The sequence below is a fragment of the Nocardioides sp. 616 genome (genome assembly GCF_002930065.1).
Taxonomy (GTDB): domain Bacteria; phylum Actinomycetota; class Actinomycetes; order Propionibacteriales; family Nocardioidaceae; genus Nocardioides; species Nocardioides houyundeii.
Window position 1 is genome coordinate 56,128 of the sequence record NZ_POAG01000012.1, and the last position, 205,676, is coordinate 261,803.

General features: G+C 71.6%; 187 protein-coding genes (1 of these 187 running past the window's edge). 113 read left to right on the plus strand and 74 right to left on the minus strand.

From position 1 onward, the window contains the following. The 11 genes from C5H89_RS19075 to rplQ form a co-directional block, all read left to right on the plus strand. On the plus strand, positions 1-2,860 hold the 3' end of the coding sequence (locus C5H89_RS19075) for an Ig-like domain-containing protein (RefSeq protein ID WP_104105924.1). 3,368 nt of this gene lie to the left of the window's left edge; only the last 2,860 of its 6,228 coding nucleotides appear in the window; its start codon lies off the left edge, out of view; the stop codon is at positions 2,858-2,860. A 49-nt stretch (positions 2,861-2,909) separates the two neighbouring features. Then, positions 2,910-3,878, plus strand: a complete 969-nt coding sequence (locus C5H89_RS04795; RefSeq protein WP_104105925.1) for a MoxR family ATPase — start codon at positions 2,910-2,912, stop codon at positions 3,876-3,878. Between the two features lie 7 nt (positions 3,879-3,885). Then, on the plus strand, positions 3,886-5,091 hold the full coding sequence (locus tag C5H89_RS19475; RefSeq protein WP_104105926.1) for a DUF58 domain-containing protein: 1,206 nt from the start codon (positions 3,886-3,888) through the stop codon (positions 5,089-5,091). Then, on the plus strand, positions 5,088-7,427 hold the full coding sequence (locus C5H89_RS04805; RefSeq protein ID WP_104105927.1) for a transglutaminase-like domain-containing protein: 2,340 nt from the start codon (positions 5,088-5,090) through the stop codon (positions 7,425-7,427). Before C5H89_RS19475 ends, C5H89_RS04805 begins: the two co-directional genes overlap by 4 nt. A 251-nt stretch (positions 7,428-7,678) precedes the next feature. After that, positions 7,679-7,900 (plus strand): translation initiation factor IF-1, encoded by a 222-nt coding sequence (infA, locus tag C5H89_RS04810; protein ID WP_026145687.1) that lies wholly within the window; start codon positions 7,679-7,681, stop codon positions 7,898-7,900. 25 nt (positions 7,901-7,925) lie between these two features. Then, on the plus strand, positions 7,926-8,039 hold the full coding sequence (rpmJ, locus tag C5H89_RS04815) for a 50S ribosomal protein L36 (protein WP_101525224.1): 114 nt from the start codon (positions 7,926-7,928) through the stop codon (positions 8,037-8,039). 210 nt (positions 8,040-8,249) lie between these two features. Next, complete coding sequence (rpsM, locus tag C5H89_RS04820) at positions 8,250-8,624, plus strand: 30S ribosomal protein S13 (protein WP_101525223.1); 375 nt, start codon at positions 8,250-8,252, stop codon at positions 8,622-8,624. A gap of 70 nt (positions 8,625-8,694) precedes the next feature. Continuing rightward, positions 8,695-9,090 (plus strand): 30S ribosomal protein S11, encoded by a 396-nt coding sequence (gene rpsK, locus C5H89_RS04825; RefSeq protein ID WP_101525222.1) that lies wholly within the window; start codon positions 8,695-8,697, stop codon positions 9,088-9,090. 26 nt (positions 9,091-9,116) lie between these two features. Next, positions 9,117-9,725: a 30S ribosomal protein S4 gene (gene rpsD / locus C5H89_RS04830; protein WP_101525221.1), complete on the plus strand. Its 609-nt coding sequence runs from the start codon at positions 9,117-9,119 to the stop codon at positions 9,723-9,725. A gap of 122 nt (positions 9,726-9,847) precedes the next feature. Further along, the gene (locus tag C5H89_RS04835) at positions 9,848-10,864 is read left to right on the plus strand and encodes a DNA-directed RNA polymerase subunit alpha (protein ID WP_101525220.1); all 1,017 of its coding nucleotides are present in this window, start codon (positions 9,848-9,850) and stop codon (positions 10,862-10,864) included. 59 nt (positions 10,865-10,923) lie between these two features. Beyond that, complete coding sequence (gene rplQ, locus C5H89_RS04840) at positions 10,924-11,499, plus strand: 50S ribosomal protein L17 (RefSeq protein WP_101525219.1); 576 nt, start codon at positions 10,924-10,926, stop codon at positions 11,497-11,499. A gap of 91 nt (positions 11,500-11,590) precedes the next feature. Here the strand turns inward: rplQ and C5H89_RS04845 are convergent, their stop codons facing one another. Continuing rightward, entirely contained in the window at positions 11,591-11,959 is a 369-nt protein-coding gene (locus tag C5H89_RS04845) for a GntR family transcriptional regulator (RefSeq protein WP_104105928.1), read from the minus strand. Between the two features lie 53 nt (positions 11,960-12,012). On the opposite strand from C5H89_RS04845, the gene C5H89_RS04850 reads away from it, so the two are divergent. Next, positions 12,013-12,960 carry a PfkB family carbohydrate kinase gene (locus tag C5H89_RS04850; protein WP_240181710.1) on the plus strand — a complete coding sequence of 316 codons (948 nt, stop codon included), beginning with the start codon at positions 12,013-12,015 and terminating at the stop codon, positions 12,958-12,960. On the opposite strand, the gene C5H89_RS04855 is transcribed toward C5H89_RS04850, so the two are convergent. From C5H89_RS04855 to C5H89_RS04870, 4 genes are read right to left on the minus strand one after another with little or no spacing between them, the layout of a single operon-like run. Then, positions 12,896-13,681, minus strand: a complete 786-nt coding sequence (locus C5H89_RS04855; protein ID WP_104105929.1) for a DUF2786 domain-containing protein — start codon at positions 13,679-13,681, stop codon at positions 12,896-12,898. The two genes, C5H89_RS04850 and C5H89_RS04855, sit on opposite strands and share 65 nt — an antisense overlap. A gap of 57 nt (positions 13,682-13,738) precedes the next feature. Continuing rightward, on the minus strand, positions 13,739-14,362 hold the full coding sequence (locus tag C5H89_RS04860) for a TIGR03086 family metal-binding protein (protein WP_104105930.1): 624 nt from the start codon (positions 14,360-14,362) through the stop codon (positions 13,739-13,741). Next, complete coding sequence (locus tag C5H89_RS04865) at positions 14,359-14,874, minus strand: SRPBCC domain-containing protein (RefSeq protein WP_104105931.1); 516 nt, start codon at positions 14,872-14,874, stop codon at positions 14,359-14,361. Before C5H89_RS04865 ends, C5H89_RS04860 begins: the two co-directional genes overlap by 4 nt. Continuing rightward, complete coding sequence (locus tag C5H89_RS04870; RefSeq protein WP_104105932.1) at positions 14,871-15,257, minus strand: metalloregulator ArsR/SmtB family transcription factor; 387 nt, start codon at positions 15,255-15,257, stop codon at positions 14,871-14,873. Before C5H89_RS04870 ends, C5H89_RS04865 begins: the two co-directional genes overlap by 4 nt. A gap of 123 nt (positions 15,258-15,380) precedes the next feature. Here C5H89_RS04870 and truA point away from each other — a divergent pair, with 123 nt between their 5' ends. From truA to C5H89_RS04890, 4 genes are all read left to right on the plus strand, one after another. Continuing rightward, positions 15,381-16,211 (plus strand): tRNA pseudouridine(38-40) synthase TruA, encoded by an 831-nt coding sequence (truA, locus tag C5H89_RS04875; RefSeq protein WP_104105933.1) that lies wholly within the window; start codon positions 15,381-15,383, stop codon positions 16,209-16,211. Further along, positions 16,208-16,825, plus strand: a complete 618-nt coding sequence (locus C5H89_RS04880; RefSeq protein ID WP_104105934.1) for a methyltransferase — start codon at positions 16,208-16,210, stop codon at positions 16,823-16,825. The genes truA and C5H89_RS04880 overlap by 4 nt, the downstream gene beginning before the upstream one ends. A 58-nt stretch (positions 16,826-16,883) precedes the next feature. Then, the gene (mgrA, locus tag C5H89_RS04885) at positions 16,884-17,915 is read left to right on the plus strand and encodes an L-glyceraldehyde 3-phosphate reductase (RefSeq protein WP_104105935.1); all 1,032 of its coding nucleotides are present in this window, start codon (positions 16,884-16,886) and stop codon (positions 17,913-17,915) included. A gap of 69 nt (positions 17,916-17,984) precedes the next feature. After that, a complete protein-coding gene (locus C5H89_RS04890) occupies positions 17,985-19,352 on the plus strand; it encodes an FAD-dependent oxidoreductase (RefSeq protein WP_104105936.1) in 1,368 nt (455 codons plus the stop codon). Between the two features lie 67 nt (positions 19,353-19,419). On the opposite strand, the gene C5H89_RS04895 is transcribed toward C5H89_RS04890, so the two are convergent. The 5 genes from C5H89_RS04895 to C5H89_RS04915 are packed head-to-tail and all read right to left on the minus strand — an operon-like array spanning position 19,420 to position 24,313. Continuing rightward, a complete protein-coding gene (locus tag C5H89_RS04895; RefSeq protein ID WP_104105937.1) occupies positions 19,420-20,772 on the minus strand; it encodes an ABC transporter substrate-binding protein in 1,353 nt (450 codons plus the stop codon). Continuing rightward, a complete protein-coding gene (locus C5H89_RS04900; protein ID WP_104105938.1) occupies positions 20,769-21,914 on the minus strand; it encodes a branched-chain amino acid ABC transporter permease in 1,146 nt (381 codons plus the stop codon). Before C5H89_RS04900 ends, C5H89_RS04895 begins: the two co-directional genes overlap by 4 nt. Further along, positions 21,914-22,792 (minus strand): branched-chain amino acid ABC transporter permease, encoded by an 879-nt coding sequence (locus C5H89_RS04905; protein WP_104105939.1) that lies wholly within the window; start codon positions 22,790-22,792, stop codon positions 21,914-21,916. Before C5H89_RS04905 ends, C5H89_RS04900 begins: the two co-directional genes overlap by 1 nt. 16 nt (positions 22,793-22,808) lie before the next feature. Beyond that, the gene (locus C5H89_RS04910) at positions 22,809-23,513 is read right to left on the minus strand and encodes an ABC transporter ATP-binding protein (RefSeq protein WP_104105940.1); all 705 of its coding nucleotides are present in this window, start codon (positions 23,511-23,513) and stop codon (positions 22,809-22,811) included. Next, positions 23,513-24,313, minus strand: a complete 801-nt coding sequence (locus C5H89_RS04915; protein WP_240181711.1) for an ABC transporter ATP-binding protein — start codon at positions 24,311-24,313, stop codon at positions 23,513-23,515. Before C5H89_RS04915 ends, C5H89_RS04910 begins: the two co-directional genes overlap by 1 nt. Before the next feature lie 159 nt (positions 24,314-24,472). Here C5H89_RS04915 and C5H89_RS04920 point away from each other — a divergent pair, with 159 nt between their 5' ends. From C5H89_RS04920 to C5H89_RS04930, 3 genes are read left to right on the plus strand one after another with little or no spacing between them, the layout of a single operon-like run. Continuing rightward, entirely contained in the window at positions 24,473-25,732 is a 1,260-nt protein-coding gene (locus tag C5H89_RS04920; protein ID WP_162799212.1) for a PucR family transcriptional regulator, read from the plus strand. 40 nt (positions 25,733-25,772) lie between these two features. Continuing rightward, positions 25,773-27,410: an ABC-F family ATP-binding cassette domain-containing protein gene (locus C5H89_RS04925; RefSeq protein WP_104105942.1), complete on the plus strand. Its 1,638-nt coding sequence runs from the start codon at positions 25,773-25,775 to the stop codon at positions 27,408-27,410. Then, entirely contained in the window at positions 27,403-28,170 is a 768-nt protein-coding gene (locus C5H89_RS04930; protein WP_205304862.1) for an endonuclease/exonuclease/phosphatase family protein, read from the plus strand. The genes C5H89_RS04925 and C5H89_RS04930 overlap by 8 nt, the downstream gene beginning before the upstream one ends. A 15-nt stretch (positions 28,171-28,185) precedes the next feature. On the opposite strand, the gene C5H89_RS04935 is transcribed toward C5H89_RS04930, so the two are convergent. From C5H89_RS04935 to C5H89_RS04965, 7 genes are all read right to left on the minus strand, one after another. Continuing rightward, a complete protein-coding gene (locus C5H89_RS04935) occupies positions 28,186-29,400 on the minus strand; it encodes an MFS transporter (RefSeq protein ID WP_104105943.1) in 1,215 nt (404 codons plus the stop codon). Positions 29,401-29,471: 71 nt separating this feature from the next. Next, entirely contained in the window at positions 29,472-30,437 is a 966-nt protein-coding gene (locus tag C5H89_RS04940; protein ID WP_104105944.1) for an alpha/beta hydrolase, read from the minus strand. Positions 30,438-30,478: 41 nt separating this feature from the next. Beyond that, positions 30,479-31,630, minus strand: coding sequence for an acyl-CoA dehydrogenase family protein (locus tag C5H89_RS04945; protein ID WP_104105945.1), 1,152 nt, complete (start codon positions 31,628-31,630; stop codon positions 30,479-30,481). 4 nt (positions 31,631-31,634) lie between these two features. Next, positions 31,635-32,870, minus strand: coding sequence for an acyl-CoA dehydrogenase family protein (locus C5H89_RS04950; RefSeq protein WP_104105946.1), 1,236 nt, complete (start codon positions 32,868-32,870; stop codon positions 31,635-31,637). A gap of 22 nt (positions 32,871-32,892) precedes the next feature. Beyond that, the gene (locus C5H89_RS04955) at positions 32,893-33,960 is read right to left on the minus strand and encodes a phosphotransferase family protein (protein WP_104105947.1); all 1,068 of its coding nucleotides are present in this window, start codon (positions 33,958-33,960) and stop codon (positions 32,893-32,895) included. Then, on the minus strand, positions 33,957-34,775 hold the full coding sequence (locus C5H89_RS04960; RefSeq protein ID WP_104105948.1) for an SDR family oxidoreductase: 819 nt from the start codon (positions 34,773-34,775) through the stop codon (positions 33,957-33,959). Before C5H89_RS04960 ends, C5H89_RS04955 begins: the two co-directional genes overlap by 4 nt. Then, the gene (locus tag C5H89_RS04965) at positions 34,775-35,527 is read right to left on the minus strand and encodes an SDR family oxidoreductase (protein WP_104105949.1); all 753 of its coding nucleotides are present in this window, start codon (positions 35,525-35,527) and stop codon (positions 34,775-34,777) included. Before C5H89_RS04965 ends, C5H89_RS04960 begins: the two co-directional genes overlap by 1 nt. A gap of 51 nt (positions 35,528-35,578) precedes the next feature. Between C5H89_RS04965 and C5H89_RS04970 the strand changes: the two genes are divergently transcribed. Next, positions 35,579-36,181: a TetR/AcrR family transcriptional regulator gene (locus tag C5H89_RS04970; RefSeq protein ID WP_240181712.1), complete on the plus strand. Its 603-nt coding sequence runs from the start codon at positions 35,579-35,581 to the stop codon at positions 36,179-36,181. On the opposite strand, the gene C5H89_RS04975 is transcribed toward C5H89_RS04970, so the two are convergent. Together C5H89_RS04975 and C5H89_RS04980 are read right to left on the minus strand one after the other, a co-directional pair. Then, on the minus strand, positions 36,127-37,269 hold the full coding sequence (locus tag C5H89_RS04975; RefSeq protein ID WP_104105951.1) for an acyl-CoA dehydrogenase family protein: 1,143 nt from the start codon (positions 37,267-37,269) through the stop codon (positions 36,127-36,129). The genes C5H89_RS04970 and C5H89_RS04975 overlap by 55 nt on opposite strands. Before the next feature lie 13 nt (positions 37,270-37,282). After that, entirely contained in the window at positions 37,283-38,434 is a 1,152-nt protein-coding gene (locus C5H89_RS04980; protein WP_104105952.1) for an acyl-CoA dehydrogenase family protein, read from the minus strand. A 152-nt stretch (positions 38,435-38,586) separates the two neighbouring features. Here C5H89_RS04980 and C5H89_RS04985 point away from each other — a divergent pair, with 152 nt between their 5' ends. Continuing rightward, positions 38,587-40,272, plus strand: a complete 1,686-nt coding sequence (locus tag C5H89_RS04985; protein ID WP_104105953.1) for an ATP-binding cassette domain-containing protein — start codon at positions 38,587-38,589, stop codon at positions 40,270-40,272. A 37-nt stretch (positions 40,273-40,309) separates the two neighbouring features. Here the strand turns inward: C5H89_RS04985 and C5H89_RS04990 are convergent, their stop codons facing one another. Next, on the minus strand, positions 40,310-41,527 hold the full coding sequence (locus C5H89_RS04990; protein ID WP_240181713.1) for a trypsin-like peptidase domain-containing protein: 1,218 nt from the start codon (positions 41,525-41,527) through the stop codon (positions 40,310-40,312). A gap of 109 nt (positions 41,528-41,636) precedes the next feature. On the opposite strand from C5H89_RS04990, the gene C5H89_RS04995 reads away from it, so the two are divergent. Next, positions 41,637-43,229: an NAD(P)/FAD-dependent oxidoreductase gene (locus tag C5H89_RS04995; RefSeq protein WP_240181714.1), complete on the plus strand. Its 1,593-nt coding sequence runs from the start codon at positions 41,637-41,639 to the stop codon at positions 43,227-43,229. 63 nt (positions 43,230-43,292) lie between these two features. Here C5H89_RS04995 and C5H89_RS05000 read toward each other — a convergent pair whose 3' ends face one another. Continuing rightward, positions 43,293-44,624 carry a citrate synthase gene (locus C5H89_RS05000; protein ID WP_104105956.1) on the minus strand — a complete coding sequence of 444 codons (1,332 nt, stop codon included), beginning with the start codon at positions 44,622-44,624 and terminating at the stop codon, positions 43,293-43,295. A 332-nt stretch (positions 44,625-44,956) separates the two neighbouring features. Between C5H89_RS05000 and rplM the strand changes: the two genes are divergently transcribed. The 3 genes from rplM to glmM are packed head-to-tail and all read left to right on the plus strand — an operon-like array spanning position 44,957 to position 47,298. Continuing rightward, complete coding sequence (gene rplM, locus C5H89_RS05005; protein ID WP_101525192.1) at positions 44,957-45,400, plus strand: 50S ribosomal protein L13; 444 nt, start codon at positions 44,957-44,959, stop codon at positions 45,398-45,400. A 25-nt stretch (positions 45,401-45,425) separates the two neighbouring features. Then, positions 45,426-45,941 (plus strand): 30S ribosomal protein S9, encoded by a 516-nt coding sequence (rpsI, locus tag C5H89_RS05010; protein WP_101525191.1) that lies wholly within the window; start codon positions 45,426-45,428, stop codon positions 45,939-45,941. A 10-nt stretch (positions 45,942-45,951) separates the two neighbouring features. Continuing rightward, positions 45,952-47,298: a phosphoglucosamine mutase gene (gene glmM, locus C5H89_RS05015; protein ID WP_104105957.1), complete on the plus strand. Its 1,347-nt coding sequence runs from the start codon at positions 45,952-45,954 to the stop codon at positions 47,296-47,298. Between the two features lie 49 nt (positions 47,299-47,347). Here glmM and coaA read toward each other — a convergent pair whose 3' ends face one another. After that, the gene (gene coaA, locus C5H89_RS05020) at positions 47,348-48,301 is read right to left on the minus strand and encodes a type I pantothenate kinase (RefSeq protein WP_205304863.1); all 954 of its coding nucleotides are present in this window, start codon (positions 48,299-48,301) and stop codon (positions 47,348-47,350) included. 44 nt (positions 48,302-48,345) lie between these two features. Here coaA and glmS point away from each other — a divergent pair, with 44 nt between their 5' ends. From glmS to tsaD, 9 genes are read left to right on the plus strand one after another with little or no spacing between them, the layout of a single operon-like run. Continuing rightward, positions 48,346-50,190 carry a glutamine--fructose-6-phosphate transaminase (isomerizing) gene (gene glmS, locus C5H89_RS05025; protein WP_104105959.1) on the plus strand — a complete coding sequence of 615 codons (1,845 nt, stop codon included), beginning with the start codon at positions 48,346-48,348 and terminating at the stop codon, positions 50,188-50,190. Positions 50,191-50,200: 10 nt separating this feature from the next. Beyond that, complete coding sequence (locus C5H89_RS05030) at positions 50,201-50,554, plus strand: holo-ACP synthase (RefSeq protein ID WP_104105960.1); 354 nt, start codon at positions 50,201-50,203, stop codon at positions 50,552-50,554. A 2-nt stretch (positions 50,555-50,556) separates the two neighbouring features. Further along, positions 50,557-51,969, plus strand: coding sequence for an NAD(P)H-hydrate dehydratase (locus C5H89_RS05035; protein WP_104105961.1), 1,413 nt, complete (start codon positions 50,557-50,559; stop codon positions 51,967-51,969). 5 nt (positions 51,970-51,974) lie between these two features. Beyond that, positions 51,975-53,114, plus strand: a complete 1,140-nt coding sequence (gene alr / locus C5H89_RS05040; protein WP_345840638.1) for an alanine racemase — start codon at positions 51,975-51,977, stop codon at positions 53,112-53,114. Beyond that, positions 53,111-54,169: an alpha/beta hydrolase gene (locus tag C5H89_RS05045; RefSeq protein ID WP_240181715.1), complete on the plus strand. Its 1,059-nt coding sequence runs from the start codon at positions 53,111-53,113 to the stop codon at positions 54,167-54,169. The genes alr and C5H89_RS05045 overlap by 4 nt, the downstream gene beginning before the upstream one ends. A 23-nt stretch (positions 54,170-54,192) precedes the next feature. Beyond that, on the plus strand, positions 54,193-55,086 hold the full coding sequence (gene tsaE, locus C5H89_RS05050; RefSeq protein ID WP_240181716.1) for a tRNA (adenosine(37)-N6)-threonylcarbamoyltransferase complex ATPase subunit type 1 TsaE: 894 nt from the start codon (positions 54,193-54,195) through the stop codon (positions 55,084-55,086). A 9-nt stretch (positions 55,087-55,095) separates the two neighbouring features. Then, on the plus strand, positions 55,096-55,761 hold the full coding sequence (tsaB, locus tag C5H89_RS05055) for a tRNA (adenosine(37)-N6)-threonylcarbamoyltransferase complex dimerization subunit type 1 TsaB (RefSeq protein WP_104105964.1): 666 nt from the start codon (positions 55,096-55,098) through the stop codon (positions 55,759-55,761). Continuing rightward, the gene (gene rimI / locus C5H89_RS05060; protein ID WP_104105965.1) at positions 55,758-56,228 is read left to right on the plus strand and encodes a ribosomal protein S18-alanine N-acetyltransferase; all 471 of its coding nucleotides are present in this window, start codon (positions 55,758-55,760) and stop codon (positions 56,226-56,228) included. The genes tsaB and rimI overlap by 4 nt, the downstream gene beginning before the upstream one ends. Then, positions 56,225-57,271, plus strand: a complete 1,047-nt coding sequence (gene tsaD / locus C5H89_RS05065; RefSeq protein WP_104105966.1) for a tRNA (adenosine(37)-N6)-threonylcarbamoyltransferase complex transferase subunit TsaD — start codon at positions 56,225-56,227, stop codon at positions 57,269-57,271. Before rimI ends, tsaD begins: the two co-directional genes overlap by 4 nt. Positions 57,272-57,299: 28 nt before the next feature. Here the strand turns inward: tsaD and C5H89_RS05070 are convergent, their stop codons facing one another. Next, on the minus strand, positions 57,300-58,721 hold the full coding sequence (locus C5H89_RS05070) for a hypothetical protein (protein WP_104105967.1): 1,422 nt from the start codon (positions 58,719-58,721) through the stop codon (positions 57,300-57,302). Beyond that, on the minus strand, positions 58,718-59,008 hold the full coding sequence (locus C5H89_RS05075; RefSeq protein ID WP_162799213.1) for a hypothetical protein: 291 nt from the start codon (positions 59,006-59,008) through the stop codon (positions 58,718-58,720). Before C5H89_RS05075 ends, C5H89_RS05070 begins: the two co-directional genes overlap by 4 nt. Positions 59,009-59,236: 228 nt before the next feature. On the opposite strand from C5H89_RS05075, the gene C5H89_RS05080 reads away from it, so the two are divergent. The 5 genes from C5H89_RS05080 to C5H89_RS05100 all read left to right on the plus strand — a co-directional run bounded on the left by C5H89_RS05080 (position 59,237) and on the right by C5H89_RS05100 (position 64,106). Further along, complete coding sequence (locus C5H89_RS05080; RefSeq protein ID WP_104105969.1) at positions 59,237-59,857, plus strand: hypothetical protein; 621 nt, start codon at positions 59,237-59,239, stop codon at positions 59,855-59,857. Positions 59,858-59,940: 83 nt separating this feature from the next. After that, entirely contained in the window at positions 59,941-61,026 is a 1,086-nt protein-coding gene (locus C5H89_RS05085; RefSeq protein WP_104105970.1) for an S-(hydroxymethyl)mycothiol dehydrogenase, read from the plus strand. Continuing rightward, the gene (locus C5H89_RS05090) at positions 61,026-61,628 is read left to right on the plus strand and encodes an MBL fold metallo-hydrolase (RefSeq protein WP_104106086.1); all 603 of its coding nucleotides are present in this window, start codon (positions 61,026-61,028) and stop codon (positions 61,626-61,628) included. Before C5H89_RS05085 ends, C5H89_RS05090 begins: the two co-directional genes overlap by 1 nt. A 152-nt stretch (positions 61,629-61,780) precedes the next feature. Continuing rightward, the gene (locus tag C5H89_RS05095) at positions 61,781-62,404 is read left to right on the plus strand and encodes a hypothetical protein (protein ID WP_104105971.1); all 624 of its coding nucleotides are present in this window, start codon (positions 61,781-61,783) and stop codon (positions 62,402-62,404) included. 79 nt (positions 62,405-62,483) lie between these two features. Continuing rightward, positions 62,484-64,106, plus strand: coding sequence for a glycoside hydrolase family 3 N-terminal domain-containing protein (locus C5H89_RS05100; protein ID WP_104105972.1), 1,623 nt, complete (start codon positions 62,484-62,486; stop codon positions 64,104-64,106). Positions 64,107-64,138: 32 nt separating this feature from the next. Here the strand turns inward: C5H89_RS05100 and C5H89_RS05105 are convergent, their stop codons facing one another. Continuing rightward, a complete protein-coding gene (locus tag C5H89_RS05105; RefSeq protein WP_104105973.1) occupies positions 64,139-65,323 on the minus strand; it encodes a methyltransferase domain-containing protein in 1,185 nt (394 codons plus the stop codon). Between the two features lie 249 nt (positions 65,324-65,572). On the opposite strand from C5H89_RS05105, the gene groES reads away from it, so the two are divergent. After that, complete coding sequence (gene groES / locus C5H89_RS05110) at positions 65,573-65,869, plus strand: co-chaperone GroES (RefSeq protein WP_104106087.1); 297 nt, start codon at positions 65,573-65,575, stop codon at positions 65,867-65,869. An 85-nt stretch (positions 65,870-65,954) separates the two neighbouring features. Further along, a complete protein-coding gene (gene groL / locus C5H89_RS05115; protein WP_104105974.1) occupies positions 65,955-67,580 on the plus strand; it encodes a chaperonin GroEL in 1,626 nt (541 codons plus the stop codon). A 110-nt stretch (positions 67,581-67,690) separates the two neighbouring features. On the opposite strand, the gene C5H89_RS05120 is transcribed toward groL, so the two are convergent. After that, on the minus strand, positions 67,691-69,199 hold the full coding sequence (locus C5H89_RS05120) for a hypothetical protein (RefSeq protein WP_162799214.1): 1,509 nt from the start codon (positions 69,197-69,199) through the stop codon (positions 67,691-67,693). A 97-nt stretch (positions 69,200-69,296) separates the two neighbouring features. On the opposite strand from C5H89_RS05120, the gene guaB reads away from it, so the two are divergent. From guaB to C5H89_RS05155, 7 genes are all read left to right on the plus strand, one after another. Next, positions 69,297-70,799: an IMP dehydrogenase gene (gene guaB / locus C5H89_RS05125; RefSeq protein ID WP_240181717.1), complete on the plus strand. Its 1,503-nt coding sequence runs from the start codon at positions 69,297-69,299 to the stop codon at positions 70,797-70,799. Positions 70,800-70,811: 12 nt separating this feature from the next. Then, on the plus strand, positions 70,812-71,918 hold the full coding sequence (locus C5H89_RS05130) for a GuaB3 family IMP dehydrogenase-related protein (RefSeq protein ID WP_104105976.1): 1,107 nt from the start codon (positions 70,812-70,814) through the stop codon (positions 71,916-71,918). After that, a complete protein-coding gene (locus tag C5H89_RS05135) occupies positions 71,918-73,627 on the plus strand; it encodes a glycerol-3-phosphate dehydrogenase/oxidase (RefSeq protein ID WP_104105977.1) in 1,710 nt (569 codons plus the stop codon). The genes C5H89_RS05130 and C5H89_RS05135 overlap by 1 nt, the downstream gene beginning before the upstream one ends. A gap of 55 nt (positions 73,628-73,682) precedes the next feature. After that, positions 73,683-75,311 (plus strand): succinic semialdehyde dehydrogenase, encoded by a 1,629-nt coding sequence (locus C5H89_RS05140; RefSeq protein WP_104105978.1) that lies wholly within the window; start codon positions 73,683-73,685, stop codon positions 75,309-75,311. Continuing rightward, complete coding sequence (locus C5H89_RS05145; RefSeq protein WP_104105979.1) at positions 75,311-77,029, plus strand: GMC family oxidoreductase; 1,719 nt, start codon at positions 75,311-75,313, stop codon at positions 77,027-77,029. The genes C5H89_RS05140 and C5H89_RS05145 overlap by 1 nt, the downstream gene beginning before the upstream one ends. A 299-nt stretch (positions 77,030-77,328) precedes the next feature. Continuing rightward, positions 77,329-78,897: a glutamine-hydrolyzing GMP synthase gene (guaA, locus tag C5H89_RS05150; RefSeq protein ID WP_104105980.1), complete on the plus strand. Its 1,569-nt coding sequence runs from the start codon at positions 77,329-77,331 to the stop codon at positions 78,895-78,897. Then, complete coding sequence (locus tag C5H89_RS05155) at positions 78,888-79,943, plus strand: substrate-binding domain-containing protein (RefSeq protein WP_104105981.1); 1,056 nt, start codon at positions 78,888-78,890, stop codon at positions 79,941-79,943. Before guaA ends, C5H89_RS05155 begins: the two co-directional genes overlap by 10 nt. On the opposite strand, the gene C5H89_RS05160 is transcribed toward C5H89_RS05155, so the two are convergent. Then, on the minus strand, positions 79,940-81,115 hold the full coding sequence (locus tag C5H89_RS05160) for an ROK family transcriptional regulator (RefSeq protein WP_104105982.1): 1,176 nt from the start codon (positions 81,113-81,115) through the stop codon (positions 79,940-79,942). The two genes, C5H89_RS05155 and C5H89_RS05160, sit on opposite strands and share 4 nt — an antisense overlap. Positions 81,116-81,272: 157 nt before the next feature. Here C5H89_RS05160 and C5H89_RS05165 point away from each other — a divergent pair, with 157 nt between their 5' ends. The 3 genes from C5H89_RS05165 to C5H89_RS05175 are packed head-to-tail and all read left to right on the plus strand — an operon-like array spanning position 81,273 to position 84,407. Next, positions 81,273-82,346: a substrate-binding domain-containing protein gene (locus C5H89_RS05165; protein ID WP_104105983.1), complete on the plus strand. Its 1,074-nt coding sequence runs from the start codon at positions 81,273-81,275 to the stop codon at positions 82,344-82,346. Next, positions 82,346-83,158, plus strand: a complete 813-nt coding sequence (locus C5H89_RS05170; protein ID WP_104105984.1) for an ATP-binding cassette domain-containing protein — start codon at positions 82,346-82,348, stop codon at positions 83,156-83,158. The genes C5H89_RS05165 and C5H89_RS05170 overlap by 1 nt, the downstream gene beginning before the upstream one ends. Beyond that, entirely contained in the window at positions 83,142-84,407 is a 1,266-nt protein-coding gene (locus tag C5H89_RS05175; RefSeq protein ID WP_162799215.1) for a sugar ABC transporter permease, read from the plus strand. Before C5H89_RS05170 ends, C5H89_RS05175 begins: the two co-directional genes overlap by 17 nt. Before the next feature lie 12 nt (positions 84,408-84,419). Here C5H89_RS05175 and C5H89_RS05180 read toward each other — a convergent pair whose 3' ends face one another. The 11 genes from C5H89_RS05180 to C5H89_RS05230 all read right to left on the minus strand — a co-directional run bounded on the left by C5H89_RS05180 (position 84,420) and on the right by C5H89_RS05230 (position 97,277). Continuing rightward, positions 84,420-86,516: an MMPL family transporter gene (locus C5H89_RS05180; RefSeq protein WP_104105985.1), complete on the minus strand. Its 2,097-nt coding sequence runs from the start codon at positions 86,514-86,516 to the stop codon at positions 84,420-84,422. A gap of 95 nt (positions 86,517-86,611) precedes the next feature. Further along, on the minus strand, positions 86,612-87,580 hold the full coding sequence (locus tag C5H89_RS05185; RefSeq protein WP_104105986.1) for an SDR family oxidoreductase: 969 nt from the start codon (positions 87,578-87,580) through the stop codon (positions 86,612-86,614). Beyond that, positions 87,577-88,539 carry a bile acid:sodium symporter family protein gene (locus tag C5H89_RS05190; protein WP_104105987.1) on the minus strand — a complete coding sequence of 321 codons (963 nt, stop codon included), beginning with the start codon at positions 88,537-88,539 and terminating at the stop codon, positions 87,577-87,579. The genes C5H89_RS05185 and C5H89_RS05190 overlap by 4 nt, the downstream gene beginning before the upstream one ends. Continuing rightward, complete coding sequence (locus C5H89_RS05195; RefSeq protein ID WP_104105988.1) at positions 88,536-89,867, minus strand: NAD(P)/FAD-dependent oxidoreductase; 1,332 nt, start codon at positions 89,865-89,867, stop codon at positions 88,536-88,538. The genes C5H89_RS05190 and C5H89_RS05195 overlap by 4 nt, the downstream gene beginning before the upstream one ends. Continuing rightward, positions 89,864-91,720 carry an AMP-dependent synthetase/ligase gene (locus tag C5H89_RS05200; RefSeq protein WP_104105989.1) on the minus strand — a complete coding sequence of 619 codons (1,857 nt, stop codon included), beginning with the start codon at positions 91,718-91,720 and terminating at the stop codon, positions 89,864-89,866. Before C5H89_RS05200 ends, C5H89_RS05195 begins: the two co-directional genes overlap by 4 nt. A 143-nt stretch (positions 91,721-91,863) precedes the next feature. After that, entirely contained in the window at positions 91,864-92,772 is a 909-nt protein-coding gene (locus C5H89_RS05205; RefSeq protein ID WP_104105990.1) for a sucrase ferredoxin, read from the minus strand. 1 nt (position 92,773) lies between these two features. Then, on the minus strand, positions 92,774-93,877 hold the full coding sequence (locus tag C5H89_RS05210) for a cupin domain-containing protein (protein ID WP_104105991.1): 1,104 nt from the start codon (positions 93,875-93,877) through the stop codon (positions 92,774-92,776). A gap of 2 nt (positions 93,878-93,879) precedes the next feature. Continuing rightward, positions 93,880-94,077 (minus strand): hypothetical protein, encoded by a 198-nt coding sequence (locus tag C5H89_RS05215; protein ID WP_104105992.1) that lies wholly within the window; start codon positions 94,075-94,077, stop codon positions 93,880-93,882. An 86-nt stretch (positions 94,078-94,163) separates the two neighbouring features. Beyond that, positions 94,164-95,306, minus strand: a complete 1,143-nt coding sequence (locus C5H89_RS05220; RefSeq protein WP_104106090.1) for an acyl-CoA dehydrogenase family protein — start codon at positions 95,304-95,306, stop codon at positions 94,164-94,166. After that, the gene (locus tag C5H89_RS05225; protein ID WP_104105993.1) at positions 95,303-96,343 is read right to left on the minus strand and encodes an LLM class F420-dependent oxidoreductase; all 1,041 of its coding nucleotides are present in this window, start codon (positions 96,341-96,343) and stop codon (positions 95,303-95,305) included. The genes C5H89_RS05220 and C5H89_RS05225 overlap by 4 nt, the downstream gene beginning before the upstream one ends. A 97-nt stretch (positions 96,344-96,440) precedes the next feature. Then, the gene (locus C5H89_RS05230; protein WP_104105994.1) at positions 96,441-97,277 is read right to left on the minus strand and encodes a hypothetical protein; all 837 of its coding nucleotides are present in this window, start codon (positions 97,275-97,277) and stop codon (positions 96,441-96,443) included. A gap of 165 nt (positions 97,278-97,442) precedes the next feature. On the opposite strand from C5H89_RS05230, the gene C5H89_RS05235 reads away from it, so the two are divergent. Together C5H89_RS05235 and C5H89_RS05240 are read left to right on the plus strand one after the other, a co-directional pair. Further along, on the plus strand, positions 97,443-97,862 hold the full coding sequence (locus C5H89_RS05235; protein WP_104105995.1) for a MerR family transcriptional regulator: 420 nt from the start codon (positions 97,443-97,445) through the stop codon (positions 97,860-97,862). 8 nt (positions 97,863-97,870) lie between these two features. Further along, the gene (locus C5H89_RS05240; RefSeq protein ID WP_104105996.1) at positions 97,871-98,878 is read left to right on the plus strand and encodes an aldo/keto reductase; all 1,008 of its coding nucleotides are present in this window, start codon (positions 97,871-97,873) and stop codon (positions 98,876-98,878) included. A 12-nt stretch (positions 98,879-98,890) separates the two neighbouring features. On the opposite strand, the gene C5H89_RS05245 is transcribed toward C5H89_RS05240, so the two are convergent. Beyond that, positions 98,891-100,648, minus strand: a complete 1,758-nt coding sequence (locus C5H89_RS05245; RefSeq protein ID WP_104105997.1) for an ABC transporter ATP-binding protein — start codon at positions 100,646-100,648, stop codon at positions 98,891-98,893. Continuing rightward, on the minus strand, positions 100,645-102,369 hold the full coding sequence (locus C5H89_RS05250) for an ABC transporter ATP-binding protein (protein WP_205304864.1): 1,725 nt from the start codon (positions 102,367-102,369) through the stop codon (positions 100,645-100,647). The genes C5H89_RS05245 and C5H89_RS05250 overlap by 4 nt, the downstream gene beginning before the upstream one ends. A 162-nt stretch (positions 102,370-102,531) precedes the next feature. Here C5H89_RS05250 and C5H89_RS05255 point away from each other — a divergent pair, with 162 nt between their 5' ends. Next, complete coding sequence (locus tag C5H89_RS05255) at positions 102,532-103,611, plus strand: glycerophosphodiester phosphodiesterase family protein (RefSeq protein ID WP_205304865.1); 1,080 nt, start codon at positions 102,532-102,534, stop codon at positions 103,609-103,611. Positions 103,612-103,660: 49 nt separating this feature from the next. Here the strand turns inward: C5H89_RS05255 and C5H89_RS05260 are convergent, their stop codons facing one another. Together C5H89_RS05260 and C5H89_RS05265 are read right to left on the minus strand one after the other, a co-directional pair. Next, positions 103,661-103,951 carry a hypothetical protein gene (locus tag C5H89_RS05260; protein ID WP_104105999.1) on the minus strand — a complete coding sequence of 97 codons (291 nt, stop codon included), beginning with the start codon at positions 103,949-103,951 and terminating at the stop codon, positions 103,661-103,663. Beyond that, complete coding sequence (locus C5H89_RS05265) at positions 103,948-105,150, minus strand: PspC domain-containing protein (RefSeq protein WP_162799216.1); 1,203 nt, start codon at positions 105,148-105,150, stop codon at positions 103,948-103,950. Before C5H89_RS05265 ends, C5H89_RS05260 begins: the two co-directional genes overlap by 4 nt. A 145-nt stretch (positions 105,151-105,295) precedes the next feature. On the opposite strand from C5H89_RS05265, the gene C5H89_RS05270 reads away from it, so the two are divergent. The 6 genes from C5H89_RS05270 to pcrA all read left to right on the plus strand — a co-directional run bounded on the left by C5H89_RS05270 (position 105,296) and on the right by pcrA (position 112,059). Then, a complete protein-coding gene (locus tag C5H89_RS05270) occupies positions 105,296-106,582 on the plus strand; it encodes an ATP-binding protein (protein ID WP_205304866.1) in 1,287 nt (428 codons plus the stop codon). A 1-nt stretch (position 106,583) separates the two neighbouring features. Next, positions 106,584-107,291, plus strand: coding sequence for a response regulator transcription factor (locus C5H89_RS05275; RefSeq protein WP_275887101.1), 708 nt, complete (start codon positions 106,584-106,586; stop codon positions 107,289-107,291). Positions 107,292-107,354: 63 nt separating this feature from the next. Further along, the gene (locus tag C5H89_RS05280) at positions 107,355-108,734 is read left to right on the plus strand and encodes an APC family permease (RefSeq protein WP_205304867.1); all 1,380 of its coding nucleotides are present in this window, start codon (positions 107,355-107,357) and stop codon (positions 108,732-108,734) included. 3 nt (positions 108,735-108,737) lie between these two features. Continuing rightward, positions 108,738-109,196, plus strand: coding sequence for a universal stress protein (locus C5H89_RS05285; protein WP_104106003.1), 459 nt, complete (start codon positions 108,738-108,740; stop codon positions 109,194-109,196). A gap of 43 nt (positions 109,197-109,239) precedes the next feature. Continuing rightward, the gene (locus C5H89_RS05290; RefSeq protein WP_104106004.1) at positions 109,240-109,596 is read left to right on the plus strand and encodes a hypothetical protein; all 357 of its coding nucleotides are present in this window, start codon (positions 109,240-109,242) and stop codon (positions 109,594-109,596) included. A 39-nt stretch (positions 109,597-109,635) separates the two neighbouring features. After that, positions 109,636-112,059, plus strand: a complete 2,424-nt coding sequence (gene pcrA / locus C5H89_RS05295) for a DNA helicase PcrA (RefSeq protein WP_104106005.1) — start codon at positions 109,636-109,638, stop codon at positions 112,057-112,059. Positions 112,060-112,133: 74 nt separating this feature from the next. Here pcrA and C5H89_RS19320 read toward each other — a convergent pair whose 3' ends face one another. Next, complete coding sequence (locus tag C5H89_RS19320) at positions 112,134-112,988, minus strand: M23 family metallopeptidase (protein ID WP_104106006.1); 855 nt, start codon at positions 112,986-112,988, stop codon at positions 112,134-112,136. Between the two features lie 485 nt (positions 112,989-113,473). Then, entirely contained in the window at positions 113,474-114,895 is a 1,422-nt protein-coding gene (locus tag C5H89_RS05310; protein WP_240181718.1) for a deoxyribodipyrimidine photo-lyase, read from the minus strand. A gap of 178 nt (positions 114,896-115,073) precedes the next feature. Here C5H89_RS05310 and sucC point away from each other — a divergent pair, with 178 nt between their 5' ends. Further along, positions 115,074-116,237 (plus strand): ADP-forming succinate--CoA ligase subunit beta, encoded by a 1,164-nt coding sequence (sucC, locus tag C5H89_RS05315; RefSeq protein WP_104106009.1) that lies wholly within the window; start codon positions 115,074-115,076, stop codon positions 116,235-116,237. 19 nt (positions 116,238-116,256) lie between these two features. Beyond that, positions 116,257-117,138, plus strand: a complete 882-nt coding sequence (gene sucD, locus C5H89_RS05320; protein ID WP_104106010.1) for a succinate--CoA ligase subunit alpha — start codon at positions 116,257-116,259, stop codon at positions 117,136-117,138. 91 nt (positions 117,139-117,229) lie between these two features. On the opposite strand, the gene C5H89_RS05325 is transcribed toward sucD, so the two are convergent. Together C5H89_RS05325 and C5H89_RS05330 are read right to left on the minus strand one after the other, a co-directional pair. Further along, a complete protein-coding gene (locus C5H89_RS05325) occupies positions 117,230-118,297 on the minus strand; it encodes a tocopherol cyclase family protein (protein WP_205304868.1) in 1,068 nt (355 codons plus the stop codon). Between the two features lie 69 nt (positions 118,298-118,366). Beyond that, positions 118,367-120,241, minus strand: coding sequence for a sigma-70 family RNA polymerase sigma factor (locus C5H89_RS05330; protein WP_104106011.1), 1,875 nt, complete (start codon positions 120,239-120,241; stop codon positions 118,367-118,369). Between the two features lie 159 nt (positions 120,242-120,400). Here C5H89_RS05330 and C5H89_RS05335 point away from each other — a divergent pair, with 159 nt between their 5' ends. The 6 genes from C5H89_RS05335 (at position 120,401) to C5H89_RS05360 (ending at position 126,948) form a co-directional block, all read left to right on the plus strand. Beyond that, positions 120,401-121,675 (plus strand): DUF6350 family protein, encoded by a 1,275-nt coding sequence (locus tag C5H89_RS05335; protein WP_104106012.1) that lies wholly within the window; start codon positions 120,401-120,403, stop codon positions 121,673-121,675. Between the two features lie 9 nt (positions 121,676-121,684). Next, positions 121,685-122,317 carry a phosphoribosylglycinamide formyltransferase gene (purN, locus tag C5H89_RS05340; RefSeq protein ID WP_104106013.1) on the plus strand — a complete coding sequence of 211 codons (633 nt, stop codon included), beginning with the start codon at positions 121,685-121,687 and terminating at the stop codon, positions 122,315-122,317. 124 nt (positions 122,318-122,441) lie between these two features. Further along, positions 122,442-124,016 carry a bifunctional phosphoribosylaminoimidazolecarboxamide formyltransferase/IMP cyclohydrolase gene (gene purH / locus C5H89_RS05345; RefSeq protein WP_104106093.1) on the plus strand — a complete coding sequence of 525 codons (1,575 nt, stop codon included), beginning with the start codon at positions 122,442-122,444 and terminating at the stop codon, positions 124,014-124,016. A 17-nt stretch (positions 124,017-124,033) separates the two neighbouring features. After that, entirely contained in the window at positions 124,034-124,906 is an 873-nt protein-coding gene (locus C5H89_RS05350) for a bifunctional methylenetetrahydrofolate dehydrogenase/methenyltetrahydrofolate cyclohydrolase (RefSeq protein ID WP_104106014.1), read from the plus strand. Next, the gene (locus tag C5H89_RS05355; protein WP_162799217.1) at positions 124,903-125,292 is read left to right on the plus strand and encodes a DUF3017 domain-containing protein; all 390 of its coding nucleotides are present in this window, start codon (positions 124,903-124,905) and stop codon (positions 125,290-125,292) included. Before C5H89_RS05350 ends, C5H89_RS05355 begins: the two co-directional genes overlap by 4 nt. 159 nt (positions 125,293-125,451) lie before the next feature. After that, a complete protein-coding gene (locus tag C5H89_RS05360) occupies positions 125,452-126,948 on the plus strand; it encodes a glycerophosphodiester phosphodiesterase family protein (protein WP_162799218.1) in 1,497 nt (498 codons plus the stop codon). A gap of 67 nt (positions 126,949-127,015) precedes the next feature. Here C5H89_RS05360 and C5H89_RS05365 read toward each other — a convergent pair whose 3' ends face one another. Further along, positions 127,016-128,008, minus strand: coding sequence for a malate dehydrogenase (locus tag C5H89_RS05365; RefSeq protein ID WP_104106016.1), 993 nt, complete (start codon positions 128,006-128,008; stop codon positions 127,016-127,018). Positions 128,009-128,118: 110 nt separating this feature from the next. Between C5H89_RS05365 and C5H89_RS05370 the strand changes: the two genes are divergently transcribed. Next, the gene (locus C5H89_RS05370) at positions 128,119-128,880 is read left to right on the plus strand and encodes a hypothetical protein (protein WP_162799219.1); all 762 of its coding nucleotides are present in this window, start codon (positions 128,119-128,121) and stop codon (positions 128,878-128,880) included. Positions 128,881-128,883: 3 nt separating this feature from the next. Here C5H89_RS05370 and C5H89_RS19325 read toward each other — a convergent pair whose 3' ends face one another. Beyond that, complete coding sequence (locus C5H89_RS19325; RefSeq protein ID WP_104106018.1) at positions 128,884-130,014, minus strand: aquaporin; 1,131 nt, start codon at positions 130,012-130,014, stop codon at positions 128,884-128,886. Positions 130,015-130,120: 106 nt separating this feature from the next. Here C5H89_RS19325 and C5H89_RS05380 point away from each other — a divergent pair, with 106 nt between their 5' ends. From C5H89_RS05380 to C5H89_RS05400, 5 genes are all read left to right on the plus strand, one after another. Continuing rightward, positions 130,121-132,334, plus strand: coding sequence for an NADP-dependent isocitrate dehydrogenase (locus tag C5H89_RS05380; protein ID WP_104106019.1), 2,214 nt, complete (start codon positions 130,121-130,123; stop codon positions 132,332-132,334). 120 nt (positions 132,335-132,454) lie between these two features. Then, the gene (locus C5H89_RS05385) at positions 132,455-133,678 is read left to right on the plus strand and encodes an MFS transporter (protein WP_104106020.1); all 1,224 of its coding nucleotides are present in this window, start codon (positions 132,455-132,457) and stop codon (positions 133,676-133,678) included. A gap of 35 nt (positions 133,679-133,713) precedes the next feature. Further along, entirely contained in the window at positions 133,714-134,748 is a 1,035-nt protein-coding gene (gene trpS, locus C5H89_RS05390; RefSeq protein ID WP_199286686.1) for a tryptophan--tRNA ligase, read from the plus strand. An 11-nt stretch (positions 134,749-134,759) separates the two neighbouring features. Then, positions 134,760-135,296 carry a 2'-5' RNA ligase family protein gene (locus C5H89_RS05395; protein WP_240181719.1) on the plus strand — a complete coding sequence of 179 codons (537 nt, stop codon included), beginning with the start codon at positions 134,760-134,762 and terminating at the stop codon, positions 135,294-135,296. Continuing rightward, a complete protein-coding gene (locus C5H89_RS05400; protein ID WP_104106021.1) occupies positions 135,293-135,517 on the plus strand; it encodes a hypothetical protein in 225 nt (74 codons plus the stop codon). The genes C5H89_RS05395 and C5H89_RS05400 overlap by 4 nt, the downstream gene beginning before the upstream one ends. 109 nt (positions 135,518-135,626) lie before the next feature. Here C5H89_RS05400 and C5H89_RS05405 read toward each other — a convergent pair whose 3' ends face one another. Genes C5H89_RS05405 through C5H89_RS05415 form a run of 3 tightly spaced genes read right to left on the minus strand, consistent with a single transcriptional unit; the run spans position 135,627 to position 139,117 of the window. Further along, positions 135,627-136,370, minus strand: a complete 744-nt coding sequence (locus C5H89_RS05405) for a succinate dehydrogenase/fumarate reductase iron-sulfur subunit (protein ID WP_104106022.1) — start codon at positions 136,368-136,370, stop codon at positions 135,627-135,629. Positions 136,371-136,372: 2 nt separating this feature from the next. Continuing rightward, positions 136,373-138,388 carry a fumarate reductase/succinate dehydrogenase flavoprotein subunit gene (locus C5H89_RS05410; RefSeq protein WP_104106023.1) on the minus strand — a complete coding sequence of 672 codons (2,016 nt, stop codon included), beginning with the start codon at positions 138,386-138,388 and terminating at the stop codon, positions 136,373-136,375. A gap of 15 nt (positions 138,389-138,403) precedes the next feature. Continuing rightward, a complete protein-coding gene (locus C5H89_RS05415; RefSeq protein WP_275887102.1) occupies positions 138,404-139,117 on the minus strand; it encodes a succinate dehydrogenase cytochrome b subunit in 714 nt (237 codons plus the stop codon). 181 nt (positions 139,118-139,298) lie between these two features. On the opposite strand from C5H89_RS05415, the gene C5H89_RS05420 reads away from it, so the two are divergent. The 10 genes from C5H89_RS05420 to C5H89_RS05465 all read left to right on the plus strand — a co-directional run bounded on the left by C5H89_RS05420 (position 139,299) and on the right by C5H89_RS05465 (position 152,666). After that, complete coding sequence (locus C5H89_RS05420) at positions 139,299-141,023, plus strand: methylmalonyl-CoA mutase family protein (RefSeq protein ID WP_104106025.1); 1,725 nt, start codon at positions 139,299-139,301, stop codon at positions 141,021-141,023. After that, positions 141,020-143,206 (plus strand): methylmalonyl-CoA mutase, encoded by a 2,187-nt coding sequence (scpA, locus tag C5H89_RS05425; protein WP_104106026.1) that lies wholly within the window; start codon positions 141,020-141,022, stop codon positions 143,204-143,206. Before C5H89_RS05420 ends, scpA begins: the two co-directional genes overlap by 4 nt. Continuing rightward, a complete protein-coding gene (gene meaB, locus C5H89_RS05430) occupies positions 143,203-144,216 on the plus strand; it encodes a methylmalonyl Co-A mutase-associated GTPase MeaB (RefSeq protein WP_205304869.1) in 1,014 nt (337 codons plus the stop codon). Before scpA ends, meaB begins: the two co-directional genes overlap by 4 nt. Positions 144,217-144,303: 87 nt before the next feature. Further along, positions 144,304-145,530, plus strand: a complete 1,227-nt coding sequence (locus tag C5H89_RS05435; RefSeq protein ID WP_104106027.1) for an amidohydrolase — start codon at positions 144,304-144,306, stop codon at positions 145,528-145,530. Between the two features lie 151 nt (positions 145,531-145,681). Next, positions 145,682-146,752, plus strand: a complete 1,071-nt coding sequence (locus C5H89_RS05440) for a BMP family ABC transporter substrate-binding protein (RefSeq protein ID WP_104106028.1) — start codon at positions 145,682-145,684, stop codon at positions 146,750-146,752. A 178-nt stretch (positions 146,753-146,930) separates the two neighbouring features. Continuing rightward, a complete protein-coding gene (locus tag C5H89_RS05445; protein WP_104106029.1) occupies positions 146,931-148,451 on the plus strand; it encodes an ABC transporter ATP-binding protein in 1,521 nt (506 codons plus the stop codon). Next, positions 148,448-149,659, plus strand: coding sequence for an ABC transporter permease (locus C5H89_RS05450; RefSeq protein WP_104106030.1), 1,212 nt, complete (start codon positions 148,448-148,450; stop codon positions 149,657-149,659). The genes C5H89_RS05445 and C5H89_RS05450 overlap by 4 nt, the downstream gene beginning before the upstream one ends. Next, positions 149,656-150,957 (plus strand): ABC transporter permease, encoded by a 1,302-nt coding sequence (locus tag C5H89_RS05455; RefSeq protein WP_240181720.1) that lies wholly within the window; start codon positions 149,656-149,658, stop codon positions 150,955-150,957. Before C5H89_RS05450 ends, C5H89_RS05455 begins: the two co-directional genes overlap by 4 nt. Position 150,958: 1 nt before the next feature. Continuing rightward, entirely contained in the window at positions 150,959-151,381 is a 423-nt protein-coding gene (locus tag C5H89_RS05460; protein ID WP_104106032.1) for a cytidine deaminase, read from the plus strand. Position 151,382: 1 nt separating this feature from the next. Next, the gene (locus tag C5H89_RS05465; protein ID WP_104106033.1) at positions 151,383-152,666 is read left to right on the plus strand and encodes a thymidine phosphorylase; all 1,284 of its coding nucleotides are present in this window, start codon (positions 151,383-151,385) and stop codon (positions 152,664-152,666) included. Between the two features lie 7 nt (positions 152,667-152,673). Here C5H89_RS05465 and C5H89_RS05470 read toward each other — a convergent pair whose 3' ends face one another. Then, the gene (locus C5H89_RS05470) at positions 152,674-153,126 is read right to left on the minus strand and encodes a MaoC family dehydratase (protein ID WP_104106034.1); all 453 of its coding nucleotides are present in this window, start codon (positions 153,124-153,126) and stop codon (positions 152,674-152,676) included. Positions 153,127-153,284: 158 nt separating this feature from the next. Here C5H89_RS05470 and C5H89_RS05475 point away from each other — a divergent pair, with 158 nt between their 5' ends. Next, positions 153,285-154,352, plus strand: coding sequence for an adenosine deaminase (locus C5H89_RS05475; RefSeq protein WP_240181730.1), 1,068 nt, complete (start codon positions 153,285-153,287; stop codon positions 154,350-154,352). Here the strand turns inward: C5H89_RS05475 and C5H89_RS05480 are convergent. After that, positions 154,321-154,923: a hypothetical protein gene (locus tag C5H89_RS05480; RefSeq protein ID WP_104106036.1), complete on the minus strand. Its 603-nt coding sequence runs from the start codon at positions 154,921-154,923 to the stop codon at positions 154,321-154,323. The genes C5H89_RS05475 and C5H89_RS05480 overlap by 32 nt on opposite strands. Further along, entirely contained in the window at positions 154,920-155,537 is a 618-nt protein-coding gene (locus C5H89_RS05485) for an ATP-binding protein (protein WP_104106097.1), read from the minus strand. The genes C5H89_RS05480 and C5H89_RS05485 overlap by 4 nt, the downstream gene beginning before the upstream one ends. Positions 155,538-155,647: 110 nt before the next feature. Between C5H89_RS05485 and C5H89_RS05490 the strand changes: the two genes are divergently transcribed. After that, the gene (locus C5H89_RS05490) at positions 155,648-157,267 is read left to right on the plus strand and encodes a substrate-binding domain-containing protein (protein ID WP_104106037.1); all 1,620 of its coding nucleotides are present in this window, start codon (positions 155,648-155,650) and stop codon (positions 157,265-157,267) included. A 46-nt stretch (positions 157,268-157,313) separates the two neighbouring features. Here the strand turns inward: C5H89_RS05490 and C5H89_RS05495 are convergent, their stop codons facing one another. The 6 genes from C5H89_RS05495 to C5H89_RS05520 all read right to left on the minus strand — a co-directional run bounded on the left by C5H89_RS05495 (position 157,314) and on the right by C5H89_RS05520 (position 163,772). Continuing rightward, positions 157,314-158,198: an aldehyde dehydrogenase family protein gene (locus tag C5H89_RS05495; RefSeq protein ID WP_104106038.1), complete on the minus strand. Its 885-nt coding sequence runs from the start codon at positions 158,196-158,198 to the stop codon at positions 157,314-157,316. Then, positions 158,195-159,658, minus strand: coding sequence for an aldehyde dehydrogenase family protein (locus C5H89_RS05500; protein WP_205304870.1), 1,464 nt, complete (start codon positions 159,656-159,658; stop codon positions 158,195-158,197). Before C5H89_RS05500 ends, C5H89_RS05495 begins: the two co-directional genes overlap by 4 nt. A 22-nt stretch (positions 159,659-159,680) precedes the next feature. Beyond that, the gene (gene deoC / locus C5H89_RS05505) at positions 159,681-160,685 is read right to left on the minus strand and encodes a deoxyribose-phosphate aldolase (RefSeq protein ID WP_205304871.1); all 1,005 of its coding nucleotides are present in this window, start codon (positions 160,683-160,685) and stop codon (positions 159,681-159,683) included. 57 nt (positions 160,686-160,742) lie between these two features. Next, entirely contained in the window at positions 160,743-162,401 is a 1,659-nt protein-coding gene (locus C5H89_RS05510; protein ID WP_104106039.1) for a phospho-sugar mutase, read from the minus strand. A gap of 130 nt (positions 162,402-162,531) precedes the next feature. Then, entirely contained in the window at positions 162,532-163,029 is a 498-nt protein-coding gene (gene tpx, locus C5H89_RS05515) for a thiol peroxidase (RefSeq protein ID WP_104106100.1), read from the minus strand. Between the two features lie 77 nt (positions 163,030-163,106). Next, complete coding sequence (locus C5H89_RS05520) at positions 163,107-163,772, minus strand: biliverdin-producing heme oxygenase (RefSeq protein ID WP_104106040.1); 666 nt, start codon at positions 163,770-163,772, stop codon at positions 163,107-163,109. Positions 163,773-163,963: 191 nt separating this feature from the next. Between C5H89_RS05520 and C5H89_RS05525 the strand changes: the two genes are divergently transcribed. From C5H89_RS05525 to C5H89_RS05550, 6 genes are read left to right on the plus strand one after another with little or no spacing between them, the layout of a single operon-like run. Continuing rightward, positions 163,964-165,094 (plus strand): ABC transporter substrate-binding protein, encoded by a 1,131-nt coding sequence (locus C5H89_RS05525; protein WP_205304872.1) that lies wholly within the window; start codon positions 163,964-163,966, stop codon positions 165,092-165,094. Further along, positions 165,091-166,152, plus strand: coding sequence for an iron ABC transporter permease (locus C5H89_RS05530; protein ID WP_240181721.1), 1,062 nt, complete (start codon positions 165,091-165,093; stop codon positions 166,150-166,152). Before C5H89_RS05525 ends, C5H89_RS05530 begins: the two co-directional genes overlap by 4 nt. Beyond that, positions 166,149-166,970 (plus strand): heme ABC transporter ATP-binding protein, encoded by an 822-nt coding sequence (locus C5H89_RS05535; RefSeq protein WP_240181722.1) that lies wholly within the window; start codon positions 166,149-166,151, stop codon positions 166,968-166,970. Before C5H89_RS05530 ends, C5H89_RS05535 begins: the two co-directional genes overlap by 4 nt. Further along, positions 166,952-168,109, plus strand: a complete 1,158-nt coding sequence (locus tag C5H89_RS05540; protein ID WP_104106042.1) for a hypothetical protein — start codon at positions 166,952-166,954, stop codon at positions 168,107-168,109. The genes C5H89_RS05535 and C5H89_RS05540 overlap by 19 nt, the downstream gene beginning before the upstream one ends. Continuing rightward, on the plus strand, positions 168,096-169,406 hold the full coding sequence (locus tag C5H89_RS05545; RefSeq protein WP_104106043.1) for a hypothetical protein: 1,311 nt from the start codon (positions 168,096-168,098) through the stop codon (positions 169,404-169,406). The genes C5H89_RS05540 and C5H89_RS05545 overlap by 14 nt, the downstream gene beginning before the upstream one ends. A 46-nt stretch (positions 169,407-169,452) precedes the next feature. Next, complete coding sequence (locus C5H89_RS05550; protein ID WP_104106044.1) at positions 169,453-170,913, plus strand: HtaA domain-containing protein; 1,461 nt, start codon at positions 169,453-169,455, stop codon at positions 170,911-170,913. Between the two features lie 131 nt (positions 170,914-171,044). Here C5H89_RS05550 and C5H89_RS05555 read toward each other — a convergent pair whose 3' ends face one another. Beyond that, complete coding sequence (locus C5H89_RS05555; RefSeq protein WP_104106045.1) at positions 171,045-171,842, minus strand: NAD(P)-dependent oxidoreductase; 798 nt, start codon at positions 171,840-171,842, stop codon at positions 171,045-171,047. Beyond that, positions 171,842-172,642: a purine-nucleoside phosphorylase gene (locus tag C5H89_RS05560; RefSeq protein WP_205304873.1), complete on the minus strand. Its 801-nt coding sequence runs from the start codon at positions 172,640-172,642 to the stop codon at positions 171,842-171,844. Before C5H89_RS05560 ends, C5H89_RS05555 begins: the two co-directional genes overlap by 1 nt. A 61-nt stretch (positions 172,643-172,703) precedes the next feature. Between C5H89_RS05560 and C5H89_RS05565 the strand changes: the two genes are divergently transcribed. Both C5H89_RS05565 and C5H89_RS05570 read left to right on the plus strand, forming a co-directional pair. After that, entirely contained in the window at positions 172,704-173,072 is a 369-nt protein-coding gene (locus tag C5H89_RS05565; RefSeq protein WP_101525102.1) for a VOC family protein, read from the plus strand. 26 nt (positions 173,073-173,098) lie between these two features. Further along, positions 173,099-174,208 carry an FUSC family protein gene (locus tag C5H89_RS05570; RefSeq protein ID WP_162799220.1) on the plus strand — a complete coding sequence of 370 codons (1,110 nt, stop codon included), beginning with the start codon at positions 173,099-173,101 and terminating at the stop codon, positions 174,206-174,208. A 10-nt stretch (positions 174,209-174,218) separates the two neighbouring features. Here the strand turns inward: C5H89_RS05570 and C5H89_RS05575 are convergent, their stop codons facing one another. After that, positions 174,219-174,671: a gamma-glutamylcyclotransferase gene (locus C5H89_RS05575; RefSeq protein WP_205304874.1), complete on the minus strand. Its 453-nt coding sequence runs from the start codon at positions 174,669-174,671 to the stop codon at positions 174,219-174,221. A 101-nt stretch (positions 174,672-174,772) separates the two neighbouring features. Here C5H89_RS05575 and lpdA point away from each other — a divergent pair, with 101 nt between their 5' ends. From lpdA to arfB, 3 genes are read left to right on the plus strand one after another with little or no spacing between them, the layout of a single operon-like run. Continuing rightward, positions 174,773-176,176 carry a dihydrolipoyl dehydrogenase gene (gene lpdA / locus C5H89_RS05580; RefSeq protein WP_104106049.1) on the plus strand — a complete coding sequence of 468 codons (1,404 nt, stop codon included), beginning with the start codon at positions 174,773-174,775 and terminating at the stop codon, positions 176,174-176,176. A gap of 5 nt (positions 176,177-176,181) precedes the next feature. Further along, entirely contained in the window at positions 176,182-177,582 is a 1,401-nt protein-coding gene (locus tag C5H89_RS05585; RefSeq protein ID WP_104106103.1) for an NAD(P)H-quinone dehydrogenase, read from the plus strand. A 10-nt stretch (positions 177,583-177,592) separates the two neighbouring features. Next, positions 177,593-178,003 (plus strand): alternative ribosome rescue aminoacyl-tRNA hydrolase ArfB, encoded by a 411-nt coding sequence (gene arfB / locus C5H89_RS05590; protein WP_104106050.1) that lies wholly within the window; start codon positions 177,593-177,595, stop codon positions 178,001-178,003. A 26-nt stretch (positions 178,004-178,029) separates the two neighbouring features. Here the strand turns inward: arfB and C5H89_RS05595 are convergent, their stop codons facing one another. Then, on the minus strand, positions 178,030-181,407 hold the full coding sequence (locus C5H89_RS05595; protein WP_104106051.1) for a pyruvate carboxylase: 3,378 nt from the start codon (positions 181,405-181,407) through the stop codon (positions 178,030-178,032). A gap of 164 nt (positions 181,408-181,571) precedes the next feature. Here C5H89_RS05595 and C5H89_RS05600 point away from each other — a divergent pair, with 164 nt between their 5' ends. After that, on the plus strand, positions 181,572-182,819 hold the full coding sequence (locus tag C5H89_RS05600; protein WP_104106052.1) for a SpoIID/LytB domain-containing protein: 1,248 nt from the start codon (positions 181,572-181,574) through the stop codon (positions 182,817-182,819). A gap of 117 nt (positions 182,820-182,936) precedes the next feature. Here the strand turns inward: C5H89_RS05600 and C5H89_RS05605 are convergent, their stop codons facing one another. After that, positions 182,937-184,712 carry a biotin carboxylase N-terminal domain-containing protein gene (locus C5H89_RS05605; RefSeq protein ID WP_240181723.1) on the minus strand — a complete coding sequence of 592 codons (1,776 nt, stop codon included), beginning with the start codon at positions 184,710-184,712 and terminating at the stop codon, positions 182,937-182,939. 153 nt (positions 184,713-184,865) lie between these two features. Between C5H89_RS05605 and C5H89_RS05610 the strand changes: the two genes are divergently transcribed. The 6 genes from C5H89_RS05610 (at position 184,866) to C5H89_RS05635 (ending at position 190,092) form a co-directional block, all read left to right on the plus strand. Next, positions 184,866-186,062, plus strand: coding sequence for an acyl-CoA dehydrogenase family protein (locus C5H89_RS05610; RefSeq protein WP_104106053.1), 1,197 nt, complete (start codon positions 184,866-184,868; stop codon positions 186,060-186,062). A gap of 64 nt (positions 186,063-186,126) precedes the next feature. Then, entirely contained in the window at positions 186,127-187,128 is a 1,002-nt protein-coding gene (locus C5H89_RS05615; protein WP_240181724.1) for a tripartite tricarboxylate transporter substrate-binding protein, read from the plus strand. After that, the gene (locus tag C5H89_RS05620) at positions 187,128-187,643 is read left to right on the plus strand and encodes a tripartite tricarboxylate transporter TctB family protein (protein ID WP_104106054.1); all 516 of its coding nucleotides are present in this window, start codon (positions 187,128-187,130) and stop codon (positions 187,641-187,643) included. Before C5H89_RS05615 ends, C5H89_RS05620 begins: the two co-directional genes overlap by 1 nt. After that, the gene (locus C5H89_RS05625; protein ID WP_104106055.1) at positions 187,643-189,169 is read left to right on the plus strand and encodes a tripartite tricarboxylate transporter permease; all 1,527 of its coding nucleotides are present in this window, start codon (positions 187,643-187,645) and stop codon (positions 189,167-189,169) included. Before C5H89_RS05620 ends, C5H89_RS05625 begins: the two co-directional genes overlap by 1 nt. Before the next feature lie 15 nt (positions 189,170-189,184). After that, entirely contained in the window at positions 189,185-189,571 is a 387-nt protein-coding gene (locus C5H89_RS05630) for a universal stress protein (protein ID WP_104106106.1), read from the plus strand. Positions 189,572-189,636: 65 nt separating this feature from the next. Continuing rightward, entirely contained in the window at positions 189,637-190,092 is a 456-nt protein-coding gene (locus C5H89_RS05635) for a GtrA family protein (RefSeq protein ID WP_162799221.1), read from the plus strand. Between the two features lie 31 nt (positions 190,093-190,123). On the opposite strand, the gene C5H89_RS05640 is transcribed toward C5H89_RS05635, so the two are convergent. The 3 genes from C5H89_RS05640 to C5H89_RS05650 are packed head-to-tail and all read right to left on the minus strand — an operon-like array spanning position 190,124 to position 192,578. After that, on the minus strand, positions 190,124-190,756 hold the full coding sequence (locus C5H89_RS05640) for a nucleoside triphosphate pyrophosphatase (RefSeq protein ID WP_104106057.1): 633 nt from the start codon (positions 190,754-190,756) through the stop codon (positions 190,124-190,126). After that, on the minus strand, positions 190,753-190,986 hold the full coding sequence (locus tag C5H89_RS05645) for an acyl-CoA carboxylase subunit epsilon (RefSeq protein WP_104106058.1): 234 nt from the start codon (positions 190,984-190,986) through the stop codon (positions 190,753-190,755). Before C5H89_RS05645 ends, C5H89_RS05640 begins: the two co-directional genes overlap by 4 nt. Then, positions 190,983-192,578, minus strand: coding sequence for an acyl-CoA carboxylase subunit beta (locus tag C5H89_RS05650; RefSeq protein WP_199286682.1), 1,596 nt, complete (start codon positions 192,576-192,578; stop codon positions 190,983-190,985). Before C5H89_RS05650 ends, C5H89_RS05645 begins: the two co-directional genes overlap by 4 nt. A 68-nt stretch (positions 192,579-192,646) precedes the next feature. Between C5H89_RS05650 and C5H89_RS05655 the strand changes: the two genes are divergently transcribed. The 8 genes from C5H89_RS05655 (at position 192,647) to C5H89_RS05690 (ending at position 199,050) form a co-directional block, all read left to right on the plus strand. Next, complete coding sequence (locus C5H89_RS05655) at positions 192,647-193,444, plus strand: biotin--[acetyl-CoA-carboxylase] ligase (protein WP_104106059.1); 798 nt, start codon at positions 192,647-192,649, stop codon at positions 193,442-193,444. Positions 193,445-193,451: 7 nt separating this feature from the next. Then, positions 193,452-193,970, plus strand: a complete 519-nt coding sequence (locus C5H89_RS05660) for a PH domain-containing protein (RefSeq protein ID WP_104106060.1) — start codon at positions 193,452-193,454, stop codon at positions 193,968-193,970. Next, the gene (locus tag C5H89_RS05665) at positions 193,960-194,946 is read left to right on the plus strand and encodes an adenylate/guanylate cyclase domain-containing protein (RefSeq protein ID WP_104106061.1); all 987 of its coding nucleotides are present in this window, start codon (positions 193,960-193,962) and stop codon (positions 194,944-194,946) included. The genes C5H89_RS05660 and C5H89_RS05665 overlap by 11 nt, the downstream gene beginning before the upstream one ends. 123 nt (positions 194,947-195,069) lie before the next feature. Then, positions 195,070-195,396: a winged helix-turn-helix domain-containing protein gene (locus C5H89_RS05670; RefSeq protein WP_104106062.1), complete on the plus strand. Its 327-nt coding sequence runs from the start codon at positions 195,070-195,072 to the stop codon at positions 195,394-195,396. 22 nt (positions 195,397-195,418) lie between these two features. Then, positions 195,419-196,579: a 5-(carboxyamino)imidazole ribonucleotide synthase gene (locus C5H89_RS05675; RefSeq protein WP_104106063.1), complete on the plus strand. Its 1,161-nt coding sequence runs from the start codon at positions 195,419-195,421 to the stop codon at positions 196,577-196,579. A gap of 7 nt (positions 196,580-196,586) precedes the next feature. Next, positions 196,587-197,102 (plus strand): 5-(carboxyamino)imidazole ribonucleotide mutase, encoded by a 516-nt coding sequence (gene purE / locus C5H89_RS05680; protein WP_205304875.1) that lies wholly within the window; start codon positions 196,587-196,589, stop codon positions 197,100-197,102. A gap of 33 nt (positions 197,103-197,135) precedes the next feature. Beyond that, positions 197,136-198,593 (plus strand): heparan-alpha-glucosaminide N-acetyltransferase domain-containing protein, encoded by a 1,458-nt coding sequence (locus C5H89_RS05685; RefSeq protein ID WP_162799222.1) that lies wholly within the window; start codon positions 197,136-197,138, stop codon positions 198,591-198,593. Positions 198,594-198,603: 10 nt separating this feature from the next. Next, positions 198,604-199,050: an SRPBCC family protein gene (locus tag C5H89_RS05690; protein WP_104106066.1), complete on the plus strand. Its 447-nt coding sequence runs from the start codon at positions 198,604-198,606 to the stop codon at positions 199,048-199,050. A gap of 3 nt (positions 199,051-199,053) precedes the next feature. Here the strand turns inward: C5H89_RS05690 and C5H89_RS05695 are convergent, their stop codons facing one another. From C5H89_RS05695 to C5H89_RS05705, 3 genes are read right to left on the minus strand one after another with little or no spacing between them, the layout of a single operon-like run. Beyond that, positions 199,054-199,806: an alpha/beta hydrolase gene (locus tag C5H89_RS05695; protein ID WP_162799223.1), complete on the minus strand. Its 753-nt coding sequence runs from the start codon at positions 199,804-199,806 to the stop codon at positions 199,054-199,056. A 41-nt stretch (positions 199,807-199,847) separates the two neighbouring features. Next, the gene (locus C5H89_RS05700) at positions 199,848-200,267 is read right to left on the minus strand and encodes a CoA-binding protein (protein WP_205304876.1); all 420 of its coding nucleotides are present in this window, start codon (positions 200,265-200,267) and stop codon (positions 199,848-199,850) included. 54 nt (positions 200,268-200,321) lie between these two features. Continuing rightward, positions 200,322-200,999: a TetR family transcriptional regulator gene (locus C5H89_RS05705; RefSeq protein WP_104106068.1), complete on the minus strand. Its 678-nt coding sequence runs from the start codon at positions 200,997-200,999 to the stop codon at positions 200,322-200,324. Positions 201,000-201,084: 85 nt separating this feature from the next. Between C5H89_RS05705 and C5H89_RS05710 the strand changes: the two genes are divergently transcribed. Further along, positions 201,085-202,260 carry an acyl-CoA dehydrogenase family protein gene (locus C5H89_RS05710; RefSeq protein WP_104106069.1) on the plus strand — a complete coding sequence of 392 codons (1,176 nt, stop codon included), beginning with the start codon at positions 201,085-201,087 and terminating at the stop codon, positions 202,258-202,260. A gap of 1,174 nt (positions 202,261-203,434) precedes the next feature. On the opposite strand, the gene C5H89_RS19090 is transcribed toward C5H89_RS05710, so the two are convergent. The 3 genes from C5H89_RS19090 to C5H89_RS05725 all read right to left on the minus strand — a co-directional run bounded on the left by C5H89_RS19090 (position 203,435) and on the right by C5H89_RS05725 (position 205,531). After that, positions 203,435-203,608 carry an NlpC/P60 family protein gene (locus tag C5H89_RS19090; protein ID WP_205304877.1) on the minus strand — a complete coding sequence of 58 codons (174 nt, stop codon included), beginning with the start codon at positions 203,606-203,608 and terminating at the stop codon, positions 203,435-203,437. Then, positions 203,605-203,793, minus strand: a complete 189-nt coding sequence (locus C5H89_RS19095) for a hypothetical protein (protein WP_205304878.1) — start codon at positions 203,791-203,793, stop codon at positions 203,605-203,607. The genes C5H89_RS19090 and C5H89_RS19095 overlap by 4 nt, the downstream gene beginning before the upstream one ends. A 94-nt stretch (positions 203,794-203,887) precedes the next feature. Then, on the minus strand, positions 203,888-205,531 hold the full coding sequence (locus tag C5H89_RS05725; protein WP_162799224.1) for an alpha/beta-hydrolase family protein: 1,644 nt from the start codon (positions 205,529-205,531) through the stop codon (positions 203,888-203,890). Positions 205,532-205,676: the final 145 nt, after the last annotated feature.

Below are 205,676 nucleotides of genomic sequence, written 5' to 3' on the forward strand. Positions count from 1 at the left end.
CTACGACCCAGACGGCGCCGAGGAGGACCTCCAGGTCACCGAGGTGTACGCCGACCCCGCGATCTACCAGCGCAAGGGCAACGTGCTCACGGTCCAGCGGGGCGAGGAGCCCCGGGTGGTCCCGTTCCGCGTCGAGGACGCGGCCGGCGGGGTGGCCTCGGCCTCCCTGTTCGTCCCGGCGACGGGCAGCGGCCGGCCCTACCTGCGCGAGGGAGCCTCCATCGACCTGGACGCCGGCAAGACCTCCAAGCACAAGCTCGGCGACTTCATCGCCAGCCCGACGGGCGGCGCGGTGGAGATCATCGGGCAGAACCGGATCTGGTCCTCGCCACGCACCCAGCTGACAGCGCGCAGCACCGGAGCCCAGGGCTTCGAGATCTCCGCGAAGGAGGACTACCGGGGTCCCGCGGCCGTTCTGGTCGAGGTCGTCCCTCGGCTCGAGGAGGACGGGACGGAGGACAGCGGCAGCCAGCAGCCCACGCTCATCACGATCCCGGTGCAGGTCGGTAGCGACAAGCCGGACCTGGAGTGCCCGACGACGCCGTTCGAGGTCGCCCAGGCCGACTCGATCTCCATCGACATCCAGTCGGTGTGCTACGTGTGGACCGCCGACCCGGCCGACCTGGTCGGGCTCGACTACACCGTGGAGTGGGCCAGCGAGGCCTCCGGCGTCAGCCTGGCCAACGACGGCGGCCCGGCGGTGCGGATCGCGGCCGCCGGTGAGGCGCGCGCCGGCTCGGAGGCTCGGATCACGGTCCGCGCCGGGAAGAGCGACCCCCAGACCCTCACCGTCCAGGTGGTGCGGGCCCCGTCGCCCTCCCTGGCCACCATTCCCGTCCCGGACATGCGACCCGGCACCAGCAAGGAGATCGACCTGGCGCGCTACCTCAAGCCGGGCGTCTCCGACGCCGACCCGCGGATCCTGGGGGTTCGCAGGGTCTCGGGCACCTCGGTGCAGGCCACCTCGTCCGGCTCGATGCTGCGGTTGAGCTCCCCGAAGGGAGCGCGGGGTCGGACCGAGCTGAGCGTCGAGATGACCGACGTCGCCGGCGACCCGGGCCCCGAGCGCCGGGTCACGGGACGCATCAGCATCGAGGTCCTCGACGTGCCGAGCGTGCCGGGGGCGCCGCAGGACATCAGCGTCCGCGACCGGGCGATCCGGCTCAGCTGGAGGCCGTCGGAGCCCCAGGGGGCACCCATCGACTACTACGAGGTGCGCGCCGTCAACGGCGGGGGAGGCACTCAGCGGTTCCGCACCAACGGAGGCGACTTCAAGGTCCCCACCAACGGCAAGCAGTACTCCTTCCAGGCCCGCGCCCACAACAAGGTGGGCTTCTCCGACTGGAGCGAGCGCTCCCGGTCCGCGGTGGCCGACATCGCTCCGGGGCGGGTGCCGTGGATCCGTCAGACGAGCCGGGGCGACAAGACCATGACGATCAGCTGGGGCGCGCCGCGCACCCAGACCTCGGAGATCCTCATGTACTACCTCACCTGGCCCGGCGGCAGCGCCGACGTGCCTGGTGACCTGAAGAGCTACGTCGTCCCCAACCTGGACAACAACAAGACCTACGTCTTCTCCATCCGCGCCCGGAACAAGGCCGACACCTCCGAGCCGCGGGTCTCCGAGCCCTTCCAGTCCCTGGGCACACCGCCGACCCCGTCGGGTCTGCGGCACACCGACCAGCAGACCGGCAAGAGCAGCACGGCGGTGCTCCTGCAGTGGAACGCCGTGCTCCCGGAGGGGCCGGGCCCCACGACGTACTCGGTCTCGGCCCGGGTCGCCGGCGGCGCCCCGGTGGTGCTGCCCGGCTGCTCGCGGATCGAGGCGAACTCGTGCCGCCAGTTCGACGTGCCCTACGACGGCCGCGCCTGGGAGTACACCGTCCAGGCGCACAACGCCGGCGGCAACACCTCGCCGGTCAGCGTCCCGGTGGTGTTCGAGGCGATCGGCGTCCCGTCGGCCTGGGGCGACTGGACCGGCTCGCCCACCGGCAAGGACAACGAGCTCGTGCTGTCCTACACCGTGCCGGAGGCACGAGGTGCGGTCAGCCAGGTCTCCGTGCTGGTGAACGGGGTGGTGACCGGGTCCTGGAACGAGACCGGTGCCCGCAGCCGCACCATCAACGTCCCGGACAACGCCAACGCGCACGCGGTCTCTCTGCGCCTGTGCAACGAGAACGCGGCGAACGTCGGATGCGCCACCAGCGGCACCAAGTACCTCCAGAGCTACGGCCGGCTGCAGTCCCAGCACCTCAACCGGCCGGTGGTGGGCGCGGTGTCGGGCAAGACGATCAACTTCAGCGTCGCCGGCTCGGGCAACGGGCGCCCGGTCGTCTTGCGGGTCTCGGTCAGCGACGGCCAGCAGGTACTGCTCGACACCAGCCGCAGCCTCGGCGCTGGGAACTTCAACGAGGGCTTCAGCGTGAACACCGCCGACTTCGAGCAGGGCGTCGAAATAAACGCCAGCCTCTTCGACCCCCAGGTCGGTCGCGGCGACCTCAGCAGTAGTCAGAGCGCGAAGTCGGCAGCACCTCCGCCTCCGACGATCAACCTGTCGCGCCAGCAGTGCTCCGACGACGCCAGCACCGGTCTGCCGGACTGCAGCGACAAGGGCGCCGAGGACGGGTGCACGGTCCCCAGCTGCGGGTTCCTCGTCATCACGACCCCGGACATGTACAGGGACTTCAACTGCACCATCGAGAACTCCACCGGCGGCGGCAGGACGCATCGCTTCTACCTGCTCAAGGACGGGCCGGTGTACATCACCAACCTGCTCTACCTCTCGGGCTACGTGACCGTGTCGTGTGATGAGGTCCTTGGCAACCGGGCCGCCGGAGCCACCACCTGGGAATGGAAATGACAGTGCGCCACCTCGACTCAGAGCACCTCAACGCAGAGCAAGGAACACCATGACGATCGCCGCCGAACAGGCCGAGTGGTTCCGCAAGACCTTCGACCAGCTGACCGACAACATGGAGAAGGCCGTGCTCGGCAAGCGCCACGTGGTCCGGCTGGCGCTCACCTGCCTGCTCTCGGAGGGGCACATCCTGCTCGAGGACGTCCCCGGCACCGGCAAGACGATGCTGGCGCGCGCGTTGGCCAACACGGTCCAGGGGAGCCACGCCCGGATCCAGTTCACCCCCGACCTGCTGCCCTCCGACGTCACCGGGGTCACGGTCTACGACCAGCACCAGGGGACCTTCCAGTTCCACCCCGGCCCGATCTTCCACACCATCGTGCTGGCCGACGAGATCAACCGGGCCTCGCCCAAGACGCAGTCGGCGCTGTTGGAGGTGATGGAGGAGGGCCGGGTCACCGTGGACGGCGTCCCGCACTCGGTGGGCCGCCCGTTCCTGGTGATCGCCACCCAGAACCCCATCGAGCAGGCCGGGACCTACCGCCTGCCCGAGGCGCAACTGGACCGGTTCCTGATGAAGACCTCGCTGGGCTACCCGGACCGGGCCGCGACCATCGAGCTGCTCGTCAACGCCAAGGTGCGCGACCGCGCCTCGCTGGTCACCCCGGTGATCACGGCCGAGACGATCGCCCAGATGAGCGGTCTCGCCGACGAGGTGTACGTCGACCCGGCGGTGGTGGGCTACGTGGCGGAGCTGGCGGAGGAGTCGCGCCGTCAGCCGCACGTCAAGCTCGGCCTCTCGCCCCGGGGGTGCCTGGCCTTCGTCCGGGTGGCCAAGACCTGGGCGGCCGCCGACGGGCGCGACCACGTCGTGCCCGACGACATCAAGGAGCTGGCCGAGCCGGTCCTGAGCCACCGGCTGCTGCTCGACGCCGAGGCCCAGTTCAGCGGGGTGAGCGTGGAGACCGTCATCAGTCGCCTGCTCGACGCGGTCTCGCCGCCCACCGACCGGGTGGCCTGAGGTCGGCATGTCGGAGGTGGGTGTGGAGCAGCTGCGAGAGCGGGCCCGGGTGGCTCTGGGGGTGGTCCGGCCGGTCGGCTGGACGATCCTCGGCCTCGGCCTGGCCTCGGGAGCGGCGGCCCAGGCTGCGGGCTGGCGCGAGCTGGCGGTGCTGTCGGCCGCCTGCTTCCTGCTGCTGCTGCTCACCTGGCCCTTCCTGCTGGGGCGCACCAGCGTGCGGGTCGACCTGCGCCTCGAGCCCGAGCGCGTCACCGCGGGACAGTCGGTTGCCGCGGGCGTGGTGGTCACCAACGTGGCCAGCACTCGTCTGGTGCCCACCACCTTGGAGGTGCCGGTCGGCTCCACCGTGCACCGCTATGCGCTGGGGGCCCTGGCTCCCCAGGTCAGCGACGAGGAGTCCTTCACCATCCGGACCGAGCGCCGAGGAGTGATCGCGGTGGGCCCCGCCACCACGCGCCGTGGCGACCCGTTGGGCATCTTCTCCCGGGACATGGTGTGGACGCCGCGACGCGAGGTGCTCGTGCGTCCGCCCCTGGTGCCGCTGGAGTCGCTCGGTGCCGGACTGCTGCGAGACCTCGAGGGTGTCTCCACCGATGCGGTGAGCCAGAGCGACCTGGCCTTCCACGCGCTGCGCGAGTACGCGCCGGGCGACGACCTGCGCCACATCCACTGGCGCTCGAGCGCCAAGGTGATGGCCTCCACCGGGGAGGCCGCGCTGCTGGTGCGGCAGTACCTCGACACCCGACGCAGCCACGCGACCCTGGTGGTCGACGACCGCCCCTCGGTGTGGGGGGACCAGGAGGAGTTCGAGGTCGCCATGGCGGTGACGGCCTCCATCGCCGTGCGCGCCGCCACCGACGACTTCGACGTCACGTTCGTCTGCGGCGCCGAGGCCTCCGCCGGCGGTGACGCGCACCTGGCCCTGGACTCGGTGTGCCGCGCCGACTTCGGCACCGCCGGCATCGTCGCGACGGCCCGCCGTGCTGTGGCGGTGGCACCCGAGACCAGCCTCGCCTTCTTCGTCACCGGGTCGGCCGGCACGTTCTCCGACGTCCAGCGTGCGGCCGCGGCGTTCCCGCCCGAGGTGCGGCGCCTGGCGGTGCTGGTGGAGCCCGGCAGCACCAGCCGCGTCACCGAGGCCGGGGGCATGCCGGTGCTGCACCTGGCTCGCAAGCAGGACCTGGGCGCCGTCCTGCGCTGGAGCCTGCGATGAGCGCCGGGGGGACCACGACCCGCAACCGGGTCCGGCGTGACTGGCCCCGGGGCGCGCAGTGGGTGGACCTCGCGCTGCTCGTGGTGCTGCTGGGGCTGGCGTTGTCCGGTCTGGGCTCGTCCTTCACCGGCTGGGGCTACGCGCTCGTGGGCACGCTGGGCGTGCTGCTCGGGGTCGCCTCGACGTTGGTGGTGCGCGCCTACCGCCTGCCGCTGGTGGCCGCGGTCGTGCTGCTGGTCGCGATCTTCTTCCTGCTGGGTGGGCCGTTGACGCTGCGCTCGAGGGGGGACACCGCCTACGTCCCGGGCCCCGGGACGCTGGGCGAGCTGGTCGACCAGGTGCTCTTCGGGTGGAAGGACATGCTGACCACTCTGCCGCCCGTCGACGGCGACGGTCCGCTGCTGGTGCTGCCGTGGGCCCTGGGGCTCGCGGGCGGCCTGCTGGGAGCCTGGGTGCTGTTCGTCCGCACCAGCCGGTCCTGGGTGACCGCCGTGCTGCCGGTGCTGGTCGCCTCGGCGGTGCTGCTGGTGGTGATCCTGGTCGGGGTCCAGCACCCCTCTTCGCTGCTCCTGCAGGGCGCGGGCTTCGCCGCGGTGGCCCTGGGCTGGCTGGCGCTGCGGGAGCGGCGGGAGAGTGCCAGCGTGCGCGGGGGACGACGTACCCCGGTCCGGGCGGCGGCCGGTGTCGCGGTGCTCGCGGTGGCTGCCTCAGCGGCGATCCCGGTGGCGAACGCGGTGCTGGGCGACGACGCGGAGCGGGTGGTGCTGCGCGACCACGTCACGCCCCCCTTCGACATCGGGCGCTACCCCTCGCCCCTGGCCTCGTTCCGCAACTACGTCGACCTCAAGGGACGCAAGGAGCCGCTCAACGTCCACGACCGGGAGCTGCTCCGGGTCACGGGCGCGGCGCCGGGCACCCGGATCCGCCTCGCCGCCCTGGACGCCTGGGACGGCCTGGTCTACGGGGCCACCAACGACCCCCTGGCCGACGAGGGCGGCGACGGGTTCCAGCGGGTCTCCTCGGTGATCGACAACCCGATGGCCGGCGACCGGGTCGAGGTCCGGGTGACCGTGGGCGAGGGCTACTCCGGGGTGTGGCTGCCGACGGTGGGCGGGCTGCAGTCGATGCGGTTCGAGCGCGGTGACGCCGACGGCAAGAAGGAGACGTTCCGCTACAACCTGGCCACCTCCACCGCGGTGGTGCCCGGCGGCGTGCACCCCGGGGACGTCTACTCCTTCGAGGCGGTGCTGCCCGACGACGAGGTCACCCCGGACTCGACGCCCTCCTCGCTGGTCCGGGCACCGGGGGAGAACACCGGCTTCCTGGACCGGGTCCGCGACAAGTGGACCGAGGACGCGACCACGCCGATGGCCCGGGTGTTCGCGGTGGCCAAGCGGCTGCGCACCGAGGGTCGCTACTCCGACGGGGTGCGCAAGGCCGAGCGCAGCTACTTCCCCGGACACGGTCTGAAGCGGCTCTCGGACGGGTTCGTCAACGCTGACCCGATGGTGGGCAACGACGAGCAGTACGCCGCGGCGATGGCGCTGCTGGCCAACAAGCTGGGCGTCCCGGCCCGGGTCGTGCTCGGAGCGGTGCTGGACGAGGACGGCGTCGTGGAGGGTCGCGACGTCCAGGCCTGGGTCGAGCTCCGGGTCGCCGACGGCTCGTGGCGCACCCTGCCGACCGAGGAGTTCATGTCCGACCGCCCGCCCTCGGAGCAGCAGCCGCAGACCCGGGAGCCGATGAGCGGCACCGTGGTGCCACCCCCGGCGCCGGTCCCGCCGCCGTCCGACCTGGGGGAGGCCGCCGCGTCCGACCTGCGCGCCCGGATGCAGCAGGAGGAGAAGGAGGAGAAGGAGGACGAGGAGAAGTCCACCGGCCTCCCCGCGTGGGTGGGCTTCGTGGCCCGCTACGTCGGCCTGCCGCTGCTGCTGGTGGGCGCGCTGCTCGGCTCGGTCATCGGAGCCAAGGCCTGGCGGCGGCGTCGCCGCCGGAGCACTCCGGCGACGTCCGCCCGGTTCGTGGGGGCCTGGCGTGAGCTGGTGGACCATGCCCGCGACCTCGGGCAGCCGGTCCCGCTGGGGCCCACGGTCACCCGGCGCGAGCAGTCCGGCGCCATCGACTCCGCCCGCGCGCCTGCGCTCGCCCGTCGTGCCGACGGCTTCGTCTTCGGACCCACGGTGCCGTTGGAGGACGAGGCCGCGGACTTCTGGGCCGTCGTCGACGAGGAGCGGCGTACCATGAGCCAGGGCGTGGGCCGACGGGCCCGGATCCTGGCCGCGATCAGCCCGGTGACCCTCTTCCCCGGGGCAGGACGGCGCCGCCGCCGGAGGTGATTAGGGGTTTCCCGCCCGAAGCCACTAAACTGGCGTGTCGGCCCAACGTGGGCATGCTTGTCGGCCACTCGCGGCTGCCCGGGCAACGTGCGATCCGCTCCTCGGAGCAGTTCTGCGTGCTTGGGATGAGGTGGTTGAACAGCTGTCCACGAGGTCCACCCGCTCACGCGGGAGGTTCCCGGGTCACCCGCACGGCACCCGTCGTACGGCGCAGCAAACGGTAGACAACGTTTCGACAGATTGTGGAGGACATGCCGAAGAAAGAAGGCGTGATCGAGCTCGAGGGCACCATCACTGAGGCCCTGCCGAATGCCATGTTCCGGGTCGAGTTGAGCAACGGACACAAGGTGCTCGCCCACATCAGCGGAAAGATGCGTCAGCACTACATCCGCATCCTTCCCGAGGATCGCGTGGTGGTGGAGCTTTCTCCGTACGACCTCACGCGTGGTCGCATCGTCTACCGCTACAAGTAACCAGCCACCCAGAAAGGCCCTCCAAGTGAAGGTCAAGCCCAGCGTCAAGGCGATCTGCGACAAGTGCAAGGTCATCCGTCGCCACGGTCGCGTCATGGTCATCTGCGACAACCCCCGCCACAAGCAGCGCCAGGGCTGAGGTGGGCGGCCCTCGGGTCGTCCTCGCAGGAGAACTGAACAACAGCAAGAACATCAATCAACGTGTTAGCTAGCTGGGCGCCACGTCCAGCGAATCACCTCCGGAGCAGCGGCCGGAGCCCGGTTTCGCCAGGTCACCACGATCTGGGAGAGGCGCCGGGACGCGACACGACAGACACCGCAGCGGACTACCGAAGGGAACGCCAGACACATGGCTCGCCTCGTTGGTGTTGACCTCCCGCGCGACAAGCGCATCGAGATCGCACTCACCTACATCTACGGCATCGGCCGTACCCGTGCCCAGCAGCTCCTCGCCACGACCGGGGTCGACCCGAACGCGCGCGTGCACACGCTGGGCGACGAGGAGCTGGTCAAGCTCCGCGACGAGATCGAAGCCAACTTCAAGATCGAGGGTGACCTCCGTCGCGAGGTCCAGGCCGACATCCGCCGCAAGATCGAGATCGGCAGCTACCAGGGTCGTCGCCACCGCATGGGCCTCCCGGTCCGCGGCCAGCGCACCAAGACCAACGCGCGTACCCGCAAGGGCCCCAAGCGCACCGTCGCCGGCAAGAAGAAGGCCAAGTGATCCTGGGCTGACGCCCTCGTCACCGCCGACTTTCTCGAACTCACCAGACCAGCTACCTCAGGAGAACTGAATGCCTCCCAAGAGCCGTGCCACCAAGGTACGTCGCAAGGAGAAGAAGAACGTCGCTCAGGGCGAAGCCCACATCAAGAGCACGTTCAACAACACCATCGTCACCATCACCGACCCGACCGGCGCGGTCATCTCGTGGGCCTCTGCCGGCACCGTCGGCTTCAAGGGCTCGCGCAAGTCGACCCCGTTCGCTGCCCAGATGGCCGCCGAGGCCGCTGGTCGCCGGGCGCAGGAGCACGGCATGAAGAAGATCGACGTCTTCGTCAAGGGCCCGGGCTCGGGCCGCGAGACGGCGATCCGGTCCCTGGGTGCCATCGGCCTCGAGGTCGGCACCATCCAGGACGTCACGCCCGCCCCCCACAACGGCTGCCGCCCGCCCAAGCGCCGTCGCGTCTGAGCACCAGAGACTAAGGAGACCTTCTAATGGCCCGTTACATCGGTCCCATGACCAAGAAGTCGCGCCGTCTCGGTGTCGACCTCGTCGGTGGTGACGCAGCTTTCGAGCGTCGCCCCTACCCGCCCGGCCAGCACGGCAAGGGCCGCATCAAGGAGAGCGAGTACCTCCTCCAGCTGCGCGAGAAGCAGAAGGCCCGCTTCTCGTACGGCATCCTGGAGCGTCAGTTCCACAAGTACTACGTCGAGGCATCGCGTCGCCAGGGCAAGACCGGCGACAACCTGCTCCAGCTCCTGGAGTGCCGCCTGGACAACGTGGTCTACCGCGCCGGCTTCGCTCGCACCCGCCGTCACGCCCGCCAGCTGGTCGTGCACGGTCACTTCAAGGTGAACGGCCGCAAGGTCGACATCCCCTCGTTCCAGGTCAGCGCCCACGACGTCATCGACGTGCGCGAGAAGTCCCTGGAGATGACCCCGTTCATCGTGGCTCGCGAGACCCACGGCGAGCGCGTCGTCCCCGCCTGGCTCGAGGCCATCCCGACCCGGATGCGCATCCTGGTGCACCAGATCCCGACCCGGGCCCAGATCGACGTCCCGGTCACGGAGCAGCTGATCGTCGAGTTCTACTCGAAGAAGTAAACCGATGACCCGGTGGTCGCGCCTCGCCAGGGGGCGGCCACCGGGCCACGGCGTCGCAAGTCCTCCTCGACACCGCAGTTCGGGCCCGTCAAATGGTGGGTGGGTCCGGAAAGGAAAATTAAGTGCTTATCGCTCAGCGCCCGACCCTGTCGGAAGAGTCCGTTGACGAGTTCCGCTCGAGGTTCGTGATCGAGCCGCTCGAGCCCGGCTTCGGCTACACGCTCGGCAACTCGCTGCGTCGTACCCTGCTCTCCTCCATCCCGGGGGCGGCCGTGACCAGCATCAAGGTCGACACCGTCCTCCACGAGTTCTCCACGATCGAGGGCGTCACCGAGGACGTCACCGAGATCATCCTCAACCTCAAGGGTCTGGTCGTCTCCTCGGAGCACGACGAGCCCGTCACGATGTACCTGCGCAAGTCCGGTGCCGGTGACGTCACCGCCGCCGACATCGCGCCGCCCGCTGGTGTCGAGGTGCACAACCCCGAGCTCCGCATCGCCACGCTGTCCGACAAGGGCAAGCTGGAGATGGAGCTCGTCGTCGAGCGTGGCCGCGGCTACGTCTCCGCGGTGCAGAACAAGGGTGCCGACAACGAGATCGGCCGGATGCCGGTCGACTCCATCTACAGCCCGGTGCTGAAGGTGACCTACAAGGTCGAGGCCACCCGTGTCGAGCAGCGCACCGACTTCGACAAGCTCGTCATCGACGTCGAGACCAAGCCGTCGATCCGTCCCCGCGACGCGATCGCCTCGGCCGGCAAGACCCTGGTCGAGCTCTTCGGCCTGGCGCGTGAGCTCAACGTCGAGGCCGAGGGCATCGACATCGGCCCGTCGCCGGTCGACGAGCAGCTGGCCGCGGACCTCGCCCTCCCGGTCGAGGACCTGCAGCTGACGGTCCGTTCCTACAACTGCCTCAAGCGCGAGGGCATCCACACCGTGGGTGAGCTCATCTCGCGCTCGGAGCAGGACCTGCTCGACATCCGCAACTTCGGTGCCAAGTCCATCGACGAGGTCAAGGCCAAGCTCGTCGAGATGGGTCTGTCCCTCAAGGACAGCGCCCCCGGCTTCGACCCGCACGCCGCGCTCGCCGCCTACAGCGACGACGACGACGACGCGTTCGTCGAGGACGAGCAGTACTGATCCCCGCAACCCCATCTGCTCCGGTACCTGGTACGGCCGGAGAGAAATGAGAAACAGCTATGCCTACGCCCAAGAAGGGTAAGCGCCTCGGCGGTAGCCCCGCCCACCAGCGCCTCATCCTGGCGAACCTGGCCACGGCCCTGTTCGAGCACGGCCGGATCACCACCACCGAGGCCAAGGCGCGCGTCCTGCGCCCGCACGCCGAGAAGCTGATCACCAAGGCGAAGCGTGGCGACCTGCACAACCGTCGTGAGGTCCTCAAGACCATCCGCGACAAGTCGGTCGTCCACCAGCTCTTCACCGAGATCGGCCCGTCGTTCGCCGAGCGTCCGGGTGGCTACACCCGGATCACCAAGATCGGTCCCCGCAAGGGCGACAACGCGCCGATGGCCGTGATCGAGCTGGTGACCGAGGCGTACTCCCCGAAGGCTCCCTCGACCAAGAAGACCGAGGCCGCTGCGGCTCCGGTCGAGGCCGAGGAGACCCCCGCGGAGGAGACCGAGACCAACGAGGCCGCTCCGGCCGAGGTCGAGGCCGAGGGCGTCGACGGTGAGACCGAGGTGGTCTCGACCGAGAACGGCGACGCCGACACCGCCGAGGCACAGTCCACCGAGGACGCCGAGGTCAAGGAGTAACACTCCGCCACCTCGTTCCACGAGAGCCCGTCACCTGTTAGGTGACGGGCTCTCGTGCTGCTCCGACTTCCGCCCAGGTACCGCCGGATGGTCAGCGGGGCCAGCGGTCCGTGACGAGTCGCACGGCGTCCGAGACCTGGATCCCCAGGCGCCGGCACTGAGCGACGAACTCGTCCGCCGCCTGTACGGCGCCTGCGCCGGCGGCTGCCGCGCTGCCGCGCACCACCGTGCCGTGCCGGCCGCGGGTCTCGACCACCCCGTCCGCCTCGAGCTCCTTGTAGACCCGGGCGGCAGTGTTGACGGCGAGGCCGAGCTGGTCGGCCAGGGCGCGCACGGTCGGCAGGCGGGTGCCCGGTGCCAGCTCACCGGACGCGACCTTGCCCGCGATCTGGCGACGCACCTGCTCGAAAGGCGGCTCGGGATCGTCGCGGTCCACGTGGGCCAGCGGAGTTTCGGTCATGGAGACGAGTATGGCGCTGGACTCTCGCGGCGCCAGCGGCGAGCATCGCGTCCATGGAACAGGTGCTGGTGGTGGGGGAGTCCCTGGTCGACGTGGTACGCCGTCCCGGTGAGGAGCCGCGCGAGCTGCCCGGGGGCAGCGCTGCCAATGCAGCGGTGGCGCTGGCGCGGTTGGGGCTTCAGGTCAGCATGGTCACCGCGCTCGGTCCTGATGGCAGGGGCCGGCTGCTCCACGACCACCTGGCGCGGGAGGGTGTCGGCTGGGCGAACGATCCGTTCTCCCTGGACCGGACCGCGAGCGCCGAGGCGACGATCGGGGAGGACGGGTCCGCGGCGTACGACTTCGACGTGGTCTGGCGGCTGGCCGAGGTGCCCGCCGGCCCGACGGCCGACGTCATGCTGGTCAGCTCGTTCGCACCCGTGCTGGAGCCGGGAGCCACGCAGGTGCGTGAGCTCGTGGCCCGAGTCGGGGCGGCGGTGCCGGTGGTCTACGACGTGAACGCCCGCCCGGGCATCACCGGAGCCGGCGACCCGCTGCTCCGGGCGGTACGGGCGATGGTCGCCCAGTCCGACGTGGTGAAGGCCTCGGACGAGGACCTCGGGGTCCTGATGCCCGGGCTGGACCCGGTGACGGCGGCCCGCCGGCTGCTGTCACCGGCGGCGAAGGGCGGGCAGGGCGCCGCGGCGGTGGTGGTGACCCTCGGGGGACGCGGGGCGATGTGGGTGGACCGGGACCGGGTCGTCGACGCCCCGGGGTCGCCGGTGGAGGTGTCGGACACCATCGGCGCGGGTGACACCTTCGGTGCCGCCCTGGCGGCGACCCTGATCCGCTCCGGCGCACTGGAGGGACGGCGCCCGGGCCCGTGCGGAGCGCGGTTCGAGCTTGCCGACGACCGGCTGCTCGAGCTGATGCGGTGGGCGGGGCTCGCCGCGGCGGTCACCGTGTCGCGCCCCGGGGCGGACCCGCCGTACCTGGCGGAGCTGCCTCCGCTGGAGCGATAGGCGTCCGGCCGCCGCGCAGCCTGGTGCCGCCCAGGTCCGCCACCTCCCCGGCCAGGTACCCCTCACGCATCCCTGAGCCGGACAGCGAGCGCGCTCGGGCCCGCCCGGCGGTGGGGTAGGCGTCGCGCAGCGCCTGCGCGACCTCCGAGGACCTGTCAGCCAGGACCAGCCCCGTCGAGCGTCCGTCGTGGCTGGTGCGTCCGGTGGCCTGGGTCTGGGCCCGCGACTCCGCCTCGGCCAGGCGCCGCGAGACCGACATCCGGAACCCGGCCTGCCACGACCGGCGGAAGGCCGCCTTGTGCTCCCACGGGGGCACCGGGGTGTGGGCCAGCCGGTGCGTGGACTGCATGAGCAGGCTGGTGAAGAGCAGGTCGGTGCGGGTCAGGTCGGACTCGTGCCCGAAGAGGTGCACCGAGTGCTCGGTCGGCCCCTCGGTCACCGGTCGGGTCCGCAGCACGGCCTGGCAGCGCAGCCGGTTGGCGATGTCGCAGAGCAGCTGCGCCTTGTCCCGGGCGTAGGGAGCGTCCAGGGCCACCACCCGGTCCGCCACCCGGTCGCTCCCCGGGTGGTCCGCGGAGAGCAGGGCGGCGTCGATCCCGTAGTCGGCGATGAGCTGGGCGGCCTTGGCCGTGTAGGTCTCGGACTCCTCCGGGCTGGCGGCGGGGTCCTCGGCCTTGGCCAGCAGCTTGCGGATCTTGGCGAGCATGTGGGTCTGCGACATCGGTGCTCCGGGCGGTGGCGGGGGATCGGGAGACCCAGGGTGTCAGCGCCCACCGACTCAAGGGTCCCCGCCCTCCACAGGCTCGCCACCCCGCGAGCCCTGTGCACAGGGCGAGGGCGCCCAGCCCGGGTCGCGGCCGATGAACGCGACCAGCCGGTCCTGTGCGGAGGAGTCGTCGGCGACCGACTGGGCCGTGCCGAACTGCCCGGACTGCCGGATCGCCGTCTCCATCGCGCGCATCGAGCTCAGCAGCTGCTGGCACGCGTCCGCGTCCAGCCTCACCGGCTGCCCGCTCGCCCGAGCCAGGTCCCAGGAGTGCATGAAGACGTCGGCGGTGTAGAACGACGAGACGGCGCCGGCCAGCTCCTGCTCGGGCAGCTGTGGGTGGGAGAAGGCGGAGGCCGCCGCCTCGGGGTCGTCCAGCAGCGACTGCACGCCCCGGACCTGGGCGGTCCAGGCGGCCAGCGGGTCCTCGCTCACCGAGGGCCCCGGGGGCCAGCTGTGCCCGGACCCGGCGGCGAGGAACGCCGGGAACCACGTCACGAGGTGATCCACCACGTCGCGCGCGGCCCAGCCCGGCACGGGGCTGGGGGTGTCCCAGTCGTCGACGCCCCGGACCAGGTCGGTGAAGGCGGCGGCGACCGCGCGGTGCCGGGCGGCGGGCTGCGCAGGCAGCGTCACGACGCCGCGACCTCGCCGGCGGCCAGCAGCCGGTCGAGCTTGGCGTAGCCCTCGTGCACCCCGACGTCCATCCCGGAGGAGAGCATCCCGTCCCGGCCCTCGAAGGAGTCGCACAGCGACTGGGCGTGCAGCCGGGTCCAGCCGTCACCGAGGTCGGTGAAGGTCATGGTCTCCAGCGCGATCGCCTCGGGCATGCCCTCCCAGGTGAAGGTCTGCACCAGCCGGTGCTCGCTGATCTCGGGGAAGGTGCCGCGGAAGGCGAACTCCTCGCCGTCGCGCTCGCCGACGTAGCGGTAGGAGCCCAGGGTGCGGCAGTCCCAGTGGTCGATGCGCATGGCGACGGAGTCCGGGCCGATCCACCGGGCGAAGAGCTCGGGGTCGGTGTGGGCGCGCATGAGCTGCGCCGGCGTGGCGCGGAAGTCCCGCCGGATGTGGATCATCGGGACCGTCGGGTCGGCCTCGATGGCCGCTCCCAGGTATCGCTCGCTGCTGCTGCTGGTGCTCGTGGTCATGGTGCTGTCCCCTCTCGGACGTCTGCGTCGACTTGTGTTCCTCTGTCCTGCTCCTGCTCCTGCTCCTGCATCTGCTCCAGCACCGAGTCCAGGCGCTGGAAGCGCTCCTCCGCCTGCCGGCGGTAGCGTTCGATCCACTTGGTCATCAGGTCGAGCACCTCCGCCTCCAGGTGCACCGGGCGGCGCTGGGCCTCCCGGCTGCGACTGACCAGGCCGGCCTCCTCGAGCACCCTCAGGTGCCTGGAGACGGCCTGCAGGCTCACGTCGTACGGCGCCGCGAGCTCGTTGACGGTCGCGTCGCCGGTGGTCAGCCGCGCGACCAGGTCGCGACGGGTGGGGTCCGCCAGGGCCGAGAAGGCCCTCGAGAGCGGGTCTGCGGCCATGCGGACCACCTTTCTCAACACATCTGTTGATTACAGCGTGGATCGCTCGACCGGGCTTTGTCAACCATCTAGTTGAACAGGTGGGGGGCGCTCGTTCCACCGAGGGTCTGGGACAATCGACGCGTGCGTATCCGGATAGACCTTGCCTACGACGGCACCGACTTCTCCGGGTGGGCGACCCAGCCCGGGCTGCGCACCGTGCAGGAGATGCTGGAGGGCGCCCTGGCCACCGCGCTGCGGGTGCCGCGGGTGCGCGTGGTGGTCGCCGGGCGCACCGACGCCGGGGTGCACGCGCGTGGGCAGGTGGCCCACTGCGACGTGGCTCCCGAGGTGCTCGCCGCCTCGGCCGGCCGGTCCCGGGAGACCGCGCTGGAGGCGCTGCTGCGTCGGGTCAACGGCATCGTGGCGCCCGACCTGCGGGTACGTCGGCTCAGCGAGGCCCCGGACGGCTTCGACGCCCGCTTCTCCGCCATCTGGCGCCGCTACGCCTACCGGGTCGCCGACGACGCCGCCCTGGTCGACCCGCTGCACCGCCACCACGTGCTGGCCTGGCAGCGCCCGCTCGACATCGAGGAGATGAACGCCGCGGCCAAGCCGCTGATCGGCCTCCAGGACTTCGCCGCGTTCTGCCGCCGCCGCGAGGGCGCCACCACGGTGCGCACGCTGCTCGAGCTCAGCTGGGAACGGGACGCGGCCGGTCGCGCCGTCGCGAAGGTGGTGGCGGACGCCTTCTGCCACAACATGGTGCGCTCCCTGGTCGGCTGCCTGCTGGCCGTGGGCGACGGGCGCCGCCCGCCCGGCTGGGCGCTGGAGGTGATGACCTCGCGGGTGCGCAACCCCGCCCTCACCGTGGCGCACGCCCACGGGCTGACCCTGGAGGAGGTCGGCTATCCCGCCGACCACGAGCTCGCCCGACAGGCCCAGCTGAGCCGGACCATGAGGGAGCTGCCGTGAGCGAGGAGCAGGAGCACTACTTCACCGCCGATCCGCACGCGCCGTTCAAGCGCGAGGAGATCACCTGCGAGGTGTGGGGGCACGAGCTGCGGCTGGTCAGCGGCTCGGGCGTCTTCAGCCGGGGACACGTGGACCACGCCACCAACGTGCTCTTCGCCGAGACCGAGCCCCCGGTCCAGGGGCGCTTCCTGGACCTCGGCTGCGGCTACGGGGTGATCGGCCTGGCCATCGCCCGTGCGGTGCCGCTGTCGTCGGTGATCGGCGTCGAGGTCAACGAGCGGGCCATCCTGCTGGCCAACGAGAACGCCGCCTCGCTGGGCCTCGCCGGCAAGTTCGTCGCCTGCCGGCCCGACCAGGTGCCGACCACCCAGGTCTTCGACGAGATCTGGTCCAACCCCCCGATCCGGATCGGCAAGCAGGCCCTGCACGAGCTGCTCCTGACGTGGCTGCCCCGGCTGGCCCCTGGCGGCCGCGCGGTGATGGTGGTGGGCAAGCACCTCGGTGCCGACTCGTTGCAGCGCTGGCTCACCGAGCAGGGCTACCCCACGACGAGGCTGGCCAGCCACAAGGGCTTCCGGGTGCTGGAGAGCCGCGCGCCCGGAGCACCTGCCTGATCCGCCCCGGCTGACCCGCCCTGCCTGGCGACAACCAGGGGTCGGCCAAGATGGGTGCATGGCCTACGTTGCAGCAGCTGACAGGTACGCCGACGGCGTCATGGACTACCGGCCCAGCGGCCACAGCGGACTGGTGCTCCCGGCCCTGTCGCTGGGGCTGTGGCAGAACTTCGGGACCGACCGCCCCGAGGAGACCCAGCGGGCCATCCTGCGTCGGGCCTTCGACCGGGGCGTCACCCACTTCGACCTGGCCAACAACTACGGCCCGCCGTACGGCCGGGCGGAGGAGAACCTGGGGCGCTACCTCACCGACGACTTCGCCGGCCACCGCGACGAGCTGGTGATCTCCACCAAGGCCGGCTGGGACATGTGGCCCGGTCCCTACGGTCAGGGCGGCGGGTCCCGCAAGTACATGCTGGCCAGCCTGGACGCGTCTCTGGGCAGGCTCGGGCTGGACTACGTCGACATCTTCTACAGCCACCGCTTCGACCCCGACACCCCGGTCGAGGAGACGATGATGGCCCTGGACACCGCAGTGCGCTCGGGCCGCGCGCTGTACGTCGGCATCTCCTCCTACTCCGCGACGAAGACGCGCGAGGCAGCGAGCATCGCCCGTGAGCTCGGCACGCCGCTGCTCATCCACCAGCCGTCGTACTCGATGCTCAACCGGTGGATCGAGGAGGACCTGCTCGACGAGCTGGAGGCCCAGGGGATGGGCTGCATCGTGTTCACCGCGCTCGCCCAGGGGCTGCTCACCGACCGCTACCTCGACGGGGTCCCGCCGGACTCCCGCGCCGCGCGCGACGACTCGACGCTGGCCGGCCTGGAGGACGACGTGCTGTCCCGGGTGCGGTCGCTGAACGCCATCGCTGAGGGCCGGGGGCAGAAGCTGGCCCAGCTGGCACTCCAGTGGGTGCTGCGCGACCGCAGGGTCACCAGCGCGGTGATCGGGGCCTCGAGCGTGGCGCAGCTGGACACCAACCTCGATGCCCTCGACGGGCCGCCGCTGACCGAGGACGAGCTCGCCGAGATCGACCGGTACGCCGTCGACTCCGGCATCAACCTGTGGGCCGAGCAGACCGAGGACTGACGGCGCGCGCATGACGAGGGACCGGGGCGGGTATGAGTCGCAACTTCCCCAGCTACGAGGTCTTCTCCCATGACTGAACGAATCGTGATCATCGGCGCCGACGCCGCGGGCATGTCCGCGGCGCACCAGGCGCTGCGCACGGCCGAGAGGAACGGGCGAGACCTGCAGGTCACCGTCCTCGACAAGGGCCGCTACACCTCGTACTCCGCGTGCGGCATCCCCTACTGGATGGCGGGCGACGTGCCCTCGGGAGACGCCCTGGTCGGGCGCACCCCGGCCGAGCACCGCGAGGCCGGGATCGACCTGCGTCTGGAGTCCGAGGTCACGGTGGTCGACCTGGCCGGCAGGCAGGTCAAGCTGGCCGACGGGCAGACGGTGGCGTACGACGAGCTGGTCGTGGCCACCGGAGCCCCGGCGGCGATCCCGCCGTGGGCGCAGGCCGAGGACGGGACGGCGTACGACCGGGTGGGGCCGGTCAAGACCCTGGAGGACGGGGAGGCCTGGCTGGGCCGGTTCGCCCGGGCCGGGGAAGGGGCCCATCTCGTCATCATCGGTGGCAACTACATCGGGGTGGAGATGGCCGAGATCGCGCTCAAGCGCGGCCTCGGCGTGACCGTGCTGACCAGGTCCCGGGTGATGAGCCTGCTGGAGCCGGAGATGTCCGAGCGGGTCGCCCTGGCGATGACCGAGGCGGGGGTCGAGGTGATCCTCGACGCGGAGATCACCGGACTGCGGGTGTGCGACGGCGTGGTGTGCGGCGTGGAGTGGGAGGGCGGCGGACGCGACTGCGACCTCGTCGTGCTGGCCGTCGGCGTGGAGCCCGCGACCGGCTTCCTGGCCGACAGCGGCCTGCCGATGGGTCCCTCCGGGGGACTGCGCGCCGAGCCCACCGGACGGGTGGCGGACGGTGTCTGGGCGGCCGGGGACTGCTGCGAGGTGCGGCGCCGGCTGGCCGGGGACTGGGCGTTCCTGCCCCTGGGCACCCACGCCAACAAGGCCGGACGAGCGCTGGGCGACAACCTCGGCGGCGGGTCCCTGACCTTCGACGGCGTCCTGGAGACCTCGATCACCCGGTTCGAGGGCGGTGGTCAGTACGTCGAGATCGCCCGCACCGGTCTGTCGATCGACGACGCACGCGGGGCGGGGTTCGACCCGGTGAGCCTGCTGACCCAGGGGTCGACCGCCAGCGGCTACATGGTGGAGGCCGAGCCGATGGACATCCTGGTGACCGCGGACCGGGGGAGCCGGCGCCTGCTCGGGGTCCAGATCGTCGGAGGGCACGGGTCCGGCAAGCGCATCGACACCGCGGCCGCGGTGCTCTGGCACGAGGGCACGGTGGACGACCTGGCCTGGATGGACCTGTCCTACTCACCGCCCTTCAGCACCGCCTGGGAGGTGCTGCAGGTCGCGGCACGTCGGGTGGCCGAGCAGATCTAGGGACGCCGGACGCAGCAGTGGACCCGAACCGGCGCCGGCTCGGGCCCACTGCGGGGCTAACTGGTGATCACTCCGGGATACCGCTGGCCGGGGGCGCGTCCTCGGCCTGGCCCGAGGTGTCCTCGACGATCTCGGCGTCACCCAGGTCGGTGGTGAGCACCGGCGTCAGCGGTGTGCTCGAGGTGCCCTTGAGCTCCACCAGGCGCATGCCCGAGATGCCCATGTGGTTGTCGGCCGAGAAGCGGAACGGCGCCAGCTGGGGGCCGACCATGTCCGGGCCGTTCTCCTCCAGGACCTCGACCAGGCCCTCGCGGGTCAGGTCCTCCCCGGCGGCCTGCAGGGCCTGGACGAACGCGTAGGCGTGGGACATGCCGTAGATGCGGTAGTTGGTCAGCTCGCCCTTCTTGCCGTGGGCGTCCCAAACCTCCTGCCACAGCTTGACCCACGGGTCCTCCGGCTGGTCCACGCCGGGGATGTACTCCGAGGTCATCACGCCGTCCAGGGCGCCGGCACCGTCGACCGCGCCCTCGGAGAAGCTGGCCAGCAGGGAGCTGACCAGCGCGGGGTCGGCGCCGATGCTGGCGACGTACCACTTCGGGTCGTAGCCGAGCTTCATGGCGACCAGCTGCGCGAGCGCGGTGTAGGAGGGGGTGTTGAAGGAGAGCACCAGGTCGGCCTTCGCGCCCTGCAGGCCCGCGATCTGCGGTCCCACGTCGGTGTTGCCCGAGGTGTAGCGCTCCACCGCGACGATCTGCTTGTCCAGGAACTGGCGCACGCCCTTCTCGGCGTCCTCGCCCAGGTCGTCGTCCTGCAGGAAGAGGCCGACCTTCGCGTCGGGCATGTTCTCCGCGACGTACTGGCCGATGATCTTGCCCTCGCTCTCGTAGTCGGGCTGCCAGCCGAACGTCATCGGGTTGGTCGCCGGGTCGTCGCCCCAGGCGAGGGAGCCGGAGGAGACGAACAGGTCGGGGACGCCCTCGGCGTTGAGGAAGTCGATGACCGCACTGTGGGTGGGGGTGCCCAGGCCGCCGACCATGGCGAAGATCTCGTCCTGCAGGACCAGCTCGTTGGTCACCTTGCTGGTGTTGGTCGGGTTGTAGCCGTCGTCCTTGACCACGTACTCGATCTGCCGGCCGTGGATCCCGCCCTGGGCGTTGACGTAGTCGAAGTAGGCCTGCGCGCCGGTGGGGATCTCGTTGTAGCCCGGGGCGGCGACCCCGGTGAGCGGGAAGTGCCCGCCCACGGTCACGCTGTCCTCGGTGACCCCGACGTCCGAGGCTCCGCCGCCGGCGTCGCCGCCGTCCCCATCCCCGTCGCCGTCGTCGCGCCCGCCGGCGCCGCAGGCGCTCAGGACGAGCGCCGAGGCGACCAGCCCCGTCAGGCCGACCAGCCGGGCCGGTCTCTTGTTCCGTTGACTCATTGCTGTGCTCCCTCTGTGATGGTGGCGGTGTCGCCGGGTGCTGCGAGGTCGGTGGTGGGGCGCAGGGTGGCCCGGGGCGCGGGCGCGGGTGCGGCGGCCAGGCGCCGCATCCTGCGGCGTACGACGAAGCCGTGCAGGACGCCGTACAGACCGCTGGGGGCCAGCAGGACCACCAGCACCATCACGACGCCGTACACCAGCGGCGAGAGCTCGGCGGCGGCGATGTCGTCGAGGCCGGCGGCCTTGCCCCACTGGGTGACGACCTGGGGCAGGAAGGTCAGCAGGGCCGCCCCGAGCAGGGCCCCGGTGAGGCTGCCGAGTCCGCCCAGCACCGCCGCCGCCAGCAGGGTGAGGCTGAGCGTGAGGGTGAAGGAGCTGGGCGCCGCCAGCCGGACGGTGAGGGCGAGCAGGGCGCCGGCGGCACCGGCGGCGGCGGCGCTCACCATGAATGCCGAGATCCGGGCCCGAGCCAGGTCGATGCCGGCCAGCTGGGCGGCGACCTCGTCGTCGCGCACCGCCCGCCAGCGCCGGCCCACCCGGCTGCGCGACAGGTTGGCCAGGAGGAGGTAGATGAGCACCAGGGTGGTCCAGGCCAGGAAGGCGACCCACCCGGCGTTGGTCAGCTCCTGTCCGGTGACGAAGTAGGCCGCGTCCAGCACCCACTCCGGGATCGGCGGCACCACGATCCGCAGGCCCTGCTCCCCGCCCAGGGTCTCCTTGAAGTAGAGCGCGATCCCGGGGACGGCGACGGCCAGCGCCAGCGTGGCGCCCGCCAGGTAGGGACCGTGCAGCCGAGCGGCCGCGGCCCCGACGGCGGCCCCCACGACCAGGGTCACCAGCACCGAGGCGAGCAGCACCACCAGCAGCGGGGTGGAGGCGTCCCGGTCGGGCAGCAGCAGGGCGGTGGTGTAGGCCCCGAAGGCCATCAGGGCGCCGTGCCCCAGGGAGAGCTGGCCGTTGAGGCCGGTCAGCACCGTCAGCCCGCCGACCGCGATCCCCAGGTAGGCCATCTCGGCCATCTGGTAGCGGCGGAAGTCGCTCAGCATGCTGAGCACCAGCGCCACCACGACCATCGCCAGCACGGCGGTGAGCAGGTGACGGGCCAGCGGACTCCGCGGCACCAGCCGCGACGCGGACGTCATCAGACCCTCCGCGCGTGGGCGGAGGAGAAGAGCCCGCCCGGGCGCAGCGTGAGGACCAGCATCAGGATCAGCAGCGCGGCCAGGGCCACGAGCTGGGACCCGACGTAGCCGCTGACGAAGCTGAGCGAGAGTCCCAGGACCAGGCCGCCGACCACGGCGCCCACCGGGCTGTCGAGACCGCCGAGCACCGCGGCGACGAACCCGAAGACCACCACCGAGTCCATGTAGCCGGGGTGCACCAGGCTGCCGCCCGCGATCAGCAGCCCCGCGAGCGAGCCGACCAGCGAGGCCAGCGCCCATCCCAGCGTCATCATCCGTCCCACCCGTACGCCGAGCAGCCGGGCGACCTCGGCGTTGAAGGCTGCGGCGCGCATCCGTAGGCCGACGTCGGTGTAGCGGAACAGCGCCACCAGCAGGGCCATCACCACCAGCACCGCGCCGATGGTGAAGACGCCGAAGCCGGTCAGCGCGATGGTCCGGTCCCCGACCTCGAAGCCCCGGATGCCGAAGGGGGCGGGGAAGGAGCGGTACTCGTTGCCGAAGACCACCGCGGCCAGCGCGTGCAGCACGATGAAGAGCCCCAGGGTCAGGATGACCGCGTTGATCTCCGCCTTGCCCTCCACCGGACGCACCACGACCCGCTCGATGAAGGCGCCCAGCACCAGGCCGGCGACCAGGGCGGCGGCGAACCCGAGCCAGTAGGAGTAGCCCGCGTCGATCACCACCAGGGCGATGAACGTGGTGACCATGGCCATCGGCGCCTGGGCGAAGTTGACCACCCGGGTGGAGCGCCAGATCAGGACCAGGGCGAGCGCGAAGGCGGCGTAGACCATCCCCAGGGTCAGGCCGCCGAGCGCGGTGTTGATGAGCTGTTGCACGCAGTTTCTCCGGTCTCTAGAAGCCGAGGTAGGCATGGCGGAGCTGGTCGTCGGCCGCGAGCACGTGCGCGTGCTCGTCGGCGACCACCCGTCCGAGGTCGAGGACGACGCCGTGGTCGGCCACGGAGAGCGCGCTACGCGCGTTCTGCTCCACCAGCAGGACGGTCAGTCCCTGGTCGGCCACCAGGCCGCGCAGCAGCGCGAAGATCTGGGCGACGATCCGTGGGGCCAGGCCCAGCGACGGCTCGTCGAGCAGGAGCAGCTCGGGCCGGGCCATCAGTGCCCGGCCGATGACCAGCATCTGCCGCTCTCCGCCGGACAGGGTGCCGGCGGTGGCGGCGCGGCGGTCGGCGAGGACCCCGAAGAGGTCGTAGGCGAGGTCGAGGTCGCCCGGTCGGACCCGGCCGCCGCGACCCAGGCCGCCGAGACGCAGGTTCTCCTCGACGGTGAGCTCGGTGATGACGCCACGACCCTCGGGGACGTGGGCCATGCCCAGGCCCGGCATCGCCTCGGCAGCGACCCGGTCGATCGGCAGGTCGGCGAGCAGGACCGAGCCGCTCCGGGCCCGGTGCAGCCCCGAGACAGTGCGCAGCAGCGTGGTCTTGCCTGCCCCGTTGGCGCCCAGCACCGCGGTGATCTCGCCACGGCGCGCCGTGAAGGAGACCTCGTGCAGCGCGGTGACCGGGCCGTAGCCGACGGTGAGGGACTCGATGCTGAGCACTAGACGTCCTCACCGAGGTAGGCAGTGAGGACCGCGGGGTCGTTGCGCACCTCGTCGGGTGTGCCGCCGGCGATGACCCGACCGAAGTCGAGCACCGTGATCTCGTCGCAGACCCGCATCACCAGGTCCATGTGGTGCTCCACCAGCAGCACCGACATGCGGGCGGTGAGGCCGGTGATGAGCTGGCCCAGCTCGTCCATCTCGTCCGCGGAGAGACCGCTCGCCGGCTCGTCGAGCAGGAGCAGCTCGGGCTCCGCCACCAGGGCGCGGGCCAGGGCCACGCGCTTGCGCACGGGGTAGGGGAGACTGCCGGGATAGAGACCGGCCACCCGGGCGATGCCGAGGGCCTCCAGCGTGCCCATCGCCCGCTCGCGGAGCTCCTGCTCCTCGCGCCAGGAGCGGGGCAGGGCCAGCAGCGAGGCCAGGAAGCCGGTGCCGGCGTGCCGGTCGGCCCCGGTCATCACGTTCTCGAGCACCGTGACCCGGTCGAAGAGGCCGAGCCCCTGCAGCGTGCGGGCGATGCCGAGGTCGGCCAGGCGGTGCGGACGCAGGTGGGTGAGCTCGGAGCCGTGGCGGAGGATCCGTCCCTCGTCGGGCAGCACGAAGCCGCATGCCACGTTGAACAGCGTCGTCTTCCCGGCGCCGTTGGGGCCGATGACGCCGTGCACGGTCCGGGGCCGCACCCGCAGCCCCACGCCGTCCAGGGCGAGAAGTCCACCGAACCGCACGGTGACGTCTGCGAGCTCGAGGTCCACGGCGGTCTCGGGGGCCAACTGGGACTCTCGGTGCGGGGCGCTCAACGGACCTCCTGGGCCTGGATGTGCTCTGTGACCTGCACCACCATGAGGCGAGACGCACATCACGGTCACTGGGCGCAGCGCCCAGAAAGTCTTGGACCTGGGGCCCGAATCATCCGGTCGGACTGGTCAACGTTGTGCAGTCAGTGCGAACGTGCTCACATGCGGTCCACTGCCACCACTGCCAAGGACGCGCCGTCGCCCGCCCTGAGCGAGTCCCTGCACGAGGCCCTCCACGATGCCTGGGCCCTGCTGCTCGACCAGTCGGACACCATCGCCGACAGCATCACCCTGACCCTGTTCGAGCGGGACGCCGACCTGTGGGAGCGCATCGGGCCGGAGTTCCGCGCCGACGTGCGCGCCAGCACCCGCGTGCACATCCGGCGCGGGCTGCGCATCCTCTCGGCGCGGGACAGGGGGGACGATCCCGCGCCGACGGGGGAGACCGCGGTGGAGCTGTGGCGCGACACCGGGCGGCGCCGGGCGCGGCAGGGAGTGCCCCTGGAGCTGGTGCTCAACGCCTACACCCTGGGCGCCCGCATCCTCTGGGAGGCCCTGGTGGCCAGGGTCTCGGCGGACCCGGCGATCGAGGTCGACGACCAGGTGCTGCTGATCGCGGCCCGCACGGTGTGGACCAACCTCGACGTGCAGAACGCGGTGCTGATCGACGCCTACCGCCGCGAGAGCGCCCGGATGCAGCGTCAGGACCTGCAGCGCGAGCAGGGCGTGCTGGACGGGCTGATCGAGGGACGCGGCGCCGACCCGGTCTTCGCCGAGGAGGCGCGCACCGCGCTGGAGATCGGACCGGACGACGCGATCGCCTGCGTGGTCGCGCTGTCGGACGGATTGGACGTCGGGGACGCCCTGGCCCCGGTCGAGGACCGGCTGGACCGCCGGGGCATCACCGCGCGCTGGCACGTCCGCTCCGGCGTCTACTACGGCCTGCTGTCGGGCCCGCTGCCTGACGAGGCCGGCCTGGTGGAGCTGTTCTCCGCGCACTCCCCGTTCCGGATGGGGGTGGCCAGCAGCACCGGCGGGATGGCCGGCTTCGCCACCGCCTACCAGCTCGCCCACCGGGCCGCGGAGACCGTGCGCCGCGGCGTACGCCGGGTGGTCGCCGTCTCCGACCGGCTGCCGGAGGTGCTGCTCGCCGGCAGCCCGCAGGTCGCGCCCCGGCTGTTGGCAGAGACCCTGGGGCCGCTGCTCGCCCAGCCACGCGGGCAGGCCCAGACCCTGGTCGACACCCTGGCGGCGCTGCTGCGGCACGACGGCTCACCCACCCATGCGGCCGTGGAGCTCTACTGCCATCGCAACACCGTGATCTACCGGATGAAGCAGATCGAGCAGCTCACCGGGCGGTCGCTGGCCGATCCCCGCGACAAGATGCTGCTGGGTCTGGCGCTGATGGCCCACGGACGCTGAGCGGGTCTGTAGCGCCGCGGGCGTCGACTACGCTTCTGCGGTGACCGGCACCCTCGTGGCCAAGGACCTGGCCGGCGGCCATGGACACCGCACCCTCTTCGAGTCCCTCGACCTGACCGTGGCGCCAGGCGACGTGGTGGGCGTGGTCGGCGCCAACGGCGCGGGCAAGTCCACCCTCCTGGCCCTGCTGGCCGGTCAACTCGCCCCGCTCGCGGGGACCGTGACCACCGCGCCCTCGGACGCCTTCGTCGGCTGGCTGCCCCAGGAGCACGAGCGGGTGCCCGGCGAGACGGTCGGCGACTACCTCGCCCGACGTACCGGCGCGACGGCGGCCACCACGGCGATGGAGGCGACCGCCGAGCTCCTGGGCTCCGACACCCCCGGCGCCGACGACGCCTACGCGGCGGCCCTGGACCACTGGCTGGCCAGCGGCGCCGCGGACCTGGCGGACCGGGTCCCGGCGACGCTGGCCGACCTCGGCCTGGACGTCGGCACCGATGCGTTGATGACCTCGCTCTCCGGCGGCCAGGCCGCCCGGGTGGCTCTCGCCGCGCTGCTGCTCAGCCGGTTCGACGTGGTGCTGCTGGACGAGCCGACCAACGACCTCGATCTCGACGGCCTGGCTCGGCTGGAGTCCTTCGTGCGCGGGCTGCGCGCCGGGGTGGTGCTGGTCTCCCACGACCGGGAGTTCCTGTCCCGCTGCGTGACCCGGGTCGTGGAACTGGACCTGGCTCAGCACCAGGTCGCGGTGTACGACGGGGGCTATGACGCCTTCCTCGAGGAGCGGGCCGTGGCTCGACGGCACGCGCGCGAGGCCTACGAGCAGTTCGCCGACAAGAAGTCGGACCTGCAGTCGCGGGCGCGGACCCAACGGGAGTGGAGCTCCCAGGGGGTGCGCAACGCGATGAAGAAGGCGCCCGACAACGACAAGATACGGCGCAAGGCGCAGAGCGAGTCGAGCGAGAAGCAGGCGCAGAAGGTGCGTCAGATGGAGAGCCGGATCGCCCGCCTGGACGAGGTGGAGGAACCGCGCAAGGAGTGGGCCCTGCAGTTCGAGATCGCCGCCGCGCCGCGCTCCTCCAGCGTGGTCGCCATCCTGGACGGCGCCACCGCCCAGCGCGGTGACTTCGTCCTCGGACCGGTGTCGCTGCAGGTCAGCGCCGGGGACCGGATCGGGATCACCGGCCCCAACGGAGCCGGCAAGACCACCCTGCTGCGACTGCTCCTGGGGCACGAGCCGCCCACCGCCGGACGGGCCTCCCTGGGAGCCAGCGTCGCGGTCAGCGAGATCGACCAGTCCCGCACCGGCCTGGCCGAGGACGTGCCGCTCTCCGACGCCTTCGAGGCAGCGGTGCCGAGCATGACCTCGGCAGAGGTGCGCACCCTGCTGGCCAAGTTCGGGCTCAAGGCGGACCAGGTCGAGAGCCTGGTCGCCCGGCTCTCACCGGGGGAGCGGACCCGCGCCGCGATGGCGCTGCTCCAGGCCCGCGGCGTCAACCTGCTGGTGCTCGACGAGCCCACCAACCACCTCGACCTGCCGGCCATCGAGCAGCTGGAGCAGGCCCTGGAGTCCTACCCCGGCACCCTGCTGCTGGTCTCCCACGACCGGCGGCTGCTGGAGAACGTGCGCCTGGACCAGCGGTGGCACGTGGAGCAGGGCCAGGTCCGGGTTGGCTGACCTGCGGGTGGCCACCGCCAACGCGGCCTCGGGACGGACCGGCCTCGGCAGCGCCCGTGACCTGGCGGGCTGGGCGGCGTCGGCCGCGTCGCTCGACGTCGACGTGCTGGCGGTCCAGGAGGTCGACCACCTGCTGCCCAGGTCCGGCAGCGCCGACCAGACGGCTGAGATCGCGGCGGCCTGCGCCGGCACCGGGCCCGCCTGGTCGTCGCGGTTCGCCGCCGCGGTCCACGGGACGCCGGGGCGCAGCGCCACCATGCGCCCGGCGCCCGCGACCCTGCCGCACGAGCCGTCGTACGGGATCGCGCTGCTCAGCAGGTACGTCGTCCGGAACTGGCACGAGCTGCGGATGGCGCCGGCCCGCTTCGTGGTGCCGGTGCCCGACGAGCAGCGGGCGGCGCTGGCCGCGGAGGTCGTGACCCCCGGCGGCGCGGTCACCGTGGTCGCCACGCACCTCTCCTTCGCGCCACTGCGAGCGGCGGCGCAGCTGCGCGAGCTGGTGGCGTGGGCCGCCGACCTGCCGCGGCCGCTGGTGCTGCTCGGTGACCTCAACCTCCCCGGTCGCCTCTCGGCACGGCTGACCGGGTGGACGGCCGGGGTCAGCGCCGCCACCTATCCGGCGTCACGCCCGGTGGTCCAGCTCGACCACGTGCTCCTGGACGCTGGCGGAACGGGCGCGCGGCTCATCGACGGCCAGGCGCGGACCGTGGGGCGCAGCGACCACCTGGGACTGCGGGCCGAGCTGGTGCTGGACGGGTGAGGTGTGCTCGGGTTCCTACGTCTTGACGACGAGCTCGTCGTCCACGATGACCGGCCGGCAGGCCCGTAGCCCTGCCCAGGTGAACGGCACCGCGGTGGCCGCGAGGAGCACGAGGACCAGGGTCCAGCCACCGGTCGCTTCGTGGAGCACGCCGACCAGGACCGGTCCTGCCGCGGCGGCGAGGTAGCCGACTGGCTGCACGAAGCCGGAGAGCTGGGCCGTGACTTCGGGGTGTCGGGTCCGTGCTGGCAGCAGCGCGATGGCCAGCGGGAAGGCGAACCCGGCCACGCCCAGCATCAGCGCCCACAGCCACGGCACGGTCGCCGGCGCGCGCAGGAGACCGAGGTAGCCGGCGGCCAGCAGGACGCCGAAGGAGACGACGTACGGCGAGAGGGTGCGTGCCCGGATGATCAGCGTCGGCATCGCGAGGCTGCCGACGATGCCGGTCGCGGCGAGCAGTGCCTGGAGGGTCCCGGCGTAGTTCGGCGACAGCCCGGCGTCACGGTAGATCTGCGGCAGCCAGCCCAGCTGGACATAGGCGTGCATCGACTGGATGCCGAAGAGCGCGGCCATCGCGACCGCAGTCGGCGAGCTGCCCACCCGGCCGCTGGGGACCTGCCCGACGTCGAGGTGCTCGGCGGGGTTGCGTCGCTCGTGGAACGCCAGCCAGCCCCAGAGTGTCAGGGCCGGGAGCAGCAGCAGACCCCAGGCGCCGAGCGCCAGGTCGACCCCGCCCAGCGCGGTGGACATAGGAGCGGCGAGGAGTGAGCCGAGAGAACCCCCGACGACGAGGCCGGTGCCGTAGACGGTGGCGAGACGGACCTGGCGGGTGCCGCCGTAGCGCTTGATCCACGCAGGGACCAGCACGTTGCCGAGAGCCATCCCGGCCAGTGCCAGGGTGCTGAGCACCAGGAAGACCGCCGCCGAGTCGGTGGTGGCGCGCAGGAGCAGCCCGACGGCAGCAGCCACCAGGCCGATGGCGATGCCACCCGTGGTGCCGACCCGGCGTGCGAAGCGGACCGCCGTGGCGCCCGCGAGCGCGAAGCACAGGCCGGGCAGACCGGTCAGCAGGCCGGCGAGGCCGCCGCCCATTCCCAGGCTGGTCCGGACCTCTTCGAGGACCGGACCGATCGCCGACGCGCCCGGACGGAGGTTGATGGAGACGAGGACGACGGCGAGCAGTGCGACGGTGCCGCTGACCGCGAAGCGTGCCGGCACGGGTCGAGTCACTCGGTGACCCTATGCCGGGGCTCCAGGGTGTCGATCAGGGCACAGAGGTCATCGACAACCTGACTCGGACGTCAGGCGCCGTCCGTCTCCGGGTGCAGCACCGACCGGAAGAGCTCGCACGTCCGCTCGACCGCGGCCTGCGCCGCGGGGGAGTGCCGACCCATGTCCACGAACCCGTGGATCAGGCCACCGAACTCCTCGACCAGGACCGGCACCCCGGCGCCGGCGAGCGCCGCGGCGTACGCCGTGCCCTCGTCGCGCAGCGGGTCGAACTGGGCCACCACGACGACCGCCGGCGCCACGCCGGTCACCTCCCCGCGCAGGGGGGAGAGTCGCGGGTCGCCGGGATCGCGGTGCTCGCCCAGGTAGTGCAGGGCGAACCACGTCATCGTCGGCATGTCCAGGAAGTAGCCCTCGGCGTTCTCGGTGCGTGAGGGCAGGTCAGCCAGCAGGTCGGTACCGGGATAGATCAGCAGCTGCCCGGCCAGCGGCACGCCCTCGTCGCGCAGCACCTGGGCCACCACCGCCGACAGATTGCCGCCGGCGCTGTCCCCGGCCACCCCCAGCACCTCGTTGCCACCGAGCTCGGCCAAGTGCTCCGCGGCCCAGCGGGTGGCCGCGAGCGCGTCGTCCACGGCGGCGGGGAAGGGGTGCTCGGGGGCCAGCCGATAGTCGACCGAGACCACCACCGCATCGCACTCCAGCGCCAGCGTCCGGCAGGTCAGGTCGTGGGTGTCCAGGTCACCGACCACCCAGCCGCCCCCGTGGAAGAAGAGGACGGTCGGCAGCGGGTCGGACCCGGCGCGGGGACGATAGAGCCGGGCCGGGAGCTCCCCGTCGCCCCCGGGCACCGTGAGCTCCTCCACCGCGGCTACCTCCGGTACGGCGGCCGGGTCGCGCAGGTCGACGGTCAGCGTCCGGAACATCCGCCGGGCCTCGGCGGGAGTGCCCTCGTGCATGCCCTTGCTGCCCGGAGCGGAGAGCAGGCCGAGCAGGGCACCGATCTGCGGGTCGAGACGGGGGTCGAGCTCGGGCATGGTCACTCCTGGGATCGGTGGCGGCTGGGCAGTGGCTGGGGTCAGACGAAGGCGCTGATGCCGGTCTCCGCCCGGCCGATGAGCAGCTTCTGGATCTGGCTGGTCCCTTCGTAGAGCGTCATCACGCGGGCGTCGCGCAGATACTTCTCCGCGCCGTACTCGTCGACGTAGCCGGAGCCGCCGTGCACCTGGATGGCGTTGTTGGCCGCGCGGACGGCGGCCTCGGAGGCGAAGAGCTTGGCCTTGGAGGCGGCCACCGAGAACGGCTCGCCCCGGTCGATCAGATCCGCGCAGCGCCACACCAGCAGCCGCGCGGCGTCGGCGTCCAGCGAGATGTCGGCGATCATGTCCTGGACCAGCTGGAAGCCGGCGATCGGTCGGCCGAACTGGGTGCGCTGGCGGGCGTAGTCGACGGAGATCTGCAGGCAGCCCGCCACGATGCCGACGCAGCCCGCGGCCACCGAGACCCGGCCCTTGTCCAGGGTGGTCATCGCGATCTTGAACCCCTGACCCTCCTCACCGAGGAGGGCGTCGGCCGGGACCCGGACCTCGGAGAGGAAGAGCTCGGCGGTGGCCTGACCGCGCAGCCCGAGCTTGCCCTTGATCTCGCGGGCCTCGAACCCGGGGGAGTCGGTGGGCACCAGGAAGGCGCTCACCCCCTTGGGGCCGGGCCCGCCGGTGCGGGCGAAGACCAGCGCGACGTCGGCCCAGGTGCCGTTGGTGATGAAGAGCTTCTGCCCCTCGATCACCCAGTCGGTGCCGTCGCGGCGGGCACGGGAGGTCAGGTTGCCGGCGTCCGAGCCGGTGTCGGGCTCGGTGAGGCCGAAGCAGCCCAGCAGGGTGCCGGTCGCGATCCCCGGCAGCCACCGCTGCTTCTGCTCCTCGGTCCCGAACCCGAGGATGGACTTGCCGACCAGACCGTTGGAGACCGAGACGATGCCGCGCAGCGCCGAGTCGGCGCGGCCCAGCTCCTCCATCGCCAGGGTGTAGGTGAGGTAGTCGCCACCCAGGCCGCCGTACTCGGTGGGGATGGTCAGCCCGAAGAACCCGAGCTCGCCCATCTTGCCCACGATCTCCAGGTCGACGGACTCCTCGCGGTCCCAGCGGGTGCGGTGCGGGACCGCCTCACGGTCGAGGAACTCCCGCGCCAGGGCGCGGAAGGACTCCTGCTCGGCGGTCAGCGACAGGTCCACGGGCTCAGCCCTTCGCCTGGCGGGCCATCTCGGCCTTGGCCAGCGAGTTCTTGTGCACCTCGTCCGGGCCGTCGGCGAAGCGCAGGGTGCGGATCCCGGCGAACGACGCCGCGAGCGGAAAGTCCTGGGACAGCCCGCCGGCGCCGTGCAGCTGCATCGCCCGGTCCAGGATCTCCTGGACCACCTTGGGGGTGGCGATCTTGATCGCCTGGATCTCGGTGTGGGCGCCGCGGTTGCCCACGGTGTCCATCAGCCAGGCGGTCTTGAGGACCAGCAGGCGCAGCTGCTCCACCGCCACCCGGGACTCCGCGATCCACTCCCGGATCACGCCTTGGCGCGACAGCGGCCGGCCGAAGGCGACCCGGTCCTCGGCCCTGGCGCACATCAGCTCGATGGCGCGCTCGGCGACACCGATGGCGCGCATGCAGTGGTGGATCCGCCCCGGGCCCAGCCGGGCCTGGGCGATGGCGAACCCGGCGCCCTCCTCGCCGACCAGGTTGGTCACCGGGACCCGGACGTCGGTGAAGGTGAGCTCCGCGTGCCCGCCGTGCTCGTGGTCGTCGTAGCCGAAGACCTGCATCGGGCGGACGACCTCCAGGCCGGGGGTGTCGCGCGGCACCAGGATCATCGACTGCTGGCGGTGGCGCGACGCCTCGGGGTCGGTCTTGCCCATCACGATGAAGACCTCGCACTCGGGGTTCATCGCCCCGGTGATCCACCACTTGCGTCCGTTGATGACGTAGTCGTCTCCGTCGCGGACGATGGAGGTCTCGATGTTGGTGGCGTCGGAGGACGCGACGTCCGGCTCGGTCATGGCGAAGGCCGAGCGGATGCGGCCGGCCAGCAGCGGCTCCAGCCAGCGCTCCTGCTGCGCCGGGGTGCCGAAGAGGTGCAGCACCTCCATGTTGCCGGTGTCGGGCGCCGCGCAGTTCATCGCCGCCGGTGCCAGGTTGCCGCTGCGTCCGCTGATCTCGGCCAGTGGGGCGTACTGCAGGTTGGTCAGACCGCCGCCGCGACCGTGCTCGTCGGCGGAGACGGGGAGGAAGAGGTTCCACAGGCCGCGGCGGCGAGCCTCGGTGCGCAGCTCGCCGAGCACCGGTGCCTGGGTCCAGGCGAACGGGTCCGCCAGCGCTGCCAGCTCGGTCTCGAACCGGTGCTCGGCCGGGTGGACGTGGGAGTCCATGAAGGTGAGCAGCTCGGTCTGGAGCTCCTGGGTGCGGTCGTCGAAGGTGAAGTCCATGTCAGCCTTTCTGGGGGATGGCTCAGGAGGTGGCGGCAGCCAGGCCGGCTGCCAGCAGGGGCTCGACGGCGTCGCCGATGGCGTCGAAGCCGCCGCCGATGGTCTGGCCCTCGAGGTGCCGGTGGTGGATCCCCTCGAGGATCACCGCCAGCTTCAGGTGGGCCAGTCCCAGGTGGAAGCCCATGTCACCGCCCGGGCCGGCCGCCTCGCGCCCGCCCGCCGCGACGTACGCCGCGAGCTGCTCGTCGGCGCTCGGGTAGCCCGGAGCGGTGCTGGCGTCGGCCAGCGAGAGCCCGCCGATCAGCCGGGGGAGGTTGTCGTAGACCAGCAGCAGCGCCAGGTCGGTCAGCGGGTCGCCCAGGGTGGCCATCTCCCAGTCGACCACCGCCTTGACCGGCTGGTCGTCGGAGGCCACCGAGAGCAGGTTGTCCAGGCGGTAGTCGCCGTGGACGATGCCGGGGGCGCCGGCCTCCGGCACGGTGGCCGCCAGGTGTGCCAGCAGCCGGTCGGCGTCCGGGAGCTCGCGGGTGGCCGACCCGGCCAGCTGCTTGCCCCAGCGGCGTACCTGGCGCTCCAGGAACCCCTCGGGACGGCCGAACTCGCTCAGCCCGACCTCGGCCGGGTCGACCGCGTGCAGCGTGGCCAGGACCTTGATCATGGCGTCGGCCAGGTGGGCGGTGCGTTCGGGGCCGATCTCGCCGAGCTCCGCCGCGGTCCGGTACGGCGTGCCGGGGACCCGCTCCATCACGTAGAACGGGGCGCCCAGCACCGAGGGGTCCGCGCAGTGCGCGTACGTCGTCGGCACCGGCACCCCGGTCCCGGCCAGCGCGGTCATCACGGTGTGCTCGCGGCCCATGTCGTGGGCCGTGGCCTGCACGTGGCCCAGGGGCGGGCGGCGCACGATCCACCACTGCTGCCCGTCGGTGACCTCGTAGGTCAGGTTGGACTTGCCGCCGGCGATCAGGCGGCCGGTCAGTGCCTCGGCCCGGTCCAGCGAGAGCTGGTCCGCACGCTCGGCGGCGTACCACCGGGCGAAGGCGTCCAGGTCCAGCCCGGGGATCTCGTCGTGCCGCAGCTCGTCCGCGCTCATGCGGTCGCTCCCGTCGCTCGGTCCAGCGCGACCTGGAGCTTGCGCATCCCGGCCAGCCAGCGCTCGTTCTGGGTGGCCCGGGCGGCGTAGTAGTCGCCCACCTCGGCGTGCGGCAGCACCAGGAAGCGGTCCTCGTCCAGCGAGTCCACCCAGGTCTGGGCCACCGCCTCGGGGGTCAGCGCCTCGTCGCGGGAGAGCAGGTCCTTCAGCGGCCCGGACTGCTCCAGCATCCGGGTCTGCACTCCCTGGGGACAGATCGCCTGCACGGTGATGCCACGGTGGCCGTAGGTGGCCGAGAGCCACTCCGCGAAGCCGACGGCAGCATGCTTGGTCACCGAGTACGGCGCGCTGCCGAGCATGGTGAGCAGCCCCGCGGCCGAGGCGGTGACCACGAAGCGTCCGCCCTGACCGTCGGCCAGCCAGCCGGGCACCAGGGCCCGGGCCGCCCTGACGTGAGCCATCGTGTTGACCTCGAGCATCCGCTCCCAGAGCTCGTCGGGCGCTTGGAGGCTGTCCCCGCCGGCGGAGGAGGCGGCGTCGATCCCGGCGTTGGCCATGAAGACGTCGATACGTCCCAGCGCCTCGGTGGCCCGGGAGACCAGGTGTGCCACGCCCTCGGCGGTGGCGCAGTCGCCGGGGACCGCGGTGCCACCGATCTCGTCGGCGACGCTGCGCGCAGCCTCGGCGTCGAGGTCGTTGACGACCACCCGCGCACCCTCGGCGGCGAGCCGTCGGGCCAGCGCGCGGCCGATGCCGTGCCCGGCGCCGGTGACCACGGCGCCCTTGTCGGCCAGGGCCGCTGCAGCGTCGGCCATCACACGCCGCCGGTGAGGGTGAGGCCGCCGTCGACGACGAGGGTCTGGCCGGTCAGCCAGCCCGCCTCGGCGGAGAGCAGGAACGCCACGACGCTGCCGATGTCCTCGGGGACGCCGAGACGCTTGAGCGGGTAGCCGGCCGCGACCTCCTCCTCCCGACCCTCGTAGAGGGCGGAGGCGAACCTGGTCTTGACCACGGCGGGGGCCACGGCGTTGACGCGGACCGAGGGGCCGAGCTCCAGGGCGAGGGACTCGGTGAGGCTGATCAACGTCGCCTTGCTCGCGCCGTACATCGCGATGCCGGGGGCGGGCTTGGTGCCGGCCACGGAGGAGATGTTGACCACCGCGCCGCCGTGCTCGGCCATCCACGCGCGGTGCACCTCCTGCACCCAGCCCAGGGCGGAGACGACGTTGGTGTCGAGGATCTTGCGGGCGGCGTCCAGGTCGAGCTCCACCAGCGGCCCGTACGCCGGGTTGATGCCGGTGTTGTTGACCAGCAGGTCCACGCTGCCGAACGCCTCGAGCGTGCGGGCCACGGCCTCGGCGCGGTGCGCGGGGTCCGCGGCGTTGCCGGCGACGCCGATCGCGTGGTCCGGGCCACCGAGCGATTGGACGGCCTCCGCCAGGGCCTCGGGCTTGCGCGCGGTCACGCAGACCCTGGCGCCCTCGGCGACCAGACGCTCCGCGACGCCGAGGCCGATGCCTCGACTCGCCCCGGTGACGATCGCGACCTTGTCCTTGAGTCCGTGCACGTGTGCTCCTTGGGATTGCGAGTGACTAAGCGCTTGCTTACTATGACAAGCGTGAGCGATGACGTCAACGGCCCCGATGCCCGCACCCGGTTGCTGGACGCCGCCGTCCGCGCCTTCGCGGCCCGGGGCTTCCACGGGACCACCACCCGCGACATCGCCGCCGCCGCCGGGATGAGCCCGGCCGCCCTCTACGTGCACCACCGGTCCAAGGAGGAGCTGCTGCACCAGATCTCGCTGGCGGGACACCAGCGGGCCCTGGAGCTGTGCGAGGCGGCCGTCGCCGGCGCGCAGAGTCCCCGGGACCAGCTGGTGGCGCTGGTGCGCGACTTCGTGCGGCACCACGCGCTCAACCACACCGTCGGCCGCATCGTGAACTACGAGCTCGCGGGGCTCACCGCCGAGCACCGGGCCGAGATCGAGAAGATGCGGCGCCGGATGGACGCCATTGTCCGTGACCTGGTGCGCCGGGGCGTGGAGGCCGGGGTCTTCCACACCCCGGAGCCCGCGATCACCGGTGCGGCGGTGCTCTCGCTGGGCATCGACGTGTCCCGGTGGTTCGACAGCCAGGGCGGGTGGAGCCCGGACCAGGTCGCCGAGCACTACTGCGAGCTGGTGCTTCGCATGGTCGGCGCCAACGGGTCCAGCGCCTCGTAGTCGCCCACGCCGGCCATCAGCGCGACCAGCTGCTGCTGCCCGTCCCCGAGCAGGTGGTCGAGCACCGTCAGGTGGGCGGTGATGTTGCCGACGAGGTACTCCGCGGTCATGCCGATCCCGCCGTGCAGCTGGATCGCCTCCTGGCCGATGTGGCGTCCCGCGCGGCTGACCTGCAGGGCGGCCCGGGCACTCGCCTCCGCGGCCCGCGTCGCGTCGCCGGTGGCCAGCACCATGGTCGCCCAGTCCACGATGCTCCGGGTCAGCTCCAGGGAGACGTACATGTCCGCGGCCCGGAAGGTCAGCGCCTGGAAGGTGTTCAGCGTGACCCCGAACTGCTTGCGGCTCTTGAGGTAGCCGGTGGTGGCGGCCAGTGCGGCCTCCATGCCCCCCAGGGCCTCGTGGCACGCGGCCAGCCGGGCGGCGGCCAGCACCCCGGCGAGGGTCGTGGCCTGGTCGGCGCCGGGCTCCCCGAGGACGGTGGCCGGAGCGTCCTCGAGTCGCACCCGGGCGGCCCGCCCGCCGTCGTAGGTCCGGTAGCCGTCGATGTCGGCGTCGCTGCCCTCGACCAGGAACAGCCCCGTCCCACCGTCGGCCAGGGCGGCACTGACCACCAGCAGGTCCGCGCCGGCCCCGTGCAGGACCGGCTCCTTGGTGCCGTTGAGCCGCCAGCCATCGCCGAAGGGGGAGGCGGTGACCGGGACGGTCTCCTCGTGCGCCAGGGCGAGCAGCCGCTCCCCGGCAGCCAGGGCGCCGAGCAGCTCGGCCCGCTGGTCCGCGGTGCCCGCGGCGGCGACCGCGCCGCCGGCGAGCACCACGGAGGCGAGGAACGGCTCGGGGGCCAGCACCCGTCCCAGCTCGGCCGCCACCAGGCCGACCTCCACCGGGCCGGCACCCATGCCGCCGTCGTCCTCGGCGAACGGCAGGCCCAGCACCCCCATCTCGGCCAGCTGCCGCCACAGCGACTCGTCGTAGCCGGGCTCGGAGGCACTGGTGCGGCGCCGCTGCTCGAAGTCGCCGTACGTCTTGGTGACCAGGCTGCGCACCGCGTCGCGCAGCGCGACCTGCTCGTCGTCAAGGCTGAAGTCCACGTCTCGTCTCCTCTCAGAGACCCAGGATGGTGCGGGCGATGATCTGGCGCTGGATCTCGTTCGAGCCTCCGTAGATGGAGGCCTTGCGCAGGTTGAGGTACGTCGGGGCCGAGCGCCTGGCCCAGCCGGGCAGGTCGGAGTCGTGGGCGTCCCGCGCCCCCAGCGAGGCGGGCCCCGCGAGGTCGAGGATCAGCTCGCTGACCGCCTGCTGCAGCTCGGTGCCGCGCAGCTTGAGCACCGAGCTGGCCGGGTGCGGGGCGCCGTCGGTGGAGTTGGCGACCACCCGCAGGGCGGTGAGCTCGAGGGCGAGCAGCTGGTTCTCCAGCTCGGCGACCCGGGCCCGGGTCAGCGGGTCGGCGAGCTGCTCCCCGGCGAGCTGCTTGGCTCGGGCCAGCGCCCGCTTGACCGACCCCACCGGGGCTACGCCCACGCGCTCGTTGCCGAGCAGGAACTTGGCCATCGTCCAGCCCTGGTTGACCTCGCCGACGAGGTTCTCGCCCGGCACCCGCACGTCGGTGAACCACACCTCGTTGACCTCGTGGCCGCCGTCGATCAGCTCGATGGGCCGGACCTCCAGACCCGGGGACGTCATGTCGATGAGCAGCATCGAGATGCCGGCCTGCTTCTTCGCCTCGGGGTCGGTGCGCACCAGGGTGAAGATCCAGTCGCCGTACTGGCCCAGGGTGGTCCAGGTCTTCTGCCCGTTGACCACCCAGTCCTCCCCGTCGCGCACCGCGGTGGTCCGCAGCCCGGCCAGGTCCGAGCCGGCGTCGGGCTCGGAGAACCCCTGGGACCACCAGATGTCGAGGTTGGCGGTGGCGGGCAGGAACCGGCGCTTCATCTCCGGCGTCGCGAACTGGGCGAGCACCGGCCCGATCATCGAGGCGTTGAACGCCAGCGGCGCGGGGACGCCCGCCTGCTGCATCTCCTCGTGCCAGATGTGGCGCTGCAGGTCGGTCCAGTCCCGGCCCCCGTCGGCCACGGGCCAGTGCGGCACCGCGAGCCCGGCAGCGTTGAGGATGCGCTGGCTGGTCACGATCTGGTCCCGGCTCAGCTCCCGGCCCTCCAGCACGGTGGAGCGGATCTCCTGCGGCACCTCGGTGGTGAAGAACCTTCGCATCTCATCCCGGAAAGCCTGGTCCTCCGCTGACAGCTCCAGCCGCATGCGCCGCCCCTTCTCCTGTGCCGTTGTCGGCCCTCATCATCACCAAGACCGGTCCCCAATGACATGGGCGCGGTGCCCAAGACGGCGTAGCCCGGCGACTGGGCGCGTCGCCAAGTCGCGGAGCGTCGGCCCGCTGGCGCAGAATCGCCTGCGTGGGTCATGTCGATGTCGCCGGTGTCCGTTACGAGCTGCCCGACGGTCGGGTGCTGCTCGACGACGTCTCGTTCCGCGCGGGGGAGGGCGCCAAGGTGGCACTGGTCGGGGCGAACGGCGCCGGCAAGACCACCCTGCTGCGCATCGTCACCGGAGAGCTGGCGCCGCACGCCGGGGCGGTGACCCGGTCGGGCGGCCTCGGCGTGATGCGTCAGTTCGTCGGGCACGGGGGCTCCGGGGAGACCGTTGCCGACCTGTTGATGTCGGTGGCCCCCGAGCCGGTACGCCGAGCGGCGGCGGAGGTCGACGCCTGCGAGCGACGGCTGATGGACCACGAGGACGAGCCCACCCAGATGCGCTACGCCACGGCGCTCTCGGACTACGCCGACGCCGGTGGCTACGACCTGGAGGTGGTCTGGGACAAGTGCACCGTGGCCGCCCTCGGGGTGCCCTTCGAGCGGGCCCGCAACCGGGACCTGCGCACCCTCTCCGGCGGGGAGCAGAAGCGGCTGGTGCTGGAGTTCCTGCTGGCCGGCCCCGACCAGGTGCTGCTCCTGGACGAGCCCGACAACTATCTCGACGTCCCCGGCAAGATCTGGCTGGAGCAGCGGATCGCGGAGTCGCCGAAGACCATCGTGCTGATCAGCCACGACCGCCAGCTCCTGGCCAGCACCGCCACCCGGATCGTCACCGTGGAGCTGGGCAGCGCCGGCAACCAGGTGTGGACCCATCCCGGCGGGTTCGCCACCTACCACCAGGCGCGGGAGGAGCGCTTCGCCCGCTTCGAGGAGCTGCGCAAGCGCTGGGACGAGGAGCTGGCCAAGCTGCGCGCCCAGATGCTGATGTACAAGCAGAAGGCGGCGTACAACTCCGACATGGCCAGCCGCTACCAGGCCGCGCAGACCCGGCTGCGCAAGTTCGAGGAGGCAGGCCCCCCGACCGAGCAGCCGCGGGAGCAGCAGGTGGTGATGCGGTTGCGCGGCGGACGCACCGGCAAGCGTGCCGTGGTCTGCACCGCACTCGGGCTCACCGGACTGATGGAGCCCTTCGACCTCGAGGTCTGGTACGGCGAGCGGGTGGCCGTGCTGGGCAGCAACGGGTCCGGCAAGTCACACTTCCTCCGGCTGCTGGCCGCCGGCGGCAGCGACCCGGAGCGCGAGCACCTGCCGGTCTCGAGTGCCGCACCGGTGAAGCCGGTGCCGCACACCGGGACCGCCAAGCTGGGCGCGCGGGTGCGGCCGGGATGGTTCGTCCAGACCCACGACCACCCCGAGCTGGTCGGGCGCACCCTGCTGGAGATCCTGCACCGCGGCGACGAGCACCGGTCCGGCAGGGGCCGTGAGCAGGCAGCCCGAGTGCTGGACCGCTACGAGCTGGCGCACGCGGGGGAGCAGCGTTTCGAGTCCCTCAGCGGTGGCCAGCAGGCACGGTTCCAGATCCTGCTGCTCGAGCTCTCCGGGGCCACCCTGCTGCTGCTGGACGAGCCCACCGACAACCTCGACGTCCAGTCGGCGGAGGCGCTCGAGGCGGGGCTGGAGTCCTTCGAGGGCACGGTCGTCGCCGTCACCCACGACCGGTGGTTCGCCAGGCGCTTCGATCGCTACCTGGTCTACGGCGCGGACGGCGGGGTCTACGAGTCCGACGAGCCGGTCTGGGACGAGGGCAGGGTGAGCCGGTCCCGCTGAGCGGGCCCGTCCGCCCCTGCCGCTGTGCGGCGGTAGGTCAGTCGGAGTCCGCGTCGGAGTCGAGCACCAGCTGGGTGCTCTCCTCCTTGCCGTCCCGCTCGTAGGTCAGCTCGACCTCGTCGCCGGGACGGTAGGTGCGGACCGTGGCGACCAGGTCGTCGGCGCTGTCGATCGGCTGGCCGTCGATCCCGGTGATGATGTCGCCGTCCTCGAGGCCGGCCTTGGCGGCGCTCGATCCCGGCGTCACGCTGCGGATCAGCGCCCCCAGCGCGTCGCTGTCCCCGGCGGTGGCGGCATCGGTGACCTGGACGCCCAACCGCGCGTGGGTCGGGGTCTCGCCCTTGGCCATCTGGTCGATGATCGGCAGGATGTCGTCGATCGGGATGGCGAAGCCCAGGCCGATGGAGCCGGCCTGGCCGCTCGAGGAGTCCGAGGCGGTCCGGATGGAGGAGTTGATGCCCACCACCCGACCGTCGAGGTCGACCAGCGGACCACCGGAGTTGCCCGGGTTGATGGCAGCGTCGGTCTGGATGGCCGGGTAGGTGGTGGTGTTGCCCGCGTTGTCCGCGGCGCCGACGTTGACCGGCCGCCCCAGTGCGCTGACGATGCCGTAGGTGACCGTGGCGTCCAGCCCGAACGGGGAGCCGATGGCCACCACCGGCTGGCCCACGCGCAGGTCGTTGGAGTTGCCGATGGTCGCCGGGGTCTGGCCCGAGACGTCCTCGGCCTGGATCACCGCGGTGTCGGTGAGCGGGTCGGCTCCCAGCACCTCGGCCGAGGCGCGCGTCCCGTCCGAGAAGGAGACGGTGATTTCCCCGTCGCCGCTGGCACCCTCGATCACGTGGTTGTTGGTCAGGATCCGGCCGGTCTCGGTGAGCACGATCCCGCTGCCCGAACCGCCGCCGCCGCTGGTCCTGACGTCGATGCGCACCACCGAGGGCAGCACCTCCTCGGCCACGCCCTCCACGCCCTCCATGCTGGCGTCGCTGCCCGCGCTGTCGGTGTCGCTGCGCGAGGGAGTGCTCCGGTCCGGGGCGGAGCTCGCGCCGTTGTCGTCGTCCCACCACTGGTCGTACGCGGCGGCGCCACCCACGCCTGCGGCGCCTCCGAGCAGCAGGGCGCCCACGAGCACCCCGACGGCGAGCCCGGTGCCCCGCGATCGTCCGGCGCCGCTCCCGTCCGGGCGTGGCTGCGGGGTCGGGTCGGGACCTTGCTGAGGTGAACCGTAGTAGCTGGGCGGCGGGGTCTCACTCATGCCTGCCAGCATGCCAGCAGACCCTGTGAACCGGCTGAGACCTTTCTGGGCGGGCGCTTGGAACCCGCGGGCCCGGGTACGCCACTGCTGGAGGTGGACGATGACGACTGTGGGTGCTGAATCAGTCGACGCGGTGGTGATCGGCGCCGGCCCCAATGGTCTGGTCGCCGCGAACGCGCTTGGCGATGCCGGTTGGGACGTGGTCCTGGTGGAGGCGCAGGACCAGGTCGGGGGAGCGGTGCGCAGCGCCGAGGCGGTGGCCCCGGGCTACGTCTCGGACATGTTCAGCGCCTTCTACCCGCTCGCTGCGGCCAGCCCGATCATCACCGACCTCCACCTCGAGCAGCACGGGCTGCGCTGGTGCCGGGCGCCGCACCCCTTGGCGCACGTCACCGAGGACGGCCGCGCCGCCGTGCTGTGCCGCGACGCCGCGGAGACCGCCGAGCTCCTGGAGACCGCCGCCCCCGGCGACGGGGACGCCTGGATGGAGCTGGTGGCGGGGTGGCAGCAGTTGCGTGACCCCCTGCTCGACGCCCTCTTCACGCCCTTCCCGCCCGTGGCCGCGGGCTTGCGCATGCTGCGCCGTCTCGGCGCCGCCGGGACGCTCGACTTCGCCCGCCTCGCGGTGATGCCGGTACGCCGGCTCGGCGAGGAGCGGTTCGTCGGGGACGCGGCGCCGCTGCTGCTCACCGGCAACGCCCTGCACAGCGACGTACCGCCCGACGCGGCCGGGAGCGCGCTGTTCGGGTGGCTGCTCACGATGCTCGCCCAGGACGTGGGGTTCCCGGTGCCGCAAGGTGGCGCCGGAGAGCTTGCTATGGCGCTGCGGCGCCGCGCGGAGTCGGTCGGGGTCCAGGTGCGCACCGGGGTGGCCGTGGAGACGGTGACCACCTCCGGCGGGCGGGCGAGCGGCGTACGGCTGGCCGACGGTACGTCGGTCCGGGCGCGGCGCGCGGTGCTCGCGGACGTGGCCGCTCCCGCGCTCTACCAGCAACTGCTCGCCGGCACACCCCTGCCGGCCCGGCTGCTGCGCGACCTGGAGCGGTTCCAGTGGGACAACTCCACCATCAAGGTCAACTGGGCCCTGGACGGCCCGGTGCCCTGGACCGCAGAGCGGGCACGCGCGGCGGGGACCGTGCACCTCGGGGTCGACGTGGACGGCTTCGTGGAGTTCGCGGCAGACCTCTCGCTCAGGCGGACGCCGGAGCGCCCGTTCGTGCTGTTCGGCCAGATGACCGCCTCGGACCCGACCCGGTCCCCGGCCGGGACCGAGTCGGCCTGGGCCTACACGCACGTGCCGCACGGGGACTGGGACGCGGACCGGGTCGCGGCGCACGTGGCGCGGATCGAGGCCGCGATCGAGCGGGTGGCGCCGGGCTTCGGCAGTCGTCAGGTGGGACGCCTGGTGCAAGGGCCCGGTGACCTCGAGGCGGCCGACGCCAACCTGGTCCAGGGGGCCATCAACGCCGGGACCTCGGCGCTGCACCAGCAGCTGGTGCTGCGTCCGGTGCCCGGCCTGGGACGGCCCGAGACCCCGGTGCCCGGTCTCTTCCTGGCCAGCGCCTCGGCCCACCCCGGTGGTGGCGTGCACGGGGCGTGCGGCTGGAACGCGGCGCGCGCCGCGCTCGGCGCCGCGGGTCCCACCGGAGGGCTGCGCCGGGCCCTGGGTCGCACCGCGTGGCAGCGGCTGCTGCGGGAGTGACGCGACGGCAACAGCCCCGCCCGTCCCGGTCGGGACGTGCGGGGCTGTCGCGGTGCGTCTGGGTCAGGCCCAGCGCTCGGAGCTCGGGACGAAGTCGAGGCCCCGCTCTCCGGTGTAGATCTGCTTGGGCCGGGCGATCTTCTGGTCCTTGTCCTGCACCAGCTCCAGCCACTGCGCCAGCCAGCCCGGGGTGCGACCGATGGCGAACAGCACGGTGAACATCTCCGGGGGGAACTGGAAGGCCTCGTAAATGAGACCGGAGTAGAAGTCCACGTTGGGGTAGAGGCGCCGCTTGACGAAGTACTCGTCCTCGAGCGCGATCTTCTCCAGCTCCAGGGCGATCTCCAGCAGCGGGTTGGTGCCCGTGACCGCGAAGACGTCCTCGGCGGACTTCTTGATGATCTTGGCGCGCGGGTCGTAGTTCTTGTAGACCCGGTGCCCGAAGCCCATGAGCTTCTCGTTGCCGTTCTTCACGCCCTCGATGAAGGCGGGGATGTTCTGCTTCGAGCCGATCCGGCGCAGCATCCGCAGCACGGCCTCGTTGGCCCCGCCGTGCAGCGGGCCGTAGAGCGCACCGACACCGGCGGCGACCGCGGAGTAGGGGTCCACCTGGGTGGACCCGACCGAGCGGACGGCGTTGGTGGAGGCGTTCTGCTCGTGGTCGGCGTGCAGGATGAAGAGCGTGTCGAGCGCCTTGACCAGCCGCTCGTCCGCGCCGTACTTCTTCTCGCTCATCTTGAAGAGCATCGAGAGGAAGTTGGCGGTGTAGGAGAGGTCGTTGTCGGGGTAGATGAACGGCTTGCCCTGGGCGTGCCGGAAGGACCAGGCGCCCAGCGTCGGCATCTTGGCGATCATCCGGACCATCTGGATGTGCCGGTTGTCCGGGTCGGTGATGTTGCGGGCGTCGGGGTAGAAGGTCGACAGCGCCCCCACCGATGCCATCAGCATGCCCATCGGGTGGGCGTCGTAGCGGAAGCCCTCCATGAAGGACTTCACGTTCTCGTGCACGAACGTGTGGTAGGTGATCTCGTGCTCCCACGCGTCGTACTCGGCCTTGGTGGGCAGAGCGCCGTGGATCAGCAGGTAGGCGACCTCGAGGAAGCTGGAATTCTCGGCCAGCTGCTCGATGGGATAGCCCCGGTACTCCAGGATGCCCTTGTCGCCGTCGATGTAGGTCACCGAGCTGCGGCACGAGGCGGTGTTGACGAAGCCGGGGTCGTAGGTGGCCAGTCCGGGCTGGTCACCCAGCTTGATCTGCCCCAGGTCCGCAGCGCGGATGGTGTTGTCAGTGATCTTGAGGTCGTACTCCACGCCGGTGCGGTTGTCACGGACGGTGAGGGACTCTTTCGATGCACCGGCGGTGGCCGGGGCATCGGTGGCCGGTGCGTCAGTCACGTCGGCTCCTTTAGGCACGTATTGTTCACGTCGTCAGGTCTGCTACAACCTAGTCCTCGACCCGAGCCCGGCGTAAGCGGGGGTATACGTTTGCGCTCAGCGGCCCCTGCCCGCGGCAGCGGGATTTGTCCGGCCGCCGGATCGAGCCCTACACTCGATCGTCGCGACTCCTGCCGCGTCCGGGCCTTCACGGCCCAGGCGCAGATCCGGACACCTCGCCCCCCAGTCCGCTGGTGGGACGGGCAAGCCGGGCCGTGTTCGTCAGAAGCCGCGGTTCCACCCACCCGGCGAGACACCTCCCGCCGGGACCTACGAACGAGAAGGTTCTCGCCGTGCGCACGTACAGCCCGAAGCCCGCTGACATTCAGCGCGAGTGGCACGTCATCGACGCCACCGACGTGGTCCTCGGACGTCTCTCCGTCCAGGCCGCCAACCTCCTGCGAGGCAAGCACAAGCCGATCTTCGCTCCGCACATGGATGTCGGTGACTTCGTCATCATCATCAACGCGGACAAGGTCGCCCTGTCGGCCAACAAGAAGGTCACCAAGCTCGCCTACCGCCACTCGGGCTACCCGGGTGGTCTCTCCGCCACGCCGTTCGGCGAGCTGCTGGAGAAGGACGCACGCAAGGCCATCGAGAACGCGGTCTGGGGCATGCTCCCCAAGAACCGTCTCGGTCGCCAGATCCTCAAGAAGCTCAAGGTCTACGCCGGCCCCGAGCACCCGCACGTGGCCCAGCAGGCCAAGCCGTTCGAGATCCAGCAGATCTCCCAGTAACTTCCAAGGACGAGTGAGGATTACCGTGGCTGAGACCACCGAGAACACCGAGACCGCTGAGGTCGAGGAGACCTTCGAGACCAACGAGCAGGGCGTCGCCTACAGCTCCGAGTCCGCCCCGTCGGCCGACGCGCCGCTGCGCCCGGCGACGATCGCCCCCGCTGCGGCCACCGGCCGCCGCAAGGAGGCCGTCGCCCGGGTGCGCATCGTGCCCGGCACCGGCGAGTGGACCGTCAACGGTCGCACCCTGGACTCCTACTTCCCCAACAAGCTGCACCAGCAGGTCGTGAACGAGCCGTTCTCGAACCTGCAGCTCGAGGGCCGCTTCGACGTCATCGCCCGCATCCACGGCGGCGGCATCACCGGTCAGGCCGGAGCGCTGCGCCTCGGCGTGGCTCGCTGCCTGAACTCGATCGACGAAGAGGCCAACCGTCCGACCCTGAAGAAGGCCGGCCTGCTGACTCGTGACGCCCGCGTCATCGAGCGCAAGAAGGCTGGTCTCAAGAAGGCCCGCAAGGCACCGCAGTTCAGCAAGCGCTGATCGCGACTGCATGACGCGTCTTTTCGGCACGGACGGGGTCCGGGGCCTGGCCAACGGTCTACTGACCGCGGAGCTGGCCCTGGACCTCGCCGTGTCTGCGGCGCACGTGCTCGCGGACCGGGGCGAGTTCGCCCGCGAACGTCCCCTGGCCGTCGTCGGCCGTGACACTCGCATCTCGGGGCAGTTCCTCGAGGCCGCGGTGGTCGCCGGCCTGGCCTCGGCCGGGGTCGACGTGCTGGTGCTGGGCGTGCTGCCCACCCCGGGCACGGCGTACCTGACCGGGTCCCTGGACGCCGACCTGGGCGTGATGCTCTCGGCCTCCCACAACGCGATGCCCGACAACGGCATCAAGTTCCTGGCCCGCGGCGGGCACAAGCTCGACGACGCCCTCGAGGTGGCGATCGAGAAGCGCATGGGCGAGCCCTGGGACCGCCCCACCGGTGCCGGAGTCGGCCGGGTCGAGCCCCACCACACCGCGGTGAGCGAGTACGCCGCGCACCTGGTGCGCACCATCGAGCACCCGCTGGCCGGTCTCACCGTCGTGGTGGACTGCGCCGAGGGCGCAGCCTGGGAGGCCGCGCCCCGGGCCCTGGAGGACGCCGGCGCGACCGTGATCGCCATCCACGCCCAGCCTGACGGCACCAACATCAACGAGAACTGCGGCTCGACCCACCTGGGCAGCCTGCAGGCGGCCGTCCTGGAGCACGGAGCCGACGTGGGCTTCGGCCTCGACGGGGACGCCGACCGGTGCCTGGCGGTGGACCACGAGGGCACCGTGGTGGACGGCGACCAGATCCTGGCCATCCTCGCCCTCTCCCTCTCCGACCAGGGCAAGCTCGCCCGCGACACCGTGGTCGCCACCGTGATGAGCAACCTCGGCTTCGTGAACGCGATGCGCGCCCACGACATCGGCGTGCGCCAGACCAAGGTGGGGGACCGCTACGTGCTGGAGGCGATGAAGCTCTCGGGCTACTCCCTCGGCGGGGAGCAGTCGGGGCACGTGATCCTCAGCGACCATGCCACCACCGGCGACGGCATCCTGACCGCCCTGCACGTGATGGAGCGGATGGTCACCACCGGACGCACCCTCAAGGACCTGGCGAGCGTGATGACCCGCCTGCCCCAGGTGCTCCTCAACGTCCCGAACGTCGACAAGTCCCGTGCCGACGAGGACGCGGTCCTCGCGGCCGCCGTCGCCGAGGAGGAGGCCCTGCTCGGCGAGCGCGGCCGGGTGCTGCTGCGCCCCTCGGGCACCGAGCCACTGGTGCGGGTGATGGTGGAGGCACCCACCGCCGACGAGGCCGAGCAGGTGGCCGCGCGGCTCGCCGAGGTCGTGAAGAGCCAGCTGTCGCTCTGACCCGGCCCCCGGGTCGGGGCCGGCCTCAGAGATCGCCTCAGAGACGGCCTCAGAGACGGCGGAGTCGCACGTAGCGCACCGAGTGGTCGGCGTCCTTGCGCAGCACCAGCGTGGCCCGGCTCCGCGTCGGCAGCACGTTCTGGTCGAGGTTGGGGCCGTTGATGGTGTCCCAGATCCGCTCCGCCTCGGCGACCGCCTGCTGGTGGGTGAGCTCGGCGTACTTCGTGAAGTAGGAGCCCGGCTCGCGGAAGGCCGTCTCGCGCAGGCGCAGGAACCGCTCGACGTACCACCGGCGGATGTCGGAGGTCGCGGCGTCGACGTAGACGGAGAAGTCGAAGAAGTCGCTGACCGCCAGCCCCACCTTGCCGTCGTCGCGGACCCGGGCCGGCTGCAGCACGTTGAGGCCCTCGACGATCACGATGTCGGGCCGCCGGACGGTGACCCGCTCGCGCGGCAGCACGTCGTAGACCAGGTGGGAGTACGTCGGGGCGTCGACCTCGTCGCGGCCGGACTTGATGTTCATCACGAAGCGCAGCAGCGCCTTGCGGTCGTAGGACTCCGGGAAGCCCTTGCGGTGCAGGATGCCGCGTCGTTGCAGCTCGGCGTTGGGCAGCAGGAAGCCGTCGGTGGTCACCAGGGCCACGTTGGGGTGCTCGGGCCAGTGGGCCAGCATCTGCTGGAGCACCCGCGCTGTGGTCGACTTGCCCACGGCCACGGAGCCGGCGATGCCGATCACGAACGGGGTCCGCGGCGGGTGCTGGCGGTGCAGGAACGCCTCCTGGCGCCGGTGCAGCCGCCCGGCACTCTCGACGTACATCGACAGCAGCCGGGACAGCGGCAGGTACACCTGCTCGACCTCGCCCAGGTCCAGGGAGTCCCCGAGCCCGCGCAGCCGGCCGATCTCCTCCGCGCTGAGCGGAGCGTCGCTGGCCGGGGCCAAGGAAGCCCACGCGGCGCGCTGGAGCTCGACGTACGGCGAGGACTCGTCGCCGGGTGAGGACATGGCGGGCATTCTTGCAAAGCCCCGGAGCACTAGACTCACCGCCCATGTGCGGAATCGTGGGGTACGTCGGAGAGAAGCAGGCCCAGGACGTGGTCATCGACGGACTCCGTCGGCTGGAGTACCGGGGCTACGACTCCGCCGGCGTGGCGCTGGCAGTCGACGGCACGATCGCCTCGGCCAAGAAGGCCGGCAAGCTCTCCAACCTGGTCAAGGCCATCGACGAGAAGCCCCTCCCGGAGTCCACCTCCGGCATCGGGCACACCCGGTGGGCCACGCACGGCGCCCCCAACGACGTCAACGCCCACCCCCACCTGGGCCGGACCAGCCGCCTCGCGGTGGTGCACAACGGCATCATCGAGAACTTCGCGTCGCTGCGCATCGAGCTCGAGCACGCCGGTCATGAGATGCACTCCGAGACCGACACCGAGATCGCGGCCCACCTCCTCGAGCTCGAGGTGCTCGCCGGGCACGACCTCACGACGGCGATGCAGCGGGTGTGCAGCCGCCTGGAGGGCGCCTTCACCCTGGTCGCCCTGGACGGCGCGGACCCCTCACGCGTCGTGGCGGCGCGGCGCAACTCGCCGCTGGTCGTGGGCCTCGGCGAGGGGGAGAACTTCCTCGGCTCCGACGTCGCGGCCTTCATCGACCACACCCGCGAGGCGCTCGAGCTCGACCAGGACCAGGTCGTCACCATCACCCGCGACGGTGTCGCGGTCAGCGGCTTCGACGGCACTCCCGCGCAGGGCCGCCAGTACCACGTCGACTGGGACCTGACGGCGGCCGAGAAGGACGGTCACGACTGGTTCATGCGCAAGGAGATCTACGAGCAGCCCAAGGCCGTGGCCGACGCGCTCCTGGGGCGTCGTACCCCCGAGGGCCTGCTGCAGCTGGACGAGATGCGCCTGTCCGACGACGAGCTGCGCGACATCGACAAGATCATCATCATCGCGGCCGGCACCTCGTTCTACGCCGGCATGGTCGCCAAGTACGCGATCGAGCACTGGACCCGGATCTCGGTGGAGGTCGAGCTGGCCTCGGAGTTCCGCTACCGCGACCCGATTCTGACCCACTCCACGCTGGTGGTGGCGATCAGCCAGTCCGGCGAGACCGCCGACACGCTGCAGGCGATCCGGCACGCCCGGGTCCAGCGGTCCAAGGTGCTGGCCATCTGCAACACCAACGGCTCGACCATCCCGCGGGAGTCCGACGGTGTCGTCTACACCCATGCCGGCCCCGAGATCGGGGTGGCCTCGACCAAGGGCTACGTGACCCAGCTCGTGGCCTGCTACCTGCTGGCCCTCTACCTGGCGCAGGTCAAGGGCACCCGCTACGGCGACGAGATCGGCGAGGTGCTCGACCAGCTGGACCAGATGCCGGCCCACATCCAGACCGTGCTCGACAACGACCAGCAGGTCTACGCCCTGGCCCGGCACCACGTCGACACCCGGTCGGTGCTCTTCCTGGGTCGCCACGCCGGCTACCCGGTGGCCCTGGAGGGGGCGCTGAAGCTGAAGGAGCTGGCCTACATCCACGCCGAGGGCTTCGCCGCCGGCGAGCTCAAGCACGGCCCCATCGCGCTGGTCGAGGAAGGGCTGCCGGTGCTGTGCATCGTGCCGCCGCGAGGTCGGGACCAGCTGCACGACAAGATGCTCAGCGGGATCCAGGAGGTGCGCGCCCGGGGGGCCCACACCATCTGTCTCGCCGAGGAGGGGGACGAGTCGATCCGCCCCTACGCGCACGAGCTGATCGAGCTGCCCCGGGTGCCGGTGCTGCTCCAGCCCCTGGTCGCGGTGGTGCCGCTGCAGCTCTTCGCCTGCGAGCTGGCCACGGCGATGGGTCACGACGTCGACCAGCCCCGCAACCTGGCCAAGTCCGTCACGGTCGAGTAGGACGCGGCCGATGGCAGTCCTGGGCGTGGGCATCGACGTCGCCGACATCGCTCGGTTCGGCGCCTCCCTGGAGCGCACCCCGGGACTGCGGGAGCGGCTGTTCACGCCCGCGGAGGCGACCCGGCCGCTGGCCTCCCTGGCAGCCCGGTTCGCCGCCAAGGAGGCGCTCGCCAAGGCGCTGGGAGCCCCGGTGGGGATGGCCTGGCACGACGCGGAGATCGTCTCGGAGGACACCGGGCGTCCCCGCTTCGCGCTGTGCGGCTCCGTCGCCGCGCAGGCGGCCGCGCTCGGAGTCGACCACGTGCACGTCTCGCTCTCGCACGACGCGGGCATCGCCTCGGCCGTCGTGGTGCTGGAGGGCTAGGGATGCTTCGGGCACACACGGTCGCCCAGGTCCGGGCCGCGGAGGCCGAGGTCCTGGCCGTGCTGCCCGACGGTGCCCTGATGGCGCGGGCGGCCGCCGGGCTCGCCACCGGGATCGCCACCGGAATCGCGGAGCGCCTGGGCCGCACCTACGGCGCCCGGGTGCTGCTGCTGCTCGGGCCCGGGGACAACGGCGGCGACGCGCTGCACGCCGGTGCCCTGCTCGCGCGGCGCGGGGCCCAGGTGTGGGGGCTGGCGCTGGCGCCGGCGGTGCATCCCGCAGGCCTGGCGGCGCTGCGGGCCGCGGGCGGGCGCCTGGTCGAGCTCGACGAGGCCGTCGCCCTGGGCGCCGACGTGGTGGTCGACGGGATCGTGGGCATCGGGGGTCGTCCTGGGCTGCGTCCGGACGCCGCCGCCGCGCTCGAGGCCCTGGCGGGGATCCCGGTGGTCGCGGTGGACGTCCCCTCCGGGGTCGACGTCGACTCCGGCGAGCTGGACGGACCCCACGTGCGGGCCGAGGAGACGTGGACCTTCGGGACCCACAAGGTCGCCCACCTGGTCGACCCGGCGGCCGCCGCGGCAGGACGCGTCCGGCTCGTCGACCTGGGGTTGGCGCTCCCCGCGCCGGAGGTGTGCGCCCTGGAGGCCGAGGACGTGGCGCGCCTGCTGCCCCGCCCCGACGCCGCGGCGCACAAGTACAGCCGCGGCGTCGTCGGCGTCCGGGCCGGCTCGGCCACCTACGCCGGCGCCGCGGTGCTCTGCGTCCGCGGCGCGCTGTCCGGCCTCGCCGGGATGGTCCGCTACGTCGGCCCCGAGGCCGTCGGGCACCAGGTGAGGTCGACGTGCCCCGAGGTGGTGGGGGAAGGTCGCGTGCAGGCCTGGGTGGTCGGGCCCGGCAGCGACGACCAGGCGGGCCCCGCCCTGGCCGCCGCCCTGGCCGACCAGGTGCCCGTGGTGGTCGACGCGGACGCCCTGGCTCATCTGACCCCGTCCGTCCCCGGTGCCCGGCTGGTGCTCACCCCGCACGCCGGGGAGCTGGCGGCGCTGCTCGGCGTCGCGCGCCCCGAGGTCGAGGCGGCGCCCCTGCGGCACGCGCGCGAGGCCGCTCGGACGCTGCACGCCACGGTCCTGCTCAAGGGCCGTCGCACGCTGGTGGCCGACCCTTCGGGTGCGGTCCGGGTCAACACCACCGGCACCCCCTGGCTGGCCACCGCGGGCGCCGGTGACGTGCTGGCCGGGGTGGTGGGCGCGCTGCTGGCGTCCGGGCTCTCCGGTCTCGACGCGGCGTCGGTGGGGGCCTGGCTGCACGGCAGGGCGGCGGAGCTCGCCGGTGCCGGCGGACCGCTGCGCGCCGGCGACGTGGCTGGTGCCCTGGGACCTGCCGTGAACGAGGTGCTCGCCCTGGTGGGAGAATGAGAGTCATGACCGATCCGGTGGCACGAGCGGAGATCGTCGTCGACCTGGACGCCATCACCCACAACGCCGAGGTGCTCCGCGCCGTGGTCGCCCCCGCAGCGCTGATGGCGGTGGTCAAGGCCGACGGCTACGGACACGGGATGTGCGAGGTGGCCCGCGCGGCCCGCCGCGGCGGCGCCGACTGGCTGGGCGTCGCGACGCTGGACGAGGCGATGACCCTGCGCCGCGACGGGGACACCGGTCGGCTGCTGTGCTGGCTGACCATCCCCGGCGAGCGGTACGACGACCCGGTGCGCGCCGAGGTCGACCTCTCGGCGTACTCCACGCGCGCGCTCGACGAGATCGCCCGTGCCGCCGACCGGGTCGACCGGATCGCCCGGGTGCAGCTGAAGATCGACACCGGCCTCTCGCGCGGCGGAGCGCTCCGGACCGACTGGGCCGCCCTGACCGAGCACGCCCGGCGGCTGGAGCGCGAGGGCCGGATCCGGGTCACCGGGATCTGGAGCCACCTGGTCTCCTCCGACGACCCGGACTCACCGGTCAACGAGGTGCAGGAGGTGGCCTTCCTGGAAGCCGTCGCCGTAGCCGAGGCCGCCGGCCTGGCGCCGGAGGTGCGGCACCTGGCCAACTCCGCCGCCGCGGTGCTGCGACCCTCGGCCCGGTTCGACCTGGTGCGCTGCGGGATCGCGCTCTACGGGCTCGACCCCGCACCCGGCCACCTGCCCGAGCTGGGCCTGGTGCCGGCGATGACGGTCCGGGGCCGGGTGGCGATGGTCAAGCCGGTGCCCGCGGGGGCGGGCGTCTCCTACGGGCACACCTGGACCGCGGAGCGCGACACCACCCTGGCCCTGATCCCGGTCGGCTACGGCGAGGGCATCCCCCGGGCGGCCAGCCCCGGTGCCGAGGTGCAGGTCGCCGGCCGCCGACGCCCGCTGCGGGGACGGGTCTGCATGGACCAGGTGATGGTCGACCTCGAGGGCGACCTGCCCGAGGAGGGCACGGAGTTCGTGCTGCTGGGCCCCGGCACCCAGGGCGAGCCGACCGCTCAGGAGTGGGCCGAGGCCTGCGACACCATCAGCTACGAGATCGTGACGCGAGTAGGCGGCCGGCTGGCGCGTCGCCACGTGGGCGGGCAGCCCCGGTGAGGAGCAGCGGCAAGAAGTGGGGCCTGGCCGCCGGCGCCCTCGGGGTCGCGGCCGCGGGCACAGCGGCCCGGATGGTGCAGCAGCAACGGGTGATCGCGCGCAGCGGGGCCGGCGACGCCACCCCGTTCGGGACGCTCCGCTCGCCCGGTCTCAAGGTCGTCACCGACGACGGCGTCGACCTGCACGTCGAGATCGACGAACCCGGACCGGACGGCAACCACGACCTCACCGTGGTCTTCGTGCACGGCTACGCCCTGAACCTCGACTGCTGGCACTTCCAGCGCGCCGCCTACCGCGGACAGGTGCGCACAGTCTTCTACGACCAGCGCTCGCACGGCAGGTCCGCCCGGTCCCCGGAGGAGAACTGCACCCTCGAGCAGCTCGGCCGGGATCTCCGCCGGGTGATCGACACCTGCGCCCCCGGGCCGGTGGTGGTGGTGAGCCACTCCATGGGCGGCATGGCGCTGATCGCCCTCGCCTCGGAGTTCCCCGAGCTGTTCGGGGACAAGATCGTCGGGACCGCCCTGATCGGCAGCACCGCCGGGGGACTGGACCCCGGACGCATCATCTTCCCCATGGTGCCCCTGGGGCTGGGAGCGCGCGCGGTGTCCCGTACGGTGCGGCTGCTGAGCCGCGGGCACCTGATGGTCGACCGGTTCCGGGCTGCCGGGCACCGCATGGCGCAGGTCGTCACCGACCTCTACTCGTTCGGGGACGACGTGCCCCGCAGCTACGTGGACTTCGTCTTCTCCATGATCGACGACACCCCCTTCGAGGTCGTCGCCGACTTCTACCCGGCCTTCGCGACGCTGGACCACTTCGAGCATGTCGGGGCGCTGTCCGCCGCGCCGTGCACCATCATCTGCGGGACCGAGGACAAGGTGACGCGCATCGGGCACAGCCGCAAGCTGCACGCCCGGATCCACGGCTCCGACCTGTTCGAGGCCCAGGGGGCCGGGCACATGGTGATCCTGGAGCGCCACGACGACGTCAACGCCGAGCTCGACGAGCTCATCTCCCGCGCCGGCGCGCTCGTGGCGGAGCGCGCGAGGTGAGCCCGGGTCCCGATGGTCTCAGCGTGGAACGCGTCGGCGCCCAGGCTGCCGAGGAGGTGCACGCGGTCGTGCACGCTGCCTTCGCCGCACGTCCTCGGCTCGACCCGCCCGCGGCCGCCCTGGACGAGACCCCGCAGAGCATCTCGCGGGCCCTGGGGCGGGCCAACGGAATCCTGGCCCGGCTGGACGGCGCACCTGTCGGCGCGCTGCTGCTGGACCCCCAGGACGGCACCATGTTCGTGCGCCGCTTCGGCGTGCTGCCCGCGGCCCAGGGCATGGGAGTCGCCGGGGCGCTGCTCGAGGCAGCGGTGCAGGCGGCACCCGCGCAGCAGGTCGTCACCGTGCTGGCGCGCCAGGAGCTGCCCGCGACCGTGGGGTTCTGGGAGTCCCAGGGGTTCCGGCAGCGTGGCGGCCACCCGCCGTACGTCGAGCTGAGCCGGGAGCTCCCGACGCGGCACACGATCCTCGACGGCGACCAGATGCGCGACCTGGGTCGGCGGGTGGGCCTGCTGCTGGAGCCCGGTGACCTGCTGGTGCTCAGTGGGGGACTGGGTGCGGGCAAGACCACCTTCACCCAGGGGCTCGGCGCCGGCCTCGGGGTGCGTGGGGACGTCACCTCCCCGACGTTCGTGATCGCCCGGGTCCATCCCTCCCTGGTCGGCGGCCCCGACCTGGTGCACGTCGACGCCTACCGGCTGGGCGGCATGGCCGAGCTCGACGACCTCGACCTGGACACCTCCCTGGACGAGGCGGTGACCGTCGTGGAGTGGGGGGAGGGGCTGGCCGAGGGGCTCGCCGAGCGCCGGCTGGAGGTGCGGATCAGCCGCGCCGAAGGGGGCGAGGAGATCGGCGACCTCGACCCGCGGATCGTCGAGCTCAGCTGGGTGCACGGCAGCGCCCGGTCGGCGCAGCAGTAGCCTCGAACCGTGCTGCTTGCCTTCGACACCGCCACCCCGCTCGTCACCGTGGCCCTCCACGACGGCTCCGACGTGGTGGCCGAGCGCCTCGCCACCAGGGCCATGAAGCACGGCGAGCAGCTCGCGCCGCTCATCGCCGGCGTGCTGGTCGAGGCGGGCATCGTGCGCCAGGACCTCACCGCGATCGCGGTCGGCGCCGGCCCCGGCCCGTTCACCGGCCTGCGCGTCGGACTGGTGACCGCCCGCACCCTGGGGCTCGCCCTGGAGATCCCGGTGTACGCCGTGTGCTCCCTGGACGTGCTGGCCGTCGAGGCCTACGACTCCGGCGCCGCGGCCGGGGAGTTCCTGGTGGCCACCGACGCCCGGCGCAAGGAGGTCTACCTCGCCCGGTACGTCGACGGGGTGCGGGTCGACGGCCCCGAGGTGCGCAAGCCGGCCGATGCGGCCACCGAGCTGCCGGTGGTGGGGGAGGGGGCGGTGCTCTACCCCGAGGCGTTCCCGCACCCGGTGGGTCCCGGCCGTCCCAGCGCCGGCTGGCTCGCCCGGGTGGTGACCGACGAGCGCGCGGAGCTGCTGGACCCCGACCCGCTGTACCTGCGGCGGCCCGACGCGGTCGCGAGCGCCGCCCCGAAGTCGGTGCTGACCCAGGCCCGCACCGGGGCTGACGGCTCGTGATCGTCCCCGTCGGTGCGCACGACCTGGACCAGGTGGGCGACCTGGAGGACCAGCTCTTCGGCGAGCAGGCGTGGTCGGCCCAGGCGTTCGCAGAGCTCGCCGCCGGTCCGGGGCGGCGCGCCTGGGTCGCGCGCACCGAGGACGGCACCGTCCTGGGCTACGTGCTGACCGGCCACGTCGGCGACTTCGCCGACCTGCTGCGGATCGGCGTACGGGCGGGGGCGCAGCGCCGGGGGACCGCCACCGCGCTGCTGGCCACGGCTGTGGACGCGGCGGTCGCCGACGGGGCGGAGCGGATGCTGCTCGAGGTCAGCACCAGCAACGACTCCGCCCGGGCGCTCTACGCCCGCTCGGGGTTCGAGCAGATCGACCGTCGACCGCGCTACTACGCCGACGGCTCCGACGCCCTGGTGCTGCAGCTGCAGCTGCAGCCTGCCGCGCACCGATCAGAGAGAATGGCTCCATGAGCGAGGAACCACTGATCCTGGGCATCGAGACCTCGTGCGACGAGACCGGGGTGGGGATCGTTCGCGGTCACACGCTGCTGGCCGACACGGTGGCCTCCAGCGTCGAGGAGCATGCCCGCTTCGGCGGGGTGGTCCCCGAGGTCGCCAGCCGCGCCCACCTCGAGGCCATGGTGCCCACCATCGAACGCGCCTGCGAGACCGCAGGCGTCAAGCTGCGCGACGTCGATGCCATCGCGGTGACCAGCGGTCCCGGCCTCGCGGGCGCGCTGCTGGTCGGCGTCGCCGCCGCCAAGGCCCTGGCCCTGGGCCTGGGCAAGCCGCTGTACGGCGTCAACCACCTGGCCGCGCACGTCGCGGTCGACCAGCTCGAGCACGGCGCCCTTCCCGAGCCGTGCCTGGCGATGCTCGTCTCCGGGGGCCACTCCAGCCTGTTGCTGGTGGAGGACGTCACCACGGGGGTGGAGCCCTTGGGCGCCACCATCGACGACGCGGCGGGTGAGGCCTTCGACAAGGTCGCGCGGCTGCTGGGGCTGCCCTTCCCCGGCGGTCCCCATATCGACCGGGCGGCCCGCAGCGGCAACAGCGTCGCCATCGACTTCCCCCGTGGCCTGACCGCCCGGCGGGACCTGGAACGGCACCGCTACGACTTCTCCTTCTCCGGGCTCAAGACGGCGGTGGCCCGGTGGGTGGAGGCCAAGCAGCGCGCCGGCGAGTCCGTCGACGTCAACGACGTCGCCGCCTCGTTCCAGGAGGCCGTGTGCGACGTGCTGACCCGCAAGGCGCTGGACGCCGCAGTGACCCACGGGATCGAGGACATCCTCATCGGCGGCGGGGTGGCGGCCAACTCGCGGCTGCGGGCGATGGCCGTGGAGCGCGCGGCCGCCAAGGGCATCCGGGTGCGGGTGCCACGACCCGGACTGTGCACGGACAACGGTGCGATGGTCGCGGCCCTGGGGTCGGAGCTCATGGCGCGCGGGCGAACGCCCTCGAGCCTCGACCTGCCGGCTGACTCCAGTCAGCCGATCACCGTGGTCGTGGCCTGAGGGCGCTCGCCCGGCTCCGTGGCGCCGGCTAGTCCAGGACGCCGGGAGCGGTGCCCTCGTCGTCGAGCCAGTCCTGGTCGTAGATCAGGTGGTCGCGATCCTGGGCGTCCTGCTTCTTGCTGCCTGCGCGCGAGGCACCACCGGCACCACCGGCGGCGCCGGCGCCCGAGCGGCCCGCTGCCCCTGAGCGGCCGCCCGAGGAGCCACGACCCGAAGCGGAGCCCGCGGCGGCGCCCCGGCCGCCCGCGGCGGCGCCTCGACTGGCCGACCCAGCGCCGGCTCGACTGCTGGCACCGGTGGCGGCACCGCCTCGGCTCGAGGAGCCGACGGCGCCGCTCTTGCCCAGGGTGCTGCTGCCGGCGGCCTTGGAGGTGGCTCCGATGGGCTTGACGTTGCCGGTGGCCCCGGGGCGCACCGAGCCGCTGGCGCCCACACTGGCACCCCGGGCACTCGCGCCCATGGCGCCGCCAGCGATGGCACCGCCGAAGGCGCCAGCCGAACCACCCGAGGGTGCCGCGACGCCAGGGGAGCCGGAGACCTGGGCTCCGGATCCGCCCGGGACCGGGTTGTACGGGTTGCCGTTGCTCTCCCGGCCGATCACGCCGGGCTCGGAGCCGGGAGGCGTGGGGCTCGGGGTCGGGTGTGGGGTGGGCGTCGGGCTCGGTCCGTGCGGGGGCTGCGGGCTGGGCGGGTCATGCAGGTCAGGCGGGTCGAGAGGCGGGGTGAACGGTGGGGGGAGAACCGGGTCGCCCGGGGCCTGTGGGAAGTGCGGGCCCTTGGGCGGAAGCGACTCGTGCGGCGGCAGCTGGCCGATGACGGCGCCGTCCTGGGGACCGCCGACCCCACCACCGTTGGAGAGCGGGGGGCGGCTGCCGGGGGCCTGCGGTCCTGGCGGCTGGACGGGGGGCAGGTCGGGCTCGCCGTGGATCTTCTTCATCGTCGCGGCGGCCACCTCGAACTCGGCGAAGATGTTGTCGACCGCGGCCCTGGCCTTCTCCTCCTGGGCCGCGACGGCGTCGGAGTGAGCGGTCACCTTGGCGTCGTGCTTGCCCTTCTCCAGACCCTTCTTGGCCTCGTCCCACTCGGGCTTCGGCACGAACGCATCAGGGGGCGAGAGCGGGTCGGCGTCGAGCTCCTTCTTGACCTGGACCGCGGCGGCGAGGGCAGCGGAGGCCTGGTCCAGCGCCTGACCGCCGGACTGGAAGTCGCCCGCCTTCTGGGACATCACCTCGGCGGTCGCCAGGAAGGCTGCCTCGATGGCGGCGCCGGTCTCGGTGTTGATCCCCTGATCGACCGCGTCCCGCATCTTGGGACCCATGTTCTTCAGGTAGTCCGCCACCGAGTCCAGCACGTCCTTGGTGGTCATCCAGTCCCCGCCGGAGGAGCCGATGAGCGTCGGTCGGGCGCCGGTGAGGGCCTCGTCCAGCCGGGCGCGCTGCGGGCCGCTCATCCCTGGTCCCCGTCACTCTCGACGACGAAGGCACGGAACGTGTCGACGACGTGCTGGTCGGTCTCGCCCTCGTCCTTGCGGCTCTCCAGGATGCCCAGGCGGTAGGCCTCGAGCTCGTCCGCGAACTTGATGAGGTCCTCCATCACCACGTTCTGGGCCTTGGTGCCGTGGGTGCCGAGGTTCTGGCCCGCCCAGGACGCGCCGAAGTCGGGCTGCTCGAAGCGGGTCGGATCGTTGTCGCGGAGCTCGTTGGCCCGGGCGTTCAGCTCCTTCACAACCTGGTCCACGAGCTCAGCAGCGGCTACAGCCGCCTGCCCCGTGAGGTTGGCGGCAACAAGTGCGTCCACCACTAACATCTGTGATCCCCCTTGTGAAAGTTCCTTGCGCTGGCCGTCTGCCCACCTGGTCCGAGGGCTAAACCTGTGCTGTCGACATCTTTGCGGGTCGACACTATCCACGCGGGGGCCGGTGGTGGATCGGGTCGGTACTCTCCAACCCCCTACTCGGAGGTGCCCATGCCCAACAAGTCCAATGTCGCGCCGCTCGGCGCTCTCGTGGCCGCCGCGCTGTTCCTGTCCGGCTGTGGGCAGAGTGCGGGAGAGGACCAGCCGAGCGGGTCCGGCGCCTCAGCGACGGTGAGCGAGGCCCCGGGTGCCGGCTCGGTGGCTTCCCCGTCGCCCGCGGAGTCGGCCACCGAGCCACCCGCGGCGGAGCTGGCGCAGGGGGAGTGGGCCGAGGTCTCGGTGGCGCGGATCCGTGGGCCCAAGGGCTGGTCGGGAGAGTCCAACGATGCCGGTGACGGTGCGGTGGCGCTCAAGGCGCCCTACGACGCCGTGTCCGGGCTCACCATGGTCGAGCTGGCGGACAGCACCGAGCCGACGGACATCGACACGCTGGGTCGCCAGTCCTTAGATGACGGCGAGCCGGAGGTGACGCTGCGCAAGCCTGTCGAGCTGGACGGGGTGGAGGTCTTCCGTACCGCCGGCCCGGTCGACGACTACTTCTGGATCGAGCGGTACGGCGTGGTGCACAACGGGCAGTTCTTCCGGCTGACCTTCACGCTGACGCTGCGCACGCCCGTGTCGAAGCGCCAGCAGATCATCGACTCGGTGCTGCCGACCTTCGAGTGGAAGTGAGGCCGCCGAACAGCGACCTGAGGGCGCGCTTCGGCGCCTGTGACAGGCTTTGACCTTCGGAGTCGAGCACGTGGAGGCGCGAGATGCAGCAAGTCAAGGCAGTGGTGGCGAGGGCCAAGGGCGAGCCGGTCTCGGTGGAGACGATCAACGTCCCCGATCCCGGCCCGGGAGAAGCCGTGGTCGCCGTGCAGGCGTGCGGGGTGTGCCACACCGACCTGCACTACCGCGAGGGTGGCATCAACGACGACTACCCGTTCCTGCTGGGCCACGAGGCGGCCGGCATCGTGGAGCAGGTCGGCGAGGGCGTCACGGAGGTGGCCCCCGGGGACTTCGTGGTCCTCAACTGGCGTGCCGTGTGCGGTCAGTGCCGCGCCTGCCGCCGCGGTGAGCCGCAGTACTGCTTCGACACCCACAACGCGACCCAGAAGATGACGCTCGAGGACGGCACCGAGCTCACCCCGGCGCTGGGCATCGGAGCCTTCGCCGAGAAGACCCTGGTCGCCGCCGGGCAGTGCACCAAGGTGGATGCCAGTGCCCGTCCGGCGGCGGTGGGGCTGCTGGGCTGCGGCGTGATGGCGGGTCTGGGCGCGGCCATCAACACCGGCAACGTGACCCGGGGCAAGTCCGTGGCGGTCATCGGCTGCGGCGGAGTCGGGGTGGCGGCCATCGCCGGCTCGGTGCTCGCCGGGGCCGCCAAGGTGATCGCCGTGGACATCGACCCGCGCAAGCTCGAGCGGGCCACCTCCATGGGTGCCACGCACGTCGTCGACAGCTCCAGCAGCGACCCGGTGACCGAGATCCAGCGGCTGACCGAGGGTCACGGCGCGGACGTGGTGATCGACGCGGTGGGGCGTCCGGAGACCTGGAAGCAGGCGTTCTACGCCCGCGACCTGGCCGGCACCGTGGTGCTGGTGGGGGTGCCCACGCCGGAGATGCAGATCCCCGACATCCCGTTGGCCGACGTCTTCGGGCGCGGTGGCTCGCTGAAGTCCAGCTGGTACGGCGACTGCCTGCCCTCGCGCGACTTCCCGGTGCTGGTGGACCTCTATCTCCAGGGTCGGCTCGACCTGGACGCCTTCGTCACCGAGGAGATCGCGCTGGACCAGGTCGAGGCCGCCTTCGAGAAGATGCACGGCGGCGACGTGCTGCGCTCGGTGGTGGTCCTGTGATCCGGGTGGACCACGCGGTTGCCAGCGGCACCTTCTCCCTCGACGGGGAGACCCACCAGGTGGACAACAACCTCTGGGTGCTCGGCGACGACACCGAGTGCGTGGTGATCGACGCGCCGCACGACGTGGAGGCGATCCTGGCGCTGGTGGGGGGCCGGAAGGTCAAGGCGATCCTGTGCACCCATGCCCACGACGACCACGTCCGAGCCGCCACCGAGCTGCGGCAGCGCGTCGTCGCGCCGATCCTGCTGCACCCCGACGACCGGCCGCTGTGGGAGCTGGTCCACCCCGATGAGCTGTGGGACGTGGACCTGAGCGACGGCCAGGTGATCGAGGTGGCGGGCACGGCCCTGACGGTACTGCACACCCCGGGTCACGCCCCGGGGGCGGTGTGCTTCTGGGTGCCCGAGCTCGGCTGCGTCTTCACCGGCGACACCCTGTTCCAGGGAGGCCCGGGTGCCACCGGCCGCAGCTTCAGCGACCGCGCCACGCTGGAGGCCTCGATCCGTTCGCGACTGTGGGAGCTCCCCGACGAGACGGTGGTGCACACCGGGCACGGGAGCGACACCACCATCGGGGCCGAGCGCGCACTCCTGGCCTGACCCTGCGTCGGGGGCGGACTCCCCGGTTGTCACGCAGGTCACACCCAGATCGAGGCTAATTACTACATATTGTCGTAGATAGGTACTACGATTCGTAGTAGATCGATGGCCGGGGTGGACTGGCCGTCACCGATGGGAAAGGACCCATCATCATGCGCGCAACTCTCGACAAGCTCCTCTCCGGCATCGGCCTGCTCCTCGCCCTCGTGCTCCTGGTGGCAGGTGGCCTCATGACCTGGGCCAACGTGTTCATCGGAGACCAGGTCAAGGAACAGTTCACGGCCCAGGACATCACCATGCCGACCCAGGAGGCGATCGACGGTCAGGTGGCCGGCAAGGGCATCTCCGCCGAGGACGGCGAGGCCCTGGAGGAGTTCGCGGGGGAGACCCTGGACAACGGCCCCGCCGCCAAGGCGTACGCCGACCACTACATCCAGGCGCACATGAACGGCCAGGGTGCGGCCCTCAACGACGGCACCCCGGTCACCTACGAGGAGGCCAGCAACAAGGGCCGTGAGCTCTCCGCGGCACTCGCCGAGACCAAGGACGCCAGCGAGGAGCAGGTTGCCGAGGCCCAGGCCTGGATGGACCTGCGCGAGTCGCTCTTCATGGGTAACACCCTTCGCGGTCTGCTCCTCTACGGATACGCCTTCGCCACCATGGGCACCATCGCAGGGTTCGCGGCCGTCGCCGCCTACGTCGGCGCGGCGCTCTTCCTGATCCTGGGCCTGCTGGGGCTCGTCCACTCGCGCAGGGTTGCCCGCGCGGAGCTCTGAGAGGGGCTCAGTGAGGATCGACCCACCCGCCACGGCGGGTGGGTCGATCTGCGTCTGCAGACCCCTAGACTCGCCCCCCATGAGGACTCGGGGGGCGATCGCGGTCGTGGCCGCCCAGGTGCTGCTCTGCGTCGGTGCCGCCGGCTGCTCGACCGAGGCTCAGATGCGATCCGGGTCCGAGCTGGTGACCCACGTCTCCGCCCTGGCCGAGGGCGACCCCGAGCTCACCGCCCCCCGGGCCCGGCTCGGACTGGGCGAGGGCTGGGGGCCCTCCGCGGACGAGCTGGACGAGGCCGCCACCCTGGTCGGTGACCTGACGCTGCCACAGCTGGCCGGCCAGGTGCTGGTGGCCGACTGGTCCGGCACCCGCCCTCCGGTGGAGATGGTCCGCGACCTGCACCTCGGGGGCGTGATCTGGTTCTCGGGCAACATCACCTCCGCCGACCAGGTGCGCCGGGCCAACCGGGCACTGCGCCGGGCCGACGACCGGCCTTGGCCCCTGCTCGTCGGGGTCGACCAGGAGGGCGGCCTGGTGGAGCGGGCCGGCGGCGTGGTGACCGGCCTGCCCAGCTTCATGACCGGCGGTGCCGCGCGGCGCCCGGACCTCACCCGGGCCGCGACGGCAGCCACGGGCCGGGAGCTGAGGGGCCTGGGGTTCACCGCGAACTTCGCGCCGGTGGCCGACGTCACCGTGGGTGCGGCCGATCCCACGATCGGTACCCGGGCCGCCTCGTCCGAGCCGGCGCTGGTGGCCGAGCAGGTGCTGGCGGCGGCGCGGGGCTATGCCGACGCCGGGCTCGTCAGCACCCTCAAGCACTTCCCGGGCCACGGCTCGGTGCGGGAGGACAGCCACGTCACGCTCCCGGTGCAGCCGCGCAGCCTGGCGCAGCTGCAAGGGCGTGACCTGGTCCCGTTCCGGGACGCCGTCGCGGCCGGCAGCTCCTCGGTGATGGTGGGCCACCTGGACGTGCGCGCGGTGGACCCGGGCGTGCCCGCCTCGCTGTCGAGGGACGTGGTGACGGGGCTGCTGCGCACCGACCTCGGCTTCGACGGCCTGGTGGTCACCGACTCCCTCGCGATGGCTGCGGTCACCCGGTCCTACGGACCGGCGCGGGCGGCGGTGCGTGCCCTGCGTGCGGGGGCCGACGTGCTGCTGATGCCGGCCGACCCGGTCGCGGCCCGGGACGGCATCGTGGCCGCCGTACGACGGGGCGACCTGACCCGGCGCCGCCTCGAGCAGGCCGCGGCCCGGCAGGTGGCCCTGCTGCTGCACCACCGCGACGCCCGCGGGGCCCCACCCGGGAGTGCCCGCCCCCAGGCGCTGGCCTGGTCCCGGGCCGCGGTGACGGTGATGTCCCGCACGTGCCAGGGCCGGTTGGTGGGCAGCCGGGTGCAGCCGGTCGGAGACCGGGACGTGGTCGCTGCCTTCACCGCGGCGGCGCGGTCGGCAGGGCTGCGCGTCGGTCCTCGCGGAACGCGGGTCGCCCTGCTCCGGAGCGCCTCGACGTCCGTACGGTCGGACGTCGCCGTGGCAGTCGGGGCGCCCTGGGTCCTGGCCGGGTCGCGGGCGCGTCACCTGGTCGCCACCTATGGCAACACTCCGGGCGCGATGCGCGCGCTGGTGGAGGTGCTCCTGGGTCGGCGTCCCGCCCCGGGGCGGGTGCCGGTGGAGGTCGCCGACGTCCCTGCTCGTGGCTGCTGAGCCGAGGCTGCTGAACCGAGGCCGGGGCCGGATCAGAAGGGGCGCACCAGCAGGGCCTTGCCAGCGCCCGCGACCCGGGTCAGGACCACGGTCGCCTCCTCCTCGCCCGTCAGGGCCAGTCGCTTGCGCAGCTGCTCGGGGATGATGTCGACCCCGCGCTTCTTGATGGTGATCGGGCCGATGTTGCGCTCCACCAGCGCCTGGCGCAGCAGCTTCTCCTTGAAGGGCAGCTCGTCGAGCACGTAGTAGCTGCGCATGAAGGGGCTGCGGAAGGACTTGTCGGAGGTGACGTAGGCGATGTGCTCGTCCAGCAGGCCGCCGTCGACCCCGGCGGCGACCGCGGTGACGAGCCCGGCCCGGATCACGGCACCGTCCGGCTCGTAGAGGTGGGCGCCGAGCTCGCGGACCGGTCGCTCCCGGCCGGCGTAGGGGTCGTCCTCGGAGGTCAGCGACGCCAGCCCGCCGCCGGTGATCACCGTCGCCCGGTGTCGGGTGGTGGCCAGCCCCGGCGACCAGAGCGCGGCCTCCTTGACCTCCCCGTGGTCGCTGACCCACTCGGCCTCGACGCCCTCGGGCACCAGGGTGTGCGGGATCCCGGGTGCCACCTTGACCACTGCGGTCCTGCGCAGCAGGTCCTCGACGAAGGGCCACGGCGGGGTCCAGCCGTGCTCGTCGAAGACGCGGCCACGTGCTCCGCGGCGCGCCGGGTCGGCGAAGACCGCGCCGAAGCCGTCGAGCTCCAAGGTGGTGGCGTCCACCGCCATCACCGCCCCGGCGAGCCCGAGCGCGGCCAGGTTCGCCTCCGCCATGGCCACGCGCACCGGGTCGGAGTCCACGCCGGCAGCCGTCAGCCCGGCCCTGGCGAAGGCGAGCAGGTCGCCGCCGATGCCGCAGCCCAGGTCCACCACCGAGCTGGGCTGGGCAGCTGCCAGCCGGGCGGCGCGGTGGTCGGCGACCCGGCGCCGGGTGGACTGCTCCAGGGCGTCCGGGGTGAAGTACAGGCGGACGGCCTCGTCACCGAACTTCGGCACCGCCCGGACCCGGAGCTGCACCTGGGTGAGAGCGGCGCTGGACCGCTCGGGGTCCGGCTCGATCTTGCGCACCGCGGCCGCGGCACGCAGCGGATCGCCGTCCACGTCGGCGTAGGCATGGGTGGCCCGGTCGAGCAGTCGCTGGCCGGCGTCGGTGAGCAGCCAGCGGAAGGTGTCTAGGTCCACCTGACCATCCTGTCAGCGTCGGGGCCTGCTGGCACTCGATCGGGGGGAGTGCTAACGTGAGCACTGGCACTCTCCCAGTGAGTGTGCCAGCGCCGGGACCGACCCGCGACCCCCGCGACGGCACGGGTCCTGACCGGCGAAGCAGACATTGCACGACATTGCACGACAGTGGAACCAGACAGCGCATCACAGCACCGTGCAGACGCACGGGTGCACCCGAACAACGTGGAGAAAGTGGAGGTCGACACTGTGTCGGTCAACATCAAGCCCCTCGAGGACCGCATCGTCGTCAAGCCCCTCGACGCCGAGCAGACCACGGCCTCTGGCCTGGTCATCCCGGACACCGCCAAGGAGAAGCCCCAGGAGGGCGAGGTCGTGGCCGTGGGCCCCGGTCGCTTCAACGAGGACGGCGACGAGCGCATCCCCATGGACATCTCCGTGGGCGACAAGGTCATCTACAGCAAGTACGGCGGCACCGAGGTGAAGTACTCCGGCGAGGAGTTCCTCATCCTGTCGGGCCGCGACGTGCTGGCCATCGTTTCCTGATCTTCTGCCCGGGCGCCGCGCGCAGGCGTGCCAGTGATGGCACCCGCTGCGCGGCGTCCGGGCATTCCCCTTCCTAAGGAGCCACATGCCCAAGATCCTTGAGTTCGACGAGAACGCTCGTCGCGCCCTCGAGCGCGGAGTCGACAAGCTTGCCAACACCGTCAAGGTGACGCTCGGCCCCAAGGGCCGCTACGTCGTCCTGGACAAGAAGTGGGGCGCGCCGACCATCACCAACGACGGTGTCACCGTCGCCCGTGAGATCGAGCTCGACGACCCGTTCGAGAACCTTGGTGCCCAGCTCACCAAGGAGGTCGCCACCAAGACCAACGACGTCGCCGGTGACGGCACCACGACCGCCACCGTGCTGGCCCAGGCGATGGTCCACGAGGGCCTGCGCGCCGTGGCCGCCGGAGCCAACCCGATGAGCCTCAAGCGGGGCATGGACGCCGCGGCCGAGGCCGTCGGCGACGCCCTGCGTGAGGCGGCCCGTGAGGTCGAGACCCGTGAGGACATGGCCTCGGTGGCCACGATCTCCAGCCGCGACGCTCACATCGGCGACCTCCTGGCCCAGGCCTTCGACAAGGTCGGCAAGGACGGCGTGATCACGGTCGAGGAGTCCAACACCATGGGCACCGAGCTGGAGTTCACCGAGGGGATGCAGTTCGACAAGGGCTACATCTCGGCCTACTTCGTCAGCGACCCCGAGCGGATGGAGGCCGTCCTCGACGACCCCTACATCCTGCTCGTCCAGGGCAAGATCTCCTCGGTCTCGGAGCTGCTCCCGCTGCTGGAGAAGGTGATCGCTGCCGGCAAGCAGCTGTTCATCCTGGCCGAGGACGTGGAGGGCGAGGCGCTCTCCACCCTGGTGGTCAACAAGATCCGCGGCACCTTCAACGCGGTCGCGGTCAAGAGCCCCGCGTTCGGCGACCGCCGCAAGGCCATGATGCAGGACATCGCCACCCTCACCGGTGGTCAGGTCGTCGCGCCCGAGGTTGGGCTCAAGCTCGACCAGGTCGGCCTCGAGGTGCTGGGCCAGGCCCGTCGCGTCGTGGTCACCAAGGACAACACCACCATCATCGACGGTGCCGGTGACGCGACCGAGGTCGAGGGCCGCGTCAACCAGATCAAGGCCGAGATCGAGTCCAGCGACTCCGACTGGGACCGCGAGAAGCTCCAGGAGCGTCTGGCCAAGCTCGCCGGTGGCGTGTGCGTGATCAAGGTCGGTGCACACACCGAGGTGGAGCTGAAGGAGAAGAAGCACCGCATCGAGGACGCCGTGTCCGCGACGCGTGCCGCGATCGAGGAGGGCATCGTCGCCGGCGGTGGCTCCGCCCTCGTCCACGCGGTGTCGGTGCTCGAGGACAACCTCGGTCTCACCGGTGACGAGGCGATGGGCGTGCGGATCGTTCGCAACTCCGCCGACGAGCCGCTGCGCTGGATCGCCGAGAACGGTGGGGTCAACGGCTACGTCGTCACCACCAAGGTTCGCGAGCTCGGGGTGGGCAACGGCTACAACGCCGCCACCGACGAGTACGGCGACCTGGTCGCCCAGGGTGTCCTGGACCCGGTCAAGGTCACCCGCTCGGCGCTGGTCAACGCCACCTCCATCGCAGCCATGCTGCTCACCACCGAGGTGCTCATCGTGGAGAAGCCCGAGGACGAGGACGAGGCCCCCGCAGCTGCGGGCCACGGACACGGCCACGGCCACTGAGCAGTCAGCACCACGCACCACGCACCACGCACCACCACGAAGGGTCGGATCGCCTCGCAGGCGGTCCGGCCCTTCGGCCGTTCCTGGGCCGATCGGGCGCTCAGGCGTGCTCAGGCGTGAGGGGCCGAGCCATCCGGGCAGTGGTCCTCCGGCAGGTCCCGCTCCACGCCGTCCCGGAGCCAGATGATCCCGCCGTGGCAGCCGTAGCCGTGAGCGTCGTACCGCTCGCGCAGGACCTCGAGCAGCTCGGCCCCGCCGTCCTCGCTCCACAGCCCGGTCGGGACCAGCTGCACGAACCAGGTGGGGGCCTCAGGGCTCGTCAGGAGGTCGCGGAGCTCGACGTACTCCGGGTCCAGCGTCCGCATGGGCAGGCTCCACAGGTGTCGGTACGGGGACTCGCGTCCCGTGGCCAGCTGCAGGTCGGCCCGGCCGCCGAGGACGGTGACGGTGTCGCCCGGCTCGGCCACCGCAGCGATAGCCTCCCCGGTGTCGGCCTGACCACGTGAGGCCGTCCCGGTGGCGGTGACGACCCCGACCGTGGCGATGGAGGCGACGGATGAGATGGCGGCGAAGCCCACCACCACGCGCATCGCGCGGCCGCCGCGACCGGACAGGCCGGCGAGCATGGCGGTGGCGAGCACCGCGGCAGGCAGCAGGCCGAACAGGTAGTCGAGCCAGAAGCTGCCACCCAGCACCAGCGCGACGGCGTCGAAGAGGAACAGTGCCAGGGTCGCCCCGACGAGCACCTGCTGGCTGCGCCAGACCTTGCGCAGCAGTACCACGAAGGTGCCCATCACCAGCAGGATCCCGGTGCCCAGCGCGGCCAGGAGCAGGATGACCGCGCGCTGGGCGTTGGCCCCCGAGCTGGCGGAGGCGAGCTCGGCGCCAGCGTCGGAGCGGAAGCCGTAGATGGCGTACCACAGGGTGTCCAGCTGCACCCCGCTCTGCAGGGCCCACCCGATCATCAGGGCTGCGGGCACCGCCGCCCCGGCCAGCCCGGCCACGGAGAGTCGGGCGAAGGTGCGGGCGCTGATCTGCTTGGTCGCCAGGGAGAGCAGCAGCAGGGCCGCGGCGAAGACCAGCCCACCGAGCATGTTCTGCTTGAAGCCCGGTGCGACTCCGGCGCTGAGCCCGGCCAGTGCGGCCAGCGGCATCGACTGGCGCTGCAGGGCCAGGATCGCCAGCAGGCACGCGCCCAGCACGAACGGGAGGCTGAGCAGCTCACCCTTGACCCCGTCCGCGTTGATCATGGTGCTGCTGGTCAGTGCCGCGACGACCACCGCGGTCCACCGGGCGGCCCGCTCGTCGGCGATCACCAGGGCGATCCTGGCCGCGAGCAGCACCAGCGCGGCGCACACCAGGGCGCCGACCAGGCGCAGGGCGTACGGTCCGCCGATCGCGTCGGCCACCTTGAACGTGGCGATGATCTGCGGAGGCCGGTCCACGAAGTAGTGGCCGTACACGCTGCCCGGCTCCGGGACCCACGTGCGGGCCACCATGAGGAACCCCGCCTCGTCCGGGGACAGGGCGGTCCCGAGCCCCGGCAGCCGGAGCAGGAAGGCCACGAGTGCTGTCAGGGGGACCGCCCAACGCGTCAGGGTGGGCGTGGCCAAGGTCATTCGTCTCCCGTTTCCGGTCCAGCTGGAACGCCTGATGCTAGCGAGCGCCGCGGGCACGGGGGGCATCGGCGCGGCGGGCCGACGTAGACTGGTGAGCGTGGAGATCCCGGAGAAGTTCGCCAGCCTCGGCCTGACCTATGACGACGTCCTGCTGCTCCCCGGGGAGTCGGATCTGGCTCCGTCGGAGATCGACACCACCTCGCGGCTGACCCGGGAGATCTCGCTCAAGGTGCCGCTGGTCAGCGCCGCGATGGACACCGTCACCGAGTCCCGGATGGCCATCGCGATGGCGCGTGAGGGTGGACTCGGTGTGCTGCACCGCAACCTGTCGATCGAGGACCAGGCCTACCAGGTGGACCTGGTCAAGCGGACCCAGACCGGCATCATCTCCAACCCCGTGACCATCGGGCCGGACGCCACGTTGGCCGAGCTCGACCGGATCTGCGGTGAGTACCGGGTCTCCGGACTGCCGGTGGTGGACGGGGACGAGCGCCTGCTGGGCATCATCACCAACCGCGACCTGCGCTTCACCCCGGTCGCGGAGTGGGCCACCACCAAGGTCGACGAGGTGATGACCCCGATGCCGCTGATCACCGGACCGGTGGGCATCGCGCGCGAGGACGCCACCGCCCTGCTGCGCCAGCACAAGCGCGAGCGCCTGCCGCTGGTGGACGAGCAGGGGCGCCTGGGCGGCCTCATCACGGTCAAGGACTTCGTGAAGTCCGAGCAGTTCCCGCACGCCTCCTCCGACGCCGACGGGCGTCTCCTGGTGGGCGCCGCGATCGGCTACTTCGGTGACGCCTGGCAGCGCGCGACCACGTTGGTCGAGGCCGGGGTGGACGTGCTCGTCGCCGACACCGCCCACGGTCACGTGCACCTGCTGCTGGACATGGTCCGCCGGCTCAAGAACGATCCCGCCACCCGGCACGTGCAGGTGATCGGCGGCAACGTGGCGACCCGTGCCGGCGCCCAGGCCTTCGTGGACGCCGGAGCGGACGCGGTGAAGGTCGGCGTCGGCCCCGGCTCCATCTGCACCACGCGGGTGGTGACGGGCGTGGGCGTGCCGCAGGTGAGCGCGGTCTACGAGGCCTCCCTGGCCTGCAAGCCCGCGGGCGTGCCGGTGATCGCCGACGGCGGCATGAAGCACTCCGGCGAGATCGCCAAGGCGCTGGTCGCCGGCGCGGACTCGGTGATGCTGGGCTCGCTGCTGGCGGGCTGTGAGGAGTCGCCGGGCGAGCTGGTCTTCGTCAACGGCAAGCAGTTCAAGTCCTACCGGGGGATGGGCTCCCTGGGCGCCATGTCGAGCCGCGGCAAGAAGTCCTACTCCAAGGACCGCTACTTCCAGGCCGAGGTGGCCAGCGACGACAAGATCGTCCCGGAGGGCGTCGAGGGCCAGGTGGCCTTCCGTGGCCCGCTGGGCGCTGTCGCCCACCAGCTCATCGGCGGCCTGACGCAGTCGATGTTCTACGTCGGGGCGCGGACCGTCCCGGAGCTCCAGGACAAGGGCCGCTTCGTCCGGATCACCTCCGCCTCGCTCAAGGAGAGCCACCCGCACGGCGTGCAGATGACCGTCGAGGCACCCAACTACACCGGCATCTGAGAGGCTTCGACCGTGACCGAGATCGAGATCGGCAAGAACAAGCGCGCCCGACGGGCCTACGCCTTCGACGACGTGGCCATCGTGCCCTCGCGTCGCACCCGTGACCCCGAAGAGGTCAGCGTCGCCTGGCAGATCGACGCCTACCGCTTCGACCTCCCCGTCCTGGCCGCGCCGATGGACTCGGTGATGTCGCCGCACACCGCCATCGAGCTGGGCCGCCTCGGTGGCCTCGGAGTGCTCAACCTCGAAGGGCTCTGGACCCGGTACGAGGACCCGTCGGTGCTGCTGGAGGAGGTCGCCTCGCTGCGCGGCGCCGACGCCACCCGGCGGATGCAGGAGATCTACGCCGAGCCGGTGAAGGCGGAGCTGATCACCGCCCGGCTGGAGGAGGTGCGCGAGGCCGGCGTCACGGTCGCGGGCTCGCTCTCCCCGCAGCGGACCAAGGAGTTCGCCAAGGCCGTCGTGGACGCCGGCGTCGACATGTTCGTCATCCGCGGCACCACGGTCTCGGCCGAGCACGTCTCCAGCCAGGCCGAGCCGCTGAACCTCAAGGAGTTCATCTACGAGCTCGACGTCCCCGTCATCGTCGGCGGCTGTGCCACCTACCAGGCCGCGCTGCACCTGATGCGCACCGGCGCCGCCGGTGTGCTGGTCGGCTTCGGCGGGGGAGCGGCGCACACCACCCGCACCGTGCTCGGGATCGCGGTGCCGATGGCCAGTGCGGTGGCCGACGTGGCGGCCGCGCGCCGGGACTACCTCGACGAGTCCGGGGGCCGCTACGTGCACGTCATCGCCGACGGGTCCATCGGTCGGTCCGGAGACATCTCCAAGGCGATCGCGTGCGGCGCCGACGCCGTGATGGTCGGCTCGCCCCTGGCCCGGGCCAGCGACGCCCCCGGCCGGGGCTTCCACTGGGGCACCGAGGCGCACCACGCCGAGCTGCCACGCGGTCAGCGGGTGGAGTTCGAGCCGGTCGGCACGCTGGAGGAGATCCTGTTCGGTCCCTCCCGGGTGGCCGACGGCACGATGAACCTGATCGGGGCGCTCAAGCGCTCCATGGCGACCACCGGCTACACCGAGCTCAAGGAGTTCCAGCGGGTCGAGGTCGTCGTCGGCTGATGACGACCCCCATCGCCCTGAACCCCGCCTCGCGCGCCGCCGCCATCTCCTCGATGTCGGCGGGTGAGCTGGACGTGCTGGTGGTGGGCGGCGGGATCGTCGGCGTGGGTGCTGCGCTCGACGCCGTCACCCGCGGGCTGTCCACCGCCCTGGTGGAGCAGCGCGACCTGGGCAGCGGCACCAGCAGCCGCAGCTCCAAGCTGGTGCACGGCGGGCTGCGGTACCTGGAGATGTTCGACTTCGCCCTGGTCAAGGAGGCCCTGGAGGAGCGCGGTTTGCTGCTCACCAGGCTCGCGCCGCACCTGGTCCGCCCGGTGCCCTTCCTCTACCCCCTGGCCAAGGCCTACGAGAGGCCCTACGTCGGCGCCGGCCTGGCGCTGTACGACGGCCTGGCGATGGCCGGCAAGTACGACATGGGCGTGCCCAAGCACAAGCACCTGTTCCGCAAGCAGCTGGCGCGGATGGCGCCCGACATCAGGACCGACGAGCTGCACGGAGCCATCCGCTACTACGACTGCCAGGTCGACGACGCCCGTCTGGTGATGACGATCGCCCGCACCGCGGCCAACAACGGGGCCCACATCGCCACCCGGACCAAGGTGACCGGCTTCCTGCGCGAGGGCGGCCGGGTGGTCGGCGTACGGGCCCGCGACCTGGAGAACGGCGTCGACTTCGAGGTGCGCGCCCGCTCGGTGATCAACGCCGCCGGGGTCTGGACGGACCAGATCCAGGAGATGATGGGTGGCGAGGGGGCGCTGGACGTCGACGCGAGCAAGGGCGTCCACCTGGTGGTGCCGCGCGACCGCATCCGCTCCGAGTGCGGCTTCATCACCAAGACCGAGAAGTCGGTGCTCTTCGTCATCCCGTGGGGACGTCACTGGATCATCGGCACCACCGACACCCCCTGGGACCTGGACCGGGCGCACCCGGCGGCCAGCCGTGCCGACATCGACTACCTGCTGGGCCACGTCAACAGGCTGCTCAAGGTTCCGCTCGACCACGAGGACGTCGAGGGGGTCTACGCCGGCTTGCGCCCGCTGCTCAAGCCGATGCGCAAGGAGGCGGGCGGGGAGACCACCAAGCTGTCGCGGGAGCACACCACGGTGTCGCCGGTCCCGGGCCTGGTGCTGATCGCGGGCGGCAAGCTCACCACCTACCGGGTGATGGGCCGCGACGCCGTCGACATGGCGGTGCGCGAGCGTGACCAGGTCCGCGGCAGCATCACCGACCGGGTGCCGCTGGTGGGCGCCTACGGGTTCGAGACCCGGACCAACCAGCGCGTGGCACTGGCCCGGGCGGCCGGGCTGGAGGTCGGCCGGATCGACCACTTGTTGGGCAGGTTCGGCGGTCTCGTCGACGAGGTCCTCTCGCTGATCCAGGAGCGACCGGAGCTCGCCCGGCCGCTGGCGCAGGCCGAGGAGTACCTGGCGGCCGAGGTCGTCTACGCGGTGACCCACGAGGGCGCCCGGCACCTCGACGACGTGCTGACCCGGCGTACCCGGATCTCGATCGAGACCTTCGACCGCGGGGTGCTCGCCGCCCGGGAGGTGGCCTCGCTGATGGCCCAGGAGCTGGGCTGGGACGCCGGCGTCGCCGACTCCGAGGTCGACCACTACCTGCGGCGGGTCGAGGCCGAGCGGCAGAGCCAGCGAAAGCTCACCGACCAGGAGGCGGACGAGGCGCGGGTGCAGGCCCCCGAGATCGTGTGAGCGCTGTGACTACCGAGGGGTAGCCTGGGAGACGGCTGTCACATACTCTCGGTACATGACTGCCAGCCCCTTTCACGGCGGCTCCGGACGCGGGCCCCTCAGCGACGGCCCCCGGGATCCCGAGCACGACCCCAGCGCGAGCTACGCCCTCGAGCCCGACTACGTCGCGGTCCTGACCGCGCGCATCCGCGCGTCGGGGACCGACACGCACGAGGTGCGCTCCCCGATCGACGACGCCCCGCTGGCGCACCTGCCCCAGAGCTCGCCGGCGGACGTGGAGCGGGCGCTGACCCGTGCCCGCGAGGTGCAGGCGACCTGGTCGCGGACCCCGGTGGCGGAGCGCGCGAAGATGCTGCTGCGCTTCCACGACCTGGTGCTGGACCGTCAGGAGGAGATCTGCGACCTGATCTGCCTGGAGTCCGGGAAGGCCCGCAAGGACGCCTTCCTGGAGGTGGCCCACGTCGCGATGACCGCGCGCTACTACGGCCGGGTCGGGGCCTCGCAGCTGGCCACCACGCGCGTGCCGGGCATGTTCCCCGTCCTCACCCGGGTGGAGGTGAACCGGGTCCCCAAGGGCGTGGTCGGCATCATCTCGCCCTGGAACTACCCGTTCACCCTGTCGATGTCCGACGGGCTGCCGGCGCTCCTGGCCGGCAACGCGGTGGTCGCCAAGCCGGACTCGCAGACCACGCTGACCGCGCTGCTCGGGGCGTCGCTGCTCCAGGAGGCGGGCTTCCCCACGGACCTGTGGCAGGTGGTGGCCGGACAGGGCGCCGAGGTGGGCACGCCCCTGATCGCCGGGGTCGACTACCTCTGCTTCACCGGGTCCACCGCGACTGGCAAGCGGATCGCGAGCGAGTGCGCGGAGCGGCTGATCGGCTGCTCGCTGGAGCTCGGCGGCAAGAACCCGATGCTGGTGCTGCGGGACGCCCCGCTGGAGCGGGCGGCCGAGGGCGCCATGCGCGGTGCGTTCTCCAACGCCGGGCAGCTGTGCATCTCGATGGAGCGCATCTACGTCGCGGACCAGATCTACGACCGCTTCGTGGAGCGGCTGGTGGCGCGCACCCAGTCCATGGCCATGGGCGCCTCGCTGGACTGGGAGGTGGACATGGGCACGCTGATCAGCGCCCAGCAGCTGGAGACGGTCACCGCCCACGTCGAGGACGCGGTCGCCAAGGGAGCGCGGGTGCTGACCGGTGGCAGGGCCCGCCCCGACCTGGGTCCGTACTACTACGAGCCCACCATCCTGGAGGGCGTCACGCCCGAGATGACGTGCTTCGGCACCGAGACCTTCGGGCCGGTCGTCTCGCTCTACCGGTTCCACGACGAGGCCGACGCGATCGCCCGCGCCAACCAGGGCAGCTACGGCCTCAATGCCTCGATCTACACCGGCGACGGCCGTCGCGGTCGGGAGATCGCGCGGCACATCCGCTGCGGCACCGTCAACGTCAACGAGCCCTACGGTGCGGCGTTCGGCACGCTGGCCGCGCCCATGGGCGGGATGCGTGAGTCGGGGCTGGGCCGTCGCCAGGGCGCCGAGGGCATCCTGCGCTACACCGAGACCCAGTCGGTGGGCACCCAGCGCGGCCTTCCCATCGGGCCGCCGCGGGGGATGTCGGAGGAGACCTACGCCAAGCTGATGACCACCAGCCTCCGCCTGCTCAACAAGCTGGGCCGCGCCTGATGGGTGCCTCGTCCCCGGTGCACTACGACGTGCTGGTGATCGGGTCGGGCTTCGGCGGCTCGGTCAGCGCCCTGCGGCTGACGGAGAAGGGATACCGCGTGGGCGTCCTGGAGGCGGGGGCCCGGTTCGCCGACGACTCCTTCCCCTCGACCTCCTTCGACCTCAAGCGCTACCTGTTCCTGCCGCAAGCGGGGATGTACGGGATCCAGCGCATCGACCTGCTGCGCGACTGCATGATCCTGGCGGGTGCCGGGGTGGGCGGCGGGTCGTTGGTCTACGCCAACACCCTCTACGAGCCCTTGGAGGCCTTTTACCGCGATCCCTCGTGGGCCCACATCACCGACTGGAAGAGGGAGCTCGCCCCCTACTACGACCAGGCCAAGCGGATGCTGGGGGTGGTGGAGAACCCGGTGCGCACCCCCTCGGACGAGGTGATGGAGCAGGTCGCCCAGGAGATGGGCGTCGGCGAGACGTTCCACCCCACCCCGGTCGGGGTGTTCTTCGGCGGCCCGGGACAGGCGCCGGGCGAGACGGTCCCCGACCCCTACTTCGGTGGCTCGGGACCTGCGCGCAGTGCCTGCCTCAACTGCGGGGAGTGCATGACCGGCTGTCGGCACAACGCCAAGAACACCCTGGTCAAGAACTACCTCTACCTGGCCGAGGAGCAGGGTGCGGTGGTCCACCCGCTGACCACGGTGACCCGGGTCCGGCCGCGTCCCGGCGGCGGCTACGAGGTCCAGGCCCGGTGGACCAAGGCCAAGATGTCCCGGCGTACGGCGGTGCGGACCTTCACCTGCGACGAGGTCGTCTTCTCCGCCGCGGCGCTCGGCACCCAGAAGCTGCTGCACAAGCTCAAGGGCGACGGCGACCTGCCGCACATCTCCGACCGGCTCGGCAGCCTGGCGCGTACCAACTCCGAGGCGATCCTGGGGGCGCTCGCGCCGGACCTGGCCACCGACTACAGCCAGGGCGTGGCGATCACCTCCTCCTTCCACCCCGACGAGCACACCCACATCGAGCCGGTGCGCTACGGCCGCGGGAGCAACGTCATGTCCCTGCTCCAGACGGTGCTGGTCGACCCGGTCGAGGGCGAGAGCCGGCTGCGCAGCTGGGCCAGGGAGATGTGGAAGGAGCGCCGCAACGCCCTGGACCTGTACGACGTCAAGCACTGGTCCGAGCGGACCGTGATCGCCCTGGTGATGCAGACCCTGGACAACTCCATCACCACGATCCGGGTGCGCACGCCCTTCGGGTGGCGGATGTCGAGCAAGCAGGGCCACGGGGAGCCCAACCCGACCTACATCCCGGTCGCCTACGAGGCCGCCCGCAGGATGGCCGAGGCCATCAAGGGCACGCCCGGGGGCAACGTGGGGGAGCCGTTGAACCGGCCGCTGACCGCGCACTTCATCGGCGGCTGCACCATCGGGGACTCTCCGGAGACCGGCGTGGTGGACGCCTACCAGCGGGCGTTCGGTCACGCGGGCGTGCACGTCGTGGACGGCTCGGCGATCTCGGCGAACCTGGGGGTCAACCCGTCGCTGACGATCACGGCGCAGGCGGAGCGGGCGATGGCCTTCTGGCCCAACAAGGGCGAGCCGGACCCGCGGCCGCGCCTGGGGGAGGCCTACCGGCCGGTCGCTCCGGTCGCGCCGCGTCGGCCCGCTGTCCCCGCGTCCGCTCCGGCGGCACTGCGGCTGCCGATCGTGGCGGTCACCTGAGTCGCAACTGAGGCCTGGCTGAGCGCCGCCTGAATTTAATTACGATTGGGACTCGGTTTCCCCCAAATGGGGCATGTCGCTTTGGGCGTAACCTCTTCGATGGGGGATCGTTGGGACTAGTGCAAGGCCCGGTGACCAGCTCTCCCTCCCATGAACCGGGCCGTTGCCCTGTGCTGCTGGTCAGCATTGGGCGATCAGGGCCCGACCATCCTCCCTCCCCGGTCGGGCCCTGATGCATTTGGGCGGGCGGGGCTCTCGGTAGACTCGCCCCCGTCAGGATGGCCACGGAGAGGCAGCACATGTCGGAGCACGATCTGGTCCTGGTGGTCGACTTCGGAGCGCAGTACGCGCAGCTGATCGCCCGCCGGGTCCGCGAGGCACGCGTCTACTCCGAGATCGTGCCGCACACCATGCCGGTGGCGGAGATGCTGGCGCGCAAGCCCGCCGCGATCATCCTCTCCGGCGGTCCCTCGAGCGTGTACGCCGACGGCGCCCCGGGCATCGACACCACGATCTTCGCCTCCCAGACCCCGGTCTTCGGCATGTGCTACGGATTCCAGCTGATGGCCCAGGGCCTCGGCGGCGAGGTCGCGCACACCGGGGCACGGGAGTACGGCCGGACGCCGGTGACGGTCCTGGAACCCGGCACCCTGCTGGGGGCGCTGCCCGGAGCGCACAACGTGTGGATGTCCCACGGAGACTCGGTGCAAGCCGCGCCCGACGGCTTCACCGTGCTCGCCTCCACCGACGTCACGCCGGTCGCGGCCTTCGAGGACACCGCACGCCGGATGGCTGGCGTGCAGTGGCACCCCGAGGTGCTGCACACCGAGCATGGGCAGCAGGTCCTGGAGCACTTCCTGCTCGACATCGCCGGCTGCCGGCCCACCTGGACCATGGTCAACATCGTCGAGGAGCAGATCGAGCGGATCCGGGAGCAGATCGGCGAGACCGGCCGCGCCATCTGCGGACTCTCCGGCGGTGTCGACTCCGCCGTCGCGGCCGCCATGGTGCAGCGCGCCATCGGCGATCGACTGGACTGCGTCTTCGTGGACCACGGGCTGCTGCGCAAGGGCGAGGCCGAGCAGGTCGAGCGTGACTTCGTCGCCGCCACCGGCGTGAAGCTGCACGTCGTGGACGCCGAGCAGCGCTTCGCCGAGGCCCTCGCCGGCGTGTCTGACCCCGAGGAGAAGCGCAAGATCATCGGCCGGGAGTTCATCCGGGTCTTCGAGGCCGCCGAGGCCGATGTGCTGGGCGACGCCGCCTCCGCTGGGGCCAAGGTCGCCTTCCTGGTCCAAGGCACGCTCTATCCCGACGTGGTGGAGTCCGGCGGTGGTGCCGGTACCTCCAACATCAAGTCCCACCACAACGTCGGCGGGCTGCCCGACGACCTGGAGTTCGAGCTGGTCGAGCCGCTGCGCACCCTGTTCAAGGACGAGGTCCGCCTGGTCGGCGAGCAGCTCGGCCTGCCGGCCGAGATCGTGTGGCGCCACCCCTTCCCCGGGCCGGGCCTGGCGATCCGGATCATCGGCGAGGTCACCCGGGAGCGGCTGGAGATCCTGCGGGAGGCCGACGCCATCGCCCGCGAGGAGCTGACGCGTGCCGGGCTGGACCGCGACATCTGGCAGTTCCCGGTGGTGCTGCTCGGCGACGTGCGCTCGGTGGGGGTGCAGGGCGACGGTCGCACCTACGGTCACCCCGTGGTGCTACGTCCGGTGACCTCGGAGGACGCGATGACCGCCGACTGGGCGCGCTTGCCGTACGACGTCCTGGAGAAGATCTCCACCCGCATCACCAACGAGGTGGCTGAGATCAACCGGGTCACCCTCGACATCACCTCCAAGCCGCCGGGCACCATCGAGTGGGAGTAGGGGGCGGCGGCGCCGCCCGCCGCACCAGGCGAGGTCTGCTCGCGCTCGTGGTCAGCGTCCTGCTCACCGCGGCGGGGCTGTCCGGTTGTGTCAAGCCCGACCGGGCCGTGGTGGCGTTCCTGCTCGCCTCCGACCGGGCCGACCGTTGGACGGAGGTCGACGAGCCGTTCTTCCGGGCGCGGTTCGAGCAGACCTGCCAGGGCTGCGACTACCTGACCTACAACGCCCAGCAGGACGCGGGTCGCCAGGCGCAGCAGCTCGACGAGGCGCTCGAGGCCGGCGCCGACGTGGTGGTGCTGAACGCGGTGGACTCCGAGGCCGCCGAGAACCTGGTCCTCACCGCCGGCGACGTGCCCGTGATCGCCTACGACCGCTACGTGGCCGGGGCCGACTGGTTCGTCTCGGTCGATCCCGAGGAGATCGGCCAGCTCATCGGAGAGTCGGTCGTCGACCGGGTCGGCAAGCGAGCCGGCGTGCTCCTGGTCAACGGGCCGGCGAGCGACGCCAACGCGCGCACCATCCGCAGCGCCGTCAGCCGGGTGCTGGATCGGAACGACGTGCGGGTGCTCGCCGAGCTCGACCCGTCGTCCTGGGGCGCCGAGGAGGCGGAGGCGTTCGTGTCCGAGAACGCCCGCCTGCTGCCTCGCGTCAAGGCGGTCGTGGCCGCGAACGACACCCAGGCCGGCGGCGTGCTCCAAGCGCTGGAGGAGGCGGGGGTCAAGAGGTCCGACTACCCGTTCGTCACGGGTCAGGACGCCGAGCTGGCCGCCGTGCACCGGATCGTGGGGCAGGAGCAGGGGATGACGGTCTACAAGCCGCTGCCGGCCCTGGCCGAGCGGGCGGCGGACCTCGCCGTCGACGTGCTCGCGGGTGACGAGACCGAAGGGGCCAGCGACTACGAGGGCGTGCCCACGTTCCTGTTCGCCCCCGTCGCGGTCGGCCCTGCCAGCATCGCCCGCACCGTGCTGCGCGACCGGGTCTACGACCTCGACGAGATCTGCCCGCCCGAGCTGCTGCAGGAGTGCGAGGCGCTCGCCCTGCGCTAGTCCAGCGCGAGCTCGATGCGCTCGGCCGCCTGCAGCACGGCACCGGCCAACGAGGCTCGCTCGCCCAGGTGGCTGGCCAGCACCGGGGTGGCGGCCACGGCGTCCAGGGCATGGCGCCGCAGCCCGATCCGTGCGGGTTCCAGCAGCAGCTCCCCGGCGCGCGCCATGTCGCCACCCACCACCACCAGGGCGGGGTTGAGCAGGTTGACGATGCTGGCCAGGCCCCACCCCAGGTGCAGCCCGGCGTCCTCGAACGTGCGGATGGCCGCGACGTTGCCCTCCCCGGCAGCGGTGACGAGGTCGTCGATCCCGGCCCCGGGGAGCTGCGGGGCCATCATGGCCACGACGGCCGGCACCGACGCGTACGCCTCCAGGCATCCCCGGCTGCCGCAGCGGCACATCGGGCCCTGGTCGTCGAGCGTGAGGTGCCCGATCTCCCCGGCGGCTCCGGTGCTGCCGCGGTGCAGCGAGTCCTCGATGACGATGCCGGCGCCGATGCCCGAGCTGATCTTGATGAACACCGAGCTGGTCTCGCCGCGTGCCACGCCGAGCCGGTGCTCGGCCAGGGCCCCCAGGTTGGCGTCGTTCTCCACGTGGACGGGCAGCCCGAAGCGCTGGCTGGCCACGTCCGTGGCGCGCACCCCCACCCAGCCGGGGAGGATCGCCGAGGACCGGACCACCCCGTCGGTGACCGGGGCGGGCAGCGCCATGGTGATCCCCCGGAGCCGGGTGAGGTCGTGATCGTGCCGGGCGAGCAGCTCCTCCAGCAGCGTGCGGGCGAGAGCCACGCCGTCCTCCCAGTCGTGACCCGAGCCCAGCGGGACCCGGCGCTCCGCGACCACGGCCCCGGTCAGGTCGCCGAAGGCGACGGCGAGGTGACTGTGACCGAAGTCGATCCCCGCGACGATCCCGGCCCCCCGGGCCAGCTGCACCGTGGTGCCCCGCCGTCCGCTTCCCGGCTCGGTCTCCACGAGCTCCCGGGCGGCGAGGTCGCGCACGATGCTGGAGACCGTGGCCGGGGCCAGCCCGGTCAGCCGGGCCAGCGTCGCCTGGGTGACGGGGGCCGCGGCCTCGCCGTGCGGCGCACCGCGGCGCAGCACCGCGAGCACCCGGTGCAGGTTGGCCGTGCGCAGCGAGGCCGGTGAGCCGGGAGCACGGTCGCGGGGAGACATGCGAACACTGTGCGGGGCGGGGCATCAGTCGTCAAGACTCAGCAGCTAAAGCCGGGTCGTGTCCTCGACGCGAACTATTTCGTTCACCTCTTGACTACTAGGGATGTGACTCAGGACACTCGATCAGCGGCGGCGCGCCGCTCGACGAGGAGGAAACATGTCCGCAACCCTGCACCGCTACGCAGCCTGGGGTGCTGCACTGCTCATCGGCGTCGCCGGCCTGTCGGCCTGTGGGGCCAACGACTCCGAGGACGGCGACGGCGGCGACGGCGGTGACCAGGTCATCGCCCTGCTGCTCCCGGAGTCGAAGACCACTCGTTACGAGACGTTCGACCGCCCGCTGTTCGAGGGCAAGGTCGCCGAGCTCTGCGGCGAGTGCGAGGTGGTCTACTACAACGCCGACCAGGACGAGGCGAAGCAGACCCAGCAGGTCGACACCGCCATCTCCGAAGGCGCCAGCGTGATCGTCCTCGACCCGGTCAACGGAGCCGGGGCCGGCGGCATGGTCCGGACCGCCCAGGACTCCGGGGCCCAGGTGATCGCCTACGACCGGTTCATCGACGACGCCGACTACTACATCTCCTTCGACAACGAGACGGTCGGCCGCATGCAGGGCGAGGCGCTGGTCGAGGCCATGGGCGACCAGGGCGGCATCCTGATGCTCAACGGCGCTCCCACGGACCCCAACGCGGCCCAGTTCAAGGCCGGCGCCCACAGCGCCATCGACGACTCCGGGGTGAAGATCCTCGAGGAGTACGACAACCCCGACTGGAGCCCCAACAACGCCCAGGAGTTCGTCACCGACCAGCTCAGCAAGTACGACGCCGACCAGATCAACGGCGTCTACGCGGCCAACGACGGTCAGGCGGGGGGCGTCGTGGCCGCGCTCACCGGCGGTGGCGTGGCGGTGGACCAGCTGCCGCCGATCACCGGCCAGGACGCGGAGCTCGCGGCGATCCAGCGGATCCTCGCCGGTGAGCAGGAGATGACCATCTACAAGCCGATCGCGGTCGAGGCCGAGAAGGCCGCCGAGCTGGCGGTGGCACTGGTCAACGGTGACGACGTCGGCGAGACCGTGGACTTCGAGGGCGTGCCGTCGTTCATCTTCGACCCGATCGTGGTCACCAGCGACAACGTGGGCGACACCGTGGTGGAGGACGAGTTCTACAGCGTCTCCGACATCTGCACCGACGAGTACGCCGACGCCTGTGCGGACGCCGGCCTGAGCTGATGACGACCTCCCTCGACCGAGCTCCGGTCGGGGAGAGCGTGCTCTCCCTGACCGGGATCTCCAAGCGGTTCGGCGCCGTGCAGGCCCTCACCGAGGTCCAGCTCGAGGTGCGCGCCGGTGAGGTGGTGGCCCTGGTGGGCGACAACGGCGCCGGCAAGTCCACGCTCGTCAAGGTCATCTCCGGGGTCTACGCGCCCGACTCGGGGGACATCACCTTCTCCGGTCGGCAGATCCACGTCGGTGGACCGTCGGAGGCCCAGGCGCTGGGCATCGCCACGGTGTTCCAGGACCTGGCCCTGTGCGACAACCTCGACGTGGTGGCCAACCTGTTCCTGGGTCAGGAGCGGCTGGCCGGGCCCTTCATCGACGAGGTGGCGATGGAGAAGGAGGCGTGGCGCCTGCTCAGGACGCTGTCGGCCAAGATCCCGTCGGTCCGCATCCCGATCGCCTCGCTCTCGGGAGGGCAACGGCAGACCGTCGCCATCGCCCGCAGCCTGGTGGGCAGCCCCAAGGTCGTCATGCTGGACGAGCCCACGGCGGCCCTGGGCGTGGCCCAGACCGCCGAGGTGCTCAACCTGATCGAGCGCCTGCGCGACACCGGCCTGGCCGTCATCCTGGTCAGTCACAACATGGCGGACGTCCAGGCGGTGGCGGACCGGATCGTGGTGCTGCGCCTGGGTCGCAACGCGGCCGAGTTCCGGGTCGAGGAGGCCACCACCGATCAGCTGGTGGCCGCGATCACCGGCGCCTCGGACAACGTGGTCGCCGAGCGTGCGAACCGGGGAGGGGGACACGATGGCGCAGACGGGTGAGGAGATCCACACGCCGCAGGCCGCGATGGCTGCCGACCTCGCGGACGAGCGTCTGATCAAGACCCAGGGGATCGCCGGGTACGCCCGGCTGCTCGGGACTCGGCTCCGGTCCGGGGAGCTCGGCAACCTGCCGGTGGTGGTGGGCCTGCTCGTGATCTGCCTCGGCTTCTACCTCCAGGAGCCCCGGTTCCTCTCCTCGCGCAGCCTGGTCTCGATCAGCCAGTTCGCCGCGCCGGTGGGCATCATCGCCCTCGGCATCGTGCTGGTCCTGCTCCTGGGCGAGATCGACCTGTCGGTGGGGTCGGTCAGCGGGTTCGCCGCGGCGACCATGGCGGTCCTGCTGGTGGAGCAGGGCTCTGGCACTGTGCTCGCCATCGCGGCCGGCATCGGCGTCGGGGTGGTGATCGGGCTCTGCTACGCCTGGCTGTTCAACAAGCTGGGGGTGCCGTCGTTCGTCTTCTCGCTGGCGGGGCTGCTGGGCTTCCAGGGAGCCCTGCTCTACGTGCTGGGCAAGAACGGCACGATCAACCTGCCCTCGGACAACTTCCTGGTCCAGTTCACCCGGTTCGAGTTCCTGAGCCCGGTGGCCTCCTACGTCCTGGTGGTGCTGGTCACCGGTCTCTACCTCGGCTCCGGCCTGCTCACCATCGCCCAGCGGCGCCGGGCCGAGCTCAGCACCCCGTGGCTGCCGGTGCTGCTGGTCAAGGCAGCAGCGCTGTTGGTGCTGCTGCTGGTGCTGACCTGGTATGTCAACATCGACCGCGGGTGGAGCTACCTGTGGCTGTTCTTCGTCGCACTGGTGGTGCTGATGGACCTGGCGCTGAGGCGCACCCGGTGGGGACGGCACGTGTACGCCGTGGGTGGCAACGAGGAGGCGGCTCGCCGTGCCGGGATCAAGGTGGACCGGATCTACGTCTCCGTCTTCGTCCTGGGCTCGACCCTGGCTGCGGTCGGTGGCCTGCTCGCCGCGGGGCTCCAGACCTCGGTCTCCCAGGCCAGCGGCACCACCGACACCAACCTGACTGCGATCGCGGCGGCAGTCATCGGCGGTACGTCGCTCTTCGGCGGCCGCGGGTCGGCGTACTCGGCGTTGCTGGGGATCATCGTGCTGCAGGCCATCCAGACGGGCCTGAACCTGGTCGGGGTGGACTCGTCGGTGCGCTTCATGGTGACCGGGGGCGTGCTGCTGCTGGCCGTGACCATCGACTCCATCTCGCGCCGGGTGCGCTCCTCCAGCGGTCGGGGCTAGCAAAGGCGCGGGTCAGGGCACGGACTCCAGGTCGGGAGCCGCCGAGGGCTGGACCGTGTGGTCGGCGCGGTCCAGCTTGCTGGGCCACCAGATCCGGCCTCCCAGGTCGAGGTTGATCGCGGTGACCAGCACCGAACGGACGACCATGGTGTCCAGGATGACGCCCAGCGCGACGGCGAACCCGAGCTCGGCGAGGAAGACCACCGGGATGGTGCCCAGGACCGCGAACGTCGCCGCCAGGACCAGGCCGGCCGAGGTGATCACGCCACCCGTCGAGGTCAGGGCCACCAGGGACCCGGACCGGGTGCCCCGGGTCTGCGTCTCCTCGCGGACCCGGGTCATCAGGAAGATGTTGTAGTCGATCCCCAGGGCGACCAGGAAGACGAACGCGAACAGCGGGAACGACGGGTCGGAACCGGCGAACCCGAAGACGTACTCGAAGAACAGCGCCGAGAGGCCCATCGCGGCACCGAAGGAGAGCACCACGGTGGCCACCAGGATCAGGGGCGAGACGATGGCCCGGAGCAGCACGATGAGGATCAGGAACACCAGCACCAGGATGGTCGGGATGATCACCTGGTTGTCGCGGGTCGACGCCTCCTTGGTGTCGAGGTAGAACGCCGAGCCGCCGCCCACCAGCGCGTCGGCACCCGGCACGGCGTGGGTCGCCTCCCGGATGGCCTCCACCGCGTCGAAGGCAGCCGGTGAGGAGACGTCGTGGTCGAGCACCGCCTCGACGTAGGCGACGTCCCCGATCACGACCGGGTCGCTGGGCGACGCGATGCCCTCGACCCCGGCCATGGCCTGGCGCACCGCGTCGCCCTGCGCGGCGTCGGCGACCACCTGCACCGTGTTGGACCGGTCCACCAGACCGTGCTCCTCCAGGGCCTGCTGGCCGGTGATCGACTGGAACTCGCGGGTGTAGGAGTCCTCGGTCGACAGCCCGCTGGTGTCCAGGCGGAGCAGGCCCAGGCAGGCGACGGCGAGCAGCAACGACGTCGCCACCCAGACCGTGCGCGGCCGGACCGCGATCCGGCGGCCGACCCGCGCCCAGATGCCGGACTGGGTCGGCTCGGGGGAGCCGAAGGACGGCCCGCGGGGCCAGAAGACCCAGCGACCGCAGATCACCAGCAGCGCCGGGAGCAGGGTCACCATGACGAGGAAGGTGACGCTGATCCCTATCGCCGCGACCGGGCCCAGGCCCGCGGTGGAGTTCATCTCCGCCAGCATCAGGCACAGCATCCCCAGCACCACGGTCGCGGCACTGGCCAGGATGGCCGGAGCGGCGCGGTGCAGCGCGAACGCCATCGCCTCGTGCCGGTCCTCGTGCCGGCGCAGCTCCTCCCGGTAGCGGGCCACCAGCAGCAGGGCGTAGTCGGTCCCGGCTCCGATCACCAGGATCGTCAGGATGGCGTAGCTCTGCCCGTTGACCGTCAGGTCGGCGTACTTGGCGAGGAAGTAGATCAGCGCCTGGGAGGAGAACAGGGCCACTCCGGCACACAAGATCGGCAGGATCCACAGCACCGGGCTGCGGTAGGTGAGGAGCAGGATGACGATGACGATCGACAGCGTGGAGAACAGCAGCGTGGTGTCGATGCCGCCGAATGCCTCGGCGGAGTCCGCGGCCTGGCCACCGGCGCCCGCGATGTAGACGTCGCCGCCGCTGATCCCTGCGATCTCCTTCAGCTCGTCCGCGGCGTCGGGCAGGCTGTTCCAGCCGTCCGAGCCGAAGTTGAAGGTGACGATGGTCTGCAGCGCCTCGCCGTCCTCCGAGGGCAGCGGTCCGACGACCTCGCCCTCGACGCCCTCGAGCTCGGCGAACCTCTTGGCGTCCTCGGTGGCCGCCGCGAGGTCCTGCTCGGTGAGTCCCGAGCTCTTCTCGTAGACCACGACCGTGGGGATGGAGTTCGGGTCCTGGAAGGAGGTCAGCTTCTCCAGGGCACGCGTGGACTCGGCGCTCTCCGGCAGCCACGAGGAGGCCTCGTTGTTCTGCACGTCGACGAGCTTGGCCGCGAACGTGCTCGCGACCACCGTGACGACCAGCCACAGGGCCAGCACCAGCCACTTGGTGGCGCGCCCCGTGAGGATTCCGGCGATCTGTCTGTGCATCGGTCCAGTGGAGCAGGACTCCGGGGTCGGCGCATCAGGGTTTTCCCCTAGGCGCCGGGCTTTTACCCCATCGGGCGTAGCCCTGAGGTAGCGGGTCAGGCCTCGGGGCCGGTCAGCCCCCGGGCCCGCTGCCAGGCACCGAACGCCTCCGCGCTGGTGCGCGAGGGCACCAGGCCCAGCACCGTCTTGAGCCGGGTGTTGTCCAGCACCGGCCGGAAGGCCAGGAAGACCGTCTGCTCCGGACCGTACGCCGTCAGCCCGAGCCGCTTGCCCACCGCCAGCACCGCGCGCAGCACCGGCTCCGGGATCGCGATGGTGGGCTTGCCCATCGCGGCGGCGATCTGGTCGACGGTCAGGGCGCCGTCGCCGGCGACGTTGAAGATGCCGGTCACCTCCCCGGTGGCGGCCAGCTCGATCGCCGCCACCACGTCGGTGTCCCAGATGAACACGAACGGGGAGGCTGCTCCGGCGATCTTGAGCAGCCGCTTCTTCTCGAACAGGGCGGTGATCTGGTTGTCCACCCGGGCCCCCAGGATCGTGCCGATCCGCAGCACCACCTGCTCCAGCTCGGGGTGGCTCACGCGCAGGTCGGCGAGCATCTCCTCCACCAGCCGCTTGTGGTCGCTGTAGGCGAACTCGACGTTGCCGCGGACCGGGTCGTCCTCGGTGAGCCAGCCGCCCCGGGCCGCGCCGTTGTCCTGGTGGTAGCCGTAGGCGGCGCCGGAGGAGGAGACCACCACCCGGCGTACGCCGTGGGCCAGGCAGGCGTCCAGCACGTGGCGGGTGCCGGTGACGTCGACCGCGTACTCCTTCTCCCGCGAGCTGTCCTTGCCGGGGGTGACGATGGAGGCCAGGTGCACCACCACCTCCACGTCCCGGCCGGCGAAGGCGGCGTCCACGGCTGTCGCGTCGGTGACGTCCATCAGCAGGTGCTCGACACCCGGCACGGACGTCGGGGGTGCGGCGAGGTCGCCGCTGAGGACCTCGTGGCCCGAGGTGGCGAGACCCCGCACCACAGAGCTGCCGAGGAAGCCGTTGCCGCCGGTGACCAGGATGCGCGTCATGCCAGAGCCTTTTCGGCCGGGGCGTCGGAGCGGGACCGGTGCCGCCACCACTGGGCCACCGCGAGGCCGGCGATGATGTCCCAGATGCCCCACCAGGCGGCGACCAGGGCCATGCCGCCGAGGCCGTCGAAGTAGGTGAAGACGAGCAGCAGCCCCAGCCCGGCGTTGCGGATGCCGACCTCGAAGGTCATCGCCTTCGTGCTGGCCGTGGGCAGCCTGGTGGCCCTGGCGATCCCGTAGCCCAGCAGCAGGGCCAGGGCGTCGTGCGCGAAGACCGCCAGCACCACGACGCCGATGTGGTCGACGAAGATCGACCAGTTGTTGGCCACGCCGACCACGATCACCGCACCCAGCCCGAGGAAGGCCACCGGGCCGACGACCTTCCCGGCGCGGGAGGCGATCGAGGGCCAGAGCCGGGCGATGGCGATGCCGGCCGCGAAGGGGACCCCGATGACCAGGCCGATCTCGACCAGCATGTCCACCGCGGAGAGCTCGATGTCCTCCAGCACCTCCTTGCCGGTCGGGTGCAGGGCGCCCCAGAAGGCCATGTTGAGCGGCATCAGGAAGATCGCCAGCACGTTGCCGAGCGCGGTCATGGAGACCGAGAGCGCCACGTCGCCACGGGCCCGGTGGGTCAGGATGTTGGACACGTTGCCCGGGGGGCAGCACGCCACCAGGATCATGCCCAGCGCGACGGAGCCGCGCACGTCGAGCAGCAGGGTCAGCCCGAAGGTGAGGGCGGGCAGCAGCAGGAACTGCGCGATGACGCCGATGGCGATGGTGCCCGGGCGCCGGAGGGCGAGGGCGAAGTCCTCGAGCCTGGTGTCGAGCGCGATGCCGAAGAGGATGGCGCCGATGACGATCTTGAGGGTGGTCAGCGAGCCCTCCTCGAACGCGATCTTGACGCTGTCGACGTCGTCGACCAGCACCGTCAGGTCGGCGATCAGCGGGGCGATCACTGGGGTGCCTCCAGGCTCTCGGTCGCGGCGCGCACTGCGCCGCGGTAGGCGTCCTTGTTGACGTAGTAGCTCATCCGCTCCAGTCCCAGGTAGTGGTAGCCACCGCTCAGGTCGGGCCGCGGGCCGCGGGCCTGCTCCTCGAACGCTCGGGCCCGTTCCGGTCGATCGGCGCGCGCCGCGAGGTAGCCGGCCACCAGCTCTGCCTGCTCGTAGCGCCCCTGCCAGCCGATCCCGCTGGCCTCGATCATGCCGAGCACGAAGAGGCCGGGGGCGCTGCTGGGGAAGATGTTGAGGTAGAGGTCGGGCGCGGTCCCGGTGCCCGGGCCGGCCCAGTCGATCAGCCCAGGGTCCAGGAACGGATAGTGCAGGTGGTAGCCGGTGGCCAGCACCACCACGTCGTACCCCGCCCGCTCGCCGTCGGCGAAGACCACGCCGTCGCCGTCCAGGCGGCCGATGTCGGGCCGGACCCGGATGTCGCCGTGGCCGACGTGGTGCAGCACCAGCGAGTTCACCACCGGGTGGGACTCATAGATCTTGTAGTCGGGCTTGGGGAAGCCGAAGCGGACCGGGTCGCCGGTGAAGAGCTTGAGCACCCGGGAGTCGATCGCCTGCTTGATCCGCGCGGGCAGCGGCTTGCCCTGGTTGAGGGTGTCGGAGGGCCGACCGAAGAGGTACTTGGGGACGAAGTAGTAGCCGCGACGGACGCTGATGTCGACCGAGGCGGCGTGGTGCACCGCGTCGACGGCGATGTCGCAGCCGGAGTTCCCGGCGCCGATGATCAGCACCCGTTTCCCCGCGAAGACCTCGGCCCGCTTGTAGGCGCTGGTGTGGAAGAGCTCGCCGTCGAAGGAGCCCGGCAGGTCGGGGACCGCGGGCTCGCTGAGCGTGCCGTTGGCGACCAGGACGCTGGCGTGCCGCTCGGTGCGGCTGGTGCCGTCGGGCTCGGTGCTGGTCACCAGCCACCCGTCGCCCTCGGGCACGACCTGGGTGACCTCGGTGCCGAACCGGAAGCCCTCACGGAGACCGAAGTGGTCGGCGAAGTCGTTGAAGTAGCGCAGCAGCTCGCGGTGGCTGGGGTAGTCGGCGACGCCGGGGGCCATCGGGAGCTCGGCGAACTCGGTGGTGGTGCGCGAGGAGATGAGGTGCGCGGAGTCGTAGACGGTGCTGCGTGGCCCGCTGATGTCCCACAGTCCCCCCACGCCCGGGGCCAGCTCGTAGCCGGTCCAGGGCAGACCGCGCTTGTCCAGGTTGCGGGCCGCGGCCAGGCCGGTGGGCCCGGCGCCGATGACGGCATGGGTGTGCGGGGGCCAGCCGGAGTGGCCGCTCACGCGTAGAGCGCGTCCACGATGTCGGAGTACTTTCGGTTGACCACCCGGCGCTTGAGCTTCAGGGTGGGGGTCAGCTCCTCGGACTCGGCCGTCCACTCGTTGCCGAGCAGCTCGAAGGCCTTGACCTGCTCGGGGCGGGAGAGTCGCTCGTTGGCCTTGTCGACGGCGTCCTGGACCAGCTTGCGGATCTCCGGCCGGCTCGCGAGGTCGGCGAGGTCGGTGAACTCCAGCCCCATCTGCTGGGCCACGATCGGGGCCACCTCGCCGTCGAGGGTGAGCACGGCGACGACGTAGGGCCGGCTGTCGCCGATGGCCATCGCGTGCCCGACGATCGGGGACTCCTTGAGGTAGTTCTCGATGTTGGAGGGCGCGATGTTCTTGCCCGCGGAGGTGATGATCAGCTCCTTCTTGCGGTCCACGATCGAGACGAAGCCGTCGGGGTCGATGGTGCCGATGTCGCCGGTGTGCAGCCAGCCGTCGGCGTCGACCAGGGCGCGGGTGGCGTCGGACTGGCGGTGGTAGCCCGGGGTGTTGACCGGACCGCGCACCAGCACCTCGCCGTCCTCGCCCAGCACCACCTCCATGCCCGGCGTGGCCCGGCCCACCGTGCCCATCCGGAAGCCGCCGGGCCCGTTGGCGGTGACGGCGCCGCACGTCTCGGTCATGCCGTAGACGTCGTAGACCTTGAGCCCCAGGCCGGCCATGAAGCGGGTGGTCTCCACCGGCATGGGCGCCGAGGCGGAACCCGCCCAGCGCACCTGGTCCAGGCCCAGCAGCAGCTTCAGGAAGCCCAGGATCGCCGCTTCCGCCTGCTGGTAGGCCTCCTCGACCGCGGGCGTCATGGTGCCGCCGACCTCCTGGGCCTCGACCCAGGCGAGCCCGGCGGCCATCGAGTCCTGCACCATCTTGACGTTGTCGGGATTGGGGTCCGCGGCCAGCTTGGCCGCGATCCCGGTCTGGATCTTCTCCCACACCCGGGGCACGCCGAAGAAGGCAGTGGGGTGCACCTCGCCGAGCGTGGCCAGCAGCTCGGAGGGGTCCGCGATGCAGTACTGGTGGCTGCCCTGCATCTGGGGGCCGTAGACGCCCAGGATGCGCTCGGCGATGTGGGCCAGCGGCAGATAGCTGATCTGGGTCTGACGCTCCTCGGCCAGGCCGGCGGCCTCCAGCGTGCTGACCGCCTCGTACTGCACGTTGTGGTGGGTCAGCACCACGCCCTTGGGGTTCCCGGTGGTGCCGGAGGTGTAGAGGATGGTGGCCGTGGTCTCCGGGGTGACCGCGGCGTGCCGCTCCTCGAGCTCTCCCGGGTTCTCGGACCGACGGGCCCGTCCGGCCTCGATGAGCTGGTCCCAGGTGGTGTAGCGGTCGCCGGCCGGCGCGTCGGCCTCGATCAGCACCACCTTGATGCCGGGTTCGCTGTCCAGCGCCGTCTTCCAACGGGCGAGGTGGTCCTCGCCCTCCAGGATCGCCACCTTCGCGCCGGAGTGCTCGGCGATGTAGGAGACCTGCTCGGGGGAGAGGGTGTTGTAGATCGACATCGGGATCGCGGCTGCGTGCACCGAGCCCATGTCGGCCAGGACATGCTCGATCCGGTTGGTGGCCATCACCGCCACCGGGTCTCCCGGCTGGACGCCGAGGGCGGCCAGGCCCTCGGCCACGTCGAGAGCCGCCTCCCGGGTCTGGGACCAGGTCAGCGTCCGCCACCCCTCCGCCACCCCATTACGGTCCGAGTACGCCGGCTCGTCGGCGTACCGCTGGGCGGTCTCGGCCAGGGAGTCGATGAGCGTTCGTCCCTCGACGAGCTCCTGGATCCGGGCGCGCTCGGCGAGGACCTGGTCGTTGGCGGCGTTCATGGGTGGTGGACCTCCATCAGTGGTTGTGACGTGAGTCTCACCACTGTGCGCGGTCGGCGCAAGCAAAACACTTGTAACAAGTTCTAAATTTCTTGGGCGTCCTGCCTAGGTGCTCGTCGCCGGTGGCGGCGTACGACGGGAGATCAGTCGAGCGAGATGCTGACGACGTCGTGCTGGGGCACCGGGTCGGGCCGCACCGCGGCACAGGTGAGCCGATGGGGCTCTCCGGAGAAGCTCCGCCGCAGCACCACCTCGGCCTCCTCGGTCCGGTGGTGGCCCACGGCAGTGACCGCGAACCGGGCGGTGGTCAGCGCGCCCTGGGTGGTGCGTGCCAGTGGCACCACGTCGTCCAGGCCGGTGAGCCCGAGGTGGTGGCGCAGGGCGATCTCGGCCGACTGCACGACCATCGGCAGGTCCGACCGACCGCGCAGGTTCTCCAGCACGAGCCTGCCCCGGCCGTGGGCGCGACCAACCTCGAGCGCGGTGTCGGGATCCAGGCCGCCGTAGTAGAGCCCTCGGGGCAGCACCAGCACGTTGCCGGCGAACCGGTCGCCGCCGATGTGGGAGCACTCCCACACCTGATCCGCCAGGGCAGGGTCGGCCGAGAGCGCCCGCGCGACGGGCCGACCGCGCTCGGCGCAGCACACGTCGTGGCGCCCGTGGGTGCACACCGCCAGCACCGGCTCCTCGTGGGTCTCCAGCCCCGCGTGCTCGCCGCGGGCCAGTGCCACGAGGTCGAGGTCGGCCACCTCGGCGATGCCGTCGAGAGTGGCCGTGCCCAGCCAGGAGTCCGGCCCGGCCACCCTGGCCGCGAAGACCCGCACCGCCCGGTCGTTGCTGCGCCCGGTCCTGCGGATGAGCAGCACCCGGGTGCGGGCGCGATGGGCCTCCGCGCGCAGCCGCTCACCGAGCCCGTCGGGGAGCCGGGCGTCGCGCAGCGCGTCCACGCCCCAGGGCCCGGGGTGCTGGAGCAGCAGGAAGCTGCGCACCGTGGAGGCGGTGCCGGCCAGGTCGTCGTCGCGGATCCGGCTGGCCACGGAGCAGCGGAACATGTCAGGCAATCCGGAGCAGCCCCTCCCGGACGAGTCGGCGGCACAGCACCACGGCGCTGGGGAGGTCGAGGACCCCCTCGAGGTCGCCGGGGACGAGGGTGTCGCGGCGCGCCACCTCCTCCAGGGCGGGTCGCAGCCGGGCGGGTACCACGAGCACCCGGTCGCCCAGCAGCACCCGGAGCCGGTCGTCGGCATCCTCGAGGACGCACGGGACCCCCGGCCGGCGCTCCAGGCGGGTGTCCCGGTCCAGCGCAGCCAGGGCGACCCGGTCCACCAGCGACCCGGCCAGCCGGGGCGGTCGGCTGGTGAGGAACCGGCGTACCTGCCGCTCCGCGACGGCTCCGGGCGCCTGGGCGCGTACGGCGTCCGCGACGGCCGCCAGGTGCGGCGCGAGGCCCTCGGTCAGCACCGACGGGTCCTGGAGGTAGCCGGCGGGCAGGTGGGTGCCGGGCACCTGGGCCACGGCCTCCGCCACGGCCCGCTCGACCAGGGCCCGCCAGGTGAGCTGGTTGATCCCCAGGGTCACGTGCAGCGACATCGACTCCTGGGCGCGGGCGGCATGCGGAGTCCCGGTCGGGAGGTAGGCCACGACTCCGGGCTCCAGCAGCAGCTCGGCGCCGTCGATCTCCCACAGCTTGGTGCCGTGGGTCTGGAACACGAACACGTCGTGGCTGTCGCTGTGCACGGCGAAGCCCTGCGCGCCGGGAGGGGTCAGGTAGGCGTTCGCCTGGCACGGGTGCCCGAGCTCCAGCTCGAGCTGTGCCACCAGGTCCGCCAGCGGGGGCCAGTAGCGCTGCAGGCCCTGCAGCACCACGGTGGCGCCGTCGTCCAGCAGGCCCAGCAGCTTGGCCGGGTCCACCAGCCCGGTCAGGGGACGGCCGGCGAGGCTGCCGCCGCGGGTGTAGCCCGACTCGGGCAGCACCGCGCCGTCCCGGGCGACCCGGACGGCGGGCGTCCGGATGGCGCTGGAGGTGAGTAGTCGGTCGACGTCGGCGAGCCCCAGCAGACCGGTCAGCGCCGCCGGCTCGGTGTGGTGCACGTGCACCCGTGATGCCCAGGTCTTGGTGAGGAAGGCCTGGGCATCACCGGTCAGCAGGTCGAGCATGCTCAGAGCGCGGCGCCGTCCGTGCCGTCGGCGTCACCGGAGTCGGTCCCGTCGGCGTCACCGGAGTCGCCGTCGGTCCCGTCCGTCCCGTCGGCATCGGTGCCGTCGGCGTCGCCGAGGCCGGGGGTCGTGCCGGTCAGGTCACCCTGCTCGGTGCTCATCTGGTCGTCGCTCAGCGGCTCGTCCGGAGTCGTCGTCATGTGGCCATCTCCTCGATGCACTGCCTCGGCAGCGGGCCCGCCAAGGCTCTCGTGAGGGGTAGGTACCCAGTTGCCGCCCCCGCGACTCAGATGCCCAGGGAACGGCCGATGATCTCCTTCTGGATCTCGGTGGTCCCGCCGTAGATGGTGGAGATCCGGCTGTCCACGTAGGCCTTGGCGATGGGGTACTCGCGCATGTAGCCGTAGCCACCGTGCAGCTGCACGCCCTGGTTGACCAGCTTGTTCTGCAGCTCGGTGGCCCACCACTTGATCATCGCCGCGTCCACCGCGGTGAGCTCCTTGTCCAGGTGCTTGCGCAGGCAGTCGTCGAGGAAGGCTCGGGCCACCCGCGCCTCGGTGGCCATCTCGGCCAGCAGGAAGCGGTTGTGCTGGAACTTGCCGATGGGGCGACCGAACGCCTCGCGCTGACGGGCGTAGTCGATGCAGAGCTCGACGACGTACTCGGCCGCCGCGACCGCCTGGGCGCCGATGATCAGTCGCTCCTGCGGCAGGTTCATCATCAGGTAGATGAAGCCCTGGCCGGCCTCGCCCAGCAGGTTCTCCTTGGGCACCCGGACGTCGGTGAACGACAGCTCCGCGGTGTCCTGGGCGTGCATGCCGATCTTGTCCAGGTTGCGGCCCCGCTCGAAGCCGGCCATGCCGCGCTCCACCACGAGCAGGCTGATGCCCTGGTGGCCGGCCTCGGGATCGGTGCGCGCCACCACGATCACCAGGTCGGCGTTGATGCCGTTGGAGATGAAGGTCTTGGAGCCGTTGAGGACGAAGTGGTCACCGGCGTCCACCGCGGTGGTGCGGATGCCCTGGAGGTCCGAGCCGGCACCGGGCTCGGTCATCGCGATCGCGGTGATGATCTCCCCGGACACGCAGCCGGGCAGCCAGCGCTGCTTCTGCTCCTCGCTGGCCAGGGTGACCAGGTACGGCACGATGATGTCGGTGTGCACCGAGAAGCCCGGGCCGCTCGCGCCCACCTTGGTGGCCTCCTCGGAGACGATCACGTTGAACCGGAAGTCGTCGATCCCGGGGCCGCCGTACTCCTCGGGCACGTCGAAGCAGAGCAGTCCTGCGGTCCCGGCCTTGCGCCACAGCTCCCGGGGCACGATGCCGTCGGCCTCCCACTGGTCGTGGTGCGGCACCACCTCCTTCTCCAAGAAGGTGCGCACGGTCTGCCGGAAGTCGTCGTGCTCGGCCTCAAAGACGCTGGTGGTCATGAGGTCCACTCCTTCACCTTGGCGATGGCGCCCAACGGGTCCTCGGACGCCGGATAGATGTTGAGGCTGGTGACACCGGCTTCGGCGAAGGCCGCGATCCGCTCCTTGACGTAGGACTCCGGCCCGACCAGGTTCGCCGCCTCCAACCAGTCGGTGGGGATCAGCGCCTCTGCTTCCTTCTTCTTGCCCGAGAGGTAGAGGTCCTGGATCTCCTCGGCCTCGCCCTCGTAGCCGTAGGACTTCGCGACGTCGTTGTAGAAGTTCTTGCCCTTGGCCCCCATGCCGCCGACGTAGAGCGCGAACATCGGGCGCATGAAGTCCAGCAGTGCCTTGGTCTCGGGCCCCTCGCCGATGGCGAGCATCCCTCCGGCGGTGATCTGCAGCGGTCCCAGGTCGGCCGAGCGCTGGGCCCGGCCCGCCTCGAGCGCGTCGCCCCACACCAGGTGCGCCTTCTCGGGGTGGAACAGGTGCGGGATCCAGCCGTCGGCGATGCTCGCTGCCTGCTCCACGCTCTTGGGGCCCAGCGCGGCGATGAAGATCGGCACGGTGTCCCGCTCGGGGTGGGTCAGGATCTTCAGCGGCTTGCCCAGGCCGGTGACCGCCCCGTGGTCGCGGTCCAGCGGCAGGTGGAAGATGCCGTCGGAGGTCAGCTTCTCGCGCTTGAGGCCGCGGCGGACCAGGTCGATGACCTCGGCGGTACGGCCCAGCGGCTTGGCGTAGGGGACGCCGTGGAAGCCCTCGATCACCTGCGGGCCCGAGGCCCCGAGACCGAGGATGGCGCGTCCGCCCGAGACGTTGTCCAGCCCCGCCACCGTCTGCAGCAGCGCACCCGGGGTTCGGGAGTAGATGTTGAGGATCGCGGAGCCGATCTCGACCGTCTCGGTCTTGGCGGCCAGGTAGCCCATCAGGGTGGGGGAGTCGAAGCCGTAGGCCTCGGCCACCCACACGGTGTCCAGCCCGGCCTTCTCGTACGACGCGACGGTGTCGGCCGCCTGTCGCGGGTTGCCGTCGTACATCAGCGTCGTGGAGAGCTTCATTCGGATCCTCTTCGGGTAGGGCGCGGCGCGTCGGACTGTGACAGAACCACTGTCACAGTAACCGGTGTCACAGTAGCAAGGGACCCTTCGGGTGCGGCTACAGACAGGGCAGGGCGCCCAGGCGGGCCAGGCCGGCGAGGTCGCCCTCGCCGAACCTGGTCACCGCGGTGCCGTCGGTGTCCATCAGCTCGCCCGGGTCCTCCACGTGGTCGAGCCCGACCAGGTGGGCGAACTCGTGGTCCACGATCGGCTGCAGCTGGTGGCCGGTGAAGGCGGAGGAGCCGAAGACCTCGGTGTCGAGCACGACCCGGCCGGTGACGTACTGCGCGTGGCCGGGGAAGACCGGCAGCGCCGCGCTCCCGGCGACCCCGGCCACGTTGCCGGCCAGGGGCTCGTACTCGTCCTCGGTGGCCCAGCCGACCAGCACCGGGGGCCGGCCCGCCACGTCGCCGTCGAGGTCGAAGTTGCGGGAGTCGGTGAGCCCCACGTACTCGAACACCAGGCCGCTGGCCTCGCTGACGCGCTCCACCGAGGTCTCGACGTACTCCAGGTAGTCCTCTGGGGCGCCGGCGGCGTTGACCTCGTAGCGGATCGGGGTGCACGGGTCGTAGCCGATCGGCTCCGGTGACCCCTGCTGGTGCTGCATGAACGTGTAGTGGGCGCCGGGTACGTCGCCGGTCGGGGTGACCTCGATGCCGAACAGCTCCCGCACGCGCGCCACCTGCGGGTCGGTGGAGGTGAGGAAGCCCGCGACCAGCAGCACCAGCACCACGCCCAGGCCCACCAGCGCCGGGCCGTAGGTGCGCCGGGGTCGGGGTCGCGCAACGGTGAAGGGACTCGCGCCCAGCCCGTGCCGGGCGTCGAGGCGGTCCAGGGCACGCAGCTGCTCCTCCATCCAGCGCGCGCGGCGCCGCTGCTCCCGACGGTCGCCCATCCTGAGTCCCCTTCCCAAGGTCTGCCGGGGCGATTCTCGCGGCATGCCGGTCCTCGGAGCTGGCGAACCGGTGAACTTCGCCGAGTCCCGGCTATCGGGTGCCCGGCCCGTGGGCAGGCGCGGCACAGGGGTTGACCCTCAGTGGGCTCCGGGGAGACTGGGACGATGACCACGGGGACGACCAGCGGGACCAGCACCGGCCTGACCATCGCAGAGGCCGCGGACCGCGCGGGACTCAGCGTGGACACGCTGCGCTACTACGAGCGCGACGGCCTGCTGCTGCGCCCGGTCGGGCGCTCCGCGACCGGGCACCGGCGCTACGAGCAGGCCGACCTGCGCTGGATCGAGATGGTGACCAGGCTCCGGGCCACCGGCATGCCGATCCGCGACGTACGCCGGTACGCCGCCATGGTGCGCGAGGGCAGCGGCAACGAGGACGCCCGGCTGGACCTGCTGCGCGCCCACCGGGCGACGGTGCTGGCCCGGCTCAGCGAGGTCACCGAGCACCTGGGCGCGATCGAGGCCAAGATCGGGAACTACGAGGCCGTCGCCGGCCTTGACGTGGAGCGCGCTCCAGGGGCTTGAGTGGAGCCATGACCCTCACCACACGCACCCTCGGAACCACCTCCGCCCTCACCGTCTCGACCCTCGGCCTCGGCTGCATGGGCATGTCGGAGTTCTACGGGACCCCGGACGAGCAGGGCGGGATCGACACCATCCACCGCGCCCTGGACCTGGGCGTCACCTTCCTCGACACCGCAGACATGTACGGCCCGTTCACCAACGAGCAGCTGGTCGGGCGGGCGATCGCCGGCCGGCGCGACGAGGTGCAGCTCGCCACCAAGTTCGGCAACGAGCGCGCCGTCGACGGCACCATGCTCGGCATCAACGGCCGCCCGGAGTACGTGCGCAGCGCGTGCGACGCCTCCCTGCAGCGCCTCGGGGTCGACCACCTCGACCTCTACTACCAGCACCGGGTCGACCGCTCGGTGCCGATCGAGGACACCGTGGGAGCGATGGCCGAGCTCGTCGCCGCCGGCAAGGTGCGGCACCTGGGTCTTTCCGAGGCCTCCGCGGAGACCATCCGCCGGGCGCACGCGGTGCACCCGCTCACCGCCCTGCAGACCGAGTACTCGCTGTTCACCCGCGACCTGGAGGAGACCATCCTGCCGACCCTGGTCGAGCTCGGGATCGGCCTGGTGCCCTACTCCCCGCTGGGCCGGGGCATCCTCACCGGGCGGATCACCAGCGACTCCTCGCTCTCGGAGACCGACTCGCGCCGCTCGGGGTACTTCCCCCGCCTCAGCGGCGAGAACCTGGCCGCCAACCTGAGGCTGGTGGACCGGGTCCGGGAGATCGCCGACCGGCTCGGCTGCACACCGGGCCAGCTCGCGCTGGCCTGGGTGCTGGCGCAGCAGGAGCGGGCGGGGACCGGGGTGGTCCCCATCCCGGGGACCAAGCGGGTCGCCTACCTGGAAGAGAACGTGGGCGCTGCTGACCTCACCCTCAGCGACGCCGACCTGGACGCCCTGACCGAGGCCGTGCCGCGCGACGCGGTGGCCGGGGACCGGTACGGGGACATGGCCTCCATCGACTCCTGAGGCGGGCCGTCCTCAGTCCCGCCCGTGCCAGGAGTCCCAGAGCGCGGCGTACGACCCGCCGGCGGCGACCAGCTCTTCGTGCGAGCCGAGCTCGGAGATGACACCGTCCTCGACCACCGCGACGCGGTCGGCGTCGTGGGCGCTGAAGAGCCGGTGCGCGATCGCCACCACCGTGCGTCCGTGCAGGACGGCGGCCAGCGAGCGCTCCAGGTGGCGAGCGGCGCGCGGGTCGATCAACGAGGTCGCCTCGTCGAGGACCAGGGTGTGCGGGTCGGCCAGCACCAGCCGGGCCAGCGCGATCTGCTGGGCCTGCGGTGCGGACAGCGTGACTCCGCCTGATCCCACCTCGGTGTCCAGGCCCTGGGGGAGTGCCTGGACCCAGTCCAGGGCGTCGACTGCCGCCAGGGCTGCCAGCACGTCGTCGTCGGTCGCGACCCGTCCCTCGGGCACCGCCAGGGCCAGGTTCTCCCGCACCGAGCCGACGAAGACGTGGTGCTCCTGGGTGACCAGGGCGACGTGGCCGCGCAGGTCGGCCAGGGGCAGCTCGGTCAGGCCCACACCGCCCACGGTCACCGATCCGGTGCGGGGTGGGTGGATGCCGGCCAGCAGACGTCCGAGCGTCGACTTGCCCGCCCCGGAGGGACCGACCATGGCGATCCGCTCGCCCGCACCGATGTCGATCGACACCCCGTGCAGCACGTCGCGGCCCTCCACGTAGGAGAACCGGACGTCGGAGGCCTCGAGCCGCTCGTCCAGGGGCTGGGCGTCGGTGGCCTCGCGGTCGTCGGGGACCTGGGCCACACCGAGCAGCCGAGCCAGGGAGGCGGCGCCCATCTGCAGCTCGTCGAGGATGGACACGATCCGGTCCACCGGGTCGATCAGCATCTGCACGTAGAGCGTGGCCGCGGTGACCTCTCCGAGGCTGACGCTGCCCCGGGTGTAGAGCCAGCCGCCGAACAGCAGCGTGGCCACGGTCGGCAGCAGGTAGGAGATCTCCATGCTGGGGAAGAACCGGGTGCGCAGGGACAGGGTGTAGCGCTCGGCGTCGAAGGAGGCCTTGCAGTCCGCGTCGATCTGCCGGATCCGCTCCTCGGAGAGGCCGAGCGCCTCGACCGTGCGGGCGCCCTCCACGGTCTCGCTGAGCGTGGCGTTGATCTGGGAGTACGACGCCGACTCGCGCAGGTAGCCGTCCTTGGCCCGCGCCAGGTACCAGCGCAGGCCCACCACGAGCGGCGGCAGCGCGAGCAGGCAGGGCAGCGCCACCCACCAGCCGACGCTGATGGCGGCCGCCAACGTCAGCACGGCGGTGACCATCGCGATGGTCCACTCCGGCAGGGCCATCCGCACCGACCAGCCGAGCTGCTCCACGTCCCGGCTGGTGCGGGTCATCAGGTCGCCCGAGCCGGCCGACTCCACGGTGCTGATCGGCAGCGCCAGGGCGTTGTCCACGAAGTCCTCGCGCAGCTCGGCCAGCACCTGCTCGCCGAGCACCTGGCTGACCAGCCGGGCATAGCGGGTGATCACCGTCTGGGCCACCAGGAAGCCCGCGAGCACCATGATCACCTTGTCGACGTGGCCGACGGAGGTGCCGGTCTCGACCGCCTCGACGAGCTCGCCGAGCAGGCGCGGGGCCGCCAGCGCGGTGATGGCGGCCAGCACGTGCAGGGTCAGGGCGGTGACCAGGAGTCGGGGATGGCGTCGCCCGACGGACAGGGCGTAGCGGCCGACGTCCCGGCCCTGCGCGACCGGCAGCGAGGTCCCGACGCTCATTGCAGGACCTCCTCGGTCTCGCGGGTGACCACGGCGCGGTAGGCGGGACAGGAGTCCAGCAGCTCGGTGTGGGTGCCCGTGGCCACGATCTTGCCCTCGTCGAGCAGGACCACCTCGTCGGCGGCGTCGAGCATCAGCGGGCTGGTGGTGGTGACGACCGTGGTCCGGCCGGCACGGTGCTGGCGCAGGCGCGCCGCGATCCGTGCCTCGGTGTGGGCGTCGACCGCGGAGGTGGGCTCGACCAGGACCAGGATCTCCGGGTCGCCGGTGAGGGCGCGCGCCAGCACCAGGCGCTGGCGCTGTCCCCCGGAGAAGCTGCGGCCCCGCTCGGAGACCACGCTGTCCAGGCCCTCTGGCAGCGCCTCGAGCACGTCCTGCGCGCTGGCCGTGGCCAGGGCGGCGCGCACGGCCTCGACCCCGCCCTCCCCGCTCACGTCGAGCCGGTCGCCGAGGCGACCCGAGAACAGGGTGGCGCCGGTGTCGGAGACCACGATCCGCTCGCGCACCTCGCGGCGACGCAGCGCGGGCAGCGGCGTGCCGCCCAGCGTGACGTCGTGGTCGATCTCGGCAGCGGTCATCCCCAGCCGGTCCGCCAGCAGCGCCGACTCGTCGGGGCGCTCGCAGACCACGGCCACCAGGCGACCGGGGCCGACGCGCAGCCCCGTCCGGGCGTCATGCAGCTCCGAGCCGGGCGGCGGCGATGGTGCGGGGGTCTCGGGGTCGGTGTGATCGGGGGTCAGCGCCAGGACCGTGCACACGCGCCGGGCCGAGACACGGGCCCGGATGAACTTGTTGGCGTACTCGGTGACCGTGCGCAGCGGGATCATCAGGAACGCTGCGTAGCCGTAGAAGGCCACCAGCTCACCGACGCTGATCTCCCCGGCGACGGCGGAGCGGGCGCCCAGCCAGACCACCAGGACCACGAAGAAGCCGGGCAGGAAGACCTGGAGCGCTTCCAGGACCGACTGCAGCCGCGCCACCTCCACGCCGGCCCGCCGGGTCTCCTGGGACTGGCGGCGGTAGCGGCCCAGGAAGACCTGCTCGCCGCCGATGCCGCGCAGCACGCGGAGCCCGCTCACGATGTCGGTGGCGGTGTTGGAGAGCCGACCCATCAGGTGTCGCTGGTGGGCGCTGCGGTGCTGCAGCGGGCTCAGGATCGGACCGATGAGCAGCATCAGCAGCGGGACGCCGACCAGGACCACCAGCCCCAGGGTCACCGAGGTGCTGAGCAGGATCACCGAGACGAGGACGAACGAGACGACCGCCCCGGCGAAGCGCGCGGTCACGTCCATCACCTGGCCCAGGTGCGAGAGGTCGCTGGTGCCGATCGCGATCACCTCACCGGTGGAGACCTTCCGCGGCAGCGTGCCGCCCAGGTGGACGGTGTGCCGGCCGACCAGCTGCACCGTGCGGTACGCGGCGATGAGCCAGTTGGTGACCGCGAAGCGGTGTCGCATGATCCCGCAGAAGGCCTGGACCAGCCCGATCGCCAGCATCACCGAGGCCCAGACGAGCAGCTGGTCGAAGTCGCGGTCCGCCACGCCGTGGTCGATGGCTCGACCCAGGACCGCAGGCATCACGGCCTGGGCGCCCATCCACACGATCCCGAAGGCCATGCCGCCCGCCAGGGTCTGCCACTGGCCCTTGGCCAGCCACCACAGGAAGCGGCCCGGGGACCGATGGTCGGCGGTGCCGGGATCGGTCAGGGGCAGTTGGCGCACTCGGCCAAGGTTACGGTCCGACCCGGCGGGGCGGCGAATCAATTACGGCGCGGAGGGGGTGGCGGGGGACGCCCTGCGGTGGCGACCGGAATTCACCTGCTGGCCACCTCGGCGACCGGCACCCGTCGGCCCGACGCTGCCGGGCGACGCGACTGTTGCCCCATGGTCGCCCAGAAGCAGGCCCCGGCTCCCACTCGGAGCACCACCCGCAGCCTCGTCGTCACCCCGGCGGTGGTGGCGCACCGGGGCGCCAGCGGGCACCGGCCCGAGCACACCCTCGACGCCTACCGGACCGCGATCCGGATGGGCGTCGACGACATCGAGCTCGACCTGGTCATCACCGCCGACGGGGTGCTGGTGGCACGGCACGAGAACGAGCTCTCGCTGACCACCGACGTCGCCGAGCACCCCGAGCTCGCCCACCACCGCACCACCAGGGTCGTCGACGGACGCCCGGTGTCCGGCTGGTTCACCGAGGACCTGACCCTGGCGGAGGTCAAGCGGCTGGCTGCCCGGGAGCGCCACCCCGAGCTGCGCGCCCACAGCGCCTCCCACGACGGGGTGGAAGGCGTGCCCACCTTCAACGAGGTGCTGGCGGCGGTGGGCGCGGAGGCCAGTCGTCGGGGACGCACCGTGGGACTGATGGTGGAGCTCAAGCACCCGAGCCACTTCGCGGCCCAGGGTCTGCCCCTGGTGCCCCCGCTGCTGGCGGACCTGGCGCGGCACGGACTGGCCGACCCGCGCTCGCGGGTCAGCGTGATGTCCTTCGAGACGGGCGTCCTGCGGGAGCTCGCGGGGCTCTGCCGGCTCCCGCTGGTGCAGCTCCTCGAGGAGGGGGAGGGGAGCCCTTGGGACCTGGAGCTCGCCGGCGACCCGCGCACCTGGGCCGACCTGGTCTCCCCCGAGGGCCTGGCCTGGATCGCCGAGTACGCCGACGGGCTGGGGGTGGCTCGCTCGCTGGTGCTGCCGCGGGGCCCCGACGGGAGGCTGGGTGCTCCCACCGACCTGGTGCGCCGGGCTCACCGGCACTGGCTCACCGTGCACGTGTGGACGCTGCGGGCGGAGAACCGCTACCTGCCCAGCGACCTCTGCGGCCCCGGGGGACCCGAGGCGCACGGTGGCCTGGCCGCCGAGGTGCGAGCGTTCCTGGCGGCCGGGGTGGACGGGGTGATCACCGACCACCCCGACCACGTCGTGCCGGCGGTGCAGGGCCTGGGCACCCGCGGCGAAGTGGTGACCTGATGCAGCTGGCGGGGCCGCCCGCCGACATCGCTCCACCACTTCGGTTGGCTCAGCCCGAGCTGGAGCGACGAGTTCCGAACGCGGTCGCGAGCAGCCCGCCCAGCCCCGCCAGCACCCAGGGCACCGGGAGCAGCCACCGCAGGTCGTCGATGCGCACCAGGTCGCTGGAGATCAGGGCCCAGACCCCGACGAAGCTGAGGAAGGCGATGCCCATCACCAGGTGGGTGACGTCGAGCGGGTGCCGTCCGTCGGGCCGCTGGGCAGACTCGTCGGCGGCGTACGGCTCGGTGCTTCTCGGCCCGTAGGCGTCGAACGCCTCGGTGTTCTCGTGCTCAGTCATGGTCTCGCTCCCACCGTCTCGGTCTTCACAACGATCTCGCCCACGCCGATCTCGACGTCGAGCTCGATCAGGGGCTGGTCGTCTCTGCCCGCACTCGAGGCTGTGGCACTGGTGCCGATCCCGCCACGGTCGACGGTGTCGAAGAGCTCCAGATGCCCCGGACCCCCGACCTCCGCGTTCACGTCGGCGTCGAGTCCTTCGGGCAGCAGCACCTCGATCCTCCCGACACCGCCGGACAGGGTCACGTTGCGCCCGTCGAGGGCCCCGAGATCCTCCACCTCGCGCAGGTCCAGGACCAGCTCCCCGGTGTCCATCTCGTAGTCGCCCTGCACCTGCTCGGAGGAGAACGGGATGACCTCGAGCCGCTCACCGCGGAACTCCTCGGTCGCCATGCTTCCGGCCATCACGCTGGCGGCGACCAGACCGAGCAGGATCAGCCCGCCGGCTCTTCCGTAGAACGCCCCGACCAGGAGCATCACCGCGATCACCGCCAGGGCCAGGGCGGGGTAGGCGCTGTCCACCACCGGCGCTCCGGCCAGGTCGACGATGCCCAGCACGCCGACCGCCAGGGCGACCAGGGCGCAGGTGAACCAGAAGAGCATCGGCCCGCGCTTGCGGGGGTCCCGAGGCCGGGTCGGCGGTTGGTAGACCGGTTGGTACGCCGGCGGGCTCGGGGCCTCGGGTGGCGCGACGGGGGCGCCGTACGGCGTGCCGGCCGTGGGGTCGGGCGCCGGCCCGCGGGAGGACCGGGAGCCGTCGCGGAAGAACAACGCCCAGACCACGAGGGCGAGCAGGGCGAGCGGCCACGGGAACCAGTAGAGGTTCCAGGAGTCGCCGAGCAGCAGCAGCGCGGCCAGGATCCCGGCACCGATCACCGCGATGCCGCGGCTCCGCTCGTCCAGGGGGAGCGGGGCCTGGGTGGCACCGTCCTGGGGAAGCAGCAGCCACAGGGCGCCGTACAGCACGAGCCCGGCGCCGCCGAAGAACGCCAGCACCACGAAGGCGATGCGCAGGACCAGGGGGTCGACATCGAACTGCCGGGCGAGTCCGGCGGCGACGCCGGCGATCTTGCGGTCGTAGGGGCGGCGCAGCCGGCCGATGTCGCGCGCCTGCTCGCCGGTCACCCGGGGGCGGTCGGTTGGTGCGTCACCCGGTGGCGGGTTCGGCCCGGCTGGCCCGGGCATTGAGGTCTCTTCCATGTCTCCCAGCCTGTCGCCGAGTGCGCCTGTGCACCATCGGGGGAGACCCTGGTCCCGGCCTGGTGCGTGGCTGCCGGATCTCGGGGTCGCCTCGGGGGTGTGCCTCATGGTCGGTACGGCCCTCGCCTGCGACGATGGGTGGGTCATGACGACCGCCGACATACTCCCACCCTCGCCCGACACCTGGCCGCAGCCCCGGCGCGCGGTCCGGGACTCCGAGCGCCCCGTCCTGGGTGGGGTGGCCTCGGGCCTGGCGCAGCACCTGGCGCTGCCGGTGCTGTGGGTGCGCGTGGCCTTCGTCGCCGCGACCGCGCTGGGTGGCCTGGGCGTGGCCATGTACGCGGCGATGTGGCTCTTCCTGCCCTCGGACGCCCGGTTCGAGACCGCGGCGCCGGGCCTGGAGGGGGCCACCCGCAGCGGGAAGCGTCCCGGCCCGGTCTCCCGGCTCACCGACGTCGGGCCGGCCATCGCTCTGGGAGCGCTCGCCCTCGGACTGGTGCTGGCCTTCCAGGCGTTCGTGGGGGCCGGAGGCTTCCTCTGGCCCCTGGTCCTGGCCGGCGTCGGCGTCGCGCTGCTGTGGCGCCAGGCCGACGAGGCACAGCGGGAACGCTGGCTCGACACCACCGGTCGGATGGGCCCGCTGCGGGCGATCTTCGGCGCCGGGACCTGGGCCTCCTACCTGAGGATGGTCGCCGGAGCGTGCCTGGTCGCGGGCGCCATCACCGCGTTCGTGGTCAGCAACGCCGACCAGTCGCTGACCTGGGACGTCGCGCTGACCGCCGTGCTGGGCATCCTGGGGCTCGGCGTCGTCCTCGGGCCGTGGGTGCTGCGGCTGGCCTCCGACCTCGGGGCGGAGCGCGCTGAGCGCATCCGGACCCAGGAGCGCGCGGATGTGGCAGCCCATCTCCACGACTCGGTGCTGCAGACCCTGGCGCTGATCCAGAAGAATGCCCAGGACGGAGCCACCGTGGCCAGGCTGGCGCGTGCCCAGGAGCGCGAGCTGCGCTCGTGGCTCTACGTCGGGGAGTCGACCGGCCCGGAGACGGCCTTCGGCGCGGTGCGGGAGGCCGCGGCCCGGGTCGAGGACGAGCACGGCGTCTCGGTGGACGTGGTGACGGTGGGGGAGGATCCGCCCCTGACCGAGGTGCTGAGGCCCCTGGTTCACGCCTCCCGCGAGGCGATGGTCAACGCGGCCAAGCACGCGGGGACGGACCGGGTCGACGTCTATGCCGAGGCCGGGCCCGACGCGGTGGAGCTCTTCGTGCGCGACCGGGGGGCCGGGTTCGACCTGGCCACCGTGCCGGATGACAGGCTGGGGGTGCGGGCGAGCATCGTCGACCGCATGGAACGGCACGGCGGCACCGCGTCGGTCCGGTCCTCGCCCCGCGAGGGGACCGAGGTGCGGCTGCGGATGCCCGTGGAGGAGGACTGACGTGGAGAGCACGACACCGGTGCCCGGTACGCCGGGCGGCACCGAGGTCCGCGTGGTGCTGGTCGACGACCATGCGATGTTCCGCGCCGGAGTGCGCGCCGAGCTCGGCGCACTCGGCCCGGGCCTGGTGCACGTCGTCGCCGAGGCTGCGGACGTCGACGAGGCAGTGACCGCGATCGCCCGGCACCGTCCCGACGTGGTGCTGCTCGACGTCCACCTCCCGGGCGGTGGAGGCGTGGAGGTGATGTCCCGGCTGCAGGGCTCCGTCACGCGAGCCGCAGACGCGCCCGGCCCCCGCTTCCTGGCGCTGAGCGTGAGCGACGCCGCCGAGGACGTTATCGGCACGATCCGGGGCGGCGCCCGGGGCTACGTCACCAAGACCATCACCGGCCCCGAGCTGGTGGAGGCGATCCGCCGGGTCGCCGACGGGGATGCGGTCTTCTCACCCCGGCTCGCCGGCTTCGTGCTCGACGCGTTCGCCGGCTCCATCCAGGTGACCGCGGTGGACGAGGACCTGGACCGGCTGACCGAGCGGGAGCGCGAGGTGATGCGACTGATCGCTCGCGGCTACGCCTACAAGGAGGTGGCGCGTGAGCTGTTCATCTCCATCAAGACCGTCGAGACCCACATGTCCTCGGTGCTGCGCAAGCTGCAGCTGTCCTCACGCCACCAGCTGACCAAGTGGGCCTCGGACCGTCGTCTGCTCTGACGGCGCCGGCGTCGCGGTGCTCTGCCAGGTTTCGCGGGGGCCCACAACGGGCACCCGATCGGGGTGACTGAGACCAAGGACCCGGGCTCCGCGGAGCTGAAGCGGTCCATCACCGGGCGGCTCCTCTTCTTCTACGTCCTGGGGGACGTGCTCGGCTCCGGTGTCTACGTGCTGATCGGCGCCGTCGCCGGCGAGGTGGGTGGAGCCTTCTGGATCGCCTTCGCAGTGGGCGTCTCCATCGCGGCCATCACCGGGCTGGCCTACGCCGAGCTCGCCACCAAGTATCCCCAGGCGGCCGGTGCCTCCCTCTACGTCAACAAGGCCTTCGGCAACCAGGCGCTCACCTTCCTGGTCACCATCAGCTTCCTCTCGGCCAGCTTCGCCGCAGCCGGTTCCCTGGCGACCGGCTTCGCCCAGTACTTCGCCGAGCTGTGGACGCTCCCGCCGACACTGCTGGTGGCGTTGCTCTTCCTGCTGGCGCTCACGGTGATCAACTACCTGGGCATCACCGAGTCGGTGGTCGCCAACATGATCATGACGTGGGTGGAGATCGCCGGCCTGGTGATCATCATCGGCATCGGATTCTGGTACGCCGTGCAGGGCGATGCCGACTTCGGCGTGCTGACCGAGTTCGAGGTGCCGCAGGGCAGCAACGTCATCTTCGCGATCGTGGGAGGTGTGGCCCTGGCCTTCTTCTCGATGACCGGCTTCGAGAACGCCGTGAACGTGGCCGAGGAGACGATCGACCCAGAACGATCCATCCCCCGAGCGCTCATCGGCGGCATGGTGGCAGCCGGCATCATCTACGTGCTGGTCTCGATCGCCGCGGCGCTGACGGTGAACATCTCCACGCTCACCGATTCCGACGTGGCTCTCCTGGAGGTCATCAAGGCCGACCTGATCCCCATCCCGGTCGGGGTGATGACCACGGTGTTCACGATCATCGCGCTGATCGCCATCACCAACACCACCCTGGTCGCCGTCGTCACCCAGCCCCGCATCCTCTACGGCATGGCACGTGAGAACGTCGTGCCCCGGGTCTTCGGCAAGATCCACCAGGGCCGTCGCAGCCCCTGGGTGGGACTGATCTTCTCCGCAGTGATCCTGGTGCTGCTGCTGGTGATCGGCACCTGGGTCACCGAGGCCACCGACGGATCGGTGGACCTGGTGGCGCGCCTGGCCACCGTGACGGTGGTGTTCCTGCTGTTCATCTACGCCCTGGTGATCATCGCCTGTCTCAAGCTGACCGGGAGCGACGAAGGCGAGCAGACGTTCCGGGCCAACCGGCCCTTGCTCGGCTTCGGGCTGGTCGGCAACCTGATGCTGCTGGTCTACGTGGTGTGGGACGACCCGTCGTCCCTCCTCTGGTGCGGTGGCCTGGTGGCGGTGGGTCTCGTGCTCTACCTGGCACAGCTTGCGGTCAACAGCAGAAAGGCGGTCTGAACCATGCATGTGCTCATCGCGACCGACGGGTCGAAGCAGTCGCTGGCGGCAGCGAAATATCTCAAGTCCTTCGTGGACCCGACCAAGGTCGACAGCGTCACGGTGGTTGCGGTGATCCGCCCGCTGGCGGCCGTGCCGTTCGCCAACGACCTGGCGGGGCAGGAGCAGGAGAGCACCACCTCGTTCCGGGCCGCGGCCGATGGCGCGCTCGCCGAGATCGCCAGCACGTTCGACGGCTGGGGGCCCACGGTCCAGCGCAAGATCCGGAGCGGCTCGCCGGCCAACGAGATCCTCAAGCTGGCCAAGCAGCTCGAGGCGGGCCTGGTGGTGGTGGCCAGCGGCAGCCGCGGGATCAGTGACACCGTGATGCTGGGCAGCACGGCACAGCGGGTCCAGCAGTACGCGCCGTGCCCGGTGCTGGTGGTGCGCCCGAGTCCTCGCAGGCGGGGCGTCAAGGCCTGACCCGACGGTCCGCGAGAGCCCGCGAGATCGCTACCCTCAGGGCATGGACCTCCTTCGTCTCATCCTGCTCTTCATCCACATCCTGGGCTTCGCGGCCCTGCTCGGCGGCCTGCTCGTCCAGCTCTCGTCGTCCGAGAAGACGGTCAACGCCCTGATGCGCGACGGTGCCGGTACGGCGTTCGTCGCCGGCGTCGCGCTGGTGGGTGTCCTGGAGGCCGGGGACGGCGACGTCAACCACGTCAAGATCGCGGTCAAGTTCGCCATCTCGCTGGTCATCCTGGCCCTGGTCATGATCAACCTGCGCAAGCCCAGCATCCCCCAGGGCCTGTACCTCGGGCTGCTCGCGCTGACCGTGCTCAACATCGGGGTCGCCGTCTTCTGGTCGCCCGCGCACGCCTGAGGTGAGGCGTCGGCGCCGCCGCGTAGGGTTGGCACCGACATGAGCAGTCCTTTCATCCTTCCCGGCCTCGAGCACGTCCAGCCCCCCGACCAGGCGCCGCGGGCCCCGCGAGAGCGCCGCGGCCCGAGTGCCGAGGACCTGCTGGAGGGGCTCAACGAGCCCCAGCGCCAGGCGGTCGTCCACTCCGGGGCACCTCTCCTGGTCGTCGCCGGCGCCGGCTCGGGCAAGACCCGCGTGCTGACCCGTCGGATCGCCTGGCTGGTCGCGGAGCGGGGCGCCCACCCGGGGTCGATCCTGGCCATCACCTTCACGAACAAGGCCGCGGCGGAGATGAAGGAGAGGGTGGAGGAGCTGGTGGGCAAGAGAGCCCGCCTGATGTGGGTCTCGACCTTCCACTCCTCCTGCGTCCGCATCCTGCGCAAGGAGAGCGACCGGCTGGGCCTGAAGTCCAGCTTCTCCATCTACGACGCCGCCGACTCCAAGCGGTTGATCACCCTGGTGCTCAAGGACCTCGAGCTCGACCCCAAGCGCTACCAGCCCGGTGCGGTGCTCAACTGGATCTCGGACCAGAAGAACGAGCTCCGCGATCCCGACGAGGCCGCCAAGGACACCCGCAACGGGTTCGAGGAGGCCTACGCCTCTGCGTACAAGAGCTACCAGCGTCGGCTGCGCGAGGCCAACGCGATGGACTTCGACGACCTGATCATGTCCACCGTCCATCTGTTCCAGGCGTTCCCCGAGGTCCGCGAGACCTATCGTCGCCGCTTCCGGCACGTGCTCGTGGACGAGTACCAGGACACCAACCACGCCCAGTACGCCCTGATCCACCAGCTGTGCGCCGACAACCCCGAGGAGACCGGCGAGCAGCGGGTGCCGCCGGCGGAGCTGATGGTGGTGGGCGACGCGGACCAGTCCATCTACGCGTTCCGCGGCGCCAACATCCGCAACATCCTGGACTTCGAGCAGGACTTCCCCAACGCCACCTCCATCCTGCTCGAGCAGAACTACCGCTCCACCCAGACCATCCTCACCACGGCCAACGCGGTGATCGGGCACAACAAGGGGCGCAAGCCCAAGCGGCTGTGGTCCGAGGCCGGCGACGGCGAGCGCGTGGTGGGCTACGTCGCCGACGACGAGCACGACGAGGCGCGCTTCGTCTCCGACGAGATCGACCGTCTCGTCGACGGCGGCCAGCGCGCAGCCGACATCGCGGTCTTCTACCGGACCAATGCCCAGTCCCGGGTGTTCGAGGAGGTGTTCATCCGCACCGGCCAGCCCTACAAGGTGGTCGGCGGTGTCCGCTTCTACGAGCGCAAGGAGGTCCGTGACGCGTTGGCCTACCTGCGCATGCTCGCCAACCCCGCCGACGAGATCTCGCTGCGGCGGGTGCTGAACACCCCCAAGCGCGGGATCGGGGATCGGGCCGAGGCCTGCATCTCCGCACTCGCGCAACGCGACCAGACCACCTTCTGGGAAGCCCTCACCCGGGCTTCGGAAGCCCCGGGGATCGCCACCCGGTCGCTGAAGAACGTCGAGGCCTTCGTCGCGATGGTCGACGAGCTGCGGTCGATGGTCGAGGCGGGGGAGCGCGCAGACGTCATCCTGGAGTCGGTGCTGGAGCGCTCCGGCTACCTGGCCGAGCTGGAGGCCTCGGACGACCCGCAGGACGGCACCCGGGTAGAGAACCTGGCGGAGCTGGTCGCGGTCGCGCGAGAGTTCTCCGAGGACCCGGTGGCCGGGCCCTCGGCAGATCCCGCCGACGTGGACGCGGGCACCGTCACTCCCGGCCTCACCGACTTCCTCGAGCGCGTCGCCCTGGTGGCGGACAGCGACCAGATCCCCGACGTGCCCGATGGCGAGGACGTCGGGGTCGTCACCCTGATGACGCTGCACACCGCGAAGGGCCTGGAGTTCCCGGTGGTGTTCCTGACCGGTCTCGAGGACGGCGTCTTCCCGCACCTGAGGTCCCTGGGCGACCAGAAGGAGCTGGAGGAGGAGCGACGCCTGGCCTACGTCGGCATCACCCGGGCGCGCGAGCGGCTCTACATCTCCCGTGCCGTGGTCCGGTCCGCCTGGGGCGCGCCTTCGCACAACCCCGCCTCACGCTTCCTCGACGAGCTGCCGGTCGACCTGGTCGACTGGCGGCGCACGGAGGGCTCCCAGACCCGCTGGGGACGCCCCGACCTGGCCTCGTCGTCACCGGCCCGCCTGGGTTCGCCGACGGCAGCCGGTCGGCGCAACTTCTCCTCCGCAGCGCTCCGCGCGGACGCGGCCGTCAAGGCCAAGCCGGCCCGTGAGATCCCGTCGCTGGAGCCCGGCGACCGGGTGCTGCACGACTCCTTCGGCATGGGGACCGTGGTCTCGTTGGAGGGCGCGGCCGAGAAGTCCGTAGCCTCGGTCGACTTCGGGTCCGAGGGAGTCAAGCGCCTGCTGCTGCGCTACGCCCCGCTCGAGAAGCTCTGAGCCGGAGCGGTTCAGCCGGAGCATCCCGGGCGAGCCCGGACTCTGCCTTCGGCGCCCGGAGGTGCCGTCCCGGATCAGGGCTGGAGGCCGTGAGCCCGCAGAGCCGAGTAGGGGTCGACCGGGCCGCCGCTGCCGGGGCGGACCTCGAGGTGCAGGTGGGGGCCGGTGGAGTTGCCGGTGCTGCCGACCGTGCCGATGGTCTGGCCGCCGACGACCCGGTCTCCGACGCTCACGCTGGTCGACGTCTGGTGGCAGTACCAGATCTCGGTGCCGTCCTCGAGCAGGAGCGTGGTCTTGTTGCCGTAGGAGCCGTCATAGCCGACCTCGGTCACGATGCCGTTGGCCACGGCCCGCAGCGGGGTGCCCGAGGGAGCGGCGAAGTCCAGCCCGGTGTGCGAGGTGGACCAGAGGCTGCTGGACATCCCGAAGGAGGCCGTGAGGCGGTAGCCCGAGACCGGCATGACCCACTGGTCGGCCTTGATCTTGGCGGCGCGCTGCTCCATCTTGGCGGTCATCGTCTGCAGCGCCTCGGTGCGCTGCTGCGTCATCGCCTCGGCCTTGGCCTGGAGCTTGGCCTCGGACCGCTCGGACTTCGCGACGCGGCGGGAGTCACGGGTGACCACTGCGGTGCGGTCCGCCAGGAGGCCGGTGTCAGCGGCCGTCGACAGTGCGCTGGCCGAGGTCAGCTGGGTCGAGGTGTCGTCGGCGTCGGTGAGGCTGGGCGTCGCCGTGATGGCGCCGCCGGCGGAGATGGCCAGTGCTGCGACGCCGGCCAGGATCGGAGCTGAGGGCAGACCCTTGAGCAGGGAGCCGCGCCCGGTGTGCTTGTCCGCACGGCGGCGACCGCCGGCGGCCAGGGCCTCGACGGCGGGCGTTCGGGAGATGGTGGCGGAGGCCGGGTCGGGCGACGACGGCCGGACAGGCTTCACGGGCCGGGTGGACCGCACGGGACGCGCGGACCTCGGGGACTTGGCCGGCGACGTGGTGCGGGACTTGGGAGCGGGACGGGCGGCACGCTTGCCACCGGTGGTGGGCGCGGAGGCGACCGGGGTTTCGGCGACGGTGCTCAGCGGAACGGGGGAGGGAACGACTACCTGCGGAGCGGCACTGGGGCGGCTGCTCGACGCGGACTGGCGGGAGATCAAGAACTTCCGGGACGCTCGGTCCTCCGAGGATGCGCGGCGGGGGCCGCGTTCTGCTCGGTGGTTTCCCATACAGGTTTACCTCTTGCGAATCGGGGGTATGACGGAACGTCGCTGGACAACCCGGTTGACTGTAGCGGAAGGACTGGGCTGGCCGTAATCCCTTCACGCGCTTTTGTGGAACGAGTTTCACCTTCCCTCCGGCCGTGGGCCGGATACCCGCCTGAGGCGGGCTAGCCCCGCTCGAGATCCAGCCTCGGCTGTGGCTCAATTCACCACTCGCCGCGCCCGGGCCGGGAGCCGGGTCCCGTGTCGCCCCGCGCCGCCGCGTAGCGAGCCAGTGCCTCGCGCCGCTCGTCGGCGTGGTCGACGATGCGGGCGGGGTAGCCGTGGGCATAGCCCTCCTCGTGCTCCCACGGCTCGTGGGCGGCACGCCCCGGCAGGTGCCGGAGCTCGGGGACCCAACGGCGTACGTAGTCGCCGGCGGGGTCGAACTTCCTGCCCTGGGAGACGGGGTTGAAGACCCGGAAGTAGGGGGAGGCGTCGGTCCCGGTGCCGGCCACCCACTGCCAGCCGTGGTTGTTCGAGGCCAGGTCGGCGTCCGCGAGGTGCCGCAGGAAGTGCCGGGCGCCCACCGGCCACCACACGTGCAGGTCCTTGGTCAGGAAGCTCGCGGTGATCATCCGGAGCCGGTTGTGCATCCACCCCTGGGCCAGGAGCTGGCGCATCCCCGCGTCGACGACCGGGTAGCCCGTGGTGCCGGTGCGCCAGGCCTCCACCGCGTCGGCCTCCTCGGAGTAGCGCAGGCCCGCCAGGCTGGGCCGCAGGTCCCGCCAGGCAGAGTCCGGTCGGTGGTGCAGGACGTCGGCGTAGAACTCCCGCCACGCCAGCTCGGAGACGAACGCCTCGGCGCCACCGCCGGGGTCCCCGTCGTCGGGAAGGTCGGCGAGCAGGGAGCGGGGGTGCAGCACTCCCAGGCTCAGGTAGGCCGACAGGCGCGAGGTGCCGTCGAGGTCCGGGCGGTCCCGCCCCCGCTGGTAGTCGCCCAGCGCGCCGTCGCGGAACGTGTGCCACCGGCGCCAGGCGGCTTCCTCGCCGGCCTCGGGCAGGTCCGCAACGGCATCGGCGGCGGCCTGGACCAGCGCGTCCCGGGCCCCGGGCGTGCTCGCCAGCTCCACGAAGCCGGGGGCCTCGGGACTCGCCGCGGGAGCCGCCCAGCCGTGCTCGCGCCAGGCTCGGGCGAAGGGGGTGAACACCCGGTAGGGCTCGTCATCGCCCTTGCGCACCAGCCCCGGGCCCACGGCGTACGGCGACCCGGTGGCGCGCAGCGCGGCCGGCCGGCCGCTCCGGTGCCCCAGCCCGGCCAGGGCGCCCGCGACGGCGGCGTCCCGCGCCGCCCCGTACGGCGTGGTCTCCGCCGAGACGTGCACCTGGTCGGCCTCCACCTCCGCGACGACCTCGGGCACCACCTCGGCCGGATCACCCCGGCGGACGACGAGCCGGCCACCGGTCCGCTCGTCGAGCGCCAGCAGGTTGGCGGCCAGCCAGGCCCGGCGTACCGGCCCAGCGCGCCCCATCAGCCGGGGATCCAGCACGAACAGGGCGACCGCGGAACCGCTCTGCTCCAGGGCCGCGAGGAGGGCGGGATGGTCGCTGAGTCTCAGGTCCCGGCGGAACCACATGACGGTCGGCACCTGCCCAGCCAAGCACTGTCCTGGGCAGGGGCGCTGCGGCAACGGTGTCCACGCGGAGACCCCGGGCTGCCCGACCCTGCGTCAGCGGGTTTAGGCTGACTGACCGGAACGCGCCCCCCCGGCGAACGCTCGGGGCTGCCCCGCGCGCTCGCGAACCTCATAAAGGATTGGGTGGATCGTGGACCTGATGGAATACCAGGCGAAGGAACTCTTCGCCAAGCACGGTGTGACCACGACGCTCGGCGTCGTTGTCGAGACCGCTGAAGAGGCCAAGGCCGCAGCCGAGCAGCTCGGCGGCGTGACCGTCGTCAAGGCGCAGGTCAAGGCCGGAGGTCGTGGCAAGGCCGGCGGTGTCAAGCTGGCCAAGACGCCGGACGAGGCCTTCGAGTACGCCAAGAACATCTTGGGCATGGAGATCAAGGGACTGACCGTCAACCGGGTCCTGGTCACCCCCGCGACCCCGCCGGTGGAGGAGTACTACTTCTCCTTCCTGCTGGACCGGGCCAACCGCTCGCACCTGTGCATCGCCAGCGTCGAGGGCGGTGTGGAGATCGAGGAGGTCGCCAAGACCAACCCCGAGGCCGTGCGCCAGATCCGGATCGACGCGATCGAGGGCGTCACGCCCGAGAAGGCCGCGGCCATCGTGGACGAGGCCAAGTTCCCCGCCGAGCTGCGCGACCAGGCCATCGAGATGGTCCAGGCGCTGTGGCAGGTCTACGTCACCGAGGACGCGACCCTGGTCGAGGTCAACCCGCTGGCGCGCCTGGAGGGCGACAAGCTCGAGGCTCTCGACGGCAAGGTCTCCCTCGACGAGAACGCCGAGTTCCGTCACGAGGACCACCAGGTGTTCGTGATCCGCGACGAGGAGGACCCGCTCGAGGCGAAGGCCAAGGACAAGGGCCTGAACTACGTCAAGCTCGACGGTGCCGTGGGCATCATCGGCAACGGCGCGGGCCTGGTCATGTCCACCCTCGACGTGGTCGCCTACGCCGGCGAGAAGCACGGCGGGGTCACCCCGGCCAACTTCCTCGACATCGGGGGCGGCGCCAACGCCCAGGTGATGGCCGACGGTCTCGACGTCATCCTCAACGACCCTCAGGTCAAGAGCGTCTTCGTCAACGTCTTCGGCGGCATCACCGCGTGCGATGAGGTCGCCAACGGCATCGTCGGCGCCCTGGAGATCCTCGGTTCCGAGGCCTCCAAGCCGCTGGTCGTCCGTCTCGACGGCAACAACGTCGACGAGGGCCGACGCATCCTGAACGAGGCCAACCACCCGCTGGTGACCCTCGTCGACACCATGGACGGCGCGGCCGACAAGGCCGCCGAGCTGGCGAACGCCTGATACGGAGCACGGAACAACAATGTCTATCTACCTGAACAAGGACTCCAAGATCATCGTCCAGGGCATGACGGGCGGTATGGGCTCCAAGCACACCACCCTGATGGTCCAGGCCGGCTCCAACATCGTCGGCGGCGTCAACGCCCGCAAGGCCGGCACGTCGGTCGAGCTCGGCGGCCAGGACCTTCCGGTCTTCGGCAACGTCGAGGAGGCGATGGCCAAGACCGGCGCCAACGTCTCGGTCGTCTTCGTGCCGCCGGCGTTCACCAAGGACGCCTGCATCGAGGCCATCGACGCCGGGATCGAGCTGCTCGTGGTCATCACCGAAGGCGTCCCGGTGCAGGACACCGCCGAGGTCTTCGCCTACCTCGAGGGCAAGGCCACCCGGATGATCGGCCCCAACTGCCCGGGCATCATCACCCCCGGTGAGTCGCTGGCCGGCATCACCCCGCACACCATCGCGGGCAAGGGCCCGGTCGGCTTGGTCTCGAAGTCCGGCACCCTGACCTACCAGATGATGTACGAGCTGAAGGACTACGGCTTCACCACCGCCATCGGCATCGGTGGAGACCCGGTCATCGGCACCACGCACATCGATGCGCTCGAGGCGTTCGAGAACGACCCCGAGACCAAGGCGATCGTGATGATCGGCGAGATCGGTGGAGACGCCGAGGAGCGCGCCGCGGCCTACATCAAGGAGCACGTGACCAAGCCGGTCGTCGGCTACGTCGCCGGCTTCACCGCTCCGGAGGGCAAGACCATGGGCCACGCCGGCGCCATCGTGTCGGGCTCCTCGGGCACCGCCCAGGCGAAGAAGGAGGCCCTCGAGGCCGCCGGGGTCAAGGTCGGCAAGACGCCGTCGGAGACCGCCGCCCTGATGCGGGAGATCCTCGCCAGCCTCTGAGGCATCCCAGCACCCCAGCACCTCGACGTACGCCCCGGCCGCCCAGCGGCCGGGGCGTACGTCGTCCCGGGAGCCCAGAGTGAGGCGCAGATCAGCGCAGGGGAGCGGCCTCGGTGTCGTGCGCAGCACCGCCGCGGCGCAGCACCTCCGCGCGGGCCCGGTCGATGCCGCCGTGCTCCAGCGCGGCCGAGCGGGACTCGCCACTCCACACCAGGCGCCCACGGTGCCGCACCCGCACGGTCATCGTGGCCCCTAGGTGCTCGATGGCTCCGGGCACGTTGCGTCGCTCGACCGGCAGCGGCACCGGGAGCACGTGGGCGCTGCCGAGGGCGCCGTGACCCTCCACCTCGATCTGCCACGCGGCGCTGCGGCCCCGCAGGGACCAGTGCTCGTCGGCGACCTCGGCGCGGACGGGAGAGACCACGGGGTCGCCGAGCCGGACCAGCCGGCCGTCGGGCAGCAGCACCACCAGCGCGGTCACTGTGGTGCGCAGCGGGCCTGCGGTCACCTCGCCACCGGCGAAGGCCACGCACACGGACTCCTCCTGGAAGCCCTGGGCCTGGCCCCACCACCAGGAGTCGGGGAAGCCGCCCTTGCCCCAGTTCTTCTCCCCGTACACGTCCCAGCCCTCGATCTCCACCGACTCGGCCCCGAGCACCGCCGTGCCGTGCGCCTTGCCTCCGAGCAGCCACGGGTGCCAGTACTGGTTGAGCGCCGGCACGGAGCCGAAGACGCTGGAGCCGCCGACGGCTCGCCGGGGCCAGGGACGGGGCTGGGAGATGCCCACCTGCAGGCGCGAGTCGGCGCCCAGGTCGACGCTCAGCGAGTCGGGACCGCCGCGGAAGGCGTCGCCGGCGCTCGCCCCGAGGCCGTGCTCGCTGGCGTGCCCGTGGGGGTGCACCACGGTCCGCAGGTGCCCGCCCGGGTGGCCCGCCAGGCCGAGGGTGGCCCAGTGCTCGCCGGCGGCGTCGCGGTTGACGCCGTTCAGGGCGATCACCACCCGGCCGGTGCCAGGGTCGGTGAGACGCCAGAAGTAGCCCTCCATGGCCACCCCGTGGGCCGAGAGCGGGTCCCCGAAGGGCAGGGTGGCGCCGCTACGACGGTAGGCCCGGTGCAGGGCGGAGGCAGGGGAGGGCGGGAGGAGGCGGGAGCGTGGCACGGGCGCCATCATGGCAGCCAGTCGGCCGCCCCCGGCCCGCGTCTCCTCGTGCGTCGAGACGGCGGTCGACTACCGGGTCTCCAGCTGCAGCCGGGGCAGCCGCTGCAGGGCGCGCCGAGCCAGCCAGACGAAGTCCGAGCGGCTCATGCTCAGCCCGCTGGCGGGCACGAAGCCGACCTGGGCCACGGTGCTGCCCTGACGCATGATCGCCATCAGGAACTCCAGGGACTCGTTCTCGGAGACCTCCAGCTCCAGGCGCCACACCGTCAGGTCCCGGCTCTTCGAGGAGCTTCCGGCGAGCCGGGTGACGTCGGTGCCGAAGCCCTCCTTGGCGCACCGGTCGACCCGGTCCCGGACCCCGCCGACGAACTTCCTCGCGGCCGGTGCGCCGCGCATCGTCGCCACGGTCTGGGTCAGCCCGAACTCGCCGGCGCGACGCGCCTGTGGGAAGAGGAAGGTGCGGGTCAGGTTGTTCTTGATGCCCTTGCCCATGAACACGGTGCGGTCGCACCGGGTCGAGGCCACGTTGACCCGCGGCTTGGCCGGGTCGGTGCCCACCCAGGGGCCCTTGGCGCGGGTGACGGGGGGCAGGTCGAACTCGCTGAGCATGCCGGGGACGCTGCCCGCGACCGGCACGCTGGTGGGCCGCGCCTTCGGCGGCGAGGCGCAGGCGCCGGCACCGGCGGCGCCGCACCGGGCGTTGACGGAGGCGGCCAGCAGCGAGGCGACGGGCCGGGGCTTGCTGCGCATGCCGGCGACGTCGCCCACCGCGGTGGTGACCATCTGGCCGGAGCGGGCCACGCCGACCTGGATGGTGCGGGTCGGGCCGCGCCAGGACCGGAGGGTGAAGAGGCTGGCCTCGTCGCCGACCCCCTTGAGGTCGTGCACGCTCATCAGCTGGACCCGGTCGGTCGAGCAACCGGCGAACCAGCTGCGGGCCACGGCGTACGCGTCGGCGGCCTGCTCCTCGCTGGCGGAGAGCTCGACGAACTCGGTCGCGGACGCGGTGCGTGCGGGCGGCTGCTGCCGCTGCTTCTTCTTGTTGCCCGAACCCCGGGGCTTCTGGGTGCCCTCGAAGGTGCGGACGATGGCTCCCAGGCCCTTGGCGTCGGCGAAGCGGTTGCCCTGGCAGGGCATCACCAGGCCGTTGCCCTCAGTGTTGGTGCTGGTGGCCGACTCGCTCCAGGCCAGGCCCGGATCCACCCGTCGTACCTGTCGGGGGGTGAGCAGCATCTCCTCGGTGAGCGCGGGCTCGTCCGCGGTCGCCTCCACCTTGGTGGCCCGGCGCTCGAAGCCCTGGTCGCTGAGGGTGGCGCCGGGAGTCTCACCCTGGGCCACGACCATGCCGCTGAGCACCACGGCCGCGGTGGTCGCCAGCACTCCGACGACGGTGTGGGCCCGGCGCCGCGTGGTCCCCGCGCGGCGCAGGATGGAGCTGCGCGGCCAGCGGTTGTCGCCGATCGCCGAGCCCAGCGCCGTCAGGTGTGCGGGGATCGACTCCGGCGTCGTGTGCCGGGCCAGGGCGAAGGCCGCGCCGGCGGTCTCGGCCTCTGCCTGGGCCTGCTGGCGCGGAAGGCCGATCTCCCGGGCCATCTCGGCGAGTGGGACGGGGGAGTAGTGGGTCAGCACCAGCGCCTTGCGCTGGTTCATGGACAGGGTGCTGAGAGCCTCCAGGGTGGCGCTCGACTCCTCGTCGAGGTCCTTCTCCCGGTGCCAGGGTCGGGCCGCGTGCCGGTGCTTGGCGCGCTTCCAGACCAGGGGCCGCAACCAGGCCTCCCGGTCGCTGGCCCCGCGGACCTTGTCCCAGTGGTGCCAGGCGACGGTGAAGGCGTCGCGGACCGCGGTACGGGAGACGTGCTGGTCGCCAGTGAGGACGTAGGCCTCGACCAGCAGTCGGTCGCGGACGTCCTTGTACAGGTTGTCGAACTCTTCGGGGCTTCTCATGGCCGTTCCACCGTACGTGGGGCGCCACCGTGGCACACGGCAAAGTGGCGATCTACACACGGCGTGCGAGCGCGGGAGCGGGCCGCGGCGCCCGGGCGCTGCGGTCGTGCGGCGTGGCTGCGCCGGCACGGCTGCGCCGCGGGTCATGATGGTGGAGTCATGTCCTCGCTGTTGACCTCCACCCTGCAGCGGGCCTCGGGAACCGCCGACGGCTCGCCGACGCCCCCGCGCCGACCGGTGCTCCTGCTGGCCCTCCTCGCCGGGGTCGTGGCAGCAGGCGCCACCCTCCTCGCGTGCGTGTTGCTGGGGCTCGTCGGGTGGTTCCTCAGCGACGCCGGCGTCCACGGACCGCCGCGCGAGGCCATGCGGGCCGGTGCCACGGCGTGGCTGATGGCCCACGGCTCCGGCCTGACGGTGCAGGGCGCGGCTGTCACGGTGGTGCCGCTGGGGCTCACCGTCTTCGCGTGCTGGACCACCTGGCGGGTGGCCCAGCGGCTGGGGGAGTCGGTGTGGGGCCACGGGCCGGACGTGCACCGCCTCTCCGACGGGGAGCGCGACTGGACCGTGCCGGTCGCCACCGGCGGCTTCGGTGTCGGCTACGCGACGGTCGCGCTCGTCACGGCCGGCCTCGTCGCGGGCTCGCTGGTGCAGCCGGACCGCAGCGCGCTGCTCACCTGGTCGCTGCTGCTCACCGTCTGCCTGGCGGGGCCCGCCATCGCGGCCGGCTCGGGCCGCGGGGCGGTGTGGGCGGCGGCGCTGCCCCCGGCGGTGCGGCACGGCGCCGCCACCGCGGTGACGATCCTGCTCTCGGTGCTCGGCGTCTCCGCCGCCCTGCTGGTCGTCGCGTTCGCGCTCAGCTTCGGCGAGGCCGCCAACATGGTCGAGCAGCTCGGGACCACAGGGGGCGAGACCACCCTGCTGGGTCTGGTGAACCTGGCCCTGCTGCCCAACGCGGTGCTGCTGGCAGGGTCCTTCCTGGTCGGCCCCGGGTTCGCCGTGGGCGTCGGCACGCTGGTCTCGCCGTCGGCAGTCGTGCTCGGGCCGCTGCCGGTCCTGCCGCTGCTCGCGGCGCTGCCCGACCCGGGCACGCCCAGCTCCTGGTGGGGCCTGACCGTGGGGGTGCCGGTCCTGGTCGCCGCGGCGGCGGTGGTCCGGCTGCAACGTCGTCGCCCGACCCTGCGGTGGGACGAGGGCGCCCTGCGCGGCTGCGGCGGCGGGATCGTGGCGGCGGTGGTCCTGACCGTGCTGGCGGCGCTGGCCGGCGGGGCGGCCGGCCCCGGTCGGATGCGAGAGGTGGGCGTCTTCAGCGGGGACCTCCTGGTGCACTCGGTCACCGCCCTCGGGCTGGGCGGCCTGCTCGGCGGTCTGGTGATCACCTGGTGGCAGCGCCGCACCTCGGTCCCGGCGGACGAGGGTGCCTCGCCGGAGTCCTAGACTCCGCGGGTGTCCGCCACCAGCAGCCCAGCCCGACTCGTCGTCCTCGTCTCGGGTGCCGGCACCAACCTGCAGGCTCTGCTCGACGCCTGCGCCGACCCGTCGTACGGCGCCCGCGTGGTGGCGGTCGGTGCGGACCGGGACGACATCGAGGGCCTGGCCCGGGCCGAGCGGGCCGGCGTGCCGACGTTCGTGCGCAAGGTCAGCCAGTTCACCTCCCGCGAGGACTGGGACCGGGCGATGGCCGACACCGTGGCGGCGTTCGATCCCGATCTCGTGGTCTCGGCCGGTTTCATGAAGCTGGCGGGCGCGGAGTTCCTGGCCCGGTTCCCGGGGCGCTACGTCAACACCCATCCGGCGCTGCTGCCCGCCTTCCCGGGCATGCACGGCGCGGCCGACGCACTGGAGCACGGGGTCAAGGTCGCCGGGGCCACGTTGTTCGTGGTGGACCCGGGCGTGGACACCGGCCCGATCATCGCCCAGCGTGCGGTGCCGGTGGAGCCCGAGGACGACGTGGAGAGCCTGCACGAGCGGATCAAGGTCGCCGAGCGCGAGATGCTCGTGGAGGCCGTGGGGCGGATCGCCCGCGAGGGTCTGGTCGTGACCGGACGCAAGGTGCGCTACGGATCTGCCGGGAAGTAGGCTGGGGCCACACGACTGGCGCAGGTGGGCAACCACCAGGGAGTGACGTCGAGTGGCATCGAACGCCTGGGTGCCCTCCTTCGTATCCGCCATCCCACGAGGAGTCCCCACCGTGAGCCGCACCGTGTCCGACCGCATCCCGCTCCGCCGAGCGCTCGTCTCCGTCTACGACAAGTCCGGGCTCGAGGAGCTCGTCCGCGGCCTCGTCGACGCCGGGGTCGCGCTGGTCTCGACCGGCGGCTCGGCGGCGCTGATCGAGGGCCTGGGCCTGCCGGTCACCAAGGTCGAGGACCTGACCGGGTTCCCCGAGTGCCTGGACGGCCGGGTCAAGACGCTGCACCCCAAGGTGCACGCCGGCATCCTGGCCGACCGACGCCTGGACTCCCACGTCGCCCAGCTCGCGGAGCTGGGCGTGGAGCCGTTCGACCTGGTGGTCTGCAACCTCTACCCGTTCAGCCAGACCGTCGAGTCCGGGGCCGGACCGGATGAGTGCGTGGAGCAGATCGACATCGGCGGGCCCTCGATGGTGCGGGCCGCGGCCAAGAACCACCCGTCGGTGGCGATCGTCACCGCGCCCGAGCGGTACGCCGACGTGCTGCGCGCCGTCGCCGAGGGCGGCTTCACCCTGGCCGAGCGGCAGCGCCTCGCGGCGGAGGCCTTCGTCCACACCGCGACGTACGACGTGGCCGTGGCGAGCTGGATGGGCAACGTGCTCACCGACTCCGGCGCCGGAACCGGCTTCCCCGCCTGGCTCGGTGCCACCTGGGAGAAGCAGTCGGTGCTCCGCTACGGCGAGAACCCGCACCAGGCGGCTGCCCTCTACACCGCCGGCTCCGTGCCCGCACCGGGCCTGGCCCAGGCCAGCCAGCTGCACGGCAAGGAGATGTCCTACAACAACTACGTGGACGCCGACGCTGCCCGCCGGGCGGCGTACGACTTCGACCGCCCCGCCGTGGCGATCATCAAGCACGCCAACCCGTGCGGGATCGCGGTCGGCGACGACATCGCCCAGGCGCACCGTCGGGCCCACGACTGCGACCCGGTCTCCGCGTTCGGCGGGGTGATCGCCACCAACGTGCCCGTCTCGGTGGAGATGGCCCGTCAGGTCGCGGAGATCTTCACCGAGGTCGTCGTGGCCCCGGGCTACGAGGACGGTGCCGTGGAGGTGCTGAGCGCGAAGAAGAACATCCGGCTGCTGGAGTGCGCGCCCCCGGCGCGTGGCGGCGTCGAGACGCGCCCCATCTCCGGCGGCCTGCTGGTGCAGCAGCGCGACGTGCTGGACGCGGTGGTCGCCGACGGCGGGGACGATCCCACGGCGTGGCGCCTGGTCGCCGGCGAGCCGGCGGACGCCGACGTGCTGGCCGACCTCGCCTTCGCGTGGCGCGCCTGCCGGGCGGTCAAGTCCAACGCGATCCTGCTCGCCTCCGGCGGCGCCTCGGTCGGCGTCGGCATGGGCCAGGTCAACCGCGTCGACTCCTGCCGGCTCGCCGTGGAGCGCGCCGGCGAGCGGGCGGCCGGCTCGGTGGCCGCCTCGGACGCCTTCTTCCCCTTCGCCGACGGCCCGCAGATCCTGATCGACGCGGGCGTGCGGGCCCTGGTCGCCCCCGGCGGCTCGGTGCGGGATCCCGAGGTCATCGAGGCCCTGACGGCCGCGGGGGTCACGACGTACTTCACCGGCACCCGGCACTTCTTCCACTGATCCTAGGATTGAGCATCGTGACCACACGCACCGCACGCAAGCTCGACGGCTCCGCCACCGCGGCGGCGATCAAGGACGAGCTCAAGGTCCGCGTCGCCGCACTGCGCGAGCGGGGACTGCAGCCCGGCCTCGGCACCATCCTGGTCGGGGACGACCCCGGCTCCCGGTGGTACGTCAACGGCAAGCACAAGGACTGCGCGGAGGTCGGCATCGAGTCGATCCGCATCGACCTGCCCGAGGTCGCCTCCCAGCAGGAGATCGAGGACGCGGTCCTGCAGCTCAACGCCGACCCCGCGTGCACCGGCTACATCGTGCAGCTGCCGCTCCCGCGGGGGCGCGACGAGAACCGGGTGCTGGGACTGATCGACCCCGCGAAGGACGCCGACGGACTGCACCCGACCAACCTGGGGTGGCTGGTGCTCGGGCACGAGGCGCCGTTGCCCTGTACCCCGCACGGCATCGTGGAGCTGCTGCGCCGGCACGACGTGGCCATCGCCGGCGCCGAGGTCGTCGTGGTGGGCCGGGGAGTCACGGTCGGACGCCCCCTTGGCCTGCTGCTCACCCGGCGTTCGGAGAATGCCACGGTCACTCTGTGCCACACCGGCACGGTGGACCTGGCGGCCCACGTGCGGGGAGCCGACATCGTGGTCGCGGCGGCCGGGGTCCCGGGCATCATCACCGCCGACATGGTCAAGCCGGGCGCCGCGGTGCTCGACGTGGGGGTGTCCAGGGTCGAGGGGAAGATCGCTGGCGACGTGGCCGCGGGCGTCTGGGAAGTGGCCGACTGGGTCTCGCCGAATCCCGGAGGGGTCGGCCCGATGACCCGCGCCATGCTGCTGTCGAACCTGGTCACCATGGCGGAGCAGCAGCTGGGGGAGCGGCGAGGGTGAGTCCCGAGGAGCCCACGCCCCCCGAGGGCATCGTCACGCCGGCCGAGGACATCCCCCCGGTCTCGGCGGAGTCGCTGGTGGACGGGGTCGCCGCGCCGGAGCCGATCGAGGAGCGCACCTACCCCTCCACCATCGGCGGTGCGTTCTACCTCGGGGTCCTGGCGGTGGTGGCGGTGGCCCTGACCGTGACGGTCCTGGGGTCGTGGCGCACCGGGATCCGGATCTTCGGTGGCGTGCTCGTGGTGGCGGCCGCCGTCCGGCTGCTGCTGGGCCCCCGGGACGCCGGCATGCTGGCGGTGCGCAACAAGGGCATGGACGCCGTACTGCTCACCGTGGTGGGCGCGGCGTTCGTGGTGCTGGCCAGCTCGATCCCCGACCAGCCCTGAGCAAGAAACGGTCGGGCGCCGCGGCGCTCCCTCCAAGAAGGTCGTGCGAACCCCGCGCGACAAGCGATCTGCGCTGACACAATCGCGGGACCGGCGGCGGATTCCCGCGCCGGTCCCGTTCCCTGCCTGGAGGTTCTGTTGTCGCGTCGTACGTCACTCGTGGGTGCTCTCTCCGTCCTGGTGCTGGCCCCGGTCGCGTACGGCGTCCCCGCCGTCGCCGCGCCGCAAGCCCCGCCCGCCGCCGCATCCGTCAGCGCTGAGGGGATCCAGGCCGCCGGCGCCGGTTCGGCCCTGCTGCGTGCCTCGCAGCGCAACCTCATCGCGGGCGAGACGATCACGCTGACCGCCAAGGCGAAGCCGAAGACTGTCAAGCGCCTCACGGCCAAGGAGCGTCGCAAGGCCCGGCTGGTCCTGCAACGCCGCGCCGGCTCGAGGTGGCGCGCCGTGGACACCACGAGCCTCAAGCGGGCGCTGAGCGGCAAGGCCGCCTTCTCCTACAGTGCTCGGGCCAACGCCTCGGGCACGGTCAGGCTGCGCACAGTCGTCAAGGTCGGCAAGCGTCAGCTCAAGGTCGCCAGGCTCCGGCTGCCGGTGGTCGCCCAGCAGCTGAGCGCCACCCCCGCCTCGCTGGTGACCAGTGCACCGCTCACCTACGCCGCCTCGCTGACGCCGGCCCGGGCCGGGCGTGAGCTGAGCGTGCAGATCTACCAGGAGGACGGCGTCTGGGCGCCGTTCGGGACGCCCGGGGCCGCGGACAGGTCCGGCGCGGCCTCGCTGGGCGTCGATGCGGCCGGCTACCCGGCCTGGTACCGGGTCAGCGCCGCGGAGTGGAACGGGGTCCCCGCGCTGACCACCGAGCCGGTCCGCACCACTCTGGACAAGGTCCCCGGCCTGGTGGCCCACAGGGCCGGTGCCGGCAGCGCGCCCGAGCAGACGCTGGCCGCGGTCCGACAGTCCGTGGCCTCGGGGGTGACCTCGATGGAGGTCGATGTCCAGCTGACCAAGGACCGCGAGCCGGTCGTCCTGCACGACACGTCCCTGGCCCGAACCACCAACGTGGAGGAGCTCTTCCCGGATCGGGCGCCCTACAACCTGGCCGACTTCACGCTGGCCGAGGTGCAGACCCTGGACGCCGGGTCCTGGTTCGGTCCCGCCTTCGCCGGCGAGCGGATCCCGACGCTGGACGAGGTGCTCGCCGAGGTCGCCGGTCGCGCGCACCTGGTCCTGGAGGTCAAGGATCCGGGATTGCCGAGCAACGAGCAGGTCGACGAGGTGCTGGCCGAGGAACTGGCCACCGGGTCGCTGGGTGCGGTCGCCGCGGCCAGGAAGCTGACCCTCTCCTCCTTCGACCACGCGTGGCTCCAGACGTTCGCCACCGCGCACCCCGACGTACCGGTCGGCGTGCTCAGCTTCATGGCTCCGTCGTCTGCCCAGCTGGACGCCTGGCAGACGTGGGCCGAGGAGATCCATCCCAACGTCGCGCTCAGCACCCGGGACGGCCTCGCGGAGGTACGCCGCCGCGGGTTGACCAGCAGCGTGTGGACGGTCAACAGCGTGGCGCAGTTCCGCGCCGCGCTCACCGTGGGGGCGGACCGGATCATCACCGACTTCCCGGACCGTCTCGCCGAGGTGCTCGACCCGCCGCGTCCCTCCTAGGCAGCGCGACGCACGACGACCCGGCGGAGAGCTCCGCCGGGTCGTCGTGTCGTGGGTGGAGCGTGGCTCAGATGAGGCCGAGCTCCGTGACGGCCTTGCGCTCGTCCTCGAGCTCGGCGACCGAGGCGTCGATCCTGCCGCGCGAGAACTCGTTGACCTCGAGGCCCTGCACGATCGACCAGTCGCCGCCGGAGGTGGTGACCGGGAACGAGGAGATCAGGCCCTCCGGCACGCCGTAGGAGCCGTCCGAGGCGACCGCCATGGAGACCCAGTCGTCCTTGGCGGAGCCGAGCAGCCAGTCGCGGGCGGCGTCGATGGTCGCCGACGCGGCGGAGGCTGCCGAGGAGGAGCCCCGAGCCTCGATGATCGCCGCGCCACGCTTGGCCACGGTCGGGATGAAGGTGTTCTCCAGCCAGTCCTGGTCGCCCACGGCCTCGGCGGCGTTGCGACCGCCGACCTCGGCGTTGAAGAGGTCGGGGTACTGGGTGGCGGAGTGGTTGCCCCAGATGGTCATCTTCTTGATTTCGGTGACCTTCGCGCCCGTCTTGGCCGCCAGCTGGGAGATGGCCCGGTTGTGGTCCAGACGGGTGAGCGCGCTGAAACGCTCGTTGGGGATGTCGGGGGCGTTCGTCATCGCGATGAGCGCGTTGGTGTTGGCCGGGTTGCCGGTCACGCCGATGCGTACGTCGTCCGCGGCCACCGCGTTCAGGGCCTTGCCCTGGGCGGTGAAGATGGCGCCGTTGGCGGAGAGCAGGTCGCCGCGCTCCATGCCGGGGCCGCGCGGGCGGGCACCGACGAGCAGGGCGAGGTTGACGCCGTCGAAGATCTTCTCCGGGTCGGAGCCGATCTCGACGCCGGCCAGGGTCGGGAACGCGCAGTCGTCGAGCTCCATGACGACGCCCTCGAGGGTCTTCAGGGCGGGCTCGATCTCGAGCAGCTGCAGCTGGATCGGGCGGTCGGCGCCGAGCAGCGAGCCGCTGGCGAGACGGAAGAGCAGGCTGTAGCCGATCTGACCGGCGGCACCGGTGACGGCCACCTTGAGCGGGGCAGTGGTTGACACGAGGACTCCTCGACGGGTGACTCACTTCGAAAATGTGGTTTGCGCCTCGACTCTAGTCGCCGATCGACCCGCACCGCCGCCGGGGTTCGCGCGCTGGCATGCTGAGCGACGTGAGCAGCGCGCGCAGGCATCGTCACCGGGTCGCGGCCTCGTTGGCCGGGCTGCTCGTCGTGGCCGCCGGCGGCACCGGCTGCGGCTCCGCGCCTGGGACCAGCCCGCCGTCGGGCGTGGACCAGCTGGTGATCCCCACCCCCTCGCCGGACCCCGACGACTTCGTCCCCGGCGTCGACAACCCCTGGTTCCCGCTCGTCCCCGGGGGCAGCTGGACCCGGGAGCTGACGGGCACCGGCGCCGTCCCGCAGCGTCCGGGCGGAGGGGCCCGGGAGTCGGTGCCGGCACCGGTGGAGGTGCTGGTGGAGGTGCTCCGGGAGACCCGCGTCGTGGCCGGGGTGGAGACGACGCCGGTCCGCACCACGCTGCTGGACCGCCGCGGCGAGGCGCTGGAGACCCGGGTGGAGCTCTATGCCCAGGACCGGGACGGCAACGTCTGGGCGTTCGGAGAACAGGGGACCTGGCAGGCCGGGACCCTGGGTGCCGAGGCGGGGCTGGCGATGCCGGCGACCCCTCGGGTCGGGGACGGCTTCGTGCGCGCCCGGGTGCCCGGCACCGGCGAGTACCGGGTGCGCGTCCTGTTCTCGCCGACAGCGGTGTCCGTGCCGACGGGCCGCTACACCGACCTGGTGCGGACCCTGGAGACCGGACCTGACGGGGAGGGCGAGTGGGAGGTCGACTACGCCCGCGGTGTGGGGGAGGTGCTGCGCACTGAGGTCGGCGGCGACGGGCGCCAGGAGCTGGTCGCCCGCCGCCGATGAGGATCAGCCGCCGGGACGGATCTGCGTCCGGCCGTCGTCGTCATCCGGCATGCCCCAACCCGGCTGGGCCGGCTGGGCCGGTTGACCCCACTGGGGCGGCGCGCCGGCACCGGGCTGCGGCTGGCGGGTCTGCGTCGGGGCAGCCGGGGGCTGGCCCTGGTCACCGGGAGCGCCCCACTGCGGTGCTCCGGGGGTGCCCCACTGGGCGGACTGACCTGGCTGACCGGGCTGGCCGGGCTGGCCGGGCTGCTGGGGCGGGTAGGCCTGGCCCGGGTGGGGCTGACCTGCGACGCCACCCCAGGACGCCCCGGGACCGGACTGGCCGTAGCCGGGGTACGCCGGCTGCTGCGGGCGCGGGGAGCGCTTGAGGCCGGAGCCGGGGACGGGCTGTCCGCCCTGGCCGAAGAGCAGCGCATAGGTGGCGCCGCCGATCGCGCCGCCCAGCAGCGGAGCCACCACGAAGAGCCACAGCTGCATGGCTGCGTCGCCGCCGGCGAAGACTCCGACCCCGATGGAGCGAGCCGGGTTGACCGAGGTGCCGGTGGCGCCGATCGAGGTCAGGTGGATCACCGCGAGGGCGAAGCCGATGGCGATCGGGGCGAGGCCGGCGAGCGCGGAGTTGCGGGCGTCGGTGACGCCGAGGATGACCCAGACGAAGATCATCGTGAGCAGCGTCTCCAGCAGCAGTGCCGCCCACCACTCGAAACCGCCGGGGCTCTGGTCTCCGAAGAAGTTCTGGCCCAGACCGTCACCGAAGTCGTAGTTCGGGAAGCCCATCATGATCCCGAGCAGGCTGGCGCCGGCCAGCAGGCCGCCGACGAGCTGAGCGCACACGTAGACGGGGGCCTCGCGCCAGGCGAGGCGGCCACCGAGCACGGCGGCCAGGGTCACGGCCGGGTTGAAGTGCCCGCCGGAGATGCGGCCCACGGCCGCAGCCATCACCAGCAGCGCCAACCCGAACGCGAGCGCGGTGGCCACGTAGTTGCCCTGGCTCATCATCGCCGTGCCGCAGCCGAAGAAGACCAGGACGTAGGTGCCGATGAGCTCGGCGGCGACCTTCTGGCTGGGTGTGGGCTGGCCGTCGGTGGGCTGGTCGGTCGTGTCGGGCGCTGGCCCGATGTTCTCCCCTGTCATGGACCTAGCCTCCCACGACATCGGGTGCGAGGCTAGGAATGCCCAGTCAGGTATCTTGACGTCAAGCAATCCATCCGGACCTTCCGACACAGGAGTCGCTGCCATCATGGCCAAGATCATCTACACCCACACCGACGAGGCGCCGCTGCTGGCGACGTACTCCTTCCTCCCCATCATCTCGGCTTTCGCGCGGACTGCTGGTGTGGACGTGGAGACCCGCGACATCTCCCTGGCTGGGCGGATCATCGCGGCCTTCGGCGAGAACCTGACCGCCGAGCAGCGCCTGGACGACGCTCTCGCCGAGCTGGGCCAGCTGGCCACCAAGCCCGAGGCCAACATCATCAAGCTGCCCAACATCAGCGCCTCGATCCCGCAGCTCAAGGCCGCGGTCACCGAGCTGCAGTCCCAGGGTTTCGACATCCCCGACTACCCCGAGGCGCCCTCCACCGACGAGGAGCGCGAGACCCGAGCCCGCTACGACCGCATCAAGGGCTCCGCGGTCAACCCCGTGCTGCGCGAGGGCAACTCCGACCGCCGCGCGCCGTCCTCGGTGAAGAACTACGCGAAGGCGCACCCGCACTCGATGGGTGCCTGGAGCAGCGACTCCAAGACGAACGTGGCGACGATGGGCCACGACGACTTCGCCTCCAACGAGAAGTCGGTGGTGCTGGACGCCGCGGACACCCTGCGCATCGAGCACGTCGCCGCCGACGGCACCACCACCGTCCTCAAGGACGGCCTCGCCGTGCTGGCCGGTGAGGTCGTCGACGGCACCTTCATGAGCGCTCGCGCCCTGGACGCCTTCCTGGCCGAGCAGGTCGCCCGCGCCAAGGAGGAGGGCGTGCTGTTCTCGGTGCACCTCAAGGCCACCATGATGAAGGTCTCCGACCCGATCATCTTCGGCCACGTGGTGCGCGTGTTCTTCCCCGCCGTCTTCGAGCAGTACGGCGAGCAGCTGGCAGCGGCGGGGATCAGCCCCAACGACGGACTCGGTGCCGTGATGGCTGCGGTGGACAAGTTGCCCGACGGTCCGGCCATCCGGGCCGCGATCGAGCAGGGCATCGCCGACGGCCCCGCCCTGGCGATGGTGGACTCCGACAAGGGCATCACCAACCTGCACGTCCCCTCCGACGTGATCGTGGACGCCTCCATGCCGGCGATGATCCGCACCTCGGGCCAGATGTGGAACGCCGAGGGCAAGCAGCAGGACACGCTCGCGGTGATCCCGGACTCCTCCTACGCCGGCGTCTACCAGACGGTCATCGACGACTGCCGCGCCCACGGCGCCTTCGACCCCTCCACCATGGGCTCGGTGCCCAACGTGGGCCTGATGGCCAAGGCCGCCGAGGAGTACGGCTCCCACGACAAGACCTTCGAGCTCACCGCCGCCGGCACCGTGCGGGTCCTCAACGCCGCCGGCGACGTGCTGATCGAGCACGCCGTCGAGGCCGGCGACATCTGGCGTGCCTGCCAGACCAAGGACGAGCCGATCCGCGACTGGGTCAAGCTGGCCGTGACCCGGGCCCGCGCCACGGGCGTGCCCGCCATCTTCTGGCTGGACGAGCGTCGGGCGCACGACGCGAACCTGATCGCGAAGGTCAACCAGTACCTGCCCGAGCACGACATCGAGGGGTTGGACATCCGGGTGATGGCGCCGGCCGAGGCGACCGCGTTCTCGCTGGAGCGGATCCGTCAGGGGCTGGACACCATCTCGGTGACCGGCAACGTGCTGCGCGACTACAACACCGACCTGTTCCCGATCCTGGAGCTGGGCACCAGCGCCAAGATGCTCTCGATCGTGCCGCTGATGAACGGTGGCGGCCTCTTCGAGACCGGTGCCGGCGGGTCGGCCCCCAAGCACGTGCAGCAGCTGGTCAAGGAGAACTACCTGCGCTGGGACAGCCTGGGTGAGTTCTTCGCCCTGGCCGCCAGCTTCGAGCACCTCGCGCAGACCTCGGACAACGCCCGCGCCCAGATCCTGGCCGACACCCTCGACCGCGCCACCGGCACCTTCCTCAACGAGGACCGCTCGCCGGGACGCAAGCTGGGCACGATCGACAACCGGGGCTCGCACTTCTACCTCGCGCTCTACTGGGCCGAGGAGCTGGCGAAGCAGACCGAGGACTCCGAGCTGGCGGCTGCCTTCGACGACCTCGCCACCCGGTTGCGCCGCGACGAGAAGGCGATCGTGGACGAGCTGCTCGCCGTGCAGGGCTCCCCGGCGGACATCGGGGGCTACTACCGTCCCGACGCGAAGAAGACCGAGGCCGTGATGCGCCCCTCGACGACCTTCAACGCAGCGCTTGACTCGCTCGCCTGAGCTGAAGCACCCACGCGGCGCCGCCGGCCTCTGGTCGGCGGCGCCGCTGTCGCGTCCGCACCCTCGGCGGGCCCGAGGAATAGTGGACCCGGTCCCCGGCGCTGCACCCTCGTGACTGCCATGACGCCCCTCTCCGACTCCACAGACGCGCGGACCCGTGGGCCGCGGGGCGCGCACGTGGGGCTGGCCATCTTGGCGCTCGCGATGGGCGGGTTCGCCATCGGCACCACCGAGTTCGTCTCGATGGGCCTGCTGCCCCAGGTGGCCCGCGGCGTCGACGTCTCCATCCCCTCCGCAGGACACGCCATCTCCGCCTACGCCGTGGGCGTGGTCGTCGGCGCGCCGGCGATCGCGTTCCTCGGCTCCGGCTGGCCCCGGCGCGCGGTGCTGATCGGCCTGATGACGCTCTTCGCGCTCGGCAACGCCGCCACCGCGGTGGTCACTTCCTACCCGGGGCTGCTGGCGGCCCGTTTCGTCTCCGGCCTGCCGCACGGTGCCTTCTTCGGCGTGGCCTCCCTCCTGGCGGCGAGCCTGGCCAGACCCGGCAGGCAGGGCCGGGCGGTGGCCAAGGTCATGCTCGGGCTGTCGTTCGCCAACGTGGCCGGGGTCCCCGCGGCCACCTGGCTGGGACAGAATCTCGGCTGGCGCTCGGCGTACTGGCTGGTGGCGGCGCTGGCCCTGGTCACGCTGGCGCTGGTGACGGCCTTCGTGCCCACCCGGCCCGGTGATCCCTCCGCCTCCTGGCGTCGCGAGCTGCGTGCCCTCGGGGATCCCCAGGTGCTCCTCACCCTGGTGGCCGGGGCCATCGGGTTCGGCGGCATGTTCGCGGTCTACACCTACGTCGTGCCGACGCTGACCGAGGTGGGCGGCCTCCCGGAGTCGGCCGCGCCGGTCTTCCTGCTGGCCTTCGGCCTGGGCATGGTGGCGGGGACCTGGTTGGCCGGCGAGCTCGCGGCCTGGTCGGTCTTCCGCTCGCTCTTCATCGGCGGCGGCGGGCAGGGGCTGCTGCTGCTGGTCTTCGCGCTGGCGGCTCCCGCCGGCTGGTGGACGCTGCCCGTGGTCTTCGGCATCACCGCGACCGGGTCGGTGCTGGTGGTGAACCTCCAGCTGCGCCTGATGGACGTCGCGGGGGACGCGCAGACCATCGGGGCGGCGATGAACCACGCCTCGCTCAACCTCGCCAACGCGCTGGGTGCGTGGCTCGGCGGCCTGGTCATCGCTGCGGGCTGGGGCTACCGGGCACCGGCGGTGGTCGGCTTCGGGCTGTCGATGCTCGGACTGGTGGTGCTGGGGCTCTCGGCCCGCCTGCACGTGGGGGAGCGGCGCCGCACGGCGTTGAGGTGAACCTCGGCGAGCGGGGCTGGCCTCGGCCTGAGAGAATGGTTGACATGTCCACCGCCTCGACCGCCCGCCCCCGAGTCCTGTCCGGCATCCAGCCGACGGCCGACTCGTTCCACTTCGGCAACTACCTGGGCGCGCTGCGGCAGTGGGTGGACCTGCAGGACGAGTACGAGCCGTTCTTCTTCATCGCCGACCAGCACGCCATCACCGTGGAGCAGGAGCCCAAGGTGCTGCGCGAGCGCACCCGTCGGGCCGCCGCCCAGCTGCTGGCAATGGGGATCGACCCGGCGCGTTCGGCGATCTTCGTGCAGAGCCAGGTCCCGGCCCACGCCCAGCTCGGCTGGGTGCTGCAGTGCCTGACCGGCTTCGGCGAGGCGCGGCGGATGACGCAGTTCAAGGACAAGTCCGCCAAGGCGGGGGAGGGAGCAGCCAGCGTCGGGCTGTTCACCTACCCGATCCTGATGGCCGGTGACATCCTGCTCTACCGCCCGCAGTACGTCCCGGTGGGCGAGGACCAGCGTCAGCACCTCGAGCTCACCCGGGACCTCGCGCAGCGCTTCAACCACCGCTACAAGAAGACCTTCCGGTTGCCCGAGCCGTTCATCCTCAAGGAGACGGCCAAGATCACCGACCTCCAGGAGCCGACGGCCAAGATGTCGAAGTCCGCCTCCTCGCCCAACGGGATCATCGAGATGCTGGACGAGCCGGCGGTCAGCGCGAAGAAGATCCGGTCGGCGGTGACCGACTCCGAGGCCGAGATCCGCTTCGACGTGGCCGAGAAGCCCGGAGTCTCCAACCTGCTCACGATCCACTCCGCCCTGTCGGGGGCCACCGTCGCCGAGCTGGAGGAGCGCTTCGCCGGGCGCGGGTACGGCGATCTCAAGAAGGAGCTGGCCGAGGTCGTGGTGGAGTTCGTGACCCCCTTCCGCGACCGCACCTTCGAGCTGCTCGAGGACCGGGCCCACCTCGACTCGGTCCTGGCCGAGGGGGCGGCCAAGGCGTCCGTGGTCGCCGAGGCGACGCTGCGCGACGTCTACGACCGGGTGGGCTTCGTGCTGCCGGGTGGCAAGTAGTGTCCAGCCTCGTGCAGACCAAGGATGTGCAGACGATCGGCGTCGCGATCGCGATCCCCGAGCCGTGGGCGACCCAGCTCCAGGACTACCGCACCTCGCTCGGCGACGAGACCGCATCGAGCATCCCCACCCACATCACGCTGATCCCGCCGCTGACGGTGCCGCACTCCGAGCTCGACCGGGTGGAGCGGCACCTGGAGGGTGTGGCCCGTGATCACGAGGTCTTCCGGATCCACCTGCGCGGCACCGGGACCTTCCGGCCCATCTCGCCGGTGGTCTTCGTGACCGTGGTCCAGGGCATCTCCGGCTGCGAGCGCCTGGCCCACGCCGTGCGCCAGGGTCCGTTGCGCGTCGAGCTGGAGTTCCCCTACCACCCGCACGTCACCGTCGCCCACCACCTCGAGGACCCGCTGCTCGATCGCGCCTTCGAGGAGCTGGCGGGCTTCGACTGCCTCTTCGAGGCCTCGGAGTTCCACCTCTACCACCACTGCGGCGACCAGGGCTGGGTTCCCACCAGGGCCTTCCGGCTCGGAGGGGAGAGGTCATGAGGTTCGAGCGTCGCCACGCAGTCCTGCTCCTGACCGTCGCCGCCTGGAACGTCTTCTCCTTCGGCAACTTCGCCCGCAACCTCTGGGCGGCGTACGAGGGTGGGGAGGACCGCGCGACGGGCTACTGGGTGGCCCACACCATCCTGATCGTGGTCAACTTCGCCATCGCGGCGGTCCTGGGCTCCCTGGGCTGGAAGGCCTGGCGGGCGACCCGCTCCTGAGCGCTGCCGAGCGCTGCTGAGTCGGGCCTCAGGTCCGTGCGGACGACGAAGACCCGGTCCCTCCAGGAGGGGCCGGGTCTTCGTGTCGTGCAGGTGGGCTGGCGCTGCGTCAGTGGCCGTGCTTCATGGCGGTGCGCAGGTCCTTGTTGAGCTGGGAGATCACGTCGAGTGGGATCTCCTTGGGGCAGGCCGCGGTGCACTCACCGATGTTGGTGCAGCCGCCGAAGCCCTCGTGGTCGTGCTGGCCGACCATGTCCACGACGCGGGCGTCGTGCTCGGGCCGGCCCTGGGGCAGCTCCCCGAGGTGGGTGATCTTGGCGCCGAGGAACAGCGAGGCCGAGCCGTTGGGGCAGGCAGCCACGCACGCGCCGCAGCTGATGCAGGTGGCCGCGCTGAAGGACCGCATCGCCTTGTCCCGCGGGACGGGCACGGAGTTGGCCTCCGGGGCCGAGCCGGTGTTGGCGGAGATGAAGCCGCCGGACTGGATGATCCGGTCGAAGGCGCCGCGGTCCACGACCAGGTCCTTGATCACCGGGAACGACTCGGCGCGCCACGGCTCGATCGTGATGACGTCGCCGTCGGAGAACGAGCGCATGTGCAGCTGGCAGGTCGTGGTGACCTCGGGGCCGTGCGCCTGGCCGTTGATCATCAGGCCGCACATGCCGCAGATGCCCTCGCGGCAGTCGGAGTCGAACGCTATCGGCTCCTCGCCCTTCTCGTTCAGCTGCTCGTTGAGGAGGTCCAGCATCTCCAGGAAGCTCATGTCGTCGGAGATGTCGGACACCTGGTAGGTGTGCATGGCACCGTCGGTCGTCGCGTCCGGCTGGCGCCAGATCTTCAGGGTCAGGTTCATGCTCACTTGTAGCTCCGCTGCTTCATCTCGATGGCCGTGTAGATCAGGTCTTCCTTGTGCAGCACGGGCTGGCCGTTGTCGCCGCCCCACTCCCACGCGGCGACGTAGGCGAACTCCTCGTCGTGGCGCAGTGCCTCGCCGTCCTCGGTCTGGGACTCGGCACGGAAGTGGCCACCGCAGGACTCGCGGCGGTTCAGGGCGTCGATGCACATGAGCTCACCGAGCTCGATGAAGTCGGCCACTCGGCCGGCCTTCTCCAGGCTCTGGTTGAGCGTGTCGGCGGTGCCCAGGACCTTGAGGTCGGTCCAGAAGCTGGCCTTGAGCTCACGGATCAGGTCGATCGCCTTGCGCAGGCCCTCCTCGCTGCGCTCCATGCCGCAGTACTCCCACATGATCGTGCCGAGCTCCTTGTGGAAGCTGTCGGCGCTGCGGGTGCCGTTGATGGAGAGGAAGGTGGAGATCCGGCTCTCGACGTCGGTGCGGGCCGCGACCACGTCGGGGTGGGACTCGTCGATCCGCTCGAACGGGGCGTCCGCGAGGTAGTCGCGGATCGTGTTCGGCAGCACGAAGTAGCCGTCGGCCAGACCCTGCATCAGCGCCGAGGCACCGAGGCGGTTGGCACCGTGGTCGGAGAAGTTGGCCTCGCCGGCCACGAACAGCCCCGGGATGTTGGACTGGAGGTGGTAGTCCACCCACAGACCGCCCATCACGTAGTGCACGGCCGGGTAGATCCGCATCGGCGTCTCGTACGGGTTCTCACCGGTGATCCGGGCGTACATGTCGAACAGGTTGTCGTACTTCTCCCGGATGCCGTCCTCGCCCAGGCGGGCGATCGCGTCGGCGAAGTCGAGGTAGACCCCGCGCCGGAAGTCGCCGACCTTGGGGCCGACGCCGCGGCCCTCGTCGCACATGTTCTTGGCCTGGCGGGAGGCGATGTCGCGGGGGACCAGGTTGCCGAACGCCGGGTAGATCCGCTCCAGGTAGTAGTCGCGGTCCTCCTCGGGGATGTCGCGCGGGTCCTTCTCGCAGTCCTCGGCCTTCTTGGGCACCCAGATGCGACCGTCGTTGCGCAGCGACTCCGACATCAGCGTCAGCTTGGACTGGTGCTCCCCGGAGACCGGGATGCAGGTGGGGTGGATCTGGGTGTAGCAGGGGTTCGCCATGTAGGCGCCCTTGCGGTGTGCCCGCCAGCCCGCGGTGACGTTGGAGCCCATCGCGTTGGTGGAGAGGTAGAAGACGTTGCCGTAGCCGCCGGAGGCCAGCACGACGGCGTCCGCGAGGTGCGTCTGGATCTCACCGGTGACCAGGTCGCGGGCGATGATCCCGCGCGCCTTGCCGTCGATCAGGATGATCTCGAGCATCTCGTGCCGGGTGAACTGCTGCACGGTGCCGGCGGCCACCTGGCGCTCCATGGCCTGGTAGGCGCCGATCAGCAGCTGCTGACCCGTCTGGCCGCGGGCGTAGAAGGTGCGGGAGACCTGGACGCCGCCGAAGGAGCGGTTGTCGAGCAGGCCGCCGTACTCCCGGGCGAACGGGACGCCCTGGGCCACGCACTGGTCGATGATGTTGGCGCTGACCTCGGCGAGGCGGTAGACGTTGGACTCGCGCGCGCGGTAGTCGCCGCCCTTGACCGTGTCGTAGAACAGGCGGTGGGTGGAGTCGCCGTCCTCCTTGTAGTTCTTGGCAGCGTTGATGCCGCCCTGGGCGGCGATCGAGTGGGCCCGGCGCGGGGAGTCCTGGAAGCAGAAGGACTTCACCAGGTAGCCGGCCTCGCCGAGCGTGGCGGCGGCGGCGCCACCGGCCAGGCCGGTGCCGACGATGATCACGCTCATCTTGCGGCGGTTGGCCGGGTTGACCAAGCGGTTGTCGAACTTGCGGGTGGTCCAGCGGTCCTTGATCGGGCCGGTCGGGGTGACCGGATCGACGAGGGGCTCACCGAGGGTGTAGTAGCCGCGGGCGTCGTCGGAGACCTGCACCGGTGGCTTGTTGAGCTGGGTGGTTCCGTCCAGGAGAGCCATGGGGTCGGGGGTTCCTTACTTGGAGACGATGCCGAGGAGGATGGAGAGCGGGACGAGGATGAAGCCGCCGGCGATCACGACGGCGACCACCCAGCCCGCGGCCTTGGCGCGGGCCCGGGACCTGGCGGTGTTGGTCAGGCCCAGCGTCTGGGCGGCGCTCCACGTGCCGTGGCGCAGGTGCATGCCGAGGGCGAGCATGGCCAGGATGTAGAGCAGCGACATCCACCACAGCTCGAAGGACTCGTAGACGAGGTTGAACGGGTCGTTGGTCTCGCCGCCCGCGGGGTTGACCTTGCCCACCGTGAAGTGCAGCAGGTGCCAGATCAGGAAGAGCAGCAGGGCCAGCCCGCCCCAGCGCATGGTGCGCGAGGAGAGTGAGGAGTGGATGTTCTTCTTCACCGCGTACTTGGTCGGTCGCGCCTTGTGGGCTCGGTGCGACAGCACGACCGCGGCGTACACGTGGGCCACCAGCGAGACCAGGAGCACCACCCTCAGCACCCACAGGAGGCCGTTCTCGGGCAGCATCGGCTCGCCGAGGGTCCGCAGGTGGTGCGCGTACTCGTTGAACGCGTCGTGGCCGGCGAAGACCTTGAGGTTGCCGTACATGTGCAGGAGCAGGTATCCGATGAATACCAGTCCGCTCACGGCCATGGTGATCTTCAGTGCAATCGTCGAACGCGTCGACCGGGAACCCTTCACGAGGGTTCGGGAGGTGAGTTGGGTTGCCACAAGAGGGCACGGTACCGCGCGTCCTGCCGAAGGTGTGAAGGCGGCTGTGTGACATACGCCCGGTTACTGGCCAGTCACCATTTGCCGGGGCTGCGGAGCCCTGCTGCCGCGGCCTCCCCGAGGGGTCTGGCATGTAGACCACCGCACCGGGCCCGGCGCGGCGCGGCCTATCCTGCCGCTCATGACCCCACCCCACGACAGACTCGCGCTGGCGTCCCCGGACGAGGCCGCGACGGCTGCGGACTGGGAGCGCGCCACTGCCGCGGTGCTCCGCAAGTCCGGCCGGATGAGCGATGAGGACCCGGACGCCCTCGTCTGGCGCAAGCTCGCCCGCACCACCCTCGACGGGATCGAGGTGGCGCCCATCGGGACGGCCGCCGCCGCCGCGTCGGTGACCACGCAGGGGCGCCCCGTGCGCGCCGGCGACTGGGACGTTCGCGCCCACTTCGTCGGGCCGGACGCCAAGGCCGCCAACGAGGCCGCGCTGGTGGACCTCAACGGGGGCGTCAGCTCCCTGTGGCTCGAGCTGGGCCAGGGCCTGGAGGTCGGCGACCTCCCGGCGCTGCTGTCCGGGGTGCTGCTGGACCTGGCGCCGGTGGTGCTGGACGCGCCGGCGGATCGGCTCGGCGCCGCCCGCGCACTGCTGGACCTGCTGGGAGAGACGGCGCCCGCCGCGGGCACCAACCTGGGGGCCGCCTGGGACGACGACGACCTCGTGGAGGTCGCCCGGCTCGCCCTGGACCGCGGCACCCTGGGGGTGGTCGTGGACGCCACCCGGGTGCACGACCTCGGCGCCAGCGACGCCCAGGAGCTGGGCTGGTCGCTGGCCGCGGGCATCGCGGCGCTGCGCACCCTCACCGCGGCCGGCCTGGAGCTGGAGCAGGCCCTGGGCCTGCTGGAGTTCCGGTACGCCGCCACCGACGAGCAGTTCCCCACCATCGCCAAGCTGCGCGCCGCCCGCCGGGTGTGGAGCCGCGTGGTGGAGCTCAGCGGCGGCTCGACCGAAGCCGGCGTGATGCGTCAGCACGTGGTCACCAGCCGACCGATGATGAGCAAGTACGACCCCTGGGTCAACATGCTGCGCACCACCGTCGCCGCCTTCGCCGCCGGTGTCGCCGGCGCCGACTCGCTCACCGTGCTGCCGTTCGACGCGCCCCTGGGGCTGCCGGACGCGCTGGGCCGCCGCAACGCGCGCAACACCTCCGCGCTGCTGCTCGCCGAGAGCCACGTGGCCGCGGTCACCGACCCCGCCGGGGGCTCCTACGCGGTGGAGAAGCTCACCGACGACCTGGCCCATGCCGCGTGGCAGGAGCTGACCAGGATCGAGGAGGCCGGCGGCCTGGCCGCCGCGTCCGCCGACGGTTCGCTGCAGAGCCGGATCGAGGCGGTCGTGGCCGTGCGCGACGCCGAGATCGCCCGCCGCAAGCGTCCGCTCACCGGGCTCAGCGAGTTCCCCAACCTCGCCGAGACGCTGCCCCCGCGCACCCTTCACCCCTCCAGCGACGCCGTACGCCGCTATGGCGCGCCGTTCGAGGCGCTGCGTGACTCCCCGGCCGAGCGGACCGTCTTCCTGGCCACCCTCGGCCCGGTCGCCCAGCACACCGCTCGGGCCACCTTCGCCACCAACCTGCTCGCAGCGGGTGGCATCGCGGTGGACGTGGCGGGTCCCACCAGCGGCGTCGACGCCGTGCTGGCCGCGTACGCCGGCCAGCCCGTGGTGGTGCTCGCCGGCACCGACCCGACGTACGCCGAGTGGGGACAGCCCCTGGTCGCCGCGCTGCGCGAGGCCGGCGCCACCCGGGTGATCGTGGCCGGCAAGCCCGGTGACCTCGGGGTGGACGACTCCTGCGCCATGGGCGTGGACGCCCTCGACTTCCTGACCCGAACCCGAGAGGCCCTGTCATGACCATTCCCGACAGCTTCGCCGGACTGCCGCTCGACGGCGGCGCCGGCCACGGCACCCAGCCGGCCGGCGACCGCGAGCCCTGGCTCTCTCCCGAGGGCATCGACATCGCGCCGGTCTACGGGCCCGAGGACCTCGAGGGCCTGGACGCGCTGGACACCTGGCCCGGCCTGAGCCCGTTCCTGCGCGGTCCCTACCCGACGATGTACACCACCCAGCCGTGGACGATCCGCCAGTACGCCGGGTTCTCCACCGCGGAGGAGTCCAACGCCTTCTACCGCCGCAACCTGGCGGCGGGTCAGAAGGGGCTCAGCGTGGCCTTCGACCTGGCCACCCACCGCGGCTACGACTCCGACCACCCGCGGGTGCGCGGCGACGTCGGGATGGCCGGGGTGGCCATCGACTCCATCTACGACACCCGGACCCTGTTCGACGGCATCCCGCTGGACCAGATGTCGGTCTCGATGACCATGAACGGCGCCGTCCTTCCGGTGCTCGCGCTCTACATCGTCGCGGCGGAGGAGCAGGGGGTGAAGCCGGAGCAGCTCGCGGGGACGATCCAGAACGACATCCTCAAGGAGTTCATGGTCCGCAACACCTACATCTACCCGCCGCTGCCGAGCATGCGGATCATCAGCGACATCTTCGCCTACACCAGCCAGCGGATGCCGCGCTTCAACTCCATCTCGATCTCCGGCTACCACATGCAGGAGGCCGGGGCGACGGCCGACCTGGAGCTGGCCTACACGCTGGCCGACGGGGTGGAGTACATCCGCGCCGGGCTCGCGGCCGGGCTCGACATCGACCACTTCGCGCCGCGGCTCAGCTTCTTCTGGGCGGTCGGGATGAACTTCTTCATGGAGGTCGCCAAGATGCGGGCCGCCCGGGCCCTGTGGGCCCGGCTGGTCGCCGAGTTCGAGCCGAAGAACCCCAAGTCGCTGAGCCTGCGCACGCACAGCCAGACCAGCGGCTGGAGCCTCACCGCGCAGGACGTGTTCAACAACGTCCAGCGCACCTGCATCGAGGCGATGGCCGCGACCCAGGGCCACACCCAGTCGCTGCACACCAACGCCCTGGACGAGGCGATCGCGCTGCCGACCGACTTCTCGGCCCGCATCGCGCGCAACACCCAGCTGCTGCTCCAGCAGGAGTCGCGCACCGGGGAGGTCATCGACCCGTGGGCCGGCTCCTACTACGTGGAGAAGCTCACCCACGACCTGGCCGAGAAGGCCTGGGCGCACATCATGGAGGCCGAGGCCGCCGGCGGGATGGCCAAGGCCATCGAGCAGGGCATCCCCAAGATGCGGATCGAGGAGGCCGCGGCCCGGACCCAGGCCCGCATCGACGCCGGGACCCAGGCCGTGATCGGGGTCAACACCTACCGGCTGGCCGACGAGGACCCGCTGGAGGTCCTGCGGGTCGACAACAACGAGGTCTACAAGCAGCAGATCGCCAAGCTGGAGCGGCTGCGCGCGGAACGGGACGACGACGAGGTGCGCCGTACGCTCGACGCCCTCACCGCCTCCGCCGAGCGCGGCCACGACGGCGGGAGCCTGGACGGCAACCTGCTCTCCCTCGCCGTCGACGCGGCCCGCGCCAAGGCGACGGTCGGCGAGATCTCGGATGCGCTGGAGAAGGTCTACGGCCGCCACCAGGCGGTGATCCGCACGATCAGCGGTGTCTACCGGGACGAGGCCAGGATGGGCGAGGAAGGCGAGAGCAAGGTCGCGCAGGTGCTCGCGGCGACGGCCGAGTTCGAGGAGGAGGAGGGGCGCCGCCCCCGGATCCTGGTGGCCAAGATGGGCCAGGACGGTCACGACCGCGGCCAGAAGGTGGTGGTCACCGCCTTCGCCGACCTCGGCTTCGACGTCGACGTGGGCCCGCTGTTCTCCACCCCCGAGGAGGTCGCCCAGCAGGCGGTGGACGCCGACGTGCACATCGTCGGCGTCTCGTCCCTGGCCGCCGGCCACCTCACGCTGCTGCCCGCGCTGAAGCAGGCGCTGGCCGAGCAGGGCCGCCCCGACATCATGATCGTCATCGGCGGCGTGATCCCGCCCGACGACGTGGCGACGCTGCGGGAGATGGGGGCGGCGGAGGTGTTCCTGCCCGGGACGGTCATCGCCGAGAGTGCGCTGGGGCTGCTGACGCGGCTCCGCGGACGTGACGACGAGTCCCCCTCCCGGTGACGGTGCGCCCCGGGGTGGACGTCGCCGAGCTCGCCGCCGGGATCGGTGAGGGCCGGCGCGCCGCGATCTCGCGGGCCATCACCCTGGTGGAGTCCTCGCGGCCCGACCACCGGGCGCTGGCGCGTGAGCTGCTCACCGAGCTCGCGCCGGCGCCCGGGGCCGCGCCGCTGGCGGTGCGGGTGGGCATCTCCGGGGTGCCCGGCGTCGGCAAATCCACCTTCATCGAGTCGCTCGGCACGCTGCTCACCGAGCAGGGGCACCGCGTCGGCGTCCTGGCGGTCGACCCCTCGAGCGTGCGCACCGGCGGGTCGGTGCTGGGCGACAAGACCCGGATGTCGCGGCTCACCGTCGACCCGAACGCCTACATCCGGCCCTCGCCGTCGGCCGGCACCCTGGGCGGCGTGGCCCGCGCGACCAGCCAGGCGATGACCGTGCTGGAGGCCGCCGGGTACGACGTGGTGCTGGTCGAGACCGTGGGGGTGGGTCAGTCCGAGATCACCGTGTCGCGGATGGTCGACACCTTCCTGTTCCTCACCATCGCCCGCACCGGCGACCAGCTGCAGGGCATCAAGAAGGGCATCCTGGAGATCGCCGACGTGGTGGCGGTGAACAAGGCCGACTCCTCCGACGGGGGAGAGCACGAGGCGCAGGCGCGGGTGGCGGCCCGCGAGCTGGCGGGGGCACTGCGCCTGGTGCGCGGCGCCAAGGAGTGGGCTCCGCCCGTGGTGACCTGCTCGGGCCTGACCGGCGCCGGAGTCCCGGACGTCTGGCAGCGGGTGCTCGGCCACCGCGAGCACCTGGCCGCCGAGGGCCTGGCGGCCAAGCGCGCCGAGCAGCAGCTGGAGTTCACCTGGGCCCTGGTGCGCGACGAGCTGGAGCAGCGGCTGCGGCGCTCCTCGGGAGTGGCCCGGATCCGCGACGAGGTGCGTGCCGAGGTGCTGGGCGGCCGGATGGGGGCGCCCGAGGCGGCCGACCGGATCCTGGGTGCCTACCTGGGCGACCAGGGCTGAGCCCGGGCCGGAGACGGGGCCGACCCGGGTGTCCGTGGGGTGCGCGGGTACGCACCCCTGGGAGCCGGGCAACGTAACCTAGGCCTGATGCCTCCTCCGTCCTTTGAACCCGCACCCCCGGCCGATTCCGCCTCGGGGGTGATCGACGAGGTGGTGACCAAGTACGCCGACCATCTGGTCGACCTGCGCCGCGACCTGCACGCCCACCCCGAGCTGTCCTGGGCCGAGTCACGCACCAGTGACGTGGTGATGTCCCATCTCGAGGACACCGGATGGCAGGTGCACCGCGTCGAGGGCGGCGGACTGGTCGCCGACCTCGGTGCCCCCGGTCGCACCGTGGCGCTGCGCGCCGACCTCGACGCGCTGCCGGTGGAGGACCTGATCGAGGACCCCTGGGTCAGCACGGTCCCCGGTGTGGCCCACGCGTGCGGCCACGACGTCCACGTGACCTCGCTGATCGGTGCCGGGCTGGCCCTCTCGGAGGTGCACCACCGTGGTCTCCTCCACGGCCGGGCGCGGCTGATCTTCCAGCCTGCCGAGGAGGTCATGCCCGGCGGGGCGCTGCACCTGCTGGCCCACGGGGCCCTGGACGACGTCGACGAGATCTTCGGGCTGCACTGCGACCCCAGCCTCGACGTCGGCAGGGTGGGGCTCCGGGTGGGCCCCTTGACGGGTGCGGCCGACGCGCTCAGCGTCCGGCTGTTCGGCAAGGGCGGGCACACCTCGCGCCCGCACCTCACCGAGGACCTCACCTTCGCCCTGGCCAAGCTGGTCACCGAGCTGCCCGCCATCCTCTCCCGCAGGCTCGACCCGAGGGCGGGAGCGAGCGTGGTGTGGGGACGCATCCACGCCGGGTCGGCACACAACGTCATCCCCGGGGCCGGTGAGGTCGCGGGCACCGTGCGGATGCTCGACGCGGGCGCCTGGGCGGAGGCCGAGCAGGTGGTACGCAGCCTGATCGGGGAGATCATCGCCCCCTACGGTGTGACCGCCGAGATCTCCTACCAGCGAGGGGTGCCGCCGGTGGTCAACGCTGCGCGGGCCACTGACGTGCTGGGTCGCGCGGTCGAGGCCGTGCTCGGCAGCGAGGGTCGCGTGCCCACCCGCCAGAGCCTGGGTGGTGAGGACTTCGGCTGGTACCTGGACCGGGTGCCCGGCGCCATGGGGCGGCTCGGGACGCGCAGTGCCGGCGGGCCGACGTACGACCTTCACCAGGGGAACCTGCGGGTGGACGAGGGCGCGGTCACCATCGGCGCCCGGGTGCTGGCCGAGGCCGCAGTGGTCGCGCTGTCCTCCCGGCCCGACTCCTTCTGAGCCCTTCCGGAGCCTTGCGACCCGGGGCCGGACGCGCGTTGGTCACCCTCCGGTAACGAAGTGGTGCCCAGGCCTCGCGGACGTTTGGCGGGTATTACTGTGACCCCGATGTGCGCCGTCTGGCGCGAGCAACCAAAGATCAGGAGGCGCCGTGTTCAAGACGGCCCGTATCGCCGCAGTGGTCAGCATCGCTGCTCTCACCCTCGCCGCTTGTGGCGACCGTCCGGCTGACGAGGCCGACGACGACACCAAGACCCCGTCCGCCTCGGCGAGCGCCTCCGCGCCTGCCGAGCAGGTCGACTTCAAGGCTTGCATGGTCTCGGACTCGGGCGGCTTCGACGACAAGTCCTTCAACCAGACCTCGCACTACGGTATGGAGAACGCCGCCAAGAACCTGGGCGTGCAGACCGGTGAGGTCGAGTCGCAGTCCGACAGCGAGTACGGCGACAACATCGAGGCGCTCGTCTCCCAGGGTTGCAACTCCATCACCACCGTCGGGTTCCTCCTGGGTGACGCCACCCTGGCCGCCGCGAAGAAGCACAAGGACGTGGACTTCTCCATCGTCGACTTCGCCTACGACAAGGCTCCGAAGAACGTCAAGGGCGTCATCTTCAACACCGACGAGAACTCCTTCCTGGCCGGCTACCTCGCCGCCGCGACCACCGAGTCCGGCACCGTCGGCACCCTGGGTGGCATGAACATCCCCACCGTGACGATCTTCATGGAGGGCTTCCGCCAGGGCGTGGAGAAGTTCAACGAGGACGAGGGCGCCGACGTCAAGGTCCTCGGCTGGGACGGCAAGTCCGGCTCGTTCACCGATGACTTCGAGGACAAGACCAAGGGCCAGGCGATCGCCGAGCAGATGATCGGCCAGGGCGCCGACATCATCTTCCCGGTTGCCGGACCCGCCGGCCTGGGTGGCCTGCAGGCCGCCAAGGACGCCGACGTCCACGCCATCTGGGTCGACACCGACGGCTGTGTCTCGGCCGCCGAGTACTGCGACATCCTGCTGACCTCGGTCGTCAAGGCGATGGACGTCGCCGTGGAGGAGTCCATCAAGGCTTCGCTGGACGGCGAGTTCAGCAACGAGCTGTACGTCGGCACGCTGGAGAACGGCGGCGTCAGCCTGGCCGACCTCTCCGCTGACGTCGACTCCGAGGTTGCCGACAAGATCTCCGAGCTCCAGGAGCAGATCATCTCGGGCGACATCAAGCTCGGCTGAGCCGAGTCGTCCAGTCACCTGGACAAGCACGACGCCGGGGTGGGGACCCGTTCCCTGCCCCGGCGTTCGTGTTCTGCTGCACGAGTTCTACTGTTTTTCCCAGGGCCCGTCTCGTTCGGGCCCTGCGGGTTCACCGCCGTTCCACACTGCCATCGGCAGGTCGTCGAGAGGGACTTCTTTGAGGCTCGAGATCCAGGGGTTGACCAAGCGTTTCGGCTCCTTCACGGCCAACGACAGCATCGACCTGACGATCGAGCCCGGGGAGATCCACTGCCTGCTCGGGGAGAACGGCGCCGGCAAGTCGACGCTGATGAACATGCTCTACGGACTGCTCGACCCGTCCGAGGGGCGCATCCTCGTCGACGGCAAGCCCGTCACCTTCTCCTCCCCGAGCGACGCGATCGCGGCCGGCATCGGGATGGTGCACCAGCACTTCATGCTGGTCCCGGTCTTCACCGTGGCCGAGAACGTCATGCTGGGCCGCGAGCACACCCGGGGGCCGGGGATCCTGAACCGGGCGAAGGCCGCCGAGACCGTCCGCGAGCTGTCCTCGCGCTACGGCCTGGCGGTCGACCCCGACCGGCTCGTCGAGGACCTGCCCGTCGGCGTGCAGCAGCGCGTGGAGATCATCAAGGCCCTCTCGCACGACGCCAAGGTGCTCATCCTGGACGAGCCCACCGCGGTGCTGACGCCGCAGGAGATCGACGAGCTCATGGACATCATGCGCTCGCTGAAGGCCCAGGGCACCTCCATCATCTTCATCACCCACAAGCTCCGCGAGGTCAAGGCGGTCGGTGACCGGATCAGCGTGATCCGTCGCGGACGCGTGGTGGGCACCGCGGACCCCAGCGCTCCCGAGGCCGAGCTCGCCGAGATGATGGTCGGCCGCGAGGTCAAGCTGGTGGTCGACAAGGACGCGCCCGAGCCGGGTGCGGACGTGCTGAGCGTGGAGCACCTGACCGTGGTGGACCCCCGGGGCCACCAGGTGGTCAAGGACGTCTCGCTGACCGCTCGTGCCGGTGAGGTGCTCGGCATCGCCGGGGTCCAGGGCAACGGCCAGACCGAGCTGATCAAGGCTCTGCTGGGGCTGATCCGCCCCGACGCGGGCGTGGTCCGGCTCGCTGGCGAGGACATCTCCCGGCACGGTCCGAAGGAGAGCCTCGAGGCCGGCATCGGCTACATCCCCGAGGACCGCTCGCACGACGGCTACGTCGGCAACTTCAGCGTGCGGGAGAACCTCATCCTGGACCTGTACCGCTCCGAGGAGTTCTCCCGCGGCCCTGCCCTGCGGCTGGACGCGATCGCGGCGAACGCCGAGGCCCGGATCAAGGAGTTCGACATCCGCACCGAGAGCCCGGAGACGCCGGTGAGCTCGCTCTCGGGCGGCAACCAGCAGAAGGTCGTCGTGGCCCGGGAGTTCTCCCGGCCGCTGAAGGTCCTCGTCGCCTCCCAGCCGACCCGAGGCGTCGACGTGGGCTCCATCGAGTTCATCCACAAGCGGATCATCGCCGAGCGCGACCGCGGCACCGCCGTCGTGATCGTCTCGACCGAGCTGGACGAGATCTACGCCCTCGCCGACCGCATCGCGGTCATGTACGACGGCCGCATCGTCGGCACCGTCACCCCCGACATCCCCCGCGAGCAGATCGGCCTGCTGATGGCCGGTGCCGCGGACGAGCCCACCGAGGTGAGTGCATGAGTCCCGAGATCGAGACCCCCGTGGCCAGCGGCACGGACCCCAAGCCCGAGGCCGCGGCCGTGGAGAAGGCGGAGCCGACCAACCCCGCCAGCTGGCTGCCGACCATGGTGGAGACGCTGGTCGCCATCGTGGTCGCCCTGGTGATCGGCGCCGTGCTGGTGGTGCTCAGCGACCAGGACGCGATCGAGGCGCTGCCCTACCTCTTCAGCTACCCGGCTGACTTCTTCTCCGCCGCCTGGGACGCGATCTCCTCCTCCTACTCAGCCCTGGTCCGCGGGTCGGTCGGCAGCTGGGACCGGCTCAGCACCACCCTGGAGCGCTCGGCCCCGCTGATCTGCTCCGGTCTGGGCGTCTCGTTGGCCTTCCGCGCCGGCCTGTTCAACATCGGTGCCACCGGACAGATGGTGTTCGGCTTCCTCGCGGCCGGCTACGTCGGCTTCACCTGGGACCTCCCGGCGGTCATCCACATGCCTCTCGCCCTGATCGCCGGCATCGCCGGCGGCGCGCTGTGGGGTGGCCTGGTGGGCTTCCTCAAGGCCCGCACGGGTGCGCACGAAGTGATCACCACCATCATGTTCAACTACCTGGCCGCCTCGATCTTGCTCTACGCGTTGAGCAAGGACGCCTTCCAGCGGCCCGGCAGCGACAACACCCAGTCGCCGCCGGTCGCTGACTCGGCCGCCTTCGGCAGCGTCTTCGACATCCACCTCGGGGTGGGGCTCGCCGTGATCGCCGCAGTGGCGGTGTGGTGGCTGCTGGAGCGCAGCACCCTGGGCTTCGAGCTGCGTGCCGTGGGCGCCAACGCCGACGCCTCGCGCACGGCGGGCATGAACGTCTCCAAGGTCTTCACCGTGGCCATGCTGCTCGCCGGTGCCCTGGCCGGTCTGGGGGCCACCATGCAGGTGCTGGGGGACCAGTCCTCGCTGAGCCCGACCCTGGCCGGCAGCGTCGGCTTCGACGCCATCACCGTGGCCCTGCTGGGCCGCGCGACGCCGCTGGGGACCGTGCTCGCGGGCCTGCTCTTCGGGGCGCTCAGCGTCGGCGGGGTGGCGATGCAGGCCTCGGCCGGCACCCCCAAGGAGCTCGCGCAGGTGCTGTCGGCCCTGATCGTGCTCTTCGTGGCCGCGCCGGCTCTGGTACGTGGCATGACCGGGCTCCGGACGCGCAGTGCCGGATCCACCGTGATGGCGAAGGGATGGGGCGGATGAGCGCCGCGACTGCTGTGAGCACCACCGGCGCCGCCGAGGTGCGTGACCGGGCCGACGTACGGCGGCAGGTGAAGCTGGTGGTCGTCTACGCGCTGGCCTTCCTCGCGCTGGTCGTCTTCGCCCTGACCACGGACGACGCGACCATCTCCTACACCCTCGAACCGACGGTGAACCGCAAGGAGCACCCGCCCGGGGAGCTCAACGGCTTCCTCGTGCTGTGGCCCGCGCTCGTGGTCTCGCTGCTGGCCCTGGCGCTGGCCGTGGTCAACCGGGTGCCGCGCACCTGGGTCGGGACCGTGCTGCACCTGGCGGTCGGCCTGGCGTTCTTCGCCGGGTTCCTGGTCTGGGCCTACGCAGACCAGGAGGTGGCCGGCTCCATCGTGATGACCAACCCGCTGCCCGGCACCATCCGCCTCGCCACCCCGCTGGTCTTCGGGGCGCTGGCCGGCGTGCTGTGCGAGCGGGCCGGGGTGATCAACATCGCCATTGAGGGTCAGTTCCTGATGGGCGCCTTCTTCGCGGCGGTCGCGTCCTCGCTGGCCTACAACGCCGAGATCGGCCTGCTCGGCGGCGTGCTCGCCGGCGTCGCGATGAGTGCCCTGCTGGCCGTCTTCGCGATGCGCTACCTGGTCAACCAGGTGGTGCTGGGCGTGGTGCTGATCGCCCTGGCCACCGGACTGACCAGCTTCCTGCTGAGCCAGATCCCCAACGACCCCGAGATCAAGGGCTACCTCAACGAGCCGCTGATCCTGCCGCGCATCGACATCCCGGTGCTCTCCGACATCCCGGTCATCGGTCCCAGCCTGTTCAGCCAGACCCTGCTGGTCTACCTGATGTACCTCTCCGTCGCGCTGGTCACCTGGCTGCTGTTCCAGACCAGGTGGGGGCTGCGGGTGCGCGCCGTGGGCGAGCACCCCAAGGCCGCCGACACCGTCGGCATCAAGGTCAACCGGGTGCGCTGGCAGGCGGTCCTCCTCGGTGGCGTGTTCGCCGGTCTCGGCGGCGCCTTCTTCACCGTCGGCTCCACCGGGAGCTTCGACAACGGGGCCTCGGCCGGCAACGGCTTCATCGCCCTGGCGGCAGTCATCATGGGTCGCTGGCACCCCGTCTTCGCGTCCCTGGCAGCCCTCTTCTTCGGCTTCATGTGGACCCTGCAGTCCCAGCTGGCCTTCCTGGACCGGATCCCCGGCGAGCTGCTGCGTGCCTCGCCCTACCTGGCGACGGTCATCGCAGTGGCGGGCTTCGTGGGGCGGGTCCGTACGCCGGCGGCCGACGGCGAGCCCTACGTGAAGAGCTGACGTGGCTGCTCCTACGTGGTCCCAGGAGAGCTGGGACGGCCTGCGCCGGCAGGCGGTGGAGATCGCCGCTCGCGCCTACGCGCCGTACAGCCGGTACCCGGTGGGCGCGGCGGCTCGGGTGGAGCGGCCAGACGGCACCGTCGAGGTGCTGGTGGGCTGCAACGTGGAGAACGCCTCGTACGGCTTGGGGCTGTGCGCCGAGTGCGGGCTGGTCTCCCGGCTGCACGCCACCGGGGGAGGCCGGCTGACGCACTTCGTCTGCGTCAACGGCGACGGCGAGATCATCATGCCGTGCGGGCGATGCCGGCAGCTGTTGTTCGAGCACGGGGGAGCGGAGCTGGTGCTCTGGACGGTGTCCGGCACCAGGACCATGGACCAAGTACTTCCCGATGCTTTCGGGCCCGACGACCTCAAGGAGGACTGACATGGCAACACACGACGCCATCGAGGTGATCAGCACCAAGCGCGAGCGTGGCCAGCTCAGCGACAGCCAGATCGACTGGGTGATCGACGCCTACACCCGCGGTGAGGTGGCCGACGAGCAGATGTCGGCCCTGGCGATGGCGATCCTGCTCAACGGGATGGACCAGCGCGAGATCGCGCGCTGGACCGCGGCGATGATCGCCTCGGGGGAGCGCATGGACTTCTCCTCGCTGAGCCGTCCCACCGCCGACAAGCACTCCACCGGCGGCGTGGGCGACAAGATCACCCTGCCGCTCGCGCCGCTGGTCGCCGCCTGCGGGGTCGCGGTGCCGCAGCTCTCGGGCCGCGGGCTCGGACACACCGGCGGCACGCTGGACAAGCTCGAGGCGGTGCCGGGATGGCGCGCCGCGCTGAGCAACGACGAGCTGCTCGCGCAGCTGGAGTCCGTGGGTGCCGTGATCTGCGCCGCCGGCGACGGCCTGGCCCCGGCCGACAAGAAGCTCTACGCCCTGCGCGACGTCACCGGCACGGTGGAGGCGATGCCGCTGATCGCCTCTTCCATCATGAGCAAGAAGATCGCGGAGGGCACCAGCGCCCTGGTCCTCGACGTGAAGGTCGGCACCGGAGCGTTCATGAAGGACCTGGACCGGGCGCGCGAGCTCGCGACCACCATGGTGGCGCTGGGCAAGGACGCCGGCGTGCACACCGTCGCGCTGCTGACCGACATGTCCACCCCGCTGGGGCTCACGGCCGGCAACGCCATCGAGGTCGCGGAGTCCGTCGACGTGCTGGCCGGGGGCGGGCCCGCCGACGTGGTGGAGCTGACCCTGGCGCTGGCGCGGGAGATGCTCGCCGGAGCGGGAGTCACCGACGTCGACCCGGCCGACAAGCTCGCCGACGGCTCCGCCATGGACGCCTGGAAGCAGATGATCCGGTCCCAGGGCGGGGACCCCGATGCCGCGCTGCCCACGGCACGGGAGTCCCACGTGGTCACCGCCCCGGCGACCGGGGTGCTGACCCGGCTGGACGCCATGGCCGTGGGGATGGCGGCGTGGCGGCTCGGCGCCGGCCGGGCCCGCAAGGAGGACCCGGTGCAGGCCGGGGCCGGGGTGGTCTGGCACGCCCGACCCGGTGACCAGGTCACGCAGGGAGCGCCCCTCTTCACCCTGCTGACCGACGAGCCGGAGCGCATCGAGCGGGCGCTGGCCTCCCTGGAGGGCGGCTACGACATCGGCGACGCCGCGTCGTACACCCCGCAGGCCCTGGTGATCGACCGGATCAGCTGACCCCGGATCAGGGCAGCAGCAGCACGACCGTCTCGGCGACGCAGGCCGGCTTGGCCTCGCCCTCGATCTCCACCGTGTGCTTGAGCACCATCTGCACGCCGGTCGGCAGCTCGGTGACCTCGCCCAGCGAGATGTGCGAACGCACCCGCTTGCCCACGCGCAGCGGCATCGGGAACCGCACCTTGTTGACCCCGTAGTTGAGCTTGGCGCCCGGGGTCTCCAGCTCGAAGACCCCCATGCCCAGCGTCGGGATCAGCGAGAGGGTGAGGTAGCCGTGGGCGATGGTGCCGCCGAACGGACCCTGCGCCGACCGCTCGACGTCGACGTGGATCCACTGGTGGTCGCCGGTCGCCTCGGCGAACTGGTTGACCCGCTCCTGGTCGATCTCGAGCCAGTCGCCGGTACCGAGCTCCTCGCCGGCGGCCGCGACGACTTCCTCGAGAGTGTTGAAAGTGCGCACGTGTGTCCCTTCGCCCAAGCCTGGTGACCGCGGGGGCGGTCGGGTTGGGCTGAACCTATCAACTGTCGTGAGGCAAGATGTGGGGGATGTCCACCACACCTCCCCCCTCCCCAGCCCGGTCGCCAGCCACTCCAGCAGCCCGGGAGCAGGCCGTCGCTCTGCCCACCCGCGAGGAGGTGCGCCGCGCCCCCAAGGTCCTGCTCCACGACCACCTCGACGGCGGGCTGCGGCCGCAGACCATCATCGAGCTCGCCGCCGAGGTGGGCCACGAGCTGCCGGCCGCGGGCGCCGAGGCCCTCGGCGCCTGGTTCACCCAGTCCGCGGACTCTGGCAGCCTGGAGCGCTACCTGGAGACCTTCGACCACACCGTCGCGGTCATGCAGACCGCCGACGCGCTGACCCGGGTGGCGCGCGAGTGCGTGGAGGACCTGGTGGCGGACGGGATCGTCTACGCCGAGGTGCGCTACGCCCCCGAGCAGCACGTCGAGGCAGGCCTGAGCCTGGACGAGGTGGTGGCCGCGGTGCAGGCCGGCTTCGAGGCCGGGGTGGCCGCCGCGGACGGACGGATCGTGGTCCGGCAGCTGCTGACCGCGATGCGGCACCAGGCCCGCTCGATGGAGATCGCCGAGCTGGCCGTGGCCTGGCGCGACCGCGGGGTTGCGGGCTTCGACATCGCCGGCGCGGAGGCGGGGTTCCCGCCCACCCGGCACCTGGACGCCTTCGAGTACCTGCAGCGGGAGAACAGCCACTTCACCATCCACGCCGGCGAGGGCTTCGGCCTGCCGTCCATCTGGGAGGCCATCCAGTGGTGCGGGGCCGACCGGCTGGGCCACGGCGTGCGCATCATCGACGACATCCGGGTCGCCGACGACGGGTCGGTCCGGCTCGGGCCGCTCGCCGCCTACGTGCGCGACAAGCGGATCCCGCTCGAGCTGTGCCCCGCCTCCAACGTGCAGACCGGCGCGGTGGCCTCGATCGCCCAGCACCCGATCGGGTTGCTCACCCAGCTCCGGTTCCGGGTGACGGTCAACACCGACAACCGCCTGATGAGCGGCACCTCGATGACCGCGGAGATGTTCGACCTGGTCGAGGCGTTCGACTACTCCCTGAGCGACCTGCGCTGGTTCACGCTCAACGCGATGAAGTCGGCGTTCCTGCCCTTCGACCAGAGGCTGGAGATCATCGACCGGGTGATCAAGCCCGGGTACGACGCCCTGCTGGGCTGAGCCGAGCCGGCAGGACCACGAACCACGGGACTGCCCAACCCTGGGACAGGGACCCCGTGACCAGCTCCTGGGCGCGGAGCCGGCGGGTCCGGCCCAGGGCCGGGTCGTAGACCGACAGCGGGTCTCCGGGCTGGGGGCCGGCCCCGGTCACCAGCAGCACGTGGCGCGGCAGCCTCGCGGTGCCGACGTACAGCGGGACGGGGTGGCCGGCCAGCACCGCGGCGCGGACCGCGGCCAGCAGACGGGAGCGCCGGCGGGGCCAGAGCGCCCGCACCACGTGCGGCACCCCGGTCCGTCCGGACAGCTGTCGGGCCACCGCCCAGGGTGGGGTGCCCACCGCGCGCCACCACGGCAGCTGGGGGCGTCCCGCCACGTCGACGGCCGACGTGACGCGTCGATGCATGGCCAGCACCTCGGCGGTGAAGCGGGGGCGTCCGCCGGCCACCAGCCGACGGGCGTACCGCTCGTTGCCGAGCGCCTCCGCGAGCACGAGGACCGCCGCGCCGCAGGAGCGCTGATCTGGTTGCCGCAGGTCGAGCCGGGCGAGCTCGCCACCCCAGCGTCCGGTCACCGCGGCTCCAGCTGGGTTCCCACGGCCAGCTGGGAGACCTCGTCGAAGGCCTCGTCGGGACGGACCGGGCGGCAGCCGCGGGAGACGGCGTGCTCGACCACGCGGCGCTGGTCGCGCAGCAGCGCCGTGCCTCGGCGCAGCAGCACCAGGGGCGGCTTGCGGTGCTCGCGCAGGTCCCGGGTCAGCCGACGCCAGAAGGTCAGCACCGGATGCTGACGCACGCAGAACGCGGCGGCGAGGAGGTCCTGGTCGCGGCAGGAGGGGACCACCTCGGCGGCGAAGATGCCCTCGGCGACGAACAGCCGGTGGCCTGCCAGGCGCAGCGTGCGGGTGCCGATCGAGGCGTTGTCGGGGATGGAGTAGACCGGCACCTCGGCCACCCCCGCGTGGCACAGCGCCTCGACGGCGTCCAGGGCTGCCTGCAAGTGCCACGACGCGGGGTCGTCCCAGTCGATGAGCCCAGCATTGGCGCCACCCTGGATGCGTGGGAGGGTGTGGTCATCTCCGGACTTGTAGAAGTCGTCGAGGCGTAGGACAGGGAGTCCGAGGCGCTCTGCGAGTCGGGACTTGCCGGCACCGGAGGGGCCGGCGAGGACGATGGCTCGAGCATGCACCCCGACAGTCTGCCCGACGGTGTGCCAGCAAAGGATGTCGCCGGTGCCTCCCCGCACGTATCCTCGGGTCGAGAGCACTTACTTGTCGGTAATTTGAAGGGGCCACTGCCATGCGTGCTGGACGCCATGTGCAAGACGTCGAGGAGAAGGGCGCGTCGCCGGTCCTCCTCGTCGGAGCTCTTCTGGCGGTCATCGCGGCGGTCGGATGGCTGACCATGGGCGGACCGCTCAAGGGCGAGGAGGCCTCCGCCGGCAGCTGTCAGGAGCCCTTCGACGTCAAGATCAGCGTGGTACCCGCCTTGCGGCCCGCCCTGGACCAGGCGCTCGAGGCCATCTCCCCGGACAACACCTGCGCGCAGGTGGAGGTGGTCGAGGAGAGCCCGGCAGCAACGTCGAGCTCGTTCGCGAAGAACGAGGGCCCCGACCTGTGGTTCGCCGACTCCAGCGTGCGCCTCAGCAGACTTGCCACCTCCGGCGTGAGCACCGCCCTGCTCCAGGAGTCCCTGGCCAGCTCCCCGGTGGGGCTCGCCACCGGGCCGACCGCCCAGGGCCCGGCGTCCTGGCGCTCCGCGCTGACCTCGGGACGGCTGCTGCTGAACGACCCGACCGTGGACGCAGCGTCCGCGCTGGCGCTCACCTCTGCGATGGCCGAGGCGCTCGAGGAGGGCTCCGACCCCGTCGAGGCGCAGCTCTCGATGATCCCGCAGGCCCAGAAGTTCGGCGCCCGCCTGGTCGACGGTCCGGTCAAGTCCGTGGACCTGGCCGGCATCGACGTGGACGAGACCCAGCTGGTGCCGGTCTCCGAGCAGACCTTCCTGGAGGCGCGCAAGACCAATGCCTCGCTGACCCTGGTCCCGGCTGGCACCGCCGCCCCGGTGCTCGACTTCCCCCTGGCCGGCGCCTGGGACAGCAACAGCACTCTCAAGGAGTACGGGCAGGTCCTCGCCGACTGGTTCGCCAGCGAGGACGGGCTGCGGACCCTGGACGGGCTCGGCCTGCGCGGGCCGGACCTGGCCCCCCTGACCCAGGCCAGTGGACTCGGTGAGGTCACCACGGTCGAGCCGCCGTCGGAGGACCTGGCGCTGCGCACCCTCGGCGGGTGGCAGGTGCTGAGCGTGCCGTCCTCGATCCTGGCCGTCTTCGACGCCTCGGGGTCGATGGACTTCTCGGCCGGCGACGGCGAGACCCGGATGCAGTTGGCGGTCGACGCCGCGGTCACCGCGCTGGATCTCTTTCCCCGGCACGCCAAGGTGGGCATGTGGGCCTTCTCCATCAACCAGGGTGGGAACGGCCAGGACTGGCAGCAGCTGGCGCCCACCAAGCGACTCAACGACCAGACGCAGGGACGCTCGCACTACGACTACCTTCAGGTCCGCATCCCCAGCCTGCTCTCGATCACCCAGGGCGGCACCGGGCTCTACGACACCACGATCGACGCCTATCGGGCGGCTGTGAAGGACTACGACAAGAACTACTTCAACGCCGTGATCCTGCTCAGCGACGGCGCGAACGACGACCCCGGCTCCATCAGCCTGCCCAAGCTGCTGCAGGAGCTCAAGGAGTCCGCCGACCCGTCCCGGCCGGTGCGCATCATCTCGGTGGGGATCGGGACCGACACCGACATGCCGTCACTGCGCCGGATCTCCGACGCCACCGGGGGTCAGGCGTTCCTCGCCGAGGATCCCCGCGACATGCTCGACGTGTTCGCCAAGGCACTGCTGTCCCGCTAACGAGCCGTCCCGGTGGGGTGGAACCCGCGGCTCAGGCGCCCCGCGATCAGATGCCGATCGGGTGCCAGACGGTCTTGGTCTCCAGGAACGTCGTCATCCGGTCGATGCCCTGGTCGGCGTACCAGTCGGGCTCGGCGGCGGGGGCACGCAGCACCCGCTTGAGGTTCTCCGCCGCCGCGACCTCGTAGGCCGTCGCCGCCTCGCGGTCGCCCGCGACGCCGGTCAGGTCGACGGCGTTGACGTCCATGTGCTCAGCCAGCCAGGGCGCGGTGCCGGCGTACGGTCCGGTGAGGATGTTGACCACGCCGCCGGGCACGTCCGAGGTGGCCAGCACCTCGGCGAACGTCACGGCCGGGAGCGGCCGCGCCTCGGAGCTGAGCACCACCGCGGTGTTGCCGGTGACGATGACCGGGGCGATCACCGAGACCAGCCCCAGCAGCGAGGACTGCTGCGGTGCCACCACCGCGACCACGCCGGTGGGCTCGGGGGAGGAGAGGTTGAAGTAGGGGCCGGCGACCGGGTTGGCGCTGCCCACGACCTGGGTGATCTTGTCCGCCCAGCCGGCGTACCAGACCAGGCGGTCGATGGACTCGTCGACGACCTGGTCGGCCTGCTTGGCACTGAGGCCCTCGGACTGACGGACGGTCTCGATGAACTGCGGACGTCGGTCCTCCATCACCTCCGCGATCCGGTAGACGATCTGCGCGCGGTTGTACGCCGTCCGCGACGACCATCCGGCGAACGCCTTGCGCGCGTGGGTCACCGCGTCGCGGGCGTCCTTGCGCGAGGCCAGGGCTGCGTTGGCCACGAAGGTCCCCTTCGAGTCGTTGACGACGTAGGAGTAGCCCGACTCGGACCGGGGGAACGCCCCGCCGATGTAGAGCTTCCAGGTCTTGCGCACCGCGGCGCGGCCGTTGTTGGTCGTGCTCACTTGAGGTACCCCTCCAGTCCGTGGCGGCCGCCCTCGCGGCCGTATCCCGACTCCTTGTAGCCGCCGAACGGCGACGTGGGGTCGAACTTGTTGAACGTGTTGGCCCACACCACACCGGCGCGCAGCTGGTTGGCCGCCCACAGGATGCGCGAGCCCTTGTCGCTCCACACCCCGGCCGAGAGGCCGAAGGGGGTGTTGTTGGCCTTCTCGATCGCCTCCGTGGGCGTGCGGAACGTCAGGACCGAGAGCACGGGGCCGAAGATCTCCTCCCGTGCGATGCGGTGGGCCTGGGAGACGCCGGTGAAGATGGTCGGCGGGAACCAGAAGCCCTTGCTCGGCAGGTCGCAGGCGACCTGCCAGCGCTCGGCGCCCTCGCTGTCGCCGACCCCGGCCAGCTCGCGGATTCGCGAGAGCTGCTCGCTGGAGTTGATGGCGCCCACGTCGGTGTTCTTGTCCAGGGGGTCGCCCATGCGCAGCGTCGCCATCCGGCGCTTGAGGCGGGCGAGCAGGTCCTCGGCGATGCTCTCCTGCACCAGCAGGCGGGAGCCGGCGCAGCAGACGTGGCCCTGGTTGAAGAAGATGCCGTTGACGATGCCCTCGACGGCCTGGTCGATCGGGGCGTCGTCGAAGACGATGTTGGCCGCCTTGCCGCCCAGCTCCAGGGTGGCCCGCTTGTCGGTTCCGGCGATCGTCCGGGCGATGTCCCGACCGACCGCGGTGGATCCGGTAAAGGCCACCTTGTCGACGTCGGGGTGCGCGACCAGCAGCCGGCCGGTCTCGCCGGCACCGGTCACGATGTTGACCACCCCGGGCGGAAGGTCGGCCTGCTGGCAGATCTCGGCGAAGAGCAGTGCGCTCAAGGGGGTCGTCTCGGCGGGCTTGAGCACGACGGTGTTGCCGGCCGCCAGCGCCGGCGCGATCTTCCAGGCCAGCATCAGCAGCGGGAAGTTCCAGGGGATGACCTGTCCGGCGACCCCCAGCGGGCGCGGGTCCCGGTTGCCCGGGACGGCGTACTCGAGCTTGTCGGCCCAGCCGGCGTAGTAGAAGAAGTGCGCGGCGGCGGTGGGGACGTCGACGTCGCGGCTCTCCCGGATCGGCTTGCCGTTGTCGATCGACTCCAGGACGGCCAGCTCGCGGGCCCGCTCCTGGATGATACGGGCGATCCGGTAGAGGTACTTGGCCCGCTCCCGGCCGCTCATCCGCGACCAGACACGGGTGTAGGCGCGGCGGGCGGCCCGCACCGCGGCGTCCACGTCGGACGCGTCGGCGGCCGAGACCTCGGCGAGCACCTCCTCGGTGGCCGGGTTGACCGTCTTGAACGAGGCTCCGTGACCGTCGACGAAATCCCCGTCGACGAAGAGGCCGTAGGAGGGCCGGATGTCGAGGATCGCTCGGGACTCGGGGGCGGGGGCGTAGTCGAACAACGCCGCGGGCGTGGTGGCTTCGGGAACCTTGACCATGGGTGTGTGCTTCCTCAGTGACTCAGTCGAGGGTGAAGTAGTCGGGGCCGGAGTAGCGGCCCGTCGTCATCTTGGTGCGCTGCATCAGCAGGTCGTTGAGCAGCGTGGAGGCCCCGAAGCGGAACCAGGCCGGGTCGAGCCAGTCCGGGCCGCAGGTCTCGTTGACCATCACCAGGTACTTGATGGCGTCCTTGCTGGTCCGGATGCCGCCGGCGGGCTTCACCCCGACCATCTGCCCGGTCTGCTCACGGAAGTCCCGCACCGCCTCGGCCATGATCAGCGTGACCGGCAGGGTCGCAGCGGGCTGGACCTTGCCGGTGGAGGTCTTGATGAAGTGGGCGCCGGCCATCATCGCCAGCCAGCTGACCCGACGGACGTTGTCGTAGGTCTGCAGCTCGCCGGTCTCGAAGATGACCTTCAGGTGCGCCTCGGTGCCGTCGGGGCGCGCACAGGCCTCACGGGTGGCCACGATCTCCTCGAAGACCGACAGGTAGCGCCCGGAGAGGAACGCGCCCCGGTCGATCACCATGTCGATCTCGTCGGCGCCGGCGGCGACGGCGGTCCGGGTGTCGGCCAGCTTGATCTCCAGCGCGGCCCGCCCGCTGGGGAAGGCGGTCGCGACGGAGGCGACGTGCACGCCCGAGTCGCCCAGGGTCTCCTTGGCCACCGCGACCATGTCGGGGTAGACGCAGACCGCGGCGGCGGCGGGGCAGGTCGGGTCGGCGGGGTCCGGGCGCATCGCCTTGGACGACAGCGCGCGCACCTTGCCGGGGGTGTCCATGCCCTCCAGGGTGGTCAGGTCGACCATCCGGATCGCGAGGTCGAGGGCCTGGGCCTTGGCAGTGGTCTTGATCGACCGGGTGCCCAGGGTGGCGGCTCGCGCCTCACAACCGACCTGGTCGACGCCCGGGAGGCCGTGGAGGAAGCGGCGCAGCGAGGCCTCGGAACCGGTGACGTCGGCGAATGGTGCGCCGATGTCTGGTCCTGCCTGGCCTGCACTCGTCGTTGAGGCAGAAGTGGCTGTCACGCACCCAGCATAGAGTTGGTCGGGTCCAGGACGAGAACCCTGGGGACCTGCGCCGCCTCAGAGGCCGGCGGCGAGCTTCACGTCGTTCTTGAGGGCGTCCAGGCGGCCCGCGGCCGCGATCCTGGCCGCGTCCACACCGTCCTCGGGGGAGACCTCGATGACCACCTCGAGGTAGCACTTCAGCTTGGGCTCGGTGCCGCTGGGACGGACGATCACGCGGGCACCCTCGGCGAGGGTGTAGCGCAGTCCGTCGGTGGGCGGCAGCTCGGCCGACCCCAGGGCGAGGTCCTCCACGCGCTCCACGGCCAGGCCGCCCAGGGTGGACGGCGGCGAGGTGCGCAAGCGGTCCATCGTGGCGGCGATCTGCTCGAGCTCGGCGAACCGCACCGAGAGCTGGTCGGTGGCGTGCAGGCCGTGCTCCACGGCGATGTCGTCGAGCAGGTCGGCCAGGGTGCGTCCCTCGGCCTTGGCGGCCGCAGCCACCGCGCACAGCAGCAGCAGCGCCGAGACGCCGTCCTTGTCGCGCACGTGCTCGGGGTCCACGCAGTAGCCCAGCGCCTCCTCGTAGCCGTAGGCGAGGTTGTCCAGCCGGCCGATCCACTTGAAGCCGGTGAGGGTCTCCTCGTAGGGCTGGCCCGCCTTCGCCGCCATCTTGCCGAGCAGCGAGGAGGAGACGATCGAGGTCGCGTAGACGCCTTGCTTGCCGCCGGCGAGCAGTCGCTGGGCCAGCAGCGCCCCGACCTCGTCACCACGCAGCATCCGCCAGCCGTGCGGGCCCTCGATCGCCGCGGCACAGCGGTCGGCGTCCGGGTCGTTGGCCACCACGATGTCGGCGCGCAGCCGGCCGGCGAGGGCGATGGCGAGGTCCATGGCGCCGGGCTCCTCCGGGTTGGGGAAAGCCACGGTGGGGAAGTCGGGGTCGGGCTGCTCCTGCTCGGGCACCACGTGGGTCTCGGAGAAGCCCGCGGTCTCCAGCACCTGCACCACCGAGGTGCCGCCGACGCCGTGCAGCGGGGTGTAGACGATCTCCAGCTCCCGGGGACCGTCGTCCAGCAGGTCGGCGACGGTGTCGAGGTACCGGTCGACGAGCTCCTCGCCGACGACCGTCCCGCCGTTGCCGCGCGGTACGTCGGAGACGGCGCCGACGGCCGCGATCCGCTCCGCGATGTCGCTGTCGGCGGGCGGCACGATCTGGCTGCCGTCGCCGAGGTAGACCTTGTAGCCGTTGTCCTGCGGCGGGTTGTGGCTGGCGGTGACCATGACCCCGGCCACACAGCCGAGCTCACGGATCACGTAGGCCAGCAGGGGAGTGGGAAGAGGGCGCGGCATGACCAGGGCCTTGAAGCCGGCGCCGCTCATCACCTCGGCGGTGTCGCGGGCGAAGACGTCGGAGTTGTGCCGCGCGTCGTAGCCGATCACCACCGGCGCGCCGCTGGGCGCACCCTGATCACGCAGGTAGGAGGCCAGCCCGGCCGCGGCGCGGATCACCACGACCCGGTTCATCCGGTTGGGTCCGGCGCCCAGCGCGCCGCGGAGCCCCGCGGTGCCGAACTCCAGGGTGCCGCGGAACCGGTCCGCCAGCTCGGCGGGGTCGCTGCCCGCCTCGACCTCGGTGATGATCGCCTCGAGCTCGGCCCGGGTCTGCTCGTCGGGATCCTGCGCTGCCCAGGTGCGGGCTCGGTCCAGGAGGGGGGCGGTCGCGGCGTCAGACGTCATGGCCGCACGTTAGCGCGGCCCGGTGACGGGTGTGAGCCCCGACTTCGTCCGGGCGGCGCGGGCCGCCCGGACGACGTCGGGTCGAGGACCTGTCAGGACAGGTCTTCAGGACAGGCTTGAGAACAGGGCTTCAGGACAGGGCGGCGAGGGCGGCGTCGTAGTCCGGCTCGGTGGTGATCTCGTCCACGAGCTGGGTGTAGGCCACGGTGCCGTCGGGGTTCACCACGACGACAGCGCGGGCCAGCAGGCCGGCCATCGGCCCGTCGGCGAGGGTGATGCCGTAGTCCTCGCCGAAGGTGGAGCGGAAGGCCGAGCCCATCTTGACCTGGTCGATGCCCTCGGCTCCGCAGAAGCGCGCCTGGGCGAACGGCAGGTCCTTGGAGACGTTGACCACGGTGGTGTTGTCCAGGCTGGCGGCCAGCTCGTTGAACTTGCGCACGCTGGCGGCGCAGACGCCGGTGTCGACGCTGGGGAAGATGTTGAGGACGACGCGGGTGCCCTCGACATCGGCCGGGGTCAGCTGGGACAGGCCGGCGCCGACCAGCTCCCAGCCAGGTGCTGAGGTGCCGACAGCCGGCAGCTCGCCGACGGTGTGGACGGGGGATCCCTTGAGTGCTGTGGTTGCCATGCCGCCCATTGTCACACCCGGCATCACGGCGGGGTCACAGTCGGGTCACGGCCTGGACGCCCCCGGCCTGGAGCCTCTCAGCGAGCGAAGTGCTCCGCGTGCGTCGCGAGCTCGGCGAACACGGCCTGGTTGTGGCTGAACGCCTGCTGCACCTCCGCGACCGCCTCGGCCTGCTGAGCAGGAGCCAGGTCGAGCCCGTCCAGCCGGGCGCGGTAGCCGTCCTTGTAGGTCTTGACCTTGGGGATCGCCTCGAACCGGTACAGAGCCAGGCCGTGGCCGTCCCGGGCGAAGTCCCGGTCCAGGATGCGCCCGATGGCCTGTCCGCCGGAGAGGTCGCCCAGGTAGCGGGTGTAGTGGTGGGCCACGTAGCGCACCGGGTGGTCGAGCGTCCAGCGGATGCGCTCGGCGTACTCGGCGGCCGCCCGACCCTCGCAGGCCTGCTCTGCCTCGGCGCCGGTGGACCACGCGGCGATGTCGGCGTCGATGGCACCCAGCCGGTCCAGCACCGGGTCGTGGAGCCTGCTGACGAGGGGGTCGGCGGCCAGGGCACGGCCGGTCTCCTCCAAGGCGGCGTAGACGGCGCGCAGCGAGCGGAGGTAGCTGACGTAGCCCGCCTCGTTGATCTTGCCGCCCATCAGGTCGGAGATGAACGTGGAGCTCTCCGCAGCGCTGTGCTGGGCCTGCGAGCCCTCGCGCATGGCGGCCGAGAGGGGGGCCGCGGGGGCATTGCCGAGCAGGGTCATGGCTGTCTCCGGTCGTGGTCGTGCGCGCGGCCGGGGCCGCCTGAGGGTGGTGGGCGGCCTGATTAGGTAACCCTTACCTTTATTAGGCTAGCCTATCTTAACGATACGCTGCAGTAGCGCGCTTGTCCGCCGGATGAAGAGCCCCGTTGGTCGCGCCTGGGCCCGTTTGGACCATGTCTAGGAGACGAACGTTGATCAAGTCGCGGTCATGGCGGCCCCAGGGCGCCCGGGTGCTCGTCGGGACGGTCGTGGGAGTGCTGGGTGCTGCGCTGGCGGGCTGCGGTCTGCAGGGTCCTGAGTCGGTCCCGAAGAGCGCTGGCGCAAGCGTGGGTACAGCGCCGCCGATCGCCTCGGCCCAGGTGGCGGCCGACCCCCGCGCCTGGCAGGGCCCCGTGACGGCCGGGGTCCAGGACCCCGGCGTGGACCCCGTCGTGACCAGCCCCGAGCCCCGGCTCCCGGCCACGCTGACCGATGCCCAGGGCACGAAGGTCACCGTCGAGGACACCTCTCGGGTGCTCGCCCTGGACCTGCACGGCACGCTCGCCCGCACCGTCTTCGAGCTCGGCCTCGGCGATCACCTGGTGGGACGCGACATCTCCACGCAGTTCTCGGAGGCAGCGGAGCTCCCCCTGGTCACCGGCAACGGCCACGAGCTCAACGGCGAGGCGATCCTCGACCTGGACCCGACCCTGATCATCACCGACACCTCGCTGGGGCCCTGGGACGTGGTGCTGCAGATGCGGGAGTCGGGCATTCCGGTCGTGGTGGTGGAATCCTCGCGGTCCCTGGACAACATCGACGACATCACCGCCATGACCGCCGCCGCGCTAGGGGTCCCCGAGGCAGGCGAGCTGCTGGCGGACCGGGTGGCAGGCGAGGTTGAGACCGTGCAGGCCGAGATTGAGGCGGTGGCCCCCGCCGACGAGCGCCAGCGGCTGCGGACCGTCTTCCTCTACGTCCGTGGCAACGCCGGGGTCTACTACATGTTCGGCAAGGGCTCGGGCGCCGACGACCTCATCGACGCCGTCGGCGCCTACGACGTGGCCGAGGAGATCGGCTGGGCCGGGATGCGTCCGGTCACCGCGGAGGGCCTGGTGGCCGCAGCCCCGGAGCTGGTGGTGATGATGAGTGGAGGCCTGGAGTCCACCGGGGGCGTCGAGGGCCTCCTGGAGAAGGTGCCCGCGCTGGCGATCACCCCGGCGGGGGAGAACAAGCGCTTCGTGGACATCGAGGACTCCTTGGTCCTGGGTTACGGCCCCAACACCGCGGCCGTCCTCAACGCCCTGGCCGTGGCCGTGCACGCTCCGGAGGAGCTCGCGTGAGCCTCAGCCTCCCGCTCGCGCCCACCGCCACCAACCGCACCCTGGTGCTGGGGGTGCTCGGCGTGGCGCTGCTGGCCTCGATGGTCTTCGCCGCGGGTGCGGGGCAGCTGCACATCTCCGCCGGCGAGGTGGTCGGTTCGCTGCTGCACAAGGTCGGCATCGACGCCGGAAGCCTGCCCAGCCACCCCCAGGGGGAGTCCTCCCTGTGGCGGATCAGGTTCCCGCGGATCGCCATGGCCGTCATGGTCGGCGCCGCCCTGGGGGTGGCGGGCGCGGTGATGCAGGGCGTCTTCGGCAACCCGCTCGCCGAGCCCGGGGTGGTGGGCGTCTCGGCCGGGGCGGCGCTCGCCGCGTCCGCGGTCATCGTGTTCGACGTGGTGGCACTGGGCTCGTGGACGCTCCCGGTGGGCGCCTTCCTCGGCGGCCTGGTGACCACGATCGCGGTCTATCTGCTCTCCCGGCAGAACGGGCGCACCGAGGTCGTCACGCTGGTGCTCACCGGCGTCGCGATCAACGCGATGGCCGGTGGCGCCCTCGCCTTCCTGATGTTCCTCGGCGACACCTCCGCCCGGGAGGAGATCGTCTTCTGGCAGCTGGGCAGTCTCAACGGGGCCCGCGTCGAGCAGGTCCTGGTCACCGCACCCCTCGCCGTGGCCGGGATCGCCGTCTCGCTGGTCCTCGCGCGCCGCCTCGACCTGCTGGCGCTGGGCGACAAGGGGGCTCGGCACGTCGGGGTCAACGTCGAGCGGCTGCGCATGACCTGCATCGTGGTGGTCGCCGTGCTGACCGCGGCCGCGGTCGCCTTCGCCGGGATCATCGCCTTCGTCGGCCTGATCATCCCGCACCTGATGCGGATGGTGGTGGGGCCGGGACACCGGGCGCTCGTCCCGGCCAGCGCCCTGGGCGGTGCCGTCCTGCTGGTCCTGGCCGACCTGTGGGCCCGCACCGCGATCGCCTATGCGGACCTGCCGATCGGCATGCTCACCTCGGTGGTCGGCGGCCCGGTCTTCTTCTGGCTGCTGCGCCGCGCCCGTCGTACGGCGGGGGGCTGGGCGTGAAGGACGTCGCGGCGCTGCGGGCCGCGGGCGTGTGCGTCGACATCGACGGCTGCAGGATCCTGCACGACGTCAGCCTCGAGGTGCGTTGCGGTGAGCTCGTCGCGCTGGTGGGGCCGAACGGCGCCGGCAAGTCGACGCTGCTCGCCGTTCTCGCCGGCGACCGCCAGCCGGACTCCGGGGCGGTCGAGCTCGGAGGACGTCCGATCGCGGCCCAGTCCGTGGCCGACCTGGCTCGGCAGCGGGCGGTGCTTCAGCAGAAGCACACGCTGGCCTTCGGCTTCCGGGTCCGCGAGGTGGTCGAGATGGGCCGAGCCGTGTGGCGCCGCACCCCGCGCGCCGACCAGGACGACGCCAGCGTGGAGGCGGCCATGGCGATCGCCGACGTCACCCACCTCGCCGCCCGGGTGGTGCCCACCCTGTCCGGCGGGGAGCAGGCCCGCGTGGCCTACGCCCGCCTGCTCGCCCAGGAGGTCGAGGTGCACCTGCTCGACGAGCCCACCGCCGCTCTCGACATCCGTCACCAGGAGGCGCTGCTCAGCCAGGCCCGCAGCAGCGCCCAGGCTGGCGCCGCCGTGGTGGTCGTGCTGCACGACCTGAGTCTCGCGGCCGCCTGGGCCGACCGGGTGTGCGTGCTGGCCGGTGGCGAGGTGCGCGCGGTCGGCACCCCGGCGGAGGTCATCACCTCCGCCCTGCTCAGCGAGGTCTACGAACACCCCGTCGAGGTGCTCCAGCACCACGGCCAGCCCCTGGTGGTCCCGGTGCGCAACCGGCCGACCGCCGTACACCTGCAGGAGGACCCATGCCCGGTCGTCGTCTGAGCCGCAGCTGGGCGGTCCTGCTCGCGGCCGGGGTGCTGTCCGTGGGCCTCGTGCCGGTGCCCGCCCAGGCAGCGGGGCGCGTGGTGGTCGACAACGACGGTCGCGGTGCGGTCATCGACTCCCGGTACTCCACCGAGCTCACCGTCTCCGGTCGCGGCTTCCAGTCCATCAAGGGCGGCCACGGCGGCATCTACGTCTGGTTCGGCGCGGTCGAGGGACGCTGGCAGCCCAGCCGGGGCGGGAAGTCCGGGACCGACTTCGTCTACGTGCCGGACAGCGAGTCGCGCAGCAACGCCGGCTTCCAGCGGTACGTCGCCTTCCCGGGATCCGACACCGCCTCCTCGGCCAACGGCGGCACGATCTCCGCCGACGGGTCCTGGTCGGTCCGGCTCATGGTGCCCGGGCCCACCTTCCAGGGCGTGGGGCGCGACGGCACCGTGCGCACCGTGGACTGCACCAAGGTCACCTGCGGGGTCATCACCGTCGGCGCCCACGGCGTGCACAACGCCAACAACGAGACCTTCACCCCCGTCGCGATCCGGGACACCGGGACGAGCGGTGCCGTCAGGAGCCCGTCCTCGACCGCCCCCAGCGCCGGCTCGCGGTCGGAGCCGGAGCCGGGCTCGGAACCGGGCGCGACCTCTGGCCCAAGCGGCTCCGAGGCCTCGGAGTCGACCCGGGAGCAGGCCGGCGCCGCCGGAGCCAGCCGTCCGGGCAAGGCCAGCCTGGCCATCGACCGGCCCTCCGCGGTGGCCGGACGGGCCCTCTCCTTCGTCGCCCAGGGCCTCACCCCGGGGCAGCAGCTGACCGCGATCCTCGACGACGGCCTGGTGGCCAGCGGGCCGCACCTGGTCGGGGCCGACGGCCGGGTCGCCGGCGTGCTGCCGCTCCCGGCCGAGGTCGCGCCCGGCACCCACGAGCTGCGGGTCTTCGGAGCCGGGCGTCAGCCCTCGGTGCGGTTCGCGATCGCGGCGGACGCGGAGCCCGCCGCGGTCGGCGACGAGACGCCGGCGGCGGCGACGGACGGCGACTCCCGCGACACCGCCGCCCTCGCCTTCGCGGTCGGCGCGGGTGTCCTCTTCGCCGGCGTCGGACTCGTCACGCTGCGCCGGTCCAGGGGGCGTCGTGCGGTGGCGTAAGCAGGACGGACGGATCCGTCGGGCCGCGGCCGCGCTCCTCGGGGCGGGCGCACTCTCGCTGTTCGCGCTGAGCGGGGTCGCGCACGCCGGACCCGAGAACCCGGTAGGGACCCCGACGCAGGTCTCCGCGATGCAGGTCGACGACGCGGTCTTCACCTGGTCCCTCAACGAGCAGACCAACGCCCGCTCCCACAACCCCGGTGCGATCAACTTCCTCGCTGCCGGCCTCGCCGACCCCGGTCGGGGCGGTGCCGTCCTGCCGGCGTCGAAGTGGCAGGCCGCCGCAGGCAACGTCACCATCCAGAAGCGCGACAGCGCGGGCGCCTGGCAGACCGCCACCTGGGCCGGCCTGGGCACCGACGCCGCCGGGGCGCCGATCGACGTCTACGGCCCGTTCAGCGGCCACCGGGTGCACCTGACGGCCGGCAGCGGCACCCTCGACCCGGCCGCCGACGACGCCTCGCTGAGCTGGAGCGGCACCTTCACGGTCGTCTACTACGCCGGCAACACCGTCTTCACCATCACCGACCCGGTGCTCACCCTCAGCGGCGGCGTCGGCACCGTCACGGCCCAGATCGGAGGCTGGGACGCTGACCGCAACGACCCCAGCCTGTGGGCGGCGGTCCCGCCGCAGCGGGTGAGCGTGGCGGACCTCACCGGCGTCGACGTCACCGAGACCGGCCTCGTCGCCAACCCGGCGTACGGCGGGGTCCAGGTCGACGGCAGCGTTCCGCAGACCCGTACCGGCACCAGCTGGGGCAGCTTCCCAGCCTCGATGATCGCGTTCCTCGGCCCGCTGGGCGTGGACCAGTTCTGGTACTCCACCGGGCTGCAGTCCGACTGGACCAAGGTGCCTGCCCCGGTCGTCGTCGGCTACGCCGGGGAGGAGCCGTCGGCGCCGCCCCCGGCCAGCGCGGCGCCGTCCCCGAGCGCGACGCCGAAGAACAACGTCACCCGGCCGCCGAAGCAGACGCCCTCGCCAGGACCGGGCAAGTCCACTGCCTCCGCCCCGTCGGCGACCGTCCCGGCGCAGCCGGCCGAACAGTCCGTGCTGCAGCCCCTGGAGGAGCCGGCGGCCCGGGCACCTCTGGTGCCCGAGCGGGCAGCGGCCACGGCCAGCGACGCGCAGGCGGCGGGAGGGAACGCCGTACAGCCGGTGGCGGTCTCAGCCGCGTCGGTGTCGCCGGCTCCTGCCCCCGCCGCGGCGAGCCTCGGCACCCACCCGGGGTGGTGGATCGGCGGGCTGCTCCTCATGGCGGCCGCCGCCCTGCTGCTGGTTCCCGGCCCGCGTCCTTGACCTTGCGTGCCTCGGCACCTGTGCACCACCCACCGAAAGGAACATCATGCAGTCCACCAAGATCGCCTCACGTCGGCGGCTCGCAGCCGGCGTGGCGACCGTCCTGGTCGCAGGCGCGGCCTCCGCTCTCACCGGCGCACCAGCCCAGGCCGCACCGGCGACGGGCGAGCTGACCTGGAACATCTCCCAGCAGTTCGTCGAGCACCTCTACTTCAGCAAGGCCGGCCCGACGCTGCCCACCACGCCCACGGGCTCGGCGAGCGCCGGGGCCGCGCACCACGCAGGTGACCCCGCCGTCAGCACCGACGACGTCTTCACGTTCCCGGCGAGCGCCACGACCAAGGCCGCCGACGGCACGGTGACCACGTCCTACACAGGCACGGTCCGCGGAGCCTTCGTCAACGGCGGGACCGAGTACTACTCGGTCACCGTCAGCGACCCGGTCGTCGTCGTCTCCCCGACCGGGCAGGGCGAGATCCGCGCGACCGTCACCGGGACCGACCCGTCGAGCACCACACCGGCCTCGCAGGTGACGGTGGCCGACTTCACCGGCGCGAGCGCCGTGGGTGCCAGCACCTCGGCCACCCCGGCCTGGGAGGGCGTGCTCGCAGCGGGATCCCAGCAGGCGCTCGACCTGGGGATCACCACCACCACCCGCCCCGTGGACGGCAAGTCGTTCCACCCCGACTTCCTGGGCGCCGTGCCCAGCGGTGTGCGCGCGCACTTCTACTACTCCACCTCCGGGGACCACAAGCGTCCCGGCAGCTTCACCGCCGCCGCCACCCCCACCCCCACGATCACGTCGAGCGTGATCGCCGCCGACCCCGTGAACGGCCTCAGCATCCGGGCGCAGGGCGCAGGCTTCAGCGCCGTCACCAACCCCGGGGACGCCGGCGTCTACGTGGCGCTCGCCCCGGCCGACACGGTCATCGACTACGGCAACCGCGCCAGCATGGCCGCGATGACCGCGGTGGCCTACGTCATGCCCAGCGACTTCGTCGGTGACACCTTCTCCACCGTGCTCAACGCCCCGGTCGAGAAGCTCGTCCCGGGCACGGCGTACGCCCTGTTCACCTGGCAGGCCCACACCCACTCCAACAGCACCCAGGACACCAAGACCCCCGTCGTCATCGACTGGACCCAGCTCCAGGTCGCCACCCCGGTCACCCCGCCGACTGCGCCGGTCCCGTCCGTCCCGCCGGTCGCACCCGGTGCCAAGGTCGACGCGAAGGTGAGGACCAGCCTGCAGAAGCCGACCGCCCGCAAGGCCGGCAAGCTCGTCGTCCGGATCAAGGGCGCCGACGCCACCGCCACCGGCAAGGTCATCGCCAAGCTCAAGACGCCGGGCCAGAAGGCCAAGCAGCTCAAGGCCAAGCTCAACGCCAAGGGCAAGGCCGTGGTGAGGCTGCCGAAGTCCAAGCGAGGTCAGTACCAGGTCGTGGTCCAGTACCGCGGCGACGCCACGTTCAACAAGGCGCGCAAGGTCGTCACGTACCGCGTCCGCTGAGTCCCTCGCGTCACACGGATACCCGCCTGGGCGGGGTTCTATCGGGTTAGGGGGGCATGCATGCCCCCCTAACCGCAGGGAACCCCGCTTAGGCGGGGATCCTGGCACCGGGCCCCGGCGCGGGCGCCAGATCAGGCCCGGGGCAGCGCGGGCCGGTAGAAGACCTCGCCCGCGAACGGGCCTCCGACGTACGCCGCCTCCGCCTCGTCCTCGGGACGGGGCGCTATGTCGTCGGCGTACGACGCGGCGTCGTCCTGGGGCTGGTAGCCCAGCGCCCGACCCGGCTCCAGGTCCCACCAGGCATCGGTGTTGGCGGAGATGCCGTAGAGCACCGCGAAGCCGGGGGCCGGGGTGGTCAGCGCGGCCTCCACCATGCGCACGCAGTCCTCGTGGGAGAGCCACGTCGACAGGTTGCGGACCGTCTCCGGGCGCGGGAGGAAGGAGCCGATGCGGCAGGCGATCGCGTCGATGCCGTAGCGGTCGGCGTACAGGCTCAGCACCGCCTCGGCCGCGACCTTGCCGACGCCGTAGAACGTGTCGGGCCGGGGCCTGGCGTCGGTGCCGACCAGGTCGTGGCGCGGGGTGCGGCCCACCGCATGGTTGCTGGAGGCGTAGACGATCCGCCCCACGCGGTGGGCCACCATCGCGTCGAGCAGGGCCGCGGTGGTGATCACGTGCGAGGCCAGGGAGCCGGGCAGGTCCAGCTCGTCGGGATACCCCGCCAGGTGTACGACGGCGTCGAGCGGCTGGGCCTCGAAGGCCTCGTCGACGGCGTCGGGGTCGGTGCAGTCCACGACGTGCCAGGCCAGGTCGACGCCCTCCGGCGCGGGCACCAGGTCGAGGCCGACGACCTCGTGGCCCAGGGCCTCCAGCCCGGCCGTCACCACCTGTCCGATCGAGCCGGCGGCGCCGGTCACCAGGACGTGCATCAGATGCGGGGGACGACGCTGGTCAGGAGCTCGCCCATCCGGCTGGCCGCGGCGCGTCCGGTCTCCAGGACCTCGGCGTGGTTGAGCGGCTCGCCGCTGATGCCCGCCGCCAGGTTGGTGACCAGGCTGATGCCCAGCACCTCCATCCCTGCCTCGCGGGCCGCGATCGCCTCCAGCGTGGTGCTCATGCCGACCAGGTGCCCGCCGATGGCGCGGACCATGCCGATCTCGGCGGGCGTCTCGTAGTGGGGGCCGGGGAACTGGACGTAGACACCCTCGTCCAGCGTCGGGTCGAGCTCGCGACACAGGGCCCGCAGCCGGGCCGAGTAGAGGTCGGTGAGGTCGACGAAGTTCGCGCCCTCGATGGGGGAGGTGGCGGTCAGGTTGATGTGGTCGCTGATCAGCACCGGCTGCCCGGGGGTGAAGGACTCCTTCAGTCCGCCGCAGCCGTTGGTCAGCACGATGGCGCGGCACCCCGCGGCGGCCGCCGTACGGACCGGGTGGACGACCGCGCGCACGCCCTTGCCCTCGTAGAAGTGGGTGCGGGAGAGGAAGACCAGGACGTTTGATTCCCCGACCTTGACGCTGCGCACCTTGCCCGAGTGCCCCACCACCCCGGCGGCGTGGAAGCCGGGGAGGTCGGTGGTGGCGATCTCGGCCGTGGCCGGTCCGAGCGCTTCGACTGCCGGCAGCCAGCCGGAGCCGAGCACCAGGGCGACGTCGTGGCTCTGCACGCCGGTGAGCTCACGCAGGGTCGAGGCGGCCTTGTCGGCCAGGGCGAGGGGATCGGTCTCGGTCACTCGCGTGATCCTAGGCAGCGGCCCACTGGTGGGGCCAGTCCTGAGGGTGCAGGCTGGGAGGGTGATCGATCACCTGGGCATCAACGTCACCGACCTGGCGCGCGCCAGCGCCTTCTACGACCGCGTCCTGGGGGCGCTGGGACACCGGCGGTTGATGGAGGAGGGTGTTGCGATCGGCTACGGGACCGAGCATCCGACCTTCTGGATCGGCACCTTCGAGGGCGTGGGCGCCAACCGCGAGGTGCACGTCGCGTTCGTCGCGCCGGACGCCGCCGCCGTCCGCGTCTGGTTCGCCGAGGCAGTCGCGGCTGGGGCCGAGGTGCTGCACGAGCCGCGCCTGTGGCCGGAGTACCACCCGGGCTACTACGCCGCTTTCGTCCGCGACACCGAGGGCAACAACATCGAGGCGTGCTGCCACGGCGGCGAGTAGGCCCTGGCATGGACGAGGATGGAGGCGTGTCGCTCCACCCGCGAGTCCAGCGCATGGCCGCTCTCGTGCCGCGGATGACGCTGCGCGACCGGTGCCTGGCGGTCGCGCGACGGTGGCGGCAGCTGCTGCGCATGGGCGCCGCCTCGGCGGCGGCCTTCGCGATCTCCACCTACGGGCTCCATCACCAGCAGGCGTTCTTCGCACCGATCGCCGCCGTCATCGTGCTGGCCGCCGGCATGGGACTGCGGCGACGCATGCTGCTGGAGCTGGTCCTCGGCGTCGCGGTCGGGGTGCTGGTGGGCGAGCTGCTGATCCTGGCGATCGGGCGCGGGGTCTGGCAGCTGGCCCTGGTGGTGGTGCTGGCCACCGCGGTGGCGATCTTCGCCGGCCTCAAGGGCGTGGCGATCACCCAGTCGGCCAACTCCGGGGCGCTGATGGCGGCGGTGATCCCGGTGGCCGGGGCCGCCAACCCGGCCGTGACCCGCTTCCTCGACGCCCTGGTCGGCGGGCTGTGCGGGCTCGCGATGGTGCTGCTGCTGCCCCGCAACCCCGCCCGCGACCTGGCCCAGGAGGTGCGCCCGCTGCTGGAGGAGCTGGTGGGTGTCCTGGACGGCACGGCCGAGGCGATGCGCACCGGTGACCCGGGGCTCGCCGAGGCGACCCTGGCCCAGGCCAGAGGTCTCCAGAGCCAGGTCAGCACGGCGCAGAACACGGCCGCGAACGTCGCCGAGGTGGCGGCGATGTCCCCGGTGCGCTGGCGTCAGCGCACCACGGTCGCCCGGTACGCCGACGTGCTGGCCGACGTCGACAACGCCATCCGCGACGCCCGTGTGCTGGCCCGCCGGTTGACCTCCATGCTGCGGATGGGGGAGGAGTGCTCGGAGCTGATGACCGCCTCGGTCGAGGCTCTGGCCCGAGGGGTCCGGATCTTCCAGTCCGACCTGTCAGGGCCCGGGATGCCTCAGGCGGCCCAGGACGAGCTGGTGAAGTCGGCGCGCCTGGCGGTGACGTCGTTGACCGGTCAGATGACCCTCAACCGCGCGGCGGTCGCGGCCCAGATCAGGTCGTTGGCCGCGGACCTGCTGTTCGCCGGCGGCATGACCCGCGACGAGCTGGACGTCCGGCTGAACTTCTAGAGCCGGCCGCTCAGAGGCCGGTCGAGCGACAGGGCCGCATCCGCAGCGCGCTGGTGTAGTCGTCCGGTGCGCCGGCGGCGTCGGCGGCGTCCGCGAGCACGCCGAGGTACGACGCACTCGGGAGGCCGCCCTCGTAGGCGTCGAGCACGTAGGCCCACACCACGAGCTCGCCATTCATCGTGGAGACGCGGACCCGGGTCTTGCGGTAGAGGCCGGTGTCCGCGGACTCCCAGCCGTCCAGCGCCACCTCGTCCTCGCCGGTGACGTCGTAGACGGCCACGAAGACCTGCTCCGCAGGGTCCTGCACGATGGTGGCCAGGGCCCCGTCCCAGCCGTGCTCCTCGCCCCCGAAGGTGAGGCGCCACCCCGCGAGCCACCCGGTGCTGCGCAGCGGGGAGTGCGGACAGCGCTCACCCATGCGTGCCGGATCGAGGTTGGTGCCATAGGCGGCGTACAGCGTCACGCGAGGCAGCGTATCGGGCGATCCGGGCGCTGCGCGCTCCGCCTCCGGCCAGGGCGGGAGCCCTTGTCGGGTGACGTGCCTCACAGGCATAGTCTGAGCCTGTGACTGACTCCCACTTCGACGTTGTTGTCCTCGGTGCCGGCCCCGGTGGGTATGTCGCCGCGATCCGCGCCGCCCAGCTCGGCAAGTCCGTGGCGGTGGTGGAGAAGCAGTACTGGGGCGGCGTGTGCCTCAACGTCGGGTGCATCCCGTCCAAGGCGCTGCTCAAGAACGCCGAGCTCGCGCACCTGCTGGCCCACGACAAGGCCAAGTACGGCATCGAGGGCGACGCCACCATGTCCTTCGGCCCCACCCACAAGCGCTCGCGCCAGGTCAGTGCCGGCATCGTCAAGGGTGTCCACTTCCTGATGAAGAAGAACAAGATCACCGAGATCGACGGCTGGGGCACGATCACCTCGCCCACCTCGATCGACGTCGCGGGCAACGACGGCGCGACGTCCTCGGTGACCTTCGACAACCTGATCATCGCGACCGGCGCCGAGGTCCGCATGCTGCCGGGCATGAGCGTGAGCAAGAACGTGGTGACCTACGAGGAGCAGATCCTCGACGAGAACCTGCCCTCCTCCATCATCATCGGCGGCTCCGGCGCGATCGGCGTCGAGTTCGCCTACGTGATGAAGAACTTCGGCGTGGACGTCACCATCGTGGAGTTCCTCGACCGGATGGTGCCCACCGAGGACGCCGACGTCTCCAAGGAGCTCCTCAAGCACTACAAGAAGCTCGGCGTCAAGGTGATGCTCTCCACCAAGGTCGAGAACGTCGAGGACACCGGCGACGGTGTCCGGGTCACCGTGAGCCCCGCCCAGGGCGGCGACTCCCAGGTGCTCGAGGCCGACAAGATGCTGGCCGCCTTCGGCTTCGCGCCCCGGCTCGAGGGCTACGGCCTGGACAAGATCGGCGTGGAGACCACCGACCGCGGCGCCATCGCCATCGACGGGCGGGGCCGCACCAACGTCGAGGGCGTCTACGCCATCGGTGACGTGACCGGCAAGATGATGCTGGCCCACGTGGCCGAGGCGATGGGCATCGTCGCCGCCGAGACGATCGCCGGCGCGGAGACCCAGGAGATCAACTTCGACATGATCCCGCGGGCGACCTACTGCCAGCCGCAGATCGGCTCGTTCGGCTACTCCGAGGCCCAGGCCAAGGAGCTCGGCTACGACGTCAAGACCGCCACCTTCCCGTTCAGCGCCAACGGCAAGGCCCAGGGGTTGGGTGAGACCGCCGGGTTCGTCAAGGTGGTCGCGGACGCCAAGTACAACGAGATCCTGGGCGCGCACATGATCGGCCCCGACGTCACCGAGCAGCTGCCGGCGCTGACCCTGGCCCAGCAGTGGGACCTGACCGCCGACGAGGTGTCGCGCAACATCTTCGCCCACCCGACGCTGTCGGAGGCCGTCAAGGAAGCCGTGCACGGCATCGCCGGTCACATGATCAACTTCTGATGGTCATGGTGCCCACGAACCGGGTCGTCATCGTCGGCGGAGGCCCCGGCGGCTACGAGGCCGCCCACGTCGCCGCGCAGCTGGGCGCCCAGGTCACCGTCGTGGACAGCGACGGGATCGGCGGCTCGGCCGTCATCACCGACTGCGTGCCGTCGAAGACCCTGATCGCTACCGCCGAGGTGATGACCGAGGTCACCGACGCCGCCGAGCTCGGTGTCACCTTCCGCGACGCCGAGGGCGACTCCGCAGCCACCGTGGTGGTCGACCTGGCCCGGGTCAACGCCCGGGTCAAGGCCCTGGCCGCCGAGCAGTCGGCGGACATCCAGCGCCGCCTGGAGCGGGACGGAGTGCGGGTGGTGCACGGCCGCGGGCGGCTCGCCGGCCCGCAGCAGGTCGTCGTACAGCTGGCGGGCGGGGGCGCCGAGATCCTGGACGCCGACGCCGTCCTGTTGGCCACCGGTGCCGCGCCGCGCACGTTGCCCACGGCGCAGCCCGACGGCGAGCGGATCCTGACCTGGGAGCAGGTCTACGACCTCACCGAGGTCCCGACCAGCCTGGTGGTGGTGGGCTCGGGGGTCACCGGCGCGGAGTTCGCCTCCGCCTACCTGGCCCTCGGCATCCCCGTCACCCTGGTCTCCTCCCGCGACCGGGTCCTGCCCGGCGAGGACGCGGACGCCTCGGCGGTGCTCGAGCAGGTGGCGGTACGCCGGGGCATGAACGTGCTGTCGAAGTCGCGGATGGAGTCGGTCACCCGGGACGGCGACGTGGTCACGGTGACCCTCACCGACGGGCGCACCGTGGAGGCCTCGCACTGCGTGCTCGCCCTGGGCTCGGTGCCGAAGACCGAGGACCTGGGGCTCGCCGAGGCGGGGGTCCTGGTCGACGAGGGTGGCTTCATCCGGGTGGACCGGGTCTCGCGCACCTCGGCCCGGGGCGTCTACGCCGCGGGCGACTGCACCGGCGTGCTGATGCTCGCCTCGGTGGCGGCGATGCAGGGCCGGATCGCGATGTGGCACTTCCTGGGGGACGCGGTCGCGCCGCTGGACCTCAAGCAGGTCTCCTCCAACGTCTTCACCGCGCCGGAGATCGCCACCGTGGGCTGGTCGCAGCAGGCGGTGGACAACAAGGAGATCGAGGCGGAGGTGGTGATGCTGCCGCTGGCCGGCAACGCACGCGCCAAGATGCAGGGCGTCAAGGACGGGTTCGTGAAGCTCTTCTGCCGACCCGGCACGGGCATCGTCGTGGGCGGCGTGGTCGTCGGGCCGCGGGCCAGTGAGCTGATCCACCCGGTCTCGCTGGCGGTGGCGCAGTCCCTGACCGCCGACCAGCTCGCGCAGGCGTTCACCGTCTATCCCTCGATGAGCGGCTCCATCGCCGAGGCCGCCCGCCGGTTGCACCGCGTGTGAGCTCTCGGCGATGAGCTCAGGGCCCCATCTGGACCTGCCCGAGCGTGAGCTGTCGTGGCGCTTCTCCCGCTCCTCGGGGCCCGGGGGGCAGCACGTCAACACCACCGACACCCGGGTCGAGCTCAGCTGGTCCCTGGCCGAGACCGAGGTGCTGAGCCCGGAGCAGAAGGAGCTGGTCGCCCAGCGGCTCCGAGGGCGGTTGGTGGACGGCACGCTCACCGTCAGCTCCTCCCAGTACCGCTCCCAGCACCGCAACCGGGAGGCGGCCAAGGCCCGGTTGACCGAGCTCGTCGCCCAGGCGCTGGTCCCGGAGAAGAAGCGCCGCCCCACCCGCCGGACCAGAGGCTCGGTGGAGCGGCGGCTCACGGCCAAGAAGCGGCGCGGCGACACCAAGCAGGGCCGCAGCGGCTCCTGGGAGTGAGCCGCACCAGTTGATCCTGGCGGTTGCTAGCCGAGCACCAGCAGCAGGTCCCCGCCCTGCACCTGTCGGGTCTGGTCCACCACGACGCGCGTCACCCGGCCGGCCAGCGGTGCGGTGATGGCGGCCTCCATCTTCATCGCCTCGATGGTGGCGACCGGGTCGCCGGCGGCCACCTCGTCGCCGACGGCGACCAGCACGGTGGCGGCCCCCTGGAAGGGGGCGGCCACCTGGCCGGGGGTGCTGGCGTCGGCCTTCTCGGCGGCGGTGACGTCGGACGCGACGCTGGTGTCCCGGACTGCTACCGGGCGCAGCTGCCCGTCCAGGGTCGCCATCACCGTGCGGTAGCCGCGCTCGTCCGGCTCGCCGACCGCCTGCAGGCCGAAGAGCACGCTCTTGCCCTCGGCCAGCTCCACCTCCGTCTCCTCGCCCTGCCGCAGCCCGTAGAGGTAGCTGATGGTGGGCAGCACCGAGAGGTCGCCGTAGGTCTCCCGGGCCCGCGTGAACTCGGCGACGGGGCCGGGGAAGAGCAGCTCGTTGAGCGTCTGCCGCGGACGCCGTGCCAGGCTGCCGCGCTGTTCCTCGGTGAGGCTCTCGGTGGGCTTGCGCCAGGTGCGCCCGGCCAGCGCGCGGGTGCGGAAGGGCTCGGGCCACCCACCGGGCGGGTCGCCGAGCTCGCCGTTGAGGAACCCGACCACTGAGTCGGGGATGTCGAAGCGGGCCGGGTCCTCGGCGAACTCCGCCGGGTCCGCGCCGACCGCCACCAGGTGCAGGGCGAGGTCGCCGACCACCTTGGAGGAGGGGGTCACCTTGACGATGTCGCCCAGGATCGCGTTGGCCGCGGCGTACATGTCCTCGATCTGCTCGAACTTCTCCCCGAGGCCCAGGGCGATGGCCTGCTGCCGCAGGTTCGACAGCTGCCCGCCCGGGATCTCGTGGGTGTAGACCCGCCCGGTCGGGGCGGGCAGGCCCGACTCGAAGGGGGCGTAGACGCGGCGGGTGGCTTCCCAGTAGGGCTCGAGCGCGCACGCCGCGGCCAGCGAGAGCCCGGTCTCCCGATCGGAGTGGTCGGTCGCCGCTACCAGCGCCGACAGGGACGGCTGGGAGGTGGTGCCGGCCATCGCGGCGCACGCCACGTCGACGGCGTCCACGCCCGCGTCGATGGCGGCGAGCAGCGTCCCCAGCTGACCGCCGGTGGTGTCGTGGGTGTGCAGGTGCACGGGAAGGTCGAACCGGTCCCGCAGCGCGGTCACCAGGGTCCGTGCGGCGGGGGCCCGGAGCAGTCCGGCCATGTCCTTGATCGCCAGCACGTGCGCGCCCGCCTCGACGATCCGCTCGGCGAGGCGGAGGTAGTAGTCCAGGGTGTAGAGCTGCTCGCCGGGCGAGGAGAGGTCGCCGGTGTAGCACAGCGCCACCTCGGCGACCGTGCTGCCGGTGGCCCGGACGGCCTCGATCGCGGGCCGCATCCGGTCCACGTCGTTGAGGGCGTCAAAGATCCGGAAGACGTCGATCCCGCCGGCGGCCGCCTCCTGGACGAAGGCGTCGGTGACCTCGGTCGGGTACGGCGTGTAGCCGACGGTGTTGCGGCCGCGCAGCAGCATCTGCAGGCAGATGTTGGGCACAGCCTGGCGCAGGGCGTCGAGCCGCTCCCACGGGTCCTCGCCCAGGAACCGCAGGGCTACGTCGTACGTCGCGCCGCCCCAGGCCTCCACCGACCACAGGCCGGGGGTGAGGCGGGCGACGTGGCCGGCGACCTGCACCAGGTCGCGGGTGCGGACCCGGGTGGCGAGCAGGGACTGGTGGGCGTCGCGGAAGGTGGTGTCGGTGACGGCCACCCCGGACCGGCTGCGCAGCTCGGCGGCGAAGGCCTCCGGGCCCAGGGCGAGCAGCTGCTGCCGGGTCCCGTCGGGTGCCGGCACACCCAGGTCGGTGGCCGGCAGCTTGGCGGCGGGGTCGACCTGGACCGGCGATGGCCCGAACGGCTGGTTCACCGTCACCTCGGCGAGGTGGGAGAGCAGCTTGGTGCTCGGGTCCGCGTTGCCCCGGGTGGTGAGCAGGGCGGGGTGGTCGGCGATGAAGGAGGTGGTCACGTTCCCGGCGACGAAGTCGGGGTCGGCGAGCACGGCCTGGAGGAAGGCGAGGTTGGTGGTCACGCCCCGGATCCGGAACTCCGCCAGCGCCCGCCGCGCCTTCTGCACCGCGAGCTCGTGGGTGCGGCCGCGGCAGGTGAGCTTGGCCAGCATCGAGTCGAAGTGGGCGCTCACCTCGGCGCCGGTGTAGGTGGTGCCGCCGTCGAGCCGGACCCCGGCGCCGCCGGGGGAGCGGTAGGTGGTGATCATCCCGGTGTCGGGACGGAAGTCGTTGGCGGGGTCCTCGGTGGTGATGCGGCACTGGAGCGCGGCGCCGCGCAGCGTCAGCGTCTCCTGGCTCAGCCCGAGGTCGGCGAGGCTCTCGCCCGCGGCGATGCGCATCTGGGACTGCACGAGGTCGACGTCGGTGACCTCCTCGGTGACGGTGTGCTCGACCTGGATGCGGGGGTTCATCTCGATGAAGACGTAGTTGCCGGCGCGGTCGAGGAGGAACTCCACGGTGCCGGCGTTGCGGTAGCCGATCGAGCGGGCGAACCGCACGGCATCGGCACACATCCGCTCGCGCAGCGCCGGGTCCAGGTGCGGGGCGGGCGCGATCTCCACCACCTTCTGGTGACGCCGCTGCACCGAGCAGTCCCGCTCGAACAGGTGCATGACCTCGCCCCGGGCGTCCGCGAGGATCTGGACCTCGATGTGCCGCGGGTCCACCACGGCCTGCTCGATGAAGACGGTCCCGTCCCCGAAGGCGCCCTCGGCCTCGCGCATGCAGACCGCGATGGCAGCAGGCAGGTCCTCGGGTCGGTCGACCCGGCGCATGCCGCGCCCGCCGCCGCCGGCCACGGCCTTGACGAAGAGCGGGTAGGTCAGGTGGGCGGCGCTCTCCACCAGGGTCGTCACGTCCTTCGAGGGCGGCACGCTGGCCAGCGTCGGGACGCCGGCGGCGCGGGCCGCGGCGATGGCGCGCGACTTGTCGCCGGTCAGGGTCAGCACGTCGGCCCCGGGCCCGATGAAGGTGATCCCGGCGTCGGCGCACGCCTCGGCCAGCGCCGGGTTCTCCGAGAGGAAGCCGTAGCCGGGGTAGACCGCGTCGGCGCCCGAGCGCAGGGCCACCTCGACGATGGCGCGCGGGTCGAGGTAGGCGCGGACCGGGTGGCCGCGCTCGCCGATCTCGTAGGCCTCGTCCGCCCGCAGCCGGTGCTCGGAGCCGCGGTCCTCGTACGGGAAGACGGCCACGGTCCGGGCGCCGACCTCGTAGGCGGCACGGAACGCCCGGATGGCGATCTCGCCCCGGTTGGCCACCAGCACCTTCGAGAACATGGACAAACGGTAGTCGCGCCGGGCTCGTGATGGGTCTGTGAGCCCGACGCGTGGGAACTACAGATCGGTAGTTCCCGGGATCCGGTTGTGGCGTCCGTGGCGGTGTGTTTACCTCGATAGTCACGCCAGCCTCAGGCGACCCACCTTCCTCGGAGAGAACACCCATGCTGCTGCGCCCGCACCGGGCCCGAACCGCCTCCCGGCTACCGACCGTCCTGGCGGTCGTGGCCCTGCTGCTCCCCCTGGGAGCCCAAGCCGAGGCGGCCCCGTCCGCCGTACCCTCGGCCCGCTGGGACGTGCCCGGGGTGGCGACGGTGAGGATCCACGGCCACGGCTACGGCCACGGTCACGGGATGTCGCAGTACGGCGCCGAGGGGGCCGCCCGGGCCGGGCTCAGCTACGCCCAGATCGCGGAGTTCTACTACGCCGGGACCCAGTGGGGCACCGCTGAGGGAACGGTCGCGGTGAACCTGACCGGCGACACCACCGACGACGTGGTGGTCCAGGCACGCCCCACCCTGATGGTCCGCAGCCTGGGCAGCGGCCGGCGCTGGACCCTGCCCGCCAAGAGCGCCACCCAGTGGCGCCTGGTGGCGCGCGGCGCGGGACGCACGGCCGTGCAGTGGCGCACCCGCGGCGGCTGGAAGCAGTGGCGGGTGGTCCGGGGCGACGCCGAGTTCTCCGCCCGAGGTCCGGTCACGCTGGTGACCCCCGCCAAGAGCGTGACCTACCGGGGCAAGCTGCGGTCAGCCTCGCCCGGCGCGGGCAGCACCACCCGTGACACCGTCAACGTGCTCAGCCTGGAGAACTACCTCAAGGGCGTCGTGCCCCTGGAGATCCCGGCGTCCTGGAGCCCGGAGGCGGTGCGCGCCCAGGCGGTCGCCGCCCGGACCTACGCGGCGTACGAGCGGGCGCACCCGCTGGCGGGCCACTTCCAGATCTGCGACACCACCTCGTGCCAGGTGTACGGCGGCTACTCCGCCGAGCATCCCCTCTCCAACGCCGCGGTGGCGGCTACTGCCGGGCAGGTGCTGACCGTCGACGGCGCACCCGCCTTCACCCAGTTCGCCTCCAGCAACGGAGGGTGGAGCTCGGCGGGCTCGGTGCCCTATCTGGCCGCGCGCCCGGACCCGTACGACGGGTGGGCCGGCAACCCCGTGCACCAGTGGCAGACCGACGTCCCGGCCGACCGGATCGAGAGCGCCTGGCCTCGGATCGGGGACCTCACCACCCTGGTGGTGGAGGCCCGCGACGGCAACGGCGACTGGGGTGGCCGGGTCTCCAAGATGACCTTCGTCGGCAGCCAGGGCCAGGTCACCGTCTCGGGGGACCAGGTGCGATCGGCTCTGGGGCTGCGCTCCACCTGGTTCACGTTCGAGGTCGCCCCGGCGGCCGGCGCCCGGTCCCGGTAGCCCTCCTCGTAGCACCGCAGCTGCGCATGTGCGCCCGAGGGAGAGGGCGCGTCCAGGAGACGACGAACGGCGCGGACCCGAGGGGCCGCGCCGTTCGTGTGCAGAGGTGCTGGGTGACTAGTCCTTCAGCTCGCAGATGACAGCGCCGTTGGTCACCGTGGCGCCGACCTCGGCCGCCAGGCCGGTGACCGTGCCGGCCTTGTGAGCCTTGATGGGCTGCTCCATCTTCATCGCCTCGATGACGACCACGACGTCGCCCTCGGCGAGCTCCTGGCCCTCCTCGACGGCGACCTTGACCACGGTGCCCTGCATGGGGCTGGTGACCGAGTCGCCGGACGCGGCGGCGCCCGCCTTCTTGCCGGCGGCGCGCTTGGGCTTCTTGGCGCCGGCGCTCCCGGAGGCGGCCAGGCCACCGAGCCCGGCGGGCAGGACGACCTCGAGACGACGGCCGCCGACCTCGACGGTCACCTTCTGGCGCTCGCCGGCCTCTTCGGGCTCGGCCGAGTCACCGGCGTACGGGGCGATCTGGTTGTCGAAGTCGGTCTCGATCCAGGTCGTGTAGACCTCGAAGGAGCCTTCGCCGGACGGGGTGGACGCTCCGACGTACGCCGGGTCGGAGACCACGGCGGCGTGGAACGGGATGACCGTGGGCATGCCGTCGACCTGGAACTCCGACAGTGCCCGGCGCGAGCGCTCGAGCGCCTGGGTGCGGTCCCGGCCGCTCACGATCAGCTTGGCGATGAGCGAGTCGAACGCGCCCGGAATGGTCTCGCCCTTCTCATAGCCACCGTCCAGGCGGATGCCCGGGCCGCTCGGGGGCGACCACTCGGTCAACGTGCCCGGCGCGGGCATGAAGTTGCGGCCGCCGTCCTCGGCGTTGATCCGGAACTCGATGGAGTGCCCACGCACCTCCGGGTCGCCGTAACCGAGCTCCTCGCCCGCGGCGATGCGGAACATCTCGCGGACCAGGTCGATCCCGGTGACCTCCTCGGAGACGCAGTGCTCCACCTGGAGACGGGTGTTGACCTCGAGGAACGAGATGGTGCCGTCGGCGGCCACCAGGAACTCGCAGGTCCCGGCGCCGACGTAGCCGGCCTCCTTGAGGATGGCCTTGGAGGACTCGTAGAGGCGGCTGACCTGGTCCTCGGTGAGGAACGGCGCGGGCGCCTCCTCGACGAGCTTCTGGTGCCGGCGCTGCAGCGAGCAGTCGCGGGTGGAGACCACCACGACGTTGCCGTGGGAGTCGGCCAGGCACTGGGTCTCGACGTGGCGAGGCCGGTCCAGGAACTTCTCCACCAGGCACTCGCCCCGACCGAAGGCACCCACGGCCTCACGGACCGCGGACTCGAACAGCTCGGGGATCTCCTCGAGGGTGCGGGCCACCTTGAGGCCGCGGCCGCCGCCACCGAAGACGGCCTTGATGGCCACCGGCAGGCCGTTGGCCTTGGCGAAGGCGACGATCTCGTCGGCGTCCTTGACCGGGTCCTTGGTGCCGGGGGCAAGCGGCGCGTTCGCCTTCTCGGCGATGTGCTTGGCCTTGGCCTTGTCGCCGAGGCTCTCGATGGCCGAGGGCGGGGGACCGATCCAGATCAGGCCGGCGTCGATGACAGCCTGGGCGAACTGGGCGTTCTCGGCGAGGAAGCCGTAGCCGGGGTGGACCGAGTCGGCCCCGGACTTCTTGGCGACCGCGATGATCTTCTCGATGTCGAGGTAGGACTCCGCCGGGGTGGCGCCGCCGAGGGAGTGGGCCTCGTCGGCCAGCCGGACGAAGAGCGCCTCGCGGTCGGGGTCGGCGTACACCGCGACGCTGCCGATGCCGGCGTCCTTGCAGGCACGGATCACGCGGACAGCGATCTCGCCACGATTGGCGATGAGGACCTTCTGCAAGCTCACTCGGACTCCTGGGACCTTGGGGGTACGTCGAACCGCAGCAGGCTACCTCGCGGCGGACCGGACGGCCGCCGCGGTCCCGGTGGCGGACAGCTGGGGGAGGAAAAACGACTCAGTGGTTAGCGATCATTAACCACAGATGGCTACCATGACCTCATGACTTTCGAGCTGTCCCGTGAGCACGAGGAGTTCCGCCGTAGCGTCCGCGACTTCGCCGACGCCGAGATCGCGCCGTACGCCGCGCAGTGGGACCGCGACCACCACTTCCCCACCGACGTGGTCCAGAGGATGGGACAGCTGGGACTGATGGGCCTGACCGCGCCCGAGGAGTTCGGCGGCGCCGGCCTGGCCGGCGAGGACGGCGGCTTCACCAGCCTCTGCCTGGCCATCGAGGAGATCGGCCGCGTCGACCAGTCGATGGGCATCACCCTGGAGGCCGCGGTCGGCCTGGGCATCAACCCGATCCTGACCTTCGGCACCGAGGAGCAGAAGCGGCAGTGGCTGCCCGACCTGGTGGCGGGCCGGAGCCTGGCCGGCTTCGGCCTCACCGAGCCCGGCGCCGGCTCGGACGCCGGCGCCACCCGGACCCGCGCCGAGCTCGTGGACGGCGAGTGGGTGGTCAACGGGGCCAAGCAGTTCATCACCAACTCCGGGTCCGCGATCACCAGCCTGGTCACCGTCACCGCGCGGACCGGCGACCGGCCGGACGGACGCCCGGAGATCTCGACCATCATGCTGCCCAGCGGCACCCCCGGCTTCACCGCCGAGAAGGCCTACGACAAGCTCGGCTGGCACGCCTCCGACACCCACCCGCTCTCGTTCACCGACGCCCGCGTCCCGGCGGACCACCTGCTCGGGGAGCGCGGCCGCGGCTACGCCCAGTTCCTCGCCACCCTCGACGACGGCCGGGTCGCCATCGCCGCCCTCGCAGTCGGCTGCATCCAGGCCTGCCTGGACCTGAGCCTGGCCTACGCCGGCGAGCGCCAGACCTTCGGCGGACCCATCGGCCGCAAGCAGGGCGTGGCCTTCCAGGTGGCCGACCTGCAGGTGATGCTCGACGCCTCCCGGATGCTCACCTACCGGGCCGCCGCCATGAAGGACGCGATGGAGGCGGGCCACTCGGTCACCACCGCGGCGTTCAAGCAGGCCGCCGCCGTCGCGAAGCTCTACGCCACCGAGTCCGCGGTCTCGGCCACCCGGATCGCCACCCAAGTCTTCGGCGGCTACGGCTTCATGGAGGAGTACCCGGTCGCCCGTCTGTACCGCGACGCCAAGGTGCTCGAGATCGGCGAGGGCACCTCCGAGGTGCAGCGGATGCTCATCGCCCGGGGCCTCGGGCTGCCCGTGGAGTGAGCCACCCGCGCCGCGGTGCGACTGGATCCTCGACAGCGCCCGCAGGGAGGGGCACAGTGGGTCCGTGCCCCTCGTGCGGGAAGGTCGTCTCCCCAGGCTGCTAGTCCGCGCCGGGACGCTGGTGCTGGTCCTTCCGCTGTTGGCCTGCGGTGTCACCCGCGGCGAGGAGTCCCGCGACATGCTGATGGTCATCCCCAACAGCCCGGGGGGCGGCTACGACCGCACCGGCCGGGCGGCGGTGCGGATCATGGAGGAGGCCGACATCACCGGCGGCTCCTTCACCGTCGACAACGTCATCGGCGCGGGTGGTGCCGCTGCGATGACTTCGCTGATCGGCAAGGCGGGCGACGAGCACACGATGATGACCGTCGGGCTCGGGGTGGTTGGCTCGACGTACTCCTTCGCAACCGACTACCAGCTCCAGGACGCGACGGCACTGGCTCAGCTGATGAGCGAGCCCGAGGCCGTCCTGGTGCCCGCCGACTCGCCGTTCCAGACGCTCGAGCAGTTCATCGACGCCTGGGTCGCGGACCCCGGGGCGCTCGCCATCGGCGGCGGCTCCTCGCCCGGAGGCCCGGACCACCTGTTCCCGATGCAGCTGGCGGACGCGGTCGGCATCGACCCGGCGGAGGTCAACTACGTCCCCTACGACGGCGGATCGCCGCTGGGCAGCGCGCTGGTGGGAGCCAAGATCGACGTCGGCTTCTCCGGCCCCGCCGAGTTCGAGGGCCAGATCCGAGACGGGGAGCTGCGAATGCTGGCCGTCTCCGGGGAGGAGCGTTCGCCACAGGAGATCTTCTCCGAGGTGCCGACGCTGACCGAGTCCGGGGTGGACTTGGTCTTCCTCAACTGGCGCGGGGTGCTGGCGCCGCCGGACATCAGTGCGGCGCGTCGCGACGAGCTGATCGGCTACCTGGAGACCATGCACGACTCGCCGCAGTGGCGCGAGCAGCTGGAGGTCAACGGCTGGACCGACGACTTCAAGACCGGCGAGGAGTTCGCGGCCTTCATCGTCGAGCAGGACGACCGGGTATCGGGAACCCTGGAAGACCTGGGGCTGATCTGATGGCCGAGCGCGAGGAGGGCGCCATCCCCGCCCATCCCCGCGTCGACCGCGGGCAGTACGTCTTCGCAGCTGTGCTCGCCGCGGTCGGGGTCTACACGCTCGTCGACGCGCGCGGCCTCAACGTCGGCTACGCCGACCCGGTGGGACCCCGGGCCTTCCCCTACATCATCGGCGGCGCCATGGTGCTGCTGGCCGTCCTGCTGGCCGTGGCCACCTCGCGCGGAGATGTCGCGGAGGGCGAGGCGGGGGAGGACGTGGACCTCACCACGCCCCCCGACTGGCTCACCGTGGGGAAGCTGGCAGGCGTGATGACCCTCAACATGCTCCTGGTGAACCTCCTCGGCTGGGCGATCACCGGGGCCCTGCTCTTCGTCGGCTGCGCCTGGGCCCTGGGATCACGCACGCTGCTGCGCGACGTGCTGGTCGGCGTCGTGCTCTCCGTCGGCAGCTGGTACGCCTTCTACGTGGGCCTCGGCGTGCCGATCCCGCCCGGCATCCTCGACGGGATCCTGTGATGGAGACCCTCGACCTCCTCCTGGGCGGTCTGGGTAACGCGTTCACCCCTACGAACCTGCTCTACGCCGCCGTCGGGGTGCTGCTGGGCACGTTCGTGGGGGTGCTGCCCGGCATCGGGCCGGCCATGGCGGTGGCCCTGCTGCTGCCCATCACCTACGGGCTGGACGTCACTCAGTCGTTCATCCTGTTCGCGGGGATCTACTACGGCGGCATGTACGGCGGCTCGACGACCTCCATCCTGCTCAACACGCCGGGGGAGTCGGCCTCGGTGATGACGGCCATCGAGGGCAACAAGATGGCCAGGAATGGCCGCGCCGCCCAGGCGCTCGCGACCGCGGCCATCGGCTCCTTCGTGGCGGGCACCATCGGCACGCTGCTCGTCGCCTTCTTCACCCCGGCGCTGGCCGAGGTCGCCGTCGACATCGGCGCCCCGTCGTTCTTCGCCATCATGTTGTTCTCGCTGATGCTGGTCACCGCCGTGCTCGGTTCCTCCAAGCTGCGAGGCTTCATCGGGCTGGCGATCGGGCTCACGATCGGTCTGGTCGGACTCGACCTCTCCACCGGTCAGGCCCGGCTCACCGGGGGTGTCCTGGCCCTGGCCGACGGCGTAGACATCGTGGTGGTGGCCGTCGGCATCTTCGCCGTCGGTGAGGCGCTGTGGATCGCGGCGCACCTGCGCCGCAAGCCGATCGAGGTGATCCCGGTGGGACGGCCGTTCATGGACCGCGAGGACTGGGGCCGGTCCTGGAAGCCGTGGCTTCGAGGCACCGCCCTCGGATTCCCGTTCGGGGCGCTCCCCGCCGGTGGTGCCGAGACCCCCACGTTCCTGTCCTACGTGCTGGAGCGCCGGCTCTCGCGCAAGTCCGAGGAGTTCGGCCACGGCGCCATCGAGGGAGTGGCCGGCCCGGAGGCCGCCAACAACGCCAGTGCCGCGGGTATGTTCGTGCCTCTGCTGGCTCTCGGCCTGCCCGTGACAGCGACCGCCGCGGTGCTGCTGGCCGCGATGCGGGTCTACGGCATCGTGCCCGGGCCGACCCTGATGACCGACCAGCCGGACCTGGTGTGGACGTTGCTGGCCAGCCTGCTGATCGGCAACACGCTGCTGCTGGTGATCAACCTCCCCCTCGCCCCGCTGTGGGCCCGGCTGCTGAGGATCCCGCGGCCCCAGCTCTACGCCGGCATCCTCTTCTTCGCCTCCCTGGGTGCCTACGCGGTCAACCAGAGCGCCTTCGACATCGCGCTGCTGCTGGTCTTCGGCTGCGTGGGCTTCGCGGTGAGGCGGTTCGGCATCCCGATCCTGCCGCTGATCCTCGGTGTCATCATCGGTCCTTTGATGGAGGCCAAGATGCGCGAGGCGCTGGACCTCTCCGACGGTGCGGTGAGCGGCCTGTTCAACGAGTGGCTGGCGGTGACGGTCTACGCCCTGATGGTGCTCGTGCTGGTGGTGCCCCCCGTGCTGAGCCGGATCCGCGGCAGGTCGATGGTGTCCGAGGAGCTCGACGAGCGAACGCACACCCACGGTTGAGTGAAGGGGTCGGGCATGAGTGTGGTGGTGGGCTATATCCCCAACCAGTACGGCGAGGCGGCTCTGGAGGCGGCGCTGCTCGAGGCGCAGCGTCGTGGCACCTCCCTGGTGGTGGTCAACGCGACCCGGGGCGACTCGCTGGTGGACGAGCGCTACCTGGGGGAGGAGGGCAGGCGCGGTCTGGAGGAGCGGCTCTCGGCCACCCCCGTGGACGTGGAGCTGCGGCAGGCGATGGGCCCGGACGTCGCCGACGAGCTGCTGTCGGTGGTTCGCGAGGTCGGGGCCGAGGCGCTGGTGATCGGGATCCGGCACCGCAGCCAGGTGGGCAAGATGCTGATGGGCAGCGTCGCCACCCGGCTGTTGATGGAGGCTCCCTGCCCGGTGGTCGCGGTCAAGCCGTGACGAGGTGACCACGAGGCATCGCCCCGGCTGCAAGGATGTCGGCGTACTCCGTCTACATTGTGCCCATGCGTCCGATCGGCGGCCGGTTCGCTGTCGAGGTGAGCAAGTTCTTGCTCGTCGGGGCGCTGGCCACACTTGTAGCCCTGGTGCTCTTCAACGGCCTCGTGCACGGCTTCACCAAGGGCGGCACCCCGCCGCTGAACAACCAGCCGGAGCTGGCCTACGTGCTGGCCAACCTGGCCGGGATGGTCATCAGCTTCCGGGGCACCCGCGACTGGGCCTTCCGCACCCGCGACGTGCGGCACAACGACGGTGGCAGGACCGCCTTCCTGCTGATCAACCTGGGCACGATGCTGATCCCGCTGGGGTTCCTGGCGTTCAGTCGCAACGTGCTCGGCCTGGACGACCCGGTCTCGGACAACATCGCCGCCAACGTCCTGGGCCTGGCGGTCGCCACCGCGACCAGGTTCGCGCTCTTCCGTCAGTACGTCTTCCCCAGGACCGTGAAGACCAGGCGCTGAGCCCCACGGGCCGGGCGTCTGACGGCTGGTCTCAGCGAGGGGCCCACAGGCTCGGCCAGCTGTGGCCGAGGGTGCCCACGAGCTCGCGCAGCAGCGGCAGGCTGACGCCGACCACGTTGTGGTGGTCGCCCTCGATGCCGGTGACGAAGGCGCCGCCGAGCCCGTCCACGGTGAACGCGCCCGCGACCACCAGCGGTTCGCCGGTCGCGACGTAGGCGGCGATCTCGTCGTCCGTGACGTCCGCGAAGTGCACCACGGTGCTCGCGGTCGCGGCGGCGGAGCGACCGGTGGCGGTGTCGGTGAGGCAGTGCCCGGTCACCAGCACCCCGCTGCGCCCCCGCATCCGCTGCCAGCGGCGCGTGGCCTCCTGTGGGGTGCCGGGCTTGCCCAGGGCTTCCCCGTCCAGCTCCAGGACCGAGTCGCAGCCGAGCACCAGAGCCCCGGGGGGCAGGTCGGCACGGCTAGCCACGGCCGCGCACTTGAGCTCGGCCAGGCGCTGAGCCAGGTCGGTCGGGGACAGGCCCACCAGCTGGTCCTCGTCGACGCCGGAGACGATGACGCTCGGCTCGATCCCGGCGCTGCGCAGGGTCGCGAGCCGTGCCGGGGACGCCGAGGCGAGCACCAGCGGCGTGCTCGCCCCGGCGGGGGACGGCTGTGAGGTCATCGAGGCAGGCTGCTGGCGCGCCAGCCGCCCGGACCGTGCGGGGACGAACGACGGACCTGGCGGTGCGGCGCCGACCACTCGGGGGTGCGCCGGGCAGCCGTGGCCTCCACGCCGCCCAGGCTGGCGAAGACCGCCACCAGGGCGGCGATCTCCTCCGGCGTCGCATCGGGGTTGACCACCCGGAGCAGCGGGGTCTTCGGCTGCTCCGAGGTGGTCTCCTGCTCACTCACAGCGGGATGTTCCCGTGCTTCTTGGCCGGCAGCGACTCGCGCTTGGAGCGCAGCAGGCGCAGCGCCCGGACGATCTCGGCGCGGGTCTCGTGCGGCGGGATGACGGCGTCGACGTAGCCGCGCTCGGCTGCCTGGTACGGGTTGGCCAGCGCCTCCTCGTACTCCTCGATCAGCTCGGCGCGACGGGCGTCGGCGTCCTCGGCGACCGCGAGCTCCTTGCGGTAGAGGATGTTGACCGCGCCCTGGGCTCCCACCACCGCGACCTGGGCGGTGGGCCAGGCCAGGTTGATGTCGGCACCGAGGTGCTTGGACCCCATCACCACGTAGGCGCCGCCGTACGCCTTGCGGGTGATGATCGTGACCAGCGGGACGGTCGCCTCTGCGTAGGCGTAGATCAGCTTCGCGCCGCGGCGGATGATGCCGTTGTACTCCTGGTCGGTGCCCGGCAGGAAGCCGGGGACGTCGACGAAGGTGACCACGGGGATGTTGAACGCGTCGCAGGTGCGCACGAAGCGGGCGGCCTTCTCCGAGGCGTCGATGTTGAGCGTGCCCGCGAACTGCATCGGCTGGTTGGCCACCACGCCGACGGGGCGTCCCTCGACCCGGCCGAAGCCGACGATGATGTTGGGCGCGAAGAGGGGCTGGACCTCGAGGAACTCCTCGTCGTCCAGGACCGCCGAGATCACGTCGTGCATGTCGTAGGGCTGGTTGGGGGAGTCCGGCACCAGGGTGTCCAGGGTGCGGTCCAGGTCGCTGATCTCCAGGTCCGCCGCCTCGTCGTACGACGGCGCCTCGTCGAGGTTGTTCTGCGGCAGGTAGCTCAGCAGCGCCTTGGTGTACTCGATGGCGTCCTCCTCGTCGGAGGCCATGTAGTGGGAGTTGCCCGAGATGGTGTTGTGCGTGCGCGCGCCGCCGATCTCCTCCATCGTGACGTCCTCGCCGGTGACGGTCTTGATCACGTCGGGGCCGGTGATGAACATGGCGGAGGTCTTGTCGACCATGATCGTGAAGTCGGTGACGGCCGGGGAGTACACGTGACCGCCGGCGCAGTTGCCCATGATCAGCGAGATCTGCGGGATGACGCCCGAGGCGTGCACGTTGCGCTTGAAGATCTCGCCGTACAGGCCGAGGGAGACGACGCCCTCCTGGATGCGGGCGCCGGCGCCCTCGTTGATGCCCACGATGGGGCTGCCGGTCTTGACGGCGAGGTCCATGATCTTGGTGATCTTCTCGCCGTAGACCTGGCCGAGGGAGCCGCCGAAGACGGTGAAGTCCTGGGAGAACACGCAGACCTGGCGGCCGTTCACGGTGCCGTAGCCCGTGATCACGCCATCGCCGTAGGGACGGTTCTTCTGCATGCCGAAGTTGGTCGAGCGGTGCCGCACCAGCTCGTCGAGCTCGACGAAGGAACCCTCGTCGAACAGCATCTCGATCCGCTCGCGGGCGGTCTGGCGACCCTTCGCGTGCTGCTTCTCGATGGCCTTGCTGCTGGAGACGTGGATGGCCTCGTCGAGTCGGCGCTCGAGGTCAGCGAGCTTGCCCGCCGTGGTGTGGATGTCGATCTCGGGCTGTTCGGAAGTCTCGGCGCTCACCGCTACATCTCCTCGGGCTCTGCTGGTGGGGGTGTGCTCTGGCTCGAGCGTGGGCCAATCTAGTCCCCATGTCCGACCTTCCAGCACCGCGCCCAGCACTCGATCCCGTTCGGCTCGCCGGTCTTCCGGCTCCGCTGCGCGTCGAGGTGCTCCCAGCCACCCCGTCCACCAACGCCGTCGTCGCGGCCCGAGCCCGCGAGGGAGAGCCCGCCGGTCTGGTCGTCGTCACCGAGCACCAGACCGCGGGCCGTGGGCGCCTGGACCGGGTCTGGGAGACCCCGCCCCGGGTGGCGCTCACCTTCTCGGTGCTGCTGCGACCACAGGTGGAGCCCGCCGACTGGACCTGGCTGCCGCTGCTGGCCGGGTACGCCGTGCACGCCGGGCTGGCCGACCGGCTCCCCGAGGTGGCGCTGAAGTGGCCCAACGACGTACTGGTGGAGGACCGCAAGATCGCCGGCATCCTGGTCGAGCGGGTGGAGACGCCCGACGGGCCGGCGGCCGTCGTGGGCGTGGGCCTGAACGTCAACCAGGACCTGGCCGACCTGCCCTCTGCGAACGCCACCTCGCTGCGCCTGGAGCTGGGGGAGACCTTCGACCGGACCGACCTGCTGGTGCAGGTGCTCGGCTCCCTGCGCGCGCTCGAGCCCCTGCTGCTGCACACCGACCAGCTGCGTACGGCCTACTGCGACGTCTGCTCCACCCTGGGCCGGGAGGTCGACGTCCACCTGCCCGGCGGCGAGGTCACTCGGGGTGAGGCGCTGGACCTGGACGCCCACGGAGCCCTGGTGGTGAGCACCGGCACCGGTGCGCTCACCGTCAACGCGGGTGACGTCATTCACGTACGCCCGACGACTGAGATGGAATGATCGCCGGATGGCCATCCCAAGCAAGCTCCTCAACGAGGGCGAGCACGTCGTCGTCTCCACCCGAACCCACCCGAAGGCGCTGATCGGCCCCTTCCTGGTCCTGGTGGTCGTGGTCGCGGCCGTCGTGCTGCTGGGGAACTGGCTGGACGAGGTGGTCCAGGACGACGTCGCCACCGTGCTCGGGGTCGTCGGCGGCATCCTCGCGTCGCTCCTGGTCGCCTGGTTCACGCTCCTGCCGCTGCTGCGCTGGCTCACCACGACGTACACCTTCACCAACCGGCGCTTCATCGCACGCTCGGGGATCATCGCCAAGGAGGGACGCACCATCCCGCTCAACCGGATCAGCGGCGTCGACTTCGAGATCGGCGTGGTCGACCGGCTCTTCGGCTGCGGGACCCTGATCGTCACCGACGCCAGCGCCGACGGTCGGGTGCGCGTCAACGACATCCCCCGGGTCGAGCAGGTCCAGCTGAAGGTGGCCGAGGAGCTGCACCAGGGCTCGGTACGGTCGGACGATGGCGCCTGACCCGCCGCGGCCGAGCCGCGAGGAGCTCGAGCAGTCGATCCTGGGGGAGAGCCCGGGCTACACGGCGCTGGAGGTCGCGGCCAGTGCCGGCATGTCGATCGACGAGGTACGTCGGCTGTGGCGCGCCCTGGGGTTCCCCGAGATGGCCGGTGAGGCGTTCTTCACCGCCGCCGACATCGAGGCGGTCGCCCACGTCTCCACCCTGGTCGAGCGGGGCAACCTCGACTTCGACATGGCGGTCACCCTGACCCGGGCGCTGGGGCAGACCATGTCCCGGCTGGCCGACTGGGAGGTCGCGACCCTGGTGGGACGGGTCGAGGAGATGGAGAAGAGCGAGGACGCCACCGGCAGCCGGATGGGCTCCGCGCTGCGCCTGGTCGACGAGGTCAACCCGGCGTTCGAGGAGCTGCTGCTCTACGCGTGGCGTCGGCACCTGGCCGCGGCGGCCTCCCGGATGGAGGCACTCGGCGCCAACGAGGACGACCTGCACACCACACACGTGACCGTCGGGTTCGCCGACATCGTGCACTTCACCGCCCTTTCCAACAAGATCGACGAGGGACGCATCGGTGACCTGGTGGAGGTCTTCGAGGCGCGCTGCCACGACGTGGTCTCCACCGCAGGAGGCCGGGCGATCAAGTCCATCGGCGACTCGATCCTGTTCGTGACCGACACCGCCGAGCGCGCCGTGGAGATCTCCGAGGGCATCATCCGGGTGATCGGCCGCGACCCGCGGATGCCGGACGTGCGTCTGGGTCTGGCGTCCGGGTCGGTGGTGACCCGGATGGGTGACGTCTTCGGGCCCCCGGTCAACATGGCGGCGCGCCTGACTGCGGTGGCCCGGCGCAACCGGATCATCGTCGACGCGGCGACCGCCGCACTGCTCCCCGAGGGCGAGTTCGTCACCCGGAGGCTGCCGGCGCGCCCGGTCCGCGGATTCGGCCTGGTCGAGCCGGTCGCGGTCAGCCGCCGCTGAGCCGTCCACCGGCTCCGGAACCAGGGAACCGGCGACGTCGTCCGGGCACAGGTGGTCTGGACCACGACCCCCCAGCTGAGCCGTTCGGCGGCGGGATCGCCGCATCCTCCTTAACGTCTGGGGGTGATCGCGGTCCAGGACGTGCTCGTTGACCCTGTCGCGCGTCGCGTGTGGCGCGCCGGTGAGGAGATCGTGCTCTCGCGCATGGAGTTCGACCTCATGCACGCGCTGATCTCGCGTGCCGGTGAGATCGTCAGCCGGGACGAGTTGATGCGACAGGTCTGGGGCGCCACCTTCTACACCTCCTCCAAGACCATCGACGTCCACCTCGGCTGGGTGCGTCGCAAGCTGGGGGACGACAGTCGCGACCCCACCCTGATCCGCACGGTCCGGGGCCGCGGTCTGCGGTTCGAGCCGGGCGCAGAGGGGTCTGCCGCCAGCCACGGCTGACCGGCTGGCTAGGGTCTGTTCCGTGCCCGCGCCGCTCGCTCCCGTCCTGGCCGTCATCGGTGGTGGCCAGCTCGCCCGCATGATGGCCCAGCCCGCCATCGCCCTGGGTCTGCCGCTGCGGCTGCTCGCCGAGGCCGAGGGAGTCTCCGCGGCCCAGGTCATCGTGGACCAGCAGGTCGGGGACCACCGTGACCTCGCCACCCTCCGCTCCGTCACCCAGGGCTGCTCCGTGGTCACCTTCGACCACGAGCACGTGCCCACCGAGCACCTGCACGCGCTGGCTGAGGGCGGCCTGGCGGTGCGCCCCGGGCCCGAGGCCCTGGTGCACGCCCAGGACAAGGCGGTGATGCGCCGCCGGCTCGACGAGCTGGGAGTGCCCTCCCCGCGCCACGCGGTGGTGGAGTCGGTGGCCGACGCGGCGGCGTTCGGCTTCCCGTGCGTGCTCAAGACCACCCGCGGCGGCTACGACGGCAAGGGCGTGTGGGTGGTGCGTGACGCCGCCGGGGCCCGTGAGGCCTTCGAGGCAGCGAGCGCCGCGGGCGTCCAGGTGCTGGCCGAGGAGCTGGTGGACTTCCGCCGAGAGCTCTCGGCGCTGGTGGCACGCTCGCCCAGCGGACAGGCCGCCGCCTACCCGGTGGTCGCCTCCACCCAGGTCGACGGGGTGTGCAGCGAGGTCGTGGCCCCGGCGCCGGACCTGGACCCCGAGCTGGCGGGCCAGGCCCAGCGGATCGCCCTGAGCATCGCGGGGGCGCTGGACGTGACCGGCATCCTGGCGGTGGAGCTGTTCGAGACCCACGACGGCCGGGTGCTGGTCAACGAGCTGGCGATGAGGCCGCACAACACCGGGCACTGGACCCAGGACGGCGCGGTCACCTCGCAGTTCGAGAACCACCTGCGGGCGGTGATGGACCTGCCGCTGGGTTCCCCCTCCCCGCGTGCCAGGTGGACGGTGATGGTCAACGTCCTGGGCGGGCCGCACGACGCCGGCCGGCTCTACGACGGGCTACCGCACGTGATGGCCCGCGACCCTCACCTGCGGGTGCACTTCTACGGCAAGGAATGGCGCCCCGGACGCAAGGTCGGGCACGTCAACGCATACGGCGACGACCTCACCGACTGCCTGGAGCGGGCCCGCCATGCCGCTGCCTGGCTCCGTGGGGACCTGGGTGACGAGAGTGAGTGAGGCAAGCATGAGCGCGGACGTGGGCATCGTGATGGGGTCGGACTCCGACTGGCCGGTGATGCAGGCCGCCGCCGAGGTCCTAGAGGAGCTCGGGGTCTCGTTCGAGGCCGACGTGGTCTCCGCGCACCGGATGCCGCAGGAGATGCTCGACTACGGCCGCGACGCCGCGGGACGCGGCACCAAGGTCCTCATCGCCGGCGCCGGTGGTGCAGCGGCGCTGCCGGGGATGATCGCCTCGGTCACCCCGCTGCCCGTGATCGGCGTGCCGGTGCCGCTGAAGTACCTCGACGGCATGGACTCGCTGCTCTCGATCGTGCAGATGCCGGCCGGCATCCCGGTCGCCACGGTGGCTATCGGCAACGCCCGGAACGCCGGCATCCTGGCCGCCCGGATCCTCGGCGTCTCCGACCCCGCGCTGCAGCAGCGCCTGGTGGAGTTCCAGGCCGCGCTGGCCGAGAGCGCCCACGCCAAGGGCCAGGCGGTCCGGGACGCGGCGACCCGCCGTCCGCGGATCGGATTCTAGGCACACGTCCCCACCCTGGGTACCGTCTTGCAGGTGAAGCCGTCCGGAGCTGCGCGGGACCGCCTCGGGGAAAGCCGCCTCGTCGGGGTCGACGTGGCCCGCTGCCTCGCCCTGCTGGGGATGGTGGCCACCCACGTCCTGGTGACCCGCGAGGCCGACGGGCAGCTCTCCCTCGCCCACGCGCTGGCGGGCGGCCGGGCATCGGCCCTGTTCGCGGTCCTGGCGGGAGTGAGCATCGCGCTGCTGACCGGAGCCGGCACCCCGGTGCGGGGTCGCGAGCGGGCGGCTCGGTCGGCCGGACTGGTGGCCAGGGCGCTGCTGGTGGGCCTGCTCGGCTTGATGCTCGCCGCCCTGGACAGCGGACTGGCGATCATCCTCACCTACTACGCCGTGCTGTTCGTGCTGGCGTTGCCGTTCCTGGGCCTGGGTGCCCGGAGGCTGTTCCTGCTGGCCGCCGGCTGGGCGGTGCTGGCGCCGGTCGCCTCGCAGTGGCTGCGCCCGATGCTTCCTGAGCGTGGCTACGCCAGCCCCTCCTTCGAGCAGCTCCGCGACCCTGGCGGGCTGCTCTCCGAGCTCCTGCTCACCGGCTACTACCCGGCGCTGCCGTGGCTGACCTACCTGTTGCTGGGCCTGGCGATCGGTCGCCTCGACCTGCGCAACCGGGTGGTGACCGGCTGGCTGGCCGCGCTGGGCGCAGCCCTGGCGGTGGTGGCCAGCGCCCTCTCCGACGTGCTGACCAGCCGGGAGGACGTGACCCGGGCACTGCTGGCGGACCCGCCTCCGTTGGGCTCGGCCAGCAGTGGTCCCGAGCTGCTGGAGCTGCTTCGCGCCGGGATGTACGGCACCACCCCGGACTCGAGCTGGGCCTGGCTGCTGGTGCGCGCGCCGCACAGCGCGACCCCGTTCGACCTCGTGCAGACCGCCGGGAGCGCGATGCTGGTGCTCGGCGGCTGCCTGCTGCTCGCGGCCGCCCTGCCGGTGCTCGGGCGGCGAGCGCTGGCCGTCCTCTTCGGCGCCGGCACCATCACGCTGACCCTGTACTCGCTGCACGTGGCGATGCGGTCGGAGCTGCTGTGGCCCGCTGAGGAGCCCGGGAGCTTCCGCAGCCACGTGCTGGTGCTGGGGGCGGTGGGAGCCCTGTACGCCGCCCGCGGCATCCGAGGTCCACTGGAGTCGGCTGCCGGTGCGGTGGCCGGCGCCGCGGCCGCAGCCGTGCGGGCTCTGCCCGCCCGATCGGCGAGACGGGGGCATGAGGTGGGGGAGCGGGGGTACGTCCCGGGTATGGACACAGGCAAGAACGACGATTCCCAGGGCCAGGTCTCCGAGGTCGCCAGCATGGCGCACGCGGGAGAGGAGATCGACCCCAGCGACGCCGTCGCGGGGGCGCCGGACCATTCCTCGGGCGAGGACCGGGCCGACGAGGGGACGCAGGGTCCCGACGCTCCGCCCCGGCACGGCGTCCCCGAAGAGTCCAACGAGTCCTCACGCTGACGCCGCGACGATGAGTGTCAACACCCGCACTCTCAAGGGGAGCGCCGAGGACGTGTGGAAGGTGCTCGCGGACGGCTGGCTCTACCCCTTGTGGGTGGTCGGCGCCTCACGGATGCGTGACGTGGACGACACTTGGCCGGCGGTCGGGTCCCAGCTGCACCACTCGGTCGGAGCCTGGCCGCTGCTGATCGACGACAGCACCGAGGTGCTGGAGTCGGTGCCGGGCAGTCGGCTGGTGCTGCGCGCCCGGGCCTGGCCGATGGGCGATGCCCGGGTCGAGATCGAGATGCACCCGGACGGGGACGCCGGCACCACGGAGGTGGTGATCCGTGAGGACGCCACCGCCGGACCGGCGCTGCTGCTGCCCTCGCCCCTGCGGCAGCCGACGCTGGCGTGGCGCAACACCGAGACGCTGCGGCGGCTGGCCTACCTGGTGGAGCGCCGCCAGCGCGGCTAGCCACTAGCGGTCGGCGCAGGAGAGCACGGCCTCGAGGACGAATTCAGCGGCTCGGGGGTGATTGGCGACCAGTTGACGACTGTGGTCCTCGGTATCGACCGGCAGCGGGTGCACGGGGCTCGGGAGTCCCGCTCTCGCAACCAGGGTGGCTGCGTTGCCGGAGACCACGTCGTTGCGCGTCTCCCAGGTCACCCAGGTCGGCGGCAGAGGGCCGGGGTCGGAGCCGTCGACGGTTCCGGAGCCATCGCGGGACACGAGGACCGGCGAGATCGCGGCGATGGCGCAGGGCGGCTCGGTGAGCAGTGCCAGCGCGGAGAACATCACTGAGTTGCCCATGGAGGAGGCGACGAGCACCACCTCCTCGACGCCGTCTGCGCGAAGGCCTGCGACGGCACCGGCGAGGTCTTCGGCCTCGTGCGCGAGTCCTGCTGCCGCGGGCGAAGACCCGCGACCCCGGCGGTCGAACAGCAGCACCTGAGCACCGGTGGCGGCGGCGGTCTCGCTGGCCCACGGGAGCCAGTCGCACAGAGTCTGCGACGCCCCTTGGCGCAGCACGACCGCGAGGGGCGAGGCGGGGTCACCCACCAGGGCCGCACCCAGCGCCGTCCCGTCCTCGGCACGCAGCACGGCGCGTCGGGCGCCGTCGGGGACATGGTCACACTGCTGCGCCAACGGGGTCTCCGGAGCGAACGTCCGACGGCTGTCCCACCACTGCCAGGCGCGTGGACCCACCAGCACGCCGACGACCGTCATCATGGCCAGGACGATCGCCGCCCACAGGACGAGCCGCGAGCGCCTCAGCGAGGTCGCCGCCACTCGATCGCGGGGCAGGTGTCCATCACCATCGGCACGCCGGCAGCCGTCGTGCGCTCGAAGGCGGCCTCGTCGAGGACCCCGAGCTGGAACCACACGCCTCTGGCCCCGACTGCCACGGCCTCGTCGGCGAACTGGCCAGCCGCCTCGGAGCGCCGGAAGACGTCGACGACGTCGATGCCGAAGGGCACCTCGGACAGGGAGGCATAGCCCTGCTGGCCCAGCACGGTGGGCGCGCTGGGGTGGATCGGCACGATCTTCTTGCCCCGCTCGACCAGCAGAGCCGCGATCGAGTACGCCGTGCGGGAGGGGTCCCCGGACAGGCCCACCACAGCCCAGGTCTCGCACTCGTCGAGCATGAAGTCGATGTTTGCGCGGTCGAGCCACGGCGGGGTCTTGGTCATGGGCGAAACCTAGCGCGGGACGTGGTAGCCTCCACGACCGCCGTGAGGCCGTGATCAGTCCTGGAGCGGATGCCCGGCGATCTCGCGCAGCGCAGGCAGCATCTCGGCCAGGGGGCGCGTGGTGCGCAGCACCACCAGGGAGGCCTCGCGCTCACCTGGGGCATCCGGTTGGGCGCCGTGCAGGGACACCACGTGCGCCATCGCCACGTCGAACTCGGCGTTGGCGGCCTCGTCGTCGATCTGGTCCCGCAGCCACCGCCGCAGCACGTGGTTGTGCGCGGTGATCACGGCGTTGGCCAGCAGCTCAGCCCGGAGCGCCGTGTGGGGTGCGGATCCCAGCCAGTCGTGCACGAACTCGCGGAACGTGCGCTGGTACTGCTGCTGACTGGCGATCTCCCGGGCACGCAGGGTGGGAACGCTCCGGGTGAGGCGGTAGCGGATCCTGGCTCGGTCGCCCTCTGCGAGATGGTGCTTCAGCACCAGTCGCGCCGCCTCGGTGACAGCCACCGACGCGGTCGCGTCAGTGGCGGTGGCGAGCCGGTCGCGAACTGCGGCGAGGAGAACCGCGTGATCGGGGAAGATCACGTCCTCCTTGGACTTGAAGACCCGGAAGAACGTCGTGCGGCCGACGCCGGCGCGCTCGGCGACGTCCTCGACGGTGGTCTCCTCGAACCCGCGCTCGTCGAAGAGGGCGAAGGCCGCCTCGATCAGGCGCTGCCGGCTGCTGGCCACGTGGTCTCCTCGGATACGGTACTGAGTACCGTATCAGCGGGATTGAGTGCCGCCGTGTGATGAGACCAGATCAAGAGAAGAGACCATGAGCAACCCTGACTTCGACCTGTACCAGCTCTCCGAGGAGCACAAGGCGATCCGCGAGGCCGTCCGGGCCGTCTGTGACGCCAAGGTCGCGCCGTACGCCGCGGAGGTCGACGAGCAGGCGAGATACCCCCAGGAGGCGGCCGACGCCCTGTTCGCCGCGGACTTCCACGCCCCCCACGTGCCCGAGCAGTACGGCGGCGCCGGGGCCGACGCGCTGGCCACGGTGCTGGTGATCGAGGAGGTGGCGCGCGCCTGCGTCTCTTCCTCGCTCATCCCGGCGGTCAACAAGCTCGGCTCGCTCCCGGTGCAGATCGCCGGGTCCGAGGAGCTCAAGGCCAAGTACCTGGGCAGGCTGGCGCGGGGTGAGGGCGGCTTCTCCTACTGCCTCTCCGAGCCCGACGCCGGATCCGACGCGCTGGGCATGAAGACGCGCGCGGTGCGCGACGGGGACACCTGGGTGCTCAACGGCGTGAAGCGCTGGATCACCAACGCCGGGGAGAGCGAGTACTACACGGTGATGGCGGTCACCGACCCCGAGCAGCGCTCGCGCGGCATCTCGGCCTTCGTGGTCGAGAAGTCCGACGCCGGTGTCTCCTTCGGTGCCAAGGAGAAGAAGCTCGGCATCAAGGGCAGCCCGACCCGCGAGGTCTACTTCGACAACGTGCGGATCCCTGCGGACCGGATGATCGGGGCCGAGGGCACCGGCTTCGCGACCGCCATGAAGACCTTGGACCACACCCGGGTCACCATCGCCGCTCAGGCCGTGGGCGTGGCCCAGGGCGCCCTGGACTACGCGCTGGGGTACGCCAAGGAGCGCCAGCAGTTCGGCAAGTCCATCGCGGAGTTCCAGGGGCTGCAGTTCATGCTGGCCGACATGGGCATGAGGGTGGAGGCCGCGCGCCAGATGACCTATGCGGCCGCCGGACGCTCCGAGCGGGGCGACTCCGACCTGACCTTCTTCGGCGCCGCGGCCAAGTGCTTCGCCTCCGACGTGGCGATGGAGGTCACCACCAACGCCGTCCAGGTCCTCGGCGGCTACGGCTTCACCAGCGACTACCCGGTGGAGCGGATGATGCGCGACGCCAAGATCACCCAGATCTACGAGGGCACCAACCAGGTGCAGCGGATCGTGATGGCTCGTCAGCTGCTGGCCGGGGTGCAGTCAGAGCTCTGACCTGCGGTTTCTCCGCAGCTAGCCTCCGAAGTTGGAGCCATTGTGCCGTAGACGTGGCGCCGTGCATCGAAGACGGGAACGGGGGAGCGGTCCAGAGGACGGGCGTCTCGTTGAGCCGTGCGATGAGCGAACGCCGGCCGTGTCGTCGGCGACGAACAGAGCGTTCGCCTCGACGGCGCCCGCCTCGTCGTCGGGACTGCGCCCGATCAGCCTCATCTCGGCGGCGGGAAAGCAGGCCTCACCCAAAGTGATGAAAAGTGGCCAAGCGGGAAGTGGGCCGTTTGAACCAAGGCGTCGCGGGCATAGCGCACCCACACGCTCGGGGTGGGGGACCTCTATGGGACAGATCAATCTCACGCACGCATCATTCGCGAGGGCTCAAGCCGACGTCGTGGCCGCAGCGGACCGGCTGTAAAACGACCGGCACAGCATCGACCAACGGGTCACCGGGTTCCTTGGCACCGGTTGGACCGGTGTCGCCGCCGACTACGACTTGAACTACCTCGCGCCATGACGTCACGTTGGAAGCAGCGGTATTGGTCGGTCGACGCGCCTGGACTCGACGCGGCAGGCGCCGATGATCTTGTAGAGCGCGCCGCCGTCGTCGCCAACGAGCCCTCGGCAAGCTCACCCCTGTCGAGTGTGAGATGATCTACGCGGCCGCAGAAGCGGCCTGACTACTGCAAACCCCGAGTGTCAACCAGACCGGGGGCAGTCCCGGTTACGTTCACCCACGATTCTGCTGCTCCTGCTCTTTTCATCTGTCGGGCTCAGCCTGCGGCGGCTGTTTCGGGTAGTGGGTCTGCCCCGCCATGACGGTTCGAGCGGCGCGATGGCGCCCTCGCACGGACGAGCAGGGTATGCCGAGGCGGCAGAGCTTAGTCCTGGATCTGCCCTCGTCGCTCCGCGCGCATCATCAAACCAAGCCCGGTGATCATGAGCAGGACTGAGATCACTCGCAAGCCCAGACTGAGCGTGCCCCACGTGCCGCGACTGTCTTCGGACAGGTCCGACGCGATGCCCCAGAGGTTTAATACCAGGGCGACGGCAATGCATGACATGAATAGCCGGTAGCGAGTGCGAGTCATAGTCATCCCCGGATCCTAGGGACTTTGGGTCACGACGGCGCGGCGAGTCGTAAATCAGAATCCATTGGTGAAGGAGAAGTTACGTCCTACGCGAGCCGTCGAACGGTCATGACTTCTCCCGTAAACTCGGAGTTCGTCCCGTAGCGGACGACGTCCCCGGTTCGGGGCGCGTGCAGGATCCGCTCGCCACCGATGTAGATCGCAACGTGGTGCGGGCCGCCAGCGCCGGGGTAGCCGAAGAAGATCAGGTCGTCCTTCACAAGCTCCAGACTTCGCCGCTCGTGCTGACCGGCTCGCAATGCAGCAGCACCTTGATGTGACCGCCCTCGTAGTGGTGGACGTCGATGACGCGCCAGCCGTCGCGTTCCTCTGCGTTGAGCGTGGCCTCAATCGTGTCATCGAGCGGTGGCAGGTCTGGCTCAAAGTTGACGTGCTTATAGGGCATCGCTGGTCCTCCGGGTGGTTGCTGTCACCTGAACGTGCATCAGCCCCCCCGCCGGAGTTCAGGAGAAAGGTGGAGGGGAGCCGACGGGAGGGGGCTACCGAGAGACCGCAGCCAGACGAGCACGCAGCCGCTCCACCTCGGCCTGGGTCCACTCCACAGGCTGGACCACGGCGTACCAGGCGCTCAGCGGCTGGGTGCCGTAGCGGTGGCCGTGGTCCTCGTCGAAGTCGTTGCTCACCGCCATGTCGACCGCGAGCTGCAGGAACGTCGTCACCGGCGTCCAGCTGATGGCGGGGTTGACGGCCGCGTCAAGCGGCTCCTCCAGCCAGTCCGGCCTGTCGAGCGCGGTCTCCCAGTCCCACCACACGATGGGGTCGTCGGCCTGCTGCAGGAAGACGGAGTGGGCGGGGTCCGCGGTGATGTCGCTCTCCCGGTTGACGAAGCGGAAGGTGCGGCCGTCTCCCACCACGGGACGCACCTGGGGCGACCCGGGCCGTCGTACCCGCTCGGCCTCGCGGCGCAGGTGCATGGTCTCCGGCGGACCCACCCAGACCGCGCCGTCGACCCGCGCGGCGCTGTCGGCGAGCGAGTCGAACGCCTGTGCGCCCCCGAAGGAGCCCAGGCTCTCCCCGGCGATGTAGAGGTCTGGCCGTACGCCGTCCAACCGGGCGAGCCGGTCCTCGACGGCCGCCATGAGGGCGACCGCGGTGTCGCCCGCAGCCGCGGACTCGGAGACGAACGCCAGCGGGCTGGGCAGGTGGGAGTACTGCACCGTGACGACGGCGACGTCGCCGTCGTGGAAGTACTCCACCGGTTGCACGAGCTGCTCGTTGATCCACCCGGTGCCGGTGGGGAGCACCACGAGCAGCGCCTTGCGCTCGAAGGCGCCGAACCGGTCCAGCTCCGCCATCGCCAGCTCGACCCGCCCCGCGACCGTCTCGGCGCTGGCGCGACCGACGTAGACCCGGATCGGCTCGGTGACCGCGCCGGTGGCGAAGTCGGCGAGCTCGTCGGTGCTCGGCCCCCGGGTGAGGAAGCGCCGTCCCTCGTGGCCGGCCTCGTCCCACGCCACTGCGGAGTCCGGGCCCCCCGATCGGAGCAGCGAGGCGGGTGGCTCAGGGTCCCCGTCGGTGTCCAGGTCACTGAGCGCGAAGCCGGAGTTGAGGCCGTCCAGGGTGCGCTGCAGCACGAAGGTGTTCAGCGATGCCAACACCACCCACGCGACCAGGACCAGGGACAGCCCCGCCGCGATCCAGGTCGGCAGCATCCGGGCGCCCAGCCGCGTGGTCCGCAGCCAGAGGAGCTTCAACAGTGCCCCGACGGCGAGGAACACCAGCGCGACCCCCGCAGCCAGGATCAGCGTGCCGCCGTAGACGTACCAGAACGACGATCGTTCGTAGCCCAGCCGCTCCCAGGTCCACCGGTGCTGGTCCACGGCCCGCGAGACCGCCCAGACGACGTACCCCAGGACACCCCCGGCGACCAGCAGCCGGACCCGCCGATCCAGGGTGGTCCCGAACGGGGCGGTTCCCCAGCCTCGGCGGACCCGCAGGAGCTTGCCGAGCCGGGTGAGGCCCAGCCCGAGCCCGTAGCCCAGGGCCACCGAGACCCCGCTGAGCACACCCTGGAAGAGCCACGAGCGGGCCAGCAGCGACGGTGCCAGGGACTGGGCGAAGAACCACGCGGCCAGCAGCGTGCCCAACAGGCTCGGACGGCGCAGGAGTGTGTCGAAGGTCACCGGCCGCACCTCCTCGCCTCACCGAGAAACTACTCCCGTCCGCGGTCGGCCACGAGCACCCGGCTCGCCGGGGTGCAGTCCGAGGTCTGAGCCTGGACACGGACGAGCGACGGCCCGCCGTGGGGGAACCCCACGACGGGCCGTC

What these genes read in the sequence shown, in the direction of transcription:
- C5H89_RS04795 (WP_104105925.1), top strand. Translation starts at nt 2,910, where the DNA reads ATGACGATCGCCGCCGAACAGGCCGAGTGGTTCCGCAAGACCTTCGAC.
- C5H89_RS19475 (WP_104105926.1), top strand. Translation starts at nt 3,886, where the DNA reads ATGTCGGAGGTGGGTGTGGAGCAGCTGCGAGAGCGGGCCCGGGTGGCT.
- C5H89_RS04805 (WP_104105927.1), top strand. Translation starts at nt 5,088, where the DNA reads ATGAGCGCCGGGGGGACCACGACCCGCAACCGGGTCCGGCGTGACTGG.
- infA (WP_026145687.1), top strand. Translation starts at nt 7,679, where the DNA reads ATGCCGAAGAAAGAAGGCGTGATCGAGCTCGAGGGCACCATCACTGAG.
- rpsM (WP_101525223.1), top strand. Translation starts at nt 8,250, where the DNA reads ATGGCTCGCCTCGTTGGTGTTGACCTCCCGCGCGACAAGCGCATCGAG.
- rpsK (WP_101525222.1), top strand. Translation starts at nt 8,695, where the DNA reads ATGCCTCCCAAGAGCCGTGCCACCAAGGTACGTCGCAAGGAGAAGAAG.
- rpsD (WP_101525221.1), top strand. Translation starts at nt 9,117, where the DNA reads ATGGCCCGTTACATCGGTCCCATGACCAAGAAGTCGCGCCGTCTCGGT.
- rplQ (WP_101525219.1), top strand. Translation starts at nt 10,924, where the DNA reads ATGCCTACGCCCAAGAAGGGTAAGCGCCTCGGCGGTAGCCCCGCCCAC.
- C5H89_RS04845 (WP_104105928.1), bottom strand. Translation starts at nt 11,959, where the DNA reads ATGACCGAAACTCCGCTGGCCCACGTGGACCGCGACGATCCCGAGCCG.
- C5H89_RS04850 (WP_240181710.1), top strand. Translation starts at nt 12,013, where the DNA reads ATGGAACAGGTGCTGGTGGTGGGGGAGTCCCTGGTCGACGTGGTACGC.
- C5H89_RS04855 (WP_104105929.1), bottom strand. Translation starts at nt 13,681, where the DNA reads ATGTCGCAGACCCACATGCTCGCCAAGATCCGCAAGCTGCTGGCCAAG.
- C5H89_RS04865 (WP_104105931.1), bottom strand. Translation starts at nt 14,874, where the DNA reads ATGACCACGAGCACCAGCAGCAGCAGCGAGCGATACCTGGGAGCGGCC.
- C5H89_RS04870 (WP_104105932.1), bottom strand. Translation starts at nt 15,257, where the DNA reads ATGGCCGCAGACCCGCTCTCGAGGGCCTTCTCGGCCCTGGCGGACCCC.
- mgrA (WP_104105935.1), top strand. Translation starts at nt 16,884, where the DNA reads ATGGCCTACGTTGCAGCAGCTGACAGGTACGCCGACGGCGTCATGGAC.
- C5H89_RS04890 (WP_104105936.1), top strand. Translation starts at nt 17,985, where the DNA reads ATGACTGAACGAATCGTGATCATCGGCGCCGACGCCGCGGGCATGTCC.
- C5H89_RS04895 (WP_104105937.1), bottom strand. Translation starts at nt 20,772, where the DNA reads ATGAGTCAACGGAACAAGAGACCGGCCCGGCTGGTCGGCCTGACGGGG.
- C5H89_RS04900 (WP_104105938.1), bottom strand. Translation starts at nt 21,914, where the DNA reads ATGACGTCCGCGTCGCGGCTGGTGCCGCGGAGTCCGCTGGCCCGTCAC.
- C5H89_RS04920 (WP_162799212.1), top strand. Translation starts at nt 24,473, where the DNA reads ATGCGGTCCACTGCCACCACTGCCAAGGACGCGCCGTCGCCCGCCCTG.
- C5H89_RS04940 (WP_104105944.1), bottom strand. Translation starts at nt 30,437, where the DNA reads ATGCCCGAGCTCGACCCCCGTCTCGACCCGCAGATCGGTGCCCTGCTC.
- C5H89_RS04950 (WP_104105946.1), bottom strand. Translation starts at nt 32,870, where the DNA reads ATGGACTTCACCTTCGACGACCGCACCCAGGAGCTCCAGACCGAGCTG.
- C5H89_RS04955 (WP_104105947.1), bottom strand. Translation starts at nt 33,960, where the DNA reads ATGAGCGCGGACGAGCTGCGGCACGACGAGATCCCCGGGCTGGACCTG.
- C5H89_RS04960 (WP_104105948.1), bottom strand. Translation starts at nt 34,775, where the DNA reads ATGGCCGACGCTGCAGCGGCCCTGGCCGACAAGGGCGCCGTGGTCACC.
- C5H89_RS04980 (WP_104105952.1), bottom strand. Translation starts at nt 38,434, where the DNA reads ATGCGGCTGGAGCTGTCAGCGGAGGACCAGGCTTTCCGGGATGAGATG.
- C5H89_RS04990 (WP_240181713.1), bottom strand. Translation starts at nt 41,527, where the DNA reads ATGAGTGAGACCCCGCCGCCCAGCTACTACGGTTCACCTCAGCAAGGT.
- glmM (WP_104105957.1), top strand. Translation starts at nt 45,952, where the DNA reads ATGACGCGTCTTTTCGGCACGGACGGGGTCCGGGGCCTGGCCAACGGT.
- coaA (WP_205304863.1), bottom strand. Translation starts at nt 48,301, where the DNA reads ATGTCCTCACCCGGCGACGAGTCCTCGCCGTACGTCGAGCTCCAGCGC.
- glmS (WP_104105959.1), top strand. Translation starts at nt 48,346, where the DNA reads ATGTGCGGAATCGTGGGGTACGTCGGAGAGAAGCAGGCCCAGGACGTG.
- C5H89_RS05030 (WP_104105960.1), top strand. Translation starts at nt 50,201, where the DNA reads ATGGCAGTCCTGGGCGTGGGCATCGACGTCGCCGACATCGCTCGGTTC.
- C5H89_RS05035 (WP_104105961.1), top strand. Translation starts at nt 50,557, where the DNA reads ATGCTTCGGGCACACACGGTCGCCCAGGTCCGGGCCGCGGAGGCCGAG.
- alr (WP_345840638.1), top strand. Translation starts at nt 51,975, where the DNA reads ATGACCGATCCGGTGGCACGAGCGGAGATCGTCGTCGACCTGGACGCC.
- tsaD (WP_104105966.1), top strand. Translation starts at nt 56,225, where the DNA reads ATGAGCGAGGAACCACTGATCCTGGGCATCGAGACCTCGTGCGACGAG.
- C5H89_RS05070 (WP_104105967.1), bottom strand. Translation starts at nt 58,721, where the DNA reads ATGAGCGGCCCGCAGCGCGCCCGGCTGGACGAGGCCCTCACCGGCGCC.
- C5H89_RS05080 (WP_104105969.1), top strand. Translation starts at nt 59,237, where the DNA reads ATGCCCAACAAGTCCAATGTCGCGCCGCTCGGCGCTCTCGTGGCCGCC.
- C5H89_RS05085 (WP_104105970.1), top strand. Translation starts at nt 59,941, where the DNA reads ATGCAGCAAGTCAAGGCAGTGGTGGCGAGGGCCAAGGGCGAGCCGGTC.
- C5H89_RS05095 (WP_104105971.1), top strand. Translation starts at nt 61,781, where the DNA reads ATGCGCGCAACTCTCGACAAGCTCCTCTCCGGCATCGGCCTGCTCCTC.
- C5H89_RS05100 (WP_104105972.1), top strand. Translation starts at nt 62,484, where the DNA reads ATGAGGACTCGGGGGGCGATCGCGGTCGTGGCCGCCCAGGTGCTGCTC.
- groL (WP_104105974.1), top strand. Translation starts at nt 65,955, where the DNA reads ATGCCCAAGATCCTTGAGTTCGACGAGAACGCTCGTCGCGCCCTCGAG.
- C5H89_RS05120 (WP_162799214.1), bottom strand. Translation starts at nt 69,199, where the DNA reads ATGACCTTGGCCACGCCCACCCTGACGCGTTGGGCGGTCCCCCTGACA.
- C5H89_RS05135 (WP_104105977.1), top strand. Translation starts at nt 71,918, where the DNA reads ATGACGACCCCCATCGCCCTGAACCCCGCCTCGCGCGCCGCCGCCATC.
- C5H89_RS05140 (WP_104105978.1), top strand. Translation starts at nt 73,683, where the DNA reads ATGACTGCCAGCCCCTTTCACGGCGGCTCCGGACGCGGGCCCCTCAGC.
- C5H89_RS05145 (WP_104105979.1), top strand. Translation starts at nt 75,311, where the DNA reads ATGGGTGCCTCGTCCCCGGTGCACTACGACGTGCTGGTGATCGGGTCG.
- guaA (WP_104105980.1), top strand. Translation starts at nt 77,329, where the DNA reads ATGTCGGAGCACGATCTGGTCCTGGTGGTCGACTTCGGAGCGCAGTAC.
- C5H89_RS05160 (WP_104105982.1), bottom strand. Translation starts at nt 81,115, where the DNA reads ATGTCTCCCCGCGACCGTGCTCCCGGCTCACCGGCCTCGCTGCGCACG.
- C5H89_RS05165 (WP_104105983.1), top strand. Translation starts at nt 81,273, where the DNA reads ATGTCCGCAACCCTGCACCGCTACGCAGCCTGGGGTGCTGCACTGCTC.
- C5H89_RS05170 (WP_104105984.1), top strand. Translation starts at nt 82,346, where the DNA reads ATGACGACCTCCCTCGACCGAGCTCCGGTCGGGGAGAGCGTGCTCTCC.
- C5H89_RS05175 (WP_162799215.1), top strand. Translation starts at nt 83,142, where the DNA reads ATGGCGCAGACGGGTGAGGAGATCCACACGCCGCAGGCCGCGATGGCT.
- C5H89_RS05180 (WP_104105985.1), bottom strand. Translation starts at nt 86,516, where the DNA reads ATGCACAGACAGATCGCCGGAATCCTCACGGGGCGCGCCACCAAGTGG.
- C5H89_RS05185 (WP_104105986.1), bottom strand. Translation starts at nt 87,580, where the DNA reads ATGACGCGCATCCTGGTCACCGGCGGCAACGGCTTCCTCGGCAGCTCT.
- C5H89_RS05200 (WP_104105989.1), bottom strand. Translation starts at nt 91,720, where the DNA reads ATGAACGCCGCCAACGACCAGGTCCTCGCCGAGCGCGCCCGGATCCAG.
- C5H89_RS05205 (WP_104105990.1), bottom strand. Translation starts at nt 92,772, where the DNA reads ATGTTCCGCTGCTCCGTGGCCAGCCGGATCCGCGACGACGACCTGGCC.
- C5H89_RS05210 (WP_104105991.1), bottom strand. Translation starts at nt 93,877, where the DNA reads ATGCTCGACCTGCTGACCGGTGATGCCCAGGCCTTCCTCACCAAGACC.
- C5H89_RS05215 (WP_104105992.1), bottom strand. Translation starts at nt 94,077, where the DNA reads ATGACGACGACTCCGGACGAGCCGCTGAGCGACGACCAGATGAGCACC.
- C5H89_RS05220 (WP_104106090.1), bottom strand. Translation starts at nt 95,306, where the DNA reads ATGACCACCAGCGTCTTTGAGGCCGAGCACGACGACTTCCGGCAGACC.
- C5H89_RS05225 (WP_104105993.1), bottom strand. Translation starts at nt 96,343, where the DNA reads ATGAAGCTCTCCACGACGCTGATGTACGACGGCAACCCGCGACAGGCG.
- C5H89_RS05230 (WP_104105994.1), bottom strand. Translation starts at nt 97,277, where the DNA reads ATGGGCGACCGTCGGGAGCAGCGGCGCCGCGCGCGCTGGATGGAGGAG.
- C5H89_RS05235 (WP_104105995.1), top strand. Translation starts at nt 97,443, where the DNA reads ATGACCACGGGGACGACCAGCGGGACCAGCACCGGCCTGACCATCGCA.
- C5H89_RS05240 (WP_104105996.1), top strand. Translation starts at nt 97,871, where the DNA reads ATGACCCTCACCACACGCACCCTCGGAACCACCTCCGCCCTCACCGTC.
- C5H89_RS05245 (WP_104105997.1), bottom strand. Translation starts at nt 100,648, where the DNA reads ATGAGCGTCGGGACCTCGCTGCCGGTCGCGCAGGGCCGGGACGTCGGC.
- C5H89_RS05255 (WP_205304865.1), top strand. Translation starts at nt 102,532, where the DNA reads ATGGTCGCCCAGAAGCAGGCCCCGGCTCCCACTCGGAGCACCACCCGC.
- C5H89_RS05260 (WP_104105999.1), bottom strand. Translation starts at nt 103,951, where the DNA reads ATGACTGAGCACGAGAACACCGAGGCGTTCGACGCCTACGGGCCGAGA.
- C5H89_RS05265 (WP_162799216.1), bottom strand. Translation starts at nt 105,150, where the DNA reads ATGGAAGAGACCTCAATGCCCGGGCCAGCCGGGCCGAACCCGCCACCG.
- C5H89_RS05270 (WP_205304866.1), top strand. Translation starts at nt 105,296, where the DNA reads ATGACGACCGCCGACATACTCCCACCCTCGCCCGACACCTGGCCGCAG.
- C5H89_RS05285 (WP_104106003.1), top strand. Translation starts at nt 108,738, where the DNA reads ATGCATGTGCTCATCGCGACCGACGGGTCGAAGCAGTCGCTGGCGGCA.
- C5H89_RS05290 (WP_104106004.1), top strand. Translation starts at nt 109,240, where the DNA reads ATGGACCTCCTTCGTCTCATCCTGCTCTTCATCCACATCCTGGGCTTC.
- pcrA (WP_104106005.1), top strand. Translation starts at nt 109,636, where the DNA reads ATGAGCAGTCCTTTCATCCTTCCCGGCCTCGAGCACGTCCAGCCCCCC.
- sucD (WP_104106010.1), top strand. Translation starts at nt 116,257, where the DNA reads ATGTCTATCTACCTGAACAAGGACTCCAAGATCATCGTCCAGGGCATG.
- C5H89_RS05330 (WP_104106011.1), bottom strand. Translation starts at nt 120,241, where the DNA reads ATGAGAAGCCCCGAAGAGTTCGACAACCTGTACAAGGACGTCCGCGAC.
- C5H89_RS05335 (WP_104106012.1), top strand. Translation starts at nt 120,401, where the DNA reads ATGTCCTCGCTGTTGACCTCCACCCTGCAGCGGGCCTCGGGAACCGCC.
- C5H89_RS19325 (WP_104106018.1), bottom strand. Translation starts at nt 130,014, where the DNA reads ATGACAGGGGAGAACATCGGGCCAGCGCCCGACACGACCGACCAGCCC.
- C5H89_RS05380 (WP_104106019.1), top strand. Translation starts at nt 130,121, where the DNA reads ATGGCCAAGATCATCTACACCCACACCGACGAGGCGCCGCTGCTGGCG.
- C5H89_RS05385 (WP_104106020.1), top strand. Translation starts at nt 132,455, where the DNA reads ATGACGCCCCTCTCCGACTCCACAGACGCGCGGACCCGTGGGCCGCGG.
- trpS (WP_199286686.1), top strand. Translation starts at nt 133,714, where the DNA reads ATGGTTGACATGTCCACCGCCTCGACCGCCCGCCCCCGAGTCCTGTCC.
- C5H89_RS05400 (WP_104106021.1), top strand. Translation starts at nt 135,293, where the DNA reads ATGAGGTTCGAGCGTCGCCACGCAGTCCTGCTCCTGACCGTCGCCGCC.
- C5H89_RS05405 (WP_104106022.1), bottom strand. Translation starts at nt 136,370, where the DNA reads ATGAACCTGACCCTGAAGATCTGGCGCCAGCCGGACGCGACGACCGAC.
- C5H89_RS05410 (WP_104106023.1), bottom strand. Translation starts at nt 138,388, where the DNA reads ATGGCTCTCCTGGACGGAACCACCCAGCTCAACAAGCCACCGGTGCAG.
- C5H89_RS05420 (WP_104106025.1), top strand. Translation starts at nt 139,299, where the DNA reads ATGACCCCACCCCACGACAGACTCGCGCTGGCGTCCCCGGACGAGGCC.
- scpA (WP_104106026.1), top strand. Translation starts at nt 141,020, where the DNA reads ATGACCATTCCCGACAGCTTCGCCGGACTGCCGCTCGACGGCGGCGCC.
- C5H89_RS05435 (WP_104106027.1), top strand. Translation starts at nt 144,304, where the DNA reads ATGCCTCCTCCGTCCTTTGAACCCGCACCCCCGGCCGATTCCGCCTCG.
- C5H89_RS05450 (WP_104106030.1), top strand. Translation starts at nt 148,448, where the DNA reads ATGAGTCCCGAGATCGAGACCCCCGTGGCCAGCGGCACGGACCCCAAG.
- C5H89_RS05455 (WP_240181720.1), top strand. Translation starts at nt 149,656, where the DNA reads ATGAGCGCCGCGACTGCTGTGAGCACCACCGGCGCCGCCGAGGTGCGT.
- C5H89_RS05465 (WP_104106033.1), top strand. Translation starts at nt 151,383, where the DNA reads ATGGCAACACACGACGCCATCGAGGTGATCAGCACCAAGCGCGAGCGT.
- C5H89_RS05490 (WP_104106037.1), top strand. Translation starts at nt 155,648, where the DNA reads ATGCGTGCTGGACGCCATGTGCAAGACGTCGAGGAGAAGGGCGCGTCG.
- C5H89_RS05500 (WP_205304870.1), bottom strand. Translation starts at nt 159,658, where the DNA reads ATGGTCAAGGTTCCCGAAGCCACCACGCCCGCGGCGTTGTTCGACTAC.
- C5H89_RS05510 (WP_104106039.1), bottom strand. Translation starts at nt 162,401, where the DNA reads ATGACGTCTGACGCCGCGACCGCCCCCCTCCTGGACCGAGCCCGCACC.
- tpx (WP_104106100.1), bottom strand. Translation starts at nt 163,029, where the DNA reads ATGGCAACCACAGCACTCAAGGGATCCCCCGTCCACACCGTCGGCGAG.
- C5H89_RS05520 (WP_104106040.1), bottom strand. Translation starts at nt 163,772, where the DNA reads ATGACCCTGCTCGGCAATGCCCCCGCGGCCCCCCTCTCGGCCGCCATG.
- C5H89_RS05540 (WP_104106042.1), top strand. Translation starts at nt 166,952, where the DNA reads ATGCCCGGTCGTCGTCTGAGCCGCAGCTGGGCGGTCCTGCTCGCGGCC.
- C5H89_RS05550 (WP_104106044.1), top strand. Translation starts at nt 169,453, where the DNA reads ATGCAGTCCACCAAGATCGCCTCACGTCGGCGGCTCGCAGCCGGCGTG.
- C5H89_RS05555 (WP_104106045.1), bottom strand. Translation starts at nt 171,842, where the DNA reads ATGCACGTCCTGGTGACCGGCGCCGCCGGCTCGATCGGACAGGTGGTG.
- C5H89_RS05585 (WP_104106103.1), top strand. Translation starts at nt 176,182, where the DNA reads ATGGTGCCCACGAACCGGGTCGTCATCGTCGGCGGAGGCCCCGGCGGC.
- arfB (WP_104106050.1), top strand. Translation starts at nt 177,593, where the DNA reads ATGAGCTCAGGGCCCCATCTGGACCTGCCCGAGCGTGAGCTGTCGTGG.
- C5H89_RS05595 (WP_104106051.1), bottom strand. Translation starts at nt 181,407, where the DNA reads ATGTTCTCGAAGGTGCTGGTGGCCAACCGGGGCGAGATCGCCATCCGG.
- C5H89_RS05600 (WP_104106052.1), top strand. Translation starts at nt 181,572, where the DNA reads ATGCTGCTGCGCCCGCACCGGGCCCGAACCGCCTCCCGGCTACCGACC.
- C5H89_RS05610 (WP_104106053.1), top strand. Translation starts at nt 184,866, where the DNA reads ATGACTTTCGAGCTGTCCCGTGAGCACGAGGAGTTCCGCCGTAGCGTC.
- C5H89_RS05620 (WP_104106054.1), top strand. Translation starts at nt 187,128, where the DNA reads ATGGCCGAGCGCGAGGAGGGCGCCATCCCCGCCCATCCCCGCGTCGAC.
- C5H89_RS05625 (WP_104106055.1), top strand. Translation starts at nt 187,643, where the DNA reads ATGGAGACCCTCGACCTCCTCCTGGGCGGTCTGGGTAACGCGTTCACC.
- C5H89_RS05630 (WP_104106106.1), top strand. Translation starts at nt 189,185, where the DNA reads ATGAGTGTGGTGGTGGGCTATATCCCCAACCAGTACGGCGAGGCGGCT.
- C5H89_RS05635 (WP_162799221.1), top strand. Translation starts at nt 189,637, where the DNA reads ATGCGTCCGATCGGCGGCCGGTTCGCTGTCGAGGTGAGCAAGTTCTTG.
- C5H89_RS05640 (WP_104106057.1), bottom strand. Translation starts at nt 190,756, where the DNA reads ATGACCTCACAGCCGTCCCCCGCCGGGGCGAGCACGCCGCTGGTGCTC.
- C5H89_RS05655 (WP_104106059.1), top strand. Translation starts at nt 192,647, where the DNA reads ATGTCCGACCTTCCAGCACCGCGCCCAGCACTCGATCCCGTTCGGCTC.
- C5H89_RS05660 (WP_104106060.1), top strand. Translation starts at nt 193,452, where the DNA reads ATGGCCATCCCAAGCAAGCTCCTCAACGAGGGCGAGCACGTCGTCGTC.
- C5H89_RS05665 (WP_104106061.1), top strand. Translation starts at nt 193,960, where the DNA reads ATGGCGCCTGACCCGCCGCGGCCGAGCCGCGAGGAGCTCGAGCAGTCG.
- purE (WP_205304875.1), top strand. Translation starts at nt 196,587, where the DNA reads ATGAGCGCGGACGTGGGCATCGTGATGGGGTCGGACTCCGACTGGCCG.
- C5H89_RS05690 (WP_104106066.1), top strand. Translation starts at nt 198,604, where the DNA reads ATGAGTGTCAACACCCGCACTCTCAAGGGGAGCGCCGAGGACGTGTGG.
- C5H89_RS05695 (WP_162799223.1), bottom strand. Translation starts at nt 199,806, where the DNA reads ATGATGACGGTCGTCGGCGTGCTGGTGGGTCCACGCGCCTGGCAGTGG.
- C5H89_RS05700 (WP_205304876.1), bottom strand. Translation starts at nt 200,267, where the DNA reads ATGACCAAGACCCCGCCGTGGCTCGACCGCGCAAACATCGACTTCATG.
- C5H89_RS05710 (WP_104106069.1), top strand. Translation starts at nt 201,085, where the DNA reads ATGAGCAACCCTGACTTCGACCTGTACCAGCTCTCCGAGGAGCACAAG.
- C5H89_RS19095 (WP_205304878.1), bottom strand. Translation starts at nt 203,793, where the DNA reads ATGCCCTATAAGCACGTCAACTTTGAGCCAGACCTGCCACCGCTCGAT.